Origin of the sequence: Flavobacterium gillisiae, assembly GCF_900107635.1 — a bacterium.
Classification (GTDB): Bacteria; Bacteroidota; Bacteroidia; order Flavobacteriales; family Flavobacteriaceae; genus Flavobacterium; species Flavobacterium gillisiae.
The window spans coordinates 1-230,686 of the sequence record NZ_FNRD01000005.1; the positions used below are offsets into that span (position 1 = coordinate 1).

213 protein-coding genes, 1 tRNA gene, 1 other RNA gene and 1 riboswitch are annotated in these 230,686 nt (G+C 33.9%); of the genes, 85 read left to right on the top strand and 130 right to left on the bottom strand.

Going from position 1 to position 230,686, the window contains the following annotated elements:
• Positions 1–2,776, bottom strand: a 2,776-nt coding sequence (locus tag BLV35_RS08090; RefSeq protein ID WP_317040164.1) for a beta strand repeat-containing protein, incomplete at its 3' end; no start/stop codon positions are given.
• Positions 2,777–4,235: 1,459 nt separating this feature from the next.
• Between BLV35_RS08090 and BLV35_RS08100 the strand changes: the two genes are divergently transcribed.
• The 3 genes from BLV35_RS08100 to BLV35_RS08110 all read left to right on the top strand — a co-directional run bounded on the left by BLV35_RS08100 (position 4,236) and on the right by BLV35_RS08110 (position 7,749).
• A complete protein-coding gene (locus BLV35_RS08100; protein WP_091087715.1) occupies positions 4,236–4,721 on the top strand; it encodes a SixA phosphatase family protein in 486 nt (161 codons plus the stop codon).
• A 5-nt stretch (positions 4,722–4,726) separates the two neighbouring features.
• Positions 4,727–6,796, top strand: a complete 2,070-nt coding sequence (ppk1, locus tag BLV35_RS08105) for a polyphosphate kinase 1 (protein ID WP_091088511.1) — start codon at positions 4,727–4,729, stop codon at positions 6,794–6,796.
• A 62-nt stretch (positions 6,797–6,858) separates the two neighbouring features.
• The gene (locus tag BLV35_RS08110) at positions 6,859–7,749 is read left to right on the top strand and encodes a Ppx/GppA phosphatase family protein (protein ID WP_091087718.1); all 891 of its coding nucleotides are present in this window, start codon (positions 6,859–6,861) and stop codon (positions 7,747–7,749) included.
• Positions 7,750–8,063: 314 nt separating this feature from the next.
• Here the strand turns inward: BLV35_RS08110 and BLV35_RS08115 are convergent, their stop codons facing one another.
• Positions 8,064–8,408: a DNA polymerase III gene (locus BLV35_RS08115; RefSeq protein WP_091087721.1), complete on the bottom strand. Its 345-nt coding sequence runs from the start codon at positions 8,406–8,408 to the stop codon at positions 8,064–8,066.
• A 10-nt stretch (positions 8,409–8,418) separates the two neighbouring features.
• Here BLV35_RS08115 and BLV35_RS08120 point away from each other — a divergent pair, with 10 nt between their 5' ends.
• On the top strand, positions 8,419–8,676 hold the full coding sequence (locus BLV35_RS08120) for a hypothetical protein (RefSeq protein WP_091087725.1): 258 nt from the start codon (positions 8,419–8,421) through the stop codon (positions 8,674–8,676).
• A 28-nt stretch (positions 8,677–8,704) separates the two neighbouring features.
• Here the strand turns inward: BLV35_RS08120 and dnaX are convergent, their stop codons facing one another.
• The 5 genes from dnaX to BLV35_RS08145 all read right to left on the bottom strand — a co-directional run bounded on the left by dnaX (position 8,705) and on the right by BLV35_RS08145 (position 12,155).
• Positions 8,705–9,790 (bottom strand): DNA polymerase III subunit gamma/tau, encoded by a 1,086-nt coding sequence (dnaX, locus tag BLV35_RS08125; protein WP_091087728.1) that lies wholly within the window; start codon positions 9,788–9,790, stop codon positions 8,705–8,707.
• A 130-nt stretch (positions 9,791–9,920) separates the two neighbouring features.
• Entirely contained in the window at positions 9,921–11,006 is a 1,086-nt protein-coding gene (locus tag BLV35_RS08130; RefSeq protein ID WP_091087731.1) for a class I SAM-dependent methyltransferase, read from the bottom strand.
• A gap of 96 nt (positions 11,007–11,102) precedes the next feature.
• On the bottom strand, positions 11,103–11,402 hold the full coding sequence (locus tag BLV35_RS08135; protein WP_091087734.1) for a hypothetical protein: 300 nt from the start codon (positions 11,400–11,402) through the stop codon (positions 11,103–11,105).
• Between the two features lie 71 nt (positions 11,403–11,473).
• Positions 11,474–11,773 (bottom strand): hypothetical protein, encoded by a 300-nt coding sequence (locus BLV35_RS08140; protein WP_091087738.1) that lies wholly within the window; start codon positions 11,771–11,773, stop codon positions 11,474–11,476.
• Positions 11,774–11,843: 70 nt separating this feature from the next.
• On the bottom strand, positions 11,844–12,155 hold the full coding sequence (locus BLV35_RS08145) for a hypothetical protein (protein WP_091087742.1): 312 nt from the start codon (positions 12,153–12,155) through the stop codon (positions 11,844–11,846).
• Positions 12,156–12,270: 115 nt separating this feature from the next.
• On the opposite strand from BLV35_RS08145, the gene rnpB reads away from it, so the two are divergent.
• The 3 genes from rnpB (at position 12,271) to BLV35_RS08160 (ending at position 14,335) form a co-directional block, all read left to right on the top strand.
• An RNA gene (gene rnpB / locus BLV35_RS08150) (RNase P RNA component class A) lies at positions 12,271–12,596 on the top strand.
• A 130-nt stretch (positions 12,597–12,726) separates the two neighbouring features.
• Positions 12,727–13,659 (top strand): ketopantoate reductase family protein, encoded by a 933-nt coding sequence (locus BLV35_RS08155; RefSeq protein WP_091087745.1) that lies wholly within the window; start codon positions 12,727–12,729, stop codon positions 13,657–13,659.
• Between the two features lie 139 nt (positions 13,660–13,798).
• A complete protein-coding gene (locus BLV35_RS08160) occupies positions 13,799–14,335 on the top strand; it encodes a hypothetical protein (RefSeq protein WP_091087749.1) in 537 nt (178 codons plus the stop codon).
• A 76-nt stretch (positions 14,336–14,411) separates the two neighbouring features.
• Here BLV35_RS08160 and BLV35_RS08165 read toward each other — a convergent pair whose 3' ends face one another.
• Entirely contained in the window at positions 14,412–15,002 is a 591-nt protein-coding gene (locus BLV35_RS08165; protein WP_091087751.1) for an RsmD family RNA methyltransferase, read from the bottom strand.
• Positions 14,999–15,820, bottom strand: a complete 822-nt coding sequence (locus BLV35_RS08170; protein WP_091087755.1) for a DUF3822 family protein — start codon at positions 15,818–15,820, stop codon at positions 14,999–15,001. The genes BLV35_RS08165 and BLV35_RS08170 overlap by 4 nt, the downstream gene beginning before the upstream one ends.
• Before the next feature lie 234 nt (positions 15,821–16,054).
• On the opposite strand from BLV35_RS08170, the gene BLV35_RS08175 reads away from it, so the two are divergent.
• The 6 genes from BLV35_RS08175 (at position 16,055) to kdsB (ending at position 20,832) form a co-directional block, all read left to right on the top strand.
• Positions 16,055–17,476, top strand: coding sequence for an ATP-dependent DNA helicase (locus BLV35_RS08175; protein ID WP_091087758.1), 1,422 nt, complete (start codon positions 16,055–16,057; stop codon positions 17,474–17,476).
• Between the two features lie 45 nt (positions 17,477–17,521).
• Positions 17,522–18,601, top strand: coding sequence for an acyltransferase family protein (locus BLV35_RS08180; RefSeq protein WP_091087761.1), 1,080 nt, complete (start codon positions 17,522–17,524; stop codon positions 18,599–18,601).
• 64 nt (positions 18,602–18,665) lie between these two features.
• The gene (locus tag BLV35_RS08185; protein ID WP_091087764.1) at positions 18,666–18,872 is read left to right on the top strand and encodes a DUF2683 family protein; all 207 of its coding nucleotides are present in this window, start codon (positions 18,666–18,668) and stop codon (positions 18,870–18,872) included.
• A 92-nt stretch (positions 18,873–18,964) separates the two neighbouring features.
• Positions 18,965–19,138, top strand: coding sequence for a Txe/YoeB family addiction module toxin (locus BLV35_RS19465; RefSeq protein ID WP_262488524.1), 174 nt, complete (start codon positions 18,965–18,967; stop codon positions 19,136–19,138).
• Positions 19,139–19,204: 66 nt separating this feature from the next.
• Positions 19,205–19,909: an endonuclease/exonuclease/phosphatase family protein gene (locus BLV35_RS08195; RefSeq protein ID WP_091087767.1), complete on the top strand. Its 705-nt coding sequence runs from the start codon at positions 19,205–19,207 to the stop codon at positions 19,907–19,909.
• Between the two features lie 197 nt (positions 19,910–20,106).
• Positions 20,107–20,832, top strand: a complete 726-nt coding sequence (gene kdsB / locus BLV35_RS08200) for a 3-deoxy-manno-octulosonate cytidylyltransferase (protein ID WP_091087769.1) — start codon at positions 20,107–20,109, stop codon at positions 20,830–20,832.
• A 1-nt stretch (position 20,833) separates the two neighbouring features.
• On the opposite strand, the gene BLV35_RS08205 is transcribed toward kdsB, so the two are convergent.
• Positions 20,834–21,544, bottom strand: a complete 711-nt coding sequence (locus BLV35_RS08205; protein WP_091087772.1) for a potassium channel family protein — start codon at positions 21,542–21,544, stop codon at positions 20,834–20,836.
• A gap of 85 nt (positions 21,545–21,629) precedes the next feature.
• Positions 21,630–22,295 carry a spermidine synthase gene (locus BLV35_RS08210; RefSeq protein ID WP_091087776.1) on the bottom strand — a complete coding sequence of 222 codons (666 nt, stop codon included), beginning with the start codon at positions 22,293–22,295 and terminating at the stop codon, positions 21,630–21,632.
• 62 nt (positions 22,296–22,357) lie between these two features.
• Here BLV35_RS08210 and BLV35_RS08215 point away from each other — a divergent pair, with 62 nt between their 5' ends.
• Positions 22,358–22,909 (top strand): 1-acyl-sn-glycerol-3-phosphate acyltransferase, encoded by a 552-nt coding sequence (locus BLV35_RS08215; RefSeq protein WP_091087784.1) that lies wholly within the window; start codon positions 22,358–22,360, stop codon positions 22,907–22,909.
• Positions 22,910–22,974: 65 nt separating this feature from the next.
• On the opposite strand, the gene BLV35_RS08220 is transcribed toward BLV35_RS08215, so the two are convergent.
• Positions 22,975–23,451 carry a helix-turn-helix domain-containing protein gene (locus BLV35_RS08220; protein WP_091087792.1) on the bottom strand — a complete coding sequence of 159 codons (477 nt, stop codon included), beginning with the start codon at positions 23,449–23,451 and terminating at the stop codon, positions 22,975–22,977.
• Positions 23,452–23,762: 311 nt separating this feature from the next.
• On the opposite strand from BLV35_RS08220, the gene BLV35_RS08225 reads away from it, so the two are divergent.
• The 4 genes from BLV35_RS08225 (at position 23,763) to BLV35_RS08240 (ending at position 28,685) form a co-directional block, all read left to right on the top strand.
• Positions 23,763–24,917: a M14 family metallopeptidase gene (locus BLV35_RS08225; protein ID WP_091087794.1), complete on the top strand. Its 1,155-nt coding sequence runs from the start codon at positions 23,763–23,765 to the stop codon at positions 24,915–24,917.
• 78 nt (positions 24,918–24,995) lie between these two features.
• Entirely contained in the window at positions 24,996–25,475 is a 480-nt protein-coding gene (locus BLV35_RS08230; RefSeq protein WP_007139244.1) for an Lrp/AsnC family transcriptional regulator, read from the top strand.
• Positions 25,476–25,574: 99 nt separating this feature from the next.
• Positions 25,575–28,160, top strand: coding sequence for a phosphoenolpyruvate carboxylase (locus BLV35_RS08235; RefSeq protein WP_091087797.1), 2,586 nt, complete (start codon positions 25,575–25,577; stop codon positions 28,158–28,160).
• 9 nt (positions 28,161–28,169) lie between these two features.
• On the top strand, positions 28,170–28,685 hold the full coding sequence (locus BLV35_RS08240; protein ID WP_091087800.1) for a DinB family protein: 516 nt from the start codon (positions 28,170–28,172) through the stop codon (positions 28,683–28,685).
• A 1-nt stretch (position 28,686) separates the two neighbouring features.
• Here BLV35_RS08240 and BLV35_RS08245 read toward each other — a convergent pair whose 3' ends face one another.
• The 7 genes from BLV35_RS08245 to BLV35_RS08280 form a co-directional block, all read right to left on the bottom strand.
• The gene (locus BLV35_RS08245; RefSeq protein WP_091087803.1) at positions 28,687–29,163 is read right to left on the bottom strand and encodes a DNA-deoxyinosine glycosylase; all 477 of its coding nucleotides are present in this window, start codon (positions 29,161–29,163) and stop codon (positions 28,687–28,689) included.
• Positions 29,164–29,175: 12 nt separating this feature from the next.
• Positions 29,176–31,287: a DNA helicase RecQ gene (gene recQ / locus BLV35_RS08250; protein ID WP_091087806.1), complete on the bottom strand. Its 2,112-nt coding sequence runs from the start codon at positions 31,285–31,287 to the stop codon at positions 29,176–29,178.
• A gap of 118 nt (positions 31,288–31,405) precedes the next feature.
• Positions 31,406–31,810: a DNA primase gene (locus BLV35_RS19265; protein WP_176980593.1), complete on the bottom strand. Its 405-nt coding sequence runs from the start codon at positions 31,808–31,810 to the stop codon at positions 31,406–31,408.
• A 9-nt stretch (positions 31,811–31,819) separates the two neighbouring features.
• Positions 31,820–32,791 (bottom strand): deoxyhypusine synthase family protein, encoded by a 972-nt coding sequence (locus BLV35_RS08260; RefSeq protein ID WP_091087809.1) that lies wholly within the window; start codon positions 32,789–32,791, stop codon positions 31,820–31,822.
• A 92-nt stretch (positions 32,792–32,883) separates the two neighbouring features.
• Positions 32,884–34,284: a type III PLP-dependent enzyme domain-containing protein gene (locus tag BLV35_RS08265; RefSeq protein WP_091087812.1), complete on the bottom strand. Its 1,401-nt coding sequence runs from the start codon at positions 34,282–34,284 to the stop codon at positions 32,884–32,886.
• A 291-nt stretch (positions 34,285–34,575) separates the two neighbouring features.
• Positions 34,576–35,643, bottom strand: a complete 1,068-nt coding sequence (gene aroB, locus BLV35_RS08275; RefSeq protein WP_091087819.1) for a 3-dehydroquinate synthase — start codon at positions 35,641–35,643, stop codon at positions 34,576–34,578.
• A gap of 144 nt (positions 35,644–35,787) precedes the next feature.
• Positions 35,788–38,106: an O-antigen ligase family protein gene (locus BLV35_RS08280; protein ID WP_091087822.1), complete on the bottom strand. Its 2,319-nt coding sequence runs from the start codon at positions 38,104–38,106 to the stop codon at positions 35,788–35,790.
• 522 nt (positions 38,107–38,628) lie between these two features.
• On the opposite strand from BLV35_RS08280, the gene BLV35_RS08285 reads away from it, so the two are divergent.
• Positions 38,629–39,792 (top strand): proline dehydrogenase family protein, encoded by a 1,164-nt coding sequence (locus BLV35_RS08285; protein WP_091087825.1) that lies wholly within the window; start codon positions 38,629–38,631, stop codon positions 39,790–39,792.
• A 79-nt stretch (positions 39,793–39,871) separates the two neighbouring features.
• On the opposite strand, the gene BLV35_RS08290 is transcribed toward BLV35_RS08285, so the two are convergent.
• Complete coding sequence (locus tag BLV35_RS08290; protein ID WP_091087828.1) at positions 39,872–41,191, bottom strand: porin family protein; 1,320 nt, start codon at positions 41,189–41,191, stop codon at positions 39,872–39,874.
• 14 nt (positions 41,192–41,205) lie between these two features.
• Complete coding sequence (locus BLV35_RS08295; protein WP_091087832.1) at positions 41,206–42,993, bottom strand: ABC transporter ATP-binding protein; 1,788 nt, start codon at positions 42,991–42,993, stop codon at positions 41,206–41,208.
• A 215-nt stretch (positions 42,994–43,208) separates the two neighbouring features.
• Here BLV35_RS08295 and BLV35_RS08300 point away from each other — a divergent pair.
• The 4 genes from BLV35_RS08300 to BLV35_RS08315 all read left to right on the top strand — a co-directional run bounded on the left by BLV35_RS08300 (position 43,209) and on the right by BLV35_RS08315 (position 45,864).
• Positions 43,209–43,283 (top strand) — tRNA-Val (locus BLV35_RS08300).
• Between the two features lie 187 nt (positions 43,284–43,470).
• A complete protein-coding gene (gene ribB, locus BLV35_RS08305) occupies positions 43,471–44,133 on the top strand; it encodes a 3,4-dihydroxy-2-butanone-4-phosphate synthase (protein WP_091088518.1) in 663 nt (220 codons plus the stop codon).
• A complete protein-coding gene (locus tag BLV35_RS08310) occupies positions 44,134–44,709 on the top strand; it encodes a Crp/Fnr family transcriptional regulator (RefSeq protein ID WP_091087835.1) in 576 nt (191 codons plus the stop codon). It begins immediately after the preceding gene.
• A 237-nt stretch (positions 44,710–44,946) separates the two neighbouring features.
• Positions 44,947–45,864 carry a bestrophin family protein gene (locus BLV35_RS08315; RefSeq protein WP_091087837.1) on the top strand — a complete coding sequence of 306 codons (918 nt, stop codon included), beginning with the start codon at positions 44,947–44,949 and terminating at the stop codon, positions 45,862–45,864.
• A 67-nt stretch (positions 45,865–45,931) separates the two neighbouring features.
• Here BLV35_RS08315 and BLV35_RS08320 read toward each other — a convergent pair whose 3' ends face one another.
• On the bottom strand, positions 45,932–48,190 hold the full coding sequence (locus BLV35_RS08320) for an acyl-CoA dehydrogenase family protein (protein WP_091087840.1): 2,259 nt from the start codon (positions 48,188–48,190) through the stop codon (positions 45,932–45,934).
• 195 nt (positions 48,191–48,385) lie between these two features.
• Between BLV35_RS08320 and BLV35_RS08325 the strand changes: the two genes are divergently transcribed.
• Positions 48,386–49,387 (top strand): LLM class flavin-dependent oxidoreductase, encoded by a 1,002-nt coding sequence (locus tag BLV35_RS08325; RefSeq protein WP_091087842.1) that lies wholly within the window; start codon positions 48,386–48,388, stop codon positions 49,385–49,387.
• A 7-nt stretch (positions 49,388–49,394) separates the two neighbouring features.
• On the opposite strand, the gene BLV35_RS08330 is transcribed toward BLV35_RS08325, so the two are convergent.
• From BLV35_RS08330 to BLV35_RS08355, 6 genes are all read right to left on the bottom strand, one after another.
• Complete coding sequence (locus tag BLV35_RS08330; protein WP_091087846.1) at positions 49,395–50,327, bottom strand: transglutaminase-like domain-containing protein; 933 nt, start codon at positions 50,325–50,327, stop codon at positions 49,395–49,397.
• Between the two features lie 22 nt (positions 50,328–50,349).
• A complete protein-coding gene (locus tag BLV35_RS08335; RefSeq protein ID WP_091087851.1) occupies positions 50,350–51,201 on the bottom strand; it encodes a substrate-binding domain-containing protein in 852 nt (283 codons plus the stop codon).
• Complete coding sequence (locus BLV35_RS08340) at positions 51,198–51,731, bottom strand: GNAT family N-acetyltransferase (RefSeq protein ID WP_091087854.1); 534 nt, start codon at positions 51,729–51,731, stop codon at positions 51,198–51,200. Before BLV35_RS08340 ends, BLV35_RS08335 begins: the two co-directional genes overlap by 4 nt.
• A gap of 130 nt (positions 51,732–51,861) precedes the next feature.
• Positions 51,862–52,731 carry a nucleoside phosphorylase gene (locus tag BLV35_RS08345; RefSeq protein WP_091087859.1) on the bottom strand — a complete coding sequence of 290 codons (870 nt, stop codon included), beginning with the start codon at positions 52,729–52,731 and terminating at the stop codon, positions 51,862–51,864.
• A 122-nt stretch (positions 52,732–52,853) separates the two neighbouring features.
• Positions 52,854–53,183, bottom strand: a complete 330-nt coding sequence (locus tag BLV35_RS08350; RefSeq protein WP_091088522.1) for a translation initiation factor — start codon at positions 53,181–53,183, stop codon at positions 52,854–52,856.
• Positions 53,184–53,300: 117 nt separating this feature from the next.
• Positions 53,301–54,251 carry an isopenicillin N synthase family dioxygenase gene (locus BLV35_RS08355; RefSeq protein WP_091087862.1) on the bottom strand — a complete coding sequence of 317 codons (951 nt, stop codon included), beginning with the start codon at positions 54,249–54,251 and terminating at the stop codon, positions 53,301–53,303.
• Positions 54,252–54,424: 173 nt separating this feature from the next.
• On the opposite strand from BLV35_RS08355, the gene BLV35_RS08360 reads away from it, so the two are divergent.
• From BLV35_RS08360 to BLV35_RS08370, 3 genes are all read left to right on the top strand, one after another.
• On the top strand, positions 54,425–56,401 hold the full coding sequence (locus BLV35_RS08360; RefSeq protein WP_091087866.1) for an alpha-ketoacid dehydrogenase subunit alpha/beta: 1,977 nt from the start codon (positions 54,425–54,427) through the stop codon (positions 56,399–56,401).
• A gap of 68 nt (positions 56,402–56,469) precedes the next feature.
• Positions 56,470–58,218 (top strand): DUF885 domain-containing protein, encoded by a 1,749-nt coding sequence (locus BLV35_RS08365; RefSeq protein WP_091087869.1) that lies wholly within the window; start codon positions 56,470–56,472, stop codon positions 58,216–58,218.
• Positions 58,219–58,556: 338 nt separating this feature from the next.
• Entirely contained in the window at positions 58,557–58,781 is a 225-nt protein-coding gene (locus BLV35_RS08370) for a hypothetical protein (protein ID WP_091087872.1), read from the top strand.
• An 85-nt stretch (positions 58,782–58,866) separates the two neighbouring features.
• On the opposite strand, the gene BLV35_RS08375 is transcribed toward BLV35_RS08370, so the two are convergent.
• Complete coding sequence (locus BLV35_RS08375; RefSeq protein WP_091087876.1) at positions 58,867–60,411, bottom strand: hypothetical protein; 1,545 nt, start codon at positions 60,409–60,411, stop codon at positions 58,867–58,869.
• A 154-nt stretch (positions 60,412–60,565) separates the two neighbouring features.
• Between BLV35_RS08375 and BLV35_RS08380 the strand changes: the two genes are divergently transcribed.
• The 7 genes from BLV35_RS08380 (at position 60,566) to acs (ending at position 70,798) form a co-directional block, all read left to right on the top strand.
• Complete coding sequence (locus tag BLV35_RS08380; RefSeq protein WP_091088526.1) at positions 60,566–61,741, top strand: 2-isopropylmalate synthase; 1,176 nt, start codon at positions 60,566–60,568, stop codon at positions 61,739–61,741.
• Between the two features lie 12 nt (positions 61,742–61,753).
• Positions 61,754–62,872 (top strand): 3-isopropylmalate dehydrogenase, encoded by a 1,119-nt coding sequence (gene leuB, locus BLV35_RS08385; protein WP_091087880.1) that lies wholly within the window; start codon positions 61,754–61,756, stop codon positions 62,870–62,872.
• A gap of 68 nt (positions 62,873–62,940) precedes the next feature.
• A complete protein-coding gene (ilvD, locus tag BLV35_RS08390) occupies positions 62,941–64,614 on the top strand; it encodes a dihydroxy-acid dehydratase (RefSeq protein WP_091087884.1) in 1,674 nt (557 codons plus the stop codon).
• Positions 64,615–64,654: 40 nt separating this feature from the next.
• Positions 64,655–66,349 carry a biosynthetic-type acetolactate synthase large subunit gene (gene ilvB / locus BLV35_RS08395; protein WP_091087889.1) on the top strand — a complete coding sequence of 565 codons (1,695 nt, stop codon included), beginning with the start codon at positions 64,655–64,657 and terminating at the stop codon, positions 66,347–66,349.
• A 4-nt stretch (positions 66,350–66,353) separates the two neighbouring features.
• A complete protein-coding gene (gene ilvN, locus BLV35_RS08400) occupies positions 66,354–66,881 on the top strand; it encodes an acetolactate synthase small subunit (RefSeq protein ID WP_091087892.1) in 528 nt (175 codons plus the stop codon).
• A 10-nt stretch (positions 66,882–66,891) separates the two neighbouring features.
• Entirely contained in the window at positions 66,892–68,361 is a 1,470-nt protein-coding gene (gene ilvC / locus BLV35_RS08405; protein WP_091087894.1) for a ketol-acid reductoisomerase, read from the top strand.
• 529 nt (positions 68,362–68,890) lie between these two features.
• Positions 68,891–70,798: an acetate--CoA ligase gene (acs, locus tag BLV35_RS08410; protein ID WP_091087897.1), complete on the top strand. Its 1,908-nt coding sequence runs from the start codon at positions 68,891–68,893 to the stop codon at positions 70,796–70,798.
• A gap of 5 nt (positions 70,799–70,803) precedes the next feature.
• On the opposite strand, the gene BLV35_RS08415 is transcribed toward acs, so the two are convergent.
• Complete coding sequence (locus tag BLV35_RS08415) at positions 70,804–71,526, bottom strand: hypothetical protein (protein ID WP_091087901.1); 723 nt, start codon at positions 71,524–71,526, stop codon at positions 70,804–70,806.
• A gap of 104 nt (positions 71,527–71,630) precedes the next feature.
• On the opposite strand from BLV35_RS08415, the gene BLV35_RS08420 reads away from it, so the two are divergent.
• The 7 genes from BLV35_RS08420 (at position 71,631) to BLV35_RS08450 (ending at position 77,118) form a co-directional block, all read left to right on the top strand.
• Positions 71,631–72,743, top strand: a complete 1,113-nt coding sequence (locus tag BLV35_RS08420) for an NAD(P)/FAD-dependent oxidoreductase (protein ID WP_091087907.1) — start codon at positions 71,631–71,633, stop codon at positions 72,741–72,743.
• Positions 72,744–73,457: a methyltransferase domain-containing protein gene (locus BLV35_RS08425; RefSeq protein WP_091087910.1), complete on the top strand. Its 714-nt coding sequence runs from the start codon at positions 72,744–72,746 to the stop codon at positions 73,455–73,457.
• Complete coding sequence (locus tag BLV35_RS08430; protein WP_091088529.1) at positions 73,454–74,506, top strand: type III polyketide synthase; 1,053 nt, start codon at positions 73,454–73,456, stop codon at positions 74,504–74,506. Before BLV35_RS08425 ends, BLV35_RS08430 begins: the two co-directional genes overlap by 4 nt.
• A gap of 20 nt (positions 74,507–74,526) precedes the next feature.
• On the top strand, positions 74,527–74,955 hold the full coding sequence (locus BLV35_RS08435; protein WP_091088533.1) for a 3-hydroxyacyl-ACP dehydratase FabZ family protein: 429 nt from the start codon (positions 74,527–74,529) through the stop codon (positions 74,953–74,955).
• Between the two features lie 135 nt (positions 74,956–75,090).
• A complete protein-coding gene (locus BLV35_RS08440; protein WP_091087913.1) occupies positions 75,091–76,365 on the top strand; it encodes a beta-ketoacyl-[acyl-carrier-protein] synthase family protein in 1,275 nt (424 codons plus the stop codon).
• Between the two features lie 10 nt (positions 76,366–76,375).
• Positions 76,376–76,633, top strand: a complete 258-nt coding sequence (locus BLV35_RS08445; RefSeq protein ID WP_091087918.1) for an acyl carrier protein — start codon at positions 76,376–76,378, stop codon at positions 76,631–76,633.
• Entirely contained in the window at positions 76,630–77,118 is a 489-nt protein-coding gene (locus BLV35_RS08450) for a 4'-phosphopantetheinyl transferase family protein (RefSeq protein ID WP_091087922.1), read from the top strand. Before BLV35_RS08445 ends, BLV35_RS08450 begins: the two co-directional genes overlap by 4 nt.
• 89 nt (positions 77,119–77,207) lie before the next feature.
• Here the strand turns inward: BLV35_RS08450 and BLV35_RS08455 are convergent, their stop codons facing one another.
• The 3 genes from BLV35_RS08455 to BLV35_RS08465 all read right to left on the bottom strand — a co-directional run bounded on the left by BLV35_RS08455 (position 77,208) and on the right by BLV35_RS08465 (position 81,079).
• On the bottom strand, positions 77,208–77,804 hold the full coding sequence (locus tag BLV35_RS08455) for a 3'-5' exonuclease (protein WP_091087924.1): 597 nt from the start codon (positions 77,802–77,804) through the stop codon (positions 77,208–77,210).
• 2 nt (positions 77,805–77,806) lie between these two features.
• Entirely contained in the window at positions 77,807–79,723 is a 1,917-nt protein-coding gene (locus tag BLV35_RS08460; RefSeq protein ID WP_091087927.1) for a DUF294 nucleotidyltransferase-like domain-containing protein, read from the bottom strand.
• A gap of 387 nt (positions 79,724–80,110) precedes the next feature.
• On the bottom strand, positions 80,111–81,079 hold the full coding sequence (locus BLV35_RS08465; protein WP_091087931.1) for a hypothetical protein: 969 nt from the start codon (positions 81,077–81,079) through the stop codon (positions 80,111–80,113).
• A gap of 1,319 nt (positions 81,080–82,398) precedes the next feature.
• Between BLV35_RS08465 and BLV35_RS08475 the strand changes: the two genes are divergently transcribed.
• A complete protein-coding gene (locus tag BLV35_RS08475) occupies positions 82,399–83,349 on the top strand; it encodes a sterol desaturase family protein (protein ID WP_091087938.1) in 951 nt (316 codons plus the stop codon).
• A gap of 132 nt (positions 83,350–83,481) precedes the next feature.
• Here BLV35_RS08475 and BLV35_RS08480 read toward each other — a convergent pair whose 3' ends face one another.
• The 11 genes from BLV35_RS08480 to BLV35_RS08530 all read right to left on the bottom strand — a co-directional run bounded on the left by BLV35_RS08480 (position 83,482) and on the right by BLV35_RS08530 (position 94,432).
• Complete coding sequence (locus BLV35_RS08480) at positions 83,482–83,922, bottom strand: TlpA family protein disulfide reductase (protein ID WP_091087941.1); 441 nt, start codon at positions 83,920–83,922, stop codon at positions 83,482–83,484.
• Positions 83,923–83,963: 41 nt separating this feature from the next.
• A complete protein-coding gene (locus tag BLV35_RS08485; RefSeq protein ID WP_091087944.1) occupies positions 83,964–85,010 on the bottom strand; it encodes a zinc-binding metallopeptidase family protein in 1,047 nt (348 codons plus the stop codon).
• 201 nt (positions 85,011–85,211) lie between these two features.
• Positions 85,212–86,057, bottom strand: coding sequence for a transglutaminase family protein (locus BLV35_RS08490; RefSeq protein ID WP_091087947.1), 846 nt, complete (start codon positions 86,055–86,057; stop codon positions 85,212–85,214).
• Between the two features lie 158 nt (positions 86,058–86,215).
• Positions 86,216–87,181, bottom strand: a complete 966-nt coding sequence (locus tag BLV35_RS08495; protein WP_091087950.1) for an alpha-E domain-containing protein — start codon at positions 87,179–87,181, stop codon at positions 86,216–86,218.
• A 13-nt stretch (positions 87,182–87,194) separates the two neighbouring features.
• Positions 87,195–88,634, bottom strand: coding sequence for a circularly permuted type 2 ATP-grasp protein (locus tag BLV35_RS08500; RefSeq protein ID WP_091088536.1), 1,440 nt, complete (start codon positions 88,632–88,634; stop codon positions 87,195–87,197).
• A 738-nt stretch (positions 88,635–89,372) separates the two neighbouring features.
• On the bottom strand, positions 89,373–90,428 hold the full coding sequence (locus BLV35_RS08505) for an NAD(P)-dependent alcohol dehydrogenase (protein WP_091087953.1): 1,056 nt from the start codon (positions 90,426–90,428) through the stop codon (positions 89,373–89,375).
• Positions 90,429–90,471: 43 nt separating this feature from the next.
• Positions 90,472–91,566, bottom strand: coding sequence for an alkene reductase (locus tag BLV35_RS08510; protein ID WP_091087957.1), 1,095 nt, complete (start codon positions 91,564–91,566; stop codon positions 90,472–90,474).
• Positions 91,567–92,113: 547 nt separating this feature from the next.
• Complete coding sequence (locus BLV35_RS08515; protein ID WP_091087961.1) at positions 92,114–92,512, bottom strand: hypothetical protein; 399 nt, start codon at positions 92,510–92,512, stop codon at positions 92,114–92,116.
• A 9-nt stretch (positions 92,513–92,521) separates the two neighbouring features.
• Positions 92,522–92,851: a TfoX/Sxy family protein gene (locus tag BLV35_RS08520; RefSeq protein WP_091087964.1), complete on the bottom strand. Its 330-nt coding sequence runs from the start codon at positions 92,849–92,851 to the stop codon at positions 92,522–92,524.
• Between the two features lie 11 nt (positions 92,852–92,862).
• Positions 92,863–93,798, bottom strand: coding sequence for an alpha/beta fold hydrolase (locus BLV35_RS08525; protein ID WP_091087968.1), 936 nt, complete (start codon positions 93,796–93,798; stop codon positions 92,863–92,865).
• 70 nt (positions 93,799–93,868) lie between these two features.
• Positions 93,869–94,432, bottom strand: coding sequence for a TetR/AcrR family transcriptional regulator (locus tag BLV35_RS08530; RefSeq protein WP_091087972.1), 564 nt, complete (start codon positions 94,430–94,432; stop codon positions 93,869–93,871).
• A gap of 243 nt (positions 94,433–94,675) precedes the next feature.
• On the opposite strand from BLV35_RS08530, the gene BLV35_RS08535 reads away from it, so the two are divergent.
• From BLV35_RS08535 to BLV35_RS08550, 4 genes are all read left to right on the top strand, one after another.
• Complete coding sequence (locus BLV35_RS08535; RefSeq protein WP_091087976.1) at positions 94,676–95,137, top strand: (2Fe-2S)-binding protein; 462 nt, start codon at positions 94,676–94,678, stop codon at positions 95,135–95,137.
• Entirely contained in the window at positions 95,137–97,320 is a 2,184-nt protein-coding gene (locus BLV35_RS08540) for a xanthine dehydrogenase family protein molybdopterin-binding subunit (RefSeq protein WP_091087980.1), read from the top strand. Before BLV35_RS08535 ends, BLV35_RS08540 begins: the two co-directional genes overlap by 1 nt.
• A gap of 238 nt (positions 97,321–97,558) precedes the next feature.
• On the top strand, positions 97,559–98,320 hold the full coding sequence (xdhC, locus tag BLV35_RS08545; protein WP_091087982.1) for a xanthine dehydrogenase accessory protein XdhC: 762 nt from the start codon (positions 97,559–97,561) through the stop codon (positions 98,318–98,320).
• A complete protein-coding gene (locus BLV35_RS08550; RefSeq protein WP_091087985.1) occupies positions 98,310–98,951 on the top strand; it encodes a nucleotidyltransferase family protein in 642 nt (213 codons plus the stop codon). The genes xdhC and BLV35_RS08550 overlap by 11 nt, the downstream gene beginning before the upstream one ends.
• Before the next feature lie 96 nt (positions 98,952–99,047).
• On the opposite strand, the gene BLV35_RS08555 is transcribed toward BLV35_RS08550, so the two are convergent.
• Together BLV35_RS08555 and BLV35_RS08560 are read right to left on the bottom strand one after the other, a co-directional pair.
• Entirely contained in the window at positions 99,048–99,554 is a 507-nt protein-coding gene (locus tag BLV35_RS08555) for a hypothetical protein (RefSeq protein ID WP_091087988.1), read from the bottom strand.
• Between the two features lie 73 nt (positions 99,555–99,627).
• Positions 99,628–100,041 (bottom strand): c-type cytochrome, encoded by a 414-nt coding sequence (locus BLV35_RS08560; RefSeq protein WP_091087992.1) that lies wholly within the window; start codon positions 100,039–100,041, stop codon positions 99,628–99,630.
• A 241-nt stretch (positions 100,042–100,282) separates the two neighbouring features.
• Between BLV35_RS08560 and BLV35_RS19730 the strand changes: the two genes are divergently transcribed.
• Complete coding sequence (locus tag BLV35_RS19730) at positions 100,283–100,645, top strand: DUF6922 domain-containing protein (RefSeq protein WP_394331043.1); 363 nt, start codon at positions 100,283–100,285, stop codon at positions 100,643–100,645.
• 60 nt (positions 100,646–100,705) lie between these two features.
• Here the strand turns inward: BLV35_RS19730 and BLV35_RS08570 are convergent, their stop codons facing one another.
• From BLV35_RS08570 to BLV35_RS08580, 3 genes are all read right to left on the bottom strand, one after another.
• Positions 100,706–101,518, bottom strand: coding sequence for an SDR family oxidoreductase (locus tag BLV35_RS08570; protein ID WP_091087998.1), 813 nt, complete (start codon positions 101,516–101,518; stop codon positions 100,706–100,708).
• 179 nt (positions 101,519–101,697) lie between these two features.
• Positions 101,698–102,612 carry a helix-turn-helix domain-containing protein gene (locus BLV35_RS08575; RefSeq protein WP_091088001.1) on the bottom strand — a complete coding sequence of 305 codons (915 nt, stop codon included), beginning with the start codon at positions 102,610–102,612 and terminating at the stop codon, positions 101,698–101,700.
• A gap of 15 nt (positions 102,613–102,627) precedes the next feature.
• Positions 102,628–103,731: an MBL fold metallo-hydrolase gene (locus BLV35_RS08580; RefSeq protein WP_091088539.1), complete on the bottom strand. Its 1,104-nt coding sequence runs from the start codon at positions 103,729–103,731 to the stop codon at positions 102,628–102,630.
• A 253-nt stretch (positions 103,732–103,984) separates the two neighbouring features.
• Between BLV35_RS08580 and BLV35_RS08585 the strand changes: the two genes are divergently transcribed.
• Positions 103,985–104,548: a Crp/Fnr family transcriptional regulator gene (locus tag BLV35_RS08585; RefSeq protein ID WP_091088005.1), complete on the top strand. Its 564-nt coding sequence runs from the start codon at positions 103,985–103,987 to the stop codon at positions 104,546–104,548.
• A 67-nt stretch (positions 104,549–104,615) separates the two neighbouring features.
• A complete protein-coding gene (locus tag BLV35_RS08590; RefSeq protein WP_091088008.1) occupies positions 104,616–105,227 on the top strand; it encodes a short chain dehydrogenase in 612 nt (203 codons plus the stop codon).
• Positions 105,228–105,411: 184 nt separating this feature from the next.
• Here BLV35_RS08590 and BLV35_RS08595 read toward each other — a convergent pair whose 3' ends face one another.
• From BLV35_RS08595 to nfsB, 6 genes are read right to left on the bottom strand one after another with little or no spacing between them, the layout of a single operon-like run.
• Complete coding sequence (locus BLV35_RS08595) at positions 105,412–106,356, bottom strand: NADP-dependent oxidoreductase (protein WP_091088011.1); 945 nt, start codon at positions 106,354–106,356, stop codon at positions 105,412–105,414.
• 47 nt (positions 106,357–106,403) lie between these two features.
• Positions 106,404–107,687, bottom strand: a complete 1,284-nt coding sequence (locus BLV35_RS08600) for a carboxymuconolactone decarboxylase family protein (protein ID WP_091088018.1) — start codon at positions 107,685–107,687, stop codon at positions 106,404–106,406.
• A gap of 7 nt (positions 107,688–107,694) precedes the next feature.
• Complete coding sequence (gene budA, locus BLV35_RS08605; protein ID WP_091088024.1) at positions 107,695–108,534, bottom strand: acetolactate decarboxylase; 840 nt, start codon at positions 108,532–108,534, stop codon at positions 107,695–107,697.
• Between the two features lie 32 nt (positions 108,535–108,566).
• Positions 108,567–109,190 carry a putative quinol monooxygenase gene (locus tag BLV35_RS08610; protein WP_091088026.1) on the bottom strand — a complete coding sequence of 208 codons (624 nt, stop codon included), beginning with the start codon at positions 109,188–109,190 and terminating at the stop codon, positions 108,567–108,569.
• A 1-nt stretch (position 109,191) separates the two neighbouring features.
• The gene (locus tag BLV35_RS08615; protein ID WP_091088029.1) at positions 109,192–110,115 is read right to left on the bottom strand and encodes an alpha/beta fold hydrolase; all 924 of its coding nucleotides are present in this window, start codon (positions 110,113–110,115) and stop codon (positions 109,192–109,194) included.
• A 22-nt stretch (positions 110,116–110,137) separates the two neighbouring features.
• Entirely contained in the window at positions 110,138–110,791 is a 654-nt protein-coding gene (gene nfsB, locus BLV35_RS08620) for an oxygen-insensitive NAD(P)H nitroreductase (protein WP_091088032.1), read from the bottom strand.
• Between the two features lie 225 nt (positions 110,792–111,016).
• On the opposite strand from nfsB, the gene BLV35_RS08625 reads away from it, so the two are divergent.
• The 3 genes from BLV35_RS08625 to BLV35_RS08635 all read left to right on the top strand — a co-directional run bounded on the left by BLV35_RS08625 (position 111,017) and on the right by BLV35_RS08635 (position 112,926).
• Positions 111,017–111,400: a winged helix-turn-helix transcriptional regulator gene (locus tag BLV35_RS08625; RefSeq protein ID WP_091088036.1), complete on the top strand. Its 384-nt coding sequence runs from the start codon at positions 111,017–111,019 to the stop codon at positions 111,398–111,400.
• Positions 111,401–112,043: 643 nt separating this feature from the next.
• A complete protein-coding gene (locus tag BLV35_RS08630; protein ID WP_091088040.1) occupies positions 112,044–112,424 on the top strand; it encodes a hypothetical protein in 381 nt (126 codons plus the stop codon).
• Positions 112,425–112,428: 4 nt separating this feature from the next.
• Complete coding sequence (locus BLV35_RS08635; protein ID WP_091088043.1) at positions 112,429–112,926, top strand: helix-turn-helix domain-containing protein; 498 nt, start codon at positions 112,429–112,431, stop codon at positions 112,924–112,926.
• Between the two features lie 489 nt (positions 112,927–113,415).
• Here BLV35_RS08635 and BLV35_RS08640 read toward each other — a convergent pair whose 3' ends face one another.
• The 4 genes from BLV35_RS08640 to BLV35_RS08655 all read right to left on the bottom strand — a co-directional run bounded on the left by BLV35_RS08640 (position 113,416) and on the right by BLV35_RS08655 (position 116,686).
• On the bottom strand, positions 113,416–114,234 hold the full coding sequence (locus tag BLV35_RS08640) for a DUF2971 domain-containing protein (protein WP_091088047.1): 819 nt from the start codon (positions 114,232–114,234) through the stop codon (positions 113,416–113,418).
• A gap of 375 nt (positions 114,235–114,609) precedes the next feature.
• Positions 114,610–114,900 (bottom strand): putative quinol monooxygenase, encoded by a 291-nt coding sequence (locus BLV35_RS08645; RefSeq protein ID WP_091088050.1) that lies wholly within the window; start codon positions 114,898–114,900, stop codon positions 114,610–114,612.
• Between the two features lie 71 nt (positions 114,901–114,971).
• Positions 114,972–115,979, bottom strand: coding sequence for a zinc-binding alcohol dehydrogenase family protein (locus tag BLV35_RS08650; RefSeq protein WP_091088054.1), 1,008 nt, complete (start codon positions 115,977–115,979; stop codon positions 114,972–114,974).
• 32 nt (positions 115,980–116,011) lie between these two features.
• Positions 116,012–116,686, bottom strand: a complete 675-nt coding sequence (locus tag BLV35_RS08655) for an NAD(P)H-dependent oxidoreductase (protein ID WP_091088057.1) — start codon at positions 116,684–116,686, stop codon at positions 116,012–116,014.
• Positions 116,687–116,857: 171 nt separating this feature from the next.
• Between BLV35_RS08655 and BLV35_RS08660 the strand changes: the two genes are divergently transcribed.
• Positions 116,858–117,742 carry an AraC family transcriptional regulator gene (locus BLV35_RS08660; RefSeq protein WP_091088061.1) on the top strand — a complete coding sequence of 295 codons (885 nt, stop codon included), beginning with the start codon at positions 116,858–116,860 and terminating at the stop codon, positions 117,740–117,742.
• Between the two features lie 103 nt (positions 117,743–117,845).
• Here the strand turns inward: BLV35_RS08660 and BLV35_RS08665 are convergent, their stop codons facing one another.
• The gene (locus tag BLV35_RS08665) at positions 117,846–119,213 is read right to left on the bottom strand and encodes an NAD-dependent succinate-semialdehyde dehydrogenase (protein ID WP_091088064.1); all 1,368 of its coding nucleotides are present in this window, start codon (positions 119,211–119,213) and stop codon (positions 117,846–117,848) included.
• A gap of 382 nt (positions 119,214–119,595) precedes the next feature.
• On the opposite strand from BLV35_RS08665, the gene BLV35_RS08675 reads away from it, so the two are divergent.
• Positions 119,596–120,027, top strand: coding sequence for an FKBP-type peptidyl-prolyl cis-trans isomerase (locus BLV35_RS08675; RefSeq protein ID WP_091088071.1), 432 nt, complete (start codon positions 119,596–119,598; stop codon positions 120,025–120,027).
• A 245-nt stretch (positions 120,028–120,272) separates the two neighbouring features.
• Here BLV35_RS08675 and BLV35_RS08680 read toward each other — a convergent pair whose 3' ends face one another.
• Positions 120,273–120,701, bottom strand: coding sequence for an Lrp/AsnC family transcriptional regulator (locus tag BLV35_RS08680; RefSeq protein WP_091088543.1), 429 nt, complete (start codon positions 120,699–120,701; stop codon positions 120,273–120,275).
• Positions 120,702–120,805: 104 nt separating this feature from the next.
• On the opposite strand from BLV35_RS08680, the gene BLV35_RS08685 reads away from it, so the two are divergent.
• Positions 120,806–121,525 carry a sulfite exporter TauE/SafE family protein gene (locus tag BLV35_RS08685; RefSeq protein WP_091088074.1) on the top strand — a complete coding sequence of 240 codons (720 nt, stop codon included), beginning with the start codon at positions 120,806–120,808 and terminating at the stop codon, positions 121,523–121,525.
• A gap of 200 nt (positions 121,526–121,725) precedes the next feature.
• Here the strand turns inward: BLV35_RS08685 and BLV35_RS08690 are convergent, their stop codons facing one another.
• The 4 genes from BLV35_RS08690 to BLV35_RS08705 form a co-directional block, all read right to left on the bottom strand.
• A complete protein-coding gene (locus BLV35_RS08690) occupies positions 121,726–122,358 on the bottom strand; it encodes a hypothetical protein (RefSeq protein ID WP_091088078.1) in 633 nt (210 codons plus the stop codon).
• Positions 122,349–122,879 (bottom strand): hypothetical protein, encoded by a 531-nt coding sequence (locus tag BLV35_RS08695; protein WP_143031847.1) that lies wholly within the window; start codon positions 122,877–122,879, stop codon positions 122,349–122,351. The genes BLV35_RS08690 and BLV35_RS08695 overlap by 10 nt, the downstream gene beginning before the upstream one ends.
• A gap of 223 nt (positions 122,880–123,102) precedes the next feature.
• Positions 123,103–123,843 (bottom strand): biosynthetic peptidoglycan transglycosylase, encoded by a 741-nt coding sequence (locus BLV35_RS08700; protein ID WP_091088085.1) that lies wholly within the window; start codon positions 123,841–123,843, stop codon positions 123,103–123,105.
• A gap of 168 nt (positions 123,844–124,011) precedes the next feature.
• Entirely contained in the window at positions 124,012–124,962 is a 951-nt protein-coding gene (locus BLV35_RS08705; protein WP_091088088.1) for a protein NO VEIN domain-containing protein, read from the bottom strand.
• Between the two features lie 468 nt (positions 124,963–125,430).
• Between BLV35_RS08705 and BLV35_RS08710 the strand changes: the two genes are divergently transcribed.
• Positions 125,431–126,642 (top strand): multidrug effflux MFS transporter, encoded by a 1,212-nt coding sequence (locus BLV35_RS08710; protein WP_091088546.1) that lies wholly within the window; start codon positions 125,431–125,433, stop codon positions 126,640–126,642.
• A gap of 616 nt (positions 126,643–127,258) precedes the next feature.
• Here the strand turns inward: BLV35_RS08710 and BLV35_RS08715 are convergent.
• The 10 genes from BLV35_RS08715 to BLV35_RS08760 form a co-directional block, all read right to left on the bottom strand.
• On the bottom strand, positions 127,259–128,533 hold the full coding sequence (locus BLV35_RS08715; protein ID WP_091088091.1) for an NAD(P)/FAD-dependent oxidoreductase: 1,275 nt from the start codon (positions 128,531–128,533) through the stop codon (positions 127,259–127,261).
• Positions 128,534–128,770: 237 nt separating this feature from the next.
• Positions 128,771–129,268 carry a hypothetical protein gene (locus BLV35_RS08720; RefSeq protein WP_245712035.1) on the bottom strand — a complete coding sequence of 166 codons (498 nt, stop codon included), beginning with the start codon at positions 129,266–129,268 and terminating at the stop codon, positions 128,771–128,773.
• A 142-nt stretch (positions 129,269–129,410) separates the two neighbouring features.
• The gene (locus BLV35_RS08725) at positions 129,411–129,734 is read right to left on the bottom strand and encodes a LytR/AlgR family response regulator transcription factor (RefSeq protein WP_091088094.1); all 324 of its coding nucleotides are present in this window, start codon (positions 129,732–129,734) and stop codon (positions 129,411–129,413) included.
• A gap of 116 nt (positions 129,735–129,850) precedes the next feature.
• Positions 129,851–130,531, bottom strand: a complete 681-nt coding sequence (locus BLV35_RS08730) for a Rossmann-fold NAD(P)-binding domain-containing protein (RefSeq protein WP_218133007.1) — start codon at positions 130,529–130,531, stop codon at positions 129,851–129,853.
• A 124-nt stretch (positions 130,532–130,655) separates the two neighbouring features.
• Positions 130,656–133,961: a T9SS type B sorting domain-containing protein gene (locus BLV35_RS08735; RefSeq protein ID WP_245712036.1), complete on the bottom strand. Its 3,306-nt coding sequence runs from the start codon at positions 133,959–133,961 to the stop codon at positions 130,656–130,658.
• Between the two features lie 425 nt (positions 133,962–134,386).
• Complete coding sequence (locus BLV35_RS08740) at positions 134,387–134,950, bottom strand: hypothetical protein (protein WP_091088098.1); 564 nt, start codon at positions 134,948–134,950, stop codon at positions 134,387–134,389.
• Positions 134,951–135,586: 636 nt separating this feature from the next.
• On the bottom strand, positions 135,587–135,940 hold the full coding sequence (locus tag BLV35_RS19470; RefSeq protein ID WP_245712037.1) for a metallophosphoesterase: 354 nt from the start codon (positions 135,938–135,940) through the stop codon (positions 135,587–135,589).
• Positions 135,941–136,020: 80 nt separating this feature from the next.
• A complete protein-coding gene (locus BLV35_RS08750; RefSeq protein WP_091088101.1) occupies positions 136,021–136,452 on the bottom strand; it encodes a hypothetical protein in 432 nt (143 codons plus the stop codon).
• Positions 136,453–136,687: 235 nt separating this feature from the next.
• A complete protein-coding gene (locus tag BLV35_RS08755) occupies positions 136,688–137,242 on the bottom strand; it encodes an REP-associated tyrosine transposase (protein WP_091088104.1) in 555 nt (184 codons plus the stop codon).
• A 157-nt stretch (positions 137,243–137,399) separates the two neighbouring features.
• Positions 137,400–137,801 carry a winged helix-turn-helix transcriptional regulator gene (locus tag BLV35_RS08760; protein ID WP_091088108.1) on the bottom strand — a complete coding sequence of 134 codons (402 nt, stop codon included), beginning with the start codon at positions 137,799–137,801 and terminating at the stop codon, positions 137,400–137,402.
• Between the two features lie 105 nt (positions 137,802–137,906).
• Between BLV35_RS08760 and BLV35_RS08765 the strand changes: the two genes are divergently transcribed.
• The gene (locus BLV35_RS08765) at positions 137,907–138,272 is read left to right on the top strand and encodes a DoxX family protein (protein ID WP_091088111.1); all 366 of its coding nucleotides are present in this window, start codon (positions 137,907–137,909) and stop codon (positions 138,270–138,272) included.
• 2 nt (positions 138,273–138,274) lie between these two features.
• Positions 138,275–138,907, top strand: coding sequence for an NAD(P)-dependent oxidoreductase (locus tag BLV35_RS08770; RefSeq protein ID WP_091088113.1), 633 nt, complete (start codon positions 138,275–138,277; stop codon positions 138,905–138,907).
• Positions 138,908–139,119: 212 nt separating this feature from the next.
• On the opposite strand, the gene BLV35_RS08775 is transcribed toward BLV35_RS08770, so the two are convergent.
• The 3 genes from BLV35_RS08775 to BLV35_RS08785 form a co-directional block, all read right to left on the bottom strand.
• Entirely contained in the window at positions 139,120–140,457 is a 1,338-nt protein-coding gene (locus BLV35_RS08775; protein WP_091088116.1) for a DEAD/DEAH box helicase, read from the bottom strand.
• Between the two features lie 132 nt (positions 140,458–140,589).
• Positions 140,590–142,134 carry a DEAD/DEAH box helicase gene (locus tag BLV35_RS08780; protein WP_091088120.1) on the bottom strand — a complete coding sequence of 515 codons (1,545 nt, stop codon included), beginning with the start codon at positions 142,132–142,134 and terminating at the stop codon, positions 140,590–140,592.
• A gap of 108 nt (positions 142,135–142,242) precedes the next feature.
• The gene (locus BLV35_RS08785) at positions 142,243–142,773 is read right to left on the bottom strand and encodes a DUF6155 family protein (protein WP_091088123.1); all 531 of its coding nucleotides are present in this window, start codon (positions 142,771–142,773) and stop codon (positions 142,243–142,245) included.
• Positions 142,774–142,875: 102 nt separating this feature from the next.
• Between BLV35_RS08785 and BLV35_RS08790 the strand changes: the two genes are divergently transcribed.
• Positions 142,876–143,160 carry a DUF3817 domain-containing protein gene (locus BLV35_RS08790; RefSeq protein WP_091088126.1) on the top strand — a complete coding sequence of 95 codons (285 nt, stop codon included), beginning with the start codon at positions 142,876–142,878 and terminating at the stop codon, positions 143,158–143,160.
• Positions 143,153–144,409: a mechanosensitive ion channel family protein gene (locus tag BLV35_RS08795; RefSeq protein WP_091088130.1), complete on the top strand. Its 1,257-nt coding sequence runs from the start codon at positions 143,153–143,155 to the stop codon at positions 144,407–144,409. Before BLV35_RS08790 ends, BLV35_RS08795 begins: the two co-directional genes overlap by 8 nt.
• A gap of 87 nt (positions 144,410–144,496) precedes the next feature.
• Here the strand turns inward: BLV35_RS08795 and BLV35_RS08800 are convergent, their stop codons facing one another.
• Positions 144,497–144,880: an acyl-CoA thioesterase gene (locus tag BLV35_RS08800; protein ID WP_091088133.1), complete on the bottom strand. Its 384-nt coding sequence runs from the start codon at positions 144,878–144,880 to the stop codon at positions 144,497–144,499.
• A gap of 68 nt (positions 144,881–144,948) precedes the next feature.
• Between BLV35_RS08800 and BLV35_RS08805 the strand changes: the two genes are divergently transcribed.
• The 6 genes from BLV35_RS08805 to BLV35_RS08830 all read left to right on the top strand — a co-directional run bounded on the left by BLV35_RS08805 (position 144,949) and on the right by BLV35_RS08830 (position 150,637).
• Positions 144,949–145,365 (top strand): glyoxalase, encoded by a 417-nt coding sequence (locus BLV35_RS08805; RefSeq protein WP_091088136.1) that lies wholly within the window; start codon positions 144,949–144,951, stop codon positions 145,363–145,365.
• Positions 145,366–145,591: 226 nt separating this feature from the next.
• The gene (locus BLV35_RS08810) at positions 145,592–146,305 is read left to right on the top strand and encodes an esterase family protein (protein WP_091088140.1); all 714 of its coding nucleotides are present in this window, start codon (positions 145,592–145,594) and stop codon (positions 146,303–146,305) included.
• 56 nt (positions 146,306–146,361) lie between these two features.
• Entirely contained in the window at positions 146,362–147,309 is a 948-nt protein-coding gene (locus tag BLV35_RS08815; protein ID WP_091088143.1) for an ATP-grasp domain-containing protein, read from the top strand.
• A gap of 139 nt (positions 147,310–147,448) precedes the next feature.
• Positions 147,449–148,555 carry a carboxylate-amine ligase gene (locus tag BLV35_RS08820; RefSeq protein WP_091088147.1) on the top strand — a complete coding sequence of 369 codons (1,107 nt, stop codon included), beginning with the start codon at positions 147,449–147,451 and terminating at the stop codon, positions 148,553–148,555.
• A 45-nt stretch (positions 148,556–148,600) separates the two neighbouring features.
• Positions 148,601–149,431, top strand: a complete 831-nt coding sequence (locus BLV35_RS08825) for a type 1 glutamine amidotransferase (protein WP_091088153.1) — start codon at positions 148,601–148,603, stop codon at positions 149,429–149,431.
• A gap of 15 nt (positions 149,432–149,446) precedes the next feature.
• Positions 149,447–150,637 (top strand): hypothetical protein, encoded by a 1,191-nt coding sequence (locus BLV35_RS08830; protein WP_091088156.1) that lies wholly within the window; start codon positions 149,447–149,449, stop codon positions 150,635–150,637.
• Between the two features lie 8 nt (positions 150,638–150,645).
• Here the strand turns inward: BLV35_RS08830 and BLV35_RS08835 are convergent, their stop codons facing one another.
• The 19 genes from BLV35_RS08835 to BLV35_RS08925 form a co-directional block, all read right to left on the bottom strand.
• Positions 150,646–151,341, bottom strand: a complete 696-nt coding sequence (locus BLV35_RS08835; RefSeq protein ID WP_091088160.1) for a DUF4240 domain-containing protein — start codon at positions 151,339–151,341, stop codon at positions 150,646–150,648.
• Between the two features lie 58 nt (positions 151,342–151,399).
• The gene (locus BLV35_RS08840; RefSeq protein ID WP_091088163.1) at positions 151,400–153,055 is read right to left on the bottom strand and encodes a M1 family metallopeptidase; all 1,656 of its coding nucleotides are present in this window, start codon (positions 153,053–153,055) and stop codon (positions 151,400–151,402) included.
• 52 nt (positions 153,056–153,107) lie between these two features.
• A complete protein-coding gene (locus BLV35_RS08845; RefSeq protein ID WP_091088559.1) occupies positions 153,108–154,322 on the bottom strand; it encodes an ATP-grasp domain-containing protein in 1,215 nt (404 codons plus the stop codon).
• A 4-nt stretch (positions 154,323–154,326) separates the two neighbouring features.
• Positions 154,327–155,757: a leucyl aminopeptidase family protein gene (locus tag BLV35_RS08850; protein ID WP_091088167.1), complete on the bottom strand. Its 1,431-nt coding sequence runs from the start codon at positions 155,755–155,757 to the stop codon at positions 154,327–154,329.
• Positions 155,758–156,894, bottom strand: a complete 1,137-nt coding sequence (locus BLV35_RS08855) for an alpha/beta hydrolase (RefSeq protein ID WP_091088171.1) — start codon at positions 156,892–156,894, stop codon at positions 155,758–155,760.
• Between the two features lie 136 nt (positions 156,895–157,030).
• Entirely contained in the window at positions 157,031–157,630 is a 600-nt protein-coding gene (gene hisIE / locus BLV35_RS08860; protein ID WP_091088175.1) for a bifunctional phosphoribosyl-AMP cyclohydrolase/phosphoribosyl-ATP diphosphatase HisIE, read from the bottom strand.
• A gap of 49 nt (positions 157,631–157,679) precedes the next feature.
• Positions 157,680–158,435, bottom strand: a complete 756-nt coding sequence (hisF, locus tag BLV35_RS08865) for an imidazole glycerol phosphate synthase subunit HisF (RefSeq protein ID WP_091088179.1) — start codon at positions 158,433–158,435, stop codon at positions 157,680–157,682.
• Between the two features lie 215 nt (positions 158,436–158,650).
• Positions 158,651–159,415, bottom strand: coding sequence for a 1-(5-phosphoribosyl)-5-[(5-phosphoribosylamino)methylideneamino]imidazole-4-carboxamide isomerase (gene hisA, locus BLV35_RS08870; protein WP_091088182.1), 765 nt, complete (start codon positions 159,413–159,415; stop codon positions 158,651–158,653).
• Positions 159,416–159,494: 79 nt separating this feature from the next.
• The gene (hisH, locus tag BLV35_RS08875; RefSeq protein WP_091088186.1) at positions 159,495–160,076 is read right to left on the bottom strand and encodes an imidazole glycerol phosphate synthase subunit HisH; all 582 of its coding nucleotides are present in this window, start codon (positions 160,074–160,076) and stop codon (positions 159,495–159,497) included.
• Between the two features lie 78 nt (positions 160,077–160,154).
• Entirely contained in the window at positions 160,155–161,291 is a 1,137-nt protein-coding gene (gene hisB / locus BLV35_RS08880) for a bifunctional histidinol-phosphatase/imidazoleglycerol-phosphate dehydratase HisB (protein ID WP_091088189.1), read from the bottom strand.
• Between the two features lie 180 nt (positions 161,292–161,471).
• The gene (hisC, locus tag BLV35_RS08885) at positions 161,472–162,521 is read right to left on the bottom strand and encodes a histidinol-phosphate transaminase (protein WP_091088192.1); all 1,050 of its coding nucleotides are present in this window, start codon (positions 162,519–162,521) and stop codon (positions 161,472–161,474) included.
• Complete coding sequence (hisD, locus tag BLV35_RS08890) at positions 162,511–163,803, bottom strand: histidinol dehydrogenase (protein ID WP_091088196.1); 1,293 nt, start codon at positions 163,801–163,803, stop codon at positions 162,511–162,513. Before hisD ends, hisC begins: the two co-directional genes overlap by 11 nt.
• Before the next feature lie 92 nt (positions 163,804–163,895).
• A complete protein-coding gene (hisG, locus tag BLV35_RS08895; RefSeq protein WP_091088200.1) occupies positions 163,896–164,753 on the bottom strand; it encodes an ATP phosphoribosyltransferase in 858 nt (285 codons plus the stop codon).
• Between the two features lie 279 nt (positions 164,754–165,032).
• Positions 165,033–165,536 (bottom strand): DUF2231 domain-containing protein, encoded by a 504-nt coding sequence (locus tag BLV35_RS08900; protein ID WP_091088202.1) that lies wholly within the window; start codon positions 165,534–165,536, stop codon positions 165,033–165,035.
• 25 nt (positions 165,537–165,561) lie between these two features.
• Positions 165,562–166,287, bottom strand: coding sequence for a VIT1/CCC1 transporter family protein (locus BLV35_RS08905; RefSeq protein WP_091088206.1), 726 nt, complete (start codon positions 166,285–166,287; stop codon positions 165,562–165,564).
• Positions 166,288–166,365: 78 nt separating this feature from the next.
• Complete coding sequence (locus tag BLV35_RS08910; RefSeq protein WP_091088209.1) at positions 166,366–167,484, bottom strand: efflux RND transporter periplasmic adaptor subunit; 1,119 nt, start codon at positions 167,482–167,484, stop codon at positions 166,366–166,368.
• Between the two features lie 10 nt (positions 167,485–167,494).
• Entirely contained in the window at positions 167,495–171,829 is a 4,335-nt protein-coding gene (locus BLV35_RS08915; RefSeq protein ID WP_091088212.1) for a CusA/CzcA family heavy metal efflux RND transporter, read from the bottom strand.
• 58 nt (positions 171,830–171,887) lie between these two features.
• Entirely contained in the window at positions 171,888–173,282 is a 1,395-nt protein-coding gene (locus BLV35_RS08920; RefSeq protein ID WP_091088215.1) for a sensor histidine kinase, read from the bottom strand.
• A gap of 6 nt (positions 173,283–173,288) precedes the next feature.
• Positions 173,289–173,951, bottom strand: coding sequence for a response regulator transcription factor (locus BLV35_RS08925; protein WP_091088218.1), 663 nt, complete (start codon positions 173,949–173,951; stop codon positions 173,289–173,291).
• Positions 173,952–174,256: 305 nt separating this feature from the next.
• Here BLV35_RS08925 and BLV35_RS08930 point away from each other — a divergent pair, with 305 nt between their 5' ends.
• Complete coding sequence (locus BLV35_RS08930; protein WP_091088220.1) at positions 174,257–176,353, top strand: LTA synthase family protein; 2,097 nt, start codon at positions 174,257–174,259, stop codon at positions 176,351–176,353.
• Positions 176,354–176,547: 194 nt separating this feature from the next.
• Here BLV35_RS08930 and BLV35_RS08935 read toward each other — a convergent pair whose 3' ends face one another.
• The gene (locus tag BLV35_RS08935; protein WP_091088224.1) at positions 176,548–177,552 is read right to left on the bottom strand and encodes a zinc dependent phospholipase C family protein; all 1,005 of its coding nucleotides are present in this window, start codon (positions 177,550–177,552) and stop codon (positions 176,548–176,550) included.
• A gap of 99 nt (positions 177,553–177,651) precedes the next feature.
• On the opposite strand from BLV35_RS08935, the gene BLV35_RS08940 reads away from it, so the two are divergent.
• Positions 177,652–178,392 carry a YoaK family protein gene (locus tag BLV35_RS08940; RefSeq protein ID WP_091088228.1) on the top strand — a complete coding sequence of 247 codons (741 nt, stop codon included), beginning with the start codon at positions 177,652–177,654 and terminating at the stop codon, positions 178,390–178,392.
• Here the strand turns inward: BLV35_RS08940 and BLV35_RS08945 are convergent.
• The 14 genes from BLV35_RS08945 to BLV35_RS09010 form a co-directional block, all read right to left on the bottom strand.
• Positions 178,385–179,362, bottom strand: a complete 978-nt coding sequence (locus BLV35_RS08945; protein WP_394331044.1) for a YeiH family protein — start codon at positions 179,360–179,362, stop codon at positions 178,385–178,387. The genes BLV35_RS08940 and BLV35_RS08945 overlap by 8 nt on opposite strands.
• A gap of 75 nt (positions 179,363–179,437) precedes the next feature.
• Positions 179,438–180,334 (bottom strand): LysR family transcriptional regulator, encoded by an 897-nt coding sequence (locus BLV35_RS08950; protein ID WP_091088565.1) that lies wholly within the window; start codon positions 180,332–180,334, stop codon positions 179,438–179,440.
• Between the two features lie 32 nt (positions 180,335–180,366).
• A complete protein-coding gene (locus BLV35_RS08955; protein WP_091088232.1) occupies positions 180,367–182,394 on the bottom strand; it encodes a hypothetical protein in 2,028 nt (675 codons plus the stop codon).
• Positions 182,395–182,474: 80 nt separating this feature from the next.
• A complete protein-coding gene (gene fabG, locus BLV35_RS08960; RefSeq protein WP_091088236.1) occupies positions 182,475–183,221 on the bottom strand; it encodes a 3-oxoacyl-[acyl-carrier-protein] reductase in 747 nt (248 codons plus the stop codon).
• 186 nt (positions 183,222–183,407) lie between these two features.
• Complete coding sequence (locus tag BLV35_RS08965; protein WP_091088239.1) at positions 183,408–184,730, bottom strand: Na+/H+ antiporter NhaC family protein; 1,323 nt, start codon at positions 184,728–184,730, stop codon at positions 183,408–183,410.
• A gap of 57 nt (positions 184,731–184,787) precedes the next feature.
• Positions 184,788–184,884: riboswitch (SAM-I-IV-variant riboswitch) on the bottom strand.
• A 108-nt stretch (positions 184,885–184,992) separates the two neighbouring features.
• A complete protein-coding gene (locus tag BLV35_RS08970) occupies positions 184,993–185,415 on the bottom strand; it encodes a hypothetical protein (RefSeq protein WP_091088243.1) in 423 nt (140 codons plus the stop codon).
• A 203-nt stretch (positions 185,416–185,618) separates the two neighbouring features.
• On the bottom strand, positions 185,619–186,491 hold the full coding sequence (gene sucD / locus BLV35_RS08975; RefSeq protein ID WP_091088246.1) for a succinate--CoA ligase subunit alpha: 873 nt from the start codon (positions 186,489–186,491) through the stop codon (positions 185,619–185,621).
• Between the two features lie 86 nt (positions 186,492–186,577).
• Positions 186,578–186,940 (bottom strand): nuclear transport factor 2-like protein, encoded by a 363-nt coding sequence (locus BLV35_RS08980; protein WP_091088249.1) that lies wholly within the window; start codon positions 186,938–186,940, stop codon positions 186,578–186,580.
• 1 nt (position 186,941) lies between these two features.
• Complete coding sequence (locus BLV35_RS08985; protein ID WP_091088252.1) at positions 186,942–187,871, bottom strand: UDP-3-O-(3-hydroxymyristoyl)glucosamine N-acyltransferase; 930 nt, start codon at positions 187,869–187,871, stop codon at positions 186,942–186,944.
• Between the two features lie 76 nt (positions 187,872–187,947).
• Positions 187,948–188,514: an elongation factor P gene (gene efp, locus BLV35_RS08990; protein WP_074723243.1), complete on the bottom strand. Its 567-nt coding sequence runs from the start codon at positions 188,512–188,514 to the stop codon at positions 187,948–187,950.
• Positions 188,515–188,614: 100 nt separating this feature from the next.
• Positions 188,615–189,400 carry an acyl-ACP--UDP-N-acetylglucosamine O-acyltransferase gene (lpxA, locus tag BLV35_RS08995; RefSeq protein ID WP_091088254.1) on the bottom strand — a complete coding sequence of 262 codons (786 nt, stop codon included), beginning with the start codon at positions 189,398–189,400 and terminating at the stop codon, positions 188,615–188,617.
• Between the two features lie 78 nt (positions 189,401–189,478).
• Positions 189,479–190,867 (bottom strand): bifunctional UDP-3-O-[3-hydroxymyristoyl] N-acetylglucosamine deacetylase/3-hydroxyacyl-ACP dehydratase, encoded by a 1,389-nt coding sequence (locus tag BLV35_RS09000; protein WP_091088257.1) that lies wholly within the window; start codon positions 190,865–190,867, stop codon positions 189,479–189,481.
• Entirely contained in the window at positions 190,860–191,903 is a 1,044-nt protein-coding gene (gene lpxD, locus BLV35_RS09005; protein ID WP_091088260.1) for a UDP-3-O-(3-hydroxymyristoyl)glucosamine N-acyltransferase, read from the bottom strand. Before lpxD ends, BLV35_RS09000 begins: the two co-directional genes overlap by 8 nt.
• A 27-nt stretch (positions 191,904–191,930) precedes the next feature.
• The gene (locus BLV35_RS09010; RefSeq protein WP_091088263.1) at positions 191,931–193,172 is read right to left on the bottom strand and encodes an HD domain-containing protein; all 1,242 of its coding nucleotides are present in this window, start codon (positions 193,170–193,172) and stop codon (positions 191,931–191,933) included.
• Between the two features lie 202 nt (positions 193,173–193,374).
• On the opposite strand from BLV35_RS09010, the gene BLV35_RS09015 reads away from it, so the two are divergent.
• From BLV35_RS09015 to BLV35_RS09030, 4 genes are read left to right on the top strand one after another with little or no spacing between them, the layout of a single operon-like run.
• Positions 193,375–193,872, top strand: coding sequence for a GbsR/MarR family transcriptional regulator (locus tag BLV35_RS09015; RefSeq protein ID WP_091088267.1), 498 nt, complete (start codon positions 193,375–193,377; stop codon positions 193,870–193,872).
• Positions 193,873–193,890: 18 nt separating this feature from the next.
• Positions 193,891–195,027, top strand: coding sequence for an efflux RND transporter periplasmic adaptor subunit (locus tag BLV35_RS09020; RefSeq protein WP_091088270.1), 1,137 nt, complete (start codon positions 193,891–193,893; stop codon positions 195,025–195,027).
• 8 nt (positions 195,028–195,035) lie between these two features.
• Positions 195,036–198,206: an efflux RND transporter permease subunit gene (locus BLV35_RS09025; protein WP_091088273.1), complete on the top strand. Its 3,171-nt coding sequence runs from the start codon at positions 195,036–195,038 to the stop codon at positions 198,204–198,206.
• Positions 198,196–199,596 (top strand): efflux transporter outer membrane subunit, encoded by a 1,401-nt coding sequence (locus BLV35_RS09030; RefSeq protein ID WP_091088277.1) that lies wholly within the window; start codon positions 198,196–198,198, stop codon positions 199,594–199,596. The genes BLV35_RS09025 and BLV35_RS09030 overlap by 11 nt, the downstream gene beginning before the upstream one ends.
• Positions 199,597–199,804: 208 nt before the next feature.
• On the opposite strand, the gene BLV35_RS09035 is transcribed toward BLV35_RS09030, so the two are convergent.
• The 14 genes from BLV35_RS09035 to BLV35_RS09095 all read right to left on the bottom strand — a co-directional run bounded on the left by BLV35_RS09035 (position 199,805) and on the right by BLV35_RS09095 (position 212,851).
• Positions 199,805–200,161 (bottom strand): DUF3088 family protein, encoded by a 357-nt coding sequence (locus BLV35_RS09035; RefSeq protein ID WP_091088281.1) that lies wholly within the window; start codon positions 200,159–200,161, stop codon positions 199,805–199,807.
• Between the two features lie 113 nt (positions 200,162–200,274).
• Complete coding sequence (gene chrA, locus BLV35_RS09040; protein ID WP_091088285.1) at positions 200,275–201,408, bottom strand: chromate efflux transporter; 1,134 nt, start codon at positions 201,406–201,408, stop codon at positions 200,275–200,277.
• Between the two features lie 39 nt (positions 201,409–201,447).
• Entirely contained in the window at positions 201,448–201,933 is a 486-nt protein-coding gene (locus BLV35_RS09045; protein WP_091088288.1) for a GyrI-like domain-containing protein, read from the bottom strand.
• A gap of 223 nt (positions 201,934–202,156) precedes the next feature.
• On the bottom strand, positions 202,157–203,353 hold the full coding sequence (locus BLV35_RS09050) for a dipeptidase (RefSeq protein WP_245712038.1): 1,197 nt from the start codon (positions 203,351–203,353) through the stop codon (positions 202,157–202,159).
• A 147-nt stretch (positions 203,354–203,500) separates the two neighbouring features.
• Complete coding sequence (locus BLV35_RS09055) at positions 203,501–204,031, bottom strand: GNAT family N-acetyltransferase (RefSeq protein WP_245712039.1); 531 nt, start codon at positions 204,029–204,031, stop codon at positions 203,501–203,503.
• Between the two features lie 417 nt (positions 204,032–204,448).
• Positions 204,449–205,762: a serine hydrolase domain-containing protein gene (locus BLV35_RS09060; protein ID WP_245712040.1), complete on the bottom strand. Its 1,314-nt coding sequence runs from the start codon at positions 205,760–205,762 to the stop codon at positions 204,449–204,451.
• 79 nt (positions 205,763–205,841) lie between these two features.
• Complete coding sequence (locus BLV35_RS09065) at positions 205,842–206,051, bottom strand: hypothetical protein (RefSeq protein ID WP_143031848.1); 210 nt, start codon at positions 206,049–206,051, stop codon at positions 205,842–205,844.
• 26 nt (positions 206,052–206,077) lie between these two features.
• The gene (locus tag BLV35_RS19270) at positions 206,078–206,251 is read right to left on the bottom strand and encodes a hypothetical protein (RefSeq protein WP_176980594.1); all 174 of its coding nucleotides are present in this window, start codon (positions 206,249–206,251) and stop codon (positions 206,078–206,080) included.
• A 257-nt stretch (positions 206,252–206,508) separates the two neighbouring features.
• On the bottom strand, positions 206,509–207,225 hold the full coding sequence (locus BLV35_RS09070) for a hypothetical protein (RefSeq protein WP_091088298.1): 717 nt from the start codon (positions 207,223–207,225) through the stop codon (positions 206,509–206,511).
• A 128-nt stretch (positions 207,226–207,353) separates the two neighbouring features.
• Positions 207,354–208,871: a serine hydrolase gene (locus tag BLV35_RS09075; RefSeq protein ID WP_091088300.1), complete on the bottom strand. Its 1,518-nt coding sequence runs from the start codon at positions 208,869–208,871 to the stop codon at positions 207,354–207,356.
• A 358-nt stretch (positions 208,872–209,229) separates the two neighbouring features.
• The gene (locus BLV35_RS09080; protein ID WP_091088303.1) at positions 209,230–209,643 is read right to left on the bottom strand and encodes a hypothetical protein; all 414 of its coding nucleotides are present in this window, start codon (positions 209,641–209,643) and stop codon (positions 209,230–209,232) included.
• 131 nt (positions 209,644–209,774) lie between these two features.
• Entirely contained in the window at positions 209,775–210,407 is a 633-nt protein-coding gene (locus tag BLV35_RS09085) for a hypothetical protein (protein WP_176980595.1), read from the bottom strand.
• 262 nt (positions 210,408–210,669) lie between these two features.
• Positions 210,670–211,476, bottom strand: coding sequence for a tetratricopeptide repeat protein (locus tag BLV35_RS09090; RefSeq protein WP_091088310.1), 807 nt, complete (start codon positions 211,474–211,476; stop codon positions 210,670–210,672).
• A 178-nt stretch (positions 211,477–211,654) separates the two neighbouring features.
• Positions 211,655–212,851: a TlpA family protein disulfide reductase gene (locus tag BLV35_RS09095; protein WP_091088313.1), complete on the bottom strand. Its 1,197-nt coding sequence runs from the start codon at positions 212,849–212,851 to the stop codon at positions 211,655–211,657.
• A gap of 842 nt (positions 212,852–213,693) precedes the next feature.
• On the opposite strand from BLV35_RS09095, the gene BLV35_RS09100 reads away from it, so the two are divergent.
• The 7 genes from BLV35_RS09100 (at position 213,694) to BLV35_RS09130 (ending at position 221,113) form a co-directional block, all read left to right on the top strand.
• Positions 213,694–215,049, top strand: a complete 1,356-nt coding sequence (locus tag BLV35_RS09100) for a Na(+)-translocating NADH-quinone reductase subunit A (protein ID WP_091088318.1) — start codon at positions 213,694–213,696, stop codon at positions 215,047–215,049.
• 352 nt (positions 215,050–215,401) lie between these two features.
• Positions 215,402–216,583: an NADH:ubiquinone reductase (Na(+)-transporting) subunit B gene (locus BLV35_RS09105; protein ID WP_091088322.1), complete on the top strand. Its 1,182-nt coding sequence runs from the start codon at positions 215,402–215,404 to the stop codon at positions 216,581–216,583.
• Complete coding sequence (gene nqrC, locus BLV35_RS09110) at positions 216,576–217,307, top strand: NADH:ubiquinone reductase (Na(+)-transporting) subunit C (RefSeq protein ID WP_091088325.1); 732 nt, start codon at positions 216,576–216,578, stop codon at positions 217,305–217,307. The genes BLV35_RS09105 and nqrC overlap by 8 nt, the downstream gene beginning before the upstream one ends.
• A gap of 11 nt (positions 217,308–217,318) precedes the next feature.
• Positions 217,319–217,999 (top strand): NADH:ubiquinone reductase (Na(+)-transporting) subunit D, encoded by a 681-nt coding sequence (locus tag BLV35_RS09115; protein WP_091088329.1) that lies wholly within the window; start codon positions 217,319–217,321, stop codon positions 217,997–217,999.
• 32 nt (positions 218,000–218,031) lie between these two features.
• Positions 218,032–218,646 (top strand): NADH:ubiquinone reductase (Na(+)-transporting) subunit E, encoded by a 615-nt coding sequence (gene nqrE / locus BLV35_RS09120; protein ID WP_091088332.1) that lies wholly within the window; start codon positions 218,032–218,034, stop codon positions 218,644–218,646.
• Between the two features lie 19 nt (positions 218,647–218,665).
• Positions 218,666–219,931: an NADH:ubiquinone reductase (Na(+)-transporting) subunit F gene (gene nqrF, locus BLV35_RS09125; RefSeq protein WP_091088335.1), complete on the top strand. Its 1,266-nt coding sequence runs from the start codon at positions 218,666–218,668 to the stop codon at positions 219,929–219,931.
• A gap of 174 nt (positions 219,932–220,105) precedes the next feature.
• On the top strand, positions 220,106–221,113 hold the full coding sequence (locus BLV35_RS09130; RefSeq protein ID WP_091088338.1) for an FAD:protein FMN transferase: 1,008 nt from the start codon (positions 220,106–220,108) through the stop codon (positions 221,111–221,113).
• Here BLV35_RS09130 and BLV35_RS09135 read toward each other — a convergent pair.
• A complete protein-coding gene (locus BLV35_RS09135; protein ID WP_091088341.1) occupies positions 221,110–221,295 on the bottom strand; it encodes a membrane or secreted protein in 186 nt (61 codons plus the stop codon). The two genes, BLV35_RS09130 and BLV35_RS09135, sit on opposite strands and share 4 nt — an antisense overlap.
• Positions 221,296–221,332: 37 nt before the next feature.
• The gene (locus BLV35_RS09140) at positions 221,333–221,767 is read right to left on the bottom strand and encodes a CBS domain-containing protein (protein WP_091088345.1); all 435 of its coding nucleotides are present in this window, start codon (positions 221,765–221,767) and stop codon (positions 221,333–221,335) included.
• 793 nt (positions 221,768–222,560) lie between these two features.
• Here BLV35_RS09140 and porX point away from each other — a divergent pair.
• The 5 genes from porX to BLV35_RS09165 all read left to right on the top strand — a co-directional run bounded on the left by porX (position 222,561) and on the right by BLV35_RS09165 (position 226,760).
• Complete coding sequence (porX, locus tag BLV35_RS09145) at positions 222,561–224,114, top strand: T9SS response regulator signal transducer PorX (protein WP_091088349.1); 1,554 nt, start codon at positions 222,561–222,563, stop codon at positions 224,112–224,114.
• Positions 224,115–224,161: 47 nt separating this feature from the next.
• Positions 224,162–224,569 carry a tRNA (adenosine(37)-N6)-threonylcarbamoyltransferase complex ATPase subunit type 1 TsaE gene (gene tsaE, locus BLV35_RS09150; protein ID WP_091088353.1) on the top strand — a complete coding sequence of 136 codons (408 nt, stop codon included), beginning with the start codon at positions 224,162–224,164 and terminating at the stop codon, positions 224,567–224,569.
• 13 nt (positions 224,570–224,582) lie between these two features.
• Positions 224,583–225,062: a GNAT family N-acetyltransferase gene (locus BLV35_RS09155; RefSeq protein WP_091088356.1), complete on the top strand. Its 480-nt coding sequence runs from the start codon at positions 224,583–224,585 to the stop codon at positions 225,060–225,062.
• Between the two features lie 87 nt (positions 225,063–225,149).
• Positions 225,150–226,349, top strand: coding sequence for an alanine dehydrogenase (locus BLV35_RS09160; protein ID WP_176980596.1), 1,200 nt, complete (start codon positions 225,150–225,152; stop codon positions 226,347–226,349).
• A 36-nt stretch (positions 226,350–226,385) separates the two neighbouring features.
• Positions 226,386–226,760, top strand: a complete 375-nt coding sequence (locus BLV35_RS09165; protein ID WP_091088360.1) for a DUF4258 domain-containing protein — start codon at positions 226,386–226,388, stop codon at positions 226,758–226,760.
• Between the two features lie 382 nt (positions 226,761–227,142).
• Here the strand turns inward: BLV35_RS09165 and BLV35_RS09170 are convergent, their stop codons facing one another.
• Positions 227,143–227,835, bottom strand: a complete 693-nt coding sequence (locus BLV35_RS09170) for a uracil-DNA glycosylase (RefSeq protein ID WP_091088364.1) — start codon at positions 227,833–227,835, stop codon at positions 227,143–227,145.
• 218 nt (positions 227,836–228,053) lie between these two features.
• On the opposite strand from BLV35_RS09170, the gene BLV35_RS09175 reads away from it, so the two are divergent.
• The gene (locus tag BLV35_RS09175) at positions 228,054–230,222 is read left to right on the top strand and encodes an endonuclease MutS2 (RefSeq protein WP_091088368.1); all 2,169 of its coding nucleotides are present in this window, start codon (positions 228,054–228,056) and stop codon (positions 230,220–230,222) included.
• Positions 230,223–230,686: the final 464 nt, after the last annotated feature.

Consider the following 230,686-nt stretch of genomic DNA (forward strand, 5'->3'; position numbering starts at 1 on the left):
TTATTTGAGTCGGAGCAGCGTTTATCGTTGCGGTTGCAGTAGCAGTACATCCGTTAGCATCGGTTACAGTATAGTTATACGTTCCAGCAGTTAAGTTAGCAGTTGCATCTCCTGAATAGGTTAATGTTCCTGTTCCTCCACTTGACGCAAGAGTAACACTTCCTGTTCCTCCATTACACTTAATTTGTGTTGGAGTAGCAGTAAAAGTTATTTGAGTCGGAGCAGCGTTTATCGTTGCAGTTGCCGTTGCAGTACATCCGTTAGCATCGGTTACAGTATAGTTATACGTTCCAGCAGTTAAGTTAGCAGTAGCAGATCCTGAATAGGTTAATGTTCCTGTTCCTCCACTTGAAGCAAGAGTAACACTTCCTGTTCCTCCATTACACTTAATTTGTGTTGGAGTAGCAGTAAAAGTTATTTGAGTCGGAGCAGCGTTTATCGTTGCAGTTGCAGTAGCAGTACATCCGTTGGCATCGGTTACAGTGTAGTTATAGTTTCCAGCAGTTAAGCTAGCAGTTGCATCTCCTGAATAGGTTAATGTTCCTGTTCCTCCACTTGAAGCAAGAGTAACAGTACCTGTTCCTCCATTACACTTAATTTGTGTTGGAGTAGCAGTAAAAGTTATTTGAGTCGGAGCAACGTTTATCGTTGCCGTTCCAGTAGCAGTACATCCGTTAGCATCTGTAACAGTATAGTTATATGTTCCAGCAGTTAAGTTAGCAGTAGCAGATCCTGAATAGGTTAAAGTTCCTGTTCCTCCACTTGACGCAAGAGTAACATTTCCTGTTCCTCCATTACACTTAATTTGTGTTGGAGTAGCAGTAAAAGTGATTTGAGTCGGAGCAGCGTTTATCGTTGCAGTTGCAGTAGCAGTACATCCGTTAGCATCTGTAACGGTATAGTTATATGTTCCAGCAGTTAAGTTAGCAGTTGCATCTCCTGAATAGGTTAATGTTCCTGTTCCTCCACTTGACGCAAGAGTAACACTTCCTCTTCCTCCATTACACTTAATTTGTGTTGGAGTAGCAGTAAAAGTGATTTGAGTCGGAGCAGCGTTTATCGTTGCAGTTGCAGTTGCAGTACATCCACTTTCGTTAGTTGTCGTTAGTGTATAAGTTCCAGCATTTTGAACAATTATAGAAGATGTAGTTGCTCCAGTACTCCATAATAGAGTTCCTGCAGCTGTTGTAGACAAAGTAGAAGTCCCATCACAGTTGTTCACCACTGTTACAGTTGGTGCCGCTGGAATAGGTTTTACAGTTACTGTTCCTTTTCCTTGTGCAGATGGGCAACCGTTTAAAGTGTATATTACAGTATATTCAGTTGTGGTTGATGGAGAAACAGTTATGGAAGCAGTTGTAGCTCCAGTACTCCATAAATATGTTCCACCAGTTGCTGTTCCTGTTGCAGTTATTGTTGCCGCAGTTCCATTACAAACCGATGCGTTTGTTACTTCCAATATTGGCTTAGGTTTCACAGTAACTTTGATATTAAAAGGTGATCCTGTACAAGCACCTGATTTTGGAGTTACTATATAAGTAACAATTATAGGATTGTTTGTTGAATTAGTTAAAATACCACTACTAATGTTTGTAGCATTAGATCCTGATGCAGTTCCAGTAATTCCAGATATACTTGGAGCTGGCCAACTATAAGTAGTGCCTAAGGGAACTATTTCAGATCCACCAGCGGCAGGAGAAATAGTAAATGTTTGGCCACTACAGATTGAAGTTTGCTTCTCACTTATAACAGGTGTAGTACAACAGATGCCAGCATAAATATTTGAGATTGTTTTACTATTTGTATTAACTGAAGTAGAAGAATCTGTGACTGTTAACTTTATATAATAGGCATTATTGTTTCCTGGTGAAAATGTTGCGGATTGAGTTGTAGCAAATTGAGTAAAGTTTATCCCATCTGTTGATTGATACCATTTATAGGAGTAAATGCCATTACCTCCTGTTGAAGTGCTTGTCAAGTTGATATTTCCAAATTGACTTCCCCCTGGACAACTCGAATTAGAAGTAAATTTAGCTACTAATGGTGTGTCAATTTTAAAATCAGGATAATTTCTACATTTAGGACCTGTTAATGATGAAGTTTTACAGTCTGCAGCACATACTGTACCGCTACCAGAACCCCAACCAATAAATGTGCTAGACATTGTAAGTGCATCCCCACAGTTCCAAAGATACGGGGTTGGATCAACAACAATTGTAGGAGATCCACTGGTTAATGGTATATCAAAACATTTGGAATAAACAGTTCCAGTAGGGTCACTATCTGATTTTATTGTACCAGCCAAAAAAACACCTTGCCTAACTGAACCAGTACCGTTTGTTATACTTGCAGCGAGGTAAACATTTACACTACTTACTGATGAGCATGCAGAAGATGATAATGGAGTACCTGCTAAATCTGATGCTAGATAAATTTTATTAAGCGTAAATTCTCCAGAAGAACCTGGTTCATTCCAACATGCTCTAGTTACTTGACCGGAAACAGACATTGATAAAATACTAAAAAAGAGTATATAAAAATAGCTATTAAAGACTCTTATTGACTTTAAATTTTTATTTTCTAGAAAATTAAAATTTTCTGTGAAATAATTCAAAAGATTAAGCCTTGGAAAATATTTATCAGAAAAAAATAATTTTCTTCCATTGCTTATCATTCCAAAGAAAAATGTTTGATTATAGGTATTACTAGCAAACATAAAGAAAGCCTGTAAAAGGAATGAAATTTTAGATTTTTTGTAAGTAAAGTTTGGTTTCATATTGATTTTTTTTTAAATCGTTAGAAATGGGGTTGTTAGTAGGATTAATTCCTTTTTTTTAGTAATTCTTGCGCACTAATTGACAAAAGGGCTTATGGAATTGTTCTGATTCTATTCGAGTCAGATATATTGCTGTAAAGTTTGTTCTTTGGGAATCAAAAAATGATGCTACAAATAATGCTTTAAGAGAAAGCATTCTAATCCAATATTTTGGAAATTGGATTTCTGAATATTTAATACTAGGAACTATTAATAGAGCTAGTATAAGAAAAGTAATTGTTACTATCATAACAGTAGGATTTTAAGTTTTAAAATAACAGTAGATTTCGGGCAGGAAACTATTGTAATATAATTTTGTAATACTTTAACAAACTTAAAAATAAATACTAAAACTTTATATTTTTTTCCTTGAATAACCTAAATACTCGTTTAAGTACCTTTTTTTTAGAAATTTATATAGGAAAAAAGGTATTTTTTTAGGAATAAATATGGTGTAGAGTCGTGATTTTATGTTAAAATTTAACAATATTGTAGTCTAATGCATAGGCGTGTTTTTAACATACACATCATTTTTCCCCACTGGATAAGGATAATAAAATCATTATTTTACCCAATGGAATCTATATATTAAAAGTTATTAATAATATTAAAACTATAAGTAATTTTGGACTACTCTTTTCTATTTTGAAATTACTTTTAGCGATACTCTCGGAATCCAATTTTGGGTTAATTTAAACTCATAAATGAAATATAGATGTAAAGCTTATGCTTAGTCAATATTTTGACTTAAAAGTATAGTAAGGAAATACTATTGCATCTTAAAATCCTGAAACCAATTATCAATGCGGTGAATAAGCTTAAAGTTTTTACGTTTATGCTCTCGCACACATTTCTAAATTGAGTTTTTTAAGCGTTTAGAGAATAATTATTTGAAGGATATTTATAGTTATTTTATGATAATTTCATAAATAAAATTCAGTTTTTATCGCAAGTGTTTTAAAATCAATTTCTTTCGATATTTTTGTCAGAATTACTGCATTGTAGTTGCGTTAATTTACCTCAATTTTCTTTAATTTAAATAATCTACTGTAGTATTCTAATAAGTATAAATTGTCACTGTTTTTGACACTCTTCATGCTAGAATTAGTAATGTTTGTTTAGTTGGACTACAATTTTAAATTAAATTATCACATGTTTACTTACGTCTTTAGTCTAACTATCGTAATATTAATAGATATCGATAGGTAGTGTTAATTAATGACTACTAATTTATTCATGCAATTAACAAGCTCATGTTAATTAAATCGAGTTTTATGATCATATTGAAGGTGTGTGTTTTAACGAAAGAATTCGAGGTTTTTAGTTGAATTTATGTAAAAAGAAACAAGTCATGAAAATATATATTGTATCTTTCTACTTCAATTAGTATTTATTGTAGATCATACGAAAACGCCTAAATATGAAAAATCTAATATTAATAAGACATGGAAAGTCAAATTGGGATGCACCTCTACGAGATATTGATAGACCGTTAGATCAAAGAGGAATGAAAGATGCCCATTTGGTTTCTTTAAGCATTTTGGGTTTTATTCCTAAGACCTATGTAATATGGAGTAGCGTCGCGAAAAGGGCTTCAGATACCGCACTTATTTTTGCTCAAAATATTTTATATCCTATCGAATGTATTGATTTTAAAGAAGGGCTTTATACTTTTGATGAAAAGCAGTTGGAAAAGATTATAAAGTCATGTGAGAATTCGTTTGATAGTATTATTCTTTTTGGGCATAATGCGGCAATTACAAATTTTGTTAATAAATTTGGTGACGTTTCTATCGATAACGTCCCTACCAGCGGATTTGTAGCTTTAGAGTTTGATACAGAATATTGGGAAGAAATAAAAAAAGGCAAGACAAAAAAAATAATAGTTCCAAAAGATTTAAAATAAATATAGTGCCAGAAAAAAAGTATATAGATAGAGAAAAAAGTTGGTTAGCATTTAATGCCCGAGTACTTCAAGAAGCAGCAGATGAATCAGTACCACTTTTAGATAGATTACGATTCTTAGGAATTTTTTCAAATAATTTAGACGAATTTTTCAGAGTTCGTTTTGCTGCAATAAGAAGATTAAGTTTGTCGGGTAAGTCTGGAGAGAAAATTCTAGGTGGTATTTCAGCTCAACAATTAGTAAAAGACATTACGGAGATTGTAATAGAGGACCAAACAGAAAGCCTTCTGATTTTGAAAAAAATTGAAGCAGAGCTTGAAAGCGAAAATATTTTCATAATTAATGAGAATGAAATTTCAGAAGAGCAAGAGATATATCTAAAAGATTTCTTTATACAAAAATTAAGTCCTGAATTAGTTACTATTATCTTGAATGACCTGTCTGAATTCCCCTTATTGAGAGATAATATGGGGTATTTAGCGATCAAATTAGTAATGAAAAAAAACTCGGAAGTTCGATATGCGATTATCGAAATTCCAAAGACGATGAATCGATTTGTTGTTTTACCTTCAGATGATGAAAAGCATTATATAATTCTAATTGATGATGTAATTAGACATAATTTAAAAAGTATTTTTAATATTTTTGATTACGAAAGTGTTTCTGCACATATGATTAAGATTAGTCGCGATGCTCAATTAGATATCGACAGTGATTTGAGTAAAAGTATGCTCGAGAAAATTTCAACTAGTGTAAAAGACAGAAGAATAGGGGAGCCTGTTCGTTTTATATACGATCAGTTAATCGAAAAAGATACATTAGAATTCTTTCTGGATAAGATGCATATTGTTTCTACAGACAGTATAATACCAGGTGGTAGATATCATAACAGAAGAGATTATATGGATTTTCCAAATTTAGGGCGATTCGACCTGTTATATGAGAAAAACGATCCATTGCCTCTTCCAGGATTGAGTCTGGAAGGAAGTATATTACAGAAAATAAGTGAAAAGGATTATTTGTTGAATGCACCTTATCAAACCTTTTCATATCTGACTAAATTTCTTCGTGAAGCGGCTCTCGATCCTAAAGTTACTACAATTAAAATAACGCTGTACCGCTTAGCTAAAAACTCACAAATTATAAGTTCTCTTATAAATGCAGCTAAAAACGGCAAAAAAGTAACGGTACAGATTGAATTACAAGCACGTTTTGATGAAGCAAGTAATATCTCTTATGCAGAGCAAATGCAAACAGAGGGCATTGAGCTTATTTTTGGAGTTAAGGGACTAAAGGTCCACAGCAAAATATGTGTTATTGAAAGAATTGAAAATGGTAAAGTAAAAAGATACGGCTTTATCTCGACAGGAAATTTTAATGAGGCGACGGCAAAGGTTTATACCGATGTTACGCTATTTACAAGTCACCAACAGATACTGAAAGACATAAATAAGATATTTGATTTTTTTAATATTAATTATAGGTTATACCGCTATAAACATCTTATTGTTTCGCCACATTATACCCGAGTTCGATTCTATAAATTAATAGACAGAGAAATTCTACATGCCTTAGCGGGACGAAAGACATACATAAAGCTAAAAATGAATAGTTTGTCTGATTTTGGAATGATCGATAAACTATATGAAGCTAGTAATGCTGGAGTAAAAATACAATTAGAAGTAAGAGGAATTTGTTCCTTGATTCCCGGTATTAAAGGAATGAGTGCTAATATTGAGGCCATCAGTATTGTTGATAATTATTTAGAGCATTCTAGGATTTATATATTTGGAAATGCTGGCCAAACGGAGGTTTTTATTTCTTCGGCAGATTTTATGACTCGTAATCTTGATGGAAGAGTTGAAGTAACTTGTCCAATCTATGATCAGGGAATTAAAAAAGAATTGATTGACAATTTTGATCTAGGTTGGAAAGGAAATGTGAAAGCACGTTACCATTCTGCTAAATTAGATAATAAGTATCGTGAAAGAAATAGCGATCCAGTATTTAGAGCTCAAATTGAGACCTATAAATATTATCAAAGAAAAGTCGAATTATTAGGTGAAAATTCTTAGAAATTTCAATTTTATTTTAACTTATATAAAAGCAAAAAAGTAAATCAAAAGCATAATAAAGAATGATTAACATAAAGAAATACGCTGCAATCGATATTGGATCAAATGCCATGCGTTTATTAATTGTGAATATTGTAGAACAAGAGGGCAAAGAGCCTCAATTTAATAAAAGTTCATTAGTTCGTGTCCCCATACGTTTAGGACAGGACGCCTTTACTGTCGGTGAAATATCCGAAGAAAATATAGATAGAATGTGCGATGCCATGAAAGCTTTTAATCTGTTGATGAAAGTGCATAAAGTACAATCGTATAAAGCATTTGCTACCTCTGCAATGAGGGAAGCATACAACGGAAAAGAAGTTGCTGATCTGATAAGGGAGAAAGCAGATATTAATATAGAAATCATTGATGGAAAAATGGAAGCTGCAATTATTGCTTCAACGGACTTGCACCACTTGTTAAAAACAGATCAAACCTATCTTTTTGTCGATGTTGGTGGTGGTAGTACTGAATTTACACTTTTTTCGAATGGTAAAATCGTAGCCTCCAAATCATTTAAAGCCGGAACTGTTCGTTTATTAAATAATATGGTTTGCGATGTGGTTTGGGATGAAATTGAAAAATGGATTAAGACAAACACGGTCGATTATGAAGAAGTTACCCTTATAGGTTCAGGAGGTAACATTAATAAACTGTTTAAAATGTCGGGTAAAACCCAAGAAAAACCTCTATCTTATATTTATCTTACTTCACAATATTCTTTCTTGAATTCATTGACTTACGAACAAAGGATTTCCGAATTGGGTTTAAATCCCGATCGTGCAGATGTTATTATTCCTGCTACTAGAATCTATCTCAATGCTATGAAATGGAGTGGAGCAAGGCAAATCTATGTTCCTAAAATAGGATTATCTGATGGAATTGTAAAGGCAATGTATTTTGGTAAAATTTAAACTTAAGTTAGTTGTATGAATTAAAAATTAAATTATTGAAAACAAATAATTGATAATTATATCGGAATGTTCTTTGTTTGGATATATTCAATAGGTAGATATCGATTGTAGATAGTTTTAGGGATAGATCCTGAGGAAAAACTTAGCTCTATATTATATTTTGTCGCCATTTTTTGGTCTTTTTATCGCGAATTAAGTTCAGTCGTTATTTACGTTTCGGTACTAATGATTTGGTTGAATTGAGATAAGAAAATAGAGAAAAAAATAATTTACGATAAATGTTAAAAATCGTTACGATTAGCATCTATTCCTTTTTACGCGTTTAAGTCCAGTCCAAAAGTGGTTCTTAAGAGTTCAATACTAGGGTTTATTTCATGTAATCTATTGTACCTGTCTTGATCGTTGAAATTCTTTTTATTTTCGAAACTTTCATTCACGATAACTTCTATGGTAATATCATGATTGTGTAAATGTCCTTTTAAATGTCCTAAGAGGCCATTTATTTCTTTTTCAAAATCTAATTTTGAACCTTCATTAGGTAATTCGAGTGTAATGGCAAATCCGTTCAAAACAGGGTCGTTGATTAGTAACAAGGATTCCATAATCTTAAATCCTTTATCACCTAAGCGTTTTGCATAGTTGGTCCATTGCAATAACATTTCCGTTTCGGTGAATGGCTCGGTAGGGAAATCAACTACTTCTTTTACATACGATTTATTGCTTTCTTCTAATGCTTTTTTAGCACGAATACTAGACAATGAAAAGGCCGAAACTTTAGGTTCATTTGATGTTGTTTCTGTTTTAACGGAAGCAACAGGAGTTTTTATTTCAGGTGTCCTTTCTATAACAATTTCTTGTGGCTTTACAACTGCTTGTAATGGAACAGACTTCGTCTCAGTAGCTTTTGTTTGGTCTGCTATGGAGTAATCCCTTTTTCTAAAATAGGTAGGCGGAATTATAAAGGACTCAACTTTTTTTTTTCTCCATCAAAAGTGATAGAGGCGAGTTGCATCAGGCAAAGTTCAACGAGTAATCGCTGATTTTGGCTCAGTTTGTATTTTAAATCACAATCATTTGCAATAGCAATTCCTTTCAACAGAAAATCTTGGCTACATTTCTGAGCTTGAAGTCCATACATTTTTTGAGCTTGTTCACCTACTTCCAATAAAGATAAAGTAGAAGGTGTTTTACTAACCAATAAGTCTCTAAAATGGGAAGCTAATCCAGATACAAAATGATGTGCATCAAATCCTTTAGATAGAATGTCGTTAAAAGCCATCAATAATTCAGGGATCTTATTCTCAAGAATTAAATCTGTAACCGAAATATAAGTCTCGTAATCTAAAACATTTAAGTTTTCGGTAACTGCTTGACGTGTTAAGTTTGTTCCGCAATAAGAAACCACTCTGTCAAAAATAGACAAAGCATCACGCATGGCTCCATCTGCTTTTTGTGCAATAATGTGTAAAGCATCATCTTCAAAAACGATTCCTTGATTTGTTGCGACTTCAGCAAGATGTTCTTTGGCGTCTTTAACTGTGATTCTTTTGAAATCAAAGATCTGACAACGTGATAATATGGTTGGGATAATCTTATGCTTTTCGGTCGTTGCCAATATAAAAATGGCGTGCTTTGGCGGTTCTTCTAATGTTTTCAGAAAAGCATTAAATGCCGCTGAAGATAACATATGCACCTCATCAATAATATAAACTTTATATTTTCCGGTTTGGGGAGGAATACGAACCTGATCAATCAAGTTCCTAATGTCATCAACAGAATTGTTTGAGGCAGCATCTAATTCGAATACATTAAAAGCAAAATCTTCAGTAGGGTCATCATAACCGGGTTGATTGATTTTTCTAGCGAGAATACGAGCACAAGTCGTTTTTCCAACACCTCTAGGTCCTGTAAATAATAGGGCAGAGGCAAGATGGTTGCTTTCTATAGCATTCAGCAAAGTATTGGTAATGGCTTTTTGTCCCACTACATCATTAAATGTTTGAGGACGATACTTACGAGCCGATACAATAAATTGTTCCATAGAATTTTTATTCGAAAGCAAATATAGTCATTGCCATTATATTATGAAAATGATAATTTGTTTAATTCTAAAATTATTGGAATAAGAAAATTGACTTTGTTTTTTTGAAATATAAAGAGACTTGATTAAATTATTGATTTAAGCCTTTAAGTAGCCTTTGTACAGCTCCTTTTCGTTGAATTAAAACCTTGAATTTTAACCCCATACTCATTAAGAGGCTATGGTTAATGAAGGTTTCGTGAATTTTAGTCTGGGAGTTGTTCTCATGATTATTCATAATTGCATTTTGGTATTGTTTTATACCCAATGCAGTTAAGAAATGCGTTTGATTGGTTATTCCACAAGTTTCTAAACCATTTTCATTTCCCCAATTTGTTAAAGCTGTGAAATTTACATGAGAAGTGATATCCTGACTTCCTATTAATTGAAAAGGATTATCATTTTTTTGATGTTTATTGTAGCATAAGAGTGTTCCTGAGCTTCTGTGAATGGCGTATATGTCAGAAGAACAACCTCCATAATCAATCGTGATTACATAGCCGCTCTTTAAATATTGTGAAACTTCTATGATCCACTCTTTGATCTCTAAATTTATTTCTGTTCGAAAACCATTTGGGAGTTGAACCAACAAGGAATTAAAATAGTCTATAAGTTCTTTTTTTGCAGGAAATAATACTTCTTTAAAGCCATAGTTATAATCTACATATACTTCTTTAAGAATGTCTTGCATCACAACTTGATGGACAGCAAAATTATCGAATAATTCATTAGATAGAATACAGCCTCTAATTTCTGGAATGTTTTTTATGGAATCATACCAACTGACTTTTTCGTGCAGATATTTCTTTTCAATCTCTTGCATGGGTGTACTTTTCTCTATAATGCAATAGTTCAAACTATCATATAAAGCAGTGTTGTCCTTGAGGTAATCTAAGATGTCATGGCATAGAAGACCTGTTCCTGCTCCGTACTCAACAATTGTGAATGGTTTTCTGTCTAATAATTGCCACATTTCCTCGATTTGGCGTGCTATCATTGCTCCAAAAGAGGCTGATAAACTAGCACTGGTATAGAAATCACCATTGGCCCCAATTTTATTTTTTGGAGAATTATAATAGCCAAGTTCGGGATAATACAATGCCATTTCCATAAAATCACGAAATGATATTGGGCCTTCGCTTGCAATTCGTTCTCTTATTATTTCAGATAGCACCATTAAATACTGATTTGACCTATTTGTATTTTAGTTTCACATCTCAGCGATTAATAAGGGATTGGGTTTTAAAAAGTTGGTAGGTCAAAATTGAGTATGCTATTTTTTTCTGTCTTCAATACTAATATTAATTAGCGCTTGTGCCGCATCACTAACTGAATTTGCAGCGAAACCAGTAACAAAAACACCATTTTCACCGGATTTTGTTCTTATTCCGTAGACTATCGCTTCGTCATCTGGATTTGTATTTCCTTCATAACGATAGATATGTACGATTTTATAATTATTTGGGTTTTTTACAATGTCCTCTTCGTGAAGATTGAAATCATAAGTAAATCCTTTTTCCTTTAGTTCGTCTAAAGCCTTTGATACAGTGGCATAATGATAAGTGTGTTCCATGCTATTTTTATAAATTTATAAACGTGAAAAATCTAAAATAAAACTGCTGTTGAAGTTCTTACTCTTAATTTTTATTTTATTCTGTTCTTTATTGTAATATTAATCAATGCCTGAGCGGCATCAGTTATTGAATTTGCAGCAAATCCAGCGACAAAAACTCCTTTTTTTCCAGATGTTGATTGGATACCATACACTACAGCTTCATCCCCAGGATCTGTATCTCCTTCATAGCGGTAGATATGTTTAATCTCATATTTTTGCGGGTTTTTTGCAATATCCTCTTCATGTAGGTTAAAGTCATAGGTAAACCCATTTTCATTTAACTCATCTAAGGCTTTGGAAACAGTGGCATAGTGATACGTTTGAGTCATGATTTTTATTTTTAGATAGGGTTTGTATATTTTTTTTAGAAGCTATTTTTCTTAAATTAAAGAACTTAAACTATGTTCTACATTGATTATCACTATTTTCAATACACAGCTTAGCTAATACAATGGCAGCTTCATCGTCTGTATTTGCCGAATAGCCAGAAACAAAAACCCCTTTTTTACCTGAGGCAGCTGTAATACCATATACTATAGCTGAATCGCCTGGATCAGAATTTCCTTCATATCTGTAAACATGTTTTACTTGATGTTCAGCTGGATTCTTAATAATTTCATCCTGATAAATATTATAGTCATAAGTAAAATCTAATTCTTTTAACTCATCAAGGGCTTCAGAGACGGTTGAATAGTGATATATAGGTTTCATAGATAGCGTTTTAAATTACATTTAAAGATAACTAATTTAAAATTAAGACTTTGTAAAATAGCTGTTAAAGTAAAATTTAATGTTTGACTTCGAGTTAAAATTGTTGTAATTTCGCGGCACAGACCGCCTTATCGCCGTTTTGAGCAATCAAAAGGGAGGAAAGTCCGGACACCTTAGAGAAGCATAGCGGGTAACTCCCGTCGGTTTTGTCTGCAAAGGCGAGATTAGGACAAGTGCAACAGAAAGTATGTACAGGTAATGCTGTAGTGAAACCAGGTAAACTCTATGCGGTGAAATATCAAGTATATCAGCATTTAAGGGCTTCTCGTCCGTTGCTGAAGGGTAGATAGCTTGAGTCATACAGTAATGTATGATCTAGATAAATGATAAGGGTTCCGATTTATCGGGATACAGAATCCGGCTTATAGGTCTGTTTTTTTTTATTCAAACAATTAATAAAAAAGGATTGTGAAATCTAAAAGGGAACCATTAAGAAATTAAGTTTCATTAAGTCAATAGGCTTAATTTTCTCAATTTTTTAATGGTTTAATTTTTATTGTAAACTTTAGATATGCTAACAAGAATTGGAATTTTAGGAATGGGTGGAGTAGGTGGTTATTTTGGTGGACTTTTGGCGAAAGCCTACGCCGAATCAGATCAATTCGAAATCGTGTTTATCGCTCGTGGTGAAACCCAAAAAGCAATTGCAGCCTCAGGATTAAAGATTATCACTGACGATAAGGAAATCATTGCCTTTCCAAGTGTTGTTTCTAATGATCCGCTAACAATAGGAAAACTAGATTATCTTATTTGTTCGACAAAAACGTATGATATAGAAGAGAGTCTACTTTCGTTAGAAAAATGCATTACTAAAAACACAATTTTCCTTCCTTTATATAATGGTGTTGACGCAACGGAAAGAATAAGTACGCTTTATCCTGATAATGAAGTTTTACAGGGCTGCGTGTATATCGTTTCGATGATTGAATCTGCCGGAGTCATAAAAAAAATGGGACCTTATGAGAAATTGTATTTTGGATCTGATACAGCGCCAATAGGTAGACTAAAAGCACTACAAACTATTTTTAAGAATGCGTCAGTAGAAAGCTACCTCGTTGATAATATAGTGGAAACGGTTTGGGAAAAATTTATTTTCATTTCTGCTTTGGCTTCAGCCACATCCTATTTAAACCAAAATATAGGCGAAATCATAAATAGTAATTCCAGTAGAGCAGTATATGTTGAACTCTTAAATGAGATTACGATGCTGGCCGCGGTAAAAGGATTGAATTTACCCAATGATATTGTGATGCAAACCATTCATAAATTAGAAAAAACACCAAAAGATGCCACTTCATCGATGCATCGTGATGTATTGGCCGGTCGAAAATTCGAATTGGCTTCATTGACTGAATTTGTTGTGAATGAAGGACTGAAATATGAAATGGAATTACCTACTTATAAAATGGTATTGGATAAATTATCAAAGAAAATAAATACGTAAAATTCTTTTTCTACTTCGTTTATTCCTTGTTAAAAAAACTAAAAATAATCCCTCGATTTTATAATGTATTTCTTATGTTTGTATTTCGTTTTATTTTCTAACCAAATGAAAATGACTTGATTTAACAAACCATTTTAAAATGAAAAAGAAGTTTTTGTTGTTTTCAAGTTTGCTTGCTATGACTGCTTTACAGGCGCAAGACAAACCCTCTGTTGAGAAAAATCAATTTAAAATTAATGTCCTCGCGCCAGGTATTGTCTATGAACATGGTTTTAATACTAAGAATACATTGTATTCAGAAGTGAGTTTAGGTTTTGGCTACCAATATAGTGGTTATAGTGGTTCGAATTGGAATTTTTATCCGCTAATAAATGAACAGTTCCGTCACTATTACAATTTAGAAAAAAGAGAAGCAAAAGGAAAAGTTACAGCAAATAATTCAGGTGGATTTGTAGCTATGACCGCATCTTATTTTTTTGAATCCAGAACAACAAATGATTCGTTTTCTAGTAGTATACCGTCTTTAACCGTTGGTCCAGTTTGGGGATTTGAGCGAACGTATAAAGGTAATTTAAATCTAGGTTTGAATTTAGGAATTGGCTATAATATGGATAAATACGATAATGATTTTATACCAATTGCTAATTTTACTTTGGGTTGGGTAATCGGGAAATAGGATTATAAAATTTTAAAAGCATAAAAAAGCCCTCGTTTTTACAAGGGCTTTTTCAGTTATATAAGAGTTTTGATCGCTATTCTTCTTCGCCGCCTTCAAAAAGATCAGCATCTGATTCTTCTTCACCAGAACTCAATTCGAAAAAACTAAAAATAGATCCGCCGTAACTTTTCTTGAAAGAAAAATTATCCATATGGTCTAACTTCGTGTATTTAGAATGCTCGATTATCATCATTCCGTCATCATTAAGCGTATTTTTTTCGAAAATTAATAATACAATTTTTTCAAAAATCTTTTGATCCAAAGCGTAAGGTGGATCTGCAAAAATAATGTCGAAACTAGCATTGTTTCTTTCTAAAAATTTAAAAACATCACTCTTAGTTGCTGCGATATTAAAATCATATTCGGTTGCTACTTGTTTGATGAATTTTACACAACCAAAATCTCCATCTACTGATGTAATTGGTGTGCTTCCTCTGGAGGCAAATTCATAACTTATGTTTCCTGTTCCTGCAAACAAGTCTAGTATTTTCAAGCCTTCAAAACTGAAATGGTTGTTGATAACATTAAATAATGCTTCTTTAGACATATCGGTTGTGGGGCGAACGGGTAGACCTTTTGGGGGAGAAATGCGTCTTCCCTTGTATTTTCCTGAAATGATTCTCATGAGTTGAAAAGTATAAAATGATTTCTGTTTTCGGCGTCAGAAAAATAATTGTTCCATCGTAAATCGTCGACGTCAATAAGCGAAACGTTACGAATGTATTTGTATGCTATTTTAAAAAAATCACTTTCGCCGTCTATATTTCCTATCAATTCTAACGGAAAATTTTCAGGATTTAAATTCAATTGCTCTGCGGTAAACAAAACATAGTAAATGAAATCTTCGGGAGTTTGATAATCAAAAGAATTGAATAATAACAGCTTCTGATTTTGGATCACAATAATCTCAAAATGTCCTTCACTGAAATGTACCGTCATTTTCTTGTCGTCGATGTTTTTGGATACATCCAAAAGCTTGGTCACTAAAATGCTATTTGCATGCTTATAATCGAAAGTGCCAAATTGATCTATAAAAAAGTTGTTCATATTTACATAAGGAATGTAAACAGAATTGATTTGGTAATTACTGATTTCGTCGAATGCGAAAAAATCAGTTTCAAATACCTTAGTATTGTATTGCAAATAACTTCCTAGGAAATTTTCGTCAAATAGCGCTGTGGGAACAAATGTAGACAGATTGTTATTGTGTATAATCAATACATCATCATAGGTTTCGCTCAATTCAGGGTAGTCCCGAAAGGCATTCGAAAACAAATCTTCAATTTTAATTCCTTTGTGAAAAGAATCAAAATGGACTTCGTTAAAGGAAGTAATCGTATTATTGAGTGTGTCAAAACAGCAAAAAGACAATCCGGCCAAGGAAACTTGGATGGAGAGTTTTTTATATTTCTTTTCGGTAATATTTGTGTTTTGTGTAGACATATTCTGATTTATAATCCATTCTGTTTGTAGAAAACGGAACGGGTTAAATGCGATGACAAACTTACAAATTAAAATAACAATAGCAATGCCAATGGTAGTGACAAAAGCAATGTGAATATTAAAAGCCCATAGAAATATAAAAAAGAGATAAATGTAACTAATATCCAAATTGAAATTGAAATTTTCATTGGTTTTTGATATTGAAACCCTTACTTTGCAGTTAAAATATGTCAGATGAACTCCTCCTTGTTTTATAGTCTTTTACGAAATAAATTTCCTTTTGTTCCCACTTACAAACAGGATATTTTTTTTCAAAAAATCGCTATTTTTTTAACTGAAACGGATAACGACACGATTTTTGTCCTTAAAGGATATGCAGGAACGGGTAAAACGACGGTAATTTCGACGATTGTAAATAATCTTTTGGACATCAATAAGAAATATGTTTTGCTAGCGCCAACAGGTCGTGCCGCAAAAGTGATTGCTAGTTATTCGAACAAACCAGCTTTTACGATTCATAAAAAAATCTACTTCCCAAAGAAGTCTTCTGGTGGCGGCGTTTCTTTCACCTTGCAACAAAACAAACATAAAAATACCATATTTATCGTCGATGAAGCCTCTATGATTTCGGATACCAACTCGGATTCTAAATTGTACGAAAACGGTTCTTTGCTTGATGATTTGATCTCGTATGTCTATTCAGGAACGAATTGCAAGATGATTTTGCTAGGAGATACTGCTCAGTTGCCTCCGGTGAATTTAGATATTAGTCCAGCATTGGACACCCATACATTAAGTTTGAATTATAATAAGGAAGTCGAATATATTGAACTTGACGAAGTGATGCGTCAAGAAGAGGATTCGGGGATTTTGTATAATGCAACGGAGCTTCGGGAGTTATTGAAAGATTCCTTCATCACCGATTTCCAATTTAATGTTCGAAAATTTAAAGATATTGTCCGCCTGACCGATGGCTATGATATTCAAGATGCGATCAACTCAGCCTACAGCAATTATAGTATAGAAGACACGGCTTTTATTGTTCGTTCGAATAAAAGAGCGAATCAATATAATGAACAAATTAGAACCAAAATTCTCGATAAAGAAAGTGAATTGTCCTCAGGAGATTTCTTGATGGTAGTCAAGAATAATTATTTTTGGTTGAAAGATTCAGATGAAGCTGGTTTTATTGCTAATGGTGATATTATAGAAGTCTTGGAGATCTTTAATATCAAGGAACTGTACGGTTTTAAGTTTGCCAATGTGAAAATTAGAATGGTCGATTATCCAGACCAAAAGCCTTTTGAAACGGTTCTATTATTAGACACTATAAAAAGTGAATCACCGTCCTTGACTTATGAAGAATCAAACAGATTGTATCAGGAGGTTTTGAAAGATTATGAAGGGGAGACCAAGTACAAGCAATTTCAAAAAGTAAAAGCAAACGAATATTTTAATGGCTTGCAAGTAAAATTCTCTTATGCGATTACTTGTCATAAATCACAAGGAGGGCAGTGGAATACTGTTTTTATTGAACAACCTTATTTGCCTAACGGAATTGACAGAGATTACATCCGATGGTTGTATACCGCTATGACGAGAGCAAAAAATAAATTATATTTGATCGGTTTTAAAGACGAGAGTTTTGTGGAATAATTTTGTTTTTTAACTGTGATAACCAAATCTAATTTCTGCATCTAAATGATAAAACCACTTACTTCATTGCGCTTCTTTTTTGCATTTATGATATTTGTGCATCATATGACTTTTTTGGCAAAAAGTAAGTCATCGACTTTGAGATGGATTCATGAATCTATTTTGAAGGAAGGATATATCGGAGTTAGTTTCTTTTTTATTCTAAGTGGTTTTATTCTTGCTTATAATTACCGTGATTCGATGTTGAATAAAAAGATATCAAAGTCTAATTTTTATATCGCCAGAATTGCCAGAATCTATCCGCTTCATATATTAACATTACTAATTGCTGTACCAATAACGATTCAAAATGTAAATTTTGAACTTTCACTTTGGTTCAAACAGTTATTTTTTAATTTGACATTGACCCAAAGTTTTGTACCAATAAAGAAAATATACTTTTCTTTTAACTCTCCGTCATGGAGTATATCTAATGAGCTTTTTTTCTATTTACTATTTCCCTTTTTAATCCTTTTAATTTCGAAACTTAAAATTCTTAAATACAGCAAAAGTTTATTAATTCCATTTTTACTTTTACTGCCAATATTGATGTTACTAATCCCTCCAATCTATTATAAAAACCTATTCTATGTTAATCCATTTTTTAGAGTTTTTGATTTCATTATTGGAATACTTCTTTTCGAATTATATTTAAAAATAAAAGATAAAAAGAAGGTGATTAATTTTAATATCTTGGAATTTGGTTCCATACTATTATTAGTTGTTTTTTTTATTTTTCATAGCCAGCTTCCATTAGTAGTTCGATATTCCATTTACTATTGGTTACCAATGAGTTTTTTAATACTGGTTTTCGCATTCCAAAAAGGCCTATTGTCAAGGTTATTGTCTAATAATACCTTGATTTTACTCGGCGAAATAAGTTTTGGTTTTTATATGTTTCATCAACTAGTTTTGAAATATTTTATAATGTTAAATAAATCACTTCTTAATATTACGAATGAATATTTAATCATTTCCATCATTTTAATCGTTTCGCTCATAATAAGTTATGTTAGTTTAATCTGGTTTGAAAATCCAGTAAATAAATATTTAAAAAGGGTTTTGATTAAGAAAAGTAGGGAGTAGGGTTTTAAATAGATACAAAGTAGGACTGTTTTTTTATTATATTTGTATTATTAAAAGTCATTTTATGAGTACAATAACTATTGAAGGCGATGAGAAACACATTTCGTTTGGTAAAACACTTTTAGAACATCTAAAAGGAGTTAGAAATGTTACGGTTCAACATGAGGACAGCCCCTATAATCCTGATTTTGTAAAATCAGTGCAAGAAGGTAAAGCTGAATATAATCGCGGCGAATCTACGACGATGTCTGTTGAAGATTTATGGAAGTAAAATTCACCAAAAAAGCAATAGAACATATTGAGTTTTGGAAAAAATCAGGAAATTAAGCGATTCAAAAAAAGATTTAACTTCTTATTGAAGATATAATAAAAAGCCCATTTGAAGGAATTGGAAAACCTGAAGCATTAAAATATAACTTACAAGGAACTTGGTCGAGAAAAATAAATGAAGAACATCGTATTGTGTATGAGATACCTACCGATGAGATTTTATTAATACATAGTTTAAAAGGATATTATACAGATTTATATATTTAAAAAAAAGCAAACCTCACTTTCACTAAGTGGGGTTTGTTTTTATTAACTTAAAAGAATATAGTTTAAATGAAAATAATAACTTGGAATTGTAACGGGGCTTTTAGAAATAAATTCGAACATATTACTTCATTAAATGCTGATATATTAATTATTCAAGAATGCGAAAATCCAGAAGAATCAAAAGATAAGAAATATCAAATTTGGGCTGAAAATTATTTATGGATTGGAGGTTCAAAAAATAAAGGGATTGGAATCTTTGCAGCGAAAGAAATTAAATTAAAAAAATTAGATTGGACTAATAAATATAAAGATCATAATGTAAAACACTTTCTACCTTGTTCTATTAATGAAAGTTTTAATTTATTAGCTATTTGGACTCACAAAAATAATTCTCCAACTTTTGGCTACATTGGACAGTTTTGGAAATATCTTCAAGTAAATAAAAGCAACTTTAAGAATATAATAATTGCGGGGGATTTTAATAGTAATGTTAGGTGGGATTGTTGGGATAGATGGTGGAATCATTCTGATGTCGTCAAAGAATTAAATGAATTAGGAATTGAAAGCCTTTATCATAATTTCACAAAAGAAAAACAAGGAGAAGAAAAACAGCCTACATTTTATTTACAGCGAAATATAGAAAAGCCATATCATATAGATTATTGTTTTGGATCTAAAAATTTCGTTGAAAAACTTACAAATATTGAAGTTGGTGAATTTAAAGATTGGAAACATTTAAGTGATCATAATCCAATTTTAATAACATTTTAAAATTTATAGAGAAGGTCTATCATATTAATATTGCTGTAAAAAAAAATCACAATAATCCAAGTACATATTCCAGACAAAAATAAAACAAGAATTGATATATTTGCTGACACTATAAACAAGCCTTAGTATCAGTTGAATTAAATTTTTTCTTAGCGTCTTAGCGCCTTCGTTGCAAAAACATGAACAAACACATAAACATGAAAATAATAGCCGTCATTCCCGCCCGTTACGCTTCCACACGATTTCCTGCTAAATTGATGCAAGATCTTGGAGGAAAAACTGTGATTTTAAGAACCTATGAAGCAGCAGTAAGCACACAATTGTTTGATGATGTTTTTGTAGTGACGGATTCTGATTTAATTTTTGAAGAAATTATTTCTAACGGAGGCAAAGCAATCATGAGCATCAGAGAACACGAGTCGGGGAGTGATCGTATTGCAGAAGCAGTCGCGAACCTAGATGTAGATATTGTCGTTAACGTACAAGGGGACGAACCTTTTATTGATACGGAACCTTTAATGAAATTGATTGAAATTTTCAGAAAAGATGTTTCTAGAGAAGTCGATTTGGCTTCGCTGATGCGTGAAATTAAAGAGGAGGAAGTCATCAATAATCCTAATAACGTGAAAGTAGTAACAGATCAAAACGGTTTTGCATTGTATTTTTCGCGTTCGGTAATTCCCTATCCTAGAGAAAAAGATGTGGGCGTTCGCTATATGCAGCACATCGGGATCTATGCCTTCAGGAAACAAGCACTTTTAGATTTTTATAGTTTGCCTATGAAATCATTGGAAGCATCTGAAAAACTAGAGCAACTACGTTACTTAGAATTTGGAAAACGCATAAAAATGGTTGAAACTACACATGTAGGTATTGGAATCGATACTCCCGAAGATTTAGAAAAAGCAAGATTGATGATGTAAGCTATTTGCTACTATCTTCATCAAAATAGCCTTTAGATTTAATTTTGGTAGAGAAAAAATTCAGGAATAAAACCACAAACATCAACACGATCATTGATTGTACGCTCACCAAAAATTTACCAAAAGGGTCAATGGGGTAAAAATCACCATATCCAATGGTAGATGAAGTTACCGTACTAAAATAAATAGCATCAAACCAATGCGTAAAGGGTTTGTTAAAATTGTTAGTGTAAGAATACAAAACTGCAAAACCGAATACCATTTCTAAATAATTAAAGAAAAGCAATAGCATCGATCTTTTATAGGAACGCGGTTTTGAAAATAGATCAGAAGCAAAAATTAATGTGGGTATGTATAGAATCGTTTCTAACATAACATAAACCATTACTCCTAGAATGAAGTAATTGTTTTGCCAATGATTCATTAGAATCAATAATGGCAAACTCACTTTTAGCAAAACATAGAAATCTACAGCCAAGTCTTCGTATTCTGCACCTTTTTTGGAGGCCAAATATTTAATATAAATACCGGGGAAAAATAGCTGAGAGGAAGAAAGGAACAAACGGACAATTTTTTCAATTCCGTTATCATCTTGATGGTCATTATTCCAAATTGCTTTTATATTCTGAATTCTTCTTTCAACAGGATTATATTCCGGCTTGTCCATTTTGGAAACCATTCCTAAAAGTAGTTTGCGAATGACTTGTTTCATTAAATTTAGTTTTGCTATTCTAATCGAAAGTACGATATTTAATTTTTAGTTATTAAAAGAAAAAAATGGAGTACATTAATTTATTTTAAATTGTTTTTTCAATAACAATTAACTCATTATGAATTTCAATTCTAGGTATCGATTTTATGCTGTAATTAGTAGTACAGAAATCTGAGATGTATTTTTTATTTCTAAGGTTGTGCTGTTGATTTAAAAGCATGGTGTTGAAAAGTACAAATCCTTTACTTTTGAGCAAGAAGCAAATCCGATTGATGAAATAACTTTCATATAAAAAATTCGGCATTGTAGTATCTTGGAAGATATCAATGATAATCAAATCGTATTTGTCCCTGGTCTTTAAAACAAATTCAAAAGCATCATCAATTACAATTTCCAGTTGTTGAATTTCATCAAGCTTAAAATAACGATTGGCCAATTTGATTATTTCAGGATCAATTTCAACTCCAGTAATTCGGCCTCCAAATTTAATTTCATCAACTAAAGTTTTTACAACACTACCACCAGCGACACCAAGTACTAAAATGTGATCCATTTTAATTATTTTATGAAAGCCAATGGTTTTTAATCCCAATCTCAAAATACGCTGTAAACTGCCGTACGAATAATTAGTGTTTTCTGAGTCCAATACTAATTCACCATTTGCCCAAGTAATCTCTATAGATTTACTTAAATCTGATTTTACAGTGTGAATATTAATAGGAATAAGGTAACTAAGTACTTTTTTTAGCATCAATAGCGGTTTTTATCAAAAATAAGTTTTAAATTATATATTTTGCAACAAATTAGAGAGTAATGAAGAAACAAATTTATAAATGGATCTTTTTCCGCCTTATGGGCTGGAAGATTGTAGGTACGATTGACCCAGACATTAAAAAATGCGTGATGATGATTATGCCGCATACCAGCGCCCATGATTTTTATCTAGGCATTTTTACTAGAGGTATAACAGGACTAGAAATGAATTTTGTGGGAAAAAAGGAATTGTTTACTTTTCCTTTGGGTTGGTACTTCAAATACATGGGAGGAGAACCGCTCGATCGATCTGGTGGAATGAATAAAGTAGATTCGATTGCAGCCATTTTTAGCAGAAGAGAAACTTTTCGTCTTGCCGTAGCTCCAGAAGGAACGCGCAATAAAGTAGAGCAACTTAAAACAGGATTTTACTATATCGCTTTAAAAGCAAATGTGCCCATAGTTCCCGTTGCATTTAATTTTGGGAAAAAAGAAGTTAATCTTGGAGCTCCACTAATGCCGACAGGAAATATTGAAGAAGACCTGATTATTTTAAAAAAGCATTTTGAAGGAGTAGAAGGTAAAATTCCCGAAAAAGGATTTAAAGAATAATTCCAACGTAAAATTAGTCGCATTTAAAAAAGCCAATCCTTTTATTAAAAAACGGGTTGGCTTTTTTAGTTTGGCGTAAAAACTTTGAAAGTACCATTTTTATAAAAGAAAACAATTTTCTCCACTTCACCCGAAATGGATTCATTGACTGCATTTTGAATATTTTTATTTTTTGAAACAAAACTATTTTTATCATCTTGGTTTTTCTCTTCAGAAAATAAATTTTGAGGTGCAATAGATTCTTGAATTGGAGTAGGTGCATTTGGTTTGATTACTTCATCCAATTTCTTTTCCTGATTTTGAATCGGTTCGTTATTTTTTGGAAAACTGCCTTTCCCATTCAAAATCCAATACAAATCTACATCAGGAAAAACGTCAAGAATCTTAAGAATAAAATCCAAGCTAGGTTTATTTCTGCCCGATAGAAGGTGAGATAAACTGGAGCGCTGTACACCAATTTTATCTGCAAATCCAGAGGCATTTAAACTGTAGTAGTCCAATATAATTTCGAGCCGTTTAATAAAATCCTCCGTGTTTACCATTGTAAATAGCTAATAAAATTTATGTAATTACAAATGTAACACAAACGAAGAAGAATAGCAAAATTACAAGTGTAAATTGTACTTAAAACAGTGCATAACCGTTATTATTAGATTAAGTAATGATTTATAATAAACTGATAAACAATAATATAATATTAAAAATAAAATCGAGTAACATTTGTTAACTAATAGTACTAAAAACAGTCTAAAGAACCCAGTGAAACTGTTTACATTTCTAAAATTAGTCAATTCACTTCCGTTTACAATTGTAAAAATAAAGATGTTTACTTTTGTAAATCAAATAATACACTATGGATTTAGAACAATTATTCAATGATAATAAGGAGCAATCTATTGAAGGTAGATATCTTACTTTAGAATCAATTGAACCTTTATTAAACAAATTAAACACAAATAATCAACTTTCGGTTATTGGGGAATCAGTACTTAAAAAACCAATTTATAGCTATCAAATAGGTCAAGGGAAAACTAAAATATTACTTTGGTCGCAAATGCACGGAAATGAAAGCACAACTACAAAAGCATTGTTTGACTTTTTAAATGTGCTGCGTAATGGTTCAGTACTTGCTGCGGAATTGTTAGATACATTTACTTTTTATTGTATTCCAATACTGAATCCCGATGGCGCGAAGACTTATACACGTGTAAACGCAAATGAAGTTGATTTAAACAGAGACTCGCAAAACTTAACGCAACCGGAAAGCAGAGTCTTGCGGGCTGTTTTTGATTCGTTTCAGCCTGATTTTTGCTTTAATCTCCATGATCAGCGTACAATTTTTGGAGTGGACAGCACTGGTCAGCCGGCTACGGTATCTTTTTTAGCACCTTCTTACAATGAAGAGCGCGAGATAAACGAATCTCGATTAAAGGCTATTAATCTTATTGCAGGTATTAACAATGTGTTACAGCAGTATATACCGGGCCAGGTGGGGCGATTTGACGATTCTTTTAATCTAAATTGTATTGGAGACACTTTTCAAGCGCTTGGAGCTCCTACTTTGTTATTTGAAGCTGGACATTTTCGAGAAGATTATCAAAGAGAAAAAACAAGAAAGTACATTTTTATGGCGTTAGTTTCTAGTTTTACGATACTTAGCGAAAACGATATAGTTGATAATGGAATTGACAAATATTTGAATATTCCTCAAAATAAAGTCGTTTTTTATGATTTTTTATATAAAAATGTCAAATTAAATTATGATGGTATTGAAAAAATTACGAATTTTGCTGCACAATACAAAGAGGAATTAATAGAAGACAAACTGTTTTTTAATGCTTATTTTGTAGAAATTGGAGATTTGGAGGGTTATTACGGTCATTTCGAGTATGATGCAAAAGAAGCAGAGTATAAAGATGAGTACGGTGGTTTTCCGAAATTAAATCAAAAAGCCGATTTTTATTTAGGAAATAGCGCTAAATTTGTTAACGGATTGATAAAAAAATAAAATTTTGAGTCGATTTAATGTTTTTATGTATATTTTTAAGCTTTGTATTAGTCAATTATAAATATTAATTATAGAAATATGAGTAAGTTCCGTTTAGATGAAGTAGATCACCAGATATTAGATATGTTGATCGATAACACAAGAGTTCCGTTCACAGATATCGCGAAGAAATTATTAATTTCTGCTGGTACCGTGCACGTTAGAGTTAAGAAAATGGAAGATGCTGGAATCATCATGGGTTCGTCATTAGTACTTGATTATGATAAACTAGGGTATTCTTTTATTGCTTATGTAGGAGTGTTTCTTAACAATACTTCTCAAACTAAATTCGTTTTGCAACGTATTAACGAGATTCCTTTTGTGACTGTAGCTTCTGTAACTACTGGAAAATTCAATATTTTCTGTAAAATTAGAGCTAAAGATACAAAGCATGCTAAGGATGTTATTTTTATGATTGATGATATTGATGGTGTTTATAGAACAGAAACTATGATTTCATTGGAAGAAAGTATCAATGATAAGAAGCGCTTGATGCATACCATATTTAAAAACATGTAATACACTTGATTGCTATATTTTAATATAACCTCAAGTTAGTTCTTGAGGTTATTTTTTTATAACTATTTCTCACTAAACTAAACCAACTATAACAAAATTATGTACACGCTACCAAAAATCGAGCGTTTTAACCAAAACGTCCTCTCTAAATACAATATTTACAATAGTGTATTTATTACTTTGCCATTCGACTCTATAGATAACACAGGGGCTTTACTACCTTTGTTTACAGATGTTTGTGAGAGTGGTTTTAAGAAAATGGAGACCCCAAAAGAAATTGTGGATTTTTTCACGAACAAATATTCACATAGTAATGATGAAGCTGATAAAATAGATATCATGTTTCGTTTTATTCAATATATCGAACGACAAATCGTGCTGTTTGATGCAGTCGAAGACGCTGCGTTCCCAATTGTAAATAACATGGAAGGAAGGGGTTCGTTGCGTGATATTAAAGAAAAAGCAGATGCAAAAGGAAAGAAGGAAGAGTTAATTGATTTTCTAGAAAACTTTAATGTAAGAACAGTGTTAACGGCGCATCCTACTCAGTTTTATCCTGGTTCAGTCTTGGGTATCATTAATGATTTAACAGATGCGATACGTGGAAATAATTTACTGAATATAAAAGAGCTTTTAGCTCAATTGGGTAAAACCCCTTTTATAAAAAACGAAAAACCAAATCCATTTGATGAGGCGGTTAGTTTGATATGGTATCTTGAGAATGTGTTTTACAGTACTTCAGGAGATATGGTTCATTACTTGCAGAAAAATGTATTTAAGGGAGAATCGATTCAAAATGCTTTGATAAAATTGGGCTTCTGGCCTGGTGGAGATCGTGATGGGAATCCGTTTGTAACTACTGAGATTACATTGAACGTAGCGGAACGATTGCGAACTTCAATATTGAAGTGTTATTATATTGAAATTAGAAATTTAAAAAGAAAGCTAACTTTCTTTAACGTAGATGTTTTGGTCGCTGAACTTGAACATAAACTTTACAGGTCTGTTTTTTATTCGAAAGGTGAAATCTATATCACTTTAGATGAGTTTAAGGTGCAATTAAATAAAATAAAGAGAATTGTTATAGAGCAACATCAGTCGTTATATTTAGACCAATTAGAAGCGCTTCTTATTAAGGTGAACTTATTTGGTTTTCATTTTGCTACTTTAGATATTCGTCAAAATAGTAGAATACATGATGCTGTTTTTAAAGATATTCATGATTTTTATGTAAAATCAAATTCAACTATTTTTCCTGAAAATTATTATGATTTATCGGAAGGAGAGAAATTTGAGGTATTAGCAAATGTTAAAGGAGATATAAACTCGAATGATTTTGACAATGAAATAACAAAGTCGACTATTGAGTCGATTCAAGCGATAAAGGTAATTCAGAAAAATAATGGGGAGCTTGGTGCTAACCGATATATTATAAGTAATAACGAGAACGCACTCAATGTACTCGAAACTTTTGCAATGATCCGTTTATGTGACTGGGAAGAGCCTACTGTAGATGTTGTGCCGCTTTTTGAGTCAGTTGATGATTTATTGAATGCACACAACAGCATGGAGCAATTGTATACTAATCCTATGTATGCAAATCATTTGAAAAACAGAGGAATGAAACAAACGATAATGGTTGGTTTCTCTGATGGTACAAAAGATGGTGGGTATTTAATGGCGAATTGGAGTATTTATCAAGCGAAAGAAGAGCTTACCAAGATTTCAAGGAAATACGGAGTGAAAGTAATTTTCTTTGACGGACGCGGTGGTCCACCAGCACGTGGTGGGGGTAAAACACATAAATTTTATGCTTCTTTAGGTCCAAATATAGAAAATAAAGAAATTCAAATTACCGTTCAGGGACAAACAATAAGTTCAAATTTTGGGACTTTAGATTCTTGTAGGTATAATTTGGAGAATTTATTAAGTGCAGGTGTTACGAATCAGGTGTTTAGTAAAAATAAGAATGAGTTGTCTCTAGATGAAAAGAATGTCATGGGGCAATTAGCTGATTTGGGCTATAAAAAATACCTGAGTTTTAAGAATCACCCTAAGTTTATTCCTTATTTGGAACAGATGAGTACTTTGAAATATTATGCTAGAACTAATATAGGAAGCCGACCTTCAAAAAGAGGAAAATCGGAACAGTTAGATTTTAATGATCTAAGAGCGATTCCATTTGTAGGTTCTTGGAGTCAGTTGAAACAAAATGTCCCTGGATTTTTTGGAGTAGGTACAGCATTGAAACATTTTGAAGATACGGAGCAATGGGATAAAGTTCAAGATTTATATGACAATTCTCTATTTTTTAAAACACTATTAGAAAACAGTATGATGTCAATTGCTAAGTCCTTTTTTCCACTAACGGCTTACATGAAAAATGATCCTGAATTTGGAGAGTTCTGGCAAATTATTTATGAAGAATTTTTAGAATCTAAACGATTATTACTAAAAATTGCCGGTCACACAGAGTTGATGGAGAATTATCCTGATGGTAAAGCATCTATTCAAATAAGAGAGCGTATTGTGTTGCCATTGTTAACGATACAACAATATGCTTTGTTACGAATAAATGAGCTTAACAAAGAAAGTGTGCCAGATGAGAATTTAATAAAGGTGTATGAAAAAATTGTAATGCGTTCGCTTTTTGGAAACACAAACGCAAGTAGAAACTCTGCTTAAAAATATATTATGACATCAAATGAATTAAAAAATACAGAATATGCCCCTTATTATGAGGGGTATGTTCAAGCAGCAAAAGAGGTTAATTTGATTGAAGAATTAGAAATATGTCTTCATGAGTTTATTCGATTTGTTCAAAATATCCCGATGGATAAATTTGACTACCGTTATGCGGAAGGAAAATGGACTATAAAAGACATCATTCAACATCTTATAGACACAGAACGTGTTTTTAGTTACCGCGCTATGCGTATTTCTAGAAATGATAAAACACCTTTGCCAGGTTTTGAAGAAAATGATTATGTTGATAATACCAATGCTAACGAAAGAAATCTGCAAGGATTATTGACAGAATTGGCGGTGGTAAGACAATCTACTTTAGCGCTGTTTAAAAGTTTTTCTGAAGAGCAGTTAACAAGAATGGGAGTTGCTTCAAACAGTCCTGTTTCAGTACGTGCGATTGGATTTATAATTATTGGGCATCAAAAGCATCACCAAAATGTTTTTCAGGAAAGATATTTATAAATTATTGGAAGCAAGTCGACCATATTTTTAATTTATTTTCAAAAGACATAGTATTTGCAGGACTAGTTGAAGGCATCACATAATACGTGATGCCTTCTATTTGTCCAAACTTTTTAACGAAATAACGGTGGCTTTCTTTTCCGTTAAAAATTATTTTGTGTATCGCAGGAAATTCATTGAATAACGATTCAAAATCATTCTCTTTTTGATTTTTTATATGAATATCCAAACTTCCTTTTCGTTCGCAATTTTCTAAAACATCCCACAATCCCAATTTATGAGATTGAAGTAATTTTATTTTTTCTTCAAAAATTTCAGAAATGGGTGAGTTTCCAAAAAGAGTATATATAATTTTCCAAAAGTGATTTCTCTTGTGCGCATAGTATTGTTGCTTTTCAAGTGAGGCAACGCCTGGCATCGTTCCTAAGATTAGGATTTCTGTCTGATGATTTACAAAATGTGGAAATGAAGTAATCATATGAATAGATTATTAGTTCCGTTTTTCTTTTTCGATAATAGCCAAAGCCAATCTTATTTTGTCGTAAGCTATTTTTTCTTCAAGGTAATCATAATACGGTTTTAAAGTTGTCGGACTTTCTAGTTGTAATTTGGCCTTAGCAATCAAAATCACTTCTTCTTCCAAAATAAATTGATATAAATCAATTGGTTCTCCATCTAAATACAATTTCGCTAAATGTGACATAATCGTGCCAATACCTAATTTGCGCTTCAACGCAATTTCGGGAGGAGTTAATCCACTTTGAAATAGCAGTAACGTTTCTTTATACGTGCCGGCTTCTTTTTTAGGTTTTACTACTTTGTTTTTTTGAAATTCGATTATTGCTTTTATGAATGCATCCCCGTATTTTTCGAGTTTAGCTTTTCCTACTCCGTCAATGGTAATGAATTCGTCATCACTCATTGGTCGGATTGTTTCCATTTGACGTAAAGCAGCATCACTGAAAATGACATATGCAGGGACACTTTCCTCTTTAGAAATTTCATAACGCAATTTGCGGAGTGTTTCAAAAAGAGAGTTAGCTGCCGATTTGCTTTTGGTTTCTTTAAGTTCGGTTTTTTCGGTGTTGACTTTTATTACCGTCGTCAATTGTACTTTGTCTCCTTCAAATAAAACTTCACGTGCTAATGCAGTCAAGCGAATTTTATTTTGTCGGTGAAAAGCGATTTCGCACAAACCTTGATTGATTAATTGAATAATATACTGATTCCAGTCGTACCACGATATATCACTACCGATAGCATAGGTTTTTAGATTCTGATATTCATTTTCGAATATATAAGCATTCTTCGAGCCTCGCAAAAAATCAATAATAACGGGTAATGGCTCTGATTCTTTCAGACGAATAATGGCAGATAGAGCTTTTTGTGCTATTATCGTTCCGTCAAAAAATTCAGGTGGATTTTTGCAAATATCACAATTCCCACAATTTTCAGTTACTAGTTCGCCAAAATAGGATAGTAGTATTTTTCTACGGCAACTCAAAGCATCGGCATATTGTTTCATTCTTTCGAGCTTCGCCAGTTGCACTTCTGCGTTTAACCCTTGGGAAGCAAATTTTTGCAGTTGGATTACATCACCATAACTTTCGAATAAAATAGTTTCAGAAGGTAGTCCGTCACGACCGGCTCTTCCAATTTCTTGATAATAGCCTTCGATGTTTTTAGGTAAATTGTAATGAATAACCCATCGAACATTTGATTTATCGATTCCCATCCCAAAAGCAATCGTGGCACAAACAACTTGGCAATCATCATTGATGAAATCATCTTGAGTTTGTGATCGTACCGCGCTGTCTAAACCGGCATGATATGCTTTTGCGTTTACGCCTGCTTTTTTAAGTTTTGAAGCAAGTTCTTCTGTTGTCTTTCTACTTAAGCAATAAATAATTCCAGATTCGGTTGGTTTATCGCTTATGAAATCAATTATTTGTTTGACTCTGTCGAGTGCTGGGCGTACTTCTAAACTGAGGTTCTTTCGATCAAAAGAAGAGATAAATGACTTCGGGTTTATTAAGTTTAATTGCTGGCTAATGTCCTTACGTGTAGCTTTATCAGCAGTGGCAGTTAAAGCTAAAATTGGAGTAGAGGGGAAGCGATTTTTTAAATATCCTAGGTTAGTATAAGCAGGTCTAAAGTCATGTCCCCAAGAAGAAATACAATGTGCTTCATCAATTGCGATAAGACTTATGGTGATTTGGCTAAATGCATTTTCTAAGTAAGACAAACTTTCTGGAGCTACATAAACCATTTTGACTTTATTGTCTTTTAGGTTTTGAATGTGTAGTTGCTGTTCGTCATTCGATTGACTGCTATTTATAAAACAGGCATCAATCCCGTTTGCTTTTAAGCTATCTACCTGATCTTTCATCAATGCGATTAGCGGTGATATTACTATTGTAATTCCAGGAAATAAAAGTGCAGGCAATTGAAAACAAATCGATTTTCCGCCACCCGTAGGCATAATTGCTAGGGTATCTTGACCGGATAAAATAGTATTTATAATTTGCTCTTGATTGGTTCTGAATTTTTCAAATCCAAAATTTTCCTTTAAAGAGTCATGTAATATTTGGGATGTGATCATTTAGGGAGTAGTGCCTTTTAGTATTAATTCGATGCAAATTACAGTAAAGATATATTTTATTAATCTGCTAAAAAAAAGGAACTCGATTAAGAGTTCCTTTGGTATTTTTTAAGTGAAGTTAATCTTCATCATCATCGTCGTCGTCATCGTCATCAGAATAATCAGACTTGTCTGAATCTTCATCGTCGTCATCACTGTCTGGTTTGTCACGATTATTGTCGTCATCATCATCGTCGTCATCTTCGTCATCTAAATCAAGTCCTTTTATTGGAATGATTGGTTCGATTTCGTCATCGATTTCATCATCTTCATCGTGGTTTTCGATACGGTCTGCCAGCTTCATACTTACTTTAACTAAGTAAATAGTATCTTCAGTTCGTACTTCAACAGCTTCAATTAATTCGTTTTTAGCATTTCTAAAACGGACAATATCTGAGTCATCATAGCCGTCAGGAAATCTTTCTACTAAAAGATTTAAGATTTCGTTTGTAAGTTTTGCGTAATCAACAATTACTCTTTTCATAATGATATTCTATAGGTCTAATAAATAAGCAAAAATAAGAGGTGCTACAATTGTAGCATCAGACTCAATAATAAACTTTGGAGTCTTAATATCTAATTTACCCCAAGTAATTTTTTCATTCGGAACAGCTCCAGAATATGAACCGTAACTAGTAGTCGAATCAGAAATCTGGCAGAAATAACTCCAAAAAGGTGTTTCTGGCATTTCCATATCTTGGTACAACATTGGAACCACGCAAATTGGGAAATCTCCGGCTATACCACCACCAATTTGGAAAAATCCGACTCCATTAGCAGAATTTTTAGGATACCAATCTGCTAAAAATGTCATGTATTCTATTCCAGATTTCATCGTAGAGACTTTTAAATCTCCTTTAATGACATAGGAAGCAAAAATATTTCCCATAGTACTATCTTCCCATCCTGGGCAGATAATTGGTAAGTTTTTTTCTGCTGCAGCATACATCCAGCTGTCTTTTAGATCAATTTCATAATATTCTTCTAAAACGCCTGATAAAAGCATTTTATACATAAATTCATGCGGTAAGTAACGTTCTCCTGCATCATCAGCATCTTTCCAGATCTTGTAGATGTGTTTTTGCAAACGACGGAATGCTTCATGCTCAGGAATACAAGTATCAGTTACTCGATTTAACCCTCTTTCAAGTAAATCCCATTCTTGTTCTGGAGTCAAATCACGGTAGTTTGGTACTCTTTCGTAATGTGAATGAGCTACCAAGTTCATGATATCTTCTTCTAAATTTGCACCTGTACAAGATATAATTTGTACTTTGTCTTGACGAATCATTTCTGCAAAAATCTTTCCAATTTCAGCAGTACTCATTGCTCCAGCAAGAGTTACCATCATTTTAGCTCCATTTGCTAGCTGTTCTTCATAGCCTTTTGCTGCATCTACTAAAGCCGCAGAATTAAAATGCAAATAATGCTTTTCTATAAACTGACTTATAGGTCCTTTACTCATTTTATTTGGTTTAAAGATTTAAAAATCAATACATTGAATGCTTATATTCAAATATAATAATTTTTAAATTGACTAATTGTGTATTTAATTATTTATTTTTTGTCGTAGCCTAAAATTTTTAATACATCGTCGGCTGTTTGTTGCTCTGAGAATACTTCGGTTGCTATAATTCCATTTTCATCTCTGTTAATTAAGATGTGTTTGGGTTGTGGAATCAAGCAGTGATGTAACCCACCATATCCACCAATGGTTTCTTGATAAGCACCGGTATTAAAAAATCCAATGTATAATGGTTTTTCCTTATTGTATTTTGGTAAATAGATGGCATTCATATTTTGCTCAGAATTATAATAGTCGTCACTATCGCAAGTTAAGCCACCTAGTAAAACCCGTTCGTAAGTTTCATTCCAACGGTTGATTGCCAACATAATAAAACGTTTGTTGATTGCCCAAGTATCAGGTAAAGTAGTGATAAAAGAAGAATCAATCATGTTCCATTTTTCTCTATCATTTTGTTGCTTTTGATACAAAATTTGATAAATAGCGCCTCCGCTTTCTCCTACAGTAAAAGAACCAAATTCAGTAAAGATATTTGGAACGTCAACTTCAGCTTCATCACAGGCAATTTTAATCTGATTGATGATTTCATCAATCATGTATTGATAATCGTATTCAAACGCCAATGAATTTTTTATAGGAAATCCACCACCAATATTCAAACCATCCAATGTGGGACATTCTTTTTTTAATGCAATGTATACTTTGATACATTTTACTAACTCATTCCAGTAGTAGGCTGTATCATTAATCCCTGTATTGATGAAAAAGTGCAACATTTTAAGTTCCAATTTATCATTATCCTGAATTTGTTTTTTATAAAAACTAACAATGTTTTTATAACCAATTCCAAGACGGGAAGTATAGAACTCAAATTTTGGTTCTTCTTCAGCAGCAATACGGATTCCAATTTTGAATTTCCCATTGATTTCTGCTTGAAGTAGATCTAGCTCTTCATAATTATCAATAATGGGAATGGTGTTTTTATGCCCGTTATTAATTAATCTTGCAATATTTTCAATGTACTGATCTCTTTTAAAACCATTACATATAACATAAGTACTTTTGTTTATTTTTCCATTTGCCATCAAATTTTCAACAATATTAATGTCGAAAGCTGAAGAAGTTTCAACGTGAATATTGTTTTTAAAAGCCTCATTCATAATGAATTCAAAATGAGAGCTTTTTGTACAATAGCAGTAATAGTATTTTGCCTCATATTTATTTTTCTCCATCGATTTACGAAACCAATTTTTGGCTTTGTTGATGTTATTTGAAATTTGAGGTAAATAGGTAAATTTTAATGGAGTACCATATTCTTCAACGAGTTTCATCAAATCAATGTTGTGAAACTTTAGATTGTCTTTGTTTAAAGTGAATTCTTCTTGTGGAAAGTAATATGTTTGATTTATTAGATCGGAATATTTTGTATTCATGTAGCTTTTAGTATTGTAGATTAATTAAATTGGTTTTAAGAATTAAACTAATTTTCAAACCCTAATGTTTGCATAAATAATCTGAAGTTTTTCGTGATCTACTTTTAAATGCTTAGACAAATCAAAACAAAAATATTCTTTGATCGAATAAAAACGCCTCAATATCCTTAAAAAAGATTTATTGTTTCGGTTCTCATTTGAACTGTAATTCCCTTGTTTTTGATTGTTTTTCATTGTGGCAAATGTAAAAAATAATATATACGTAATCCAATCCTTTTAACTAAAAAATATTTAAGATTTATAATCGCTAAATGCTTTAAGAATTAATTCATTTTCAACAGATTGATTTATTTTTATTTTACCAATGCCTTCTATAAGGGCAAATTGTATGGTGCCATATTCATTTTTCTTGTCATGAATCAGTAATTCTAGTATGGGGTCGATGTCATTTTCAAGAAATATGATATCATCAAAGATAGACTTTATTGTAGTTTTAATTTGAATATACTCGCTCTCACTTATTAAGTCCTTGTCGAAAGAGATATAGCTTTCTAAAATCATTCCTACAGCAATGGCTTCACCATGCAATAAGGTAGTTTTATTTTCATTCTCAAGAAAATAACTTTCAATCGCATGACCCAGTGTATGTCCGAAGTTTAGTGATTTTCTAATATTTTTTTCAGTGGGGTCTAATGTTACTATTTCGTTCTTAATTGCAACGGAACGGTAAATCAACTCATCAAAATCAGCGAAGTCAATCGCTTTTAAGTCTAAAAATTGTTCCCAATATGCTTTGTCATAGATTAAACCATGTTTTAGCATTTCGGCAAGACCAGAACGCATTTCATTTTGCGGAAGCGTTTCTAAATAATTGGTATCTACTATTACCATTGTCGGTAGGTTGAAAACACCAATTTGATTTTTTAAATTACCTAAATCAACTCCATTTTTTCCGCCTACGGAAGCATCTACCATTGAAAGTAATGTTGTAGGAATGTTGATGAAATCGATACCTCGTTTGAATGTTGAAGCAACAAAGCCACCTAAATCTGTAACTACGCCACCACCAAGATTTATGACAAGACTTTTCCTGTCAGCTCCAAGCTCGGTTAATACATTCCATATTTGGACGCAAGTCTCAATATTTTTATTTTCTTCACCGGCTTCAAATTCGATAATTTCGATAGTTAGTTCCGTTTCTAAATAAGGTAGGAATAGTGGTAAACACTCTTCGTTTGTATTGCTGTCTACTATAATGAACAAGTTAGAGTACTTGTTTTCTTTTAAATGAAGGTTTAGAGCTTCATATCCTTTTTCATTAAAATAAATCGGATAATTACTGGCTTGAATCGTTTGCATCTTATTGGATTAATTGAAAGTGCAAAATAAGGTATTTTTTGCTTAATTCTATTCAATAGACGGCTCATATTTCGAAATAAATATAACAAAAAATGTAAAATATATTTAATTGTAGATTAGTTAGCTGAGATTAAAACGGCTTGTTTAAATACAATTTTGCTGAACAATATCAGCAGCATTACTATAACTTTTATTTTTAGCCAAGTTTAGATACTTACAGCCCTCTTCATTGTTTTTTATCGAAAAGTAACTCATTCCTAATAGATATTCAGACTTTCCGTCATTGAGATTGGGGGCATCTAAAGCTCTTTTTAAATAAGTAATGGCATTATCATATTGTTTTAGGTTGTAATAACAGATTCCGATATTTTGTACATAAATCAGATTACCAGGTTCTGCCTCTAGTGCTTTTTTATAGGATTGTAATGCTTTGTCGTATTTTAAAGCATTTCCAAATTGTATTGCTTGAATCTCAAAAATATTTTGGTGAAACAATTTTTTCCTTTCGATCAAAAGGCTATCGTTAGGAAATATTTTTAATCCCTCGTCAAGAAAGGCAACCAGATTTTTATTTTTATATTTCAATTGATTTAAAGCACTGGAGGTGTTTATCCATACCTCTGGAGTATTGTTATACTGTGTATAAATAGTATGTATTTTAAGAATTCCCAGCGTGTCATTTAAATCGATGGCTGAATTAATAGCTACGGAATAATATTTTTTATTTCTTGGACGAAGATCAAGAGCTTTTTTAGCGTAGTAGTAAGCACTATCTTTTTGACCGTTTGCACTGGCGAGGATATATTTATAGTACTCAGTCCTTCCAAGGTTAGGATTTACTTTATCGCCAATTGCCAAATACTTTAAGGCCTGCTCATAATTTTTTTCCTCAATAAAATATTTTCCCGCATAAGTAGCAAATGACTCGCCTGTAGTGAATACATTTGGATACTGTGGTAAATTATTTGCAATACTATTTGCAGATAAGGTATATTGATTTTTTAAAAAATCAGCGTTTATATTATTTTCTAATTGATATGCTTTAAAAGTACCGTAAGAAACGAAAGAAGTTAAAAGCGAAATTATAATTATCAAGGTAGCCGTTATTTTACTAATAAAACTAGCTGTTGATTCATTTGTATTTACATTGTTAACAATCGATAAAGCAATAAATAAACAGAAACCAAACTGCATAGTTGTTCTATATAAAGGGAAATTGAAGGTTGCATCTATACCATAGGATACTAGTAGAAGTAAGGCAAGTAGTGCAATCATTTTAACTTCTGTATTTTCAGCTTTAATTATATTTTTAAAGTTCATATAGAGTGCCACAATAAATAGAGAAAAATAAATTAGGCCATTTAGCACTCCTGTCTCTGCCGCTATTTCAAGAAAATCATTGTGAGGGTGTCCAGAAACTATCTCGTCATTAGATATGGTTCTTTCGTAGGGAATTGATTCCAATAACCAATTTCCTAATCCGATACCCATTAATGGTTTTTCTTTAATCATTTGAAATGCAATATCCCAATATAAAAGACGAGCGTTTATTGAGGCATCTTTAGCATCAGTTATTTGTGAAACTCGGCTGGTTACTGATTTGTATCTACCTGTATCTTTACCTATTTTAAAAATAAAATTAGAGATGAAAAATGAAATTATTATTGGTAGCAGAATAGTGGTTAAAGTCGAAATGATTATTTTTTTCGAAGGGTATATTTTAGAATAAAAAAGGAGAAATATGGTTGTTTCAAAAGTGAGGCTTAAGAAAGCAGATCTAGATCCGCTGAGAAAAATCAGTGTTGTTGCTAATAAAAAACTTAAAATTAAAAACCATTTTTTCTGTTTTGCAAAATGTACTATTCCAATTAAGAGAAATGGAATTTTAATACTTAAACTAGCAGAAAAAATATTTATATTTCCTGTGTTTCCTTTTAAGTGGCCTAGTGCATCAACTATAGATTCAGCTTTTGCTACTTGAATAAAGTTATACAACTCATTAATGGATTGTAAAAAAACACTAAGACCTATAATTAATGATATGGTGTATATTAAATTTAACCGTTTGTATAGTAATATCGATAAATTTAAGAGGGTGCAAAGACCAATAAAAAGTCTTGAGATACTATAAACTCCAAGTGATATGTTTTGGGCTACAAAAATTGAAGCGCTACTTAGTAGCAGGAAAATTAAATAAGCTTTAATTAAATAACTTTTTTTAAAAATTTGAATTAAATCAATAGAAATTTGCTCGGGATTTTTGTAAAAATAGATTCCAATGAGTAGGTTGAGAACCGATAAGTAAATATATTGGGGGCCAATTATTTCAATGCTTCTAAATTGAGGTAAAAAATCTATAAGTATGAAACAGCTGATAAAAAACAATGTTATCAATTCAAAATAATTAGTGTCCTGTTTCGAATCTATAACTTTTGATTTGTTCTGAACCAATTTAGTTTTCATATATAGCTAATTTTTAAATAAACTGTTGAGTGATATTATAAAACCAAAATTATTTGGCAGTATATTTAGATATGTTGAAATTAAAATTTTTGAAGGCTAATATTATAGTGAGCCAATATCAAATATAGTAAAAAAATTAGTTTAGCGTTTTTATTTCCCTAAATGTTGACATTATAGTAAGTTTTACAGAGAGAAACTAATTTACGCTTTCATATAAATTATAATGTTGTGAATATTATGTCCCATTTTCATATCAGAACTGAGATGTGAAACATTTTAAAAAGCCAGGGTATTAAAAGGAAAATAGCTTACCAGATAATTATAAATTGTTATTTAAGAAGTAACGGCAAGAAACTGAGAAGCGATATCAAAATGAAATTCCTAGAATCTTTCTTGAGCGTTCGATAGTGCTGTTATTAGTCAAATGTTAATTTATATATTAATTTATAAAATATACGTATTTATCAAGGGCTTTATTTATTTTTGCTGTAAAATAGCTATTATAATTACGAAATTAGTAACATGGAAAAAATATTCAATAATACACAAGTAGCCTTCGCATTAAAAAGTGATACAGAACTTGATAGAGCGTACTTTCTTTTTAAAATGATTTCCAATCAACCATTGGTTCGAATAGGAGCTGCGGTTACTAATTTCGCATTGAATGCACATCTACCAGTCGAAGGTTTGATACGTGCTACGGTTTTTGATCATTTTTGTGGAGGAGTAAATGAAAATGACTGCCTTTCTGTTGTTGATAGAATGTATACTAAAGGAGTTTCTTCTGTATTGGATTATTCTGTAGAAGGCAAAGAGGAGGAAGATCAGTTTGATGCTGCATTAGCAATGACTTTAAAAACAGTAGAATTTGCAAAAGAACGTCTAGCAATACCGTTTGCTGTTTTTAAACCAACAGGTCTCGGTCGTTTTGAATTGTATGAGAAACTTGGAGAAAAAAAGGCTTTAACGCCAAAAGAGCAAGAGGAATGGGATCGAGTAGTAGCTCGTTTTGATTTGGTCTGCAGCGAAGCACATAAAAAAAATGTAGCATTACTTATTGACGGTGAAGAGAGTTGGATGCAAGATGCCGCTGATGATTTGGTTACTGAGATGATGCGCAAATACAATAAAGAAAAAGCAATTGTTTTCAATACGTTACAAATGTACCGTTGGGATCGATTGGATTACTTGAAAAAGTTACATGATCAGGCAAAGAACGAAGGTTTTTTTATCGGTATGAAGTTGGTTCGTGGTGCCTACATGGAAAAAGAAAATAACAGAGCGGAAGAAAAAGGATATCCTACGCCCATTTGTTCGTCAAAGGAAGCTACAGATGCTAATTACGATGCAGCAGTCCATTATATGATTGATCATTTAGAGATTATGTCTATTTTTGCAGGTACTCACAATGAAGAAAGTACTTACAATTTAATGGAGCTAATGCAATCAAAAGGAGTATCTACTAAGGATGATAGAATTTGGTTTGGTCAGTTGTATGGTATGAGTGACAATATCAGTTACAACCTAGCTGATCATGATTACAATGTCGCCAAATATTTACCTTTTGGTCCCGTAAAAGATGTTATGCCGTACTTGATTCGTCGTGCAGAAGAAAACACTTCAGTAGCTGGGCAAACTAGTCGTGAGTTAGAAATGATAAAAGCAGAACGCAAAAGAAGAAAATAATCTTAGTTTTTGATTAAAATTAAAAAGGTTTCGCCGTAATAGCGAAACCTTTTTTGTTTTCAAATGCGTTTTGTTTTATTTAGAAAGAAACTTGAAACTGTAAAACAATCATACTTTTACGATCACTTTGAGGATATTGAGCGCCTGTTTTTTCAAAAATCGCTCTATTTTGGTATCCTAAACTTACTTTAGGTCCCAAAGTTCCTGTTAAGTAATAATTTGCTCCTAATTCATACAAACTCATTGGATTTTCTAAAGCTTCTAAGTCGGCAATTTGACCCGCTGCATAAACTTGTAGTCTTCCTTTTGTACTGGGATTTGCAGGTTTTGCAAATAAGTAACCTATTTGACCATAATAAATATTACCAGTACCAACACCAATAAATCCGTTTCCAGATCCGTTTAAAAGAGAGCCATCTACAATGGCAGGGTCAGGAGTAGCAATACTCCTTGTGTAATTTTTTCCAAAACTACAGTTGTTATATGCAGCATAAAGGGTTAAAGCATCTCCTTTAGCACTAATTGGTTTATCATAAAAAAGATCTAAACCTAGTACATTCATATCGTCATATAAAACTCCAGCAGCATTATTAGGATCTACTCTCCACATTGATTTTGCTTGCGTTAAATATCCTAAACCAACATTGAATATCTTTTTTGTACCTAAATAAGTTCCTTTATTATACGGTTCAGTATTTGATTCTTTGTCTGCAAAAGCATAAGTTAACATTCCAGTATATTGTGCCTTAGGTGTGTGCGTGCTTATCGTCGAGTTTAGATTTAAAGTACTCGTTGCATTGCGGTAAGGATTCGTTATGGCAACACGGTAACTCAATTTGTCAAACATCCCTTTGGCATAAATACTTAAATTTCTATTTCCAAAAGTAGATGAAATATTAATGTTTTGCTGATAAATAGGAGCGTCTAGCGTAAGTTGAGAAGAGGAACTATTTGCCGAATATCTTGTCGTTCCTGCTCCCCAAGCGGTTAATCCTCCACCAAGATGAAATTTATCATTAAAATGGTATTCTCCAATAGCGTCTAAAACAGATAACGGCGTATTTGAAGGTCCTGTGTTTTGAGTGAAATTAATATTGTTTTGACCTAGCTGAAGGTGAAAAAACACATTGTCAGTAAGCATTCCCATAGCTTGTAATCGCAATCTTCTAATAACAATATCAGTAGATTGTGCGACCACATTATCTCCAATTTTACTATTTGGGTTTAGCTCTGTGTAGCGCGCCCATAGTTGAAAATTGGCACCAAATTTAATGTATTTTTTTCCGTCTTCGGATAAGTTTACTTTAAATGGATTTTTAGTTTCTTGTGCCTGGAAGGCAAATGATTTTAAAAACAGCAAGAAGATTAGTGCAGCTGTTTTAGTTAATTTTTGTTTCATTAGTTGTTTGTAGATTAAAAGTCAGTAAATTGTAAGTTGCTTAAATTTTTATATTTACCGTTTTCTAAAGCGATTAGCTCTTGATGCGTACCTTGTTCTGTTATTTCGCCATTATCAAGTACTAATATTTGATCAGCACTACGTATTGTAGAAAGGCGGTGAGCAATAATGATACTTGTTCTTCCTTGCATTAAAATCTCTAAAGCTTCCTGCACTAATTTTTCGCTTTCACTGTCCAGTGAAGACGTAGCTTCATCGAGAATCAATATGCTAGGGTTTTTAAGTAACGCTCTTGCAATAGCAATACGTTGTCTTTGCCCACCAGAAAGTTTTATTCCTCGTTCTCCCACAATGGTTTCAAATTTTTCAGGAAAACCTTCGATAAAATTAAAGGCGTTTGCTTGTTTGGCTGCTACAAGAATTTCTTCCTCCGTAGCATCAGGTTTTCCGTAAGCGATATTTTCTCTAATAGTTCCTCCAAAAAGAATCACATCTTGGGGAACAATACTCATATTACCTCGAAGGTTTTCTAATTCGAGATCATAAATATTTTTTCCATCAATTAGTATTTCACCTGAATCAATATCATAAAAACGTAATAATAAGGAGGCAATGGTTGATTTCCCCGTTCCACTAGGTCCAACAATAGCAATCTTTTGACCGAAATTTGCTGTAAAATTAACGTTCTTCAATACTTTTATTTCTTTTCTTGAGGGGTAACTGAAGGCTACATTTTTAAAAGTAACATTTCCTTTTATTTTTTTAATCGAAGAAGTATTTTGCTTTGAGTTGATTTTTTCTGGAGTTTCCTCCAATAGTTCAAAAACTCGCTCGGTAGCTCCAATTGCCTTTTGGATTTGCGCATACAATTCGGCAATACCTCCAAAAGAAGCTCCTACAAAAGTAGAATACAATACAAATGAAATCAACTGGCCCACGCTCATTTCTCCACTGATACTTAATCGAACACCAAACCAAACTACGGCAACGATGGCTCCAAAGAGACAGAATATGATAAAGGACGCGAAGTAGCCTCTATACTTTCCTCCTTTGATGGCTAACTTTACTACTTCTTTTATTTTTCCGTCATAACGGGCAATTTCGTACCATTCATTGGCGAAAGCCTTAACAATACTAATTCCTTGCATCGTTTCCTCTACAATAACCTGGCTTTCTGCTACTTGATCTTGTACGCTTTTTGAAAATTTTCGAATAAACCGACCAAAAACAACTGCTGCCACAGCCACTAATGGAACAACTGACAACATTAATAAGGTTAGTTTGATACTTTCGGTTGCTAATAGTGCCACTCCACCCACAATTAAAATGAGCTGTCTAAGAAATTCAGCAATGGTAGAAGTTAAAGTATCCTGAATTTGTGTAATATCGGAACTGATTCTACTGTTTAATTCACCAACACGCTTTTGCGAAAAGAAAGACATCGGCAGTTTTACTAAGTTGCTGTATAAAGACAGTCTTAGGTTAGCCAAAGTATGTTCCGTAAAATTGATGAATAAGGATAATCTGAAAAACGAAAAAATGGATTGCATAAAAAGAATTCCAATCAGTAATAAAGCAATGTTATTAGCATCAGAGTAACTTTTATTCTTCACACTGTCAATTAACATTCCCATCAATTTAGGAAAAGCCAATGCCGTCGCTCCAGTAAGTAATAAAAAAACTAATCCTACATAAAATTTCCAGCGGTGAGTGTCGGCGTATTTAAATATAAGAGTTGCTTTGTTGAGAGAACTTGCGGTAATTTTTGATTTTGGTAAATCATTTTCTTTGAACCTTGCCATTATTTGCTGTTTATGATGCAAATGTAATACTATAGTGATTCATTACAAAAAAATAGTGGTTATAGCTATTTGTATTAATGTGCTGTCAGTGAGTACGAAAGGGATTTAGAGGAAAATATTATTAATTTATTTTCATTTTTTGCTTGTAAATATAAAATCTAGGCTTATATTTGCACTCGCAATAAGGAACAAGAAATTATTCGAATTGTGAAATAGGGCGATTAGCTCAGCTGGTTCAGAGCACCTCGTTTACACCGAGGGGGTCGGGGGTTCGAACCCCTCATCGCCCACAAAACTTCTCAAGAAATTGAGGAGTTTTTTTTTGCTTTATATTTCCCCACAACTTTTTGTCTTGATCCCCTTTTATCTTGATTTAAAAATATTTTTGAAACTTTCATTAATTGACATAAGTCAAATTTTTTGATAAAAAACAACTTTAGATTTGCATCAAGTAAAATTTAAATCACGTAAATCATGATGGTAGCTATAGAATCAAATCCGTTAGAAAAATTTGGAAGTACAAGTCAAGAACGTTTAGAAAACGCATTTAAACATCTTCAAAACGGAAAAGGAATAATTTTAACGGATGATAAAGACAGAGAAAATGAGGGAGATTTAATTTTTTCGGCCCATAATTTATCTACTGAGAACATGGCGTTAATGATTAGAGAATGCAGTGGTATCGTATGTCTTTGTTTATCTAATGAAAAAGCGGACAAACTGGCCTTACCGTATATGGTTAAGGAAAATACGAGTAGTTTTCAAACTCCATTTACAATTTCTATCGAGGCCAAAGTAGGTGTTACTACAGGTGTTTCAGCAGCAGATAGATTGAAAACTATTCAGGTTGCTTGTGCTGAAAATGCAAGTAGTTCTGATTTAGCTAAGCCTGGTCACATTTTTCCATTACGAGGAAGAAATAATGGAGTGTTAGAAAGGAAAGGGCATACTGAAGGGAGTATGGATTTAATGAAATTAGCGGGATTAGAGCCAGAAGCAGTGCTTTGTGAGTTAATGAACGCTGATGGAACAATGGCAGACATTGATACTATCGTAAAATTTGCGGATAAACATGATTTAGTTGTTTTATCTATAGAAGATATTATTCATTATCGTAAATTTGTTAGAGACTATAATTAAATGAACGAATTCGACGAGCTTGCAGCTTACTTAAAAAAAAATATTGATTTTGGAGAGGAAGATTTAAAAATAATTCTGTCTTATTTTAAAATTATAAAAAAGAATAAGAATGAAATCTTACTTGCACATGGAAAAGTTAGTGAGTTTAGTTATTTTGTAAAGAAAGGATGCCTTAGAATTTATTTTATAAATAATGAAGGAAAAGATAGCACTCGATATATTGCCTTTGAAAATCAATTTGCCACAGCTCTAGTCAGTTTTATAACAAAGGAGCCAGCGGAGGAAATTATTCAGGCGATTGAAAATTCAGAACTTTTCTGCATTAGTCACGACGATTTTAGACATCTTATGAAAATTGTTCCCAAATGGAAGGACTTTTATACTATTTATTTAGAAAAAGCATACGTTAATAATTCAAAAAGATTAATGTCGTTTACGACTTTGGATGCGGCAGAAAGATATGATCAGTTATTTAAAATAAACCCAAATATTGTTAAACGGCTTCCCAATAAAATCGTAGCTTCTTATATTAATATTTCTAATGAAACACTGAGCAGAATAAAATCTAAAATTTAAGAATATATTAGATGTAAATAGTATTACAACTATGTTTTCTGGGTTAATATTTTTACGATCTGTTACTATAGTGTTAATTCTAAAATATATGGAGGATTCTCTGTTGGAAAAATGCACAAAACTTTTCAAGAAATTGAGGAGTTTTTTTTGTTCTTAATTTTCGTAACTGAAGAAGCTCTTAAATAAATCAAAGATAAACTTAGCAGTGAAGTAGGCATAAATCATTAAATTTACAGAATGATTACAAAGAAAAAAACAAACTGGTTCGGAATGCTTTTTGAATGGAACGGTTCAGTCCTTCCTCAATTATTACCTCGCTTATTTATACTTTTCCTCTACACGACTGCTATTGTCTATTTTAGAGATTCTTTACTCGAATATCATCTTTATATTAACCCAGCAATTTTTACTCTTTTTGGAATTGCCTTAGCTATTTTTTTGGGATTTAGAAATACGGTTAGTTACGATCGATTTTGGGAAGGTAGAAAGCTTTGGGGCGCACTCTTAAATGATACACGCTCACTTGCTCGCCAATCACATACGCTAATCGATGGAGTGGATTATGAAAAACAACGAACTCATTTCATACAAATGCTTGCAGCGTTAGTTCATGCTTTAAAACACCAGTTAAGAGAAACAAATCCTGACGCAGATCTGGAGCGCCTTTTAATGAATTCGTATAATAAAAAACTACAAATCGCTGTTTTTAAGCCCATTGTTATTCTAAAAGAATTGGGTATTTGGGTAAATAGAGCGAAAAATGATGGAAAATTAGACAGTATAACACAGATTGCTTTTGATGAAAATCTTAATAAATTATCAGATATTATAGGAGGGTGTGAAAGAATAGCTAGTACTCCCATACCGTATACGTATAGTGTCTTATTACATCGTACAGTATATATTTATTGTTTTTTACTTCCTTTTGGTTTTGGGGAAAGTATGTTGTGGACTTTGCCGTTTGTGATCGTTTTTATTGCTTACACCTTTGTGGCTCTTGAAGCAATTGCAGATGAATTAGAAGATCCATTTGGTGTTGAACCCAATGATTTAGCCTTAGATGCGATGTCTGCAATGATTGAAAATACGCTGTTGGAGCTTGATAATAAACATATTGAACCTATAAAAAAAACCAAAGGGTATTACATCACTTAGGTTTTATATGATAAAAAGATAAGTACTAGATTAATTTATAAATGAGATTAAGTTAATATCATGCCTTTTAGAATGCAATAGACGCAGCAAGACAACTGTCAGGAATGTCAAATGCATTTACTAAGGAAACAGCATCGGGTCTAATTTCCCAACAAAGTTGATTGACCATCTTTCGTATGGCTTTTGTTTTTACAGCTTCCATATAACCATCCTCAAGATACCAACCTTTATTTTTTTCAATCTGAGAAAGTGCATACAATTGATATAATTTCAACAGCACTTCCTTGCAGTTTTTGTCCTCAATGGCTTGTATGGCTTCTTGAAATTGCTCTAATACAACTCGTTCTAGGTAAGCTTGAGCAACATCTATCATTTGATGCTGTATAATATTATATGCATCATAAGGATCTAGTCCGCTATCAATTAGTTTTTTTATTCGTTTTGCCGCAGAAGCCAAAGTTGTTTTTTCTCGGTATTGAAAAGCCTCCAAATGAAATTCCTCATTGATTAAATGCAATTCATCCGTTTTCCTGGTTATAATTGGATTCTTTTCAGAAATATAGGTTTTGGTATTCTCATAAACATAATTAATCATTCCCATTGCATCCATATGCCCAAATGATTTTCGGAATTCTGACAAACGGTTTTTGGCAACCAATTGCATCAATACGGTATTGTCACCTTCAAAAGTAGTATAGATTTCAGTATCATTTTTTAAAGCATCAATTCGATTTTCAGATAAATAACCTTTACCACCACAAGCTTCGCGACATTCCTGTAAAATGGCAGTTGTACTCCAAGTAGAGTAGGCCTTCATACCCGCAGCGAGAGCTTCAATTTCAGGCATTTCAGATTCACTTTTATTAATGAAACGCTGCGTAACGTATTGTAGCGCAAAATGTATTGCATATGTTTTTGCTAGCAATGGAAGGAGTCTGCGTTGATGAATTCGGTAATTTAAGATTGGAACTTCAGAACCACCTTCAGGACCAAATTGTCTCCGCTGATCGCTATATCTAATTGCAATTGTTAAACCAGATTTGGCTGCAGCCAATGCAGATCTAGGGATCCCAATTCGGCCACCAACCAAAGTTCCTAACATAGTAAAAAAGCGTCTGTTATCACTTGGAATCGGACTTTCAAATTCTCCTTTATCAGTAACAGAAGCAAAACGATCGAGCATGTTTTCTTTTGGAATTACTACGTTTTCAAATCGAATTGTCCCATTATCAACGCCATTAAGTCCCATCTTAAGTCCACAATCACCTATAGTAACTCCTTTTAGAATTGTATTATTGGCATCACGAAGCGGAACGATAAACGCATTAACGCCATAATCAGTTTCGTCAATGATTAATTTAGCAAATACCGTAGCCATCTGACCGTGTATAGCGGCGTTTCCAATATATTCTTTTTGCGCCTTCTCATGTGGTGTATGAATGGTAAATGTTTGGTTTTTATGACTATATGTTGCCGTTGTTTCGATTCCTTTCACATTCGAACCGTGATTTGTTTCTGTCATTGCAAAACAGCCAGGGAGTTGAAGTGTGCCAATATTTTTTAAGTACTTACTGTAATGTTTCTCGGTACCAAGAGATTGAATACTCATTCCCCAAAGTCCAAATTGTACGCCAAACTTGATAACTAAGCTTAAATCGTGGTAACTCAATGTTTCCATTATTGCAAAATAATCTTGAATATTATCACCACCTCCATATTCTTTTGGATACGCCATATTTCCTAGTTTTTCTTTTGCAAGAATTTTACACCAGTCAAAGACTTTTTCCCGATATACAGCAGTGTCCGTGGAAGTTTCATAGGCAAACTCAGGTCGGCTTATAATAGTTTTTACTTTTTTAATAATTTCGCCTTGCTTTCCATCCAGAATTTGAGTTAGTTTTTCTATTTCAAACCTATTGCTAGTGTGATAATTTGAAGTAAAGGTATTTGCAATTGTTTTGAAATCACCCATTGCTTCCTCGCCTGAAATTCCTAAATCATTTTCAAGTTTTGCAAAAGCAGGTTTAAGATTGCTGATGGTTCGATCATTTTCAGAAAGTAAGACTGAAATATCAAAAATGGATTTTATTAAAGGGTTTTCCTGAAGAATAATTTCAATTTCAGATTTCCAATTAGCCACGACTTCTCTAGATGGAGGGGATGCAATAGCAATTTTTGAAAGAAGAGATGCTTGTTCCTCTTTAGAAAGCCAGTTCTGGGAAATGATAAATTTTTGTAAAGTCACGAATTCTTTTTGGCTCAAGAGATCATCAGACCACACAAGGTAAAAAAGGGGTGTAAACGCTTTAAGTTTTGAATTTCCCATAATGAATTGAATTACGTTTTAAAACTTCTTCAAGATAGCGAAATTTAACTATTGAAAATGAAAACCAAATAGAAAATAGATGATCTTCATAATGGCTAAGTTCAAACGTCCTTTTTAACTTCCTATTAGTATTTCATTGTGCCAAAACAAATAATACAATCCTTACTTTTGTTGTTACAATAAGAAATGTAATTCATGAATAAAAATAATCTCTCCCAAACAAAAATATCAGTTTTAGACCTCGCAATAGTTAGAGATGGAGGTAATGCAGCGGATACTTTTAAAAACAGTCTTGATCTTGCTCAGCATGTTGAAAAATGGGGCTACGAACGGTTTTGGTTAGCAGAACATCACAATATGCCGGGAATAGCGAGTAGCGCAACTTCAATTTTAATTGGACATATTGCAGCAGGAACAATTACTTTAAGAGTAGGTTCGGGTGGTATTATGCTGCCAAATCACGCACCTCTAATCGTAGCCGAGCAATTTGGAACACTAGCCACACTTTTTCCTAACCGAATTGATTTAGGATTAGGTCGTGCTCCCGGAACGGATCAATTTACGGCAGCAGCTTTGAATAGAGATGCACATGCAGCTCAGGAGTTCCCTGCTAATGTGGAAGAACTACAACTGTATTTTTCTGAAGGGAATAAAAAAGGACGTGTTCGCGCTATTCCAGGTGAAGGATTAGATATCCCAATCTGGATTTTAGGCTCGAGTACTGACAGCGCCTATTTAGCAGCCGCTAAAGGACTACCGTATGCTTTTGCAAGTCATTTTGCCCCTGCGCAATTACTAACAGCCCTATCGATATACCGTAATAATTTTCAGCCTTCGGAACAATTAAAAGAACCTTATGTGATTGCTTGTGTCAATGTAATTGCAGCTGATACTGATCAAGAGGCAGCGCGATTAGCGACTTCTTTTAAGAGATTATTCCTCGGAATTATAACAGGAAACAGACAGCAGCTTAAAGAAGCGGTTGATCCTGGCGAAGGTTTTATGGATCCAATGGAAGAAGCGGCATTGCAACAAATGATTGCGTATACTTTTATAGGCGGTCCAGAAAAAGTAAAAAAAGAATTAGACTATTTTCTTGAAAAAACCAAAGTCGATGAATTAATGGTAGCATCTGCTATATATGATCATCAAGCTAGACTTCATTCCTATGAGATTTTGGGACAATTAAAAATCTAAATTAAACTTAGTAGAGTGTGAGGGCACCTAGTATTTCTTCGGAAAGGAAAGGCCCTCCAGGATATTTAGCGGTATAATCAAGGTTAAGCCAAACTTGACCGCGTTCATCAATATGATAGTGAAGCTGCTTTTGATAGCTTTCCTTTTCAAACAGTACGTTTTTAATCAAGTAATTCACGGTTTCCAGATCATTTAGAGTACCGATTAGAATTTCGGGGTAAATGTGTCCTTTAGTATGAATGAGTCGTGGAGTTCCTCCTATGGCTCGTACAGCGGCGGCCATCAAAATAGAATGGTCGTCACAATCTCCCGAAAAATACCCCAAAGATTCACTTGCGGTTGCAATATAGTCTCCGTCTTTTGGGTCACTTACATAATTCCAACGGCTGTTTATTTCCTTAAACACAGCAAAACATTGAATGATTGTTCTGTAATCTGAATAACCTTTTATGTTTTTGAAGTGCTTTGAAGTAGCCATAATGGCAAAATTTCGCACTCGGGGGTTTTCATACTCAATAGCACTTATAATTTTAGATTTATTGGGAAATGGCAGCAGTTTCGCAATGATGATATCTTGCGGGTTTGGATTATCAGACATGGTATACAACATCGAATCATAATCTTCATAAACACTGTTGAAACCATAATTTCCAGATGCGGTGCCATAAAACAAAACTAAAATGTATAAGAAGATACATATTATAATGATGGTCCTTAAAAGTCTTAATACCAATTGTATTGCTACAATTATCAGCAAAAACAAAAGGATTCGGTCAAGATTAAAAAACCAGTTTAGCTCAATTAAATTCTGATGGGCAATTATGAAAAGAGGAATCGCAATTAAAATATTCATAACAAAAATGATAACGTCATCCCAGGGTTTTTTAACCCGAAGTTTTTGTGTAAAATTTTTAAATGAAATATTTTTAATGTTTATCATAGTGCCACCAACAATCAAAAAACTAGAGTAGTTTTACAATTTCATCAAAAGTACCTATTTTATCAATGATTTTCAGTTGAAATAGTTGATTTTGAACATTGTTTAACATTTTTGTTGTTAATGGTTTTTCTGACCATTGAGTTAATGATAACCATTCTTGAATATCTTCTGTTTTTTGGTTGTAATTAGCGGCTAAAGTTTTGTCAATATTGGGAATGTCTTTGAAACTTTTGGTTGTTTCATTGATACAGCTCAAGATGTCTTTAATCGCCTCAGGATTATTTTTCAATATTTCATCACGAACAGCAATTACAAAACAAGGCCAAGGTGTTGGACAATCTGCAATTCGTCTGAAAATTCCTTTGTCGACTAATGGTTTAGTCATAAAACGTTCCCACATAAAGTAATCAGCAGTTCCCGCGGTCAAAGCTTCGACAGCTCCATCAATGGTATTTACAATTTCAAACTGAAGGTTGTCTGTTTCCCATCCTTGATTATTGGCATTTACGTACGCCATTAATTGAGAACCGGAACCCAAACGAGAAATAGCTGCTTTGGTGTTTTCTAAATCGGAAAGGGTTTTGTAATTGGACTTTGCCGCTACGTGAATACCCCATATTAAAGGCGATTGCACATAAACCTGTACAATTTTACTTGGGTTTCCGGCAACGATATCTTTTACAATACCTTCCGTGAGTATTACTGCAATATCAGTCTCTCCATCACGTAGCATCTGACACATTTTTCCGGTCCCTTCAGGAACATCAGTCCATTGTAAATCAATATTATTGGCTTCAAAATCGCCTTTTTCTATGGATAGGTGCCAAGGTAAATTGAAATGTTCCGGTACTCCAGCTATTTTTATTATTTTCATTTTAGATAGTCTTTTTTGTCTAATTCATACCAAACGCAAGGGATGTCATGATGACTATATTCAGAAACTAAGCGCAAGCCAATTTTATCCAAAATTCTTCTGGAACCAACATTTTTAATATGTGCGGATGCATAAATAGTTTGAATATTCATTTTCATAAATCCATGATGCAGCCAAGCTTTTGCCGCTTCATAACCATAGCCTCTTCCCCAAAATTCTTCTCTCAATCGATACCCAATTTCGTAGAAATTAAGATGGTCGTTTTCCGGTTCCGTGATGAACTTTATACCCGCCCAACCAATAAACGCATTCGTTTCTTTTAGTATAACAGCATACCGACCAATAGCGTTTTGAATATATTGAATCCTGAGGTTTTCTATATAATCCATTGATTGTTCGATAGAGCGCACGGGATTGTTGCCCAAATACAAATGTACATTTGGATTAGAATCCAAAAGAAACATTCCTTCGGCATCGGAAGGAATGATCTCTCTTAGGATTAAACGTTCGGTTTCTATTCTTATATTCATCTTACAATGAGTTCCTGTTTGTACTATATATTATAGCCCCGATAGAAGTGGAAATCCTTTTTTGAGGTTTTTACCGAAAAAAGATTGCAATCTCGTCTTTGGACGAGACGGGAAATAGCTCCTAAATCAATTAGTTTTTAGACAATTTGTCCAAAGTATAAGCAATCAGTTCGTCTACCGCTTTGTATGGGTCTTCACTAAAAGTTCCCGAAGCACGATTAGCGATAATGGCATTCAGCGATAAGGCGTTGTGACCTAAAAGCGCCGAAAGTCCATAGATTGCTGCCGTTTCCATTTCGAGATTAGTGATTCTGTTGTCTTCGAATTTAAAATTATCCATTTTAGAATTTAAATTCTCATCTTGAATATTCAAACGCAATACACGACCTTGTGGGCCATAAAAACCTCCTGCAGTAGCTGTGATTCCTTTGTGCATTTTGTCGCTTTCGATAATTTTTTCCAGTGTTTCTGAACAGGCAATTACGTAAGGCTTTCCTTTGCGCACATCCCAATTAGTATGTTTCACAAAAGCGTCTTCCATCGCTAGGTTTGACACTTCATCAATAAGATAGGAGCGAAGCATGTTGTCTAAGCCTAGTCCAAATTTAGACATCACAAAACTATCCACTGGAATATCAGCGTGTAAAGATCCTGAGGTTCCAATTCGGATGATATTTAGCGAAGTCAGCTTTTCTTTTGGTTTGCGGGTTTCTAGATCAATATTTACCAAGGCATCCAATTCATTGATTACGATATCAATATTGTCAGGACCTATTCCTGTGGACATTACCGTTATTCTTTTGCCTTTGAACATTCCCGTTTGGGTTTTGAATTCTCTTTTTTGAGTCGAAAATTCGATGCTGTCAAAGAATTGTGTGATTTTTTCCACACGATTTTGATCACCCACAAAGATGATGTCATGAGCAATATGTTCCGGTTTTAGATTCAAGTGGTATACACTTCCGTCCGGATTTAATATTAATTCTGATGATTGTATCATATGTTTTTACTTTTTTTCCTCACCCCAGCCCTCTCCAAAGGAGAGGGAGCCAGTGCCGGATTTAGATTGCAATTTTATTTATACCGTTTTGGTTCCTCCTTTTCGGGGAGGCTAGGAGGGGATTATCCTCCCACACGTTTTACTTTGAAGCCTTTAACCTTTAATATTTCCATGATCTTATCGCGGTAATCTCCTTGAATGATAATGGAATCGTCTTTAAAAGTGCCGCCAACGCTTAACTTGGTTTTGATTTCTTTGGCAAGAATTTTAAAATCGGCGTCTGAACCTTCGTAACCTTCAATTATGGTAGTGGCTTTTCCTTTTCTTTTTTCGAATTTGCAAATCATGGGCTCTTTTTGAACGTATAATTCATGGGCAACTTCTTCCGCAGCTTCTACGGGAGCCGGTTCGTGATTTGGAAAAAGATTTTTTAATTGGTCTTGTAAGTCCATAATTTTTAATTTAAATTCCAAATATTTTAAATTCCAAATCCCAATTTCAGGATTGGGTAAAAAAAAATCCAAATCCCAATGTAAATTTATTGGAATTTGGAATTTATTTTTTGGAATTTATTTTTTAATTAATCCTAAATCTACTAACCGTTCGTATAAATAGTCACCAGCGGTAATATCTTCAAACTGTTTCGGGTTTTCTGCATCAATACAGTTTTCTAAACAATTTAATGGCATGTCACTCACAGGATGCATAAAAAACGGCACTGAATATCTTGAAGTTCCCCATAATTCTCTTGGTGGGTTAACCACTTGGTGAATAGTTGACTTCAATTTATTGTTGGTGTGGCGCGATAACATATCGCCCACATTAATTACCAATTCATCCGGTTGAGCAATGGCATCAATCCATTCGCCTTTGTGGTTTTGAACCTGTAATCCTTTTCCTTGAGCTCCCATTAACAGGGTTATCAAGTTGATATCACCATGAGCAGCGGCGCGAAGGGCGTTTGCTGGCTCTGAGGTAATAGGTGGGTAATGGATAGGTCTTAAGATCGAATTTCCATCTTTGGCATAATTGTCAAAATAGAATTCGTCCAAACCTAAACGCAAAGCTAAAGCTCTCAATACATAAACACCAGTTTTTTCCAGCATTTGATAAGCTTCTTTACCTACGCTATTGAAACGAGGTAATTCTTTAACTTCTACATTTTCGGGGTATTCTGAAGCGTATTTTGAATTTTCGCTCACATACTGACCAAAATGCCAAAATTCTTTCAAATCTCCCTCTTTTCTTCCTTTGGCATGTTCTGTTCCAAAAGAAACATAGCCTCTTTGCCCTCCAATTCCTGGGATTTCGTAGCTATGTTTAGTTTCCAATGGTAAAGCGAAAAAATTTCTTATTTCACCGTACAATTCTTCTACCAATTGATCATCTAAAAAGTGACCTTTTAGTGCTACGAAGCCAATATCTTCAAATGCACTTCCGATTTCATTTACAAATTTTTGTTTACGTTTCGGGTCGTCCGAAAGGAAATCACGCAAGTCAACACTAGGAATGTTTTGCATATTATACTTATTTTTTAATAACTTACAAGGCGTTAAAAGCCTTGCTCAGACAAATATATTAAATAATTTTTTAATAGAATTTTAAATGATAAAAACAAGGTAAAAAAATATAACAAATTTAACCAAAACTGTTATATTTTTTTATCTTTGAATCGCGTAATAAAGCCAATAAAATGAACTTTGACAGAAAAAATCTTACTGACGAAACCTTATTAGATCTATACAAAAGAATCCTTAAGCCAAGGCTTATAGAAGAAAAAATGCTAATCCTCATTCGTCAGGGAAAGGTATCCAAATGGTTTTCAGGAATCGGACAAGAAGCCATTTCCGTCGGAGTGACGGCAGTTTTGGATACCGATGAATACATTTTGCCAATGCACCGAAACTTAGGGGTATTTACCGGTCGGGATATTCCATTGTACCGTTTGTTCTCCCAATGGCAGGGAAAAGCCAATGGTTTTACCAAAGGTCGGGATAGAAGTTTCCATTTTGGAACCCAACAATATAAGATTATTGGGATGATTTCGCATCTTGGACCGCAGTTAGGCGTTGCTGATGGAATCGCATTAGCCAATAAGTTAAAGAAAAACGGGAAAATCACCGCAGTTTTCACCGGAGAAGGAGCTACCAGTGAAGGGGATTTTCATGAGGCTTTGAATATTGCCTCAGTTTGGGAATTACCTGTTATGTTCGTAATTGAGAATAATGGCTACGGTCTTTCGACACCCACAAACGAGCAATACCGTTGCGAAAACCTCGCTGATAAAGGGAAAGGATACGGAATGGAAAGTCATATTATTGATGGAAATAACATTCTGGAAGTATATAATTTACTGTCAGAATTGAAAAGCTCTATGACTGAAAAACCGCGTCCGGTTTTATTGGAGTTTAAAACCTTCAGAATGCGTGGACACGAAGAGGCGAGTGGTACTAAATATGTTCCTCAAGAATTAATGGATCTATGGGCTGTAAAAGATCCCGTAGAAAATTACCGTAGCTTTTTAAAAGAAAACGGAATCCTTACGGATGAGTTTGATACTACACTAAGAAGCGAAATCAAGAAAGAAATCGATGAAAGTCTGGCTCTTGCCAATGCAGAACCTGAAATTGAAGCAATATTAAGTGAAGAATTAAATGATGTGTTTAAACCATTTAACCCTGAGATAATTAGTCCTTCAGGAGTTACAGAAAAAATAAGATTTATAGACGCCATTTCTAGTAGTTTAAGGCAATCTATGGAACGTCATGACAACTTGGTTATCATGGGACAGGATATAGCTGAATATGGTGGTGCTTTTAAAATTACCGATGGATTTGTAGCACAGTTTGGAAAAGAAAGAGTAATCAATACACCAATTTGTGAGAGTGCCGTAGTATCTGCGGGAATGGGATTGTCCATCAACGGATACAAAGCGATTGTAGAAATGCAGTTTGCTGATTTTGTTTCGACAGGATTCAATCCGATTGTCAATTTATTGGCTAAGTCACATTACCGTTGGTTAGAAAATGCTGATGTTGTGGTTCGTATGCCTTGCGGTGGTGGAACGCAAGCGGGGCCTTTTCATTCACAGACCAATGAAGCTTGGTTTACTAAAACACCTGGTTTAAAGGTAGTGTATCCTGCTTTTCCTTATGATGCTAAAGGTTTACTAAATGCTTCTATTAATGATCCGAATCCTGTGCTGTTTTTTGAACACAAACAATTGTACCGTAGCGTGTATCAAGAAGTCCCAAAAGACTATTATACCTTACCATTAGGCAAAGCCGCTTTATTAAAAGAAGGAAACGAGGTTACGATAATCGCATTTGGAGCTGCCGTACATTGGGCATTAGAAACTTTAGATAAAAACCCAACAATTTCAGCTGATTTATTAGATTTAAGAACGTTGCAACCTTTAGATACTGAAGCTATTTTTGCTTCTGTTAAAAAAACAGGTAAAGTGATTATTTATCAGGAAGACAGTATGTTTGGAGGTATTGCCAGCGATATATCGGCGATGATTATGGAGGAATGCTTTAGACATCTGGATGCTCCTGTAAAAAGAGTTGCCAGTTTAGATACGCCTATTCCATTTACAAAAGCACTAGAAGATCAATATTTGCCGAAAGGTCGATTTGAAAAGGATTTATTGGCTCTTTTAGCCTATTAAATATAGATTTTAAAATGCTGTTCATTGAACAGCATTTTTTTTTATCTTTAAAATCTTAAAAACAACCAATGAAAAAAAATATTGTCTCCATTCTGTTCCTAGTTTTACTGTTTTCATGTCAGAAAAAAGAGGAAACGGCAGATCCAATAGATTCCAATAAGAACTTCGAGAAGTATAAAGAAAGTTTTGTTACTTCTCTTTGGGAATTGTATCCAGATTGGGCTGCTAATCAAGGATATCATAAGTTGGATAGTGTTTTGGTGGTTTCGGACTCGACCTATATAAAAAGACAATTAGATTTTGCTCATGCCCAACTAGATTCTCTTCAAAAATACCCTTTGAAAAATCTTTCGGACAATAATATCATTGATTTTTACATGATACAAAATCAATTAAAAAGTTCCATTTTTTCTATTGATAAATTAAAATCGTACGAATGGAATCCTGCAGAATATAATGTAAGTGGTGCTTTTGCAGAAATATTAAATGGAAAATATGATGATTTAGAAGTCCGTCTGCATAGTTTTAGTATTAAAATGGATGCGATTCCGGCTTATTATGAAGCAGCAAAAGTAAATATAAAAAATCCAACGCTAGAGCATACAGCCCTTGCGATTTCTCAGAATTTAGGAGGCATATCTGTTTTTGAGAAAGATTTGATTTCCGCTTTAGGCAAAAGTAAATTGTCTGATACGGAGAAAAAAGAGATTAGGGAAAAAGCTAAAACAGCGGTACATGCCATTGTTGTTTACACTAATTGGTTAAAGGATTTAGATAATAAAACGCCGCGCTCTTTTAGATTAGGTGCAAAATTGTACACTGAAAAATTTGATTTGGATATTCAGTCTAGTTTTACTGCCGACACTATTTTTAAAAAGGCAGTAAATCATAAAAAGGAATTGCATGGAAAGATGTTTGCATTGGCCGATTCTTTGTGGCCAAAATATATGAAATCAACACCTAAGCCAGCTGATAAGTTGCAACTGATTAAAATGGTTATAGATAAGATTTCTCTGCAACATACTACACCTGCTAAATTTCAATCAGAGATAGAGAAACAAATACCTGAACTTGTGGCGTATGTAAAAGCTAAAGATTTACTTTATATCGATCCTTCAAAACCTTTGGTTGTACGTAAAGAGCCGGATTACATGGCTGGGGTTGCTGGAGCATCTATTTCGGCGCCTGGACCTTATGATAAAAATGCCAACACCTATTATAATGTAGGAAGCATGTCAGGGTGGAGTGCAGAAAAATCAGAGAGCTACTTAAGGGAGTACAATGATTATATTTTACAAATACTAAATATACATGAGGCAATACCGGGACATTATACTCAATTAGTATACAGCAATCAATCACCAAGTTTGATTAAAGCAATTTTCGGGAATGGAGCGATGGTAGAAGGTTGGGCGGTATATACCGAAAGAATGATGTTGGAAAGTGGATACAAAAACTCAGCTGAAATGTGGTTGATGTATTATAAATGGAATCTAAGAACTACTTGTAATGCTATTTTAGATTATAGTGTGCATACTAAGAACATGACAAAGGAAGAAGCCATGAATTTGTTAGTTACGGAAGCTTTTCAGCAGCAAGCCGAAGCAGAAGGGAAGTGGAATCGTGTTAATTTGTCTCAGGTTCAACTGTGTTCATATTTTACGGGCTACACTGAAATTTATGATTTTAGGGAAATGCTTAAAAAAGAAGAAACTACTAAGTTTAACTTAAAACAATTCCATGAGAAATTCTTGAGCTACGGCAGTGCTCCAGTAAAATACATTAAGGAATTAATGCTGAAAGAGAGAAAAAAGTAAATCAAATACCGCATTCTGTTATTTTTTGAATTCTAAAAATAACCTAGTATGTAATAGATAATTATGAACATAATGACTGTTCCTACGCAACCACAACCCATTTTTTTTGCTCCGTAACCGGCAATTATTGTCTTGAAAAATCCGTTCATCTTTTTTAATTTTATTATTTCTATAAAAATAGTAATTAAATGAATAGTAAAAAGTCGAAGTGTAAATTTTGAAAGTAGATTGTTGCGTTATTACAAATGATTAGAAAACCTCGTTTTATTATTATTTGTGAACTATACCTTGATAGTGTAATTTTGAAAAAAATTAGAATCTAAAAATTGATTTCAAAAATGAAGCCTTTAAATGAAAAATTAATACTGAAAGATGCCACTATAAATAAAATGCAATTTGATAAAGAATGGTTTTATAAATTAGATGATATCGCATTTTATTTAAAAGAAGATTTATCTGAAGTGGAATTCATCTTTTTACCCATCGTAATCGATGGAGAACAAGAGTTTGTAAAATGTTGCTCTTTTGATGACATAATTAGAGCAAGAAAAGAATTCAAATAATGCTTATAAACAAAGAGTCCGTCTAAAATCTAATTTTAGGCGGACTTTTTTTATACTATAAATCGACGGTAGTCTACTTAATTTACTAGCGGTTATTCAGTTTTGCTTTTTCTCTAATTATATCAGCAATTTTTCTGTTTTCAATTTTACTTTCTAGCCACGAGATGATATCTAAATAAAGGAAAGCTCTTTTTTCATAAGTGTTTTTTTCCAATTCAATAAATCGCTCTCTCATTTTTATGAACTCCTTCTTGATGTCACTTGGATAAAATGAATTCAAGTTTTTCATGAATCGAATGATTTCTTTTTGCACTTCATGCATATCATTCATTTTCAATAAGAACTTGTATGTACTTTTTAATTGGGATTCTAAATTAAAATCTTTTCCCATTTCGTAATGCTCTATTAAATAAAGGAGTCGCGCAAAACACATCAGATCTTCACGCATCGTGAGGTTCTTATTATTGATGATTTTCTCTAAATAGTATATGGATTCGGCATACTTTTCGGTACCAAAATAAATACAGGCTATTTTATAATAAAACATCATTTCGTGATGTTCATCAAGATGCTCACTATGCAACTTAATCTTGTCGAGCACTTCAGGAATCAGGTATTCACTTTCTTCAAAAGTACCTTCCAGTATGTGGTAATTTAATTTATTGTTATATAAATAAAGAAAAGACAAGGAAGCAATATTGTCATTCACCGGAAAACGAGGGTCTTGTATCGTCTCTTCTAGTTTTAAAAGGTATTTTTTAAATTTAGATTTGTACTTCAACATGAATAAGGATTCCAGTAAATAGTGATTTCCTTTGAGGAAGAATACCGGATTCAAATAGATCATATTAGGATTGTCATAAAACAGAGTCACCCATTTGTACGCGTATTTGTAACTCCCTAAAAAATCCTGAACCAAAAAACTATGCCATAGATTCGCATTATAAAACCAATACTTTTCACGAAACCCAAATTTGCTTTCATCAAATTTAGCGATATGCTTGTGGAAATAGGAGTCAATATACTGTTGGTCTTCATCGCTTTTTACGTAACCTGTTTTTAGCATGATGCCATAAAGCTGTAGAGATAAGTTTGATAACTTACTGGAAATGGTGTTTTTATAGTTTAATTCCTTGGCTTGAATTACTAATTCGTCTGCTCGTCCTTGAATACTTCGTGTGATGTATTGGGACTCGATTAATTTTTCAAATTCGACAATTTCAAAAGCCATGTACTTTTCATCGTTTTCTAATGCTTGGATTTTTGTTTTATCCAATAGCTTCAAACTCTGTTTGTACAAGCCTTTGTTATATAGAATACTGGCAAAGTCAATTTGTTCTCTTAGCTGATATCGAATGTTTTGACTTGGAATATTCAATCGAATACTAACTAAAATCTGTTTGTATAAATACGATTTCAAGTTGGATAGTTGTACTTTTTTTATGATCCCATTTTTCAATATAAGTTTTTCATCATAGACTTCTGATTTGTCTAAAATATTGAACAGTTCGATAAATTTTGTATTCGAACTAGTCTCAAGTCGGCTTGCAAAAATCTTAAATTGTCTTTTTTCTGATTTAGATAAGGATTTTATTAGTACGAATAAAAAATCTTTTTGATGGTTAGCCATTGTATAATATAGGAGCTTAATTATATGTAAATCAATAGTTTACAAAGTTTTTACTGTCTTTATAAACAGTATATTTCATTAAATTGAATTTTATTTTACTGTAATGAAATATAACTTTGTTATCGAGATGTGAAATTACATTAAATAAATGAAAATGAATAGAGAGAAAGTCCAAATATTTGATACTACTTTAAGAGATGGAGAACAGGTTCCCGGATGCAAATTAGATACCAAACAAAAACTCGTTATAGCAAATCGATTGGATGAAATGGGTGTTGATATAATTGAAGCTGGATTTCCTGTTTCTAGTCCCGGAGATTTTTTGTCCGTTTCTGAAATTAGTAAAATTGTGAAAAATGCTACTGTTTGTGGGTTAACCAGAGCAGTAAAAAATGATATAGATGTTGCGGCAGCTGCTTTAAAATATGCTAAAAGACCACGTATTCATACAGGAATAGGTACTTCTGAATCACATATCGTTCATAAATTAAATACGACAAGAGAAGATATTATTGTTAGAGCAAAGTTTGCAGTGGCTCATGCTAAATCCTATGTGGAAGATGTGGAGTTTTATGCTGAAGATGCCGGAAGAACTGATAATGATTTTTTAGCACGAGTCTGTGAAGAAGCAATAAAATCAGGAGCAACGGTACTAAACATACCGGATACGACAGGATATTGTTTACCAGAAGAATACGGTGCAAAAATTAAATATTTACGTGAAAACGTAAAAGGTATTGAAAACGTTATTCTTTCTTGCCATTGTCATAATGATCTAGGAATGGCAACAGCCAATTCTATTGCAGGTGCGGTAAACGGAGCCAGACAAATTGAATGTACGATAAATGGAATAGGGGAAAGAGCCGGAAATACAGCACTTGAAGAAGTGGTAATGATTTTCAAGCAACATCCTTATTTAAATTTATATACTGATATTGATACCAAACAATTGAATGAAATGAGTCGTTTGGTTTCTGAAAGTATGGGAATGATAGTACAACCTAACAAAGCTATAGTAGGAGCCAATGCTTTTGCACACAGTTCAGGAATTCATCAGGATGGTGTTATTAAAAATAGAGCAACCTATGAAATCATGGATCCTTTAGATGTAGGTGTTAATGAATCTTCAATTGTTCTTACAGCTAGAAGTGGTAGAGCTGCATTAGCTTACAGAGCCAAAAAAGTAGGGTACGAACTTACAAAAGTACAATTAGATAGAGTATACATAGAGTTTTTGAGATTTGCAGATGTTAAAAAAGAAGTCGTTGATGACGATATACATCAGATTATCGAAGCTTGTAAAATAGAAAGTGATTTAATAAGAAATTAATAACCGAAAGCCATGAATTTAAAAATAGCAGTATTATCAGGAGATGGTATAGGTCCTGAGGTGATCTTACAAGCAAAAAAAGCATTATATGCAATTGGAGTTATATACGACCATGAATTTGTTTTTGAAGACGCACTTATTGGCGCTGTTGCTATAGATAAAACGGGAAGCGCACTTCCTGAACAAACACTAAACTTGTGTCTTAATACAGATGCAGTGTTGTTTGGCGCTATCGGTGATCCAAAATACGATAACAATCCAGATGCAAAAGTTCGTCCAGAGCAAGGATTGTTAAGATTAAGAAAGGAATTAGGTCTTTTTGCAAACATTCGACCAATAAAACCATATGCAGCATTATTAGACGCTTCTCCTTTGAAAAAGGAAATAATTGAAGGTGCTGACTTTACTATTTTTAGAGAATTGACAGGTGGTTCTTATTTTGGAGAGAAAAAATTAAACGAATCAGGAACTGTAGCTTCTGACTTATGTGAATACTCAGAAGAAGAAATTACAAGAATTGCTCATTTGGCTTTCCAATCGGCACAAAACAGAAGAAAAAAAGTAACAATGGTTGATAAAGCTAATGTCCTTGAAACTTCTCGTTTATGGAGAAGAGTGGTAAAAACGGTTAGCGAAAGTTACCCAGAAGTAGCTTTAGACTTCTTGTTTGTAGATAATGCAGCCATGCAAATTATTCTTAATCCAAGACAGTTTGATGTTATTTTGACAGAAAATTTATTTGGAGATATATTATCGGATGAAGCTAGTGTAATAACAGGTTCTATCGGGTTATTGGCATCAGCATCATTAGGAACTACCAATGCTTTATTTGAACCAATACATGGGTCTTATCCACAAGCTAAAGGGAAAAATATAGCAAACCCAGTTGCCTGTATCTTGTCTGCTGCTATGTTATTAGAGCATTTTGGACTTCATGAAGAAGCTAAAAAAATATATGACGGAGTAGAAATTGCAATTGGATACGGAGTGGTAACTACTGATTTGAATCCAGATTCTAAATATGGAACAAATGAAATCGGGGAGTTTATCTCTAATTTTATTTTGAGCAAAGATGACTTGATGTACTTTAATAGTAGTAATGTCACTATCGGACAGTCAACTATTGTTTAAAAAAAGGAAATATATTATACTTTTTAATTTTTCGAATTAAATAAAAAAATACAGATACAACACTATAAATGGAATTAAATAAATATAGCAAGACCATAACTCAAGATGAAACGCAACCTGCAGCACAAGCCATGTTGTACGGAATTGGTTTAACTGAAGAAGATTTAAAGAAAGCACAAGTAGGAATTGTGAGCATGGGTTACGAGGGTAATACTTGTAATATGCACCTTAATGGTTTAGCTAAAGAAATTAAAAAAGGAGTTTGGAAAGAGGATTTAGTAGGACTTATTTTCAATACAATCGGTGTAAGTGACGGTATTTCTAATGGAACTGACGGAATGCGTTTTTCTTTAGTGTCTAGAGATGTTATTGCTGATTCTATCGAAACAGTAATGGGCGCACAATGGTATGATGGTTTAATCGCTGTTCCGGGATGTGATAAAAATATGCCTGGATCTGTAATTGCGATGGGGAGAGTGAATCGCCCATCGATTATGGTTTACGGAGGTTCAATTCATTCTGGTAAATGGAAAGGAGAATCATTAAATATTGTTTCTGCATTTGAAGCATTAGGAAAAAAATTCAACAACACGATTGCTCCTGAGGATTTCAAAGGAGTGATTCAAAATGCTTGTCCAGGTGCAGGAGCTTGCGGAGGTATGTACACGGCAAATACGATGTCTTCGGCTATCGAAGCTTTGGGAATGAGTTTACCTTATAGTTCTTCTAATCCTGCATTAAGCGAAGAGAAAAAACAAGAATGTATCGATGCCGGAAAAGCAATCAGAATCTTGTTAGAAAAAGATATCAAACCAAGAGATATCATGACACGAAAAGCTTTTGAAAATGCAATTACGATGGTAGCTGTTTTAGGTGGTTCTACCAATGCGGTAATGCATCTAATCGCTATGGCACATGCTGTTGACATCGAAATTACTCTTAAAGATTTTCAAGACATTAGTGATAAAACACCATTGCTTGCTGATTTGAAACCAAGTGGTAAATACCTTATGGAAGATCTTCATGAAGCTGGTGGAGTTCCTGCGGTAATGAAATATTTATTAAAACAAGGACTATTGCATGGAGACTGTTTAACTGTTACCGGAAAAACATTAGCTGAGAACTTAGCTGTTGTTCCAGATTTAAACGACGGTCAAGAAGTAATACATGAAATTCAGAAAGCATTAAAAGCAACAGGAAACATCCAAATTCTATACGGAAATCTTGCTGAAGAAGGATGTGTTGCAAAAATTAGTGGTAACGAAGGAGAATATTTCGAAGGTGACGCTATTGTTTATGAAAACGAACATGATGTAATAACTGGAGTTCGTGGTGGTGAAGTAAAACCAGGTAATGTGGTCGTCATTAGGTACTGTGGACCTAAAGGTGGGCCAGGAATGCCGGAAATGCTTAAACCTACATCAGCTATTATGGGTGCTGGACTTGGAAAAAGTGTTGCTTTAATTACTGACGGTAGATTTTCTGGTGGTTCACATGGCTTTGTTGTTGGTCACGTTACGCCGGAGGCTTTTGATGGTGGTGGAATTGCATTAGTCAAAAATGGAGATATTATCACTATTGATGCGGTCAAAAACACTATTAATCTGAAAATTTCTGACGAAGAGTTTGCAGCAAGAAAAGCAAATTGGGTACAACCCGAATCAAGTATCAAAAAAGGAGTGTTACTAAAATATATAAGATCAGTTTCAAGTGCCTCAACAGGTTGTGTTACTGACAAATAAAGCCTAGAGCCTTTACGCTTAAGCGAATAAATAAATACCGATGGGAACAAATAAAATATCAGGCGCTGAAGCCGTTATTAGATGCTTATTAGAAGAAGGAGTAGATTTGGTTTACGGTTATCCAGGTGGAGCAATCATGCCAGTTTACGATGAATTATATAAATTTAAAGATCAATTGCACCATGTTTTAGTACGCCACGAGCAAGGCGCTACACATGCAGCGCAAGGGTTCGCAAGAGCTACAGGAAAAGTTGGTGTCGCAATAGCAACTTCTGGTCCAGGAGCTACAAACTTGGTTACAGGAATTGCAGATGCGCAGATTGATTCCACTCCTATGGTTTGTATCACAGGTCAGGTTGGGAAGCATTTATTGGGTTCTGATGCCTTTCAGGAAACAGATATTATTGGGATTTCAACTCCAGTAACTAAATGGAATTACCAAATTACCGAAGCTTCTGAGATTCCAGAAATCATGGCAAAGGCTTTCTATATTGCCAGATCAGGACGTCCAGGACCCGTTTTAGTAGATATTACTAAAAATGCACAATTTGATGAATTCGAATTCAGTTATAAAAAGTGTACAGGAATTAGAAGTTATGTGGCTGTTCCAAAATTGAACCTAGAAAAGGTAAAAGAAGCTGCGGAATTAATCAACAAGGCGAAGAAACCATTTATTGTTTTTGGTCAAGGGATTATTCTTGGTCAAGCTGAAGAGTTATTGAAAGCATTTGTTGAAAAATCAGGAATTCCTGCTGCTTGGACAATTTTAGGACTTTCTGCATTACCTACAGAGCATCCTTTAAATGTAGGAATGTTAGGAATGCATGGGAATTATGCACCTAATATTTTAACAAATGAATGCGATGTTTTAATAGCACTGGGAATGCGTTTTGATGACCGTGTAACAGGAAATTTAGAAACGTATGCAAAACAAGCCAAAGTAATTCACTTTGATATTGACCCTGCTGAAATTGATAAAAATGTAAAAACGGAAGTGGCTGTTTTAGGTGATGTAAAAGAAGGATTGGCGGCGCTATTGCCTTTAATCGAAAAAAATACACATGAATCTTGGCACAATAAGTTCAAAGAATTATATGAAATTGAATTAGAAGCAGTAATAAATGAGGAGTTGAAACCTAAGAAGGAAGGAATTTCTATGGGTGAAACAATCGAAATGATTAATAAGCATTCTAAAGGTGATGCTATTATGGTTTCGGATGTAGGGCAACACCAAATGTTTACTTGTCGTTATTCTAAATTCAATTCGACAAAAAGTAATGTTACTTCGGGAGGATTAGGAACGATGGGCTTCGCATTACCTGCAGCTATTGGTGCTAAGATGGGGATGCCAGACAGAGAAGTAGTTGCTATTATAGGTGATGGAGGATTTCAGATGACTATTCAAGAGTTAGGAACTATTTTTCAGACGAAAGTCCCTGTAAAAATTGTAATTCTAAACAATGAATTTTTAGGAATGGTACGTCAATGGCAGCAATTGTTTTTTGACAAGCGTTATGCTTCGACTGAGATGACCAATCCTAATTTTGTCGCCATTGCAGAAGGCTACTATATTAAAGCAAAAAAAGTAACCAAAAGAGAAGATTTAGATGCTGCTGTCGCTGAAATGATGGCTTCAAAAGAATCTTATTTCCTTGAGGTTATGGTAGAAAAAGAAAATAATGTATTCCCTATGATTCCAACAGGAGCTTCTGTTTCTGATATCAGATTAAGTTAATATTATGGAAAATCAAACATTCACCATTTCTGTTTATTCAGAAAATAACGTTGGTCTATTAAATAGAATATCAGGTATATTCTTAAAGCGTCACATCAACATACTAAGTTTAAATGTCTCAGAATCAGAGATAGAAAATGTTTCTAGATTTGTGATTGTTGTGCATACGACAGAAAAATGGGTGCAAAATATTGTAGGCCAAATAGAAAAACAAATTGAGGTTATAAAAGCTTTTTATCATATTGATGAAGAAACTATTTTCTTGGAAAATGCCTTATTCAAAATAGAATCAGGATTATTATTCGACGAAAAGCAAATTCAAAATATAATAAAAGAAAGTAATTCAGAAATAGTAACCGTGTCTAGAGACTTTTTTGTGATTTCGAAATCAGGAAGACGTTCAGATATTGAGGAACTATACAATAAATTAAAACCTTTCGGAATCATGCAGTTTGTACGTTCAGGAAGAATATCAGTTTCCAAAGAAAAAATGGAAATATCAACACTATTAGAAGAACTAAAAAATAAATAAAAATTAGACAATGGCAAATTATTTCAATTCATTACCACTTAGATTACAATTAGAACAATTAGGCGTTTGCGAATTCATGGACCAATCAGAATTTGCTGATGGTATAACAGCTTTAAAAGGAAAAAAAGTAGTTATTGTTGGTTGTGGAGCACAAGGATTAAATCAAGGTTTAAACATGAGAGATTCAGGTTTAGATATTTCTTATGCGCTAAGAGCTGAGGCAATTGCACAAAAGAGAGCTTCTTTTATGAATGCTGCTGATAATGGTTTTACTGTGGGAACCTATGAAGACTTAATCCCTACGGCTGATTTGGTTTGTAACCTTACGCCTGATAAACAACATACTGCGGTAGTTACTGCAATTATGCCCTTGATGAAGAAAGGTTCGACATTAGCTTATTCTCACGGTTTTAATATTGTAGAAGAAGGAATGCAAATTCGTAAAGATATTACTGTTATTATGTGTGCTCCAAAATGTCCAGGTTCTGAAGTACGTGAAGAGTATAAAAGAGGTTTTGGTGTACCTACCTTAATTGCTGTACATCCTGAAAATGATCCTGAGAATGTTGGTTTTGCTCAAGCAAAAGCTTATGCTGTTGCTACAGGAGGTCATAAAGCAGGAGTTTTAAATTCTTCTTTTGTTGCCGAAGTAAAATCGGATTTAATGGGAGAGCAAACAATTCTTTGTGGAATGCTACAAACAGGATCTATTTTATGTTTTGATAAAATGGTCGAAAAAGGAATTGAACCAGCTTATGCTTCAAAATTAATTCAATACGGTTGGGAAACAGTAACAGAAGCTTTGAAACACGGTGGAATTACTAATATGATGGATCGTTTGAATAATCCTTCAAAAGTAGAAGCTTATCGTTTAGCTGATGAGTTAAAAGACATTATGCGTCCTTTATTTCAAAAACATATGGACGATATCATTTCAGGTGAATTTTCAAAAAACATGATGATTGACTGGGATAATGATGACGTTAACTTATTGACTTGGAGAGCAGCGACTGCCGAAACTAATTTTGAGAAAACGGCTCCTACTACAGCAGCTATTTCTGAGCAAGAATACTTTGATAACGGAGTATTAATGATTGCTATGGTAAAAGCAGGTGTGGAATTGGCTTTTGAAACAATGACTGAAACAGGAATTATTGAAGAGTCAGCATACTATGAGTCGCTTCATGAATTGCCTTTAATTGCCAATACAGTAGCTAGAAAAAAATTATATGAAATGAATAGAATTATTTCTGATACTGCAGAATATGGTTGTTATTTATTTGATCACGCTTGTAAGCCGTTATTGACGGACTTTATGAAAACTATTGATACTAATGTTATAGGAAAATCTTTTTCGACAACAAATGCTATTGATAACGCTGTGTTGATTGCTGTTAATAAAAGTATTCGTCAACACCCAATTGAAGAGACAGGGGAATGGTTGAGAGAATCTATGACAGCTATGAAAAAAATAGGATAATTATAAAAAAAGAGGAATTGCCACACATGAGGGTGTGCTGGAATTTGCACTGTATCACATGTCGATCTATATTTTGAGTTAGTTACAAGGTATTTAAACAATGGTAGAGATATGGAAGCTTATTACATTCACTTAACTTCGACTGAGTTTTAAAGTTAAGTGAAGTGGTTCCTTATAATTTAAAGATTATAATTTGTATGGATTTTCAATTCGAAAATTTAGTGCAAACAAGGTTATGGCATCAGTATTATGGTTGAGGCGTATTTTTGTTATTAACAAAACGTTTTATTCGTTTTTTTAGATGCTAAATTAATTGTTATGAATATTGTTAATTAAAAAATGACGGGGTAGAATTTCTACTTCGTCTTTTTTGCGTTCTATCATTTTGTACAAAAACACCTAGTTTTTAAGGAATACTTACATAAGCTGTTGTATTATTATCGAGTTTCTAAATAATGGAGGGAATTTATAAATTTATTTGTTTTAGGAATACATAGAATTTTAATACTTTTATAAAAAATAAATAAGCATGAGCTACTATAAGATTCAAAACTTCGAACAATACTTCAAACATTATAACAAATCTGTCCGTGAACCCCGAAAATTTTGGGGTAAAATTGCCGAAGAGAATTTTACTTGGTATCAACAGTGGGATAAAGTTGTTGAATTTGATATGGCTGAAGCTGAAATAAAATGGTTCACAGAAGCGAAAGTAAACATAGCAAAGAATTGTATAGACAGACATCTTAATAAAAGAGGAGATAAAACAGCAATCATTTTTGAGCCAAATGAGCCAAGTGAGGAAGCTTTGCATATTTCTTATAACGAATTGCATCAACGCGTTTGCAAAATGGCAAATGTATTACGTGAAAAAGGGATTACTAAAGGAGATCGAGTTTGTATTTATTTACCAATGATTCCGGAATTAGCAGTTTCAATTTTAGCCTGTGCTAGAATTGGCGCTATTCATTCCGTAGTTTTCGCTGGATTTTCAGCTTCTGCAGTAGCTACCAGAATATTAGATAGTGAATGTAAAATGGTAATTACTTCAGATGGTGGCTACCGTGGTAATAAAACAATCGAGTTAAAAGAAATAATTGACGAAGCCTTAGAAAAATGCCCATCGGTAGAAAAGGTATTGGTTGTAAAAAGAACCAGCACTCCAGTTATAATGAAGGAAGGTAGAGATATCTGGTTGCAACCTTTATTAGACGAAGCTTCAGACAATAGTGTCGCTGAAATAATGGATTCTGAAGATCCTTTGTTTATTCTGTATACTTCTGGTTCGACAGGAAAACCAAAAGGAATGGTACACACTACTGCAGGTTATATGGTTTATACTGCTTATACTTTTAAAAATGTCTTCAATTACGAAGAAAACGATATCTTTTGGTGTACTGCAGATATCGGTTGGATTACTGGGCATTCTTATTCTTTATACGGTCCATTATTGAATGGAGCGACAACAGTAATTTTTGAAGGAGTTCCTTCTTATCCCGATTTTAGTCGTTTTTGGGAAATTATCGAAAAACATAAAATCACCCAATTCTATACTGCACCAACGGCTATTCGTGCCTTGGCTAAAGAAAATGTTGATTATGTTCAAAAGCATCATTTAAATACTTTAAAAGTAATTGGATCTGTTGGAGAACCTATTAATGAAGAAGCATGGCACTGGTATAATGACCATGTGGGACAGAAAAAATGCCCTGTAGTGGATACTTGGTGGCAAACAGAAACTGGTGGAATTATGATTGCTCCAATTGCATTTGTTACACCAACGAAACCAACTTATGCCACATTGCCGCTACCGGGAGTTCAGGCGGTATTGATGGATGATACTGGTAATGAAATAGAAGGGAACCAAGTAGTAGGCAACTTATGTATTAAATTCCCATGGCCTGGGATTGCAAGGACAATTTGGGGTAACCATCAAAGATATAAAGACACTTATTTCTCGGCCTTTCCAGGGACTTATTTTACTGGAGATGGTGCTTTACGTGATGAAGTAGGCTATTATAGAATAACAGGGCGTGTTGACGATATTGTTATTGTTTCAGGGCATAATCTAGGTACAGCTCCAATCGAGGATGCTATAAATGAACATCCTGCAGTTGCTGAAAGTGCAATTGTTGGCTTTCCTCATGATATAAAAGGAAACGCTCTTTATGGTTATGTAATTTTGAAAGAAACAGGGGAAATCAGAAACAAAGAAAACCTGTTTAAAGAGATCAATCAAAGTATTTCTGATCACGTTGGACCGATAGCCAAGCTGGACAAGATACAGTTTGTTTCCGGTTTGCCTAAAACCCGTTCAGGTAAAATTATGCGTAGAATTCTGAGGAAAATTGCAGAAGGTGACTTTTCTAATTTTGGAGATACTTCTACTTTACTGAATCCGGAGATTGTGGACGAAATAAAAGATAATAAATTATAAGAAAGTTAAGGTTGAGAATCTGTCAAAAGATTTTCAACCTTTTTTTTATCAGTTATAATAAACAGATAAATTAGATAAAACGAAGTAAAATGCAATACTCGATCAAAGGTGTTCAAAAGTACGTGGTCGATATAATAAGTGACAATAGCGGCAAAAATATCGTTAAAAATTAAGGCAAAAGCACCAAAAAAGTAATAGTACGCTTTTCTATTGGTAAATTTTGCCAAATATAGAACGGCTGTAACGCCAAGAAATAAAGCAGCTATGGCATTAAAAATCATAATAACATTAAGGTAACTATCACCAGCAGCAGCTATTAAAACATATAAGATTGCTACTAAAAGGAAACAATTAATAGCAAACATAAAAAGTGAAATTCCTTTTGGTACAGTGTAAAGTTTTTTAGTTTTAATTGAATTATATCCTAAATTCGCTAATGCTAAATAACAAAAAAAAGATGCTATTAATGCAGTTCTATACAATTGTACTGAATCTTCCCAAAACAAAAGTAAAAGCTCATTTATATAAAAGTAAATAACGTATAAATAATAATTTAAAGAAAGTTTCTTGAAATTATTATTTACCACATAAATTATAAAAGTTGGAATAATAAATGGCTTAATATAAATAACTAGAGCAGGACTAAAGAAAATTCCAGCACAAAAATAAACTACTAGTAGAGTTAAAGGTATAAATAATAATGATTTCTTACTGTTGATTGTATCCATAGACAAAACAAAGCTAGTGCTTTAAATTTTTATTACAAAAATTATGTAAAATTTTAGAGAATTTTGAAAGAATTTGTTGAACTAAATTATTAAATTTACGACATATGATACAAAATTCTATAGTTATTATTGGTGGCGGTTTGGCAGGACTTATTGCTGCTATCCATCTTAAAAATAATAATTACAATGTTTTAGTAATCGAAAAAAATGAATTTCCTAAACACAAAGTTTGTGGCGAATATATTTCCAACGAAGTTTTACCTTATTTAAAATCGCTTGGTCTAGACATTAATTCGCTGCACCCTAAACACATTGATAAACTTTCCTTTTCATTAGTTTCTGGAAAATGTATTAACACAGCTTTGCCTTTGGGTGGATTTGGAATAAGTAGATATGAATTAGATCAGTATTTATATAATGAAGCAAAAAATATTGGTTGTGTAATTGTTCAAGACACTGTTTCTGATGTTGAATTTTTAGATGGTAAGTTTACAGTCACTACAAATGAGAATACCTATTATACTTCAATTGTACTTGGGGCTTTTGGGAAAAGATCAAATCTAGATATTAAATTAAAACGTAACTTTATTCAGAGACAATCACATTGGCTTGGTGTTAAGGCACATTACAAACTAGATTTCCCGGAGGATCATGTTGGACTACATCATTTTAAAGGAGGCTATTGTGGCGTTTCTAAAATAGAAAACAATTTAGTGAACATCTGTTATCTAGCTAATTACGAAACATTTAAACAGTACAAGTCTATCGAAGATTATCAATTAAATGTAGTTCGTGAGAATCCCAATTTAGAAAAAATTTTTAAAAATGCTGAAATTCAGTTCGAAAAGCCTTTGACGATTAGTCAAGTGTCTTTCGAAGAAAAGAAATGTGTAGAAAATCATATAATAATGATAGGTGACACCGCTGGATTAATTCATCCTTTGTGCGGCAATGGAATGGCAATGGCTATTCACAGCGCGAAAATGGCGTCAGAAAATATAATCGATTTTCTAGAAAACAAAATAAATAGAGCTACTTTAGAAAATAATTATTTAAACGATTGGAATAAAAATTTCAAAAAAAGATTGCGAGCAGGTCGACTTTTGGGAAAGCTATTAGAACATGAAAAAATAGCGCAAGCGGTCTTAAAAATTTTAATTATTTTTCCTTTTATGTTATCTATAATAATAAAGAAAACGCATGGTAAACCAATATAAATGGCTATAAATACAACCTATAGAACAAATGCATCCGAAATAATGGATGACTTTCAGCTCGAAGGTGATGAATTAAGAGATGCGTTAGATAAAATCGCTAAAATAAATCAGCTATTGGGCGGAAACAAGTTAACTTTACTTGGTGTGAAGGAGTTGATTGCCAATAATTCCAAAACAACTGAAATCATTATTGTTGATGTAGGTTGTGGAAATGGAGATATGTTGAGAACGCTTGCCGAGTACGGTTTACAACATAATTTAAAATTTAACCTTATAGGGGTTGATGCAAATAGTTTCACTGTAAATCATGCTATTAATCTATCAAAACAGTATCCAAATATAGCGTACCGCTGTGAAGACATATTTGATAAACCGTTTAAAGAACTGAAATACGATATCGTGTTATGCACATTGACTTTACATCATTTCAAGGAGGATGAAATTATCGAAATAACGACATCATTTTATGAAAATTCCAGACTTGGAGTCGTTATTAATGATTTGCATCGAAGTGCTATTGCTTACCGATTATTTCAATCCTTGTGTTTTGTTTTTCGATTGAATGATATGTCGAGGGAAGATGGTTTGGTTTCAATATTAAGAGGATTTAAAAAAGAAGATTTGCTTCGTTTTTCGAAGAATTTAAGTATTAAAAAATATAAAATCCAATGGAAGTGGGCTTTTAGATACCAATGGATAATTTCAAAGATATGAGTGTAAAAATAAATACAGTTACAAAACAGCTACCAAAATATTCCAGAACCACCGAAGAGATTATTCCGTTTCTGGATGCATGGCTCGTGGGACAAGATGAGCGCTTCATCAGAAAGGTGAAAAAGATATTTGAGGGTGCGGCAGTGGATAAACGCTATTCCATCATGGATCCTATCGAAGTTTTTACAAAAACATCATTTGAAGAGAGAAATGATATTTACGTTCGTGAAGTTATTGATTTAGGAGAAAAGGTATTGGAAAAAGCTTTGTTGAAATCGGGTTGGAAGCCAGAAGATTTAGATTATATCATCACGGTGAGTTGTACGGGTATTATGATTCCTTCATTAGATGCATATTTAATTAATAAGCTGAAATTACGTCAGGATATTGTACGTCTTCCCGTAACGGAGATGGGATGTGCCGCGGGAATTTCAGGTATTATTTATGCTAAAAATTTCCTGCAGTCTAATCCGGGCAAACGTGCAGCAGTAATTGCAGTAGAAAGTCCAACGGCGACATTTCAGCTGAATGATTTTTCGATGGCAAATATTGTAAGTGCAGCCATTTTTGGTGATGGAGCTGCCTGCGTTTTACTTTCGTCCCACGAAGACGATGAGGGACCCGAAATTCTTGCAGAAGAGATGTATCATTTTTATGAAAATGAACACATGATGGGTTTTAAGCTCACTAATACCGGTTTACAAATGATTTTGGACATTGAAGTGCCAAATACGATTGCGTCCCATTTTCCGGCAATTATCCATCCTTTTTTGAAAAAAAACAATCTGAAAATTGATGACATGGATCATTTAATATTTCATCCGGGTGGAAAAAAAATAGTTCAAACAGTCGAAGCCCTATTTTCAGATTTGGGAAAAAATATTGATGACACAAAAGAAGTTTTGCGTTTGTATGGTAATATGTCAAGCGCAACCGTTTTGTATGTTTTGGAGCGATTCATGGACAATAGACCTCCAAAAGGAGATAAAGGATTAATGTTGAGTTTTGGTCCCGGATTTTCAGCACAACGAGTATTGTTGCAGTTTTAGTCACAGAAGATACAAAAATGATAAAAAGTCAAGAAATTATATCAAAATTACCGTATTCGAAACCGTTTTTATTTGTTGATGAAATCATTCATATTGATGAGAATGGAGTGGAAGGGAGTTTTACTTTCGATGAAAACTTAGACTTTTATAAAGGTCATTTTGAACATAACCCGGTGACACCCGGCGTGATCTTAACAGAGACTATGGCTCAGATTGGATTAGTATGTCTTGGTATATTTATATTAGATAATAACTTTAATAAAAACACTTCAATAGCCTTAACATCAGTTAATATGGAATTTATTAAGCCTGTATTTCCTAATGAAAAAGTGACAGTTTTTTCAGAAAAAATATACTTCAGATTTGGTAAGCTAAAATGCAAAGTAAGTATGAAAAATGAGAACAGTGTTGTTGTATGTACTGGAGAAATTGCAGGTATGGTAGTCTAGTTTTTTTTTAATTTTTCAGTTGGGGCTCTGCGAGGGATTTTAGCTTTTTCTAATTTTCAATTAAAAAAATTAATAGCTAATCCAAAATGTATCGCTATGTTTTGATACAATTTTAATGATCTAAAAAAGAATACGATGAGTAGGAGAGTAGTAATAACAGGACTTGGTGTAGTGGCTCCAAATGGAGTGGGGCTTGATGCCTTTACCCATGCGATTAAAAATGGGATTTCCGGTATTCGGAAAGACCCAGATTTGGAGCGCCTACAATTCTCATGTCAGATTTCAGGGAAACCGGAAATTTCGGAGGAACTGTCATTGAATTATTTCACGGAATTAGAACTGCGAAATTTTAACTCCACTGGTATTCTATATGGTGTAATAGCAGGAATGGATGCTTGGAAGGATGCTGATTTACCCATTTTAAACAGTGAGGAACCGGATTGGGATAGTGGAACCATTTTTGGAACAGGAACCTCGGGTATCGATAAATTTCGCGAAAGCATTTATAAGATTGACGAATTACAAACCCGTAGACTGGGTAGTACAGCGGTAGCACAAACAATGAATAGCGGTGTTAGTGCTTATCTAGGCGGGAAATTAGGTTTAGGAAATCAGGTAAGTACTAATTCTTCTGCCTGTACCACTGGTGCCGAAAGTATTTTGATGGCTTATGAACGAATCAAGTCTGGACAAGCTAACCGAATGCTGGCTGGAAGTACCAGTGACAGCGGCCCTTATATTTGGGGTGGCTTTGATGCCTTGCGCGTTTGTACTTTTAAACACAATGAAAGCCCAGAGCAAGGTTCTAGACCTATGAGTACTAGCGCATCGGGATTTGTACCGGGAAGTGGCGCGGGAGCTTTCGTGCTGGAAGATCTCGAAACAGCACTTGCACGTGGCGTACGAATTTATGCTGAAGTTTTAGGTGGAAATGTCAATTCAGGCGGACAGCGCGGCCTGGGAACAATGACAGCTCCAAATCCAATTGCCGTTCAAAAGTGTATCAAAGATGCTATCGCTCATGCCGGTATTCATGCGGATGATATTGATACCATCAACGGTCATCTGACTGCTACGACTAAAGACAGTTTAGAAATAGAGAATTGGAGTGAAGCTTTAGGGAGAAGAGGCATTGATTTCCCCTATATTAACTCATTAAAATCGATGGTGGGTCATTGTCTGTCAGCGGCTGGGAGTGTAGAAAGCGTTGCTGCAGTATTGCAATTGCATCAGGGATTTATTTTTCCCAATATTAATTGTGAAGACTTGAACCCTGAAATTGAAAGTATAATTGATGTATTAAGAATTCCGCGAAAATTGATTGAAAAAGAATTAAATATAATAGCAAAAGCCAGTTTTGGTTTTGGCGATGTTAACGGCTGCCTCATTTTAAAAAAATATACCGTTTAAAAAATTAAACATGAACAAAGAAGAGACTTTATTACAATTAAGAAATATCGTAAAGCCCTACATTAATAATGAAGAAGCTTTTGAAAATTTCACGGAAGACACCGATTTTATCACGGATTTGAATATTAATTCGGCTAATTTGGTAGATATCATTTTAGATGTCGAAGACCATTTTAAAATCCATATCGATAATGAGTCGATGGAAAAAATGATTGATGTTAAGTCAACATTGGAAATAATAGAAACTAAATTAGCGAAAAAAAGGTGATTGGAAACGACATTGTAGATTTGGCTTTAGCGCGAAAAGAAAGCAATTGGAAACGACCGGGATATTTGGATAAAATATTTACTCAAAACGAGCAGCTACTGATTGCAACTGCTGAAGATCCAGATATAATGGTTTGGAATCTCTGGAGCAGGAAGGAAGCAGCATACAAAATCTACAATAGAGCAACGGGAGTGCGTGGCTACTTTCCGTTGAATTTAGTATGTGTTTATGAAAATACAAATAGCGGCTCCGTGTTATGTAATGGCTATACCTATTATACCAAAACTGAAATAGTAAAGGATAAAATTCATACTGTTGCAGTAACTGATAAAATTGATTTTGAGATGGTGTTGGAGCTGGGAACGGAAATAACGATGGTGAAAAAGAAAGGAATTCCGTTTTTGGCTGAGGAGAAAACTAATTCTCTAAAACCTGTATCATTAAGCCATCATGGTCGTTATAGGGCATTGATTGGATTAAAATAATAGAATGTACACGGTTTAATCTTTCACAAGTTTATAGCTAAATGAATTTTCATCTGCCAAACTACATTATAAATTTTAACCGATTATGCTTATTTAATACCTAATCTCGACTTTAATTTTAGAAATAGCAAAGCCGTTTTGTAAGCGTCTTCAGTTGACGAATTTCTCTCGGTGTTTGGTACTTTATAAATTTCGGATAGTTCGTTCAATGAGAATTGCTTATCAGTAATATCGTTTAGTTTGCGATGCATCATATCAATATCCAAGGCTTCATTTTTCAATCGGCCGCACTCTAATTTTTCTAAAGCAGCGTTGATCATTTCGACGTCAAAATCAACATGATGTCCCACTAAGATAGAATTTCCGATAAACTCAATAAAGGCTTTTATTGCTTCCGGTTCAGCTAGTTTATTCATCTTGCTTTCGATAATAAACTCATTTGAAAGTCTATTATCATGTAAGTATTTATATTGCAATAAGATAACTTCGAAACTGTCTCCTATAAATATGCTGTCATCTACAACAGCAAACGCACCGATAGACAAGATTACATCTTTCTCCGGATTCATGCCTGTAGTTTCAGTAGAAATCACAACATAGCGATTCGATTTTTTATCGAATTTAGCAAGGTATGTTTTCCAGAATTCTGGAAGTTCTTTATTGATATTTTTTATCCATTCTAACATAACTAGGAAAATTGAGTCAGTTGAAACTTATTTTTAATTAATTCTTCCAATTCTCTCATTGGAGCAAGCGCATTTTTCAGCTTTTCTTTATCTATTTTTGATAATTCCTCCAAATTTATAAATTGACCGGAATCTTCATTTTTTAAGCCTTCTACTGTTCTTAGTTTTGATAAAGTTAAGAAAGCTTCAGCACAATTGAGATATATTTCGGAATATTTTGGATCGTTAATCGCCAATTGTTTAAAACGAGTATAGGTATTATTTATGCCTTTAATACCATGACTAAGCGTAAATAAGCGGGCGCCATCTATAAGAGGCATTAGAGCACGCGTCTTAATATCGAATTTATCTTTATTGGGACCAGTTTCTTCTAGAATGAGTTTTTTGAAAAAGCTTAAAGGCGAATTTTTTCTTAAAGCATCATTTCCTAAAAAATCAAAGAACAAAGTATTGTTATTGGCATTTTTAAAAACGACGTTACTTATTGCATCTTCAATTTTCTGTTCTCCAAAAACAAGTTCGTAATCAAAGAATATACTACTCAAATTATTGCTGTTTTCGCCTGGAGTATTCATCCAGTTGTCGTACTGTTTTATCCAGTCTGTCAGTGATTTACACCATAACATATTACTTGCCATATGTCCGTTAGGGCATAATTCATATCCTATTTTTTCAAGTGTCAAAGTAGTTTTCTTTCCTAAATTAAGAAAATAATCTTTCACCTCTCTGTACTTTTCTGTAGCCACATCTTCAAAGACTAAAATACTATCTTGATCTGTAAGTAACAGCTGTTCTTTCCTTCCTTGACTACCAATACTTAACCAAGCAAAACGAGCAGGAGGGGAGCCCATTTCAAGAATAGAGAGTTCGATGGCACGTTTTAAAAGAGCAAAATTGATCTCAGAGGTAATATTAGAAATATGTGTAAGAGGAATGTTTTTATAAATTGAAGTTTGAATAAGATCGGTTAGTCGTACTCGAATTTGTTTTAATTCGTTAGAAGTTTGGGAACGTTTAATTTCTTTAATCAAAACACCAGGATTACTGGCTTGTGCCACAATTAAATCGTGTTCTGAAACAACTCCTTTAACGTTCGATTTATTCGTACCATCTGCTGTTACGCACAAATGAGTCACATTATTTTTCAACATCAGTAATTGTGCTTCAGCTAGCGAAACATTTTCGAGCACTGTTATAACTGGGGATGACATAATTTTATCTACTGAAACCGTGATTGGAAATCGGCCTGTAGCAATTTTAGACGACATATCCATATCAGTAACAATTCCGATAGGAAGAGTAGCTTCACAAACTACGGCGCTATTTAGTCTCATTTCAGCCATAAGCTGAGCCACTTCGCTGACCGTGCTACTAGCAGTAGTTATTAGCGGTGTGTTATTGTATGATAAAGTTTGGAAATATTGCATTTCAGACTGTTTGTCTGTATAAAATAAGGTGTCTGAAATCTGACTACCTCGTGAATTTTCGTTATCTGTGGAACTTGGTGTATTCGTTGCAAAATTCTCCAATAAGTAATTTAAAACTTCGGTGTTATTTGCTACAAATGGTCTGAAAACCGCAATAGGAATGGCATAAACTACTGTTTCTTCACGTGCTTTTGCTGTCATTCTATAATTATTTTTTGCGAAAAAAGGACGTAATCCAAAAATGGCACCGGCGTGGCATTTATTTAAAATCGTTTCTTCAGCATCCGCTATAACAGATAAGTGAATTACTCCAGAAGCCACGACGTAAAAACTATCGTGTAATACATCGTTATACTGAAACAATGTTTTGTTTTTTTGCAAATTTACCACACGAATATTAGCCGCAATTTCAGATAACTCTTGAAATGTCAAATGATCAAATGGCGAGTATTCCTTTAAAAAATCGGCAATCCGTTCTACAATCGTGTTCATAATTTTGTGATAGTTTCTTTGGGTAAAATTAATAAAATTATTAATTATATACTTGCATATTTAATGTTAAATCTTGGATTTATTAATTAGCTGGTATTCTTCTTTTATAATAGTGATAGTACCGTTAGAAAACACTTTTACTTCAGATACTTCAAAGAGAGTCAGAGATTGCTTATAATTTCTATTTTACATAATATAAATTATAGTGCAAAGGATGACAATTGAAACATTAAATAAAAGCAGAGCGTTTTTGTTTGTGTACTCAAATATAATAAAGTTAATTTATTGTAGAAAACAAACGCAATTAAATATTACAATACAAAGTTAATATACTGATAATCAATACTTAAATCACTTAATAATTTCATAAATATATTATGTACTTTCTTAACTATCTATTGGAATGTTCTTTTCAGTACAATATTTTTCAAAATCAGTGTCATTCATAAAATAAAAATCGCAAAATTCATCAAGTTCTTTCTCCGCACCTATACTATATTTTTCATTTGCGGTCATCAACTTTTCTATTTGAACTATAAAATTTTTAAAATTTGGATTCATATTACAAAGTTTGTCAATTGTTTTAAAATCTAAATCTCGATACTTTGCTTGAAATAAAACTTTACTTAGATATGGATTAGCATTAAGCTTGATTACGCCAATTCCAAATGCTTGATTGAGTCTTTCAATTTCATCAGTAAGGTTATCACTAAATTCAAATGCTACTAGATATCCATAATTTGCCCAGCTTGAATTTGAAACAGCTTGAAAAAAAGCCTTTTTTAATTCACTATCACTATTTATTTCTTTCTTTAATTCATAAGAACTCAATTTGAATGTATCTACTCTATTTATCGCATTTACAAAATTTTGACTTTCTTTAGTTTGAAGTTTTAAAAATTTAATCCCCACCATATCAGGATGTGTCCAGATTTGGTTACTATCAATCCCGTTTTTTGATTCTTCATGAAAGATTGTTTTTGAGTATACGCTTGTGCTTTTTAAGTAACTACTTAAAAGTTTATGCAAATCTCTTTCATTATATGATAATGTATTTTTAGTCTTTTTAATAGGTTTCTCAACTGAAACAATATCTTCATTTAAAGTTTCAAGACCAATATTATCTTCATTTTTAGTAAGATAATACCAATAAGCACCAGTTTTTTTGATTCTTTTTACTCTCGAATCACCAAGCCGAATAAAATCACCAAGTAAAGCTGAAATTGTTGCATTTGGTGTTTTAGCTTCTTTAAAATCATAATAGTTTTTAGTTATTATGTGGTTTGTCACCTCATTATAATTAGTTAAATTAACGATATCTTCTAAACTTCTTAAAATTGCTTCTTTTATAGTCATGGTATAATTGTATCTACTCGAACCTGCATTAGTATGAGAATTAGTTCTACATATCAAATATAGGATTTTTAATAATAAAATAGGAGAATTAATATTAAGGAAATTAGTTGCTTGTAGTGCTTTAAAATTCTGATATAAATTCTATTTTAGTTTTATAATCGCATAATAAAAAGTTAAGATTTAGGATAAATTTAAGGTTGGTTTTGAATATATAGATTTATACGAAAATAAGATTTTACCTATGAAAAAGTGTTCCTAAAGTGAGTTGATCGCCGTTTTACCTAACGGCTACTCATTCATTCGTACCAAAAAAGCCAGAATAACTTTTTGCTATGGTTTGCACCAGCAAAGTTATTTCCAGCTTTTTGGCATATTGTGGATATTAGAAATTATAGTTCTACTATACTTAAAATTACTAACAAGAATTAATAATAAACAGTAAAACAAATATTGTGTTTTAAGAAAGGAATTGTATAAGTTAAATCCTTTAAAATATTTTTTATAGTAATGGATGCAGCAAATTATATTTATAATTAATTTTGTACATCAATTCTTTTAATGAGAGGCACGATATTGTGTATTCAAAACTTCGTTTTTCATTACTTTTTATTAAAAAGTAATAAGCATCATATTCTTTTGCTATTACCATTATTGACACCGTTGTGTTCAATCCTTTTAGATGAAATGATAGAATGGAATTGTTTAACAAAGTAGTTCTGCAAAAAGGTCTAATCGTTCTCTGTAAAGTAGATAAGTTTGGAGGTTTTTCAGAATATCTTATTTTATCACATTGATAAAGGTACTTTTTGTAATTTGATAGAATTTTGTTAGTTTTGGAGTCTTTTTTTAACATAGCAAATGTGCATTAAAGAGTTAGATTAAACCCTGTTTTATTTGCGTATATTTAAAGTGCTAAAGACTAAGTATATACAATGTTGTTTGATTATCCATACTATAAATTATAGTGCAAATATGTAATAGTCCTTGCAACCAGTAATTCAGGCTCTTTACATATATTTGATAGCTCTATTTCGACGAAGCTTTCAATTTCTATGCGATATTCGTGTAATTGGTCAATAAAATTTCAAATACGCGATTCTAAAGAAACTTCATGTTTATTAATTTGTAACTGTCATTTAAAATTTTGTCATAGTGGTTTTACTACCAACTCATTAAAAATTATAACGAATTATAACGAATTATAAAGGTTAAAGGTTTTACTACAATGCCGGATTTGCAGTAAAATAAAGTATATTGCCCAAAATACAACTTAGAACGTAATTAACGTTACACAAATTCTTATTTAAAACTACTACTTAATGGATTTTACGAACCCCTTAGTTTATGGAGTTCCTTGTTTTTTAGGCTTTATCGCAATAGAGCTTACCTACAGCAAAGCTTTTGATGACAAACAATTATATAAATGGAAAGACTTATTATCAAGTTTATCACTTGGAATTGGATCTGCAGTGGTTGGCGCACTTATAAAAACAGTAGCAGTAATATTTGTTTTTAATTTTGGCTATGACCTCTTCAATCCTATAGTAGATGGTGTTCGCACTAATATTATGGGCTGGGAATCTTTTGGATATGCTTGGTACATTTGGCTGTTTTGTATGCTCTTGGATGATTTTTCTTATTACTGGTTCCATCGACAAAATCATATGGTCCGCTTTTTATGGGCAGCACATATCGTACATCATTCTTCAGATAATTTTAATTTAGGAACGGCTGTCCGCAACGGTTGGTTTACTATTTTTTACAAACCATTTTTTTATGTTTGGATTGTAATCATTGGTTTCCCACCAGAAATGCTTGTTGTTTGCATGGGTATTGAAGCCATATGGCAATTCCAACTACATACACAGTATATAAAAAAGATGGGGTTTATAGAAAAGTTCATCAATACGCACACCATGCATCAAGTGCACCACGCACGAAATATTGAATACATGGACAAAAACCATGGTGGCTTCCTCAATATTTTTGATAGAGTTTTTGGAACTTGGAAAGAACTAGACGATTCCATCGCTATAGAATACGGGGTTTCTATACCTCCAGATTCTTATAATTTGTTTGTTATTTTAACTCACGAATACAAAAATATTTGGGATGACATGAAAAAGTCAAATAATTGGTATCACAAGTTTATGTATGTTTTTGGCGCACCTGGTTGGAGCCATGACGGTAGTACTCTTACTATAAAGCAATTAAGGTACGAAATGGCAAAAGTATCTGAAAGTAGCCTTGTGAAGACTGCTAAATTCTAAACATATGTTATGCTTACCTCCTATCAACCTACGCTAAAAGCCTCAACAGGCTTTTAGTAGTAGATTCATTATCTCATGTTTTTTTTAAAATCTTTATTTCAGTGCAAACTCCGCTATTTCTTGAGGTTATTTCTAATCTAACTGCTGAAGCGCATAAAACAGACGATTTTGTGCGCCTTCTTGAGAGCCAAATATGGAGCGCGATAAAATTCCATCTTTAGTAATTAAAATCCACTGTGGCGTTCCTGCTGAATCAAATTGGTCATAAACTGAATGGTCTTCATCCAGAAAAATAGGAAAAGGAAGTTCGTCAATTGTAAAAATACTCTTGATTTCGCTTTCGGTAACTTTTGCATTAGTAAAGTTGGTATGAATACCTACTACTTGTACAGCTTCATTTTCCTTTTGTAATTCATATGCCAAAGGAATTGCACGTCCAGTGCATCCCAAACATTTATTGTTATAGATTATTGCCAAAATAGCTTTGCCTTCGTACTTTTTAAGTAGATCGATTGGATTGCCGTTAAAATCCTGAACTATAATTGATTCGACAGCTTCATTTTCTTTATTCATTTAGTAACAATAACCGTTATATAACTTCTTTTGTAGGTCTTTTAAGCTCTTTTTGGTAATAATAATTTGTGAATGAATTTCATTTTTTTTACCATATTTGGTGTAATAATAAATGGATAAACGTCAGGAACCCCCATCGCTCTATTCATACTATTGACAGCAAATGATAAAGGAACACAAGTTTCGATGATAACATCAAAATCTTTTTCAGTATAAGGATCGAAAGAAACGCTAGCCTGTAGCGTGTTCGCCTTATCAATTGGTTTTACATTCAAACCAAAAAAGTAGGCTGTTTCTAGCATATCCATAATATGCAGATAATGTGCCCAGGTTTCCGCCCAATCTTCCCAAGAATGTGAGGTAGCATACCTACTAATAAATGACTCTTGCCAATTTTCAGGAGCTCCTTTCTTATAGTATTCTTGCAAGGAATCGCCGTAGTTTACTCTTTCATTTCCAAAAATTGCTCGGTATTCTTTTAACGCTTTCTTGTTGGTATATATCAATCGATCCCAGAAATAGTGTCCTACCTCATGCCTAAGATGCCCAATCAATGTGCGATAAGGTTCTAACATTTGCTTGCGCATTTTTTCTCTAAGGACAGAATCCGCTTCTTTTAATAGAATAGTAATTACGCCATTTGCATGGCCTGTCATAAGCTTTGGATCATGTTTTTGCACGACAAAGTCAAAACAAAAGCCTTCTTCCTTACCTAATTTACTTTCTAAATCTAAACCAATTTTCTGAAGTTGATAAATCAAACGGTGTTTTGCAACTTCAAGATGTTGCCATTTTTCAAAATTTTCTTCATCAGAAAGATTCGGTATCGTTCGGTTTAACTGACAAGCTTGACAAAATTCCTCTGGAGAATCCTTCTCTACTAACCAATTACAAACGTCATATTCTTTGTTTTTGCAATATTTGTATTCGATTTGTTCTCGATCAGAAATTAAGGTGTCGCCAAGAGGATCGAAAGTAAGCATTTTGCGATCTTCATCTCTAAAACCGGATAAATGACCACAATTGTCACATTTGTAACTTTCAAAAAATATGGATTGGGCACAATGCCCACATTGAAATATTTTCATAAATTTAATCTTGATGTATTTATAGCTAAAGCTTTGTAATTTAGTGCATATCGCTTTAGCTTGTGTAACTATTTTTCACGACGAATTTCACAGATTTGCACTAATTAATTTGTGCTAATTTGTGAAATTCGAGGTTAATTTTTAATCTTGTAGACCTTTAGTCCGGAACTGCAAATGTATGAACTTTCAGCCCATAATGGTTTACTTATATTTTTCTATTGAAAGTTGGGTTATTAACTTAGAAGTAGCGCTTCCTCGAATACCTCCAGAGACTGGCATTGTATTTTCGAAGTGCGCACTGGATGCAATCGGGAAATGAGTATTTCCTGTAAAAATACCGTGACTTGGATCTAAACCTAGCCAACCAATTCCTGGTAAAAAAACCTCCACCCAGGCATGCAATTCATAAGCGGGCTCGAGCATATCAAAATAATAGTAACCACTTACAAAACGAGCCGCAATTCCAAACTGTCTTAATAGGTTTATTTGCATCCACGACAAATCTCGGCAAGATCCTCTTTTTATAGTAAAAGTTTCGTCTGGTTGTAATGGCGATCCTACTTCTCTATATTCAACACTAAAATCGTCATGTAATTGTTTAGTCAGATTTGTTAGAAACGAAATCGTATTAAAATTAGAAGCTTTTAGAATGGCTGTTCCGTAATCCAGTAATTCTTGTGAGATGAGTTGGCCTTCTAATGTAGAAAAAAGTAATTTTTTCTGTAATTCATCATATTGTAATGGTAGTTGATTAAAGTGTAGCGGATAAATGAGGAAATCAAAAGGGTTAAAGGCCTTTGTTTCCAGAATGCTTGTTGACGTAATTGTTAATTGGTTTGTCATTCCTTCAAACCAACAAAAATCGACTACATTATTTTCTTCATCTTGTACTACCCTATGCCCTGTTGGTTCTGAAAGAATCGTTATCGAATAATCCGTTACATCGACATACGCTGTTTGTCTTGGTCGGAATCTCAAATAATGAGGCTCTAGAAATACTTCTGAATTAAATAAATAGTCGGTGTTATGAGTAATCTTAAATTTCATTGGTTGATTCTAAATTTTTAGTATTTTAACACCTTGGTACAATTAATTTTAAAGATTAGTTCTCGATACCTGCCCGTGGCAGACAGGTATTTTCTTTTCATTTCATTCCACAAAATATACTCGAACTGACTGTTTTAAAAACTAAACAGCTAGTTACGCTATTTTACTTCTGAGTAATCAGTTTGTATCACAAAGAAAGAGTTGTAAATAGCTGAAGATATTTTATTTAATTTTCCTTGGATCTCATCCAGATACTCATGCATACCTTTATCTATAATGTCATTAATATCAATATATTCTAATTGCGATCTTAAGGCGCCTAATTGTTTTTGTGCGTCATTACTAAAGCCAACAGAACTACCAGACAACGTAATAAGAGATTGCTCAGCAATTAGTAGACAAGCTAATATAGATCTAGGAAATTCTCTATCTAGAATCAAAAACTCTGCAATACAGGAAGGCGATAGCTTTCCGTATTTTTTTCTATACATATCATAAGCACTTACCGATTTTAAAAGGGCTGCCCATTGTATTAAATCTAACGACGATCCAACTTCCTTTGGTGAGTCTAATAAAAGATGGTATTTAGCGTCTAGCACTCTTGATGTTTTATCTGCACGTTCTAAAACTTGTCCCAATTTACCAAAATTCCAACCTTCATTTCTAGATATGGTAGAATCATACATCCCGTAAACTAATTGGCATCCGTTTTTTATTTGGGTAAAAAAGTCTCTAATATTTACATCTAAACATTGTTTTTTTTCTTGACCGTCTTTCACTAAAAAATAAAGGGCATTGATTTGCTCCCACACTTCTTTTGTGATTTCGGTTCTTACGGCACGTGCATTTTCTCGTGCATTTAAAATACAATTGTAAATTGAGTTTGGATTTCGTTCTTCAAAAGCTAGAAAGTAGATGACTTTCGTTTTTTCTACTTTCGAATTAAGCGATTGATACAATTCCCAATCTCCTGTAATAACTACAAGTGGTTGCCATTGTTGTATTTCATTAGGTGGTAATTCCAATGATAAATTAAAGTTAACATCCATAAAACGAGCATAATTCTCTGCACGTTCTAAATACCTATTCATCCAATATATTGTGTTTGCTACTCTTCCAAGCATAATTTTTTTAATTTTAATTGTTTAATATCCAAGTATCTTTACTTCCTCCACCTTGGGAAGAATTGACTACGATTGATCCTTTTTTTAGCGCCACACGTGTTAATGCTCCTGGAATAATTTTTATACTATCTTGTCCATATAACGCATAGGGTCTTAAATCTACATGACGTCCTTCAATCGTGTCCTCAGTCAAAGTTGGTACTCTGGAAAGGTTAATCATCGGTTGAGCAATGTAGTTTCTTGGATTGTGTTTTATTTTAGCAATAAATTCTTGTTGCTCTTTTTTAGTAGATTTTGGACCTATAAGCATTCCATAACCACCCGAAGCATCTGTTTGTTTCACCACTAAATTATGAATATTTTCAATAACATATTTACGATCGGCTTCTTCATCGCAAATATAGGTTTGTACATTTGGTATAATCATCTCTTCACCTAAGTAATATTTGATGATTCGAGGTATATAAGCATAAACGGCTTTATCATCTACAACCCCCGTTCCAGGTGCATTAACTAGGACTACGTTTCCTTTTAGATAGGCTTTAAATAATCCAGGAGTTCCTAATACCGAATTTTTATTAAATGCTAGTGGGTCAATAAATTCATCATCCACACGACGATAAATAACATCCACACGTTGTAAACCAGCGGTGGTTATCATAAATACGACATCGTCTTTTACAATTAAATCTTTACCTTCTACTAACTCCGCACCCATTTGTTGCGCTAAATAAGAATGCTCAAAATAGGCCGAATTAAAAATACCTGGTGTTAATACAACAACGTTAGGTTTTTCAACATCAGTAAGTGATTCTAAAGTATCTCTTAAAATGTGTGTGTAATTATATACAGGCTTTACTCCTAGCTTTTTGAATAGTTCAGGAAATGTTCTTTTCAGAATTTCTCTGTTTTCTAGCATGTAAGAAACTCCCGAAGGACATCTTAGATTGTCTTCAAGCACATAATATTGTCCATCACCACCTTTAATTAAATCAGAACCTGTAATGTGACACCAAATGTCTTTTGGAGGTGTAAATCCTTGTAATTGTTTTAAATAAGAAGCACTAGATAAAATCAATTCTTTTGGGATAATTTTATCTTTGATGACTTTTTGGTCGTTATAAATATCCTGTATAAACAAATTTAGTGCTCTAATACGTTGCTGTAAGCCTTTTTCTAAGTGCGTCCATTCTGTATTATCAATTATTCTAGGAATAATATCTAAATGAAGAATTCGCTCTACACCTTGATTGTCGTCATACACATTAAAGGTCATTCCTAATGATAGTTGGGCTCTATCAGTAGCATGTTGAAGGCTTTGTAGCTTCTTATGACTCACTTTTTGGAGCCGTTCTAAAAATAACTTATAATTGGGCCGAACGTTATTATTTTCATCAAACATTTCGTCATAATACCCTTTGGTATCGTATTCTGATAAATTTAACTTTAACATGAAAAATAGTGAATTTACTCCTTTTTTAAAACATCTTTTACTTGCTTTTTTAACCACAAATAAAGTTTAATTTTGAATTAAAAAGAGGATTGGTTTTTTTAAAAAAAATTACAACAAACTAGAAAAGTACTAGATTTATATTTCTCAATATACGAATAATATACTATAAAATCCTACAAATATGAAGTTAAATGTAATTTTAGTTGTTATAAAATTAAATATCCTACACGCTTTTTATCTGTAAAATGCTTTTAATCAAACGGTTGTTCCCTTGCTTTTCTGTAATTAGAAAAGACAGCTATTATTGTGCATTATGTAAGTAAATAAGTATCTAACGTCACAAATAAGTAGTAATATATTTTTTTATCGTAACGCTCCGACTCTATTATTAGATGCAATTTTGAAGACGTCTTCGGTAGCAAGTTTTGTTTGAAAATGCTTTTTGCACCTTATATATTAAATCCAGAAATACCCTCATTCGATTACTGTTTTTTTAGTCTTTCTACAAACCACTATTTTTAGGTATAAAAAGGGGCTGACTGTTGCTTTTACTTATTGTTGTTTAAACTAAAAAAGTCCCATAGCTATTACACTTTGGAACTCATAAATTAAGATTTTGATGAAATCTTATGTCTCTAAAATTTGTAGTACGCTTAGTTCTGTTACATATTCGAAAAAAAAACAGCATTTAAATTGACTTTAGATGCTGTTTTTTTATGCGATATAAAAAGATTGGTCTTATTTAAGCGATTTCATATCAATTACAAATCTATATTTAACATCATTGCTTGTAACACGTTCATAAGCTGTATTAATATCTTGCATATTGATAAGCTCAATATCACTAGTAATATTATGTTCGCCACAGAAATCTAACATCTCTTGTGTTTCTTTAATACCTCCAATTAAAGATCCAGCAATACGCTTACGTCCCATAATGATATTTCCTCCATGAAATGGTTTTAAAGGTTCTACCGCACCAACTAAAACCATTGTTGCATCAATTTTAAGTAATCCTAAATACGGATCCATTTCATGACCTACAGGAATTGTGTTTAAAATGAAATCGAAACTACCTTGGTGTTTTTTCATGTCTTCTTGATCTTTCGACACTAAAACTTCATGAGCACCTAAACGTTTAGCGTCTTTTCCTTTTTCAGGTGATGTCGTAATCATAACAACGTGCGCACCTAAAGCATTAGCAAATTTAACTCCCATATGACCTAATCCTCCTAAACCGATCACTCCTACTTTATCTCCTTTTTTAACTTTCCAGTGACTTAATGGCGACCATGTAGTAACTCCTGCGCATAATAGCGGTGCAGTTGCTGCTTCGTCTAAATTTTCTGGAATACGTAGTACAAATTTTTCATCAACAACTACTGATGTTGAATAACCGCCGTAAGTTTGTTTGCCTTCAATATGTTTATCAGGGCTATTATAAGTAAATGTTGCTCCATTTTCGCAAAATTGTTCTAAATCTTGCGCACAAGATGAACACGTTTGGCAAGAATCTACTAAACAACCTACCCCTACTAAATCACCTACTTTATGACTTTTTACACCATTTCCAACTTCTACTACTCGACCAATAATCTCGTGTCCAGGGACTACTGGATACGTTGATCCATTCCATTCGTTTCTTGCTGTATGTATGTCACTATGACATACACCGCAATAAGTAATATCAATTTTTACGTCGTCTGTTCCTACTGCTCTTCTTTCGATGTTTAAAGGTTTTAAATCTTCTGTTGATGCTGTTGCACCATATGCTTTTACTATTGTAGTTGCCATTATTATGTGATTTTTAAATTACTTATAATTTCTGTATTGTTATTTATTTAGAAGCTTTTGGATAATCTGTGTACCCTTCTGCTCCTCCTGCGTAAAATGTACTTTGATCCCACTCTGCTAAATCCAAATTGTTTTCAAAACGCTCTACTAAATCCGGATTAGATACGTATGGCTTACCGTAAGCTACTAAATCTGCATGACCTTCTTCAATTACTTTATTTCCTTTTTCTTGATCAAATGCTGAATTAATCATTAATGTTCCGTTATATAAAGGTCGGAAATATTTAGCGATTTCTGTCACAGCATATGGTATTTCTGAAACATCTGTAAAAGGTTCAGAAAGATGAACGTAAGCTAAATTATAATCATTTAATTTTTTAATAATGTATTCAAATGTTGGGATTGTGTCTTCATCCATAGTCGTTCCGAATGGACCACTTAATGATGGATTAAAACGTGCTCCAATTTTTTCCTGCGGAATGACTTCTTTAATCGCGTCTAAAACTTCAAAAAATATACGGGCTTTGTTTTCAATACTTCCACCATACTCATCCGTTCTTTTATTAGACGTTCCGTTAAAGAACTGCTGAAACAAATAGCCATTAGAGGAATGTATTTCTACTCCATCAAAACCGGCTTTTACTGCATTTGCAGCTGAATGTTGAAAATCTTTTACCGTAGTTTTAATATCTTCAATGGTCATTTCCTTAGGTGTAACAGTATCCTTAAACCCTTCTGGGGTAAATGATTTATCGTTAGGATTTATAGCTGAAGAGGATAATGGTAATGCACCGTTATGAAAATCAGGATGAGACATACGTCCTACGTGCCACAATTGAATAAAGATTTTCCCGCCTTTATCATGTACACGTTTGGTTACTTTTTTCCAACCTTCTACTTGCTCATCTGAGTAGATCCCAGCTGTGTTGATATAACCTACAGCATCACGTGACACTTGCGAACCTTCAGTAATAATTAAACCTGCTGATGCACGTTGCTCGTAATACAAGCCATGTAGCTCATCTGTTGGAACGTTACCTTCATTATTTGCTCTACCACGTGTCATAGGTGCCATGACAACTCTGTTATTAAGGTTAATATTTTTGTTATATGGTGTTAATAAATGCTGTTTGCTCATGTTATTTTTTATAAATTTTTAATTCCTACAAATTTACATTACCGTACCACCAATATCATTGACCTAGATCAATTAGGATTAATTTAACTTTATTTTCAACAGCAATAATATGGGCTTTAATTCGAATTGGCTGTAGTTTTAACCTGAACCCGCATTAAGTTTTGTTTTCTATTTTGAATGATAATCGGCAAAAAACTTTTAAGCAAATCAATCTAAAGGATCGTTCCTATTCATCGAATTGAATCCTAAATTTAGAGACAAATGATTAACTCCCAATCGAAAACTCAAATGTATATATTTTGGTTTAATAACGGTTTTGTCGGCTTTGTTTGTGTTTTCGAAATTCTTCATTTACTGTGATATAAAAAAGTCGCCCTAAAGCGACTTTAATTTACGGAAAGTTTTAGTATCTAACTAAAAACAACCTTTTAGCGTAAGCTAATATTGAATTTATTACCTCTAAGAAATGTATTCTACAGTAGGGTTACATCTGAAAATGTAAAAGGAATTTGTAGATTCCTCTGTACCACCATTAAAAACCACTCCTTTAATTTGTTTTGCCTACAATCAATTTTGAAAACGGAATTCCCGTGACTTGTACGCTTCCCACTATGAAAACTATTGCTAATACTAAATCCATTCCAGTAGTGTATAGCATTGCTTGTGGAACTTCGCCAACCGTTGTAGCATAGGATACTAGAAACACGTTAAATAAACGTACTAAACCATTCCAAAGGATTATGGACGCTCGTGTGTTTATATCCTGTAGTGACCAAATAAGTGATGCTCCAGCAAAGATTATAAATGCTCCTGCTATCGAGTTGGTTATTAAAGCTTCGCCTGTTTTGCTGGAAATAGCTTGTGCAATCATCATAATACCAATTGGAAAGTTTAAAATACTTGTGATAAGGACGAATTTTTTAAATATGTTGTTTGAATTTTTCATTTTTTGAATTTATTTTATTTTATTTTTTTGAATTTGTAATGATGCTTCAGCCCAAAGAATAATTTGACTAGAGTTTTCCAGGATTTCGATAGGAACTTCATAAAAAGAAGCCACCACACTGTTGTTTTTAAAAAGTTTCAGGGTTTCAGAACCTGCCGCTAAATAGTGCTCTTTATTGGTATCATCAACTTTAAAATACAGTGCTTCTTTCGAAACTATCCCGAATATCAACTCGTCGGCATAGAGACCTACACAACCAAACATTCGTTTTGTGTGCACCGTTTTCCAATTTGACAATTGGTCCAGTATAAAATCTAAATAATCAGTTGATGCTGCCATTTTGAATTTAATTATATATTTTTCAGAATTCTTCTTAAAGATAATACAAAACTCTCCGGACTATCTTCTTGTGTAAAATGACCCGCATCTGGGAGTAATTGTACGGCTGCATCAGGAAAAATCGAATGCCACTTATCTTGAATTTCTTGAGAAGCTACTGCTTCATCTTTTAATCCGAAAATAAATTCAACCGGTTTTTCTTGAAGCGTGCTTAGTTTGCCTTCTAATTCTTCTAACCAATCAGCTGCCAAGGTTATTTGTGCTGGAAAAACAGCGGTTCCTTTTCTAGACTCTTTGGTTGGGAAAGCCATCGCGTACGCATCTGTAACCGCTTTATTACTGCTTGATTTGACATTAATTGAACCTTGTATTAATGTGGTTGCAAAAAAGTTTTCGTCTATAATTTTGGCCTGCATTTCTGGAGTTCTCATGTACATAGAAAAATCCTTCATCTTACCCTCTGCTTTCCAAGCCCAAGTATTGCTTATTACAATTCCCAAAACTTTGTCAGGGTTATTGGTAGCAACAGCTAATCCTGTTGGTCCTCCCCAATCTTGAACAACTATGATAAATTTATCTAGTTTTAAATGCTCAAAAAGTAGCGCACTAATCCATTCTACATGTTCTTGTGGTGTAAAACCATAATTCTCGGGAGTGTCTGAAAATCCAAATCCGGGCAAATCATAAGCGATTATTCTAGCTTCACCCGAAAGTTCTTTGATTATATTTCGATTCAAAAAAGACCAATCGGGGTTTCCGTGAGTTAATACAATGGAAATTCCTTCGCCTTCATCTATATAATGCATGGATGTTCCCTCTTTTTCGAACCAATTGCTCCTAAAAGGATACTCCGTTTTATCCACAATAAAAGGTCTTTGCTTTTTGTTGTTACTATCTTTATTGAAAATTACGGGATCAGGTATTTGCATGTTTATTTCGTTTTCCATTTTTATTACAATTATTATTTTAGTATGTTTGTTTTCTAATCATTTGATTAGTTATGATTCAAAAAAAGGCTTATATGTTTGTAAATGTCATTTCTATATAGTCCTCGATGACATTTTGCTCTTGTACTTTAGTTGCTAAACCCAAACCGCCAATCGCCAAAACAAGATAGTTCACTTGTTTTTTTATAGTTTCAGTATCTTTTGTAGAAGCGAATTCTAGGTTCTTTTTAAATAAAGCTCTTAAGTGTTGTTCGTAGTTGGAAATTAGAGAACCGACTTGTTCGTCCATTTCTAAACCAAATTCAGACATAGTGTTGACCATTAAACAACCTCTTTTGGTGTTGTCAAGATTTGTAAAAGCAGCAAATGCGTAAAAGAAGTTTTTAATATTTTCAATTCCATTTGAACTGTCTTCAAAGGTTTTCAATAACTGGTGCAACTTAGTTTTATACATTTTTAAGCTTTCTAAAAAAACAGCTTGCTTGTTACCAAAACTAGCATTTATAGAAAATTGATTGATTCCCATTTCTTTAGACAACATTCGTAATGAGGTGCTATTATATCCGCTTTTCCAGAATAAATCCATCGCACGTTCTAGTACTTCTACTTCATTATATTTTTTGTCTCTAGGCATAAAACTAAATTAGATGACAAAACTAATCAATTGATTAGAAAGGAAAGTAAGTTTTAACAAATACTTTTAAAATTTAATCACAAATGAATTAGTTATAATTTGTGGTTATGTGATTATTTATATAAAAAGATCTTTGAAAAGTACTTTATGATAAATTACTCTTAAAATAAGGTAAAATACCTTCATAAAAGAATTCAAAAAAGGATTAAATTGTACCTTTCTTAAAATTTAAATGAATTTGGTATGATCACATTAGTAGTTAACAAAAAGAAACACAATCTAGATGCGTCTCCAGACATGCCTCTCTTATGGGCATTACGCGATACGTTAGGACTTACAGGAACTAAATATGGCTGTGGCGTTGGCGCCTGCGGTGCTTGTAAAATCTTAGTCAATGACGAAGTTACCTACTCTTGTTTGACACCAGTTTCGGCTGCCGTTGGCAAAGAAATAACCACGGTCGAAGGGGCTACGCCTAACTTACAATTACTCCAAATAGCATGGATTGAATTTAATGTCCCACAGTGCGGATTTTGTCAACCAGGTCAATTAATTGCTGCTACTTCCTTATTAAATTCCAATAGCAACCCTACAGACGAAGAAATCGATGACGCCATGAGTGGAAATATTTGCCGTTGCGGAACCTACCAACGCATCAAAAAAGCCATTCATCATACGGTTGAACTTAAAAAACAACAAAAATAATGAGCGATATTCAAAACATAAGCAGGAGATCATTTATCAAAAATATAGGATTAACTTCAGGCGCATTGATCATTGGATCTCATTTGTCTTTGTTTGCCAATGAAACAGAATCCGTTTTGGCTGGTGCTTTTCAACCCAATTTATTTGTCGAATTAAAACCCGACGGTAGTTTGACTTTAATCGCTTCTCGTTCTGAAATGGGAAATGGCGTTCGAACCTCTCTAACCTCTGTCATTGCAGACGAAATGGAAGCCGATTGGAATAGAGTGAGCGTTGAGCAAGCTATTGGACATAAAAAATACGGCGACCAAAATACTGATGGGTCTCGTTCTGTACGTTATTTATACGAAACCATGCGAAAAATGGGAGCGACGACTCGCATGATTTTGATCTCGGCAGCCGCTCAAAAATGGAAGGTTCTTGAATCTGAATGTCATGCCGAAAATCATTTTATAGTACATAAAAACGGTAAAAAAATAGGCTTCGGAGATTTGGTCGAAATAGCCAAAACAATCGAAGCACCAAAAGATATTATTCTAAAAGATCCAAAAGACTTTAAATACATTGGTAAAAACCTAAAAAGTATTGATGTCGAAAAATACGTAACAGGAAGCGCCATTTTTGGACTCGATTTCCGTTTGCCAAATATGAAATTTGCTGCCATTGCAAGATGTCCCGTAACTTTTGGAACGGTAAAGTCCTTTGACAAAACTGAAGCCATGAAAATTCCGGGTGTCGAAGCTGTTTTTGAAATTGAGCGCATCGAGACTCCTTTTGGTGCATTGGGCGGAGTTGCCGTCGTTGCCTCCAATACTTGGGCAGCTTTCAAAGGAAAAGAAGCTTTGATTATCGAATGGGATAACGGTAAAAACGGCAGTTATGATTCGGTTAAATACATGGAAATGTTAACCGAAAACGTCCACAAACCTGGTGTAGTGAGTAAAACCAGAGGTAATATAGAAGCCGCTTTTTCCGCTTCCGCGAAAGTGATCGAGAGTACCTACCAATTGCCGCATTTGTCACACGCACCCATGGAAGTGCCTAACACTGTGGCTTGGGTCAAGGAAAACAGTTGCGAAGTATGGTGCCCAACACAAAACCCACAAGCAGCACATGAAGAAGTAAAAAACTATTTGGGATTTGACGATGAAAAAGTTATCATCAACGTCACCTTACTAGGCGGTGGTTTTGGCCGAAAATCAAAACCTGATTATGTGGTTGAAGCAGCTATAATATCCAAAGCCATAAAAGCACCCGTTCAAGTAGTTTGGACACGTGAAGATGAAACGCAACACGGTTATTATCACACCGTAAGTGCACAATATATGAAAGCATCTCTGGACGAAAAAGGAAATGTAACCGGATGGTTGCATCGTTTTGCTTTTCCACCTATCAAATCAACTTTTGATCCTACGGCAGATTATCCAAATGGTTGGGAAATCACCTCGGCTTCTGAAGTTCCTTTCGACATTAAAAATTTTCAAATCGAAGTAGGTCAAGCGCCTGCCATGGTGCGAATTGGATGGTTGCGCTCTGTAATTAACATTCCGCACGGATTTTCGATCAATGTTTTCACAGATGAATTGGCACATGCCGCAAACCAAGATCCTTTGGCTTTTAATTTAAAATTACTAGGTGAAGACAGCACTCCAGAAGACAATAAAAGCAATAAATTCAGTGCTACTCGATTGAAGAATGTATTGAAAAAAGCAGCAGGAAATGCGGGTTGGGGCAAGCCTCTTCCAGAAGGGCACGCGCAAGGTTTGGCCGTTCATTATAGTTTCATGTCCTATGTAGCCTCTGTAGTCGAAGTTTCTATGGTAGAGGGTATCGTGAAAATTCACAAAATTAATACCGTGATTGATTGCGGAATAGTGGTCAACAAAAATACAGTTATTGCACAAATGGAAGGTGCTGCTATTTTTGGTATGTCACTCGCTTTTTACGGAAAAATAACCGCCAAAGACGGTGCGATTGAGCAAAGTAATTTTGGTGATTATCGAATGGTTCGAATGAATGAAGCACCTAAAATTGAAGTAGAAATCGTAGAAAGTACCGCTCCACCAACAGGAGTGGGAGAACCGGGTGTGCCTGTGATTGCTCCTGCTATTGTAAATGCTATTTTTAAATTGACTGGTAAACGCTACCGCAATTTACCGCTGAGTGATTATGAATTGGTTTAGATTCTTAAACCTTTTTATTAATTAGTTGTCCAAAACCTAAGCAAAACCGAACACTATTGGCTATTTTACAGCTATTTAGCTATGTATTATTTTTCAATTTTAAAGAAATAACAGTACTTAGTTATTGAAATTAAGACTTTGAAATTATAAACCATTAAGAAATTTAGAGAATTAAGGCTTATTGAATCTTAATTTCTTAATGGTTTAAAAAAAACATTTTATACCAAACAAGATTTAAATGAATAATTGGCTTGCCTTATTACAAGATTTTAAAACCAAGAATACTCCGGTAGCTTTGGTAACAGTAACTCATATTTTGGGTTCAGCACCTTGTAGATTAGGTGCAAAGATGATTGTCGTAAACCAAAAAGAATTTTACGGCACTATAGGAGGCGGAAAACTGGAATTTCAAATTATTGATGAAGCAGTTACGGCCATACAAGAGAACAAAACAAAATATTTTAGTTATACTTTAGGCCCCGAATTTGAGCAATGTTGCGGCGGAAAAGTAGCCTTATTAATTGAACCTATGAATCAATCTCCTCAGTTGCATTTGTTTGGCGCAGGCCACATTGGCATTGCTCTTTGTGATATTATGAAAGACACCCCTTTTGGAATTCAGCTGTATGATACTAGAGAAAACTGGCAAGAAACCATTGCCATTGATTCTACAATAGCATACCACAATGAACCGTTTGACTTATACAAACAAACGGTGGGCTGGGGCGATAATTGCTATGCCGTAATTATGACCCACGACCACAAATTGGATTTTGAAATAACTGCATTGGCTTTGGCTTGCCAAACAAAATACATTGGTTTGATTGGCAGCAAGACCAAGAAAAATAGATTCAATGCTATGCTTATAAAAGAATTGGGAATGGCAGAAGGAATTACGCCAGTACATTGCCCAATTGGACTAGACTTGGGGGGAAATACCCCCAAAGAAATTGCTATCAGCATTGCCTCTGAATTACTGAAAGTTTATTATGGAAAATAAAACTGCTTTTGTACTGTTGGCAGGAGGAAAATCCGAAAGAATGGGTTTCCCCAAAGGATTATTGCTGTATAATAAAACGTTTTGGATTTTAGAACAGCTCAATAGAATCGCAAATTCATCTATTACAACAGTTTATATTGGCCTAGGTCATTATCACGAAAATTATTTTACCGCAGTTCCCTGGTTTAAAGACGCGCAAAACCGTTTTGTAAAATACAATGATTTAAAAGTCAAAGTTATTGTAAACACCACAGCCAAAAAGGGATCTTTTTCGACTTTACAAGCCGTTTTGGCACAAATTCCCGAAAATCAAACTGTTTTAATTCAGCCGATTGATGTTCCTATTTTGAATACCGGAGAGTTAGAACAAATAATTAGGACTACCAATATGATTGTGCAACCGCAATTCGAAGGAAAAAATGGGCATCCCATTCAGTTATCAGCTATGTTTTGGAATCCGTTGTTGCAATTAAATACAGCAAACGAAAATTCTAGATTGGATTTTCAAATCAAAAAAAAGAATCCTGAACAGTGTACCGTAGTTGCTGTTCAGGATTCTTCTGTAATTGGTAATCTCAATACGCCTTCAGATTGGGAAAATTATACTCAAAATGCTAAAATTGTGGTCTAAGATATCACTTTTTTGGATATCCAGAAACTGATACGATCCCATATTTAAATGCAATCAAGCGCCCAAACCTTCTGCAACGGCTCTTAACAATAGTTTTTATTTAATATCCTGCATTTTAGTAAACAACATAACCTTTTCATTTTGCACTAATTTCAAGAATCTTCCTGTCACTTCTTTACTTTCTCCAATTTGTTTATCCTCAACAATATATTTCCATTCTCCCTTTTCAAAAGTGTATGTATAACCACCCATTGAACCTTGTTTTTCAATTTCACCATTTGACAAAATCAAATCTGGATTGTTACTTTCGTTTTTAGGCTTGTTCCAAGTTGAATATCTTACCTCTTGATTATTCATTATATCTATTCTAACTATAAATTTTTCATTTTGACAATGAATTACATTTTTACTTACATTTAATTCTGCATCATATTTTTGATCTACAGTTTTATTTTCTTTCGCAGAAACTTCTTTTTCTCTTTTTTCTAACGCTACTTCTTTTATCGAAAGTTCATCTTCCTTTGCTAATGCATCCGTTTTTTTTCCTGAATTATTACAAGATAAAAGTAAAAGTGTTGTAATTGCTAATATAAATTTTTTCATTTTTTTTCTAATTTTAATGCTTTTGACTCAAAATTATTGCTAACGATTTAAGTGTTAGCGACTTTTTTCGTTCTTATCTTAATTTTTTTACCATTTCTGGTGTTACCACCGATTTGTTGTTTCCCCAATTCCCATACACATACGTAAGAACATCTGCGACTTGTTGATCTGTCAGTTCTTGTTTTGGCATTGGCGTAGTATATTTTTTCCCGTTGACTGTAATGGGACCATTCGAACCATTCAAAATCTGTTCGATAGCTCTGTTAACATCTGCGTTCAAGTAATCAGACTTTGCTAATGGCGGAAAAGCACCCGAAATTCCGGCACCATTCATTTGATGACATGACATACATACTTTGTTGTAAACCAATTTCCCTTTACTAACTTGTTGCTCTGGACTGCTTTTTATAGTTAAGTACTCGACTGGAGTATTGAAACTGAACAACATAAAGGTGAGAACTGAGATTCCTAAAATATATTTTTTCATAATTTAACTGGATTAGAATGGTTGATTTTAATTTAAAACAGAGGTTTCAAAAACTAAGCCATTGTTTAAAAAGAGAACTGACTAGGTAATTTTCATTTATCGAAAGGTAATATTAAGTAGATAAACGGAGTTGAAAGGCAAGGTAATCAAGTCGCCTATAGAAGTAGTTGTGATAAATGTACCTGCTTTGTTTTCTCTGAAATGAGGTAGAAACTGTTGTACTCGCGTTCAATCATAATAAATGTTGCATTTTTTAAATAATCACATTTTTTTAAACTTAGTGCATCAAAATAGCACAAATCAACTAATTTGCATAGTGAACAAATCAGTAGACATAGCATCTATTTTTCCAAAAAACCTATTTTGCGATATGGACTATAATAAACTTAATCTTTCAAGAGACAAGGAAATTATAATCCCTAGAGCTTTGTACGCTACAACTCCAGATACTTTTGAGGAGGATATTAAAAAATCAGAAAATTTATATTCATCCAAAATGATTGTAAAATATCTAAAACAAACGACCGAAAATGTCAGCAACAAAATTTGTTTGTTAGTGGCAAAACGATACAATGTTGAACCATTCGTTCGCTTTTCGTTATAAAAAATAAAAGTAGTTTCTCCAGCAATTAACAAAATCATTTCTCAATTACAAAGCATACCATTACTTTTTATAAAAAACATTTTCAATTCCTTGTCTAAAAGCTTCGTCGCCTACTTCATTTCGTTGTGCATACATTGCTTTTGCATCATTTCCAGCAACATATCTTAAGGTAGATTTTCCATCGGTAGCGGCTTCATAAACCACATCTGCAATTTGGGCTGCAGTCGAATAGTCTTTAGCTCTTTCAGGATCGATAAAAACCGATAAGACTTTGTTCATCTGTTCGTTATAAGCTTCGTGTTGTGTCATCACCAAGGAACGACCAGCAAAATCGGTAGCAATTCCGCCGGGTGAAACCGTTTTTACCGTTATTCCAAATTCTTTAAGTTCAAAAGCTAAACTTTCGCTAAATCCTTCCAAAGCCCATTTTGTAGCGTGATACACGGAGTTGAAAGGCAAGGTAATCAGGCCACCAATAGAAGTAGTTGTGATAAATGTACCTGCTTTGTTTTCTCTAAAATGAGGTAGAAACTGTTGCGTAACACGCATTACACCTAAAAGATTCGTATTAATTTGATTGGTTAACTGCTCATCAGACGCTCCTTCAAATGGACCGGCTAATCCGTAACCTGCATTATTAAAAACCACATCTATTTTCGAAATAGATAGTGCTTTTTGAACCGTTTCTTGTACTTGCGCAACATTAGTAACGTCCATTGACAGTAAGGTTATATTCGCTATGGCTGCTAGTTCTGTTTCATTCTCCGGTTTACGCATGGTAGCTAGTACATTCCAACCGTTTTTTGCAAAAAGCAAAGCCGTAGCTTTTCCTAAACCTGATGAAGCTCCTGTGATAAAAATTGTTTTACTCATAATCGTTTTGTTTTATTTGTTATTGTTTAACAGCTGTTTTTAATCAATACTAGCTCCTACTTATGCCCGATTGTCAGAGGCAAAAGCAACTATTATTGTAGATAAAAAAAGCGGAATATTAAATTTTAAGAAGATTATTATCCTCTATTTCTGTTTTAATTTTGAAGATAAAAGACTTTCTAATTCAAACTTTGTCTGAATTCATTTGGACTCATTGCCGTTTTCTTTTTGAACATTTTACTAAAGTACTGCGGATATTCGAATCCCAAACCATAAGCGATTTCACTGGCACTCTCATTGGAATTCAGTAATTGATTTTTGGCTTTTTCGATTATAAATTGATGAATATGGTCTTGTGTACTTTGGCCTGTTTCTTTTCGCAACAAATCACTCAAATATTTGGGAGACATATTCATGGCTTCACCGCAATATTGGACTGTTGGAATCCCTAATTCGATTTGTTTATTGGCTTTGTAATATTCCTTTATTACTTGCTCAAATTGACTCACAAAATCTTGATTCAGATTGGTTCGCGTAAAGAACTGACGATCATAAAATCGAACGCAGTAATTGAGTAATAATTCTAGGTTCGAAATGATTAGCGTTTGACTGTGTGCATCGATATTACTGTTGTATTCACGTTCGATTTTTTCAGCAATTTCAGTTACTGTTTTTCTTTCTTCGTCCGAAAGATGCAGCGCTTCATTAGACGAATATCCAAAAAAGGAATACTGCTCAATCTTCTTTCCTAATTCTGATTTTCGAATTAAATCAGGGTGAAAGACGATGCTCCAACCAGTATCTTCACGATTTACATTTTGTTTTTCGACTTCTAAAACTTGATTTGGTGCCATAAAAACCATTGAACCTTCTTGGTAATCATAGGAGTTTCTGCCGTAATTGGTGATGGTAAAAGGGCAATTGTCTTTCAGACTAATTTGGTACAAGCCAACAGAATATTTGAATTTTTCAATTTCTAAATCTTTCAACTCTTTGGCCAAACGAACTACCGAAACCAATGGATGCTTTGGCTTTGGCATACCAAAAAAAGCATGTAATTCTGAAATGGTGTTTATGGTGATGATCTCTTTCATGTCTTTCGAATTAAATTATAAATTTTGCCACCAATCACTGTACGAACTATTTCCTTGAATCAAAATCTCCTGTCCGATTTTTGGTGTGATTACTTCTAGGTTTAATTGCGTTGCTTTGGCTTGCACGCGCTTTATGGGATCTGTCCAATCGTGCAATGCTAATTTGAAACCTGCCCAATGTATTGGCATAATCTTTTTGGCCTGAACATCCACTCCTGCTTGAGCGGTTTCTTCGGGCATCATGTGTATGTCTGACCATTTATCGTTGTACTGCCCACATTCCATTAGAGCCAAATCAAAAGGGCCGTATTTATCTCCGATTTCTTTGAAATGCGATGCGTAACCACTGTCACCACTAAAATACATACTTTCGTTTTTGGACTGGATTACCCACGAACTCCACAAGGTACTTTGGCCATTGTTTAATTTTCTACCAGAAAAATGTTGCGCTGGCGTACATACCAAAGTTAAGCTATCGAATTGAATTTCTTGCCACCAATCGAGTTCTGATATTCTTGAAGCTGGAATTCCCCAGGCTTTTAGGTGCTCCCCTACTCCTAGCGGTGTATAAAAGTGTTTCGTTTTGTCTTTTATCTTCATTACGGTTTCATAATCTAGATGGTCGTAATGATCATGCGAAAAAATCACGGCGTCAATATGCGGTAGTTTTTCGATAGCTAAAGGCATTTCGGCATTAAAACGGTCCGCTCCCAATAATGGATGTGGTGCCGCGACTTTACCAAACATCGGGTCTAGCAAAATCGTTTTACCTTCTATTTGCAGTAAGAAAGCCGAATGTCCAAACCATACCAATCGTGCTTTGCCTTTGTAATCGGCAACGTCAATCGAATCGATTTTTTGGACTTTCAAATCTTCATTTGGGCGGCCATTTGTTACTTTGGTAGTGAAAAAATAATAAGCTACATCCAACTTTTCCGAAAAGCTAAGTTCTTTTGGAACGGCATTGGTATTATTGAATTTTCCGTTTTTGTACTGTACCGAGTTTTGGTAGACAAGTTGCTGTTCTTTGGATACATCTCCTCCAAAATTGGGATAGAAGTTGGTGAAAGCCAAATAGACAACTACCAAAAGGCTAATTATTACGAGCGTTAGTATCATGATTCTTTTTATAATTCGTTTCAACATTTTGTTCTCAATTATTATAGGACAAAATTAGACGAATTATATCCTGTAGCTGTATACTAATTACTTTTCGTTGTATGCTTATTGCTGAATTGGATGTTTTTTGATTTTTATACTTTTAGTTTAAACCTATTTGAGGACAACTACATAAGGAGCGGTGAATCAAAGCTAAATAATTACCTTGCAAAAAAATTAGCTTTAAATTAAAACAATAAAAACAAGGCTTAAAATGGAAGAGTATCTACAAAAATTTAATCTATTTACCAGTCAAGAAATCACCCACTTCTTAGCTCTTTGTGAATACAGAACGATAAAAAAGAATGATTTTTTCTTGCAACAAGACGAAATTTGCGACAATCTATCTTATGTGGTGTCGGGGATTTTTCGGTCTTTTTATTATTCGAATGCTGACGACCAAATTACCTATTGTTTTACTTTTCAAAATAGTTTACTAATGGCGTACTCGTCGTTTATATCTGGAAACAAATCTCAGGAAAACTTGCAAGCTATTTCCGATTCTGAGATTATTTCGATCCCAAAAAAGAAGTTGGAAGAGTTAGCCAAGTCAAATACCAAATGGTTAGAATTTTTAAGAATCATTGCAGAAAAAGAGTATGTTGATCTTGAGAGTTGGATTTTCAACCATCAAAAAGATAAGGCACAGCAACGTTACTTAGATTTATTGAACAAGCAACCCAAATTAATACAAGAAATACCTTTGCAACACATTGTATCCTACTTAGGAATTACCCAAAGGCATCTAAGCCGAATTAGGGCCAATATCACTTATTAGACAAATGTCCTAGTCCTACTCTTTACGTCCTTCATAAATTTGCATATAATTTTAAAACAAAAAATATATGAAAACGATAATCTTAATTGGAGCAAAAGGAAAAATGGGCCAAGCAGCATTAAGCGGCTTAGGAAAACATAAAGTAATCACTGCAGGACGTTCGGCTGCTGACTACGATTTTCAAGTAGACATCACAAGTGAGGAATCATTAAGAAAGTTATACAAAGAGGTTGGACATTTTGACGCCGTAGTAAATACTGTTGGAGTTTGTGAATATGCTAATTTCACTGAAATGACCGAAGAACAATGGATGACTACCATTATGAGCAAAATGATGGGGCAAATTAATCTTGTACGTATTGGTCAAGAATACATTGCTGATAAAGGTTCGTTCACGCTAATTACAGGGATTTTAAATACAAAACCAATTCCGTTTGCAATTGCAGATGCAACTACAAGTGGCGCAATAGATACGTTTGTTAAATGTGTAGCTTTTGAAATGCCTCGTGGTATTCGTATCAACTCTATAAACCCAACGGTTCTAGAAGAAGCTTGGGATGTATATGGTGAAATGATGCCTGGATTTGAACCTGTTCCTGGTAGATTAGTAGGGAAAGCTTTTGAGCGTTCAGTTGATGGTTTCATCACTGGTCAAGTACTTTTTGTTGATGCTTATTAATCAATTTTCTAAATAATAAATGGCGTTTGATATTTTAATCAAACGCCATTTTATGTTTACTTTCAATTTCAGAATTAATTCAGCTGATTTTTATATTCTAAAGCAATCATACTTTGTACTCTAACTATAATTATAGAGATGCTTTCTATGAATAATACTGTAATTTTCTAATGGACAAGTTTAACTATCCCAAAGTAACTATCACTTTCCCAACAGTTCTTCCTAGTTCTACCTCTCTATGCGCATTTGCCATATCTTCGAAGTCAAAAGTTTTATAGATGGTAGGTTTGATGGTTCCGTTTTCTAACATTGCTTTCAAGGTATTCATGTCATCTGCACTTGAATGAACTAAAATACTAGATGCATTTTTGTTTTCTTTTTCGGCTAAAGCTGTTATCGCTTCCGGTAGTTTCATGCCTACAGTGGTTATTACACTTCCGCCATTTCTTAAAACTTTTACTGAATTTTCTAGTACTTTACCGCCTTGTGTATCTAGAACAAAATCAACATTCGATAGAACTTCTTCAAAGTTTTGTGTGTGATAATCGATCACTTCATCTGCACCAATAGACAGTACGAAATCTTTGTTTTTTGCTGAAGCTGTCGTAATTACATGCGCTCCAAAACTTTTTGCGATTTGAATAGCAAAATGACCTACACCACCAGAACCTGCTTGGATTAAGACTTTGTCGCCTTTGTTTACTTTTCCGGATAAGATTTGTAATGCTGTCAAAGCAGCTAAAGTAGTCGCGGCAGCTTGCTCAAAAGAAACGTTGCTAGGCATTACTGCCAAATGGGCTTCTGGCGCTGCAACATATTCTGCGTAGGCATTACCAACACCAGGGAAATTCACCATCCCGAATACTTTGTCGCCTATTTTTAAATTTGTTACTGCTGCACCCACTTCTGTAACTGTACCTGCAATATCCCAACCTAAAATTATTGGTCGCTCTTTGCCGTACAACATGCTCAACATATCGTCGTTGTATTTAGGTTTTACATCTGCTGGATTTAGCGAAATTGCTTTTACAGCCACTAACACTTCGTTTTCTTTTATCGTTGGTTTTGCTATATCAGCTAGGTACAGATTTTCTGGTCCGCCTGCTTGTTTTAATAATATTGCTTTCATACTATTTTTTAATTTGTTTAAACCTTCTTTTTTATGATGATGTGCTATTACTTCTCATCAACTATTTTACTTGTAATAAGGTCTTCTGGCAATGAAAAGGATTCAATTTTATCACTGAAAAGAATTGGCGCATATAGCGTATTGCCTTGAATACTGATATCTGCTAAACCTTTTGGAAAAGTTCCTATTTTCTTTCTAGTTTCATCATTAACAAAAAACAAATCACTTACGGTACCACCTGTAACCAAATAACCATCTTTAACAACTGCTAATCCATCCAAAGCGCCTAGTTGATAGCTACTTTTAAGCATCGAAAATGTTTTGTCTTTTAGGTTTACTTTATACATACTTCCATATTTATCAGCAGTTAAGGATAAAGATAATTCGGCACCAAAATTGGCAATCACTAAAGAATCACCGTCTACAAAAAGTCCGTTTGGATGCATAATTTCGGGGGTTTGAAACCAAACCACTAGCTTATTATTTTCGAGAGTGAAAATTTTTCCGCTGGCAATATCAGAAACAAAAACTTGTCCCTCTTTTGAAATCGCAACGTCATTTAAAGCCATTGCCTCTTTTGAAGAAATACTTTCTATTAACTTGCCTTTTTTTACATCAATTATATGTAACTCTGTTCCATCACCCACATATAATTTGTCTTGATGAAATGCCAAACCTGCAGGATTATTTAAACCTGTTACCCATTTATAATTATCAACTTTTCCGTCTTTTGTAATTCGACTGATGTATCCTTTTTCGTTTTTATTCACATTAGAAACATACAGCCAATTTTCTGTAGGCGATGCTACAATAGATTCAGGCATAGAAAATCCAGTCAATTCCCAGTTTTTGGTTAATTTATCGGTAGCATTTGTTTTTGCAGTTTCGGTATAATTCACTTCGCTTAATACCTCTTTTAATGCAAATATTCCATTGTTTGCAGCAGGAAAACCAGTGTACAGACTTAACAAAATCATGGTTTCAGAGATCTCGTTAGGTGTTACGCCTACGTTCAAAGCCGCCTTCATGTGCGATTTTAATTGTGATGTTGCATTGGCTTGAGTAGTAAGACTTGCGATGATGAGCAGTTCTTTTGTTTTAAAATCCAAACCTGGTCTGTTGTAAATTTCGCCAAAACCATAACGAATGATGTATTCTGCCATATCTGGTGACACGCTTTTAAATGCCTCTTCTAGACCTTTTGCAGCACCATCTCCATTAACTTCGTTTACAATTTTTACTCCAGTTTTATAGTTGTCTTCTTTTGTTGTTTGTGCTATACTTGCAAAAGAGAAAGACAATGCTAAAACTAAAATGATGTACTTTTTCATAATCTTCTTATTTTCCGTTTTGTTTAGCGGTAGCTTTTGGTGCTGCGCCTTGTTTCAAGTCTTTGTTTCTGAATTTTTTAGTTTTTGGAAGTTGTAGATTCACTTGATTTACTTCCTGAATTTCTATAGAAAGTTTATCAAATTTGATGTCTTCAAGATGTCCACCAAGTTTAATATCGTCTGATAAAAAGTGAAAATGCATTCCTGGAATTACAATGTTCCCTAGATAATCTGGTGTAAATAGCCCTACTAAAGTCCCTTTTAGGTTCTCTCTAGTGTACATGACGCGCGTATCTAAATAGTCAAATAAAGAGACATCTTCATTTTCTACTTTATGAGCCGAAGCCATTTTTAGATACTTAAATTTACCCTTAATTCGATAAGCGTAGAAACTGTTTCTAGACGTAGCATATTTTTGAAGCTCTCTAGTTAAATCTTCATAAGACCCAATATTTTCAACAGTTACCGTCTGTTTTGGCTGAAAATTTATCATCGTCATATTAGGAGATTCTAAATCGTCTGCTGCTTTTGCAATTCCGCCCTCAGCATCAATCGTGTAGACAACTCCGTCTACAGCAACCAATTCTCCCGCCAAATGATTTACAGTTCCAAGACCGATGTTACCCTGTTGTACCATTTGTTGTGGAGTGATATCACCTTCATAGATACTATTTAACAAGGCAACTGTTGGTGCATATTGGTGAATAGTGTTTTCGGTATGTGGTGCCAAACCGTGAGTATGTGAATGCCCGTGTGCTTCTTCCGAAGTTGACATTGTTTCTGTTTTCTTATCATTTCCGCAGCTTGCTAAAAGCACTAGCGAAAATAATAGAATTGCTTTTTTCATAAGAGTAGTTTTTAATTGAAGATTGGTGAGTCTTATATTTCTGTTACAAAATTCATGTATTGTTTCAAATCTCCATCTACCGTTTCCTCCAACAATTTTCCTGTTTTCATGGCGTAAGGTTGATGAAAATGAATGTCCCAAACATCTGATTCTTTTCTCCAATGTTCATAAACAGCCAAAGTGTCTTCTTGCCCGTCAACAGTATATAAATCAAAAAGAATGTTTCCTTTCTCTTCTTTTCTGGTGTTGGTAACATGATCTTCAAACTGTGCTAAAACTTGCTTTCTATAACTTGGATCGAACTTAAAGATGAAGAAAATAATGAATAGTTCGTCGTCTTCGTTTGCAGATTTAGAACGGTCTGGCAAAGGATTGGTATCACCCAAAAAGTAGAAATCGGGTGCCGTTGCCAAGGCTGTTTGGCCTATTTGCATTAACTTTTGGGTATGAGGCTCTTTATCGTGAGATTCAATGGCTGCTTTGTCTGCCCAACGTTCGTACACAAAAAATACGTTGGCATCGCTTTTCGATACAAATACTTTAATTTCGTGATTACCCGCTTCTTTTTGTGTTGCTGCTTGCGCTTCTTTTAAAGTTGCTGCAAAACTAGTTGCGTGTTCTGGTTTTGCGGTGAATTTTACTATGGTGCTTTTCATTTTATAATTTTATAAATTCTTTAATGTCTTTAGCTACTTCTTCTGGGACTTCTAATTGTGGTGAATGTGCTGCGTTTTCAATGACAACCAACTTCGCATTCGGAATGTGATCTTTGTAATATTCAGCCACATTAAAACGAACCACTTCATCGTGTTTTCCTTGTAATACTAATGTTGGTGCTTTGATATACTGAACATCCTCTTTAAGGTTAAAATACTTTCCGTTTTTAATCGCAGGAATTAAAGTACCATCTACAAAATCTTTACTGTTGTTAACCGTTTCTATCAAATAATCAGCAATAGGTCCAGGAAGATCCGGTACTTTGTAAAAAACACGTTGAAGCACTTTGTTTAGCTCCGCTCTGTTTTCAATTTTTTTCCCAAAACCACTATATACCACGTGGTCATCTACGGTAATTCCGGCTGCATCTAACAAAATTAAATTTGTAACATCAGTAGGATATTTTACGGCATACGCAGCAGCTGTGTGTCCGCCCATTGAATTACCAATTAGGTTGAAGTTTGTTACGCCAAGTTGAGCTACAAACGATTTTAGAAAAGTGGCTTGTCCGTCGATAGAATAATCCAAACCCTGTTTTCTTTCATTCTCACCATGTCCTGCTAAATCAGGTAAAATTAAATGGTAATCTGAGGACAAGTATTTAGCCATTTGCAAAAAGCTGTTCTTATCATCTCCCATACCGTGAACTAATACAAAATTTGGTTTATCATTATTTGCTTCGCTTTCGTAAAAATGTACGGTGTACCCATTTACAACCACTGTTTTCTTTTCTAAGTTTGCTGCATTGGCATAACTAACATTCGTTTGATCTACAAGTACTTTTGGAAAAAAGAAAAATACAATGGCTCCAATTACTAGTAAGCCAACGATGATTCCGCCAACTATTTTTAAGAATTTTTTCATGATTTATATTGTTTTAAATGGATTATAATTTTGTAATAATGGTCTCTTCTGGGAATCTTGATTTTGGCAATTTTGCATTAAAATCAGTATCTTTTCTGTACCCTAAAGACACTACTGCAAGCGCTGTATAGCCTTTTTCGCGTAAGTCAAACTCTATATCTAAGGCTTTTAAATCTACACCTTCCATTGGGCAAGCATCAATACCTAAAGCAGCAACACCTAACAAAAGTGACCCCATATTTAAATACACTTGCTTTTCCATCCAATGTTGTAAATCTTTAAGATCGTATTTATGAAGGTCTACAAACAACTTACGTCCACCTTGCATTTGATCTTTAAATTCTTGTGCCGCAAAACGACCATCTTTATCTTCTTGTTCCAAAACACTAGCCATATATGCTTCGTCTGCATTGGTACGAGCAGCAAAGACAATTACATGAGAGGCATCGTAAACTTTAGTTGTGTTAAAAGGAAATAAAACTTCTGTTCCTTTTGCAATGCGCTCTTTACCTTCTGTTGTATCTGCAATTAGAAAATGCCAAGGTTGTAAGTTGATACTTGACGGACTTAAACGCAATAAATCTTTTACTTGTTGGAAATCTGCTTCTGAGATCTTCTTAGTAGCATCAAATTCTTTTACTGAATAACGGCTGTTTAATATTTCACTTAAAATCATAATCTTATATTTAGTTGATTATTTATACTATCATTTTTATAGTGGCAAAAGTATGTATAGTTTACAATGTACACAATAACGGTCATAAAGTATAGTATAAAATAAATTTTTAACTAGCTATATTTCAATTGTTTAAAAAATAAAAATTAACTATAAAAAATATAGTTGCACACTAATAATTAGCGCTATATCTTTGCACTTTATAATGTATATAAAAATGATGCTATGGACAGAAAAGAACTTTTCGAAAAAAAACCAAAAATAAAAATCAACGACAAAATATCCTGGTGCCCCACAAGTGCCGCCATGGAATTGATAGGCGGAAAATGGAAGAGTGTGATCCTGACCCACTTGATTAGTGGGACGAAGCGCTACAATGAACTACGCAAAGAAATTCCAGGAATTACGGAGCGCACCTTGAGTTTGCAACTCAAACAACTGGAGGAAGACGGTTTTGTAGTTAGAAAAGTATTCACCAAAAAACCACCATTACGAGTAGAATATACCTTAACCGAATTTGGTTTTACGTTATCTCCTATCTTAAATTCAATTGTGGAATGGGGACTTATGGCTGCTGAAACCAAAGGCGAATTTATTTTTGAAGAATAACGATCTAGGAAGCGTTTAAATAGGCGGTTGCCTAACTATTCTAAACAAAAAAGAATATATTTAGGGTTGCATACCATTTCATGCCACCTAAAAAGATTTGTTGCTAACTATGAAAAACGACCTAATCCAACTTTTTAGCAAATCCACCTAGTTTGTCATTCTGCAAGAATGGCACACACGCATACACAACGAGCATCCGCAATCAGGATCATTGTGAGGAAAGAGGCAATCACGTACACTGCATCATTTTTTATTGAGTTGTAGATTTGATGTTAAACGATTATTATTGGTGCTTTTTGTTATCTAGGAATGGATTTAGCTACTGTAATTGTCAATAGGAATGGGTACGAAGTCGGGTTCCGATAGCTATCGGAATTGCACAGCTGAATTTATTTTTCCCATAGCCTTAGGTTTCGCAGCCTGCAGAAGTGGCGAACTTCGTAACCGCATATTTTCCACTAAGATACTATTTCTTGTGAACGTAAAATGTGAATTTACCACATTTATCGCCATTTCTTGAAACCGCTGTAATGAACAGTTGCATTGTATTTTATAGTACTTTGCGAATAATATTTCTCCCAATAGTTGGGAATTTAGTTTTAATATGTATATTTGTATTATATCTTAAAACCAAGCTCAAACAATGTTAGAATTACCAAATACCGCAGATAATATTGCTTTGGTACAAGAATTCTTGGACGAAACTAGAAAAAGAATTTCTGATGGAGTAGAAATAACTTTTACTAGAAAAGCTAATTTAGAATTGCAAGATCTAGCTTTAGATTTCGAAATTGAAATTGAAGATATTGAGGAAGCTATTGAAAATCTGACAACTGAAAATTATTACAGAGGAATTGATCCTTCAGGTTCTGGCGATTTTGAAGTATGTGCCTTTTGTACTAAAATTGGAAAAAGTAATGTAGAGATTTATTTAAAATATGGACTAGAAGTTAATGGTTTACAGATATTATTATTTTCAAATCATTTGCCAAATCACCCAATGGCGCAACCTTTTAAAAATTAAAATTATGGAAGCTAAAAAAATATTAACAAGAGAAAATAGTACTACTGACGAATTATATGCTGTTGTAGAAAAAGTATATAAAGGAATCAAGTTAGTATATAATGAAGCATTTTACTTAGACTACATTGTAGATGAGGATACTGGATTGATAAACAAAGACTTGAAAGAGAAGCATTATACCAAAAATCAAATGGAAAGGAACATTAAAGCATTGAAAAATGCATATCATATTGCTAAAGGTGCTGCTTCTCCAAGTGAAATTATAAATTTTAGAAATAAATATAAAATTTCGGCATCTACATTTAGTGTAATATTAGGTTTTAGTAAAAATACTATTTCTAATATAGAGAATGAGGGTATTACTTCCTTGTCTAGTGGTCGATTAATAAAAATGTGTTTAGACAACACAAAAGTGGTTTATAAATATGTACAATTATGTGATTCAATTGATAATGTAAAAAAAGAAGAAATATCTAAAAGATTAATGGAAGAATGTATATAATACATTAACTAATTAGTCAATCCTTAGAAATAATTCAAACAATTAATTATCAATAACTTAAGTTTAGAAATAATTAAAAAAGCTTCTGTTTAATTAACGAAAATGGAATTAGAGTATAAAAAGCGGCAATATGTTAGGTGAAATAAAATCCAGCTCTGCGAATTGTTCTTAAAAATTTAAGTGCTATTATGCGAATGTCTCTGACTTCGTACCCACAACAATGAGCAAACAATAACAGATAAAAAAGCACAACGAGAGTTGTGCTTTTTTTATGATTAGTGATAGAAATTTGGTTATATTGAAATGGTAAATAGGAACGGGTAGGAAGTCGGGTTCCGATAGCTATCGGAATCGCACAGCTGGAGACATTTGCGCAGCGTTCCCGATGTAGTTGCAGTTTGAAAATTGAATTAGGAATTATGCTTTGCGGAGCGTGGTTCCTATTTCCGGGCAAGAAATAAGTGTGAACATTAGAAAGACAAACATCATTTATTTAAATAAAAATGGGAATTTGTGTTTTAGCATTTCCATACCGTCTTCAATAGTTCCCTCTTTAAGTAATACTTTATTCAATTCAAGTTTTGTCTGATGAGGTCCAACTGTCATTAGTGGAACATCGTTAAACCTTTCTTTTCTTATTCGATCGAATCTGGACTTCAGCTCTCTATCCTTATCTGTGGAGTTATCCATATTTTTGTATCCGACAGAAATCTCTTGGATACAACTCTTATCAAAATAGAATCTGTTTTCAGCATCATTTGGATTTTGAAATAACAATCTCCATTCCTGTTCATAGTTCCAATTATTGAGTTTTAAGAGATATTGATAGTAACTTGAAAATGGATGCTCTAGTGATATCACTTCTGGAGCCTGAGAATATATTACTCTATTTAGTTTAACAGAACTATTTTGGGCATTAATCAATGATTCTACATTAAACTTAAGACAAAAACCACGATACGAATTCGCGTAGTGACTCCATAGTAGAGGCTCCATTCCATTTTCAGAAAAACATGCTATTCCTATGTCAGAAATATCATTTAATCTTTCAATATATTGCCAATCCCTTAGCTCTTTTTGTTTTTCAGCAATCAAGTTTCTATTACAGTCAAATGGATCGTTAAAATCCTTTGGGTTACTTAAGTAGATATAATCATTTTCAAGACTATCTATGCTATATTCATTGAGGGAGAAATACTTATACAAGTATTTAGGCACAGAAATTTGAGGTGTTCCATTTTCGGTAACTACCCAATCATTATTTTCAAAAATGACCTCTGTGCTAGAATCTATTTTAAATTTTTCCATACTCTATTTCATTGCGCCTAGCTCATTTATATGTATCACTCCTATAACACTTCATTAATTATGCTAATGTAAGATAAAACAATGAAAAAGTTTACATTTATATTTTATGAAAAACATAGTTATATTAAAAAACAATATTTCTTTAACCCACAAAACCCCTAACCCAGACCTGCCTGCCGGCAGGCAGGTAGAAGTGGAGCTCTTTTTAATCTTGCCTTTTTTGGCAAGATTAAAAAAGCGGGAACGAATAGCTGGAAATAGCTCCAAAAAAAAACAACTACTATCATCAAATTATAACCAAAAAAAAAGAAGCTTTTGGACCATGTATTCACATTGGTCGCAAAAGCTCTTTTTTCAAATTAAATGGTGTATTAGTTATGCAAGCAAAGTCATTTTGTTGACTGCAAATTCGGCAATAGCATCTTTGGCCGCAGTTTGGAACGCTACGTAATGAGGCGTTGCAGCGTGTAAAGTAAGTGCCTCAGCATCTTTCCAGTTCTCATACATTGTAAATGTATTGGCGTCGTCATTGTCTTGAAGGCAGTTGTAGTTGATACAACCCGCTTCTTTAACACTACTGGCAACTAATTTTAGTAATTCGGTTTTAACCAATTCTCTATTTTCTTCTTTGGCTACAATTTTGGCCACAACAGTTATTTTGCTCATGATTTGTCTATTTCTATGGTAACAAAATTCAATATTTACTTTGGATTAAAAAATCTTTTGAGGGCATTAAATTAAAAACCTTCTAGAACAATTTTACCTTTTGCTTTTCCTGTTTCCAAGAAGGCATGCGCTTTACGCAAGTTTTCGGCGTTGATGGTTCCGAAATTCTCACCTAAGGTTGTTTTAATGGTTCCGTTGTCAATCAAAGTAGCTACTTCGTTTAATATATTGTGTTGACCAATCATGTCTTCTGTTTGAAACATCGAACGCGTAAACATAAACTCCCAGTGCGTAGAAACCGATTTCGCTTTGAATGGCATGATGTTGAACGATTTTGGATCATCAATAAAACCAAATTTCCCTTGTGGTTTGATCACTTTTACAATCTCTTCTGCATGTTGTTCGGTAGCATTTAAGCTTACAATATAATCTGGAGCGGCAAGCTTGTATTTTTCGAATTCTTCGCTCAATTTATTTTGGTGGTTGATTACGGTATCTGCACCCAATTCTTTCAACCAATCCGTCGTTTCTTCGCGTGAAGCGGTTCCGACAATTTTTAGTTTTGTCAATTTCTTAGCTAATTGCACCAAAATCGATCCCACACCACCAGCAGCACCAATAACCAAAATTGATTTGTTAGCGTCATCCTTAGCCACTTCTAATCGGTCAAACAACATTTCGTAAGCGGTAAGAGAGGTCAATGGCAAAGCAGCAGCTTCGGCATACGATAAACTTGAAGGTTTTTTACCCACAATGCGCTCGTCTACCACTTGATATTCGGCATAACTTCCTTGGCGTGTGATATCACCTGCGTACATTACTTCGTCACCAACTTTGAACAAAGTCACGTTTTCACCCACTTCTTTCACGATTCCAGTAGCATCCCAACCAATGATTTTCCAGTTGTCACCATCGGCAGGCATATTGGCACGTACTTTATAATCAGCTGGATTTACGGAGATGGCTTTGATTTCGACAAGAATATCTCTTCCAGTTGCTTTAGGCGTTTCTACGGTTACATCTTGTAGTGATTTTACATTATCTACAGGTAAATTTTCTTTATATCCAATTGCTTTCATAACTATATATTTTTTTTGTTGTTTTTAATTATTTATTTCCACGTTACAACTTCATCTAAAGCTCTTCTTGATTTTGGAAATACAGGATCCGCTTTTCTGTAACCAAAGGCTAGCATATACGACAATCCGTATTTGGTGGTGTCTACGCCAAATTTTTCTTGTAGCAAAGCCTCCGCTTCTTCCTGATGAAAACCTTCTATAGGACAAGAATCAATTCCAATTAAAGCTGCCGAAGTCATCATGTTTCCTAAAGCGATATAGGTTTGTTTTGAAGACCAATCGAATAATTTTTTGTCTGTATCCAAATCAAAATCACGCTCTTGGAATTCTCTGTAGAATTTAGAATACATTTCAATTACCTCTTCTGGCATTTGTTTTACGTCTTTCATCATGTGCATAATGTAATCGGCATCGTTTTTTATCATTGGTGCTTTCATGCTTAAGCCCAATACAAAATGACTTGCTGTATCTAATTTTAAAGGTGCTCCCCAGGCTACTGGCTTCAATAATTCGCGTAATTCCTTATCTTGAACCACAATAAAATGCCAAGGCTCAAATCCAAAAGAACTTGGCGATAAATGGGCTGTTTCTAAGATGAATTTCATATCATCCTCTGAAATAATTTTTGTGGCATCAAATTCTTTAGTGGCATGTCTAAAATTAAATGCATTGATAATATCTGCTTTTGCTATGTTTGGCCTGTTCATATTGTATCTATATTAAAATTTGTTTTATTTATTTGGGTACAAAGGTAAAACCAGAATACACTTATTTTAAGGTAATATAAAAGGGTATTCATGTACTTTTAAAGGTTTATATATACACTTTTAGTCTGTATTGACATTTTTTATCTAGCTTTACATCAAAATAACATCATTATGGAAGTTTTAGAAGCATATAAACCATTTGAAATACAAGAAGTAGAATTAACTGAGTGGAAACAACGTCCTGTTAAAAACAATTTTTTTGAACTGGTTTTAGTCAAAAATGGAGAAGGCACGCAATGTATCAACTACAATAATTACAGCTATAGCAAAGGAAGTATGTTCTTATTACCTCCTTTAAAATGCCATTCCTTTACTATAAATGCACCGACTAATTTTGTGTTTTTAAAGTTTACGGACTCTTTCTTTAAAAATGTAAATCGCATCACTATAGATAGAAACGAATGGTTTAAAGAAGCTTCTTATATCCTTTCTAATTACAACCAATTGCCAGGAGATATAATTAAAAGTGATATTGACAGGAATCATTTAGAAAGTTTGATTGCTATGATTTTGCAAGAAACTAGAAATTATGGCAAAGATTCTATCAATTTAGTGACCAGCTTAATGACTAGTGTTTTAGAAATACTGATTCGGAATATAAAAAAGAGCAGTTATTCTGAAGTGTCTGCTACTAATTCTGACGATCGAATTACCAAGATGCTCACCTATATAAATGAAAACATACACAAGTCAGAACGCTTAAAAATTGAGCATTTGGCTGATGTTTTTATGATGTCACCCACCTATGTCAGCGAGTTTTTCAAAAAGCAAGTCAATCTACCATTAAGGGAATATATCATTAAGGCCAAGATCAAACTGGTAGAAATACGGTTACTGAATTCAGATTATACACTTACAGAAATCGCCGATGAGTTAGGTTTTACGGATGTGAGTCATCTCTCAAAAACCTTTAAGCGTTATGTGGGTAAATCAATACGGGAGTTTAAAAATGAAGGTGAGTATATGCTTTTAAAACGAACTGCTTGCGCAAGTTAAGTAGATTTGTTTGAAAGTGCTATTCAAAAATCAAAGTAAGCCTCCCTCCTATATGTTCTAAAAAGTGTTTAGTCACAATATAGAAGAGAAGAATATTTATATTTTAGTCAATCCAAATCGTTTTGGTATTTACAAATTCCCGAATACCATAAGCAGCGAGTTCTCTACCGTAACCACTATTTTTGATTCCGCCAAAAGGCAATCTGGGATCAGAAACTACCAGTTTATTGACAAAGCTACTCCCCGCTTCCAACTGTAGTGCTAATTTTTCTCCGCGTTGTATATCTTTAGTGAATACTCCTGAACCCAAACCAAATTGAGAATTGTTAGCCAATTCCACAGCATGCGCATCATCTTTTGCGCGTATCACTGAGGCTACGGGGCCAAATAATTCGTTGTCAAAGGCTTCCATTCCTGGTTTTAGATCAACCAATATACTTGCAGGATAATAGGCGCCTTTTCCTTCGGGGATTGTTCCTCCAAGAACCAAACGGCCTCCTTGTTGGATTGTTTTTTGTACTTGTTCGTGCAATTCATCTCTTAAATCCAGCCTTGCCATCGGCCCGTAGTAAGAATCTTCATTGGTTGGTTCCCCCATTTTTGCCGCCTTCATTTTCGTAGTGAATAAAGCCAAAAAATCATCATAGATTGCATCGTGAACAATAAATCGTTTGGCAGCTATACAGGTTTGTCCGTTGTTTTGCAGTCGGCCCAAAGTAGCTAAGTCAGTTGCTTTTTCTAAATCTACGTCGTCCAGAATAATGTAGGCATCACTTCCGCCCAGTTCCATCACCGTTTTCTTTAAGTTTTGCCCTGCAATTGCCGCAATAGAACGACCAGCAGCATCACTTCCAGTAAGTGTAATGGCGGCGATATTTTTATCTTCGATCAGTTTTTTAACGTCTTTGGAATCTACATTCAAATTTGTAAAAACGCCTTTTGGAAAACCTGCTTTAAGGAAAGCTTCTTCAATTGCCAAGGCACAACCTTGAACATTTGAAGCGTGTTTTAAAACTCCAGTATTTCCAGCCATTAATGAAGGAGCAGCAAACCGAATCGCTTGATAAAAAGGAAAGTTCCAAGGCATTACTGCAAGTACTACTCCACTAGGCTGAAAGGTAACATAACTCTTGGTAGCCTCGGTTTTTACGTCTTCATCAGCTAATAGTGTGGCTGCATGTTCTGCATAATACCTACATACCCAAGCACATTTTTCAATTTCTTTGCGGGCTTGACCAATTACTTTACCCATTTCTCGGGTCGCCAGTTGTGCGTATTCTTCTTTGTTCGAATCAAGAACATCGGCTAATGCGTACATTAGTTTGGCTCTTTCTTCAAATGTTTTTTGTTTCCATTGATGAAATTCCTTTTTGGAAGCTGCTATTTTTTCTAGCGCTTCATTAGTAGAAATTCGGGTGTATTCTTTGATTGTTTCTCCTGTTGCGGGATTTATACTTTTAGAAGTTGCCATGGATTTTATCTTTAAAACGGTACTATTTTATGTATTCGAAAGTATAAAAGTACTAAAAAACCAGCCAAAAGTTGGCCGAGATTCCTATTATTAGTTATATAATTATAGGGTTCCAAATCATGTCACTGACAACACTGTCAGTAGTATTATGGCATAAAATAAAATGTTCGAAACTTTTCAATAGCTATCATTATTCACAAATTAATGCGTTATTCTTAGGTTTTAGAAATATTAGGTGCAAATATGGTCTTTTTTCTAAATTTGCTTCATTTATTACTACTTTGGAATGGTTTTGGCGCATAAGAAAACGTAAGTTTAAATTTAAATACGCAATGGGTAAAAATTACACAAATCGTATTTTTAAAATTAAAAAAACAATTTTATGATTCAAGTTAGAGAGAACAACACAGTTAAGGTACATTACGTTGGAAAATTATCAGATGGTCAAGTATTTGATACTTCAGAAGGAAAAGAACCTTTAGAGTTTACTTTAGGACAAGGAAAATTGATTCCCGGATTTGAAAAAGGGCTAATCGATATGAAATTAAACGAGAAAAAAACAATAACTATTTCACAAGAGGATGCTTATGGTGAAGCGCGCCAAGATTTAATTCAAGAAGTAGATAAAAGCCAACTTCCTGAGGATATTACACCTGAGGTTGGAATGGGGTTAGTTTCTAAATCTTCTGATGGAAACGAAATGAATTTGCTTATCGTTAAAGTGAAAGAAGCGACTATCGTGATTGACGGTAATCATCCTTTGGCAGGAAAAGAGTTGATTTTTGACCTTGAAGTAGTTGATATTCAAGGATAAGAAAAACAATAGTTTGATTGAAGCCTGATAGATAACTCTTTATCTGTCAGGCTTTTTTTTGCGCATTATTTTTCATGAAGCTTCACTCCTATGGTTTTTTTTCGAAATATGGCTTGTGGGCACAGTTAGAACGAAACCACTATAGACTTAAAGTTTGGCTGCTTGGATCACGAATATTAACCGCAAATTTGCAAATCTTAATTATTTCTAAATTTGCGAATTTGCGGTGTAAAAGTTTTTTGAAGTCAAATTGTATTTGAATTTTTTAAGTCTGATAAAATTAAGTGAGTTGTAGGTTCGCCATAAACGAGTAAACGATCAATGAACTTCTGCAAATGCAATTGATCTACTAAAACCACTTTCATAAATATATTATGCGTCCCCGTAATTCTATTGACTTCGCTTATTTCAGGAAATTCATTTAGCTGCTTGCAAAAAGTATTTAGCTTCCCGCTAAACAACTTAAACATTATAAAAACCTCTAAACCATAACCCAGTTTTTGATTGTTGAGCGATAATTTATAGCCGGTAATGATTTCGTTATCCTCCAGTTTTTGGATGCGCTCCCGTACCGAAGATGGTGAAAGTCCTATTTGTTTGCCAATATCGACATAGGAAGCTCTTGCGTTTATCTCTAATTGCGCTATTATCTTTAAATCTATTGTATCAACCATTAAAAAAGTTTTTAAGCCTAAAAATACCATTTTATTATGGATAAAAGCTATTTTATCGATGGAATAAATTTCAAGAATAGTACGTTGAATAGTAATTTTGTACCATGGATACAACGTTATTATTACTTACTATTGGGATATTTACAGGGTTTTTTATTCAAACGATTATTGGCTTTGCTGGTGCGTTGATTGCTTTGCCTTTTTTATTGTGTGTGATGCCTTTATCTGAGGCGGTGTCTTATATTTCGATGTTTTATTTGATCTCCACTCCTATTTATGTTTATAAGGAATGGAAGGATATCGATAAAATCTTACTCAAAAAGCTGGCTATCTCTTCGTTTTTTGGCGTTCTTGTAGGTGTTATTGTTTTGATTTATGGGAAACCACTTTTTCTAAAAAAGGCCTTAGGTGTTTTTGTGATTCTATTTGTTTTGAATAGTTTACGAACTAAAAAACCGACTATGAACTTAGGGAAAATCAAGGGAGTTTTTGGTTTTTTAGGAGGTTTCTTCTCTGGCGTATTTTCGACTGGAGGCCCATTGTATGTGATGATTGTACAAAATGAAACGACCGATGTAAAGACGTTTAGAGCGACAATGTTTGGCACTTTGGGTTTGGTAACGCTAATGCGAATACCCGTTTTGGTAGTAACGGGTTTAATGACGATGCACCAGGTGTATAATGCCATTTATGTATTACCCTTTTTTATACTCGCCTTATTTTTAGGCAAAAAAGTCTATTTAAAACTTGATGATGTGCTGATTAAAAAAATAATATTAGGACTACTCTTTTTATCTGGAATTATGTTAGTGGTAAGTAAGTAAAGGCTATTCTAATTTGTTTGGAAATTAAAAAACCGCAATAGAGTTGTAGGTCTATTACGGTTTTTTGTGGTTGATAACTTCTGTGCACTTTTAACCGTTGAAAGATTTTGGATACGGATATTTCCATTAAATGTAATCTAACATAACTAATCTATAAAAATCTAAATCAATCCAAATAGTTTATGGTTGCGATACTTCTCTTATTTCTTAAGCCACTTGTCGATAAAATGAAGGCCGAAAACCAATAATATTAAAATGCCAATTCTTATATAGTTGCTTACCTCAGAAAAAAGATCTATTAAAAGAAACAATACTAAAACTACTAATGACAATGAGATAATGTATTGCAACGAAAGTAGAGTTAATCCTATAAAACGTCTAAGTGGATTATAGTTTGAAAATTTTCTGTAAAATGTAATTTCATCTTGAATTTTGGAAATTTGCAAATACAAATCTTCATCGATTCTTTCAATCGTGCTTAATAGCAATACCTCATTTGTTGCAGGGTCAATTGAAATTTTTAAAATAGAATCAAATATTTCCTTACTCAAGTAACCAGTTTTACCATCTTTAAGAATTATAGATTGAAGTTGTTCTTTGTATTCTAAGCTATCATTCCCTTCAGGGAAATAAGCTATAAAATTTAGTCTTGATTTTACTTCAGTAAGAATCTCAATTCTCCTTTCGATAAATTTATTGAAGGTGTTTTTCGAATCCGCAATTGGCTTTTCGACTAGGCTCTTTACTAACCAAGATATAAAAGCAATTAAAGTGGTCGACAGAAAAATGACGACATTAGGATCAGCATTAGTGATAATTTCTTTTAAATCCATACGTAGTTTTTATTTGTCTTGAAATATAAAATAAAACTTCTTGAAATCTGCTTAATAAAACCACCCTCTTTTGATCGATCATTTATTGGATTCTCATTTCTTAGGACAGCAAATGTTAAATCAGGATTACCTAAAACGGCAAATCGTTCCTTATTGCCATTTGTAGTTCCAGTTTTTAAAAAAGCATTTTCAACGTTAAATCCTAGTTTGTCTGAAAAAATTCTGTTAAGAATTGATAAACATTCAATTTTACTTTCGCTTAGATTGTTTGGTGTGAAAAAACTAGAGTAGCTTAAGGCAAGTTCGTAGAGTGATATTCCATTTTTTGTTGCGCCCAATAAACTTGATGGATAAAACTCGTTACTTTCACGGTTAAAAGTCTTAGCGAGAAATTGCAATGAATTCTCCAAACCAACTTTACTTGCAGCATTTAAAAATGAATTATTATTGGAGTAGAGAAGAGCTTCTTGTAAATCTAATTGCTTTTTACGGTATCCAACTTCTCTTACGTCCCAATTCAATTTATTTTCGAACGCGATGAATTTCTCATACTTTGAAATTCCTTCATCTCGAAAATGACAATACAAAAATGGTTTTAATGTTGAACCAACATTTGTTTTAGAAATAAAAGGATAGTCTGTACCATAACTACTACTAAAAGCTACAACCTCATTTTTTCTGATTGCAATTATTGATACTGGATATTTTGAGTCTTTTACAAATTTTTCAGCAAACTTTTGAATCTTAATATCTATTATCTATCGTTGAGTTTATCTTTTTTTCTTTGTGATCTACAGTTTGTGTTATATATGGAATCGCAATTTCTTTTATACATTTTAATTGATTATTATCTAAACATATTTTTGACTTTAAATTTTTCTTATTTCTATTTTTTGATATTAATTTACTGTCGTACAATGTATTACTTATATATTTATATCGTTCAATTGCAATTTCAGGTCTTTTTACATAATAATTAGGACCTCGAAGAATAGTTAACAAGTATAATAGTTCTGAATGACTTAACTTATTAGTTTCTTTTCCAAAATAATACAATCCTGCAACCCTAATTCCTCTTAAATTTTTACCAAAATAAACATTATTAAAATAAAGGTTTAGAATTTCATCTTTTGAGTATTGATCTTCGATTTGAATCGCTTTAATCGTTTCTCTTACCTTTCTTGAAATTGTTTTAGAATTATCTTTAAGTAGATTTCGGGCTAATTGTTGAGTAATTGTGCTACCACCTTGAACTATCTTTCCTGCTTTAAAATTTTCTAATAAAGCTCTTGAAATACCTTTTATGTCAATTCCTCTGTGCTCAAAAAAACGTTTATCTTCTATCGGAACTAAATATTCCTTAATTCGAGTTGGTATGTTTTCAATCACTGCTTTACAGTCGTACTCTTCTGAAACAACACCTAAAGGAACTTGTTTTTTTTTGTTCTTACTATAAATTACGTAGCCGGTCATTTCTTTATTCATCGTTATTTTCTGTCATTTTTAGCAGTGCCATAAACATTTGGGAACTACAATTTATTCAAAGATTCGTAATCCAAGTATATTTGGTTAAATTTAAACCTCATTACGAAATGACAACTCCAATAAAGCCTAATATAACATGTAACTGGCAGTATACTAAGCATTGTATCATTAATATATTTTAGCACTTATTCTTTCCTCAAACTTTAAAATTATTCCATTTTCGCTTGTCCATTCATTATTGTCAATAGAATAAGCGAAAATTGAAAGCTTCGGCGATGTCAATGTTTCAACAACAACGCAAAGTCTATAATTTCCTTTGTCTGCTTTTAAGTTTTTATATTCATTTGGTGTCAATTCAGTTGCAATGTCTTTTCCTGATAAACCTTTAACTTCTAATTTTAAATTGATTTTTCCGTTAGTAGCGTTTAAGTCCCAACCTACATTGTCCTTTTCAACCGACTGAATTTCGTACCCTAGTTTTTTATAATGTTCAATTACTTTTTTAACAGCGAGGGTTTCAACTTCAATTCGTTTTAATGGGTCTGTTTGTCGCGCTATACTTTTGCTAATACTTTTAGGTTTTGGAAATTGGCCACTTTTTATATAGTTAAATACTTGATCAGTAAAGTCAGGATTGTTATCACCATACCAAATGTTTCTTTGTCCCATACCGCCTTTACCTCTTGGTATTTGAACAATTCTTTCATCTCTTGTTAATAATTTAGCGTCTTCTTCTTTTGCGGTAACAAAATACCCAATTTCATAATCATTCCATGCTCTATTAGAGTTTTTTTCTGGACTTTGTTCATTGCGATAAACGGTGGCATTTTTATACCAACCGACAATATAATTACCTCCAGAAAATGGTTTTTTTGCTACCCAAACAATTGTTATATTATCAATCGCTTTATCTATTTTTTTTGCTCCGAGACGGTTTAAGTTTATTTGCCCTCCAACTTGGCCATATCCAAACATTCTCTTTTTTGACGGCTTAAAATTAAACATTTCTCCACCCCAACCATGTTTTTCAATATGTTTTCCTCCACCTTGCATTTGGTCATCTACAATTCCTTGATAACCGTCCATCCAAGCTGTATTGAAAAATAAAATTTTATCCATTTACGTTTTTTTTTAGAATTGCACACAAAATGTAGAGAGTCTTCGCATAATATCGCATAGACAAATAATATTATTTGGATAAAGGATTTACCTCAATTATCAAATATATACTTTTTTTACGATTATTCTGATAAAAAATAACGCTCTGCATTGTTTTCAAATATACTTTCTTAATAGATAGTTTCTTTACGGAAAACCGTAAACGAGATTCATTTGCACTATCCTCTAGCCTCGATAGCAGTGAAAAGCCTTTATGGACTGAAACTACTTTTTTCTGGTTGTGGCAGTGCGACCAAAGGAAGCGCCTGCCACAACCTAGAAAAAGGGTTGAAGGTCATAAAGCTTGAAACGAATAGCGAGAAAAGCTCCTAGAAAAAGGAATTATGAAAAGTGGTGTTATATTACATAAGATGCTTGCCATTTTCGGATTCTAAATATTTACATTTGCAAAAAAATAAAAAAGCAATTTTGAGTACTACTACACATCAATCTAAATTAAAATATTTCCAACTCGTTTTAATTTTAGGTTTTCTTACCGCACTTGGCCCGTTTTCAATAGATATGTATTTACCTGGTTTTTCGGCCATTGCAACAGACTTGAATACCACCGTGGCCAAAGTAGCCATGACCTTATCGAGTTATTTTATAGGGATTTCGGCAGGGCAATTGCTGTACGGTCCGTTATTAGACCGTTATGGTAGAAAAAAACCATTGTTTATAGGACTGCTGGTTTACATTTTGGCATCCTTGGGTTGCGCATTTGTTACTGACATTGATACGTTTATTGGTTTGCGATTCATACAAGCTGTAGGAAGTTGTGCTGCTACGGTGGCTTCGGTTTCTATGGTGCGCGATTTGTTTCCGGTACGTGATATTCCTAAAGTATTTTCTTTACTGATGCTGGTTGTTGGGATTTCGCCAATGTTAGCGCCTACTGTCGGTGGTTACGTAACAGATTATTACGGTTGGCATACCGTGTTTTTTATCTTAATGTGCATTGGAATTGCTATTTTATTGGCGGCTCAATTTGGTTTGCCCGATACCTATGCTCCAGACCGCACGATTTCATTAAAACCAAAACCGATTATTCTGAATTTTTTAAGTGTCCTTAAAGAACCTCAATTTTATACCTATGCTTTTACTGGTGCGATTGCCTTTTCTGGTTTGTTCACCTATGTAGCAGCCTCCCCTATTCTATTCATGGATTTATTTAAGGTAGATCCTAAAACCTACGGTTGGATTTTTGCGTTTATGTCTTTGAGTTTTATTTTGGCGAGCCAACTAAATTCGGTTTTACTGAGATGGTTTACAAGCGAGCAAATTATTTATGGTGCTTTATTGACACAAACAATTACCGTTATTGCTTTTTTAATTGCTGCCGAAAATAATCTTTTGGGATTGTACGAAACCATAGCGATGTTATTTCTATTTCTAGCTTGTATAGGCTTATCTAACCCCAATACCGCTGGTTTGACACTGGCTCCATTTGCCAAAAATGCTGGAAGTGCCTCGGCTTTAATGGGTGCCATTCAATTAGGATTGGGAGCCTTGGCTTCGTTTGCAGTTGGGATTTTTCTAAAAGATTCTATGGTGCCTATGGTTATCATCATGGCGGTATCTACTATCGCGGCTTTTGTTCTTTTGAATGTTGGAAAACGGAAGATAAAAGTAAGATATTAGGGTATTGTGTTTTTAAACATATAAGTTAAAGAAGCCAGAGGATTAGTGTAGACGAGAGTAATTTCTTTTTTTTAACCACATAGAGACATAGACTTTTTTGTCTTTAAAAAGAAGCTTTGCTTAGATAGAAGTCAGAGGAGTTGTGGAAATAAAGTCTACAGAAAACTTATATGACCGTAACATGTACTAAAATTTCTTTAGACACGAATTCCACCAATTTTCACTAATGCTGTAAAAGTTACAATAGTATTTCACTAATTTTTTTAAATTAATTGTGTAATTCTTAGGAGAATTTTACTCAAAAACTGTACTACTTAGTTTGTCACGCTGCAAGCATCTCAATGTAACATGTACTACAATTTCTTTAGACACGAATCCCACCAATTTTCACTAATTCTGTAAAAGTTACGATAGTATTTCACTAAATTACTTTAATTAATTATACATTTCTTGGTAGAATTTTACTCAAAAAAAGTACTACTTAGTTTGTCTCGCTGAAAGCGTCTCAATAGCTATGAGCAAATTTGCCGAGACGCTTTCAGCGTCACAAATAGTAAGAGTGATTTATAGTTAAACCGCACTACAAGAAAACTTATATGACTTATATATTTAAAAATTAATTATTACTTTTCTTCTTTGTCTTATCTGGTCTGATGATCATTCGCAATGATTGATCTTGAGAGAAATAAGAAATCATCCAGTTAAAGAAGGTTTGCACCCTGTTACGATATGTTATCAGTGAGATAAGGTGGATAAATAACCATATTAACCAAGCAAAAAAGCCTTTGAAATGCATTTTTGGTTTGGGTAAATCAACGACAGCCTTATTTCTACCTATAATGGCCATCGATCCTTTATCGTTATATTTAAAAGGTATTAAAGGTTTGTTGCTACCCATTAACTTGAAGTTTTCTGCTAAATTGAGCCCTTGTTGAATTGCGACTTGTGCCACTTGTGGGTGTCCACCAGGAAAATCGGTATCGGTGAGTTGGATGCAAGTATCGCCTATCGCGTATATATTCTCCGTTCCGTTTACTTTATTAAAATCATCGGTAGCCATTCTTCTTCCGCGACCGTAACTTTCGGCTGGTATGCCTTCAAATACCATAGCTGAAACACCGGCAGCCCATATTAAATTTTTTGTTTGAATCGTTTCTCCAGTAGATAAAAATACCGTGTCATCTACGTAATCGGTAACCTGAGTATTCAATTGTACAACGACTCCTAAATTAGTAAGTGCTTCAAGCGTGTCTTCCTGTGATGCTTTGCTCATAGGCGCAAGCAACGCAGGTCCTCCATCAATTAAATAGATATTACTGGCCGTGGTTCCTAGTTCTGGGTATTCTTTTTGGAAAATGCTTTTTCTCATTTCGGCGTACATACCAGAAACTTCTACTCCTGTAGGTCCTCCGCCGGCTACAACAATGGTCAGTAGTTTACGACGTTCACGGATATCCTTACAAATAGCCGCTTTTTCTAAATTTTTTAAGATAGTGTTCCGCATTTCGATGGCGTCATTGAGTGTTTTCATCGGAATGGCATTTTTCTTTACATTTTCCATTCCGAAATAACTCGTTTCGGCACCAGTGGCAAAAACCAGATGGTCGTAGCTCAACTCACCGTTGTGCAATATAATTTTATTTTCGGATGGTACTACTTTTAGGAGTTTGCCAAGACGAAACTGCAAGTTCTTCTTTCCTGCAAAAAATTTACGGAAAGGATAACTGATACTGGATGGTTCCAGAAAGGCGGTAGCCACCTGATAAATCAGCGGTGGGAAGAAATTGTAATTGTTTTTGTCAACAAGAGTTACTTGAATTCCTTTTTGGTTTAAAAGTTCTTTGGCTAGGTTAATCCCTGCAAATCCTCCGCCTATTATGACAATATTCATATGCTGTTATTTAATAGTTTTAGATAAAAAAAATCTCCCATAAAGATACATTATTTATGAGAGGCTATTAAATTTTGAAATAGTAAAAAACTATGGTACGATTGCTTTAGTATTGCTCGTGGTGCTTCGTGCGCTTGCTTTGAGGTTCTAGTGACCATTTCGCTGCGATCGATCGATTTTTGGGCTATTCAGTACCAAATAGTACTTAACCGTTAGTGAGCGTTTTTCTTGTACTTTTTATTTGGGATCAAAAGTTTGTGGAATTCTATTGTTTTCTGTTTCTCTGTCAAAAACTACAGAAATAATTTCCCATCTGTCGTCAGCGTAAAAAAGCTGGATGCTATTTATGCCGCGTCGTGCCACAATGCCATTTTTTTCTAATCGAGTTTCATACGTACTCCAAACATTTGCAATATTTCCGAATACTTTTACTTCTCGATTAATTTCTGTTTCATAAAAGGCCGTTTCTAAAACCATATCGTCGGTTTCTTTATGAAAATCCTTAACGGATAAAGTTAGTTGTTTTAATTCTCCGTTGACATTTGAGATATAGGAATAAATTGCATTTGGATTGTGAATGGACAAATCTCTTTCCCATTGTCTTTTTTTCCCAGCTTCGCCTGAAACAACTTCGTAAAACGCTTTCATTAAACCGTTTATTGTTGCAGTATCTTCAATTAACGGATTGTATTTTTCTGTTTTCAGCTGTTGTAAATTTCCTTGTTGAGTTAGCATAATTAAAATAATTAGTTTTAAGACGGTTCGTATCCTATTGTATGATTTGAAAACAAACTAACTACCTTTAATTCCGTTAAAAAAAATATTTATGTACTCTTCTGGATTTTTTATGCAAAAGACTTCAAATTCGATTTGGTTGTTACAGCAGTAACTTATTAATTGCAGTATTCAGACATTCTCGGTAACTTTTTGAAACCGAAATTTTAGTTTCGTTTAATAGAATATGATTGTCTTCGAAAGAATCTATATTTGTTAAATTCACGATATACGAATTATGGACTCGCATAAATTCATTTGGCAAATTGTCAATCAATTCTTTTAAGGATTTATAGTAAATGTATTTTTTATTTTCAATCGTTAAAATTTCAACGTAATTCCCTAAACCTTTAATCACTGTTATTTCATCAAAGTAAAGTTTGATTAGTTTTTTATCCGTTTTTATAAAAGCAAAATTATTAGTCATTTACTTAATTTTTTTGTGTCGAGGAGACTATGTTGTTCAGGAATATTTTTTGAGCAATTTTATCTTGCTCATGGCGAATGCTGTTTTCTGCAATCAGCTTTTATTTTTAATCATACCTAGTTACTTATTTTATTAAAGTCGTCGTATTGTAAAATTTCTAACCCTTTTCCAGTTGTAAAAATGTTGTTTGCTATCGCTGTACCTAATTTCTCTACTGCTATCCCTCGGTATTTTCGCCACTTTCCTTGAAGAATAAAATTTAGTTTAGGCCATACTTTTAAAACAATGGCCTGCGAAAGACCGTATCTATTGGTTGGCGTTAAAATCATGGAGGGTTGAAAGATACTCAAGCGATCAAAGTGAAGTTTTTCTAATTCGGCTACTAATTCTCCTTTGGTTCTCAAAAAAAAGTTAGACGAAGTGGCGCTAATTCCCACTGAAGACAAAAGTTCAAAATGTTGAACTCCGTTTTTTTTACATATTCGAGCAAAATCTAAAACGGCTTGTTTGTCTATCTTCAGAAACTCTTCTTTACTCATTTTAGAAGGTTCGCCTACCCCTAATGTACAAATGCCCACGGATGCATTTTTTACAAAAGACTCATAAGTGGCTGGATCAAAAATATTGATTTCATGTTGCTGCACAAAATCAGCCTGTATAGCGTCAATAGATCGTCTTCCTAACAGAATCAAGCTTGTAAGTTGTTTTGACTTTAAAAAGCGGTTTAAAGCTTGTGTGCCCACGGCTCCACTTGCTCCAAGCATCACTACTGATTTATTTTCGTTAGTATTATTCATTTTTGTTTTGATATGGTATTATTTAGTAATCTCTTTTATACTACTGCAAATTTCGCTAGTACCTATAACCTAATTTTGACCTCGTGGATAATAACTAGCTGCTACATTAGAGCGACTTTGATCTTTATCGTTTCAGCGTAAAATGTCCAGAAAAAATAACTTTCATATTAAGGTTAGCGTTAAACCAATAATCACTAGACGGCATTTCTTTTCCATTAAAGTAACCATCCCATCCAACATCATTTGACGATATTTCTTTCAATAACTTCCCATACCTATCGAATATTGATATCTTCGAATTTGGAAATTTATTTATACCTTTTATCTGCCAATAGTCATTTTTTCCATCATTATTAGGAGTAAAGAATTTTGGATAGTCAATCACAGTAACTTCTTTCGAATCTTCACCACAACCCAATTTATCCCTTATATATGCAGTATAATTTCCTCCTTGAATATTAGGAAAATAATTACTGTCTTGATAGTTTATACCATCTATAGAATATTCAAAATCTCCATCACCTGCTGCTATAATTTCAATAAAATTATTTTCTGATAATTCCTTATATTTTATTTCAGTAATAGAGGGAAGAACAGATCGTACTAATTTAAATCCAAAACTATTTTCACAATAAATACCATTTTGTAACTTACTAACTGTAAGTGTATAATCTCCCGCATTTACTAAATTAGCTTCGTAAGTATTTGAAATAATAGTACCATCTTGAAATTGCCAATTATAACTATCTAAATTATTCGCTACACTTAAAATCAAAGAAGGCTCTATATTGCATAAAAAATAAGTTTTCTCGATGTTAACAGATGGTAAATCATTTACTATTAAGTCAAAACTTGTCTCAGAATAACATAGACTATTAATAGCATTCTCAACTCTTACTTGTATGGTTTGAGACCAAGCTTGCGTATTTTTAAATGAAGCTGGAAACTGACTTGGTAATTCATTTCCATTACTATCGAAATACATTATTTTTAACCCTGATTGATTACCTATAATTTCAGTTTCCAAATTAGACGTATCAAAACTGGCAAAACCATTACCTTCGTCGCAGGCATATTTATTTGATGGTTTATTTATTTGCGGTTGTATAGCCGTTTTTAAGACTAAAGGCGTATCTGTATAACAATTAGTTAAGGGATTAGCCACTCGTACCGTTATTGTTTCTTTATTGCTACTGGAGTTTGTATAAGGATTGGGTAATGGACTTGGTAATTGATTTCCACTAGCATCAAAATAAGTAACTTCCATTCCTATTTGGTTTCCTAAAACACTGGACTTTATATTTGAAGTATCAAAATATTCAGAGATACCATCATTATTATCGTCACAGCCAATAATTTCTTGTAAAATATTTGCTACTGGCAGTTGATATGCGACTAATTTGAAGGTTGATTCCTTAAAACAATTTGTATCTGTATTAATGGCTTTTACTGTCGCTAATTCTTCATTGGCAATTACATTACGAATAGCATTCAAAGGTGTTTGTATTTGTTGACCATTTTCATGATAAAATTCAACTCTTATATTGGTCGCCGTTCCTATAATCGAAGTTTCAAGTGCTTGTAAATTAAAAAGTGCAAGACCATCAGTGTCATTATCACATACATTTATGTTCGAAACAGAAGTTAAGTCTGGCAATGGATTTACAATTAAATCGAAAGTGATTTCAGAATAGCAACAATGATTTTCTTTATGAGCGACTCTTACTGTTATTGTTTCTCTATCTTTAATGGTGTTAGTAAAGGGATTAGGTAAGGAATTGTATTTATTACCCTTACCATCTATGAAAGTAACATCTTTATCAATTTGCCCTCCTAAAACTTGCTCAGTAATCATCGAAACATCAAAAGATGATGAGAATCCAGTATTAAAACTATCTTCACACGCATAAACATTGTTTATTCCGTATGCTTTTGGCGGCTCTTTAACGTCAATTGTTTCCGATAAAAGCTCAACTGTTCCATCTATACCAGTTACGGTGGCGGTAATAGTATAAGTTCCATCTGCTGAAAAATCGTGAAAAGGGGATAAATCATTGGAGGTATTCGTTACTCCTGAAGCAGGATCTCCAAAATTCCATACTATTGAAGCTATTTTTGATTGATCCTCAACACTAAATTCCTTCAAAAAATCAGAGCAAATATTTGAAAAATTCATTTCAAAATTATTAGTAACATGATTTACATTTCCAGTTACGTTGATGTAAAAATTTGCATTTGGATGTCCAAAGTCAGCACTAGCAATATATTTATTTTGATCAAAAGTAGGGCCACCAGGCAGAGTAGTACAACCTTTTTGCCATGACACACCATTATCTTGCGCCGAACCAGCTATAAAAGCGACTCCATCTCCCCAGCCAATTCCTTTGTGCACTTCTACCAGAATTTTTTTAACACCAGGTGGAATAGTTATTGGTGTAACAAAATCTACCTGTATAACTCGAGATTCATGATTATAACCTATGCTAGTTGGAAGGGCTTGGATTTGACTACTCCCGATTAAATCAGTTTCGGAAAAAGAAGCAGGAAAATTGTCATCTATTTTATAGATATTAAAATTTACCTCTGAGTGTGAAGAACCTGTACCACTAATTCCAACTTGACCAGATTTAATTACAAATTCTTCATTATCTGATATGCCAAAATCTTTTAAATCAAAAGTTCTTGCCCAATCTATATAAGTAGAGGTACACGAAGGAATTCCTGTATTTATTACATCATCACATACGTTATGAGAGAGCCTGGTTATTGGTCCTGAACTTTTTGAGTTAAATGCTTCACCAGTAACGTTTATATAAAAATTAGCATTTGGAACGGGTATCGTTAAATCTTTAGTAGAAACTAAAGTGTAACCAGTGCCACAACCATTATACCAGGATTCTTCTGTATCTTCTGCAGTACCTGCGACAAGAACTTCAGTCGGTGTTGGATCAGAATAGTCTTTATACTTTTCTACCGTTACCAAAATTCTATCAATCCCAGCAGGAACAACTATTGGTGCATCAAATTCTGCTTGAACAATTTCAGGAGCACCATTAATAATTGGTGTTTTTCCGAGGCTACCGCTTCCTAACATTCTTGTGTGGTATGGGTATGCTGAAGAGACTAATCCAGAAAAATCCGAATCAATACTAAAAACGGTAACATACAAAGTTGTACTAATATTAGATTTACTAAGTCCTATCTGCCCTGATTTAATGATAAATTGCTCATTTGGTTTTATACCAAAATCTGATAATTGAAACACTCTTGACCAACTTTCAGTATCATCACAAGGAAGCATATCAGTTTTAACTAGTGTTGTTCCAATATTATTAGTTAGAGTTATTTGGGCACCTATATATTGAAAAGACAGCACAAAAAAAAGTAACGCTTTGATTTTAATTATACTTCTTGAGTTAGTTAATTTCATTCTTGTTTATGTTGTTTTCGACGTGCTAACGCTAAGAGTTTCTGTAGCTTCTCAATGCATTTTTTTTCTTTTGGAAAAAGATGAAGTTATGAAAAGTACTGTTAGCTGTTCGTCTTTAGCACAAAACCGAAAATGCCTTGAAACGGCCGTTATTTGATGTTTTATTCTTATGCTAAAATATATAAATTATACTACAAGTCATCAAATAAGAAACTAAAAAAAAACATCGCAATACTTCTTCAAGGATCACAATGGTTTACCATTTATAAAACAGCATAAATACTATTTCGTTTTATGTCTTTTATGACGCTCGTTTATTCTCGCTATGTTAGTGTAGTTATATCCGAGCGATCCAGAGAATATTGAAATGAACTTCCGTCCTATCGACGTTATGACATATCTAAGCGACCAGCGTTCATTTGCTTTTAAGTCATAACTTTTGGCACCAATTCTTTTCTGTACAAAAGTAGCCCTAAGCCAGAAGCAAATATAACGCAACTCGTTAACATCAAATTTCCATTATTCCAGATAAAATAAGAGATTCCAACAAACGGACCCCCTATTATCACCATAAGCGAAGGTATTGGATTCGTTTTGATAAAATTGAACGCATGAACTGCTAAACCAAGAAATAGTAAAGATGGTCCTACTATTACAAAAGGGTATAAAATTAGTGGTGTATTGCTAATATGTTCACTTAATTTTTCACTACTGATAGCATCATCTCCAAAACTCCACATGATAAAGTCAATAGTGCAAAGGCCGATGTGAGCGATCACTCCTAAAGCCGTCAAAACAGAGGCAACGGAACTAATTTTGTTTTTAGGAAATACAAAATTAAAAGAAAACAGTAATACTGCTCCAATCAAATTAAACCAATGTGCTAAATCAATATGTTTTTGTGCACTTAATGATCCTTGCGCAAATAATACGTAACTCGTTACAAAAAATAGTAATCCTAGAAGACATAAGGTTTTTGGTTTGGCCATAATTTACTTTTTTTAATTCTATGTTGTATAATTTAGTATTAAGAGTTCTTGAGAATGCACTTGTTTTGATTAATGATGTATTGCGGGTTTAAATCTACTATTAAATAGCTCGAATGCCAAACGATGTACTTTCGTGGCGTTTCTAAATGTGAGCGAGCTTGTTATTGCCAATAGTTTTTATATATCCATTTCTACCATCTCTGCTCTTGCTCCAAAACGGATTGGTAAAATACTGGTGCCAATTCCTTTCGAGATATACATTTTTGGTTCAGATTCAGTATACCAACCTTTTAAATATTTTCCACTTCCTTTAGGCTTGAATGGAGCAATTCCTAAAAATGTAATTTGTCCTCCGTGGGTATGACCGGAAAGGACTAAATCAATATTTAAATTTCCTTTTTCTTTTGTAATAATATCTCTGTGTTCCGGACAATGTGATAAAACAATAGTAGTTTCGGTCTCTTTTAGATTCTCAACCGCTTTTCCAAAATCGGCATTTCCACCAACAAAATCATCGATTCCAATTATTGATATTTCCCGATTTCTTATTGAAATAGTTCGGTTCTCATTTATTAATAATTCACAATTATTTTTAGAATATACGCTTTTAAGTTCTTGTAGATCAATATCTCCCCACTATTCCCAATTTCCAGTGATTGCATACTTTTGGATAGACTGATCAATTAATTGAAGGAATTCATTCAGCGATGCTGTTTTTCCAGTTTTATCGACTGAATCTCCAGTGATAAATACTAGATCTGGTTGTATCGAATTAATTTTTTTTGCAATAGTTTTGTGAAAATACCTTAATTCGTCAAAATGTAAATCTGAAATCTGAATAATTTTTATTCTATTCTTTTTTGATTTTGAGATATCAAAATAGTTCCAATCGATAACATATTTCTCAAACCAGATTGAGTCCAAAAGAACTAACCCAATTAAGGCTAATATTCCTCTTTTAATAAATTTTCTTCTGGTTAAATTTGTCATTTTTTAAATTTCGGCTGTCGTTGCGTTGCAAGATAAGGACGATCTGAGTTATTTACTTTATTTGCGATTTCTTAATTTGATTAATTTAATTTATCGGTGGATTTATAGATTTTAATTAATCTATCGCGCTCATTCTTCCTTTTATTTGAAGATATAAATAGAGGAATTGACACTCCTAATTCAATAGCACCCATAGCTACAAACATGCTTCCTATTGATTCTCCAACACCTTCTTGGTCATTTTTCGAACCAGAAATAACCATAAAGCCAAATGCTGTGGTCAAGGCAGAAAGCGAAGTGAAAACTATTCCTAAAGTTTTTTTTGTTCTTCTTTCTTTATCTTTTTCTAAAATAGTACCCAAATTCAAATAGCTAAGTGAGTTACTTAGTTCATTTGGTTTCATATTTAATTGAAATGACTCCAGTCTTTTTAATTCGTAATTTTTGAATTCTTGAGAAAAACAATTTGTGAATGAAAATAAAGCAGTTAAAATAATTAGTGTCTTTTTCATAAGGTTTACCAACTTGGATGTAGTATCAAATATATACAACTTTTCTTATATTAAAATTAAATAAGAAAAAAAAAAGAATTGCCCCCTTTCTTCAAGCTTTTTACTGGTTTTCCTTTTACAAATCAGAAAAAATACTATTTCATTCTCTATACTTTAACCGGTTTTTCTACTGGTTCGTTTTTGTTTTGTATCCCGATAGCGCGGATTTGCAATCCGCGCCCGCTCCAAAAGGCAACTAAAATAAATTTAATATAATTACATCTAGATCATTTTCTAAACTAGCATAATTTCTAGCTGAACTAAAATAATAATCTTCAGGTAATGTGACGATTTTTTCTTTGACAGGATTATTGTGAATGTAATTTATCTTTTGCTTTATAAACCAGTTCGTTTCGACAATTTCGGCATGATACCCATCTTGCCAAACTTTATATTCTTGTTCTCGTTTGAGATGAGCACATGCTTTTTGAAAATGTTTTAACATCCACTCTCTTCTACTCTCTGGCTCTTCGCTAATAGTTTGAATTATCTTCTTTGAAGTATATTTTTTGAAATCACGCATCACATCAGATAATATAAAACCATTTGTTGCTTTACATAACAAATGAATATGACTACTCATAATGCAATAAGCATAAATCTCTAAGCCCTTATTTTGCTGACAATGTTGTAATGCGTTTATGAGAACGTATTTTTGATTTAACCTCGTGAAAACATCTACCCAGCCCACTGTTGTTATAGTGATAAAATAAGCTTCTTCTGTGGTTGTAGCTTTATATTTGGTTGACATTGTCGTTGCTTTATTTACTTATGGTTGCTTTTGTTTACGGGCACGGAATACAATTCCGCGCTATCGTTGCGGAGATATATCCGAGCAATCTCGTCTACAATGTTCATATTTACTACTATCTCGGCTATTATTTTTATACTTTGTTGTGCTCTCGTCTTTATCTTTTCATTATCATTTTTCTATGTTCCAATCCCCAATTTGTCAATTCGATTATTAATGGAACTAGTGTATATCCATAGTCAGCCAACTTATAGGATACTTTTACTGGGATTGAATCATATACTTTTCTTTCCACCAACCCGTTAATTTCCAAATCTTTCAATTCTTTAGATAGCATTCTAGGAGTAATTTTCGGTATTCCTTTCTCTAATTCTGAATATCTAAATTCTTTATTGCAGAGTAATGCAATTATCGGCATTTTCCACCTTCCTTGCACAATCTCCATTGTATCTTGAATGGCTTGCAATTCCTTTCGATAATGTTCGATTATTTCCAAAGGAGGCTTGTCTATTCTGTAACTCTTGAACTCTTCTATTTTATCTTTTAAAGCCTTATCCATTTCTATCGGTTTTTGCAAATATACACTATACTTTGGTATAGTGCTATATAATGTATAGTGAATGTTTCATAGATTTGCGTCATTATTATTTTAAAAAGTAAAAAAATGAAAATATTATTTTGGATAGTTAGTGTTGGATTAGTTGCTTTTGAAATGGCAGCAGGAATTGGAAAACAATTAGGCGGCAAAATGGCTGTTGAATGGATGAATAAATTGGGGGTTGCTAAACCTTTTATGAGTGCATTCGGAGGATTAGAAGTGGGAGCTGCTGGTGTTATTCTTTACAGTCTTTTTAACAAGAATCCTTTCTTTGACAAACTTGTTCCTTGGGCTTGTTTGGTGCTTGTTGTGCTGAAAGTAGTTGAACTAATTTTACAAAATAAAGCAAGTGAACCTTTTGCTGCAATGGTCGGACCTATTGTCGTTCTTGCACTTGTAACTGCATTTTATTTCATCAGACAAAGCATATAAAAATGAAAAAAACAGTTTTAGTATTCGGTGCAAATGGTAATGTAGGTAGTCATTTTGTCAATCAAGCATTAGAAGCGGGTTATAAAATAAAGGCTTTTGTTAGAAGCCCTGAAAAATATACGGTTTCTGATAATCCAAATGTTGAAGTGGTCAAAGGTGATGCTACTAATTTTGGTGATGTAGAGAATGCAATGAAAGGTGCTGATTTAGTAGTGAGCTGTTTAGGCAATCCATTAAAGAAAAAAATCTATATAATGGATAAATCCTATGAAATTATAATGTTAGCTGCATCCAAGCAACCAAAGCCACCAAGGTGTTTAATGATTTCAAGTATTGGCGCGAATGGTTCTTCTTGGTTTGTTAGATTTTTGCTTCAACGTTTTAACGGAAAAGAAGGTTTTACAGATTATGAAAAAGCAGATAAAAGGGTTCTTGATGAAAAAAATGTTCCCTTTGTTGTTATCCGACCCGCCGGGCTCACAGATAAAAAAGGGGAAGGAAAATATCGAGTGATTGACAAGCCAACTGTTTTCTTTCCAAAATTCATTTCTCGCTCTGATGTTGCTAAGTTTTTTGTGGATTGTCTAACCAATACTTCTTTTGACGGTAAATCGGTAATGATTCAAGGTGTTTAGTTTTTTCAGATGGAGCACAACTAGTATATAACATCAAATATACACCTCTTTTTGTGCTTTTTCAATAAACAATTAATCTTTTTCCTATGTTTTGCGCTTTGGGCTAAAACAAGGATAATAAAGAAACTACTTGAACTAATTAAAACAAAAAAAACCATTGCACCGCTTCTTCAAGCATCGCAATGGTTTTTCATTTATAAAACAGAAAAGTACTATTTCATTTTTTGTCTTTTTACCGGTTTTTCTATTGGTTCGTTTTTGTTTTGTGACAAATAATTAGCCAATAACTTTTCGATCAATTCGTCCTTAGTCAAGTGATGAAAAACAGTTTTTATTTTTGTTTTCAGTTCCGCATCCACCTCGTGGTTGGGTTTGGTTTTGAATATTTGTTTTGCCCAAAGTAAGGTATTGTTTTCTTCGATGCTTAGCGCGCTTGGTTTTTTAAATTCAGTGAATTTGATTCCTAGCTCTTTTTCAAAGTCGGCGATTTCTACTACTTCTTCTGGTTGTAAAACTGTTAATGAAAGTCCCTTTGCTCCTGCTCTAGCTGTTCTTCCGCTACGGTGTACGTAAGCTTCGTAAACATCAGGTAAATGGTAATTGACTACATAGGATATTTCTTTTACGTCAATTCCTCTAGCAGCTAGATCTGTGGCTACTAATATATTGATGTGTCCTTCACGAAATTGCTCCATGATTCGGTCTCTAATTCCTTGTGACAAACTACCGTGCAAGGCTCCAGATGAAAAACGGTTAATAGCTAAGTTTTTAGCTAGTTTATTTACTGCTGCTTTGGTCTTGCAAAATATGATTCCGCGTTCCCCTTCTTTTGAATTAAGGAAATGCATTAAAACATCTAGTTTTTCAATAGGATCTACCACAATGTATTCGTGATCGATTCCTTGATTTCCTACCGTTTCCATATTTGCGCTCACCTGAACTACATTTTTATTCAAGTAGTTCTGGATCAGCTGTTTTATGGTTCCTGGCATAGTAGCCGAAAACAATAATGTTTTGTGTTCCTTTGGTAATTCGGCAATAATTTCATCTAAGCTTTCTTTCAAGATAGTCACCATTTCATCGGCTTCATCTAAGACAAGAAATTTAGTTTCCTTAAGATTGATTGCTTTGCGCTGAATAAGATCAATTAAACGACCTGGTGTCGCTACCACAATATGTGTGGGTGCAACTAGGCGTTCGATTTGTGGTTTTATTGGAATTCCACCGCAGGTTGCAGCAATAGAAACTTCAGGAAGGTATTTTGCAAAATCTTCTAGGTTTCTAAAAATCTGATGTCCTAACTCTCTTGTAGGAACCAGAATAAGCGCTTGTACCGTTGGCGAAGTGGTATCTATTAATTGTAAAAGAGGCAATCCAAAAGCTGCTGTTTTTCCGGTTCCTGTTTTAGCAAGTCCAACTAGATCAGTTGTATTGGCTAAAAGTAGCGGAATTGCTTTAAGCTGAATTTCTGTGGGTTCAACAATATTCAATTCGGAAATTGCTTTTAGAATTGGTGCTGAAATCCCTAAATCAGAGAATTGTTTTGGCATTTTTTTGGATTTATTATTTTATAAAAAATAGTTATTTTGTATGCTGGATTTCTAGCCCTGATGGAAACGGCATCCTGTTGTGGTGGTGTTCACCACAACAGATACAGTGTACAGCAGGAAAAGCTCCTTATATTATTCATCATCAGGTTCGTTCATGATTTTCTCACGATACTTCTTCCCGATCATTAATGTCATTTTTAATTTGTAATCATCAACTAACCATTCGCGGTAGTTTTTACTACACTGGCTCAAACACTTAGAATAGCGTTTGATACGGCAGTCAATGTCATCGTCCAATTCGCGGGACAATGATTTTGCTTCCTGTAATGTCTCCGTATTATCTACACACATCGAAGAATGTTGCTCTAACGACTTGTCTAAAACTACTTTTGAACGCAGGTTTTGGGCAATGATGAGTTTGTGTTCTTCATCGACATCAAAACTTACTTCGGCCGTTTTACTAAATTTAGCACGCAATTCTGGCGGCATAGAGTACTTGAAATACAATTCTATCTCCGTGTCATCACGTAAATTTTCTAGATAAAACTCTGGCGATTTAAAGATATGTTGCCAGTTTACAGGCTCACTCCACAAACCGAAACGGGCTGCATTATTTCCTAAATCGATTACCGTAAACATATCCTTGTTAGGCAGTTTTCTCGATCCACGACCAATCATTTGGTAGTATAATGTCAATGATTTTGTTGCTCTATTCAGAATGATAGTTTCCACGGTAGGCTCATCAAAACCAGTGGTCAGGATCCCAACCGAAGTCAAAATCGCATCTGGTGTTTTCTTGAACCACTGTAGAATATCTTTACGTTCCTCAGCGCTACTAGTATTGTCTAGATGGCGGATAGGGTAACCGGCTTCTCTAAACGTTTCATAAACGTATAAAGAGGTATTAATTCCGTTATTGAAAATCAGCGTCTTTTTACCTAATGATTTCTCTGTATAAGCATGCAATAATTTCTCCTGCATCGCCATATTAGTATACAAATCATCAGATGATTTCACGGTGTAATCTCCGTTAATTCCGACTTTCAACGACGTAAGACCTACATCATAACTATATGTAATTGCTTTTGCCAAGAAACCGTTTTCAATCAATGAATTAATGGTATCCCCTACGATTAATTCATCGTAGCTTTCGTGCATTGGCAGTTTTATATTTGAACTCAAAGGGGTTGCTGTAACTCCTAAAATAAAAGCATTTGTAAACGAACTCAATAATTTTCTAAATGAGTTGTAATGCGCCTCATCGATGATTACCAGTCCTACATTATCTAAATGTAGTTTCTCATCATTGATACGGTTTTTCAGCGTTTCTACCATCGCCACAAAACAAGAATATTCGTTTTGGTCTGGAAGGTCTTTTACCTTACTGTTGATAATTTTGTTTTTTACGCCAAAACCTTTCAACATCTTAGAAGTTTGTTTACACAACTCAATTCTGTGTGTTAAAACAACTACTTTATTGTCACTTTTAGATAAATAGCGACGAACGATTTCAGAGAACACAACCGTTTTACCACCACCGGTAGGCAGTTGATACAACAGGTGATGTTGCTTTGGTGCATTGTCTATCCGTTCAAAAATGGAATCAATATCTCCTTTTTGGTATCCATAGAGTTCTTTTCTGTCTTCTTTTTCTATTTCTATAGTATTTTCAAACATTGTTTTTTGTTGGGTTTTTGCAAAAATACACCTAAAAAACAGTTATTATGTTATATTTAATTTAAAATATAGGGAGGGATTGAAGAAATTTCTGTTATGGGGAGCCGACTAATACTCGAATCTCTCGATGATTGCGTCAAATTCTGGCTCATTTTTCCATTTTTGCGTAATAGTTTCCTTATGAATGGCGTTGATTCTAGATTTGAATTCGTTAAGAACCCCATTTGCAATCATAAATACCACCGCTTGTTCAAAAGAGTTGAACATACTTTTAAAAAAGAGTTCTTGTTTGATGGTGTTTTCAGAGGAGAAAGCTTGTGCGATTTCGATATTATACAGCATAACATCTGCTATTACAAATGGATCTACACCCAAAGAGATAAAGTGCTTGATGTACTTCTGGGCAACGGAACGACGCATTTTTGGCTTTTTGCGTTTCTTGGCGGCCGTTTGTAGTGGAAAGTATTCGTTCGAAATTTTAAGCTTGCATTCCTGCAGCAGCGTTTCTTCCTTTGGATTGAACACAAAATTATAATACACTTTTACGGGACTAAATTTCTCATACAATTCGAGAATCTGCTCTTCAAGTTGCTCTTTTGTAAGTTGGTTCAAATATTTTTTTAAATCGCGTTTGCTCATTTTAAAAGGTTCAGGTTACAAAAGTAAAAGAGTTTAAGATGGAATACCTATAAAATCAATCATATTACTTAATTTTGCTCATAATTTCTAAAAATAAAGTACATGCTCAAGTTTTTTAAGGTGGTAGCGATTCTAGAAGGAATCTCTTATTTGGTTTTGTTTTCGAATATGTTGTTTATCAAACCCAATAATTTTGATCTTTATAAAACCTTACTTTATCCGATAGGAATGAGTCATGGTGTATTATTTATTGGTTATGTTATCTTAGCGTTCATATTAAGGAAGCCTCAAAATTGGTATTTTAAAACTTTTTCTATTATCCAATTAGCCTCTTTAATTCCATTTGGTACTTTTTATGTAGAGAAGAAATACTGTGTAAATGCTTAAATTCATAGAAAAGACATTCACTTTTTTTTATCCGATATTCCGTAAATGGGGAATGGGATACAGCTTTGCGTCCTATTTAAGTCTGATTCTTAATATAGCTGTGCTTTGCATTGTGGCATACAGTATTTATATTGTATTCCGATTAGTGTTAGTGACTATAATGATCTTTATAGCGCGAAAAACCAGAACAAAATTTGATGATTTATTGGTGACCAATAAAACCGCTAAATACATCGCGCATTTAATTCCGTTGTTGTTTATTTATAAATCAGTTCCTGTGATTCTGGAGCGTTATGAATATTGGGAAGGCGTTTTTGGAAAGTTAGTCGGAATCTATATTGTTATTCTAGTGTTATGGATTATTCGTACCGTTTTTAACGCCTTACGCGATTATCTAAAACTAAAACCAAGATACAGCGATAAACCCATCGATAGCTTTATTCAAGTTATCATGATTGTGTTATGGATCGTGGGAATTACTATCATCATATCGAGATTATTTGATATTGGTCATGCCGAGCTTCTAACGACCTTTGGAGCAGTATCTGCTTTGATTATATTAATTTTTAGGGATATTATTTTGGGTTTTGTAGCCAGTGTCCAAGTATCTGTAAATGATATGGTTCGAATAGGTGACTGGATTACTATGGCAAAATTTGGTGCTGACGGAGATGTAATCGAGATCAATTTGACTACGGTAAAAGTGCAGAATTTTGACAATACTACCACCACGATTCCAACGTATAGCTTGAGTTCTGATTCTTTTCAAAACTGGCGTGGAATGCTTCATTCTGATGGGCGACGTATAAAAAGACACATACTTATTAAAACCAGTAGTATTCATTTTTTGAATAATGAGGAGTTACTAAAGCTAAAGAATATCACGCTTATCAGTGACTATATTGATACCCGTATGACCGAGGTTGATAAATACAATCAAGACAACGAGATTGATAAATCGCTCGCTATAAATGGTAGAAACATCACTAATTTAGGGTTGTTTAGAAAATACATTACCCAATACCTAAACAATCATCCGGCGATAAACAAAGATCTACTCCTACTCTGTCGTCAATTGCAATCGACAGCACAAGGCGTTCCTTTAGAAGTGTATGCTTTTACCAGTGACAAGCAGTGGCAAAATTATGAGTATATCATGTCTGATATATTTGATCATATAATAGCATCAGTTCCTTTCTTTGGACTGGAGTTATATGAACTGCCTTCTAACAATGAGTTTCTTCAATAATAAGTAGGGATTCAGATTTAATTTTAAACATAAAAAAGGGAATGAAGATTAGATCTTCATTCCCTTTTTTATGTTTGTCCAAACTTATTACAACCGATTTTTCACAAATTCTATCTCTGTTTTTCCGTGTGCCTTAGGTTTACCATCTTCTCCAAGGTTTACCATCGTGGTGCTCGCTATTGAAATAATCGTTTCGCGGGTCATCATATTACGAACCTCGCATTTTAACGTAAGGGAACTGTTTCCAAACTTTACCACATCAATACCAATTTCGATAATATCTCCCTGTTTTGCGGAGCTTCTGAAATTAATTTCCGACATGTGTTTAGTAACTACTCTTTGGTTTTCTAATTGAATAATAGAATATAAAGCTAATTCTTCATCTATCCAAGCTAACAACTGACCCCCAAATAAAGTTCCATTTGGATTCAAGTCTTCTGGTTTTATCCATTTTCTAGTGTGAAATCGCATATTTTTTTATTTAATAACGCGAAAGTAACCTATCTCCATTGATTTTTTTATAATTTTAAAGAAAAAAGATGGACTCAAGAGATGTTTTTTTAAAAGAATTCCGCGGAGAAACAATTGGAAGTGTTAGTACACAATCCTCATCCGAGGAAATGTTCCAGAACGAAGTACTTCGTCCTATATTAAAGCTACAAAATGATTTGTTTATTGCTTCTTTCACAAATTATTCGGCGAAATACAAGGGTGATTTCTACGCTCAAACCACCGAAAAGAAGATGGCTACCATTGAAAATGCAATTCAAAAAGACATAAAATACCGAAATGCATTAAAAGGAATGGTAATAGGATTATTCACAATAGAGGAATATTCATTCTATATCAAGAATTCATCAAATCTCAATAAAAGAATGATGAACATGCTAATCGAAAGGTTAAAAAGCCAGGTTCAGTTGTTTGAAGCTGATTCCAGTGAGAAATCAAGGCTGTAAAATATTGATTTTATAGAAATTAGCTTTCATTTTAATCGAAAGTTATAGTAGCGTGTGTTTAGTTTTATTTGCAGATTCTCAATAAAATTAGGCTTTCACTCGAGAATAGTCAAAATATCTAATACTTTAAGGAATCATACTATTTTTAATGTAAAAAGGAAGATTATATAGGTAATTTCTCCACTTTAAAAGAATATTTTCGTTATTATTGTTAAAACCAAAATATATGAAAGAAGAATATTTCAAGTGGTATTCTCCTAACCTAAATAAGGAGATTGAGATGTTAGTTTTTGGGCATGCCGGATATCCGGTAATCCTATTTCCTACTTCAATGGGTAGTTACCATGAAAACAAGGACATGGGCCTGATCGAATCGGCTAAATGGTATGTGGAGCAAGGATTAATACAAATATTCTGTCCAGATAGTATTGATAAAGACAGTTTTTATAACAAACACATTCACCCTATACATCGCATCGAAAACCATGTGCGATACGACAAAATGATCTGTCACGAAATTGTAGAGAAAGTCAAAAACAATACTCCATCTGGGAAGGTTGCAGTTGCCGGTTGCAGTTTTGGAGGATATCATGCAGCTAATTTTGCTTTTAGACACCCCGGTTATGTTAGCCATATGTTTTCTATGAGTGGAGCTTTTGATATAAAAAGCTTTCTGGATGGTTTTCATAACGATGATGTTTTTTATAACAGTCCTGAGGATTACTTATATGGATTAGAAGACCCTGAATTATGGAAAATGGATATCGTTCTAGGTACTTCAAATTGGGACATTTGTTTTGATGCTAATCTCAAATTAAGCAAGGTTTTAAGTCAAAGAAATATACACCACTGGCTTGATATTCGTCAGGACAAAAATCATGATTGGCCTATATGGAAGGAAATGTTTCCACATTATTTATCCCGAATCAAGTTTTTTTAGATCGAGAAATTAAACACAAAAAATACAATTATATTAATAAGGTAAAATAGATAAAAATGAAAAAAATTGGAATTTTATTTGGAATGGAAGACACCTATCCTCAAGCATTTATAGACCGTGTTAATTCAAAAAACGAAAAAGGAATTATTGCAGAAGCAGTTTCTATTGACAAAGTAGTTCAAAATAAAGATGGAGAATATGCAGTCATCATTGACCGTATTTCACAAGATGTTCCCTTCTATCGTGCGTATCTGAAAAATGCCGCTTTGACGGGTACAAATGTCATTAACAACCCTTTCTGGTGGAGTGCCGATGATAAATTTTTTAATAATGGATTAGCAGATACGCTTGGAGTACCGTTACCCAATACGGTTTTACTGCCTTCTGCAGAACATCCAACAGATACAACTGGGAAGTCATTCAGAAACTTAAAATTCCCAATGGACTGGGAAGGAATATTTGATTATATAAAATTTCCAGCTTACATGAAACCTTACGCCGGTGGTGGATGGAAAAATGTGTATCGTTTAGAAAACAAAGAAGAATTCTGGGAGAAACATCAGGAGACTGGGCAGCTGGTAATGATGCTTCAAGAAGAAATTGTTTTTACAGAATATTTCAGAGTGTATTGCTTAGGTGGTAAAGCGGTTAGAATCATGCAATACGAACCAAGAAACGCTCCTCACCTACGTTATGTAATTGATGGACCTCCAGTCGATAAAAAGTTATTGGCAACGGTAAAAGATTACACATTGAAACTTTGTAAAGGCTTAGGATATGATTTCAATACCGTTGAATTTGCTGTGCGTGATGGAATTCCTTATGCTATCGATTTTGGTAATCCAGCACCGGATGCTGAATTGACCTCTGTAGGTGCAGAAAATTTTGAATGGGTAGTCGAAGAATCAGCTAAAATGGCTATTGCTGCGGCAAAAAAACAAAAGCCCGGAAAAATGAATCTGACTTGGGGAACATTTATGAAAGACGCGGTTGCGGCCAAATAAATTTCTGAGGAACCAGAATGCCTTGCCCAGATAGAAGAGAAAATCCCATCTCGTTTATAAAACGAGATGGATTGTATCGAATAGCTGGACACGAGCGAAGCGAACTGACGAAGTAAATTGCTCCTAAAAAAATTGAAAAATGAAAAAATTACCTGCTTTCACCCTTGGTGTTGAAGAAGAATATCAAATTATAGACCCTGAAACAAGAGACCTACGTTCGCATTTGTCGAAAATTGTTGATGGAGCCAAGATTATATTGAACGAACAAGTAAAGGCAGAAATGCACCAGTCTGTAGTGGAAGTTGGGACTAATATTTGTACAAATGTAGACGAGGCCGAAAAAGAAATTAAATTCCTGCGTACGAAAATTGTTGAATTGGCAGATAAGCAAGGATTAATTGTGGGTGGAGCTGGAACACACCCTTTTTCGAAATGGCAAGACCAACCCATCACTGACGATCCAAGGTATCATAACATTGTGAACGAGTTGCAGGATGCGGCACGTTCCAACTTGATTTTTGGGATGCATTGTCATGTGGGAATAGAAAATCGCGAAATAGGGTTGAAATTAATGAATCAAGCCTGCTATTTCTTGCCTCACATATTTGCGCTTTCAACTAATTCTCCTTTTTGGGAAGGGAGACAAACGGGTTATAAATCCTTTAGAACAAAAGTATTTGATAAATTTCCAAGAACCGGATTGCCTGAATATTTTGATTCAGTTGCATCCTATGATAATTTCCTAGATACCTTAGTAAACACCAATTGTATTGATAATCCAAAGAAAATTTGGTGGGATTTGCGTTTGCATCCTTTTTACGACACAATTGAATTTCGCATTTGTGATATGAGTTTAACGGTTGAAGAGACCATGTGTATTGTTGCTGTAATACAGGCTGTTGTAGCTAAGTTATATAAGCTAAACATGCAAAACATGAGCTTCAATATTTACAGACTAGCATTGATAAAAGAAAATAAATTCCGTGCTTCACGTTATGGAATCGAGGGTCATATGATTGATTTCGGACTTCAGAAAGAAGTAGAAACAAGAGTGCTGATTCTTGAATTACTTGATTTTGTTGATGATGTTGTAGATGAATTAGGAAGCCGTGAACAAATTAATTACGTGCATCAGATTTTGAAAAATGGAACTGGAGCCGCAAAACAACTGGCGGTATTTGAGAAAACGAATGACATTACTAAGGTGGTTGATTTTATAACTGATGAATTCACTAAGGGGTTGTAAGTTATTAGATTACCTTTGCAGGCTACTATAATTAAAGATTGCCCCATGAATAAGAAAAAAATTACAATTGCCCTTTTAGACATGTACGACGGAGTACCTAATCAGGGAATGCGCTGTATAATTGACATAATTAATAGATTTAGTCCTTTTGTAACCTTCAAAATATATGATGTGAGAGGCAAATGTGAATTGCCCGAAATTGACCAATACGACATTTATATTTCTACAGGAGGCCCGGGAAATCCATTAATTGGTGACGGCGCCTGGGATACAAAATACTATGCTTTTATTGATGCCTTAACAAAATGGAACCTAGAAAACCCAGTTAAAAAACATGTGTTATTCATTTGTCATTCCTTTCAAATGGCTTGCAAGCACTTTGGCCTAGCAGAAATAACCAAAAGGAACGATACTTCCTTCGGAGTTATGACGATTCATAAAACGAAAGAAGGGGAAAATGATCCTCTTTTTGAAGGGTTAAGTGATCCTTTCTATGCCATTGACTCCAGAGATTACCAAGTGGTGCAGCCTAAGCTAAGTGTTTTTAAGAAAAAGGGAGCTAAAATTATTTCCTTGGAAAAAATAAGAGACCATGTGCAATACGAACGTGCAATTATGGCGGTACGTTTTACCGATTATTTTGTGGGAACACAATTTCATCCTGAAGCAGATCCTATAAGCTTTGTTTCTCATCTTAGAAATAAGGAAGCCAAGGAAAAAATAAAAGAGATGAAAGGAAAAAGAAAGTTCAGAAATATGCTGGAAGATTTAATGGACGATGACAAAATCTACAGAACAAATGAAACTTTGATTCCTAATTTTCTTAGAACGGCTATAAACGACCTGATGAAAACAAAAAAGATGATGTCTAATTAATCCCACCTATTCGCCATGATTTCAAAATATCGAAAACTATTTAATGAGCAATTCACAGAAGAAAAGTATCAACACTTAAAAGATGATATCGCTTCTGATTTTGATTATGAACCTACTTTTCGAATTGGGGAAACTCCTTTTTTTATATCTAACGAGCTGAAAGAACAATTAATAGAAGGCTGTAATGAAGTTGTATCTTTAATTCAAGAAGATAGCTTTAAGTCATTAACAAATAAAGCATTAGAATTAAACAATAAAGTACCCACTGAAGATGAGCACACCACTTTTTTGGCGGTCGACTTTGGAATCTGTGAGGAGAACGGAGCTGTAGTTCCTAAACTGATTGAAGTACAAGGATTTCCTTCTTTATATAATTATCAGACTAATTTATACGATAAGTTTATAAATCAGTATCCCTTTCTTAACGAGTTGACACCGTTCTTTAACGGTATCAATTCACAAGAATACTTGAAGATTATAGATGAAGTAATCTGTAACCATCATACCAAGGAAAATGTTATTTTACTCGAAATAGAGCCGGAAAAACAAAACACGAAAATTGATTTTTACTATTGTAAAAGAGATATCGGAATACCTATTGTTTGTGTTACGGAAATAATTAAAAAAGGAAGGCAGCTGTTTTATAAAAATGAAAATAACGAAGAGATCCTAGTAAAGCGTATTTACAACAGAGTCATCTTTGACGAACTTGATTTAAGAACGGATTTGAAACTAGATTTTAGTTTCTCAGATGATCTTGATGTCGAATGGGCGGGACATCCTAATTGGTTCTTCAGAATCAGTAAATTTATATTGCCTTTCTTAAAAGGAAAATATTTCATCGAAACGACATTGTTGAGTGAGTTAACTGAAATCCCCGAGGATTTAGAAAATTATGTTTTAAAACCTTTATTTTCTTTTTCAGGAACGGGAGTTATTTTTCATGTCAAAAAAGAAGATATTGAAGCAGTTGTAGAAAAAGAACTTTACATTCTTCAAAAAAAGGTGAATTACATCCCCATCGTACAATCTCCAGATGGTAAGGTAAAAGCGGAAGTTCGCGTACTTTGCGTTTGGAAAAAAAACGATGCCGCTCCTACTCTATTGTGTAACTTAGTTCGCTTGAGTCGTGGTGAAATGATTGGAGTGAAATTCAATAAAGACAAAGACTGGGTGGGTGGAACTATCGGTTTATTTGAAAGGTAATAATTTATTTATTTCCAAAGTTTTTGAAACAAAACAGGGCAAACTTTCCCCATAGTTGCGGGTTCGTCTGGATTCCAGCTAAATTTTAGTAAGGGATAGTTTTCGTCATTGGTCACGAAAGTATCGTAGTCAATATAGGAATATAGATCTTCACCCGTGCTGTTTTTGAACGCATTCATTGCTACGTACCAAAAACCTTCAAATTCGTAGGATTCCTTGCCTTCAACCACTTCATTAATTAAAGCGTCAGGGTTAGATTTTACTTTATAAAACACTTCTTTACCTTGAGAAATCAACCAACATCTAAAATATTCAAATCCTCCATCAGAACATCCACCGCTTACAATATAAGCTGCGCACCATAATTCTGGATTGTAGCTGTCATAAAGTAGCTGGTCTGTTCGTAAACGAAAGCCTATCATTTCTTGAGGAGTCAACTTTTCAATTGCCGAAACAAGAAAAATTTCTTGGTCTTCTTGGTTTGTTGTTTGTTTTAAAGAATTGTCAATTATCGTCCAAAAGCTGTCCTCACTTAGCATTTCACTTGATTTTGGGAGCGTAATAGAATCAAGATTAATTCGAACTGCCATTTCAGGATTTTCAATACTACCCAATGACTCTTCTTGATTTTGCGCGTTGTTTTGGCCACAAACAGCTATACTGAAGAATAGAAATAACGATAGTAATGTAATTGAATTTTTCATAAAACAAAAGGAATTTGACAATTTGGCTCTTAATATACCTGTGTAAAATTAACCAATTTTATTCTGTAATATCAAATTCCGCCACATAAAAATTCACATCAATTTTAAGATGTGGATTTTCTACTGTAATGGAATCAGTTCCCCAGTCGGTAGTTGGTTTAAGCCATTTTTCTTCGCCGTTCAGGGTTACTTTTACTTGCATATTGAAACCTGTGACACAATTAGTCCAGCGAAATCCTAGTTTTTTATCTTTAAAGAAATATTCTAAGGTTGGAATTCTAGTGTCTCTTAAATACTGATTAAAAACGGATGATAAATCAACACCAACGGAAGTCGATAAATAATCTTCTATTTGCTTTGTAGTTACTGTTTGATGATAAAAAGTACTGTTTAAACCTCTTAAAATAGTTCTCCATTTTTCATCGTCATTTACAATTTGACGAATCGTATGCAGCATATTAGCCCCTTTATAGTACATATCGCTCGAACCTTCACTGTTTACGTCATAGTGACCAATGATTGGCTTATCGTTTTCAATATTCTTTCGAATTCCTCTAACGTATTCATAACCGGCGTCTTTTCCGTAATAATATTCTAGAAAAAGACTTTCAGAATAGTTTGTAAAACTCTCGTGAATCCACATGTCTGCGATATCTTTATCGGTGATATTATTGGCAAACCATTCATGTCCTGATTCATGGATAATGATGAAATCAAATTTAAGACCCCAGCCTGTTCCGCTCAAATCCCGTCCTCGATATCCATTTTGAAATCCATTTCCGTAGGTAACTGAACTCTGATGTTCCATTCCAAGATAAGGAGCTTCAACTAGTTTGTAACTGTCTTCATAAAATGGATAAGGTCCAAACCAATGTTCAAAAGCTTTTAGCATTCGAGGAACATCTTTAAATTGTTCTTTGGCTTTGGCCAAATTGTCTCTCAAAACATAATAGCTGCAATCTAAATCGCCTTTTTCCCCTTTGTATTTTTCTGAAAAAGAAACGTAATCCCCAATATTTATGTTTACCCCGTAATTATTGATAGGATTAGAAACATACCAGTTAAATGTTTTTGTACCGTCTTTTAGTTTTTTAACGCTAAGCAAACGTCCGTTAGAAACGTTGGTCAAATTTCCGGGAACATTTACACTAATCAGCATACTTTCTACTTCATCATACATATGATCTTTATTTGGCCACCATACACTAGCCCCCAATCCCTGACAAGAAGAGGCTATAAATGGCTTGCCATTACTGTCTTTCTTCCAGGTAATACCTCCGTCCCATGGCGGATTTACGGCCACTTTTGGTTTGCCGCCATAGAAAACGGTAAGTTCTTTTATGGTACCCGGTTTTTGAAATGCAACCAATTCAATAAAAAAGGCATTCCCTTCTCTGCTATATTTTAATTCGACGCCATCCTGAATTACTTTATAAATTCCTAAAGGATTTTGCAAATCAATTTGCATGCGGTTGTATTCTTGTACTACTTGATATTTAATAGTATTAGAACCTGTTATAGTACTGTCTTTAGGATTTACTTTAATATCCAAATGATAATACTTCACGTCCCACCACGCTCGTTCTTTAGTAATGCTTCCTCTGAGGCTGTCTTGTTTGGTAAACACCACTTCTGACTTGCCTAAAAGACCTTGAGCAGTACTACCATTCGAAATAAATACTATGGAACAAATAATAACAAAAAAATTTTTCATGAATGCGGAATCTTTTAATACAATTCTATTTTTCGAATCGGAACTATTACTATTAATGTAGTTTTGAGACTGTTTCTTGAGGTACTACCACAGTAAAATCAGCCACTAAGCGATCTACATAATCGTTTAGTAACTCTAAAACTCTTTCACTTTTATCAGACTGAACCACTAATCCGGCATGGTAATCTAGAGGAACTCTAAAGCAAACTTCAGGATCAGAAAAAGAAGATAGATCAGGATTTTGATATTTAGACAAAGTCAATACAATTCCTGCATAGCCTTTTTTTACTTTTGGCAACTTATATTTTTGATCTCTTACCAATGCATCTTCAATGGCGGCCCATTCTTTCCAAAGATTTATATTTGAAGCAGCTTCGACCATTTCTGCTAGATGCGCTCCGCCTACGCGAGATGATGTTTCTAAAAAGTAAATTTTTCCATCTTCATCACTTTTAATAAATTCAGTATGTGCGGCGCCATGTTTTAATCCAAAATCTTTCATGACTTGCTCATTTACCTTTTTTATCGCTTTATCGTCTTCCGAATTATAAGGAATATTGGAGCTACGAAAAACGCCACCACCTTGTGATATTTCCATTGGCGTAGCCAAATATTTTGAAGTCAAGCTAAAAATAACTTTTCGTTCAGAAATCAAACTATCACAATGATATACGGCACCTGGTTTGAACTGTTCCAATAAGTATTTAAAACGGTTGTTTCCCATTTCGTTAATATGAATCCACAGCGTTTCCTTATCATAAACTTTTATAATACCTGTGGCTGAGGCTTCTGAACGTGGTTTTAAAACCCATGGAGCAGAAACGGTGTCAGCAAAAGTATTGATGTCATGATCATTAAATAAAGAACAGAAAGCAGGAATAGAAATAGCACAACTCTTCGCTCTCATACGCATTGCCAGTTTATCTCTAAAATAACGTCCCGTAGTTTGTCCCATACCATCAATACGCAGGTTTTCTCTCAGATAGGTTGCTTTTTCTACATCATAATCATCTAATGCTACAATGGCATCAATTTGATTCGACTTCATTAAGTTCCCAACACCCAATAATAAATGCTCTAAGTTCCAATCGATATCCTGACCTTGCATATAAAATGTTTCGTCTATAGAATCATGCGGCCATGGTTTGTCTCTCAGTTTTTCACTGGTTATGAGGTAGACTTTGTTGCCCAGACTTTTTAAATGAATTAAAAAATCGGCTCCCTTGAAATAATTCGAAATACAAATGAAGGTTTTAGGATTTTGCATAAGCTTATAAATTTTCAATGAATTTGGTTAATAAATGTACTCCGTATGCCGTAGCATGTTTGCTTTTTGCAAATTCATCGTCGCCAAATGCTACACCAGCGACATCCAAATGTGCCCAAGCAGCATGCTCGTTTGTAAAATATTCTAAAAATTTAGCCGCGCTAATAGCACCAGCTACTGGTTTTCCGCTATAATTTTTTACATCTGCAATGTCACTTTCAATGTCTTGTTTGTAGACATCCCAAAGTGGTAATTGCCACAGACGCTCGCCTACTGAATCTCCCGCTTCCTGCAGCTTTTTGGAAATAGTTTCATTATTGGTAAACAAAGCACCACATTCGTATCCTAATGTTCCAACACTACTTCCAGTAAGTGTAGCGATATCAACTATATATTCTGGCTTGTAATTTTTTATAAGATAGGAAATACCATCTGCTAGGACCAAACGACCTTCAGCATCAGTATCAATAATTTCGATTGAAGTTCCGTTGTAACTATGAATCACATCACTTGGTAAAAATGCTTTTGCATCGACAGCATTTTCTGCACAAGGGACAATAGCAGTAACTTTTACAGGCAATTGCAAATCAGCAATCAATTGCATGGCTCCAAACACGGCAGCACCACCAGCCATGTCACACTTCATATGAACCATTCCTGCTGTTTTTATATTCAAACCTCCAGTGTCAAAAGTAATTCCTTTACCCACTAGCCCAACATGCTTTAAGTTAGGAACATCTTCTTTTGGGGTATAAGTCATGATAACAAATTGTGGTTCATTTTCACTGCCTTTTCCAACCGCTAAAAAAGCACCGAGTCCTTCTATTTGACATGCTTCAAGACCAAGAACATTGACCTCAAATCCGTATTTATCTCCTTTATCTTGAGCCCAATTTGCTAGATACTTCGGTGTTACCTTATTTGGAGGTAAATCAACCAATTCTAAAGTTTGAAGTTGCGCGCGAGCAATTTTTATCGCTTTATTGATTGTTGCCGAATAATCTTTAGAAGATAAAATTTCGAGTTCAAAATCAGGATTTAAAAAAGGATGTTCGTCCACTTTTTTGAAATGACCTAAATTATAAGTACCTAACAATAGACCAGAAACGGTTGCTTCTACTTGGTCAGTATTGAATTCTTCTGGAACAAATAATGCTACATTTTTTCCAAAAGATTCTTTTTCCTTAGCGGAAATTCTCCTCGCTATTGTTTTTAATGCCTTGTAATCTATTACTTTACCTAGTCCAATAAATAGATAGGTAATGTTATTATTCTCGGCTAAATAAGAGGTATCCTTCTTGCCGTAGAAAACTTTAGACGATATTTCTAAACCTTCAAATTGGATTGGAACTATACTTTTTGCATTAGTTTCAAAAACGGGTATTAAAACGGTTCCTGAAAAATTCTCTAATTTATCTATTTGCTTCGTTTTCATTTAATTATCTTTTGTGTTAAAAAAAAGCCACTCAATAGCTTTAGGAAATTCATCACTCCAATAGGTCTCGTTGTGTTTTCCTTCTTTATTGATGCTCAAATTAATTTTCATTTTATCTTTTACAAATTCGTTTGCAATGGCGCGATCCTTGAATTTTTTTACATGTTCAATCATGGTATCGCTTTCATCTCCACCGGCATATAAATATATTTTGGTGTCTTCTGTCACATCTTCATCCACATTAATTTTCATATCAGGTTTAACCCAAAGCGACGGAGAAAAAATCATCAATTTACCAAATACTTTCGGGTATCTCAGTCCGCTAAAAATACTGATTAAAGCACCCATTGAACTACCACCTATTCCGGTATTAGCACGATCTGTTTTGGTACGGAAATTATTATCTACAAACGGTTTCAACGTTTTGGTTACAAAACGAATGTATTTTTTTCCCTGTCCTTTTCCTAATATTGTTTTGCCTACACTATATTCTCTTATTCTATCTTCTTCAGCGTGTTCAATCGCAATTATAATAATCTTTCCAATTTTATACTCTGACATTACAGCCAGTTTTTTGTCAATTTCCCAATTGCCGTATTCAGCATCCTCATTGAATAAATTTTGAGCATCCTGTAAATACATTACGGGATAGCTTTCGTTTGAAGAATCATAATCGTGAGGAAGTAACGCCCATATTTTTCGTGTTCTATTCAGCTGAGGAATCTCAAATTCATCAGAAATAAGTAAAACTTGAGGCAAATAATTTTGCTTATATGGCAACCAATTTTTTCTCCATCGTGCCACATGGTCCTTTTGTGTTCCTGTATGTTTTTTTGTCGCCCTATTTTCAGTACGGTTTCCGTTGCTGTCAATTTCTACTTCACTCCAATCCCCTTTTGTAAATTTATACAACAACGTTTCTGGATAGTCAAAATCATGTGTAAATTTAAAATGATATAAACCGTTTCCAATTTTTTCCATCATGAAGCGCTTATCCTGCGTCAACCAGTTATTAAAATTTCCCGACATATATACTGGACGTAAATCATCTTCATCAGTGGTTAATATTATGTGGAGTCCTGTTTTTATGATAGTATTGTTAAGTTCTAAAGTACTGCTTGTATTGTCAAAATTCATAACGTGTATTGTGGTATTTTATAAAATAATAGTAAATATAGGGGATTGCAACTTGAAATAAAAGAAAAAAGAAAACCCAACAGCAAATGAATTTACTGTTGGGTTTTATATAGTATAATTAACAAGAAAAAAATCTCTATTTCTGGCGACTTTTTAATACGTCAACTACATCATTGATTTTGAATCCTTTCGCCTGAAGCAAAATTAGGTAATGAAAAAGTAAATCGGCACTTTCACTTAAAAACAAGTCATCGTTATCATCTTTTGCCTCAATAACCACTTCGATTGCTTCTTCACCAACCTTCTGTGCAATTTTATTGATTCCCAATTTGAATAAAGAAGCCACATAACTCTTTTCAGAATCTGCATTCTCTCTTCGTACTTGAATGGTATCTTCCAGAGTAGAAATGAAACCGTAATTCGTTTTGTTTTCTGTTGCCCAGCAGGAATCAGTTCCTTTGTGACATGTAGGTCCTTCCGGTTTTACTTGAATTAATAAGGTATCGTTGTCGCAGTCATTTTTAATGTCAACCAAATTCAAAAAGTTACCGCTTTCCTCGCCTTTCGTCCAAAGTCTTTGTTTAGATCTGCTGTAAAAAGTGACCTTTTTAGTATCCATTGTCTTTTGATACGCTTCTGCATTCATATAACCCAACATTAAAACAGCGTTAGTTTCGCTATCTTGAATTATGGCAGGAATTAATCCGTCTGTATTTTTCGAAAAATCTATGTTCATTTTTATTTAGGATTTAGTCCCGATAGCTATCGGGATTCGATTTAGGATTTTAAAGCCTAACTTCGATATTGCTGTTTTTAAGTTCTTTTTTTAATGTTTTGATTTCGATTTCTTTAAAGTGAAATACGCTTGCCGCCAGTGCTGCGTCTGCTTTTCCATCTTTAAAAGTATCTACAAAATGGTGAATGTTCCCAGCACCACCCGAAGCAATTATTGGAATATTGACTAAACTTGAAAGTTTGGCTAAAGCTTCATTTGCAAAACCATTTTTCGTTCCATCATTATCCATTGAGGTAAACAAAATTTCTCCTGCTCCGCGTTGTTCTACTTCTTTTGCCCAATCAAATAAGTTTAATTCCGTTGGTACTTTTCCCCCTACCAAATGAACAACCCATCGACCTTCAATCTGCTTGGCATCTATTGCAACAACGACACATTGACTTCCAAATTTCTGTGCCAAGTCATTAATCAGCTGAGGATTTTTTACTGCCGAGGAATTTATAGATACTTTATCTGCTCCATTTTGAAGCAAAATCTCTACGTCCTCCACGGATGAAATTCCGCCACCTACCGTAAATGGAATATTAATCGTAGAAGCCACCTTTCGAACTAAATCAACCAAGGTTTTTCTTCTTTCTTCTGTCGCAGAAATATCTAAAAACACTAATTCATCGGCACCTTCATTTGAATAGATCTTCGCTAATTCTACCGGATCACCAGCATCACGCAAATCTACAAAATTTACACCTTTAACGGTACGTCCATTTTTTATATCTAAACAGGGTATTATTCTTTTTGTAAGCATGTCATTTTTTGTTACGCAGAGTTTCGCAGAGTTTCCATAGAGATACGCAAAACTTTTGTGAAGCTATGTGTTCTCATTGTGTCACTTTGCCGAATACTCTATGGCATTATACATTCATTTAATTGTTATTCCACATAGCTTATCGAAGTTTGCACACAGACAAACAAAAATCTCGGTGAATCTTCGTGTTTCCTTTGTGTCTCTTTGCGAAATACTTATTTATTTAATATGTAGTTTTCTAATTGTTTCAGCGAAATTCTTCCTTCGTAAATCGCTTTTCCAATGATCGTTCCTTCGCAACCTAATTCGGCTAATCTTGGTAATTCATCAAAGGTCGAAATTCCACCGGAAGCGATTAATTTTATTCCTTTGGCTTCTGCCAACTTCTCGACTGCGCTCGAAGTGACATTGCATTCATCAAGAATTTTTTTATATAAATCGAAACTCGGTCCTTCAAGCATTCCATCTTTGGCTATATCTGTACAAATAACGTATTGAATCCCTTTAGCTTGATATCCTTGTATAAATGGAATTAAGTCTTCATCAGATTCTTCTAACCAACCTGATATCGCTACTTTTTCATTATTAGCATCTGCTCCAAGAATGATTTTATCAGCACCGTATTCTTGAATCCATTTTTCGAATAAGGCTCTATTTTTGATCGCAATACTTCCGCCGGTAATTTGGTTAGCGCCACTTTCAAAAGCAATTTTCAAGTCGGCATCTGATTTTAATCCACCTCCAAAATCAATCTTTAACTTTGTTTTAGATGCAATTTGCTCCAATATTTTGTAGTTGACAATCTGACTTGATTTTGCACCGTCAAGATCTACTAAATGTAAATATTCAATTCCGTGCGCTTCAAACTCTTTGGCTACTTCTAGCGGATTTTCGTTATAAATTATCTTGGTGTTGTAATCTCCTTTTGACAAGCGAACACATTTTCCGTCGATGATATCTATTGCTGGTATTATTCTCATTTGATTTTCGATTGTAGATTAACGATTTTTGATTTCAGATTGTAATTGAAATTAATTTTTGCCACTGCCATTAAAATAGTTATAATTTCAGAAAATTTCCTAGAATTTTCTCTCCCACATCACCACTTTTCTCGGGGTGAAATTGGGTTCCATAAAAATTATCCTTTTTTAAAGCCGATGCATATTCCATTTGATAATTAGTTGTGGAAATGGATTCTTCACAATCTGGGGCATAAAAACTATGTACTAAATACATGTATTCGTTTTCAGCGATTCCTTCGAATAAAGCCGACTTCAAGTTATAAATCTGGTTCCAACCCATTTGTGGCACTTTTACTTTTGAAGTAAATTTAATCACATCTACATCAAAAATCCCCAAACCTTTGGTATCTCCTTCTTCTGATTTGTTACACATCAATTGCATTCCCAAACAAATTCCTAAAACAGGTTGTTTTAATGTTGGAATTAAACGGTCCAATCCGCTTGCTAAAAGCATTTTCATCGCTGAACTTGCTTCACCAACTCCTGGAAAAATCACTTTGTCTGCAGCTTTAATTTCCTCAGGGTTGTTACTCAAAATCGCTTTGAATCCCAATCTTTCGATAGCAAACATAATGCTCTGAATATTTCCTGCCCCGTAATTTATGATTACTATTTTCATCTATTTTTGTTTCAAGTTTAAAGTTTCAGGTTTAAAGTTATCGTGCTAACTTTAAACCTGAAACTTTAAATAACTTTTTTAAAGCATCCCTTTCGTACTTGGCAAAATCATTTTCTCGGTATCGCGTTTTACGGCTACTTTTATCGCTTTGGCGAAAGCCTTAAAAATTGCCTCAATTTTGTGATGTTCATTTTGTCCTTCCGCTTTGATGTTAATATTTGCTTTGGCACCATCAGAGAAAGATTTAAAGAAATGCAAAAACATCTCTGTTGGCATTTTACCAACCATCTCACGCTTGAATTCGGTTTCCCAAACCAACCAGTTTCTACCTCCAAAGTCAATGGCTACTTGCGCTAAGCAGTCATCCATTGGTAAACAAAAACCGTAACGCTCAATCCCTAGCTTGTTTCCTAATGCTTTCGCAAAAACTTCGCCTAAGGCAATCGCAGTATCTTCAATTGTGTGATGTTCGTCCACTTCTAAATCCCCTTTTACAAGGATTTCTAAGTCCATTTGTCCATGGCGCGCAATTTGATCTAGCATATGATCAAAAAAAGCAATCCCAGTTTCAATTTTGCTTTTCCCTGTTCCATCTAGATTTAAATTGATGTAAATATCTGTTTCATTGGTTTTTCTCGAAATTGTAGCCGAACGTGCTTCTAATTTCAAAAACTCATATATTTCTTTCCAGTCCGTTGATTGTAATGTAATGACATCATTTAATTCTTCACGCTTAGAAGCGATTTCTGTACTTCCCGCACCTTCACTCACGTTCATAAAAATAGCTTTTGCACCTAGGTTTTTAGCTAATTCTACATCTGTCAAACGATCTCCTAGTACAAATGAGTTAACCAAATCATAAGCTGGATTGTCAATATATTTTGTCAACATTCCCGTTCTTGGTTTGCGTGTTGGTGCATTATCTTCTGGAAAAGAACGATCCACAAAAATATCATCAAAAAGAACGCCTTCATTTTCGAAAGCTCTTAGAATGAAATTCTGCGTTGGCCAAAACGTATCTTCTGGAAAACTATCCGTTCCCAATCCGTCTTGATTCGTCACCATAACCAATTCGTATTCTAATTCCTTAGCGATTTTAGCTAAATATTGAAATGCTTTTGGATAAAATTCTAATTTATCTAAGCTATCTAATTGATACCCTTCTGGTTCTAAAACCATAGTTCCGTCACGGTCTATAAAAAGTACTTTTTTCATTTGTTATGATTTAAAAAAAACACAAATTTCATAGATTTTCACGAATTGAAAATCACTAAAATTCTATTTTTTTGAGTTTTATTTTTTTACTATTTTACTAAAACAATATATTGTTTTTAATAACTAAACTTTTAAAATAACACTATTTAAAAATCAGTGCTAATCTGTGAAATCTGTGTTTTAAATTGATTTTAAAACCTCCATTAACTTCTTGTTTTCTTCTGCTGTACCAATAGTCAAACGTAAGGTGTTTTCACATAAAGGTTGCGTTGTTCGGTTCCGAATCACGATTCCTTTTTGAATTAGTTCATTATACCTCTTATTGGCATCATCCACTTTAATCAAAACAAAATTAGCTTCTGTCGGATAAATTTTTGATACAAAATTAACTTCATTTAATACTTTAAGTAAATCGTCTCTTTGTATTACAATTGAGTCTATTTCTAATTGTATTTTTTCTTTATCAGCTAATCTTTCTAATGCTCTCTGTTGTGTTAACTCATTCACATTATAAGGTGGCTTTATTTTGTTTAAAACCGAAATGATAGCTGCAGATGCATAGCAAATCCCTAAACGAATTCCTGCTAAACCATATGCTTTTGATAAAGTTTGTGTAATGATTAAATTAGGATATTCGTCCAATTCATTTAACCAACTTTGCTTTTTTGAGAAATCAATATACGCTTCGTCAATTACTACTAATCCCTTAAAATTTTGAAGCAAAGTAACCACACTTTCATCATCAAATGAATTTCCTGTAGGGTTATTCGGCGAACACAAAAAGATCATTTTTGTATTTCTATCAACCGCTTCTAAAATCGCATCAATCTCAGGTTGGAAATCTGTAGACAATAAAACTTCTCTGTTTTCAACTGCGTTAATATTAGCCAATACGCTATACATTCCATATGTTGGTGGCAAAGTAATTACGTTATCTGTTTTAGGTTCGCAAAAAGCCCTGAACAATAGATCCAATACTTCGTCGCTTCCATTACCTAATAAAACTTGGTCTACTTTCAGGTTTCTTTGTTTAGCCAAAACTGCTTTTACGCTGCTTTGTTGCGGATCAGGATAACGATTCACTCCATTTTGATATGGATTTTCATTGGCATCCAAAAATATCATTTGAGCAACATCAAAATCTTTGAATTCATCACGCGCCGATGAATACGGCTTCATGGTTTTAACGTTCTCACGAACTAAATTATTTATGTCGAAACTATTTTCCATCTTTAATCGCTTTTAATCGTAATGTCACTGCATTTTTGTGTGCTTGCAAGCCTTCCGCTTCTGCCATCACTTCAATCGCTTTTCCAATATTTTTAATTCCTACTTCAGAAATCTTCTGAAAAGTCATCGATTTTGTAAAACTATCTAAGTTTACACCGCTATAATTTTTAGCATAACCATTTGTTGGTAAAGTATGATTGGTTCCAGAAGCATAATCTCCAGCACTTTCAGGCGTGTAATTCCCTATAAAAATAGAGCCTGCATTTTCGATTCCATCAATATAAAAATCATCTGATGATGTACAAACTATAAAATGTTCTGGTCCGTATTCATTGATTAAATCCAAAGCGATTTGGTTATTTTCGACAAAAATCAACTTTGAATTAGCAATTGCTTTTTCGGCAATTTCTTTTCGAGGTAGCGCTTCTAATTGAATTTGAATCTCTTCTTCAACAGCATCGATTAATTTTTTTGAAGTTGAAACCAAAATCACTTGACTATCCGTACCGTGTTCTGCTTGAGACAATAAATCGGAAGCTACAAATGAAGGAACTGCGCTATCATCTGCAACAACCAATAATTCAGATGGTCCAGCAGGCATATCAATTGCTACACCAAACTGTGTTGCTAATTGTTTCGCTACGGTTACAAATTGATTTCCTGGTCCGAAAATTTTATATACTTTAGGAATTGTTTCCGTTCCAAAAGTCATTGCAGCGATAGCTTGTATCCCTCCTACTTTTAAAATTTTAGTAACTCCACATAAATTGGCAGCATATAAAATTGCTGGATTTATATTTCCTTTTTTATCTGGTGGTGAACACAAAACAATTTCTTTACAACCTGCAATATTTGCAGGAACAGCCAACATTAAAACGGTTGAAAACAAAGGCGCTGTTCCGCCTGGAATGTATAAACCAATCTTTTGAATTGGTCTTTTTTCTTGCCAACATTCAACTCCTGCAACCGTTTCAACGGCTACTCTTGCTGTTTTTTGAGCAGCATGAAACTTTTCGATATTGTTTTTAGCTAATTGAATTGCTTCTTTCAATTCTGTCGAAACAGCAGCAACAGCGGTTTCAATTTCAGCTTTGGTCACTTCTAATTTATCGATGGCAACACCGTCAAATAGAGAAGTATATTTGGCTACAGCCTCATCTCCTTTTTTTTGAACTTCCTTAAAAATTTCTTTTACCGTTAGTTCGATATCGTCTACCGTTTTTGTAGGTCTTTCTAGTATTTCAGACCAAGTTTCCGGCGTTGGGTTGTATATTTTATTCATAAATTATAGTTTGAAGTTTAAGGTTTAAAGTTAGTCATAGTATAAGAAACTTTAAAGCGCTTAATACTTATGAATTACTACTTAAAACTTAATTAAAGTACCATTTTCTCAATTGGACAAATCAAAATCCCTTCGGCACCAGCGTCTTTCAACTGGTCAATTACATCCCAAAAAGTGTCTTTATCTATTACCGAGTGTACACTACTCCATCCTTCTTGTGCTAAAGGCAATACCGTTAAACTACGTAAAACAGGAAGGATTTTACCAACTTCCTCAATTTTATCATTTGGCACATTCATCAAAATATATTTTGATCTACGCGCTCTTAAAACTGATTCTATTCTGAATTTTAGGGTGTCGATTAATTTTTGAACTTCTGGAGTCACTTTTGGAGAAACCGCTAAAACTGCTTCACTTTTGTAGATAATCTCTACTTCCTTCAAATTGTTTTTAAACAAGGTACTTCCGCTGGAAACAATATCTACAATGGCATCTGCAAGACCAATATTAGGAGCAATCTCCACAGAACCTGAAATTTGGTGAATGTCAACTGTTACTCCAAAAGAATTGAAATATTCAATTACGGTGTTGGGGTAAGAGGTTGCAATACGTAGTCCGTTTAAATCTTGAATCGAATTATATTCGAATGTTTTAGGAACAGCAACTGAAACTTTACACTTAGAAAAACCTAATTTTTGAACTACTTGAATTCCTTTCCCTTTTTCGACTAATAAATTATCTCCAACAATGGCGATGTCTACCACACCATCAATTAAGTATTGAGGAATATCTGAATTTCTTAAATATAAAACTTCTAATGGGAAATTTGATGCTTCGGCCTTTAATTGATCAATACCGTTATTGATAGAAATTCCGCAATCTTTAAGGATTTGAATGCTTTCTTCGTTTAAGCGTCCTGATTTTTGAATTGCAATTTTTAATGTACTCATTGTAATGTTTTTTAGTTTGTTTATAATATTATGTTTGAGTACAAAGGATATTAAATAAAAAACCCGTTTGATGTACTCAAACGGGTTTTAAAATATGATGACTTACAACCATATCGTTAACACATCGCTTGAGAGCAATAATGGAAATGATGATGATGTAATTGTATTGTGAACATAATTTTTGTTGTTTTTTTACTGTTGCAAATATAAAAGCTTTTTTCATTAAAAAGCTATTTTTAGTTTAACTTAATGTTGTTTTTTTGTTAAAAAACAATGTCCTTAGTTTTCGTCCGTAGCATTTTCTGAATTGGAATTTACGTTTTCAACAGCTGAATTCACAGTATTATCACGAATTTCAGTATGACGTATTTCTCCTCCTGACGTTCCCACACTTGAACCTAAAACCGCAGCACCTATCGCTAAAACGAGCGTAATATAAGATGCGATTTTAGAAAATTTATGGTTTTTTAAACTTGTGTATAGTGCTACTAAACTAAAGATACCTGTAGCATATAATAGCAAGGCTAGCTTTTCAGCTAATTCTTCATGTTTATGAATGATTTGTTTACCAATATTCGGCATATCTTCGACCATTTCTTCCGCTCCTTCTCCAGTAGACATGCTTATAAATGCAAAAATAGCGGCAAAAACCAATAATACGTAAGCCGTATTTTTGACTGAATTGTTTTTTAAAACCAATCCAGCAATTAAAATTCCCAAACCAAAAATTGTTCCGATAATAGGGAAATGGTTTACTACTAAGTGTAAATGTGCGTCGTTCATAATTACTATTTTTAAAATTGTTTATTTAAATTTTCACACCAAACAGGTAACCGACCCATGCAGACAGTCCCATTGCAATTGTACCCCAAATTGTAATTCTTATAATTGCTTTCGAGATGCTTGAACCACCTGTTTTTGCCGACATTGCTCCTAATATGATAAGAAACAAAATTGTTGATCCATACAGCCAATATTCCATGCCTTTAACTGGTGCAAAAAGCACTACCAATAGAGGTAAAACACCACCAATACTAAAGGAAGCTCCAGATGCCAATGCCGCCTGTATTGGATTTGCCTGACTAATTTCATTGATTCCTAATTCATCTCTTATATGTGCCGCTAAAGCATCTATTTTTGTCAACTCAATAGCTACTTGCATTGCCGTTTCTTTTTTAAGTCCTCGTTTTTCATAAATTTGAGCTAATATATGCAATTCTTCTACCGGCATTTCTCTAAGTTCTACTTTTTCTCGCTCAATGTCTGCCTTTTCAGTATCGGTCTGTGAACTGACAGACACATACTCACCAGCGGCCATGGATAAAGCACCTGCAACCAGCCCAGCAACGGTTGCCAAAATAATTGGCTCTCTGCTTGTACTTGCAGCAGCTATCCCAATTGCTAAACTTGAAATAGAAATGATACCGTCATTTGCTCCAAGTACTGCCGCTCTAAGCCAATTGCTACGATGAATGTAATGATTGTCTAAATAGTTATCAATTGTTATTGTAGACTTACTGTTTTCGTTTGTCATAAAATTTCACTTAATGTATCGTTTTCTTTACCACTTTAATATTACAACCTAGTTATTTATTAAATCTATAATTTCGAATTAATTAGCGACATCAAAAACGCCTTTTGTTAAAATTTTAGAAGAAGAATCAATTTGATTATCAGGAATAATTTCAACATATTTCTCTGACTTCTCTCCTATTTTGACCGCAATCTTTTTAAAGGAATAATTGTCATTTTTTTCTTCCTTTAATAAAAGTACGAAATTTTTGTCGTTCTCCGTAATTAATGCTTCTGTTGGGATTGCCAGTCCTTTTTTAGAATCTACTACAATAGCTGCTTCCACAAACATTCCGGTGATTAATCGTTGTTTCATATTGTCATCTAAATGCCCGTGAACGTTAATTGTTCTGTCATTTCCTTCAATAGACTTCCCTACCAAATGTACCTTAGCATGGAAAACTTCTGTTGTAGCTTCTGGCACCGTAAAATTGATGTCCTGATCCACTTTTACTTTTAAGATGTCCTTTTCGAATACATTCAATTCTAAATGCAAATGATCCGTTTCAATAATTTCAAGCATCACATCTGAAGGCGCAACATACATCCCCACATTGGCATTCATTATCACGATATCACCAGCAATAGGCGCATAAATCGTAATTATCGAAGTCAATTTACCATTTTCGACGTTTATAGGATTAATGTTTAACATCTGCAATTTAGCTCTTAAACTTTGATACATTGCTTTTGCTCTGCGATACTCACTTTCTGCTTTTAGGTAATTTTTTTGAGAAGTAATTTTTTCATCAAACAATGTCTTTTGACGCTCGTATTCGGATTTTAAATATTTAATTTGCTCCGCTACTTCCAAATAGTCTTTTTGAATATCAAGAAACTCTGTGTTTTCTAAAGTCAATAATGCTTGTCCTTTTCTCACTTTATCACCTACTAATAACGTAGTTGCTTTAATGTTTCCTCCAACGAAAGTAGTTACTTTGGCTCTGTTTTGAGGGGGGACATCTATTTTTCCAGCTGTTTTTACAGTTACTTCAAAATCTTGTTCCGTAGGACTTCCCATTTCCATTGCCGAAGATTTAAATTGCGGTAAAGTAACCGTAACCATCGTATCATCAGTAGTTATTGGCTCTTCTGTTTTAGCTTCCTTACATGAAAACAGAACGATTGACAAGGCGAGTATATATAGTGTTTTTTTCATTTTTTAGGTTTTAGAAATTAAGGTATTGTGAATCGAGTTGGGTTGCATTGAATTGAAGTACGTTGTCGAGATATTCAACTTGAATAGCGGTTGCATTCTCTAAACTTTGAATGTATTGGAAGAAATCAATTTCTCCGTGTTTATAACTTAAATTCGCCACCTTAATAATTTCATCCGATAACTTTTTTCCATATTGATTGTAATAATTTATTGCTTCTTGATACTTTGCTAATTCGTTCTTTTTTTGTTGAATAAACTGCTCTCTTTTTTGTTCTTCATTTAGTTTTTGTTGCTCCCAACTTTGCAATTCAAGCTGAGCCACTTTTGCTTTAGAAACATTTCCAGAGAATAAAAGTGGAACCCCAATTCCGACCTGAAAACCATTTAATGATTGCGACAAACCTTTATTTGATCCTCTAAAATATTCCAAATGCAAATCAGGTAGCCAATGTTGTTTTTCAAGTATAATTTGGCTTTTATAATTATCCGTAACACTTTCTAAATAGGCATTATGAATACGTTTACTTAATTCTTCAGTTGTATTAAATAAAGGAGCTACAGAATTGTTTTTTATAATTATTTTTTCGTCCGTTTGAATTAATGAATACATTAAATCGTACTGTGCTTTTTTATCATTTTCAATTTGAGAAAGGCTTGTTTTTATTTGTCGGAATTTAGCTTGTGCCGTTATTTTTTCGAGATAATTGGTTTCACCTAATTCAAAACGTCTATCACTTGCTTTTGAAAAATTTTGATACAAACTATCCAAATAGAAATATAATTTTTCCCGATTTTGTATGTACACAATGCGATAATACACTTTAGAAATTTCCAACGAAAGTTTGTTTTTTTGAATTTCAAAGTTGGCTTTTTCCTTTTCATATTCCGTTACATTTACCTTTTTTTGAGCTCCATATACTGTGGGAAAAGAAAACCGTTGTTGCGCTCCAAAAATCTTTAAAGGTTCACTATTAGAAGCCAAATTATTTTGGTCATAATTGTAATAAATAGTAGTTTTTTCAAAGGTGTAGGCAGTTTTTATATTAGCCTGGTATTTATCAACCTGCAATTGATAGGCTTTTATGCCTTTGTTATTAATGATCCCTTTTCCTATCAAACTATCTAGTTCTGGATTTGAATTTTGTGAAAAAGCAAACGAAGTACTTAACAACAATAGAATTAAATAGGTGTTACTATTATGTTTTTTAAATTTTGCCTTTTTAAACTCTTTTCCATCAAAAACTTTAAATAATATAGGAAGCACTATCATGGTCAATATGGTCGCTGTAAACAATCCTCCAATTACGACCGTTGCCAAAGGTCTTTGCACCTCTGCTCCTGCAGAAGAAGATATCGCCATTGGTAAAAAACCTAAGGCCGCAGCGGCTGCCGTTAATAAAACAGGGCGCAATCTATCGGTCGTTCCTTTCAATATCAACTCATCAATGTTTTTCATTCCTTGATGTTTTAATTCTTTAAAATGTTCAATTAATACGATTCCGTTTAAAACTGCAATACCAAAGAGCGCAATAAAACCAACACCCGCTGATATACTAAAAGGTAATCCTCTCATCCATAAGAATAATACTCCTCCCACTGCTGAAAGCGGAATTGCTGAATACACCATTAAGGCTTCTTTAATAGATCCGAAAGCAAAATACAATAAGATAAAAATCAATATTAACGCTATAGGAACTGCAACCATTAATCTGGCTTTGGCACTTTGAAGGTTTTCAAACTGTCCTCCATATTGAACATAATAACCTGGAGGTAGTTTGATTTCTGTATTTACAATGTGCTGAATATCAGTAACCACACTTTGTAAATCTCTGTTTCTAACATTAATTCCTACTACTATTCTTCTATTCGTGTTATCTCTTGATATTTTGGCAGGACCTTCCGTGTATTCAATATTGGCTAATTCTTGTAACGGAATCTGTTGCCCATTAGGAGCTGAAACATATAAATTTTTCAAGTCATTAATATCATGTCTATTGGTTTGATTCAAACGAATCACCATATCAAATCGTTTTTCTCCTTCAAATACGTTACCCACTGTTTTTCCAGCAAATCCCAGCGCAATCATATCATTTAGTTCTGAAATATTCAAACCATAACGAGCTATTTTAGAGCGATCGTAACGCACGCTCATCTGAGGTAAGCCTTCCGTTTTTTCGATAATAATGTCTGAGGCTCCTTCTACTTTTTCTATGGCTTTTTTGATTTCGTGAGCTTTTTGAGCCAATACATTCAAATCTTCGCCAAATACTTTTACCGCCACATCAGATCGAGTTCCAGAAATTAATTCGTTGAAACGCATTTCGATGGGTTGAGTAAATTCAATTTCCATATTTGGAATCTGTTTTTCAATCGCTGCTTTAATCTTATCTGCTAGTTCATCTTTACTGCTGGCTGACACCCATTCTGATTTCGGCTTTAGCTTAACTATAACATCACTTTCCTCCATACTCATTGGGTCTGTAGGAACTTCAGCCGCACCTATTCTGCTCACTACTTGATCTACCTCAGGAAAGTTTTTTAGAATAATTTGTTCTATTTTAGTAGTGGTAGCAATCGTCTTTGTCAAAGAAGTTCCTGTTTTTAATACGGGCTGAATAACAAAATCTCCTTCGTCTAAAGTGGGTATAAATTCCCCTCCCATAGTGGTAAATAAAGCTACTGCCATCACTAACAAACCTAAGGCACCGTATAATACTTTTTTTGTATTGGCTAATCCCCAAGTTATAATGGGAATATACCATGAATTAAATTTCCGTATTAATTTACTGGAAAACGAGTTTGGATTCTCTTCTTTTGGTTTCAAAAATAACGAAGAAACAACCGGCACATAGGTGAAGCAAAAGATCATCGCTCCCACTAAGGCAAAACTAAAAGTCATTGCCATCGGTTTAAACATTTTACCTTCGATGCCTGAAAGAGAAAGAATTGGAATAAAAACAATCAAGATAATCAATTGTCCAAAAATAGCGGAATTCATCATTTTGGAAGCACTCTTATAGGTAATCTGGTCAATTTCTAGTTGACGGTCTTCATCAGACATAGGACCTAATTGGGCCGCTTTACTGGCGATTTGAAAAGCTATAAACTCAACGATAATAACCGCTCCGTCAATAATAATTCCGAAATCGATAGCACCTAAACTCATCAAATTTGCATCTATGCCAAAAATATTCATCAACGAAATCGCAAATAATAGACATAACGGAATAACCGAAGCTACTACTAATCCAGAACGCCAGTTTCCTAGTAATAAAACCACCACAAAAATTACGATTAGACAACCTAAAATAAGGTTCTCAGCAACTGTAAAAGTTGTTTTAGCAACTAACTCACTTCGTTCTAGGAATCCATTGACATAGACTCCGTCTGGTAGTGATTTTTGGATTTCAGCAATTCTGGCTTTTACATCGTTGATTACCTGTTTAGAGTTGGCACCCTTTAGCATCATCACCTGTCCAAGTACCTTCTCTCCTTCTCCATTACCAGTTATAGCACCAAAACGATTCGCATGACCAAAGCGGACATCAGCTACATTTTTTACATAAACGGGCATTCCGTTTATATTCTTAACCACTATATTTTCAATATCGGCTAGCGATTTTACTTTTCCTTCGGCTCGAATGAAATAACTCTGATTTACTTTTTCGATATAAGCACCACCGGCAATACTATTATTGTTTTCAAGCGCCGTAAAAACATCTGTAGTACTGATGTTCATGGCTTTTAATTTAGATGGAGTAATCGCAATTTCATATTGCTTCAAATAACCGCCCCAAGTATTTATTTCAACCACTCCATTTATTCCTGATAATTGACGTTTTACCACCCAGTCTTGAATGGTTCTTAAATCAGTTACTGAATATTGGTTTTTAAATTCGGGCTTTACTTCCAGCGTGTATTGGTAAATTTCTCCAAGACCGGTCGTAATAGGACCCATTTCTGGAGTTCCAAAACCTGCTGGTATTTTCTCTGATGCCGATTTAATTTTTTCAGCAATTAATTGGCGCGGTAAATAAGTTCCTAAATCATCGTCAAAAACAATGGTTACCACAGACAAACCAAATTTTGAAATAGATCGAATTTCTTTCACTCCAGGCAAGTTTGCCATTTCTATTTCTACCGGATATGTAATGTATTGTTCAATATCTTGGGTAGACAGATTTCGCGAAGTAGTAATCACTTGTACTTGATTATTAGTTACATCAGGTACAGCACCTATCGAAATTTGGAATATAGAATAGACACCAAAACCAAATATCCCTAAGGTAAATAATAAAACAATAAGTTTGTTTTTAAGACTAAAAGCAATAATTTTTTCAAGCATTTTTTACTTTATTTTATATTTCAAAAATACAGTAAATAGATAAGGATTGTCTTAAGAACTACTTAAGGTCTTCTTCATGAAAGCTTAACATTACCGCCGTTCCCACATTTTCCTGGCTTGAAATTTGAATACCAATAGTAAGTAGTATACATAACTTTTTCACGATTGATAGTCCCAATCCCGTTCCTTTAATTTCAGGATGCTCTGTTGAATTGGATCTGAAAAATTGATTAAACACTTTTCCAACATCCTTAGAAGCTATTCCAATACCTGAATCGATTATACTGCATTCGATTGTATTATTATCTTCTGTTATAGTAATAGCTAATTTAGCGTTTTTATCTGAATATTTTAAGGCATTGGAAACTAGATTATTAATTACTATTGAGAATAAATAAATATCCGTTTCAATATAATAGTCCTTTTTAAATACGGTTGTAACCTGAATATTTTTGGCCTGAATTGTATTCGAATATCTTGAAATTGAATCTAGAATAACTGCATTTAAACAAATTTTTTCCTTTTTTAAGCTTTGTTTCTGATTTTCGAATCTCGCAAGCAGCAGCAATTGATCAACCAAATTATTTAAACGGTCTACTTCAGAAATGCAAAAATTAATTTTTTCTTCGTACTCGCTAGGGTTTCTTGGTTTTCTTACTAAAACTTCCAGCGTTCCTTTTATGACCGTCAATGGAGTTCTTAATTCGTGTGAGGCATCAGAGGTGAATTCTTTTTCTCTTTCAATCGTATTTTCAATTCTGTCCAATAAATTGTTTATTGTTTTAGATAAAACATAAAGCTCATCACGATTTTGAGGTAATGGAATCCTGGAAGTCAAATTATCTTTGGTAATGATATTAGAAGTCTCGATAATAGAACTGATCGGTTTTATGCTTCTTCCGGCAATAAACCGTGCAATCAAAAACAGAACAATTAGAATTAATGGATAAGCAATAATCAATACTTCAGACAAATTTTGAAGCACCATCGAAGCGTCTTCCAGCGACATCGCGATCAATAAATAGCCTATTTTTTTAGTTTTTTGGTATATTGGAATCTGTATTTGCCGAATTTTGTTATTCAATAATTTGGTATCAAATAACTCGTCATCTTCAATACTCTTATGAAGAGTTAAGGTTTGTTTTTTTAAGTTGGGGGATTTTTCAATTAAATCTCCATTCTTATCTAAGAATTGAATAAAAACAGGATTTACATCAACAGTGTTGTGTTCTCTTTCTTTCCACTCCTCCATATGAATAAGAAAAATAGAGTTATTTCTAATTTCAATTTCGTTCAAGTGATTCTTTACCTCTTTGCCAATATCATTATTAAGATGGTTGTAAACACTAAATTTTACAATAGAATATATAGTACAAAACACCACTAAAATCAATAAAGCTGTGGTGATAATGTAATTGAAGGCAATTCTGTTTTTGAATGAAAATTGTTGCATTAGTACTTAGTCATTAGCAATGTAACCTACACCGCGAACTGTTTTTATGTAGTCCTCTTCGATTTTTATATTTAATTTTTTACGGATAGCATTGATAAATACATCAATTACACCGGTGTCATAATCAAAATGAATGTCCCAAACGTCTTCTATAATTTGATTTCGAGTACATACTTTTCCTTTATTTTTGACAAGGTAACACAACAGCTTAAACTCTCTATTGGTTAGCTGTACTTCCGTTCCATGAGATAAAACGACGTGTTTTGCAATATCAATCTGTATTGTGCCAAGAGTTAGAATATCTTGTTCATTTTGATTTCGAAAATGAATTTTGATCCTTTCAACCAATTCTTCAAAACTAAATGGTTTCTTGATATAATCATTGGCTCCCGCCTTTATCCCTTCAATTGTTTCTTGAACCGTGTCCTTAGCCGTCAAAAATAGTATCGGTGTGCTAGTGTCTTTTTTTCGAATAGCCTTACACAAATCCAATCCACTCATTTTAGGTAACATCCAATCTAATAAAATCAAATCAAATTGCTGTTTCTGTATCAATTCAAATCCTTGCAGTCCATCAGAAGCACTCGTGATTTGGTAGCCTTCCTCCTCTAAACCTTGCTGGAGAAATTGTACAATACCCGCTTCATCTTCCACTATTAAAATATGCATATCCTTATTTTTTATTCCACAACAAATTTAAAACCTAAAGAACCAATATTTGCCCAAAGGCCATCACTTCTTGTATAATGATTCAATCGTAAATCTATTGATTTTAATCCTAAAACAAAGATTTTAGCACTCGTTCAATTGTGGTGTCACTATGACACTACATAATCGTCATCAAATGTAACTCTAAATTGAAATCAATATTGTTGATTGCTTCTCATCTTAAGTGAAAATTAAGAATGATTAGCATCTTAACATAAGCCATTTATCAATCTAAATACCGTAATTTGTGTAAAAAAAAAGTACCTATGTCGTTCTATAAAAAATTATCCCCTTTTTATAACCTTATTTTTTTCTATGTCGCAGTTAGTTTCATTCTAAGAATTGTACTACTCTTCCACCCCATAACAGACACAACATTTATTTGGACAGATGCTATCAAGATTTTTACATTTGGTTTCGTTTCTGATGTTTTTGTTTTTATACTCGCCACCGGTTTTTTATGGCTGTATCTCATTTTTATATCTAATGGGAAATACTTGAAGCCCTTTGGTTACATCATCTTCGGTTTATTAGTTGCGCTATTGGCATACATCTATTCTGGGAAATCGATTCTGAATGAATATGGCGGTGCTTTACCTAAGATTGGGATGATTTTCGTTGGAATCAAGACATTATTATTTGGTCTTTTACTTTTTTTACCAAAGCACAGAGATAAAATTAGATATTGGCTTTTTGCCTTTGTGATGTTTTTATTTGTTGTTTTGATCTTACAAAATGCCATCAGCGAATACTTCTTTTGGAATGAATTCGGAGTTAAATACAACTTTATAGCGGTTAATTATTTGGTTTATACTAATGAAGTTATTGGAAACATCATGGAGTCTTATCCAGTAGTTCCTTTATTTTCAGGATTATTTATAATAGCGGGTACCGTTACTTATTTTATTTTAAAAGGATCTCGAAGCTACATTGACAGCATCCCTACATTTGTTGAGAAAATTAAAATATCAGGGATTTATTTTGTTTTGTTCGGGCTATCGTTATTAACTATTCCGTTTTTGGCTACGAAAGAGAATTCACAGAATATTTTTTCAAATGAGTTACAATCCAATGGTATTTATAAGTTTTATTTAGCATTTATGAATAGTGAATTAGACTATTTTAAATTTTATAAAACACTGCCAGAAAAAGAAGTTTATGCGATATTAGGACAACAAATTCCCGGCATAACTGGAGAATCTACTTTAAGACAAATTAAAAGTGCTGCTGCCGAAAATCATAAAAATGTAGTTTTAATCACTATCGAAAGTTATAGTGCCGACTTTATGAAGGCCTACGGAAACGATCAGAATATCACACCATTCTTAGATAGTTTAGCGACGCAGAGTTTGCTTTTTACTAATTTCTATGCTTCTGGGAACAGAACGGTACGTGGTTTAGAAGCTGTAACCTTGTGCTTCCCTCCTACAGCGGGAGAAAGTGTTGTAAAAAGAAAAGATAATAAAGACAAATTCTCAACGGGAAGTGTTTTTAAAGCGAAAGGATATAATGTAAAATACCTTTACGGAGGTGATGCTTTCTTTGATAATATGGAAGATTTCTTTTCAGGAAATGGATATGATATCGTTGATAAAAAAACATTCGAACCCAACGAAATTACTTTCGATAATATCTGGGGTGTTTGTGATGAAGATATGTACAACAAGGCCATTAAAGTAATGAATAAAGAAGCTAAGGAAAATAAACCTTTCTTTAATCACATCATGACGGTAAGTAATCATAGGCCATTTACGTTTCCAAATGATAAAATAGATATCCGTGGTGATGCTAAATCACGTGAAGGTGGTGTGAAATACACTGATTTTGCGATGAAGAAATTCTTCGAAATGGCAGAAAAACAGCCTTGGTTCTCGAATACAGTCTTTGTTATATTAGCAGATCATTGTGCTTCTAGCGCTGGTAAAACGGAACTTCCGGTAGATAAATACAGGATTCCTGCCATGATATATAGTCCAGGATTTATTCAGCCTCAGCATTTTACAAAACTTATGGGCCAAATCGATATTATGCCCACTGTTTTTGGGTTATTAAATTTTAGTTACGAAAGTAAATTCTATGGTCAAGATGTACTGCAAGCGGATTATAATCCCCGAGCTTTGATTGCGACTTATCAGGATTTAGGAATGATAAAGGACAATGTTTTAACCATCATCTCACCAAAACAAGAAGTCAAACAATTTAAAATGACTTTATTGCCGAAAGCTGGAGTTGAAGATGATTTTCAAATTTACTACGATCAAAAGCCTTTGAAAAAAGAAAGAACAGATTTAGTGAATGAAACCATCGCTTTCTATCAAACTGCTTCGGATATGTTGAAGAAAAAGAAATACCAAAAAAATTAATACAAGATAGTCCGCTAATTAAAAAATCAACAGATTAGACTTACATAGTATAATCTGTAATTTTAAATTCGTGTCAGAAAATAGTTAAAGTAAAGCGTGATACAAATCACATAATTTTAACTATCATTTGAGAACAATAAAAAAGCCTGTGAATTTAGTTTCACAGGCTTTCTTATTATCTAATGCAATTACTTTTATTCTACGTCTTTATCGCTTTCCATACCAAAAAGATCTCCTTTTTTAAACAGTTTAGTATCCTTCTTTAGTGCTTTGCTGTTACGTTTTGTTAAGACTTCAGCATCTAACTTGCTTAGATCCGGTTTTCCTGCGTTTACCCATGCCGTATACCAGAAACTTGCTGTTGCAGTAACTGCCTTCTTCATTTGGCTTTCTACCATCCCGTTTAACGCAGTGTGAAATTTACCCGCATATTCATTTGAATATTTCACGCCGTTGTATTTGTTTTTTACCACATTTCCATCTGCATCAGTTACAAATATTTGATTTACAGCTAATGCTGTTCTCAAACTTTTATCTGCAGCTAATAAAGGTTCTACTAAGCTGTGGGTATCCATAATCATATCCCAAGTAGCTTTGTTTACGTCCTCATAATAGTGCGCAGGAGCAACTGTAAATTTGTAGTCTTTAACAAATAATTCTGGTAGTCTACTTTCCCACAAAGAGTGAATTCCTTTTTGGTCTGTCAATTGTCCGTCGTGATTATCAGAAGTATGTAAAGGCATATGTGCATCAGCAATATAATGTCCTAGATCAGCAGCAATAAACAAGATTTCTGATTTTCGCTTGTCCTTGAAGGCTTGCGTTAATTTTGTCATCATATCTTGGATATGCCAAGGCAGTGTTCCATTTTTAGATAAAAATTTATCATCATACTTCTTTTTTGCTTCTGTCATAGACTGTGGAAAGCTATCAACGCTTCCAAAATTCTCCATGTCAAAATAATGTCTTGGGTTCTCTGCCTTATCTTGTAAAACATACTTTCTCAAATCTGGAACAGTAGATTCTTGCGTTATAAAATCAATATGGTTGTAAAAGAAAACCTGTAGCGGTTTTGGCAAAGCCATAACGGCTGCTTTATTAATTCTTTCATGCCCAACGATTCCCCACGATAATGTTAGAAATCCAATGATTATTGCAGTTAGCAACAGCATTGTAGGCTTAAATTTGATATTTATCATTATATTTATTTTTTTGAAGTACAAATGTATTTTTTTTTAGCCAATTAAAAAATATCTAGTTTAAGATTACGTAAATTAAGAAATAACTTATTCATTATTATGTTTCGCCATCAAGGAAAAAACAGAACTTTCATTCATAATTTACGTTTAGCCACTTTATTGTCATTCGTAGCCGGAACTGTAAATATTACGGGCGTCTTGGCAGTAAACACTTTGACAACTAATGTTACGGGGCATTTTGCCTTTTTTGCAGAGGAAGTTATTAAACAAAATTATACCGCCGCAATTACATTTTTTATTTTCACTCTTTTCTTTTTAGCAGGTGCTTTTATATCGAATTTTATAGCCGAATCAGTTGCCATAAAACGACCTGACCTATCACATGTTATTCCAATTTCACTTGAAATACTGATTTTGCTTTTGGTTGGATTTTTTGGTGTACAAAGTGATTTATCAACTTTGTCTGGTAAATGGATTGCTTTTTCTATGCTTTTCTCCATGGGAGTACAAAATTCTATGGTAACTCAAATATCAAAATCGGTGGTACGAACTACCCATTTAACTGGACTATTTACCGATTTAGGAATCGAATTATCACAATTATTTTTCTATAAAAAAGTAAACGAGAGAAAAAGATTGAATGCCAGTATTTATTTAAGGTTATCAATTATTGTTTTCTTTTTTATCGGCTGTATCTCTGGAGGTTTCCTTTATACTTTCCTCGAAATTAAGACTCTTTTTGTCGCTGCATTTTTCCTTTTACTAGCACTTATGTATGATTATGTCCGACTACAATTTTTTGTACTTAAAAGAAAGAAATTCACTCGGGTTCTTAAATAAAATACAGAATGGAAAGCAAGGCCGTTATCGCAATACATGCCCAAAGTAAAACTCCTTGAACTAGAGGTTTGATACCCACAGACTGTAACACGGTATAACGTAAGCCCGCTCCAATTAAAAACAAGGTAATGGTAAGTCCTATTTTTGCCAAAGAAACTAAATACGGAGCTACAAGTGCCGTTTGTGGGACGTACGTATTTAGTATCATAGCCAAAATAAACACTGCGATAAAATAGGGCATTTTAATTTTCCTCGATTTATTTTTAAAAATCATAGCGGTAATCAAAGCAACCGGAATAATCCATAAAGCTCTAGCCAATTTTACTGTCGTTGCAATCTGCAATGCTTCAGGACCATATTTATTAGCAGCACCGACCACTGAACTAGTATCATGAATTGCAATCGCACACCATAACCCAAACTCTTGTTGGCTTAAATGCAACCAATGCCCTATTACGGGAAATAAAAATAGCGCAATAGAATTCAATATAAAAATCACTCCTAAAGCCACAGAAGTCTGTTTTTCATCAGATTTAATGACCGGTGCGATCGCTGCAATAGCACTACCGCCACAAATCGCAGTACCGCATGAAATTAAATGAGAAGTTTTTTTATCAATTTTAAGCCACTTCCCCAAAAAAAGTCCCAAAACTAAGGTGCTAAAGATAGAAGCCACAGTAAAGAATAAACCCGTTTTCCCAGCAGATATAGCAGCGTTTACATTCATTCCAAAACCCAAACCGATCACAGAGAGTTGAAGTAAAACATTGATAGCTTTAGCATTAAAACGTAAAAAAGGATTACCTATTATATTGGCAGCAATTAAGCCAAGAACTAAAGCAACTGGCGGCGAAATGAACCCAGAAATACAAACCAAAAGTAATAGTACAAAAATGAGTTGCTGTACCTTAATATTAGTATTAAAGAAAGTAAAGGTATTTTTAGTGATGATTTCAGGCTGATTGTTCAAGGTAAAATTGTTGAATTACTACCCAACAAAGATGCGAGGATAAATCGACGTTCACCAATCATAATAAACAATCTACTATAACTTTAAGTTATATTGTTTTGAAATATTCTTAATAAATAAGTCGGAAAGAGCATTTATTTTTCCTTGTAAACTAATGATGTAAAAATAACGCTCGATTATAAGGTTATCTACATCGAGAATTACTAACTCCTTGTTTTTTAATTCTTTTTCAATAGCATGAATCGAAACAAAAGCAACACAATTTGAGTTCATTAAATAGGATTTGATACTTTCAGTACTTCCCAATTGCATCTCCACAATCAACTCAGACATTTTAATTTTCAAAGGTTTTAGAGCATGTTCGATTACTTCTAATGTTCCAGATCCTTGCTCCCGCATTAAAAATCGCAACTGAAGCAAATCTTCTTTTGTGATATCTTCTTTGTTTACCAATGGGTTAGCTCTATTACAAACCAGCACCAATTCGTCTTTTAAAAACGGCGTATATTTAATCGCTTTATTTTTAGATTGTCCTTCTACAATTCCGGTTTCGATTTCTTTATTCAATAAGGCATTTTCAATCTGTTCTGTGTTTCCATTGCGCAAAATGACTTTTACACCCTGCATTTCCTGATGAAAACGAGCTAGTAATGGCGGAATTATATATTGTGAAATAGTAGTGCTGGCTCCTACTCGAAGCATACCGTACTGCTCTTTTATAAGGGCACTCATTTCAAAATCAATTTCACGGTAAATTTCAAAAATATTTTTGGCATGTTTGACTAATTGTTCTCCAGCATGCGTCAGTGAAATCTTTGAGCCGGTTCGGTCAAAAAGCTTGACTTTATAGGCTTCTTCAAGCTCTTGTATGTGCTTAGATACAGCAGGCTGTGTGATAAATAATTCTGTTGCTGCTTTAGTGAAGCTCAATCTGGTAGCGACGGTGAAAAATACTTTTAATCTGAAATCCATAATTGTATTGTTTTGGTTAAACCAAATGGAGTTTACAACAATCCATTGTATTTCCTCACAAACCATTCCGTTGCAAGCAATGAAACAATTAAAATTAACAGCAAAGACCAATCAATCAAAGGAGAACGGTTTACCGTATTTTTTTCTATCGCTTTATAATTATCATCTTCTAAAAGTGATTTGATCAGTGTTTCCACGTGGTCTGGAAAATAAACTGCTCCTTGCGTTTGTGTGGCCAACTGTTTTAGTTTTTCCAAGTCCGGATTGACAAATTGTTTTTCTCTGTCGAAATCTAAAATTTCAAAATGACTCGAATAACTGCTATTTGAATTTAGTTCTTTTACAGAAAAATTATAGTTTCCTGCTGCAAGTCCGTCTAAATTCACTTTGTAAAATGCATTTCCCTTCAATAAATCGTAGTTTTTGGTTTGCTTCGTGGCTGTATTTGTTACAATAATTGTTAAACGTGCTTTATCATCAAATTCGTAGTTTTTATTGAAATATTGAGCTGTAATTTCGATAGCGTCTCCTGAATTATAAAAACTTTCATGATTTACAACCAATGCTTTTTTAGAACTACTAGATGCTAAATACTGAATTGTTTTATCCATAAAAACGTCAAATTTAGCAAACGACTGTGTATCAAGATGACTTTGCAATCGCCATTTCCAAACATTTTCGCCCAATAAAAATGCACTACGGTTTCCTTGATTTTCAGCATAGACTAATAACGGAGAATTAGTTTCCATACTTCTAATTTTAGAAGAAAGTAAAACAGAGGCGTTACCCTTAACATTTATATTTCCGAAGGCATTTTCCAGTGGAGGAAAAGTTTCGAAACCAATATTATCGATGGCGAACAAATTAAATTGCGGATTAAAACTCGCCAAATAATTCTCTTTTTGATTACTCATTTTAAACGCTAAACTACTTTGCTGCTGATTTAAAAAGGAGAAATCAGTAGAGGTTCCAGTAATGATAAAAGTACTAATTCCCGCCGATTTGCTCTCTTCAAAAACAGATTGAAATGCAGCAGTAGGCTGATATAAAATCAAAACATTGTAATCTTTTAAAGAACTGACAGCTTTTGGCTTAACAATAGTTACTTTACGCTGCGCATTAGATTCAATACTGCGTTTTAAAGCGCCTATGTCAGGATGGTTTATCGCTGCTACTAGCGCGATATTTGTTTTTTGATCAATAACTTCTACGGCAAAATTCTTTGTATTATTATAGGTGTTTTTCTCTTTTTCAGCACTAGAGATTGTTGCTTTAAAAATTTGGGAACCTATTTTATTGGCCGGTAAAAGAACATTTAAAATTGCTGTTCTTTTAGAGGAAGAAAAGGAAACACTTTGCTTCGTTAGAACTGAATTGCCTTGTGTTATAGTAAAATCAGCAGATACATGCTTGTCTCCTGAATAGTTCAGAAAAACTTCTACAGGAAATTTATTCTTGTAAAACGCATATTTATTGACATTAATCTGGCTGATTTTTAAGTCAACTACCTTGGTCGTATCTCCCAAAACTATTGGAAAAACTTTATTACTACCATCAAAACTATAAACATAATCGTTGCCTGAAGTTTGGTTTCCGTCTGTCAAGAGTATTGTTGGAAACGTACTGTTTCTGTTACTACTTCTTAACTCTTTTGAAATTCCGCCTAGATTAGTTTGTGTTCCTTTGAAATCAAATTGCTCCGAGGGTTCAAACTCCGCGTCAAAGCGATACGATTGTATATCAAACTTTTCATTTAAGGCTTTGTTAGCTCTTAATACAGCATATACTTCTAACGCTTTTTTGTTGGCGTCTAATGCCGTTATCGAACTTGAATTATCTACAACAATTGCCAAAGGCGGTTTGATAATCTCTAGCGTATTTCTGGTTATTATAGGATTAATTAATAATAACAGAATCCCAAACAAAGCTAGAAAACGCAATAAAGCCAAAAACAAATTCAATTTTGATTTGCTTTTGGCTTTATAAAAATATTGGTAAAAGGATAAACCACCAGCTACTAGTAATGATAAAAGTATTAATAGTATAGTAGCTTGTGTCATTCTTTTTTTATTTGATTGAAAATTGAAAGATTTAAAGATTGAAAAATTAGCAAATCTTTAAATCATTTAATTTTTAAATACTAAGTAAGCATTCCTCCATCCACATTCATAACTTGACCCGTAATATACGCGCTCAAATCTGATGCAAGAAAAAGACATGCATTAGCCACATCTTCAGTAGTACCGCCTCTTTTCAAAGGAATTCCGTCTCTCCAACCTTGAACCACATCATCATTCAATTTTGCAGTCATTTCAGTTTCAATAAATCCTGGTGCAATAGCATTGCAACGAATATTACGAGAACCTAATTCAAGAGCAACCGATTTTGTAAATCCAATAACACCTGCTTTTGAAGCGGCATAATTCGTTTGACCTGCATTACCCTTCACTCCCACTACACTACTCATATTGATGATTGATCCAGCGCGTTTCTTCAAGAAAGTTCTTTGAATTGCTTTGGTCATATTGAAAACAGATTTCAAATTGACATCAATAACTTTATCAAAATCTTCTTCAGACATACGCATTAAAAGGTTGTCCTTAGTGATTCCAGCATTATTGATTAAAATATCGACAGTTCCAAAATCAGCTAATACAGCATCAACCATAGTTTGAGCTTCATTAAAATCAGCAGCATTAGATTGGTATCCTTTGGCTTTAATCCCAAGTGCATTCAATTCATTTTCCAGTGCTAAAGCGGATTCAACAGATGAACTGTACGTAAACGCAACATTTGCTCCGTGTTTTGCAAAAACTTCTGCAATTCCTTTTCCTATTCCGCGACTTGCGCCTGTTATAATGGCTACTTTTCCTTCTAGTAATTTCATGTTCTAAAATTAGTTTAATATTTATTTGAAGCTATTCCTGCTATTCACTACAATCTTTTATGTTTTTAAGAAAAAACATAAAAGGATTTCCGTTGCTATCAGGGCTAAAAACGACTTGTCAAATATATAATAATTCCCTTCTTAAAAAAAATTTCAATTCTAATAAACGAGTACTAAAACAAAACTTTATATTTTAAAAAATTTATTCACCCATTTATCCCAATGCGAACTATAAATGGCCAATAAAGTAAAACCCAATAAAAACAAATGGTACCAAGCGTTACTGATTAAGTCAAAAAAGTCCAATTTACCATTAGCAAAACTCAATATCAACAAAACCTGCGCTCCGTAAGGTAAAATTCCTTGTACAATACAAGAAAAGATATCTAAAATAGCAGCTGTCTTTTTAGGATTCAAATCATATTCGTCATTAATCTCCTTTGCAATAGGACCCGTAATTACAATAGACACCGTATTATTGGCTATAGCCAAATTAGCAAAACCAACTAATGCTCCTATTCCTGCTTGTGCTGATTTTTTGCTTTTAATACGTCTTTTAATTTGGTGTAATAAATAATTAATTCCGCCCGCTTTTTCTACCATAGCAGCCAAACCACCTGTAAGCATCGATAATAAAAAGATATCAGTCATGCCCGTAAAACCTTCATATATCTTTTGGATAAACTCCATAAAGCTAAAAGAACCTCCAATGTAGCCTATGATACCCGCTAAAAGCGTCCCGATAACTAAGGTAGAAAAAACATTGATTCCAATCAAAGCCAAAACAATTACTAATATATAAGGTATGATAGGAATCCATTCAAAACTAGCTCGTGGTAATTCCACTGTGACAATCTCTGAATTTAAACCTAAATAAAAGAATAATACTATGGTAATCAATGCTGCAGGAAGAGCGATAAATAAATTAATTTTGAACTTGTCTTTTAATTCGCAACCCAAAGATTGTGTTGCGGCAATAGTCGTGTCTGAAATCATAGAAAGGTTATCTCCAAACATAGATCCGCCCAATAAAGCGCCAGAAATAAGTGGCAAAGAGGCTCCGCTTTTATCTGCTAATGTCACTGCTATAGGTCCTAATGCAACAATTGCTCCCACAGAAGTTCCGGTCGCAGTTGATAAAAAACCTGCAATCAAAAAGATTCCTAACGGAAAATAAGCAACATCAATAGTACTGATTCCTAAATTAACAACAGCATCAACACCGCCCATTGCTTTACTAACCACCGCAAATGCTCCTGCGAGCAAATAAATTAAACACATGGTCATGATTTTACTTTCTCCACAACCTGCAATTAAGGTGGCTACTTTTTCATCTGTGGAAGACTTGAATAATAAAAATGCGGCTATGATTCCAACCAATACGGCAACAGGAGAAGGAAACGCATAGAAATCATGCAATACAATTCCAGCACCTAAAAAAGTAAAAATAAAAACAAACAAAGGAATCAAAGCGTACGGATTTCCTGTTTTTTTCGAAAAAATAGTCATAAAATTAATTTAAAAATGAATTAAATATGACGAAAAACAAAAGCTAAAAAATGAGAATGAAACAACATTTTTTCCAAAGGATTTGGCTTATCGTTTTAGCACCTTGCTCGTTGTTGCAGGTTGCTATCTCATAATGAGATTCGTGATAACGGCTGCAAAAGTAGTACATCTTTTAGTGAAAAACGATAAATATCTTATTTTTATGCATAAAAAAAGCCTTACCGAAGTAAAGCTCATTTATAATTATATAGATTGAAATGCCCTAGAAAGCTACATTCCATTTTGGTAATCTACCGTTTTCATCTAAGAAATTTTGTAAAACTTGTCCTTCTACAGCAGTTGGAATACCTTTAGTTTTGTCATTGAATGTTTCGTACCAAACTACTTCTAACAAACTAATATCTTCTTTTTTCATTTGTGCTGGCCAAGAATATTTTCTTCCTGTTTTAGCGAATTGATGTCCTTCAACAATCTTTTCTTTTAAACCACCATTTTTTATTTTCAAAGTTCCATCATTTTGTACCGTTCCAGTAGAACCTACCATGATTAACTCTTTTTCTTCTGCTACTGCATACACTAAAAACACGCCGCTTCCTTCTGAAGCATTACAAACTTGTTCTAAACTGTCATCTGCAGCAAATGAAAATGAGTCGCTAACTTTAAATTTTTTTAATTCCTTATACATATTTTATTATTTATTTTATTTGGCTTTCACAAAAAAATACCCCACAATAAGTGAGAATTACTACAACCATATGTTTTTTTATTAAATTAAAGGACAAAGAATGACCTCTTTTAATAAAGTGCAAAGATATTCTTTAATTCTATTTTAGAATAAAAAAGCCCCACAAATGTGAGGCTTATTGTATTTTAGTTTAAAATAGCGGACTATCCTAAAACTTCTTTTACTTTTTTACCAATTTCAGCTGGAGAATCCACTACGTGTATTCCACATTCTCTCATGATTTGTTTCTTAGCTTCTGCTGTATCATCAGTTCCACCTACAATTGCACCTGCATGACCCATTGTACGACCTGCTGGAGCGGTAACTCCTGCAATAAATCCTACTACTGGTTTACGGTTACCATCAGCTTTAATCCAGTGAGCAGCATCTGCTTCTAGTTGTCCACCTATTTCACCTATCATTACGATACATTCTGTTTCTGGATCATTCATTAATAACTCAACTGCTTCTTTTGTAGTTGTTCCAATGATTGGGTCTCCACCAATACCAATTGCAGTAGTGATTCCTAATCCTTGTTTTACTACTTGGTCAGCCGCTTCGTATGTTAATGTTCCTGATTTAGAAACAATACCTACAGTCCCTTTTTTGAATACAAAACCTGGCATAATACCAACTTTAGCTTCACCTGGAGTAATAACCCCTGGACAGTTAGGTCCAATTAATCTTGCGTTTCTTTCTTTAACATAAGCATTTGCTTTGATCATATCAGCTACAGGAATTCCTTCTGTAATAGCGATAATCACTTTTATTCCAGCATCTGCAGCTTCCATAATTGCATCAGCAGCAAAAGCTGGTGGTACAAAAAGAATTGAAGTATCAGCTCCGGCTTGTTCAACTGCATCTTTTACAGTATTAAAAACTGGTCTGTCTAAATGAGTTGTTCCTCCTTTTCCTGGAGTTACACCACCTACAACGTTTGTTCCGTACTCAATCATTTGAGAAGCATGGAAAGTTCCTTCGCTTCCAGTAAATCCTTGAACAATTATTTTGGAATCTTTATTAACTAAAACACTCATGATATATATTTTATGTGATTTTTAAAAATTGTATTGCAAAAGTAAGGTTTTGAAATTATTTTGTGGCCTTTTCTTATCAAAATAAATTATGATAATTGACTCATTTGATAACCTCTGTATAATTTATTGTCTTTTATTTCCCAAATTGCTATAAAATGCGCCAATAACATCTCCTCTCTCGGATTTTCAATTGTTTTTACAAAATGCGAATAACGTACACTGATCATATCATTTTCGGAAATGATATGACTAATTCTGATCTTGGAGCGAACATAAGCTCTACCCAATTCTTCAGAAAGATCTAGTAAAGAATCATAGTCTAGTTGGACCAATCCCTTACTACTATTCCAATCCACTGTAACATCAGCGTGCAAATATTCTTTCAGAGTAGCGCTGTCAATAAGAGCATCTGATTTGTAAAAACTTTGAACGAGTTCCTTTGCTGTCATATTATTTTAATTTATTTAAAATCTCTGGTATTTTTTTAATATTAGCCAGTTGTTTTAATTTTTCCCTAGATTCTTCTATGGGTGTGCCAAAATAGGATTTTCCGCCTTCGACAGATTTAGTAACCCCTGTCTGACCCATAATCACCGCTTTTTTACCTATTGTAATTCCGCTGGTAGTACCTACTTGTCCCCAGATAGTAACTTCATCTTCAATAATAACGCAACCTGCTATTCCAGTTTGAGACGCAATCAAACACATTTTTCCAATTACAGTGTCATGACCTACATGAACCTGGTTGTCAAGTTTTGTTCCTTCTCCAATGATCGTATCTCCTGTAACTCCTTTGTCTATTGTACAAAGTGCTCCAATACCCACATTGTCCTTTATTACAACCCTACCACCCGAAAGCAATTGGTCAAATCCGTCATCTCTCTTTTTATAGTAAAACGCATCGCCTCCAAGAACTGTTCCTGCGTGAATGATTACATTATTTCCAATTACGGTATTATCATAGATGGCAACATTAGCATGAATCAAACAATTCTCCCCTATCACGACATGATTACCTATAAAAGCATTCGGTTGAATTACAGTTCCTTGCCCTATTTTAGCTGAAGCAGAAATAGAAGTGCTTGAAGACTCAAAAGGCTTAAAGTATTTTGTTAACTTATTGAAATCATTAAACGGATCTTCTGATATCAATAATGCTTTTCCTTCTGGGCAATCTACTTTTTTGTTAATCAAAATAATCGTTGCCGCTGAATTTAAAGCTTTGTCATAATATTTCGGATGATCTACAAAAACAATATCACCCTTTTCTACAACATGAATTTCATTCATTCCAGATACTAAATAATTAGCATCTCCAACATATTCACAGTTGATAATAGTGGCAATTTCGTGTAGAGCGTAAACTTTTGGAAATTTCATAAATTTAATTAGAAAATGTATTAATTAGAAAATGTGATATCTATCTAATTATCACATTTTCTAATCATCAAATTATTTACTCTTTTACGCGCTCCATATAAGAACCTGATGCCGTATCGATTTTGATTTTATCTCCTTCATTTATAAATAAAGGTACATTTACACTTGCTCCTGTTTCAACTGTCGCTGATTTCGTAGCATTAGTAGCTGTATTTCCTTTAATTCCTGGCTCAGCATAAGTAACTTCAAGAATTACAGATGATGGCATATCCACAGAAAGAGGTAAATCAGTTTCTGTATTGATACTTACCATTACACTTTCACCTTCTTTTAATAAATCTGGAGAATCTAAAATGTTTTTGTTTAAAGATATTTGTTCAAAAGTCTCCGTATTCATAAAGTGAAAATCATCTCCTTCTGGATACAAATATTGAAATTTATGGTTTTCTACTCTTACTTCTTCAATTTTATGCCCTGCAGAAAAAGTGTTATCTAATACTTTTCCATTACTTAAACTTCTAAGTTTTGTTCTAACAAAAGCAGGTCCTTTCCCTGGCTTAACGTGAAGGAATTCTATGATTTTGTATATGTCATTATTGTACTTAATGCATAATCCGTTCTTGATGTCTGATGTAGATGCCATTTTATTTGCTTTTGGCTACTAGCTTTTGGCTACTAGCAATTTATATTTAATTATTTATTTTTAGGCTAAGAGCTTAACGCCAAGAGCCAAGAGCTTTTATTTAATAATTTCCTGTATATCCTTTCATAACCCCACGTGATGAGTTTCTGATAAAATCCAGGATCTCGTCGCGTTCTGGAGTTGCTTCCATCTCTGCTTCGATAATTCCTATAGCTTGTGTTGTATTATAGTTTTTTTGATATAAAATTCTATAAATATCTTGAATTTCCTTGATTTTCTCTGTTGTAAAACCTCTTCTTCTCAATCCGACAGAATTAATTCCCACGTAAGACAAAGGCTCTTTTGCTGCTTTTGTAAAAGGAGGAACATCTTTACGAACTAATGAACCACCAGATATCATCGCATGGTCTCCAATATGAATGAATTGGTGAATCGCTGCCAAACCACCTATTACGGCATATTTACCAACAGTAACATGTCCTGCCAATGCAACACCGTTCACAATTATAGCATTATCACCAATATGGCAATCGTGCGCAATATGAGCTGTAGCCATGATCAAACAGTTGTTTCCAAGGGTAGTTTGACCGGATGCAATTGTACCTCTATTGATAGTAACACATTCTCTAATCGTACAATTGTCCCCAATTATAGCTAAAGATTCTTCTCCACCAAATTTTAAATCCTGCGGAACAGCAGATATAACTGCACCAGGAAAGATATTACAATTCTTTCCGATTCTTGCGCCTTCCATAATGGTAACATTAGATCCTATCCAAGTACCATCACCAATAACTACGTTATTGTGAATTGTTGTAAAAGGCTCAATGACAACATTTTTGGCGATTTTCGCGCCTGGATGAACATATGCTAAGGGTTGATTCATCTACTTTTTTTTATAATTTATATATATACAATAAAAACCTTGAAATCGTATATTTCAGGGTTTTTACATACTTTTAATTTACTGTTTTTTAGCAATCTGAGCCATTAACTCAGCTTCTGCAACTAACTTACCATTAGCATAAGCGTTTGCTTGCATATGACAAATTCCTCTTCGTATCGGTGTAATCAAATCACACTTAAAAATAAGAGTATCACCAGGTAAAACCTTTTGTTTGAACTTAACGTTATCAATTTTCATGAAATAAGTCAAATAGTTTTCAGGATCTGGAACTGTACTTAATACAAGGATTCCCCCTGTTTGTGCCATTGCTTCCACAATTAATACCCCAGGCATTACTGGTGCTTCCGGGAAATGTCCAACAAAGAAATTCTCGTTCATTGTAACATTTTTCATTCCTACCACATGACTTTCAGACATTTCTATAATTCTATCAATCAATAAAAATGGAGGTCTGTGAGGAAGAACAGCCATAATTTTGTGAATATCCATCAATGGCTCTAGGTTTAAATCATAAACAGGAACATAATTTCTTTGTTCGATTTTTATGATTTTAGCCATCTTTTTAGCAAACTGAGTATTTACAAAATGCCCTGGTTTATTAGCGATAACTTTACCTTGTATTTTTGTACCAATTAAAGCTAAGTCACCCACTACGTCAAGTAGTTTATGTCTTGCAGCTTCATTAGGGTAATGCAAAGTTAGGTTGTCTAATATCCCGTTTGACTTCACATTAATATCTTCTTTTCCAAAAGCAATTTTCAAATTCTCCATTGTAGCTGCAGATATTTCTTTATCTACATAAACAATAGCATTATTTAAATCGCCTCCTTTAATCAAACCATTTTCTAATAATGATTCCAATTCATGTAAAAAACTAAATGTTCTAGACTCAGAGATTTCTTTTTTAAATTCAGAAATACCTTTCATAGTAGCATTTTGTGTACCTAAAATTTTAGTTCCAAAATCTACCATCGTAGTAACGCAATAATGATCACTTGGCATGATTAAAATTTCACTTCCGCTTTCCTCGTCTGTAAATGAAATAACTTCTTTTACTACATAAACATTACGTTTTGTGTTTTGTTCTTCAACTCCTGCTTTTTCAAGTGCTTCAACAAAATACTTAGACGAACCATCCATTATAGGAAGCTCAGAAGCATTCAATTCTACAATAACATTGTCTAAATCACAACCCACTAAGGCTGCTAACACATGTTCTGGAGTTTGTATTTTTACACCAAGTTTTTCTAAATTAGTTCCTCGTTGTGTATTTACAACATAATTTGCATCTGCTTCAACAACAGGATGTCCTTCTAAATCTACTCTGACAAAAGTGAAACCATTATTTACCGGAGCAGGCTTGAAAGTCATTGTAACTTCTTTTCCTGTGTGTAATCCAACTCCTGTTAGCGAGATTTCTGTCTTTATAGTCTTCTGTTTAACCATTATTCCCGTTTTTTTGGTTTAATATATGTTTTTTTAATTCTTCTAATTCTGCAACAATCTTAGGTAAATTTTTAAAGTGTACGTATGATTTACTGTAATCATTGTACCCAAATGTTGGACTTCCCTGTAAGATTTCATCATCCTTGATGTTTCTTCCCACACCAGATTGCGCCTGAATGCGAACATTATTCCCGATGGTTAAATGTCCTGCAATTCCAACTTGCCCGCCAATCATAGCGTTTTTACCAATCTTAGTCGAACCAGCAATGCCAGTTTGAGCTGCAATTACGGTGTTCTCTCCTATTTCTACATTATGAGCAATCTGAATTTGATTGTCTAGTTTAACTCCTTTTCTTATAATTGTAGAACCCATAGTAGCACGGTCTATAGTGGTACAAGCACCGATATCTACATTGTCTTCTATAATAACATTCCCTATTTGAGGAATCTTTTTGAAGGTTCCGTCAGGACTTGGCGCAAAGCCAAAACCATCTGCCCCTATAATTGAACCCGAATGTATGGCGCAATTATTTCCTATTATCGTTTGCTCATAAATCTTAGTCCCAGCAAAAATAGTGACATTATCTCCAATGACAACATTATCACCTATAAAACAATTGGGATAAATTTTGACATCATCACCTAAAACCACATTTGACCCTATATAACTAAAACTACCCAGATATAAGTTGACACCATATTTAGCATTCTCTGCTATAACTGAGGGTTGTTCTATTCCGCTTTTATTACCTTTTGCCTTATCATAAAACTCTAATAATTTAGAAAAGGCCATATAAGCATCATCAACTTTTATCAAGGTCGTTCTTAATTCTGATTCAGGGATAAAGCTTTTATTTACAATCGTGATTGTAGCTTCGGTGGTATAAATATAGTTATTGTATTTGGGGTTTGATAAAAAAGTTAGAGAGCCTTCCTTTCCTTCTTCAATCTTAGATAGCACATGTACTTCAGCATTGGGATTCCCAACAACTTCACCATCTAATATCCCCGCTATTTGTTCTGCTGTAAATTTCATTGCCACAAAAATATAAAAAAATAGATTTTAAATGTTCATTTCCACAAGTTGTTTTGGGAAACAGATGTAATATTTGGTCACAGATTTGGATAATGATTTTAAATTCAACTGATCAGAAGATTCAATAACATCCTCCACCGTCTTGTCTTTTTTCAATATTCGTATCGGTTCCGCTTCCTTACTATAGGCTTGGTTTTTTATTTTTCCTTTGAAAATAAAATAATTAGTTTCCAGTAAGCTGATATTGTTTTCCAATGCAAAGCGTTCTTTTAAAGGCTGTAAATCTTCAATAGGTACTTTCTCACTGGTTAATTTAATTTTTAATAAATCCCTGTTGATAATCATTTTACTCAAAGAAGACAAAATAAAATCGTCATGACGCTGCCATCCTTTTAGCGCACTGATAATATCAAAATCATCCAGCTGAGCAAATAAATCTAAGGTCTCTGCATCAAATGTATCCATTGTAACCTTATGTTGCAGAAAATACTGTAAAGGTTCGCTACAAGGTAAAACCACTCCTTTTAACGTTAATTCTTTGGCACGTTTCAGGATGCGGGTCAAAATTAATTCGGCCACTAAACTGGTTTTATGCAAATACGCTTGCCAATACATTAATCGTCGCGACATCAAAAATTTCTCAACAGAGTAAATTCCTTTTTCTTCGATAACCAAAACATCATCCACGACATTCATCATTTGAATCAATCGCTCTGAGTTTACATTTCCTTCTGCCACACCCGAATAAAAGCTATCTCGTTTCAGATAATCCATGCGATCCATATCTAGTTGACTGGAAATAAGCTGCAACATAAACAACCGATGATACTCTCCTTTAAAAACTTTTATAGCTAAATCCAACTGTCCGTCAAATGCAGCGTTTAATTGATGCATGAACAACAACGAGATTTCCTCATGATGTACATCCTCAACAATGCTTCGCTCCATAGCATGTGAAAAAGGTCCGTGGCCAATATCATGTAATAAAATGGCAATATACAGCGCATTTTCTTCTTCTTTAGAAATTTCAATTTCTTTAAAACGCAATACATCAACTGCCTTTTGCATCAAATGCATACAACCCAAAGCATGATGAAACCGCGTGTGATTAGCTCCTGGATAAACCAGATATGACAATCCCATCTGCGAAATACGTCTTAGACGTTGAAAATAAGGATGCTGTATTAAATCGTAAATTAAAGCGTTGGGGATGGTAATAAACCCATAAATGGGATCATTGAATATTTTAAGCTTATTGATTTGACTCACTATAAGTTTGTTTTTAGGACAACAAATATAGGTAAAATAGATTTTACTTATTAAAGTGTTTTTTCTATCCCTGATTTCCGTCGAAAATATTTTTTCAAGGTGATTTCTAAGCAATAATTCAATTTTGATAAAATTAACATAACATTAAGTTCGATTAGTTCGGTGTTTTACGAACCAATCATATATTTGCAAAAAAAATAGTATGGACAATATACAAAAAGAAAGAGAGGAAATCATTGAGATATTCGGTATTCATTTTGAGTCTCTATATCAAGTTCCTCCTTTAGCAGCAAGAATTATAGGAATTTTAATTATCGATGGATGTAAATCAGGATTGACCTTTGAAGCATTAATAGAAAAATTAGGAGCCAGTAAAAGTTCTATTTCTACGAATTTAAAGTTACTCCTTAACATGGAGAAAATTTACTATTTCACTTTAACGGGTGATCGAAAAAAATACTTTAAGTCAGCCCCACTAAGTGACCGATTAAACAATTATTTAAAAATGATCGAAGCCGAAAGTTATATTATCAATAGAATGCATGATTACCGACATAAAACAGCCTCTTGTGCCGAAGAAAAATGCAATCTAGAAAATATTATTTCGTATAAAAATCACATTCAAGAAATAGAAAAAACATTTCACAAAACGATAGCTGAATTTAAGAAAATAGAAATCAACAATAATAGTAATCAATAATTAATTAAATTTAAAAAAATGAAAAAAATTTCATTACCAATAATAGCTTCTTTGCTCATCCTTTCTTCATGTGGAAAGAAAGAAGAACAAGCCCCAGTACAAGGTCCTGCTCCTTTCGCTGTAAAAGAAATAGTACTGCAGGATGCAACCGTATACCAAGAGTTTACGGCTAATCTTGAAGGACAACAAAATATTGAAATCAGACCTAAAGTAAGCGGGTTTATCCAAAAAGTATATGTTGATGAAGGTCAGATGGTTAAAAAAGGACAGCTTTTATTCAAATTAGAAACTCAAATGCTAAACCAAGATGCTTCAGCTGCAAAAGCAATGGTTTCAGCAGCGCAAGTTGAAGTGGATCGTTTAAAGCCCCTTGTAGATAGAAATATCATCAGTAATGTACAATTGGCGACAGCCAAAGCCAAGTTAGCACAAGCAAAAAGTGCGTATGGGAGTATTGCTGCTAATATTGGGTATGGAACTATCTATTCTCCTGTAAATGGAGTTATTGGAAGTTTGCCCTTTAAAGAAGGTAGTTTAGTAAGTCCTACTGCCGAAATACCAATGACGACAGTGTCTGATACGAAAATTGTTCGTGCCTACTTTTCAATGAATGAAAAACAAGTACTGTATTTTAATAGGACTTTTAAAGGATCTACAACTGCCGAAAAACTAAAAGCTACCCCTCCGGTTAGCCTAATTTTAGTTGACAATTCTGAATACAACCAGAAAGGGAAAATTGCTACAATGAATGGTTTAGTGAATTCTACTACTGGAACTACAGAGTTTAGAGCTGACTTTACGAATCCAGAAGGGCTTTTAAGAAGCGGAAGTAGCGGAATAATTCGTTTACCAATCGTACAAAGCAATGTTATTTTGGTACCGCAAGTGGCTGTTTTTGAAGTACAGGGAAAACAAATTATATATGCTGTCGAACAAGGAAACAAGGTTAAATCAAGAATCATAGAAACCAATGGAACTTCTGGTTTGGATTACATTGTAACTAATGGTCTTGCCGCAGGGGACGTTGTAGTAATTGAGGGTGCTTCAAAACTAAAAGATGATATGGAAATTGTACCACAGCCTACTAAAAATGAGGTAATAGCAAATACTGCCACCACAACGGCTACTGCTACAAAAACGACTACTAAAAAATAATTGCAAAGATGTTAAAAACTTTTATAGAGAGACCTGTACTCTCGACCGTAATCTCAATTCTAATTACCATATTAGGTGTATTAGGATTGATGTCCTTACCCGTAGAACAATATCCCGAAATAGCGCCGCCAACCGTACAGGTAACCGCCAATTATACTGGAGCCAACGCTGAAACGGTACTTAATAGTGTAGTAATTCCGCTGGAAGAAGAAATTAATGGTGTAGAAGGTATGACGTACATGACGTCTTCTGCAGCTAATGATGGTTCAGCTAAAATTTCTGTTTATTTTGCATTAGGGACTGACCCTGATATTGCGGCAGTAAACGTACAAAATAGAGTGGCTAGAGCCACTAGTAAGTTACCTACTGCTGTAGTACAGACTGGGGTTACCACAGTAAAAAGCCAAACTAGTGCTTTGATGTTCTTTGCCCTTTATTCGAAAAACAAAGCTTATGATGAAGTTTATATTCAGAATTATGCGAAAATCAACTTGGTACCCAAATTACAACGTGTAAAAGGAGTTGGACAGGTAAATGTTTTTGGAGCCAAAGATTATTCGATGCGAATTTGGATCAATCCTGAAAAAATGGCTACTTATGGTATTGCTCCAAAAGATATTCAGTCCGCTTTGCAAGAACAAAACGTGGAAGCAGCTCCAGGAAAATTTGGAGAGAATGCAGACGGAGTTTTTGAATATGTTATTAAATACAAAGGAAGACTTTCGGAAATAAAAGATTATGAGAATATCATTATCAAATCTACTGGAAACGGTAATTTCTTAAGAATTAAAGATGTAGCCACTGTCGAATTAGGCGGTTTCAATTATGGAACTAAGAATATCGCCATGGGTAAAGAAGGAGTTGTAGTAGGAGTTTTTCAAACTTCTGGATCCAATGCCCAAGATATTACCACAGAGATTATGAGTATCTTAGAGGAATCAAAAGTAGATTTCCCCTCTGGAGTGGATTACATTATTCCTTTTAACACTAAAACATTTCTGGATGCTTCTATCGATAAAGTGATTTCTACTTTAATCGAGGCTTTTCTATTGGTTTTTCTGGTTGTTTATTTATTCTTACAAGATTTTAGATCCACTTTAATTCCCGCTATTGCTGTACCTGTAGCTATTATAGGTACTTTTTTCTTCCTGCAAATATTTGGGTTCTCCATCAATATGCTAACGTTGTTTGCAATGATTTTGGCCATTGGTATTGTCGTTGATGATGCCATTGTCGTCGTCGAGGCAGTACATGCTAAGCTAGATGAAGGCGCAAAATCAGGGAAAGAAGCTACGATTTCGGCAATGAATGAAATTACAGGAGCCATTGTTTCTATTACTTTAGTAATGGCGGCAGTATTTATTCCGGTATCGTTCTTAAGCGGACCATCGGGAGTGTTTTACCAACAATTTGCTATTACTTTAGCGATTGCTATTTTAATTTCGGCGGTAAATGCCTTGACTTTAAGTCCTGCTTTATGTGCGTTGCTATTAAAACCGCATCCGGATTCTGACCATCATGATGCTAATTTTAAAGACCGTTTTTTCATTGCTTTTAACTCTAGTTTTGATCGAATGAATGCTAAATATGTGAAATCTCTTGGTTTCTTAGCTGCAAAAAAATGGATTACCGTTGTTGGTTTATTAGTTTTTACTGGTATTACGATTTTGTTGTTCCAAACTACTCCTTCTGGATTTATCCCAAATGAAGATAGAGGAATTATCATGGCCGATTTAACACTTCCTCCTGGAACTACTTTGGAAAAGACTAAAAAGACCGTACAAGAATTGGATTCCATCATCGCTTCGATGGATATCGTTGAAGCCCGAATGAATATTGTAGGTTTCAGTTTGCTAAACGGCGTAAATGGAGGTTCATATGCGTTTTCAGTAATTAAATTGAAAGACTGGAGCGAACGTACCGAAGCCAATCAATCTGTAGATGCTGTGGTTGGCCAATTATTCGCTAAAACAGCCGGTTTAAAGGAGGGTCGTGCCTTATTCTTTACACCTCCAAGTGTACAAGGTTTTGGTAGTGCCGATGGTTTTGAATTGAAAGTACAAGACAAAGGAGATGATGATTGGGCGACCGTTAGTAAAGTGACAAACGAATTCTTAAGAGAGTTAATGAAACGTCCTGAAATTCAATATGCCATTACTAATTTCAATCCTACTTTCCCACAGTATCAAATGGATATTAATATAGAAAGAGCCAAGGATGCTGGAGTAGCTATTTCTGATATATTTAATACCATGCAAGGGTATTATGGTGGATTGTATACAACGGATTTCAACAAGTTTGGAAAACAATACCGAGTAATGATTCAAGCAAAACCGGAAGACAGGGCAAACCTTGAATCAATTAACAATATTTATGTTAAAAATGGAGCAGGTCAAAAAGTGGCAATCAGTCAGTTTGTAGATTTTAAAAGAATTTACGGTCCTGAGGCTGTTGCTCGTTTTAACATGCTAAAAGCCGTTAATATTAACGGTAAAGCAAATGCTGGATTTAGTTCTGGTGATGCTATTAAAGCGGTTCAAGAAGTAGCAGAACAACATTTGCCAAAATCATATACCTATGAATTCTCAGGAATGACACGCGAAGAGATTCTTGCAGGTAATCAAGCTCTTGGGGTATTCTTATTAAGCTTAATCTTTGTTTACTTCTTATTAAGTGCGCAATACGAAAGTTATTTGGTACCATTATCTGTACTGCTTTCACTTCCTGTAGGTATTGCCGGAGCCATTGGTTTTGTAAAACTCGCAGGATTAGAAAATAATATCTATTTCCAGGTGGCTCTAATCATGTTGATAGGACTACTCGCCAAAAATGCGATTTTGATTGTGGAGTTTGCTATACAAAGGCGACGAAACGGAATGGACTTGACACAAGCCGCAATTGAAGGTGCAAAAGCACGTTTACGTCCTATCCTGATGACTTCATTAGCATTTATCTTCGGGTTAATGCCATTGGCACTAGCCTCTGGAGTTGGCGCTGTAGGAAACCGTTCTATTGGTATGGGTGCCGTTGGAGGAATGCTTATCGGAACTATTTTTGGAGTCTTTGTTATTCCTATTTTGTTTGTAATCTTTCAAGGATTACAAGAACGTATATCTGGAAAACCAGTAACTACTAAAGAATCAAATGTTGCACTTTTAGAAGAAGAAAATGAAAAATAATATATACAGAGTCGCGCTTTTAGGACTCACAGCAACTGTAATGCAATCGTGTTTTGTTGCTAAAGACTATAAAAGACCCGAATTAAAAACAGCTGATTTGTATCGCAATGAAGTGGTGTCGACTGACACTACTTCATTAGCAAATGTGTCATGGGATAAAATTTTCACTGACCCGCTTTTGCAAGGCTATATTTCAAAAGGCTTACAGAACAATTTAGATATCCGCATTGCTATGCAAAACATCGTGGCTGCACAGGCAACGATGAAGCAAGGAAAATCAGGCTACTTCCCTACCCTATCTGTGGGAACAGACTGGACCCATCAAGAACTGTCTAAAAATAGCCAGTTTGGAGCTTTTTTGGCAGACCGTAGTACGAATCAATACCAATTGTCAGGAAATCTTTCTTGGGAAGCGGACATCTGGGGGAAAATAAGAAGCAATAAACGCGCTACTAATGCTGCTTATCTACAAACAACAGCAGTAAATCAAGCGATAAAAACACAATTAATTGCAAATATCGCGACCGTTTATTATCAATTGCTTTCAGTAGACGCTCAGATAAAAGTAGCTGAGGAAACTTTAATCAACAGGGATAAAAGTATTGAAACGATACTAGCTTTAAAAAAAGCTGGTAATGTTACTGAAGTTGGTGTTAAACAAACAGAAGCTCAAAAATATGCTACTCAAATCATCATTGCTGATTTGAAGAATAACATCATTATCCTAGAGAATACGATGAGCATACTTCTTGGAGAACCTTGGGCTAAAATTGAACGCAGTACTTTTGAAGCTCAAACGATGCAACCGGCGATAACTTTAGGAGTTCCTGCTAATCTATTGAGAAACAGACCTGACGTCATTGCAGCCGAATACAATTTGATTACCAATTTTGAAATGACAAATGTAGCCAAAAGTGGATTTTATCCTTCGCTCAAGGTTACCGCTTCTGGCGGACTTCAAAGTATTGATTTGAAAGAGTGGTTTAGTGCTAATTCTATTTTTGCCAATGTTATTACTGGATTAACACAACCTATTTTCAATCAAAGACAAGTAAAAACGAAGTTTGAAATAGCGAAAGCAAATCAAGAAAAAGCTTATTTACAGTTTGAACAATCACTGCTTACTGCTGGTAAAGAGGTTTCAGATGCATTAGCGCAATATAATAATGAAACCTATAAAATTACAATTCGCACAAAACAAGCCGATGCACTTAAAACAGCATCTAATTACTCCGATGAATTGTTAACCTATGGTTTAGCAAATTATCTCGAAGTATTAACATCTAAAAATGATGCTTTAAATGCTGAACTAAGTTTAGTAGACAACAAGTTCCAGCAATATAAAGCCGTAATTCAATTGTACAAAGCACTTGGTGGTGGATGGCAATAAAGGATTCCTAATAAAAATATAATAAGTTGTTAATTCAAAAAAAGCCACTGAGTATCTTACTTAGTGGCTTTTTTGTGTTTTTGTAAAAACTTTTGACTTATTTCTATTCTTAAAATATCAAAATAATGCAAAAGGATATTTGTAAGATATTGAAAATCATTATTTAAATCAATTTTCAAAGGCAGTTCATTTCCATATATAGCTCTATCTACGGATGCATTAGACCAACATTATATTTTTCAGATAAAAATTTTGCAATCAAAGTAGTAGAATTTATGAACAGAACGTCCCCGTAAGCTGTAAAATAGCTAACATCAACATTATGGGTTTCCTCTTTTGAAATGATAACTACAGGACTGCCCTGGTTCTCTTCTCCTATTAATGCTACAATACCCGTTCTTGGCGTTTCAAAGTCTACATAAACGATGTCTAATTCTTTCCTAAGCTCTGGATAGTAGCTTAGAATACCTTCAATAATAGCACAGTCTGGACAATAATATACCGTTCCATTCTTATCTGCTTTTGGGTCAATGAAATCAGGGTTTAAAAGAAATAATTGTATCATAATTAATTAATATTTTTTACATTTTAAGAACAGACTAACGTATTTGGTCCATTATTTCTTTTTTGGAATAATGAACTTATTTATAAAACTAATTAATTAGTTATGAATTATAACTAATTGAGCGTCAATAAATAACCAAAAAGCGCTCCACCTATAACAACCAAGGCGCTATTTACCTTCTTGTACTTAAAAACAATCGCAACGCTCAGTATTGCTATTAATATCGTGCGCCATTCTGTGATCGTTTCCTTACCTAATTCATAACAGATAGATACAATTATCGCTATAGAAGCCACATTTACAGCATCTAGAAATACAGCTAAAGGCTTCGAGTTTCTCATTTTCTTTACCAAAGGATTCAATAATGCTACAAACACAAATGAGGGTAAAAATATCGCCAGCGTTGAAATGAGTGCGCCTGATATTCCATTAATTTGATAGCCTACGAAAGTAACCGATGAAAAAACAGGTCCCGGCGTGAATTGCCCGACTGCTATGGCATCTATTAATTGGGTTCGCGTCAGCAATCCTTTGGCTACCAATTCAGCATCCAAAAAAGCAAAGAGAACATAGCCACTACCGTATAAGATTGCCCCAATTTTTAAGAAAATTAGAAATAAATTAAAGTTCGTTGGTGCTAGTATAGCCGTTTTAGAAACCGGAAGCAACGTTAACGGGGTCCAACTATTCCATTTGCTTTCCACGTCTTTGTTCGTCAATGAGTTCCAAAACAAAGCCAAGAATCCGGCGCCAAAAAGAAGTGCTATTTCATTGAACTGCAACAGCGAAAGCATCAAAACAATACCCCCTATAACTCCTAATCGAACTGTTTTCAAGGATTTTTTTGCCAAAGGAAAAATAGCACCTAGAATAATGGCGATGATCGCAGGTTTTATACCGTATAAAAAGGGTTGAATTTCCGGTAACTGCCCGTAATCTTTATAAAGCCAAGCAAAGATTCCTGTGAGTATAACGGCTGGGACGATAAAACACAATCCTGCAACGATAAGCCCTTTCCATCCGGCCCTTTCATGACCTATATGGATTGCCATTTCGGTACTATTGGGACCCGGAATTAAATTTGTGGCGCCTATTAGATCTAAAAAATGTTGTTCTTTAAGCCACTTTTTTTTCACCACTACTTCCTCACGCATCATAGAAATGTGGGCGGCAGGACCTCCAAAACCTATAATTCCTAATTTTAAAAAAAGCGCAGCTACCTCCTTTAATTTTTGCTTTTCATTCATTACGATCGCTCGTTTATTATTTTATTACAGGCAGCAAATTTACTGTTTTTTCAGTTTAACTGGAATCCAAATTTCCTCTTCAGAATCAGGATGGTCATTTTTATATTTATCACCTAATATTTCAAAATGAGGTCTGTCATCTAAAACATACTCGGAGCTTGGTAACCAAGTAGCAAAAATATATTCAAACGCAGCAGGCGCTCCGTTCGCATCACCTTTATAAGTAAAAATAGCATAAAGGCCGTGGTTGATTGTAAAAGAATCCATTCCTTCAGGAATTTTTTCTAAATCAGTTGTTGCTACAGCTGCCCAATATTCAAAAGCCGCAGTGGGATTAAAATTATCGTAAAAAGTAGGACTGAACAATTGCATCGAATAATAATCCGTGCCAATGGTATTTAAAACTTCTTTTCTTCTCGGCATAAAACGCTTCCATAGTTCCCTCGCTTTATAGTCGCTATACGACATCGTCATTCGCATTCCTATTAGTTTGGTTTCGGGAAATAGTGCAATTCTTGGAATCATTATCGGGCAATTTTAAATTAGTATTTCGGAATGCAAAATACCAAAAATTAAATTGATGAAAGGAATCTGTTGATTAAATAATAGTTAAACGAATGTACTTTGGTATATTTTGCTTTAGCTTCAAAAAACCTCTTCTATAAATAAATAGAATAAGTCTGTGTTTAATTTTGTGAGAGACAAACGCCGCTACTAATGCCGGATATATTTCGAAAAAAGGTAGCGATTAGTGTTTTTCATTGGCACTCAAAACCCGTAATAAGTTTCCACCTAATATTTTGTTGATGTCCTTTTCACTATACCCTTTTTCTACCAGTGCTTTTGTAATTAGTGGATACGTTGTGACGTCATTTAATTGTTGTGGTGGAGATTCAATACCATCAAAATCAGAACCAATTCCTACATAATCAACGCCCACTAAGTTGATGATATATTCAATGTGCTTGATTACAAGATCAAAAGAGGCTCGAAGGTCTTGTGCCTCTGTATTGTGTTTTTTGAAAATTGTCGAAGACGCAACATGGCGGTTTTGAACTACTTCCATGATGGAATCTTCCTCGGCCATGTGCTTTTTAATAAACGCATCTTCTCTCTTTTCTATAGTAGGATCAAGAAATCCCGAATTAAAATTCACTTGAATGACTCCGCCATTCTTAGCAATGGCTTTAATTTGATCGTCTTTGAGATTGCGCTGGTGCGGACAAAGCGCATAAACAGAACTGTGAGAAGCGATTATGGGTTTACTTGTAGTAGCAATAACATCCCAAAAAGTCTGTTCGCCTACATGAGAAATATCAACCATCATTCCCAATGCATTCATATGTTGTACTAACTGCTTTCCAAAATCAGTCAGGCCTTTGTGTTTTAAATCTTTGTTGTGCGTTTCGTCAGCAGCACTAGTTGCCCAAGACGTAGAATTGTTCCAGGTAAGTGTCAGATAGCGCACGCCTCTTTTATAGAAGGTATCGAGTTTATTGAGGTCATCTTCGATTTGATGGCCACCTTCAACGCCTATCAATGCTGCCATTTTGTGTTGCTTCACTGCTTTATATAGTTCAGCAGTGTTGGCTACTTTTACAATTTTATCTGGATTGCGTTTGACAGCTGCATCTAAGCTATCCATTTGACGCATTGCAAAATCATAGGGATTGGGTTGCTCACCATCACTAAAAACAGAAAAAAATTGCACGTCCATGCCCCCTTCTTTCCATCGTTTTAAGTCGCTATGTGTTTTCCCGCGCAAGTCCTGATCAAAAGCTACGCCGTAGTCCATTGCTTGTGTTAAGAAGTCATTGTGTGTATCTACAAGAATCGCTTTGCTATGAATGTTCTTATAAGTTTGACTTGCTTTCTCGTCTTTCCCTTGGGCTAGACATGTCAATCCAGTCAACAATACCATCCCTAAACTCATCACTTTTTTCATATCTTTTTGTTTTAAAATATTTTTTTTTAGCTGGACTTGTCGTATTGCGGGCTATGCGGTAATTCCTTTGCTATTGCTTTTTAATTACCGCATATCCTTTTTATTATAGGCACGATTTCTATCATTGCTAAATTGACACTTTTTATTCTAAAACGCTAATTTATATAGCAATACCTCTTCGGTATCGTCTGTTAGTTTGATGTTTTTTTGAAACTGAAGGCCCAGTTTCATCAATAATTTCTGAGAACCAATATTTTTTTCTGAAGTGATTCCATTAATTTCGGTTAAATTGAATTCACTAAAAGCAAGTTCTTTTAGCTTATTCGCACTTTCAAAACCGTAGCCTTTCTTTTCATACTGTGGAAGAAAAGCAAATCCAATGTCGATACCCTCTACGCCTTCTCTATCATAAAGCCCGCAGGATCCAATTTTTGCACGATCAAATTTTCTGGTTACCGTATAATTTCCAAAACCAACTTTTTGGATTTGAGGCGTTATCTTATTCGAGATATATTCTTCAGCATCTTGAACATTTTGCAAGTTTCTATCCCCAATAAATTCAATCCATTTTGGGGTATTGAACAGCGCCAAAATAAATTCGGCATCAGCTGTAGTTGTGGGTGTCAGAACTAGTCGCTCCGTTTCAAATGTTTTCAATTCGTTTAGTTTTAAATTCACATTTTGTATTTTTACCTAAAAATTCCGAATCTCTTTACCGAAATTTAAAAACGTAAATATACTCTATTTATCCTACAAAAATATAGGTGTTTTTACGTGGTTTTACCCTACCTTTATTTCACACCCAAATCATTTTCTTTTAAAACCGTTGAAATTAATACTCCTTCACCTGAAAAACCTTGGATAGAGAAAAGACCACCGTTCACAATTGACTTTAACCAAATAGCCCTGTTGAGCAGAGCCAATTGCCGTAATTAAACCAAATAAAAATATCAAATAAACTTTCATTATTCTTTCTATTTATAAAATTAGTAACGAACTCATTCTAATTTTAAAGCAAACGTATGCTGTTCTTTTTATTCGAATGCATTGTACATCATGTCCAAAACTATATTTAAACACACATTTAAAGTACAGTTATTTTTTTGTCAAAACATTTTTTGTTCCGCCCTGAAAAATGGTCATTTGATTTGCTATTGGATTAAATTCTAAGGTAATTCCGGCCGCTCTAAATTCGAATGAATCTTTCTTAGTCGCTTCTAGTGGAAAAGCACCTTGTCCCGTTGCTTGTGCCATCAATTTGGTATTATCCTTTGTAACTGTTATTGCCAATGGAAACGTATCGCTTGCATAAACTCCTAAATAAGCGTCTAAATCTTCTGTTTTTAGGTCTAAAGTGGTAAACGTGGGAATTTCGAATTTTCTATTGTAGTAGCTCGATAAAATAGCAATCACAATATCATTATTTCCATAATTCATTCCGTTTGAAGTGATCGCGACACTCAGTTTACTTTCGGGGAAATAAGACAATGCCGAACGAAATCCATCGATTCCTCCGGTATGTCCATAGCCGATTTTATCATAAAACGGCACTTGAAAAATTCCCATTCCGTATTTATCTTGCATTGTTTTCATTTGTTCCAATGAAGCTGCAGCAATCAATTTTCCGGCGAATAACGCCTCAATAAAATGTGTTAAATCGGTTGGAGTAGAAACCATCCCTCCCGCTCCCATTGGGATTGAGGTATCCGTTTCGGTTTCTTTATTCCATTTGTCTGTATAGCTATAGGAATAAGATTCGTTGTTAGCGGTACTTATTTTACCTCCAAAATAAGTGTTTTTTAACCCTAATGGCTTTGCTATTTTAGTTTGTACCAATGCCGCATACGACTGTTTGTAGACTTCCTCCAGAATATAACTCAACAACACATAATTAGAATTGCTGTATTCTCCTTTGCTGTTGGGTTCAAAAACACTTTTACCTTTGGCAATAATGGCCACCATTTCTTTGGAGGTTTTAGGGACTGCGCTGTAGGACGCATATTCATCAGCGCTGGTGAAATTATAAATTCCGCTGCGGTGGTTCAATAAGTTACTAATAGTAATTTTAGACGCATTTTCAATAGTTGGAAAGTAGCTTTCAATAGTTTGATTCAGACTTAGTTTCTTTTCTTCGATGGCTTTAAAAACTAAAGTCGAAGTAAACATTTTAGAGATGGAGCCAATTCTATATTTGGTAGAAACTGTTGCTTTTTTATTGCTTTCGATATCTTCCTTTCCTATGGCATTCGTATAAATAATTTTCCCATTCTCAGATACGACAACGCTTCCCATATATTTATCTTTGGTTTCGAGAACTTGGAACAGACTGTCAATTTTGGCTTTATTGAAGTTTTGCGAAAATGTAGGTACCGAAACAAGTACTATTAAAAGGACAAGGATTTTTTTCATTTTGAATTTATTTTTATGTTTTGCTAGAATCAAGATTTCAATTGACATTCTTTGTGGCGGCAGTAGCTGTTCCTGATATTTATTGCTCCGTAATTTTTTCAGCTTTTTTGATGTCCCAATACGATTTCATGAACAATACTGCTATTGCCAATCGAAACACTCGATACAACCAAATATTAACCTCCCAAAAGAATAGTTTGTGTGTCGCTCCGGTATCAAATAAGGAGTAGATGAAAGAAATTAAAAATAAAATAGCCAATGCTAAGTAAACGTTTTTGTGCATTCTCATAAAAAATTGTTTGGTCTTGTTAGTTTCTAGTTTTTGTTTGCCCTTGATTTAAATAAATAACCAATAATATTTAAAGTAAGACCAATAATAAGTACAGCCCCAGCGATTCCTTGTATTCTTCCAGATTCCGGATATTCGATAATTAAGAAGATTGCTGTTCCCAATACAATAAGGCTAATAAAGTAGATTATATTTTTCATTTGTGATTGCTTTGTTTTTAAATATTTTATTAAACTTTTTATTTTGGTTATCGTTATTATTGAAATAGTAGCACTCTTTACGAACTAATTCTGCACGCTTGCACTATCGGGGTATCATTATTTTCTATTTTTTGTTATAATAACCAGTTTATTACGGTTATTTCTATTGTTTAAGGGATGAAATTTTTTGTAGTACAAATTGTAAATCTGCGCTACCATAGTACAGACATATGGGACGTTTAATCCTCCATAAATACTTATATTTTTTCATTTACAAGTGCTTCCAAGTCAATAGAATTGTTAACTGTATTTTTCTCTTGTTCTAAATTCATTCCCGCTTTTATGTTTGTATCATAATGTAATTTGATAATTTGTTTATCGCTCTTTGAAAAATTATCATTATTATCTGTAGAATATTTGTAAAACAAACTAAAGGAATCATCATTAACACCTAACAAACCTAATGATTTTAAAAACAAATTTTTAAGGTAAAAAGTTCCATGATTGTATTTCTGAATCTTGGACGGAACAATACAAAAACTTGTTTTCATTAATTGATATTGTTTATTGTAAGTTCTATTGCTCCAGTTACTCATTTTAAAATCTACAGCTAAAGGAAGTTTGTTTTTTGTCGCTAAAAAATAATCTTTTAACTCTCCAAAAAATACAGTTATTTGAACATCAGATCCATCCGTTGCTTCAACTATTTTCATTCCAGTAAGAAGTTCTAAATCTGACAGAAAACTATCCCACTTCTTTTTTGACATGTATGTAAACTCTCCTACAATTTGATATTTTAAAGTATCTTTATTTTCCCATTTCATCAAAGGGAATTGGTAATTATTTACCGTCCAGTTTGCTACTTTTAAATACTCAGTTGATAACACTGCTGCTTTTTTAGATTGGGCCTGTGCCAATTGGAATACTACTAAAGCGAGCACTAGACTTAATTTTAAATTAAAGATTTTCTTCATTTTTGATTTTATGATATGGTATTGGCAACAATTTTAATTAATTAATATTTGATATTGTCTGGCGGCACAAGAGGGACACTAGCGGCTGCAGAGACACGCTTTTCTGCAATTTATCGAGGATCTTCTTGTCACTTTTTCAATAATTCGTCAATTTTCAAAAGCATTTCTTTTGCGTTTTGGTTTGTTGGCTCTAATTCTAACACTTTTAAATAATCGCTTTTTGACAACAAGTATTCCTTTTTATTAAAATAGGCTTCCCCACGACTATCATACACATTTGATGAATTTGGAAATTCATTGACATTTAGGCTGAAAATTTTAATGGCTGATTCTAAATTTGCATCTCTTAGAAATTCGTAGCCCAATTGATTGAGTTCACTTTCATTAGAGAAATTGTATTCATTACTCTTATTTTCTTTAAGATTTTTGTAGAGTGCAATGCCTTTATCAATGTTGCTTTGGCTTTCTTTTCTTATCGTTAAAGAAATAGATTCTTTTTGGGATTCCAATGGGTAGTTTTTCCAATTATTTACACTTGCAATACTGTTAACTATTTCGTTTATAATCGTTGATACTCTCCCATTTGTCATAACTACTACCCCGTTTCCATCTTCAAAACTACCTACGTAATAGCATACAAAGCCTTCATTACCGCCACTATGCCCAAAATATTTTACCCCATTAAAATCATTTAAGAATACTCCGAAATTAGTATCTAATCTTTTTACAGACATTTCTTTAGATAGTATTTTATTTGACTTTCCCAATAAGGACAATTGCGTTTCAATAATATATTTTGATAGATCCGTTGGATTTGTCCATAAGCCAGCTGCAGCTTTTTCGGGATATATATGGTACTTTCCTACCACTTCTTTATCTATATTATATCCTGTTGCAAGAATATTTTCTTTCTCTTTGGCGGGAGGTTGATTAAAAGAACTGTTGCTCATTCCTAATGGAGTTAAAACATTGTTTAGCAGATAATCTTCGTATTTCGCTTCCGTGGTATTCTCCAGAATTAATTGGGTAATCGTCGTTCCACCTCCTGAATATTGAAATTTTAAACCAGGTTCAAATATAGACCGAACAGCATTAGAATTAGAAGGTTTTAATCCGTCAAGGGTTTCTATTGTCGTTGGCAATTTTTCTCCCTTTGCATAGCCTTGGAAGCCGCCAACAGATAAACCTGCCGTATGGTTTAATAAATGTGCTATTGTTATTTTCTTACCCTTAGAAATAGAATCGTACGGGAATTTCCATTCTTTTAAATAAGTATTGATGTCATCATCTAATCCTAATTTCCCTTCTTCCACTAGTTTTAATATCGCTAAACTATTGAAAGATTTACTTATGGAAGCCGCTTGAAAAAGAGTTTGTGTTGTTGCTAGTTTTTTCTCACTACGATCTGCATAACCGTATGCTTTTATCCATTCTATTTTATAATCTTTAATTACCGCGATACTTACCGCATTTACGTTGTAAAACGCCATTCTTTCTTTTAATGACCATTTTTTGTTTTTAGATTTATCCCAATGGTTTAAATCGTTTTCAATTAAATGTATCTTATCATTTACTTTTTGTCCAAAAGTGCTTACTGATAAAAACACTATTGCTAATACTAAATATAAGGTTTTAGATAATTTCATAATTTAAGTGTTAGTTATAATTAGATTCTACTGTTTATTTAAATAATCCCTCAATTATGGCTATTTCTATTGTTTAAGTGTTCATTTTATAGTTGACATTCTTTGCGGGCACAGATTGCAAAGCTGCGATAACTTTGTGGTCATAGAACCAATTACTATTAATAAACACTATTTATTATATCATCTTGTCATTTCGACAAAGGAGAAATCTCCGTTTGCTATTTCTATATAATTACTCAATTTTATGAGCACAGATTGTAAATCTAAGCAAGATTTACGGTCCTATTTTAAAAACGGCGGGGTATTCTTTGCGGACACAAGCGAGACGCTTGCGCTAGCTTGGGGAAAACGTAATTAGTTATTTTGCCTTATTGAATTTTGTTATTATATTTTTAATTTCTTCAGGAATCTCGCCAATGAGGTTTACCCTTCTCAACTTATTATTTTTTAACTTGATATCAATAAATACATTTCCAAATCTTTGTTTTAGCGCAATTGAATGGACTTCATTATTTTCAATCTGGCTTTTGCTTGTTCTAAGCAATGTTAAGATTAAGATTAGAAAATAGGCGATTCCAATAAACAAACCCGACCAAAGTAAGAATTCATCACCCGTTTTTATATACCTTAAAACCGACATCGTTCCGTAAAACGTCCAGCAAATGGAAGAAAATAATTGGATCCTAATTTGTTCTTTTGAATCGTCAGCAATAACTATTTTATTTTCATCAAAAGTGATTTCACCATTTTTGATTATATAATTCTGTTCCATAGAGATGTTTTTTTTTCTAACGTCTCGCGACTTTTAGATGGTTTGTGCTTCTTAAGCACTGATTTTTAGGCTTAACAAAAACTTGATACGAAACGATAATTACACTAAACCACAGCTAGCTCAAACGGCTGTTATAAACAGATTTTGTTGTATTCTTCTACAACTTTTAGGATATCATTCTTTCCGTAAATGTGGGCTTCTAATTTGGAAACCAAACTAGGGCAATCGCTAAAATATTCGATAGCTCTGTTATTGAACGAACGTGAGATACGGGCTGTAGCCAGAGGGCTTGCTGCTAGTTCATTTTCCCGCAAAATATAAAATTCATTGAAATCAGTTGTAGAATAATTCCACATTCCTCCACTGACTCCGCTAGAGGTCATATAGCCGCCAGATGATATACTGACATTTCTTGCATATAGATTTGCTTTTCCTTTGGTTATTATTTTAAATAGCCCTTTTTTAGTCTCAGATAAATTTATATATTCAAAATAGGCAACTTCAGAATCCGAATTTTTAAAAATGACTTTGTCTACTTGACTTTCGCCATATTTTACTTTTTCAGATTTACGATCTTTTCTGAAACTTATTTTTTCTTCCCCATTTATAGATACAAGATTTTTCGAAATCATAGGTACACGAATTTCACCGACGAGTGTATCCGCATTTTTTAGGATTAACTGACCTTGTGTCCAATCATATTGACCATATCCAGCCATTGCTATCATGTTGATAAAAAGTAATAAGGTAATTTTTGTTTTCATTCGTTGTTCTTTTAAAATTGTTTACGTTTCGCCACTTTGAGAGGACTGGAAGTTCGTGACCGCTCAATTTTCGGCTTAACGAAAACTTGATGCGAAACGACAATTCCACTAAATTCCAGCTATATCAAAACAGCTGTTACAGGCTGGTTTTTTTCGCCGAAATTATGATTTTAACGGCAAACTTTTCAAATTTATGTTGGCAGATTCTACCTTTTATATTTTCTATTTGCTATTCCAATTTACGTTTCAACGTCATTTCTTTTTAAAATTTCAGTCCTGCTTTTATGTCTTCCGGAATCTGCTGTTTGTTTTCTATTTGTCCATAAAATTTTAAAGCTTTTTGTTTCATTTTTTCGTCATTTATAATTTCAGAAACTTTGAGTAAACATAATGAATAGTGTATTTTAAAGTTCTCATCTTTTTTATAAGTTGAATAACATCTTTCTAAATATTCTAAACCTTCATCGTAATTTTTGTTTTGAGATAATAAAACGCCTTTTAGAAATATTACTTCGTCTTTTAATTTTAGATTTGATAATTTGTATTTTTCAATTGCGATATTTATATTTTCTAATCCCTTATCTACATCTCCAAAAATAGGAGAAGTTAATGCAAAACCATAATAACCTTCAGGATTTTCAGGAAATAAAGTAATTATTTCATTATACTTTTTTCTAGCAATTTTTAATGATCTATCTTGACCTAATCTTAATCCTTCAGAAGCTAAATTTATTTTAAATTCTAATGTTTTTTTTGATAAACTGTCAGCCATTATATAGCAAGCTATTGCCTTTTCGTCATTCAATAATCTCAAAGTGTATCCCGTAAAAAAAATTGCATCACAAAATGTCTTGTCAGTTTTGTATGCCTTAAAGAAAATATTTGAAGTTATTTTGAGATATTTTGGGCTTAAAGATTTATTTAAATATAAAGTTTCAATACCTAAATTAAAGAGCTTCATCGCTTCGGGATTTTCAGATTTACAATACAAGTTTTTACCCTCGAAGTAATCTTGAGAAAAAGTTAAATTAAAGCTTAATATTAGTAAAGTAATAATGATTTTTTTCATTTTAAATATTTCTATTTTCTATGCAGTTTTTTGGTTCAACTTGCCTGTAACGTTTTGCTGCTTTGAGATGGCTGGAAGTTCGTAACCGCTCAATTTTCGGCTTTGCAGGATGCTGATGCGAAACAATAATTCCACTAAACTCCAGCTAGCTCAAAATGGCTGTTGTGCGATCGGCATATTATTGATAGTTATAGAATTCGATTTCTTTTGAAACTTTTTCCAAGCGTAAACCATATTCTTTTAAGTCATTAATTAATTCGGGGAATGTACCTTTTCTAATTATAAAGTCTAAGTTCTTATCTTGTTCTGTTTCATTAAATATTATTATTTTATGATAATTACCAACATCTCTAATTAGTGTTTCAATATTAGAATTTGAAAAAATAAAATGTGTTGTGCTGCTACCACTATGTTTTTGTTTCTCTTCTTGATTAAGGGAAAAGTTTAATTTTTCAGTATTTTCTACTTTTAGATTATAAACTTCTACTTTTTTAACTTCTACTTTTTCTGTTAAGTTTAAGGAGGTTAATAGATTGTTCTTTAATACTTTACTATGTTCGTTTATCTCAATTTTATTTAAATTTTTGTAGAAAATATTATATTTATTTTGAACTAACTCATTTGGAATACTAATTTGATATTCAGGCTTTTTGATGATTTTTGAAATCATGGACTTTAAATTATTATTTAAGTCAATGTATTTTCCTTTCCATAAGGCATCGAATGCCATAACATCGTCATTTTCAGCTGCATTTATTACGCTAAAAACATAATAAGCTTTGCTGTCTTTCAAAAGTTCTAAAGTGATATCTATACTGTTTGCCGGTTCTTGTTCTTCGGTTACTTTTTCTTGCTTCTTTTCTGTAGGTAAAGTTAAATTTCCCTTTGAAATGTTTGTTCCGTTCAAAAAGTTTTCAATTACTGAACTATTTAATTCAGTTGGTATTCCAATCCATCTTATAATTCCTTTATTATCTATTAAAACAGTATGTGGTATTTCGTCAACATTAAAATTAGCTTCATTTAATTTTGTTTGATCAGAAACGACTACCGTTTTAAATAGTATTTTTTCGAGTGTTCGTTTTGTTTTTTCTGGTTTTTCGTAAGTCATAGAAAGAAAAAGTAAATCTTTTCTATTTTTAAAATTATCATGTAATTCATTTAAATGCGGTACAGCGCTTAGACAAGGTGCGCACCAAGTAGCCCAAAATTCAAGAACTATAAATTTACCTTCAATATTTTTATCTTTCGGAGTATTTAAGATATAATCTGTAATATTTAATTTTGGCGCTTTATCACCAACTTTTAAAGTGTCTTGCGAATAAAGATTTCCGCCTAAGAAAATAAGAAGGATTAGAACATTGATTTTTTTCATTATTTTGGTTTTTGATTATTATTTTTCTCCAGCGCAATGCTGTCGCACAACTAGTATATAACATAAAGTATATACCTCTTTTTATTAAATTCAATCTTTTTCCTAGAAACAAAAATCCACAACAAAAACAAATGCACTGCATCTTCTTGTTGTGGATTAATTTTGTTTTTCGTGGTTTTCAAATGTAAGATTTTTTTGTCCAAATTAAAGCGCGACTTATTAACAACTTAATACTACTTATGAGTTATAAAGTTTACTTAGTCGCTTTTTTAGTTAGTAGTAGCATCCGATAATTGTTATTGGTTTTATTTCATTTGTATTTTTATGTAAAAGCTCTTCCTTATTAAGAAGCAGCGTCACAGAGAGAATCGCAGTATTTGTTTGATTGCTTCGTTATTTCCTTTCCATTGCTCATACCCTAATAGCAATGAAAAATATGTGGATTAGCGGTGTTTTTACTTTCATGATTAGGAAACACATTCGTGATTTCTAGACCTGATGGAAGCGGCATCCTCTTTATCCCGGCTTTTCGGGATAAAGAGATATAGCAGACAGCAGGAACTATCGGGCTTGAAGCCACAATCGCTCTGCTCCTAAAATATATTTTAAGGCTATTCTTTTGAAAATCATTTCTTTATAAAAATGAACTTTCTATCCAATTATACATTATTCCTTAACTAAAATGTTTTTATTGTTGGTATTTTGACACAAATTCATTAAATTAGTGCTTTATACTTCCATTATTTTAACAAATAAATAATAAACTTAATCTTATAGCATACTAGAATTATATTCCAATACCAGAAAATCATAAGTAATACCCACTAAAAATAAATTAATGTATGAGTGAATATATTAAAATTAAACGGGGATTGAATCTCAAATTGATCGGTGAAGCTGCTAAGACAGTATTAGACCTGCCTGTGGCGGAAATATTTGCTATAAAACCAAAAGATTTTGTGGGGCTAACACCCAAATTATTAGTGAAAGCTGGTGCCAATGTAGAAGCCGGAACTCCGCTATTTTACGATAAAAACAATAAAAAAATTCAGTTTTGCTCTCCCGTGAGTGGTGAAGTAATTGAAATTCTTCGTGGCCAGAAAAGAGTTATTTTAGAAATAAAAATCCTTGCCGACAGGGAAATAAAACACCTTACATTTACTAAATCAAATCCCAACCAACTTTCTCGAAAAGAAATCATTGACCAACTATTGAATAGTGGTGTTTGGCCGTTTATCCGCCAACGTCCTTATGGAACTATAGCGAATCCAAGCGAGAGCCCAAAAGCCATCTTCATATCTGCCTTTGACACGAATCCATTAGCTCCTGATACTGATTTTATCATGTCAGGGAAAGAATCTTATTTTCAAACGGGAATTAATGCCTTGCAGCAATTAACGACTGGAAAAATACATTTAAACGTTCAAGCGAATACCGCCCCTGCTCCTGCTTTTAGTCAGGCTCAAAATGTACAAATCAATACGATATCTGGTCCTCATCCAGCGGGAAATGTTGGCGTTCAAATTCACCACATTGATCCTATTAACAAAGGAGAAGTAGTTTGGTACATCAATCCACAAGATGTAGTCATCATGGGAAAATTATTTGACGAAGGACTATTTGATGCTACTCGAATTCTTGCAGTAACAGGTTCTCAGGTCAACAACCCTAAATATTATAAAACCATTGTAGGTTCGTCTGTAAAAAATATTCTTTCGGAAGCAGGGCTAAAAAAAGGCGACAACAGAATCATCAGTGGTTCTATTTTGTCTGGTAGCCAAATTCCAGCTGACGGTTTTTTGGGTTTTTATGATTCTCAAATTACTGTAATTCCTGAAGGAAATGAATATGAATTTATGGGTTGGCTAGCGCCCGGTTTTGATAAGTTTAGTGTTTCTCGCACTTTTTTCTCTTGGTTGACACCAAATAAGAAACACGATTTAAATACCAATTTACATGGCGAAGAACGTCCTTTTGTAATGACTGGACAATATGAAAAAGTGTTTCCGATGGATATTTATCCTGTACAACTTTTAAAATCAATCTTAATTGAAGACATCGATATGATGGAGAAATTGGGAATATATGAAGTAGTAGAAGAGGATTTTGCGCTCTGCGAATTAGTCTGTACATCCAAGATCAAATCGCAAGAAATCATACGTCATGGTCTTGATATGGTACGAAAGGAGTTTAGTTAATTGACTTTGTTGTTTACGAGATTCTAATGTCATTAGTGCCCGCAGTCGAGCGTCAAATGTTTGAAGAAGTCGTAAAAACAAAAGCTGTTTGAGCGTAGCGAGTTTTTTTGTTTTAGACTTCGAAAACTAATTTGACCGACGAGGGAGCGGAAGAGTTGATTTTTTTGTTTCTTTTTTGATCAAGCAAAAAAGAAAATTATGAAAAGGAAATTGATCAATTTTAAAAAAAGCAACGTTGAAAGTAAAAGTCAAACTGACTCATAAAAAAATTTAACGTAATATATTAATTAACAATACATAATATCCATACAATCTAATAGTTACCAAATTTAATCATTTAAAAAATCTGAATTTGAAGCCACTTAGAAACTTACTGAACAATCTCAAACCTAATTTTGAAAAAGGGGGAAAACTAGAAAAATTCTATCCCGCATTTGATGCGTTTGAAACCTTCCTATTTGTACCCAATCATACTACAAAAAGCAAGGGAACACACGTACGCGATGCTATCGATTTGAAACGCACGATGATATTAGTGGTTCTATCTTTAGTTCCCTGTTTATTATTTGGGATGTGGAATATTGGTTACCAACACCACCATGCTTTCGGAATTACGAATGTTTCTCTAATGGATAATTTTGTTTTTGGAGCCATCAAAGTACTACCCTTAATTATAGTTTCTTACGGAGCAGGATTGACGACGGAGTTCATTTTTGCCATTATTCGAAAACATACTATCAATGAAGGCTTTTTAGTTTCAGGGATGTTGATTCCGCTCATAATGCCCATAGATGTCCCGTTGTGGATGCTGGCGGTCGCGACGATATTTGCCGTTATTATAGGTAAAGAAGTTTTTGGTGGAACAGGAATGAATATTTTAAACCCTGCGCTTACCGCTAGAGCGTTTCTATTTTTTGCATATCCAAGCAAAATGTCGGGAAACGAAGTTTGGATAAACACGAGTACTGACAAAGGACAAGCCGTTGTTGATGCGTATAGTGGCGCAACTCCATTAGGCGATGCTGCAGCTGGTTTTGCTGATAAAATTCCGAGCATGATGGAATCCTTCATCGGTATTATTCCTGGTTCTGTAGGGGAAACATCTACGCTTGCTTGCTTGATTGGAGCTGGTATTTTATTATATACCGGAATTGGTAGTTGGCGAATAATGGCCTCGGTTTTTGCAGGTGGATTTTTGATGGCTGTAATCTTTAATTTCTTTGGATTGAATACGTTAATGCAAATTAGTCCACTACATCATTTAGTATTAGGAGGATTTGCATTTGGCGCAATTTTTATGGCCACAGATCCAGTGAGCGCGACACAAACAAATACTGGAAAATACATATATGGATTTTTAATAGGACTGCTGGCAATTCTCTTTCGAGTTTTTAACCCCGCTTACCCTGAAGGAATGATGTTAGCGATTTTATTTATGAATGTAATGGCACCTTTAATAGACCATTATGTTGTAGAAGCAAATATCAAAAGAAGACTAAAAAGAGTTAATCCAATACATAATCAAAATGGATAAAGACAGCAACAAAGCCACGTTTATTTTTTCCTCTGTTATGGTGGTAGTTATTGCCGTACTGCTATCAGTAACCGCCATAAGTCTTGCACCCTATCAGGAGAAGAATGTTAGGATAGAAAAAATGAAAAACATACTAACCAGTGTTTCGATTCCTACTGAAACTACAGGGACCGAAACTGCCTTTAATAAATACATTACGCAACAAATTGTATTGAATAATAAAGGCGAGCAAGTAACAGGAAGTGTTACTGCATTTGACATTGACCTTAAAAAGGAATTAGATAAAGTTAAAATAGGAAAAGGAAATGAGCAGTTGTTTCCGCTATTCATTTGCAATAAAGAGGGAAAATCATTTTACATTATTCCGATAAGAGGAAAAGGATTATGGGGACCTATATGGGGATTTATTTCTCTGGAAAGTGATATGAATACGGTTTACGGAGTCAGTTTTGGTCACAAAAGTGAGACTCCTGGATTGGGTGCCGAGATTGAAACACAAAAATTCCAACAGCAGTTTATTGGGAAGCAAATATTTGATGAATCAGGCAAATTTGTTTCGGTTACCGCAATTAAAGGAGGTGCAAAACCAAATGATATGCATGGTGTTGATGCTATTTCGGGCGCAACAATAACGAGTAAAGGCGTATCTGAAATGTTTGAACGAACATTAAACAATTACATTCCCTATTTTAAAAAACAGGAAACAATAGCATTTACAAACTAAAATAACAGGATATGAGCAAAGAAACAATCGCAGTTCCTGCAAAACCAAAAAAGACAAAAGAGCCTTTATTTTCGCCAAAAAATAAAAGACTTTTATACGATCCCTTAAATGATAATAATCCTATCACCGTTCAGGTATTGGGAATCTGTTCGGCATTGGCTGTTACCGTAAAAATGAAACCATCTATTGTGATGGCTCTCGCGGTAATCGTAGTTTGTGCCTTTTCGAATGTTATTATTTCATTTATTCGAAATATTATCCCAAATCGCATTCGGATTATCGTTCAATTAACGGTGGTTGCTGCGATGGTAATTTTAGTAGATCAATTTTTAAAAGCTTTTGTATTTGACGTAAGTAAGCAGTTATCCGTTTTTGTTGGATTAATCATCACAAATTGCATCATCATGGGACGTTTGGAAGCTTTTGCAATGTCTAACAAACCTTGGCCTTCATTTTTAGATGGAATCGGTAACGGTTTTGGCTACGGTTTGATTTTGGTAATCGTTTCTATGATTCGGGAACTATTTGGTTCAGGAGAACTGATGGGAAACCGTATCATTCCAGAGTCTATTTATAAGTTAGGTTATTTTAACAATAGTCTGGTCATCATGCCGCCTATGGCGCTAATCATTGTGGGGATTCTTATCTGGATTCAAAGAAGCCGAAATCAAAAATTAATTGAATCGAAATAATACTTTAATAAACACGATTTAAACATTTCATCATGGAACACATCAATATATTTATAAAAGCGGTTTTTATTGAGAACATGATATTTGCCTATTTTCTAGGCATGTGTTCCTATTTGGCCATTTCTAAAACCGTAAAAAGTGCTGTGGGGCTAGGACTTGCAGTGACTTTTGTATTATCTATCTCGGTTCCGGTTTGTTATCTATTAGAAAAATATGTCTTAAAAGCGGGAGCATTAGAATGGTTATCTACTGATTATAAGACTGTTGATATTAGTTTTTTAAGTTTTATAATGTTTATTGCAACAATTGCCTCTATTGTGCAATTAGTAGAGATGATTGTTGAAAAATATGCACCAGCATTGTACAGTTCTTTGGGGATATTCTTGCCGTTAATTGCGGTAAACTGTTCTATTCTAGGAGGAGCGTTATTTATGCAAGAAAGAGAATATGCCTCCTTGGGTGAAGCCACTGTTTTCGCCTTCGGTTCTGGTGTGGGATGGTTTCTAGCCATCGTTGCTTTATCTGCTATTCGAGAAAAATTACGATATTCTAATGTACCTGGCCCTTTGAGAGGTTTAGGGATTACGTTTATTTTAACTGGATTAATGGCTATTGCATTTATGAGCTTTATGGGGATTTCGTTATAAATCTATAATCAAATTGAAAATGATAGTATTAGGTATTAATAGCACAACAATAATCAGTAGCGTAATTGTATTTTTACTCTTCAATTCGCTGCTTGTCTATATAATTCTGTTTGCCAAATCTAAGCTTACTCCTTCAGGATTAGTCAAGATAGTCATAAACAAAGAGGATGTGCTCGAAACTGAAGCAGGCTCAACACTACTTTCCACGCTGTCCAATAGAAAAATATTTCTACCCTCAGCCTGCGGTGGCGGTGGTACTTGCGGTATGTGTAAATGCCAAATACTATCAGGTGGTGGTCAAATCCTCCCTACTGAAACGCCTTATTTTTCAAGAAAAGAGCAACAAGACAATTGGCGATTAGGTTGCCAAGTAAAAGTGAAGGAGGATATGGAAATTGTCATTCCTGCTAGCGTTATGGGTATCAAAAAATGGGAATGTGAAGTAGTTTCAAATGACAATGTCGCTACCTACATCAAAGAATTTGTGGTTAAATTACCGGAAGGGGAATTTTTAGATTTTCAGTCAGGTTGCTATATTCAAATTGACGTCCCTGAATGCGAAGTGGATTTTAAAAATGATTTGTACAAAATTGATGATCGTTTCAAAGATGATTATGACAAATTTGGAATTTGGAATTTAAAAATGAAAAATCCAGAATCTATTTTTAGAGCTTATTCCATGGCAAACCATCCTGCGGAAGGAAATATCGTTATGCTCAACATTCGACTTGCAACTCCCCCATTTGACCGTAAAGTAGGTGGTTTTATGAAATTAAATCCTGGAATTGCGTCTTCCTTTGTTTTTTCTCGAAAACCAGGTGACAAAGTTACTATTGCCGGACCTTTTGGAGATTTCCATATCAAGCCCACACAAAGAGAAATGATTTATATCGGCGGAGGAGCAGGAATGGCTCCGCTACGCTCCCATTTATTCCATCTTTTTCATACCGTAAAAGAAAGAAACAGAAAAGTGAGTTTTTGGTATGGAGGAAGATCTTCGAGAGAGGTTTTTTATACCGAGGAATTTAAGAAAATTGACAAAGAATTTCCAAATTTCGATTACAACGTCGCACTATCTGAACCTCTACCTGAAGACAATTGGACGGGGGATACCGGTTTTATTCATAATGTATTGTTTGAAAATTATTTGAAACACCATGAAGCTCCAGAAGACATTGAATATTATATTTGCGGCCCACCCATGATGAATGCGGCGGTCTTTAAAATGCTCGACGAACTAGGAGTTCCAGGAGAGAATATTGCATTTGATGATTTTGGAGGTTAATAGGAATGATTCCAACATGAATTGAATGAGTTTGTGATTCATTAACCACGAAGGCTCAAAAATCAAAAAATAATCTATACCGTTTAACATATTCTTTTCGGTAAAACATTTATGCCTTAGCGTCTTTACTTAGTCTGTTCGCTTTCGCTTGGCTGTGGCAATAAAACATAATTTATGCAAAAACTACTATTTCTTCTTCTCTGCACTTTAGTGATGCTAACGAGTTGTACTTCCGCTAAAAAAGAAATCATAAAGCTCGAAGGAAATGCACAAGGAACTAGCTACCATATTACTTATCTGTCTGACGATGGCATTCTTTATCAAAAGGAAATAGATTCTCTGCTTGCAGATATTGATGGATCGATGTCTACCTGGATTCCGAATTCGATTATTTCGAGAATAAACAAGAATGAAGAAAATGTTATTGTAGATGATTATTTCAAGACGGTTTTTAACAAATCTGTAGAAGTATCTGAAAAAACAGAAGGAAATTTTGATATTACAGTGGGGCCATTGGTAAACGCATGGGGTTTTGGACCAACATCAAAAAATACATTGAGTAAATCCCAAGTGGATAGTTTACTACAATTGGTCAATTATAAAAAGGTGATTTTAAAGGATAACCAAATCGTAAAAGTAAATCCGGAGATTAAAATAGATTTCAATGCCATTGCACAAGGATATTCAGTAGACGTGATAGCAGATTTTCTTGAAAGGAAAGGAATAAACAATTACTTAGTCGAACTAGGAGGTGAAGTAAAAGCCAAAGGGAAAAAACTGAATGAAGAATGGAAAGTAGGTATTGACCAACCTAGTGAAGAAACATCTACAGAAAGAAAACTAGAAGCAGTCGTAAACTTAAACAATAGAGCGCTAGCCACTTCTGGTAATTACCGAAAATTTTATATTGAGGGAAATCAAAAACTGTCGCACATCATTGATCCTAAAACGGGTTACCCTGCAAAACATAATTTACTAAGCACCACAGTAATCGCCGATGATGGAATTACAGCTGACGCTTATGCTACCGCTTTCATGGTGATGGGCTTACAAAAATCAATTAGCTTTTTGGAAAAAAACGAAAACTTAAAATTGGAGGTTTATTTTATTTATGACGAAAACGGAAAATGGAAAACTTATATTTCTGAAAGTTTAAAGAAACAGATAAAAGAATTGAATTAAGATTTACATTTTTCCTGTGGTTTAGCGCCACAAATACCGCATGCCTCCCCATCGCCTTGTACCAATGGGTTATTACTACTGCAAGTACCTGAAAATCGTCCGTTTTTTTTCACTAAGATTTTGATGGCAATACCTGCCATTCCAATTCCTAGAAGTAGAATAGAAAGAAAAATAGTTGCCATAACGCATTTCTCTAAGTTAATATAAATTAAGGACCAATTAAGCTTTAGTTCCGTGGATATAGGAATCTAAATGATCAATCGTATTTTTTTGTAATTCAATGATTGATTTCACCACATCACCAATAGAAACAATTCCAATTACTTTTTCATCTAACAAAACAGGTAAATGTCTGACTCTTTTATTGGTAATTAAATCCATACAATAATCTAAATCATCCGTTGGTTTTACACTAACGATTTCTTTATCCATGATTTCATGAACAAAGGTATCCTTTGACGCTTTATCCTTCAAAACAATTTTTCGGGCATAATCTCTTTCAGACAATATTCCTTTCAAATTATCATCTTCAATTACTAGAACAGCACCAACATTTTTTTCTCCCATTATTCTTAAAGCTTCATAAACCGTAATGGTAGAAAGTATGGAATGAACTTCATTTCCTTTTTTGTTTAATATTTCGTTTACAGTCATAATAGATGGTTTTATGTTATGCATAAATTTAAGTAAAAAATAAGTAAAATGCTATGAATCCACATTAATTTTTTGTGTTAATACCAATAATTTAATATTATGAAACAACATTAAATCCTACAATTATATTTTTTTTATCAACATGAAGAAGAAATAGCTCAAAGAACTACTTCGCTTTATCGCCACAGATTCACCAATTAAAAAAGGTCCTCAATTCTCTCATAATTTGTGTTTTAATCTTAGTGCGCTTTGTTGCAATTGTATATTTACGTGTGCTTTACCACTTCATCACTTTTTAAAATAGGCAACAATACTTCCTATTTAGGCGTTCTTAAGTTAAAAGTGTTGCACTTTTTTTAGGAGGTCAAGCTATAATTTTGACAATAGAATCAAACTTTGCAGTTCCTGACGATTTGTAGGTGTGAAAAAAGGAGAGTTTAAACATTACTCAAAATTAAGTGATATTAGCCATAAAACGTTTTGCATGTTTAACTTACTTATTAGTAGTTAGTTAAATTAAAAAAGGTTAGAAAATAGAAATTAGAGGTTACAATGTAGATGTTAGAGATTAGATATTAGTACGTAATGGTTTTTAATCTTGCCACTCCTCTCTCGTCTTTTTTCATTTTACTATATTCTTTTTTCCTTATTTTCACTCTTGATTCTATTTTATTGCTTGTACGAGTATCTAATTTTATCAAGAAATTTTATCATAATATTAGGAAATAAGCGCCTCAAAAAGCTGTAAATTGGCACAATAAATTAGAACTTTTGAATACTATTTATAAAAAATATGGATAAGATAAAAATACTTTGGGTAGACGATGAAATCGATTATTTGAAACCCCACATATTGTTCCTGGAAAAGAAAAACTACAGTGTCACTACTTGTAACAACGGTCGCGATGCGATTGATATATTTGAAAACGAGAATTTTGACATCGTTTTCTTAGATGAAAATATGCCCGGCATGAGCGGACTAGAAACACTCTCTGAAATGAAAGAGAAAAAATCTTCCGTTCCGATGATTATGATCACCAAAAGTGAGGAAGAATATATCATGGAGGAAGCTATAGGTTCTAAAATTGCCGATTACCTGATTAAACCGGTAAATCCGAATCAGATTTTATTGAGTTTGAAAAAGAACCTGGATCATTCACGACTGATTTCGCAAAAAACGACCTTAGACTACCAAAAAGAATTTAGAAAAATCTCCATGGAAATGGCGATGGTAAATTCCTATGAAGACTGGGTAGAATTGTACAAAAAATTGATTTTTTGGGAGCTTAATCTGGAGAACATCAACGATCATGGAATGATTGAAATTTTGGAATCCCAAAAAGCAGAAGCCAATTCGCAGTTTGGAAAATTTATCGAACGCAATTATGAGGACTGGTTTTTACCAAAAGCAGACAAACCCATTCAATCCCATACTTTATTTAGAGAATTAGTCGTTCCCGAAATTGTAAAAAAAGACAAACCTATTTTGTTTGTGGTGATTGATAATTTGCGCTACGACCAATGGAAAACCTTTGAAAGTGAGGTATCCAACTATTATAAACTGGAAAAAGAGGTTCCTTACTTCTCTATTCTTCCCACGGCTACCCAATATGCTAGAAACGCTATTTTCTCTGGTTTAACGCCGCTAGAAATGGAAAAACAGTTTCCGCAATATTGGAAAAATGATCCCGAAGAAGGTGGTAAAAACTTGTATGAAGCAGAGTTTTTATCGGCGCAATTGAAACGATTAGGACTAAACATCAAGGAAGATTATTTCAAAATCACCAACTTGGCTGCCGGTAAAAAACTAGTGGAGAACTTCAAAGGATTAAGAGACAACGATCTGGTTACCGTAGTGTATAATTTTGTTGACATGCTATCACACGCCAAAACAGAAATGGACGTAGTTAAAGAACTTGCTTCCGATGATAAAGCCTATCGCTCATTGACCTTGAGCTGGTTCAAGAACTCGCCGCTATTGGAAATTATTCAACAAGCACAAAAACTGGGTTTCAAATTGATATTAACAACCGATCACGGAACCATTAATGTCAAAAACCCATCAAAAGTAGTGGGGGATAAAAACACCAGCCTTAATTTGCGTTACAAAACGGGGCGTAGCTTAACTTATGAGTACAAAGATGTTTATGCGGTCAAAGAACCAAAAAAAATAGGTTTACCTGCCATTAATATGAGTAGTTCTTATATTTTTGCAAAAAATGATTTGTTTCTGGCCTACGTAAATAACTTCAATCATTATGTGAGTTATTACAGAAACACCTATCAGCACGGTGGGATTTCATTGGAAGAAATGATTATTCCGTTTTTGATTTTTAATCCGAAATAGTCTAGTCAATAAAACTTAAGACCTTAAACTTTAAACAAATTTTTAAAATGGAAATTACTTTTTCATTAGATGAAATCGAAAATACAGCACGTAAAATTGTTGCTGAAAAGCCAAATAAAGTGATTCTTTTTCACGGAGATATGGGGGCTGGAAAAACCACTTTTATCAAACAATTAGCCAAGGAACTCGGTGTAACGGAAGCAACTAGCAGTCCAACCTTTTCTTTAGTTAACGAGTATCATACCGTTGACAATCAAGTTGTTTATCATTTTGATTTCTATAGATTAAAAAACGAAACTGAAGCATTAGATATGGGAGCAGATGAATATCTATATTCTGGCAACTGGTGCTTTATCGAATGGGCAGAAAACATCCCAAACCTTATCCCAGATTCCCATTCCGTTATTACAATTAAGGAACTAGTGGGCGGTAAACGTTTATTAGAATTAAGCTAAATCATCATCTATCATGAATGCAGAGAATACCGTTGTAATCATCCCTTTTTCTTCCGATTTGAAGGAACCGATAAAAACATTGAACATAGAATGGCTTAGCAAATACTTTAAAATTGAACCTAAAGACGAACGGGTTCTTTCTAATCCACAGGAAGAAATCATCGATAAAGGGGGAATGATATTTTATGCCAAATACAATGATATGATTGTTGGTACCGTTTCCTTGATAAAAATGAACGATACGGAATTTGAATTGAGTAAAATGGCCGTTACCGATGGCGTTCAAGGCCTCGGAATAGGTAAAAAATTGATGGAACAATGCATCAAAGCCGCCGAAGACCACCATCTTGAAAAAATTATTATCTATTCTAACAGAAGACTGGGGCCTGCAATTGGTCTGTATGAAAAATACGGCTTTAAGGAAATACCTTTAGAAGATGGCGTATACGAAAGAGCCGATATTAAAATGGAAAAACTAATTGAGAGACTGTAAATTGTTCTTTTTCGAATATTTATCCCCTTTGAAAGCTTTTTTTTTTAATCTTTTTGCGTATTTTTACCTTTAATAATCACTTTATCAATGTCAATAGCAATAACTCCTTTCACTAAACAACAGTTATTACCACAGGAAGAAAAACTCGAAGTAAGCCGAAGAAAAAGCGAACTTTTTATTGGTATTCCCAAAGAAACCTGTTATCAAGAACGCCGTATCTGCCTTACTCCAGACGCCGTTAACTCCTTGTCTTTCAATGGACATCGAGTAATGATAGAATCAGGAGCTGGGGAAAGTTCAAGTTATTCTGACAAAGAATATAGTGATGCCGGTGCCGAAGTAACGAAAGATACTGCAAAAGTATTTGGCTGTCCAATGATTTTGAAAGTAGGTCCTCCTACTCTTGCCGAGATTGCCATGATGAATAACCAGACTATTCTTATCTCATCGATTCAATTAAAAACGATGCAGAAGAGTTACTTTGAAGCTTTAAGCAAAAAAAAGATTACCGCTTTAGCATTTGAATATATAAAAGATGAAGACGGCAGCTACCCTGCAGTACGATCATCTAGTGAAATAGCCGGAACCGCATCAATATTAATTGCAGCCGAACTGATGATAACCAATGAATTTGGAAAAGGTCTGCTATTTGGGAATATAACCGGAGTTCCTCCTACAGATGTGGTCATTTTAGGCGCTGGAACAGTTGGAGAATTTGCAGCTAAAACTGCCATTGGATTAGGAGCTAGCGTAAAAGTTTTCGATAATTCAATTACTAAATTGCGCCGCCTACAAAATAACCTGAACCAACGGATTTTCACTTCCACCATACAATCTAAATCTTTACTAAAAGCATTAAGACGTTGCGACGTTGCCATTGGAGCACTAAGCGGCGTAGAACGTTGCCCAGTAGTCGTTACTGAAACTATGGTAGAACACATGAAAGGTGGAGCGGTAATCGTGGATGTAAGCATTGATACAGGAGGTTGCTTTGAAACTTCAGAAGTAACATCTCATGAGAAACCAACCTTTATTAAAAGCAATGTAGTTCACTATTGTGTTCCTAATATTCCCTCGCGTTACTCAAAAACAGCTTCACTTGCCGTTAGTAACATTATTTCTCCCTTTTTAATGCAAATTGCTGAGGATGGTGGACTTGAAAGTGCTATTCGCTGTGATGTTGGACTAAAGCACGGAGTCTATTTTTACCACGGAATCCTGACCAATAAAGTCATTGGAGATTGGTTCGATTTACCTAATAACGATATCAATTTAATTGTGTTTTAAGTAAACTTTCCGCTACCTTTGCAAAAAAAATAATTCATGAAGTTTTTCCATCGTTTTGCCTACTATTTAGTGGGGTTAGTTATAGGTCTATTTTTTGTTTCCATGATATTTAGCGGAAAAGATACACGCTGTAATTATTTTCCAAATGCCAGAGTTTTAAATGATTTAAGAAATAAACCTTTTGAATATTCTGAAAAAGCATCCAAGGTCTTAGCCGAAAAATGGATTGACACCATTGACATAAAGAATACATTAGAATATGGAGATGTTGATTTTGACAATAGTAATACTGAATTCCACAAAGCAAAACTTTACGTGATTGAAGGGAAAACTACTAAAAACCAAGAAATCATATTGAAAGTAAGCAACCGCGAGAACAAAGCTATTCTGGAAGAAATCATAAAGAAATAAAACAAAAGGCACTTTCATTATTTGGGCGTGCCACCATCTAAAAAAAGGGCTCATTACTTTGCGGTAATGAGCCCTTTTTTTATATGCTGTCGGGCTTTACGCGCTACTTCGGTAGCTAGCTTCAATCCCTCACGCGAGATCTTTACTAATGATATATTTTATAGTCCAATATGACTTAATTATCAATCATTCGTATTATTAGATCTAATTGAAACTTCTCTCCAAAGTCACTCACCTATCTTGAAACGTTTTCAGCGCAACAAACTAAGTGGTTTAGTTTTTAAAGAATAGAACCCTTTTACTATTCGGTTATACTATAGTTATAATTAGTATTAGATGCAGAAAAATCTATGTTTCTATGTGTTTAAAAAAAGGTACGTTCTTAAAAAAGGCTACCGTTATTAAAAATCCAATCAATCTCCTTTTCACTATTTACCTTCAAATACGAATTTGTTTTACTGAAATGCTTGTTCCCAAACCATTTTCCCTGATTTGCACTCATAGGCGATGGATGCCCACATTCTAAAACTAGATGTTTACTTCGGTCTATTTTGAGTCCTTTTTTATGTGCAAAATTGCCCCAAAGTAGAAACACAACTTTTTCCTTACCCTCAGAAATCTTTTGAATTGCCGCATCGGTAAAAAGGTTCCACTTTAAATGTTTATGACTGTTGGGCGTATCTTCCCGTACCGTTAGCGAGGCGTTTAAAAGCAAAACACCTTGCTTTGCCCACGATTCTAAATTGCCTGAAGATGGTAAAAACAGTATTTCTAAATCATCACTCATTTCCCTGAAGATATTTCGCAACGAAGGCGGAATCCGTACCCCATCGTTTACAGAAAAAGCCAAGCCATTAGCCTCCCCTTTTCCATGATAGGGATCCTGACCTATAATCACCACTTTTACCTCATTGAAACTGCAATAATTAAAAGCGGAAAAAATCAGCTCCTTTGGCGGATAACAAGTATGAAGCTTATATTCTTCATCCACACTTTTTATTAATTCATGAAAATACGGTTTCTGAATTTCGTCTGCTAAAATAGCCTTCCATTTGGGGTCAAGATTAATTTTCATAATGTAGAGTTGTAGCGCAAATATACAGTAAGAATACTAACTCATTTATCTAATTAGCATAAACAAATAGCAATTCCTTTCTGAATCTTCTAGGTTTTTATACACCAATAAGAGTAAAATAGAATTCAACTATACATATATCATAAAGTACAGTATGCGATAGTCCATTTTAACACGGAATCTTTGTAACTTTGCTTCATTGCAATTTAGAAAAAAGAATGATATCCATTACCGAAAAGACATTACAAGATTTACAATTCCCAACTGTACTCGAAACTATTTCGACCATCTGTAATACAGACATTGGGAAACAAAAAGCCTTAGAAATTACCCCGTTTAGAGACAAAGAAACTTTGATGCAAGCTTTAATGCAAACATCTGAATATGTCTCTTCTTTCCAAAATAACAATGCGATTCCAAATCATGGTTTTGATGCCATAAGTCATGAAATTAAATTTCTGGCGATTGAGGATAGTTTTCTGGAAGTGGGTAGTTTTAGAAAAATTGCCACCTTGTCTTCAACGGTTAACTTTTTATTGAATTATTTCAAAAAATTCGATGACTATTACCCGCATTTAAATACCAGAGCTTCTCAAGTGGAACTTACTAAAGACATTATCACTTCAGTTGATGCGATAGTCGATAAATATGGTGAAATAAAAGACAATGCCTCTCCTGAATTATTGAATATTCGTAGAGACATCAACTTGATACGTGGTAAAGTCAATCAGAGTTTTGGAGTAGCACTCACACAATACAACAGCTTAGGTTATCTTGATGACATCAAAGAAAGTTTTGTTCAAAACCGCAGGGTTTTGGCTGTTTTAGCGATGTATCGTCGTAAAGTAAAAGGATCTATCTTAGGAAGTTCAAAAACAGGAAGCATCGCTTATATCGAACCAGAAGCTACCTTAAAATATTCCCGCGAACTAAGTAATTTAGAATATGAAGAAAGCGAAGAAATCACACGGATACTAAAACAATTATCGAATGATATTCGGCCGTTTTTACCGTTATTAATTCAATATCAGGATTTCCTAAGTGATATTGATGTTATTGCGGCTAAAGCAAAATATGCCAACCGAATCAACGGTATAATGCCCCAAATTACAGACAATCGCCGACTCTATTTTAGAGATGCCTACCATCCTATTTTGTATTTGAACAACAAACAGAAAAAAGAAATTACGCATCCGCAAACTATTGAACTGAAGCAAGAAAACAGAATCATTGTGATTTCTGGACCCAATGCTGGTGGTAAAACAATCTCTTTAAAAACAGTTGGATTACTACAATTGATGTTGCAGTCAGGAATGTTAATTCCGGTTCATGAACGCTCAGAAACTTTTTTATTCGATCGAATACTTACAGATATTGGAGACAACCAATCTATTGAAAATCATTTGAGTACATACAGTTACCGACTAAAGAACATGAACTACTTCTTGAAGAAGTGCAACAAGAAAACCATGTTCCTAATTGATGAATTTGGTACTGGTTCTGACCCAGAATTAGGTGGTGCTTTGGCAGAAATTTTCCTCGAAGAATTCTACCATCGAGAAGCTTTTGGAATAATAACTACCCATTATTCGAATCTTAAAATTCTAGCTAATGAGTTGCCTTTTGCGACTAATGCTAATATGATGTTTGATGAAAAGTCATTGGAACCTATGTATAAATTGGCTTTGGGCCAAGCGGGAAGTTCCTTTACTTTTGAAGTAGCATTAAAAAACGGAATTCCGTTCAGTCTGATCAATCGTGCTAAGAAGAAAATTGAAGTTGGAAAAGTACGCTTTGACAAAACCATTGCGACCTTACAAAAAGAACGTTCGAAAATGGAAAAGACTTCACAAACGCTAAAGGAAGAAGAAACCAAAGCACGCGAGGAAGGAAAGAAAATGGAAACGATCAATGTCAAAATCAAGCAAAAGTTGGAAAGCTATCAAGAATTATATGACAGCAACCAAAAAACGATTTACATAGGTCAAAAGATTGAAGACATTGCGGAGAAGTATTTCAATAATAAGAGCAAAAAAGACCTTATTGGTGAATTTTTAAAAATCATCGAAATTGAAAATTCAAAACGCAAGAAAGCAACGCCGAAAGAAGCTAAAGCGATTGTAGCTAAAAAGAAAGAAGTTATTGCCGAAGTTACGGTGCATGTAGAAGAAATAAGAAAAGAAAAGAAGGAAAAGAAACTGAAGCCTGTTATTGAGAAAGTCAAAGCTATTATTCGTTTAGGTGACCGTGTACGAATGTTAGACGGAAAAGCAGTAGGTACAATTGATAGTATAGAAAAAAATAAAGCAACTGTAAATTACGGTATGTTTACATCCAAAGTTAGTTTAGACGAACTGGAATTAGTGGAAGCGATGAAGAAGAAGTAGTCAGCGTTCAGGTTAGTAGTGTCATTGCGAGGGACGAAGCAATCACACTAAAACACATCGACAAACTGAATCGAAAAACAAATTCATTGCGAGGGACGAAGCAATCACACTAAAACACGTCGACACTTAATAAAGCTCATTGAAACGGAAATACTGGATGAGATAGCTTCGTTCCTCGCTATGACTTAAACAATGGATTTTGACTTAGTGAAAATTAGAAGTAATTATTATTCGTAAAAGTTAAAGACGTCAAACTGAATCGGCAAACAAAGTCATTGCGAGGAACGAAGTAATCAAGCTAAAATACATCGACAAACTGAATCGGCAAACAAAGTCATTGCGAGGGACGAAGCAATCACACTAAAACACATCGACAAGCTGAATCGACAAACAAAGTCTTTGCGAGGAACGAAGCAATCACAATAAAACACATCGACAAGCTGAATCGACAAACAAAGTCTTTG

Coding starts and splice junctions, on each gene's coding strand:
- BLV35_RS08100 (WP_091087715.1), top strand. CDS start 4,236: ATGAAAAATCTAATATTAATAAGACATGGAAAGTCAAATTGGGATGCA.
- BLV35_RS08110 (WP_091087718.1), top strand. CDS start 6,859: ATGATTAACATAAAGAAATACGCTGCAATCGATATTGGATCAAATGCC.
- BLV35_RS08115 (WP_091087721.1), bottom strand. CDS start 8,408: ATGTTATTGCAATGGACCAACTATGCAAAACGCTTAGGTGATAAAGGA.
- dnaX (WP_091087728.1), bottom strand. CDS start 9,790: ATGGAACAATTTATTGTATCGGCTCGTAAGTATCGTCCTCAAACATTT.
- BLV35_RS08130 (WP_091087731.1), bottom strand. CDS start 11,006: ATGGTGCTATCTGAAATAATAAGAGAACGAATTGCAAGCGAAGGCCCA.
- BLV35_RS08135 (WP_091087734.1), bottom strand. CDS start 11,402: ATGGAACACACTTATCATTATGCCACTGTATCAAAGGCTTTAGACGAA.
- BLV35_RS08140 (WP_091087738.1), bottom strand. CDS start 11,773: ATGACTCAAACGTATCACTATGCCACTGTTTCCAAAGCCTTAGATGAG.
- BLV35_RS08145 (WP_091087742.1), bottom strand. CDS start 12,155: ATGAAACCTATATATCACTATTCAACCGTCTCTGAAGCCCTTGATGAG.
- BLV35_RS08155 (WP_091087745.1), top strand. CDS start 12,727: ATGCTAACAAGAATTGGAATTTTAGGAATGGGTGGAGTAGGTGGTTAT.
- BLV35_RS08160 (WP_091087749.1), top strand. CDS start 13,799: ATGAAAAAGAAGTTTTTGTTGTTTTCAAGTTTGCTTGCTATGACTGCT.
- BLV35_RS08165 (WP_091087751.1), bottom strand. CDS start 15,002: ATGAGAATCATTTCAGGAAAATACAAGGGAAGACGCATTTCTCCCCCA.
- BLV35_RS08170 (WP_091087755.1), bottom strand. CDS start 15,820: ATGTCTACACAAAACACAAATATTACCGAAAAGAAATATAAAAAACTC.
- BLV35_RS08175 (WP_091087758.1), top strand. CDS start 16,055: ATGAACTCCTCCTTGTTTTATAGTCTTTTACGAAATAAATTTCCTTTT.
- BLV35_RS08180 (WP_091087761.1), top strand. CDS start 17,522: ATGATAAAACCACTTACTTCATTGCGCTTCTTTTTTGCATTTATGATA.
- BLV35_RS08185 (WP_091087764.1), top strand. CDS start 18,666: ATGAGTACAATAACTATTGAAGGCGATGAGAAACACATTTCGTTTGGT.
- BLV35_RS08195 (WP_091087767.1), top strand. CDS start 19,205: ATGAAAATAATAACTTGGAATTGTAACGGGGCTTTTAGAAATAAATTC.
- kdsB (WP_091087769.1), top strand. CDS start 20,107: ATGAAAATAATAGCCGTCATTCCCGCCCGTTACGCTTCCACACGATTT.
- BLV35_RS08205 (WP_091087772.1), bottom strand. CDS start 21,544: ATGAAACAAGTCATTCGCAAACTACTTTTAGGAATGGTTTCCAAAATG.
- BLV35_RS08210 (WP_091087776.1), bottom strand. CDS start 22,295: ATGCTAAAAAAAGTACTTAGTTACCTTATTCCTATTAATATTCACACT.
- BLV35_RS08215 (WP_091087784.1), top strand. CDS start 22,358: ATGAAGAAACAAATTTATAAATGGATCTTTTTCCGCCTTATGGGCTGG.
- BLV35_RS08220 (WP_091087792.1), bottom strand. CDS start 23,451: ATGGTAAACACGGAGGATTTTATTAAACGGCTCGAAATTATATTGGAC.
- BLV35_RS08225 (WP_091087794.1), top strand. CDS start 23,763: ATGGATTTAGAACAATTATTCAATGATAATAAGGAGCAATCTATTGAA.
- BLV35_RS08230 (WP_007139244.1), top strand. CDS start 24,996: ATGAGTAAGTTCCGTTTAGATGAAGTAGATCACCAGATATTAGATATG.
- BLV35_RS08235 (WP_091087797.1), top strand. CDS start 25,575: ATGTACACGCTACCAAAAATCGAGCGTTTTAACCAAAACGTCCTCTCT.
- BLV35_RS08240 (WP_091087800.1), top strand. CDS start 28,170: ATGACATCAAATGAATTAAAAAATACAGAATATGCCCCTTATTATGAG.
- BLV35_RS08245 (WP_091087803.1), bottom strand. CDS start 29,163: ATGATTACTTCATTTCCACATTTTGTAAATCATCAGACAGAAATCCTA.
- recQ (WP_091087806.1), bottom strand. CDS start 31,287: ATGATCACATCCCAAATATTACATGACTCTTTAAAGGAAAATTTTGGA.
- BLV35_RS19265 (WP_176980593.1), bottom strand. CDS start 31,810: ATGAAAAGAGTAATTGTTGATTACGCAAAACTTACAAACGAAATCTTA.
- BLV35_RS08260 (WP_091087809.1), bottom strand. CDS start 32,791: ATGAGTAAAGGACCTATAAGTCAGTTTATAGAAAAGCATTATTTGCAT.
- BLV35_RS08265 (WP_091087812.1), bottom strand. CDS start 34,284: ATGAATACAAAATATTCCGATCTAATAAATCAAACATATTACTTTCCA.
- aroB (WP_091087819.1), bottom strand. CDS start 35,643: ATGCAAACGATTCAAGCCAGTAATTATCCGATTTATTTTAATGAAAAA.
- BLV35_RS08280 (WP_091087822.1), bottom strand. CDS start 38,106: ATGAAAACTAAATTGGTTCAGAACAAATCAAAAGTTATAGATTCGAAA.
- BLV35_RS08285 (WP_091087825.1), top strand. CDS start 38,629: ATGGAAAAAATATTCAATAATACACAAGTAGCCTTCGCATTAAAAAGT.
- BLV35_RS08290 (WP_091087828.1), bottom strand. CDS start 41,191: ATGAAACAAAAATTAACTAAAACAGCTGCACTAATCTTCTTGCTGTTT.
- BLV35_RS08295 (WP_091087832.1), bottom strand. CDS start 42,993: ATGGCAAGGTTCAAAGAAAATGATTTACCAAAATCAAAAATTACCGCA.
- ribB (WP_091088518.1), top strand. CDS start 43,471: ATGGTAGCTATAGAATCAAATCCGTTAGAAAAATTTGGAAGTACAAGT.
- BLV35_RS08310 (WP_091087835.1), top strand. CDS start 44,134: ATGAACGAATTCGACGAGCTTGCAGCTTACTTAAAAAAAAATATTGAT.
- BLV35_RS08315 (WP_091087837.1), top strand. CDS start 44,947: ATGATTACAAAGAAAAAAACAAACTGGTTCGGAATGCTTTTTGAATGG.
- BLV35_RS08320 (WP_091087840.1), bottom strand. CDS start 48,190: ATGGGAAATTCAAAACTTAAAGCGTTTACACCCCTTTTTTACCTTGTG.
- BLV35_RS08325 (WP_091087842.1), top strand. CDS start 48,386: ATGAATAAAAATAATCTCTCCCAAACAAAAATATCAGTTTTAGACCTC.
- BLV35_RS08330 (WP_091087846.1), bottom strand. CDS start 50,327: ATGATAAACATTAAAAATATTTCATTTAAAAATTTTACACAAAAACTT.
- BLV35_RS08335 (WP_091087851.1), bottom strand. CDS start 51,201: ATGAAAATAATAAAAATAGCTGGAGTACCGGAACATTTCAATTTACCT.
- BLV35_RS08340 (WP_091087854.1), bottom strand. CDS start 51,731: ATGAATATAAGAATAGAAACCGAACGTTTAATCCTAAGAGAGATCATT.
- BLV35_RS08345 (WP_091087859.1), bottom strand. CDS start 52,731: ATGATACAATCATCAGAATTAATATTAAATCCGGACGGAAGTGTATAC.
- BLV35_RS08350 (WP_091088522.1), bottom strand. CDS start 53,183: ATGGACTTACAAGACCAATTAAAAAATCTTTTTCCAAATCACGAACCG.
- BLV35_RS08355 (WP_091087862.1), bottom strand. CDS start 54,251: ATGCAAAACATTCCTAGTGTTGACTTGCGTGATTTCCTTTCGGACGAC.
- BLV35_RS08360 (WP_091087866.1), top strand. CDS start 54,425: ATGAACTTTGACAGAAAAAATCTTACTGACGAAACCTTATTAGATCTA.
- BLV35_RS08365 (WP_091087869.1), top strand. CDS start 56,470: ATGAAAAAAAATATTGTCTCCATTCTGTTCCTAGTTTTACTGTTTTCA.
- BLV35_RS08370 (WP_091087872.1), top strand. CDS start 58,557: ATGAAGCCTTTAAATGAAAAATTAATACTGAAAGATGCCACTATAAAT.
- BLV35_RS08375 (WP_091087876.1), bottom strand. CDS start 60,411: ATGGCTAACCATCAAAAAGATTTTTTATTCGTACTAATAAAATCCTTA.
- BLV35_RS08380 (WP_091088526.1), top strand. CDS start 60,566: ATGAATAGAGAGAAAGTCCAAATATTTGATACTACTTTAAGAGATGGA.
- leuB (WP_091087880.1), top strand. CDS start 61,754: ATGAATTTAAAAATAGCAGTATTATCAGGAGATGGTATAGGTCCTGAG.
- ilvD (WP_091087884.1), top strand. CDS start 62,941: ATGGAATTAAATAAATATAGCAAGACCATAACTCAAGATGAAACGCAA.
- ilvB (WP_091087889.1), top strand. CDS start 64,655: ATGGGAACAAATAAAATATCAGGCGCTGAAGCCGTTATTAGATGCTTA.
- ilvN (WP_091087892.1), top strand. CDS start 66,354: ATGGAAAATCAAACATTCACCATTTCTGTTTATTCAGAAAATAACGTT.
- ilvC (WP_091087894.1), top strand. CDS start 66,892: ATGGCAAATTATTTCAATTCATTACCACTTAGATTACAATTAGAACAA.
- acs (WP_091087897.1), top strand. CDS start 68,891: ATGAGCTACTATAAGATTCAAAACTTCGAACAATACTTCAAACATTAT.
- BLV35_RS08415 (WP_091087901.1), bottom strand. CDS start 71,526: ATGGATACAATCAACAGTAAGAAATCATTATTATTTATACCTTTAACT.
- BLV35_RS08420 (WP_091087907.1), top strand. CDS start 71,631: ATGATACAAAATTCTATAGTTATTATTGGTGGCGGTTTGGCAGGACTT.
- BLV35_RS08425 (WP_091087910.1), top strand. CDS start 72,744: ATGGCTATAAATACAACCTATAGAACAAATGCATCCGAAATAATGGAT.
- BLV35_RS08430 (WP_091088529.1), top strand. CDS start 73,454: ATGAGTGTAAAAATAAATACAGTTACAAAACAGCTACCAAAATATTCC.
- BLV35_RS08440 (WP_091087913.1), top strand. CDS start 75,091: ATGAGTAGGAGAGTAGTAATAACAGGACTTGGTGTAGTGGCTCCAAAT.
- BLV35_RS08445 (WP_091087918.1), top strand. CDS start 76,376: ATGAACAAAGAAGAGACTTTATTACAATTAAGAAATATCGTAAAGCCC.
- BLV35_RS08455 (WP_091087924.1), bottom strand. CDS start 77,804: ATGTTAGAATGGATAAAAAATATCAATAAAGAACTTCCAGAATTCTGG.
- BLV35_RS08460 (WP_091087927.1), bottom strand. CDS start 79,723: ATGAACACGATTGTAGAACGGATTGCCGATTTTTTAAAGGAATACTCG.
- BLV35_RS08465 (WP_091087931.1), bottom strand. CDS start 81,079: ATGACTATAAAAGAAGCAATTTTAAGAAGTTTAGAAGATATCGTTAAT.
- BLV35_RS08475 (WP_091087938.1), top strand. CDS start 82,399: ATGGATTTTACGAACCCCTTAGTTTATGGAGTTCCTTGTTTTTTAGGC.
- BLV35_RS08480 (WP_091087941.1), bottom strand. CDS start 83,922: ATGAATAAAGAAAATGAAGCTGTCGAATCAATTATAGTTCAGGATTTT.
- BLV35_RS08485 (WP_091087944.1), bottom strand. CDS start 85,010: ATGAAAATATTTCAATGTGGGCATTGTGCCCAATCCATATTTTTTGAA.
- BLV35_RS08490 (WP_091087947.1), bottom strand. CDS start 86,057: ATGAAATTTAAGATTACTCATAACACCGACTATTTATTTAATTCAGAA.
- BLV35_RS08495 (WP_091087950.1), bottom strand. CDS start 87,181: ATGCTTGGAAGAGTAGCAAACACAATATATTGGATGAATAGGTATTTA.
- BLV35_RS08500 (WP_091088536.1), bottom strand. CDS start 88,634: ATGTTAAAGTTAAATTTATCAGAATACGATACCAAAGGGTATTATGAC.
- BLV35_RS08505 (WP_091087953.1), bottom strand. CDS start 90,428: ATGGCAACTACAATAGTAAAAGCATATGGTGCAACAGCATCAACAGAA.
- BLV35_RS08510 (WP_091087957.1), bottom strand. CDS start 91,566: ATGAGCAAACAGCATTTATTAACACCATATAACAAAAATATTAACCTT.
- BLV35_RS08515 (WP_091087961.1), bottom strand. CDS start 92,512: ATGAAAAATTCAAACAACATATTTAAAAAATTCGTCCTTATCACAAGT.
- BLV35_RS08520 (WP_091087964.1), bottom strand. CDS start 92,851: ATGGCAGCATCAACTGATTATTTAGATTTTATACTGGACCAATTGTCA.
- BLV35_RS08525 (WP_091087968.1), bottom strand. CDS start 93,798: ATGGAAAACGAAATAAACATGCAAATACCTGATCCCGTAATTTTCAAT.
- BLV35_RS08530 (WP_091087972.1), bottom strand. CDS start 94,432: ATGCCTAGAGACAAAAAATATAATGAAGTAGAAGTACTAGAACGTGCG.
- BLV35_RS08535 (WP_091087976.1), top strand. CDS start 94,676: ATGATCACATTAGTAGTTAACAAAAAGAAACACAATCTAGATGCGTCT.
- BLV35_RS08540 (WP_091087980.1), top strand. CDS start 95,137: ATGAGCGATATTCAAAACATAAGCAGGAGATCATTTATCAAAAATATA.
- xdhC (WP_091087982.1), top strand. CDS start 97,559: ATGAATAATTGGCTTGCCTTATTACAAGATTTTAAAACCAAGAATACT.
- BLV35_RS08550 (WP_091087985.1), top strand. CDS start 98,310: ATGGAAAATAAAACTGCTTTTGTACTGTTGGCAGGAGGAAAATCCGAA.
- BLV35_RS08555 (WP_091087988.1), bottom strand. CDS start 99,554: ATGAAAAAATTTATATTAGCAATTACAACACTTTTACTTTTATCTTGT.
- BLV35_RS08560 (WP_091087992.1), bottom strand. CDS start 100,041: ATGAAAAAATATATTTTAGGAATCTCAGTTCTCACCTTTATGTTGTTC.
- BLV35_RS19730 (WP_394331043.1), top strand. CDS start 100,283: ATGTTGCATTTTTTAAATAATCACATTTTTTTAAACTTAGTGCATCAA.
- BLV35_RS08570 (WP_091087998.1), bottom strand. CDS start 101,518: ATGAGTAAAACAATTTTTATCACAGGAGCTTCATCAGGTTTAGGAAAA.
- BLV35_RS08575 (WP_091088001.1), bottom strand. CDS start 102,612: ATGAAAGAGATCATCACCATAAACACCATTTCAGAATTACATGCTTTT.
- BLV35_RS08580 (WP_091088539.1), bottom strand. CDS start 103,731: ATGATACTAACGCTCGTAATAATTAGCCTTTTGGTAGTTGTCTATTTG.
- BLV35_RS08585 (WP_091088005.1), top strand. CDS start 103,985: ATGGAAGAGTATCTACAAAAATTTAATCTATTTACCAGTCAAGAAATC.
- BLV35_RS08590 (WP_091088008.1), top strand. CDS start 104,616: ATGAAAACGATAATCTTAATTGGAGCAAAAGGAAAAATGGGCCAAGCA.
- BLV35_RS08595 (WP_091088011.1), bottom strand. CDS start 106,356: ATGAAAGCAATATTATTAAAACAAGCAGGCGGACCAGAAAATCTGTAC.
- BLV35_RS08600 (WP_091088018.1), bottom strand. CDS start 107,687: ATGAAAAAGTACATCATTTTAGTTTTAGCATTGTCTTTCTCTTTTGCA.
- budA (WP_091088024.1), bottom strand. CDS start 108,534: ATGAAAAAAGCAATTCTATTATTTTCGCTAGTGCTTTTAGCAAGCTGC.
- BLV35_RS08610 (WP_091088026.1), bottom strand. CDS start 109,190: ATGAAAAGCACCATAGTAAAATTCACCGCAAAACCAGAACACGCAACT.
- BLV35_RS08615 (WP_091088029.1), bottom strand. CDS start 110,115: ATGAAAAAATTCTTAAAAATAGTTGGCGGAATCATCGTTGGCTTACTA.
- nfsB (WP_091088032.1), bottom strand. CDS start 110,791: ATGATTTTAAGTGAAATATTAAACAGCCGTTATTCAGTAAAAGAATTT.
- BLV35_RS08625 (WP_091088036.1), top strand. CDS start 111,017: ATGGACAGAAAAGAACTTTTCGAAAAAAAACCAAAAATAAAAATCAAC.
- BLV35_RS08630 (WP_091088040.1), top strand. CDS start 112,044: ATGTTAGAATTACCAAATACCGCAGATAATATTGCTTTGGTACAAGAA.
- BLV35_RS08635 (WP_091088043.1), top strand. CDS start 112,429: ATGGAAGCTAAAAAAATATTAACAAGAGAAAATAGTACTACTGACGAA.
- BLV35_RS08640 (WP_091088047.1), bottom strand. CDS start 114,234: ATGGAAAAATTTAAAATAGATTCTAGCACAGAGGTCATTTTTGAAAAT.
- BLV35_RS08645 (WP_091088050.1), bottom strand. CDS start 114,900: ATGAGCAAAATAACTGTTGTGGCCAAAATTGTAGCCAAAGAAGAAAAT.
- BLV35_RS08650 (WP_091088054.1), bottom strand. CDS start 115,979: ATGAAAGCAATTGGATATAAAGAAAATTTACCTGTAGATAATGTAAAA.
- BLV35_RS08655 (WP_091088057.1), bottom strand. CDS start 116,686: ATGAACAGGCCAAACATAGCAAAAGCAGATATTATCAATGCATTTAAT.
- BLV35_RS08660 (WP_091088061.1), top strand. CDS start 116,858: ATGGAAGTTTTAGAAGCATATAAACCATTTGAAATACAAGAAGTAGAA.
- BLV35_RS08665 (WP_091088064.1), bottom strand. CDS start 119,213: ATGGCAACTTCTAAAAGTATAAATCCCGCAACAGGAGAAACAATCAAA.
- BLV35_RS08675 (WP_091088071.1), top strand. CDS start 119,596: ATGATTCAAGTTAGAGAGAACAACACAGTTAAGGTACATTACGTTGGA.
- BLV35_RS08680 (WP_091088543.1), bottom strand. CDS start 120,701: ATGGTTGATACAATAGATTTAAAGATAATAGCGCAATTAGAGATAAAC.
- BLV35_RS08685 (WP_091088074.1), top strand. CDS start 120,806: ATGGATACAACGTTATTATTACTTACTATTGGGATATTTACAGGGTTT.
- BLV35_RS08690 (WP_091088078.1), bottom strand. CDS start 122,358: ATGGATTTAAAAGAAATTATCACTAATGCTGATCCTAATGTCGTCATT.
- BLV35_RS08700 (WP_091088085.1), bottom strand. CDS start 123,843: ATGAATAAAGAAATGACCGGCTACGTAATTTATAGTAAGAACAAAAAA.
- BLV35_RS08705 (WP_091088088.1), bottom strand. CDS start 124,962: ATGGATAAAATTTTATTTTTCAATACAGCTTGGATGGACGGTTATCAA.
- BLV35_RS08715 (WP_091088091.1), bottom strand. CDS start 128,533: ATGAATATTGTCATAATAGGCGGAGGATTTGCAGGGATTAACCTAGCC.
- BLV35_RS08720 (WP_245712035.1), bottom strand. CDS start 129,268: ATGCTAACTCAACAAGGAAATTTACAACAGCTGAAAACAGAAAAATAC.
- BLV35_RS08725 (WP_091088094.1), bottom strand. CDS start 129,734: ATGACTAATAATTTTGCTTTTATAAAAACGGATAAAAAACTAATCAAA.
- BLV35_RS08730 (WP_218133007.1), bottom strand. CDS start 130,531: ATGAATAATACTAACGAAAATAAATCAGTAGTGATGCTTGGAGCAAGT.
- BLV35_RS08735 (WP_245712036.1), bottom strand. CDS start 133,961: ATGAAATTAACTAACTCAAGAAGTATAATTAAAATCAAAGCGTTACTT.
- BLV35_RS08740 (WP_091088098.1), bottom strand. CDS start 134,950: ATGGCCAAACCAAAAACCTTATGTCTTCTAGGATTACTATTTTTTGTA.
- BLV35_RS19470 (WP_245712037.1), bottom strand. CDS start 135,940: ATGACAAATTTAACCAGAAGAAAATTTATTAAAAGAGGAATATTAGCC.
- BLV35_RS08750 (WP_091088101.1), bottom strand. CDS start 136,452: ATGAAAAAGACACTAATTATTTTAACTGCTTTATTTTCATTCACAAAT.
- BLV35_RS08755 (WP_091088104.1), bottom strand. CDS start 137,242: ATGTCAACCAAATATAAAGCTACAACCACAGAAGAAGCTTATTTTATC.
- BLV35_RS08760 (WP_091088108.1), bottom strand. CDS start 137,801: ATGGATAAGGCTTTAAAAGATAAAATAGAAGAGTTCAAGAGTTACAGA.
- BLV35_RS08765 (WP_091088111.1), top strand. CDS start 137,907: ATGAAAATATTATTTTGGATAGTTAGTGTTGGATTAGTTGCTTTTGAA.
- BLV35_RS08770 (WP_091088113.1), top strand. CDS start 138,275: ATGAAAAAAACAGTTTTAGTATTCGGTGCAAATGGTAATGTAGGTAGT.
- BLV35_RS08775 (WP_091088116.1), bottom strand. CDS start 140,457: ATGCCAAAACAATTCTCTGATTTAGGGATTTCAGCACCAATTCTAAAA.
- BLV35_RS08780 (WP_091088120.1), bottom strand. CDS start 142,134: ATGTTTGAAAATACTATAGAAATAGAAAAAGAAGACAGAAAAGAACTC.
- BLV35_RS08785 (WP_091088123.1), bottom strand. CDS start 142,773: ATGAGCAAACGCGATTTAAAAAAATATTTGAACCAACTTACAAAAGAG.
- BLV35_RS08790 (WP_091088126.1), top strand. CDS start 142,876: ATGCTCAAGTTTTTTAAGGTGGTAGCGATTCTAGAAGGAATCTCTTAT.
- BLV35_RS08795 (WP_091088130.1), top strand. CDS start 143,153: ATGCTTAAATTCATAGAAAAGACATTCACTTTTTTTTATCCGATATTC.
- BLV35_RS08800 (WP_091088133.1), bottom strand. CDS start 144,880: ATGCGATTTCACACTAGAAAATGGATAAAACCAGAAGACTTGAATCCA.
- BLV35_RS08805 (WP_091088136.1), top strand. CDS start 144,949: ATGGACTCAAGAGATGTTTTTTTAAAAGAATTCCGCGGAGAAACAATT.
- BLV35_RS08810 (WP_091088140.1), top strand. CDS start 145,592: ATGAAAGAAGAATATTTCAAGTGGTATTCTCCTAACCTAAATAAGGAG.
- BLV35_RS08815 (WP_091088143.1), top strand. CDS start 146,362: ATGAAAAAAATTGGAATTTTATTTGGAATGGAAGACACCTATCCTCAA.
- BLV35_RS08820 (WP_091088147.1), top strand. CDS start 147,449: ATGAAAAAATTACCTGCTTTCACCCTTGGTGTTGAAGAAGAATATCAA.
- BLV35_RS08825 (WP_091088153.1), top strand. CDS start 148,601: ATGAATAAGAAAAAAATTACAATTGCCCTTTTAGACATGTACGACGGA.
- BLV35_RS08830 (WP_091088156.1), top strand. CDS start 149,447: ATGATTTCAAAATATCGAAAACTATTTAATGAGCAATTCACAGAAGAA.
- BLV35_RS08835 (WP_091088160.1), bottom strand. CDS start 151,341: ATGAAAAATTCAATTACATTACTATCGTTATTTCTATTCTTCAGTATA.
- BLV35_RS08840 (WP_091088163.1), bottom strand. CDS start 153,055: ATGAAAAATTTTTTTGTTATTATTTGTTCCATAGTATTTATTTCGAAT.
- BLV35_RS08845 (WP_091088559.1), bottom strand. CDS start 154,322: ATGCAAAATCCTAAAACCTTCATTTGTATTTCGAATTATTTCAAGGGA.
- BLV35_RS08850 (WP_091088167.1), bottom strand. CDS start 155,757: ATGAAAACGAAGCAAATAGATAAATTAGAGAATTTTTCAGGAACCGTT.
- BLV35_RS08855 (WP_091088171.1), bottom strand. CDS start 156,894: ATGAATTTTGACAATACAAGCAGTACTTTAGAACTTAACAATACTATC.
- hisIE (WP_091088175.1), bottom strand. CDS start 157,630: ATGAACATAGATTTTTCGAAAAATACAGACGGATTAATTCCTGCCATA.
- hisF (WP_091088179.1), bottom strand. CDS start 158,435: ATGCTTACAAAAAGAATAATACCCTGTTTAGATATAAAAAATGGACGT.
- hisA (WP_091088182.1), bottom strand. CDS start 159,415: ATGAGAATAATACCAGCAATAGATATCATCGACGGAAAATGTGTTCGC.
- hisH (WP_091088186.1), bottom strand. CDS start 160,076: ATGAAAATAGTAATCATAAATTACGGGGCAGGAAATATTCAGAGCATT.
- hisB (WP_091088189.1), bottom strand. CDS start 161,291: ATGAAAAAAGTACTTTTTATAGACCGTGACGGAACTATGGTTTTAGAA.
- hisC (WP_091088192.1), bottom strand. CDS start 162,521: ATGGAAAATAGTTTCGACATAAATAATTTAGTTCGTGAGAACGTTAAA.
- hisD (WP_091088196.1), bottom strand. CDS start 163,803: ATGAATAAAATATACAACCCAACGCCGGAAACTTGGTCTGAAATACTA.
- hisG (WP_091088200.1), bottom strand. CDS start 164,753: ATGAGTACATTAAAAATTGCAATTCAAAAATCAGGACGCTTAAACGAA.
- BLV35_RS08900 (WP_091088202.1), bottom strand. CDS start 165,536: ATGAACGACGCACATTTACACTTAGTAGTAAACCATTTCCCTATTATC.
- BLV35_RS08905 (WP_091088206.1), bottom strand. CDS start 166,287: ATGACAAACGAAAACAGTAAGTCTACAATAACAATTGATAACTATTTA.
- BLV35_RS08910 (WP_091088209.1), bottom strand. CDS start 167,484: ATGAAAAAAACACTATATATACTCGCCTTGTCAATCGTTCTGTTTTCA.
- BLV35_RS08915 (WP_091088212.1), bottom strand. CDS start 171,829: ATGCTTGAAAAAATTATTGCTTTTAGTCTTAAAAACAAACTTATTGTT.
- BLV35_RS08920 (WP_091088215.1), bottom strand. CDS start 173,282: ATGCAACAATTTTCATTCAAAAACAGAATTGCCTTCAATTACATTATC.
- BLV35_RS08925 (WP_091088218.1), bottom strand. CDS start 173,951: ATGCATATTTTAATAGTGGAAGATGAAGCGGGTATTGTACAATTTCTC.
- BLV35_RS08930 (WP_091088220.1), top strand. CDS start 174,257: ATGTCGTTCTATAAAAAATTATCCCCTTTTTATAACCTTATTTTTTTC.
- BLV35_RS08935 (WP_091088224.1), bottom strand. CDS start 177,552: ATGATAAATATCAAATTTAAGCCTACAATGCTGTTGCTAACTGCAATA.
- BLV35_RS08940 (WP_091088228.1), top strand. CDS start 177,652: ATGTTTCGCCATCAAGGAAAAAACAGAACTTTCATTCATAATTTACGT.
- BLV35_RS08950 (WP_091088565.1), bottom strand. CDS start 180,334: ATGGATTTCAGATTAAAAGTATTTTTCACCGTCGCTACCAGATTGAGC.
- BLV35_RS08955 (WP_091088232.1), bottom strand. CDS start 182,394: ATGACACAAGCTACTATACTATTAATACTTTTATCATTACTAGTAGCT.
- fabG (WP_091088236.1), bottom strand. CDS start 183,221: ATGAAATTACTAGAAGGAAAAGTAGCCATTATAACAGGCGCAAGTCGC.
- BLV35_RS08965 (WP_091088239.1), bottom strand. CDS start 184,730: ATGACTATTTTTTCGAAAAAAACAGGAAATCCGTACGCTTTGATTCCT.
- BLV35_RS08970 (WP_091088243.1), bottom strand. CDS start 185,415: ATGTATAAGGAATTAAAAAAATTTAAAGTTAGCGACTCATTTTCATTT.
- sucD (WP_091088246.1), bottom strand. CDS start 186,491: ATGAGTGTTTTAGTTAATAAAGATTCCAAAATAATTGTTCAAGGATTT.
- BLV35_RS08980 (WP_091088249.1), bottom strand. CDS start 186,940: ATGACAGCAAAGGAACTCGTTCAAAGTTTTTACAAATCAGATGCTCTT.
- BLV35_RS08985 (WP_091088252.1), bottom strand. CDS start 187,871: ATGAAATTTCCAAAAGTTTACGCTCTACACGAAATTGCCACTATTATC.
- efp (WP_074723243.1), bottom strand. CDS start 188,514: ATGGCATCTACATCAGACATCAAGAACGGATTATGCATTAAGTACAAT.
- lpxA (WP_091088254.1), bottom strand. CDS start 189,400: ATGAATCAACCCTTAGCATATGTTCATCCAGGCGCGAAAATCGCCAAA.
- BLV35_RS09000 (WP_091088257.1), bottom strand. CDS start 190,867: ATGGTTAAACAGAAGACTATAAAGACAGAAATCTCGCTAACAGGAGTT.
- lpxD (WP_091088260.1), bottom strand. CDS start 191,903: ATGAAATTTACAGCAGAACAAATAGCGGGGATATTAGATGGTGAAGTT.
- BLV35_RS09015 (WP_091088267.1), top strand. CDS start 193,375: ATGGACAATATACAAAAAGAAAGAGAGGAAATCATTGAGATATTCGGT.
- BLV35_RS09020 (WP_091088270.1), top strand. CDS start 193,891: ATGAAAAAAATTTCATTACCAATAATAGCTTCTTTGCTCATCCTTTCT.
- BLV35_RS09025 (WP_091088273.1), top strand. CDS start 195,036: ATGTTAAAAACTTTTATAGAGAGACCTGTACTCTCGACCGTAATCTCA.
- BLV35_RS09030 (WP_091088277.1), top strand. CDS start 198,196: ATGAAAAATAATATATACAGAGTCGCGCTTTTAGGACTCACAGCAACT.
- BLV35_RS09035 (WP_091088281.1), bottom strand. CDS start 200,161: ATGATACAATTATTTCTTTTAAACCCTGATTTCATTGACCCAAAAGCA.
- chrA (WP_091088285.1), bottom strand. CDS start 201,408: ATGAATGAAAAGCAAAAATTAAAGGAGGTAGCTGCGCTTTTTTTAAAA.
- BLV35_RS09045 (WP_091088288.1), bottom strand. CDS start 201,933: ATGATTCCAAGAATTGCACTATTTCCCGAAACCAAACTAATAGGAATG.
- BLV35_RS09050 (WP_245712038.1), bottom strand. CDS start 203,353: ATGAAAAAAGTGATGAGTTTAGGGATGGTATTGTTGACTGGATTGACA.
- BLV35_RS09060 (WP_245712040.1), bottom strand. CDS start 205,762: ATGAAAAAAATCCTTGTCCTTTTAATAGTACTTGTTTCGGTACCTACA.
- BLV35_RS09065 (WP_143031848.1), bottom strand. CDS start 206,051: ATGAGAATGCACAAAAACGTTTACTTAGCATTGGCTATTTTATTTTTA.
- BLV35_RS19270 (WP_176980594.1), bottom strand. CDS start 206,251: ATGAAAAATATAATCTACTTTATTAGCCTTATTGTATTGGGAACAGCA.
- BLV35_RS09070 (WP_091088298.1), bottom strand. CDS start 207,225: ATGAAGAAAATCTTTAATTTAAAATTAAGTCTAGTGCTCGCTTTAGTA.
- BLV35_RS09075 (WP_091088300.1), bottom strand. CDS start 208,871: ATGAAATTATCTAAAACCTTATATTTAGTATTAGCAATAGTGTTTTTA.
- BLV35_RS09080 (WP_091088303.1), bottom strand. CDS start 209,643: ATGGAACAGAATTATATAATCAAAAATGGTGAAATCACTTTTGATGAA.
- BLV35_RS09085 (WP_176980595.1), bottom strand. CDS start 210,407: ATGAAAACAAAAATTACCTTATTACTTTTTATCAACATGATAGCAATG.
- BLV35_RS09090 (WP_091088310.1), bottom strand. CDS start 211,476: ATGAAAAAAATCATTATTACTTTACTAATATTAAGCTTTAATTTAACT.
- BLV35_RS09095 (WP_091088313.1), bottom strand. CDS start 212,851: ATGAAAAAAATCAATGTTCTAATCCTTCTTATTTTCTTAGGCGGAAAT.
- BLV35_RS09100 (WP_091088318.1), top strand. CDS start 213,694: ATGAGTGAATATATTAAAATTAAACGGGGATTGAATCTCAAATTGATC.
- nqrC (WP_091088325.1), top strand. CDS start 216,576: ATGGATAAAGACAGCAACAAAGCCACGTTTATTTTTTCCTCTGTTATG.
- BLV35_RS09115 (WP_091088329.1), top strand. CDS start 217,319: ATGAGCAAAGAAACAATCGCAGTTCCTGCAAAACCAAAAAAGACAAAA.
- nqrE (WP_091088332.1), top strand. CDS start 218,032: ATGGAACACATCAATATATTTATAAAAGCGGTTTTTATTGAGAACATG.
- nqrF (WP_091088335.1), top strand. CDS start 218,666: ATGATAGTATTAGGTATTAATAGCACAACAATAATCAGTAGCGTAATT.
- BLV35_RS09130 (WP_091088338.1), top strand. CDS start 220,106: ATGCAAAAACTACTATTTCTTCTTCTCTGCACTTTAGTGATGCTAACG.
- BLV35_RS09135 (WP_091088341.1), bottom strand. CDS start 221,295: ATGGCAACTATTTTTCTTTCTATTCTACTTCTAGGAATTGGAATGGCA.
- BLV35_RS09140 (WP_091088345.1), bottom strand. CDS start 221,767: ATGACTGTAAACGAAATATTAAACAAAAAAGGAAATGAAGTTCATTCC.
- porX (WP_091088349.1), top strand. CDS start 222,561: ATGGATAAGATAAAAATACTTTGGGTAGACGATGAAATCGATTATTTG.
- tsaE (WP_091088353.1), top strand. CDS start 224,162: ATGGAAATTACTTTTTCATTAGATGAAATCGAAAATACAGCACGTAAA.
- BLV35_RS09155 (WP_091088356.1), top strand. CDS start 224,583: ATGAATGCAGAGAATACCGTTGTAATCATCCCTTTTTCTTCCGATTTG.
- BLV35_RS09160 (WP_176980596.1), top strand. CDS start 225,150: ATGTCAATAGCAATAACTCCTTTCACTAAACAACAGTTATTACCACAG.
- BLV35_RS09165 (WP_091088360.1), top strand. CDS start 226,386: ATGAAGTTTTTCCATCGTTTTGCCTACTATTTAGTGGGGTTAGTTATA.
- BLV35_RS09170 (WP_091088364.1), bottom strand. CDS start 227,835: ATGAAAATTAATCTTGACCCCAAATGGAAGGCTATTTTAGCAGACGAA.
- BLV35_RS09175 (WP_091088368.1), top strand. CDS start 228,054: ATGATATCCATTACCGAAAAGACATTACAAGATTTACAATTCCCAACT.